161 protein-coding genes, 5 tRNA genes and 1 pseudogene are annotated in these 177,187 nt (G+C 71.8%); 86 read left to right on the plus strand and 81 right to left on the minus strand.

The window, feature by feature from the left end; genetic code table 11:
- A pseudogene (locus NIE79_RS12975) lies at window positions 1–342 on the plus strand (tetratricopeptide repeat protein); the annotation flags it as partial.
- Window positions 343–646: 304 nt separating this feature from the next.
- Here the strand turns inward: NIE79_RS12975 and NIE79_RS12980 are convergent.
- Window positions 647–2,020 carry a sensor histidine kinase gene (locus NIE79_RS12980; RefSeq protein ID WP_238678924.1) on the minus strand — a complete coding sequence of 458 codons (1,374 nt, stop codon included), beginning with the start codon at window positions 2,018–2,020 and terminating at the stop codon, window positions 647–649.
- 74 nt (window positions 2,021–2,094) lie between these two features.
- The gene (locus NIE79_RS12985) at window positions 2,095–2,751 is read right to left on the minus strand and encodes a response regulator transcription factor (protein WP_124816037.1); all 657 of its coding nucleotides are present in this window, start codon (window positions 2,749–2,751) and stop codon (window positions 2,095–2,097) included.
- Window positions 2,752–2,846: 95 nt separating this feature from the next.
- Here NIE79_RS12985 and NIE79_RS12990 point away from each other — a divergent pair, with 95 nt between their 5' ends.
- The gene (locus NIE79_RS12990) at window positions 2,847–3,998 is read left to right on the plus strand and encodes a LolA family protein (RefSeq protein WP_238678793.1); all 1,152 of its coding nucleotides are present in this window, start codon (window positions 2,847–2,849) and stop codon (window positions 3,996–3,998) included.
- A 68-nt stretch (window positions 3,999–4,066) separates the two neighbouring features.
- On the opposite strand, the gene NIE79_RS12995 is transcribed toward NIE79_RS12990, so the two are convergent.
- Window positions 4,067–4,693 carry an SGNH/GDSL hydrolase family protein gene (locus tag NIE79_RS12995; RefSeq protein WP_238678794.1) on the minus strand — a complete coding sequence of 209 codons (627 nt, stop codon included), beginning with the start codon at window positions 4,691–4,693 and terminating at the stop codon, window positions 4,067–4,069.
- A gap of 146 nt (window positions 4,694–4,839) precedes the next feature.
- Between NIE79_RS12995 and NIE79_RS13000 the strand changes: the two genes are divergently transcribed.
- Window positions 4,840–7,134: a HelD family protein gene (locus NIE79_RS13000; protein WP_238678795.1), complete on the plus strand. Its 2,295-nt coding sequence runs from the start codon at window positions 4,840–4,842 to the stop codon at window positions 7,132–7,134.
- A 55-nt stretch (window positions 7,135–7,189) separates the two neighbouring features.
- Here the strand turns inward: NIE79_RS13000 and NIE79_RS13005 are convergent, their stop codons facing one another.
- Entirely contained in the window at window positions 7,190–7,609 is a 420-nt protein-coding gene (locus NIE79_RS13005; protein WP_238678796.1) for a hypothetical protein, read from the minus strand.
- Window positions 7,610–7,800: 191 nt separating this feature from the next.
- Between NIE79_RS13005 and NIE79_RS13010 the strand changes: the two genes are divergently transcribed.
- Both NIE79_RS13010 and NIE79_RS13015 read left to right on the plus strand, forming a co-directional pair.
- Window positions 7,801–9,843: a glycerophosphodiester phosphodiesterase family protein gene (locus NIE79_RS13010; RefSeq protein WP_238678797.1), complete on the plus strand. Its 2,043-nt coding sequence runs from the start codon at window positions 7,801–7,803 to the stop codon at window positions 9,841–9,843.
- 179 nt (window positions 9,844–10,022) lie between these two features.
- Window positions 10,023–10,400, plus strand: a complete 378-nt coding sequence (locus NIE79_RS13015) for a hypothetical protein (RefSeq protein ID WP_238678798.1) — start codon at window positions 10,023–10,025, stop codon at window positions 10,398–10,400.
- Window positions 10,401–10,473: 73 nt separating this feature from the next.
- On the opposite strand, the gene NIE79_RS13020 is transcribed toward NIE79_RS13015, so the two are convergent.
- Complete coding sequence (locus tag NIE79_RS13020; RefSeq protein WP_238678799.1) at window positions 10,474–11,424, minus strand: sporulation protein; 951 nt, start codon at window positions 11,422–11,424, stop codon at window positions 10,474–10,476.
- Between the two features lie 295 nt (window positions 11,425–11,719).
- Here NIE79_RS13020 and NIE79_RS34010 point away from each other — a divergent pair, with 295 nt between their 5' ends.
- Both NIE79_RS34010 and NIE79_RS13025 read left to right on the plus strand, forming a co-directional pair.
- The gene (locus NIE79_RS34010) at window positions 11,720–11,938 is read left to right on the plus strand and encodes a hypothetical protein (protein WP_308193178.1); all 219 of its coding nucleotides are present in this window, start codon (window positions 11,720–11,722) and stop codon (window positions 11,936–11,938) included.
- Entirely contained in the window at window positions 11,935–12,468 is a 534-nt protein-coding gene (locus tag NIE79_RS13025; RefSeq protein ID WP_238678800.1) for a hypothetical protein, read from the plus strand. The genes NIE79_RS34010 and NIE79_RS13025 overlap by 4 nt, the downstream gene beginning before the upstream one ends.
- A 21-nt stretch (window positions 12,469–12,489) precedes the next feature.
- Here NIE79_RS13025 and NIE79_RS13030 read toward each other — a convergent pair whose 3' ends face one another.
- Genes NIE79_RS13030 through NIE79_RS13040 form a run of 3 tightly spaced genes read right to left on the minus strand, consistent with a single transcriptional unit; the run spans window position 12,490 to window position 15,841 of the window.
- The gene (locus NIE79_RS13030) at window positions 12,490–12,978 is read right to left on the minus strand and encodes a hypothetical protein (protein ID WP_238678801.1); all 489 of its coding nucleotides are present in this window, start codon (window positions 12,976–12,978) and stop codon (window positions 12,490–12,492) included.
- A gap of 57 nt (window positions 12,979–13,035) precedes the next feature.
- Window positions 13,036–13,812 carry a DeoR/GlpR family DNA-binding transcription regulator gene (locus tag NIE79_RS13035; protein WP_238678802.1) on the minus strand — a complete coding sequence of 259 codons (777 nt, stop codon included), beginning with the start codon at window positions 13,810–13,812 and terminating at the stop codon, window positions 13,036–13,038.
- Window positions 13,813–13,849: 37 nt separating this feature from the next.
- Window positions 13,850–15,841 carry a beta-galactosidase gene (locus tag NIE79_RS13040; RefSeq protein WP_238678803.1) on the minus strand — a complete coding sequence of 664 codons (1,992 nt, stop codon included), beginning with the start codon at window positions 15,839–15,841 and terminating at the stop codon, window positions 13,850–13,852.
- A gap of 282 nt (window positions 15,842–16,123) precedes the next feature.
- On the opposite strand from NIE79_RS13040, the gene NIE79_RS13045 reads away from it, so the two are divergent.
- From NIE79_RS13045 to NIE79_RS13075, 7 genes are all read left to right on the plus strand, one after another.
- Window positions 16,124–17,452, plus strand: a complete 1,329-nt coding sequence (locus NIE79_RS13045; protein ID WP_238678804.1) for an ABC transporter substrate-binding protein — start codon at window positions 16,124–16,126, stop codon at window positions 17,450–17,452.
- A gap of 21 nt (window positions 17,453–17,473) precedes the next feature.
- A complete protein-coding gene (locus NIE79_RS13050; RefSeq protein ID WP_238678805.1) occupies window positions 17,474–18,430 on the plus strand; it encodes a carbohydrate ABC transporter permease in 957 nt (318 codons plus the stop codon).
- The gene (locus NIE79_RS13055) at window positions 18,427–19,308 is read left to right on the plus strand and encodes a carbohydrate ABC transporter permease (protein WP_238678806.1); all 882 of its coding nucleotides are present in this window, start codon (window positions 18,427–18,429) and stop codon (window positions 19,306–19,308) included. Before NIE79_RS13050 ends, NIE79_RS13055 begins: the two co-directional genes overlap by 4 nt.
- Window positions 19,305–21,440 carry an alpha-galactosidase gene (locus tag NIE79_RS13060; protein ID WP_238678807.1) on the plus strand — a complete coding sequence of 712 codons (2,136 nt, stop codon included), beginning with the start codon at window positions 19,305–19,307 and terminating at the stop codon, window positions 21,438–21,440. Before NIE79_RS13055 ends, NIE79_RS13060 begins: the two co-directional genes overlap by 4 nt.
- A 104-nt stretch (window positions 21,441–21,544) precedes the next feature.
- The gene (locus tag NIE79_RS13065; protein WP_238678808.1) at window positions 21,545–21,946 is read left to right on the plus strand and encodes a YciI family protein; all 402 of its coding nucleotides are present in this window, start codon (window positions 21,545–21,547) and stop codon (window positions 21,944–21,946) included.
- A gap of 3 nt (window positions 21,947–21,949) precedes the next feature.
- Entirely contained in the window at window positions 21,950–23,212 is a 1,263-nt protein-coding gene (locus NIE79_RS13070) for an RNA polymerase sigma factor (protein ID WP_274524038.1), read from the plus strand.
- A 338-nt stretch (window positions 23,213–23,550) separates the two neighbouring features.
- Window positions 23,551–23,988 carry a DMT family transporter gene (locus NIE79_RS13075; protein ID WP_443677166.1) on the plus strand — a complete coding sequence of 146 codons (438 nt, stop codon included), beginning with the start codon at window positions 23,551–23,553 and terminating at the stop codon, window positions 23,986–23,988.
- A gap of 55 nt (window positions 23,989–24,043) precedes the next feature.
- On the opposite strand, the gene NIE79_RS13080 is transcribed toward NIE79_RS13075, so the two are convergent.
- Window positions 24,044–25,405 (minus strand): cellulase family glycosylhydrolase, encoded by a 1,362-nt coding sequence (locus tag NIE79_RS13080; protein ID WP_238678811.1) that lies wholly within the window; start codon window positions 25,403–25,405, stop codon window positions 24,044–24,046.
- 376 nt (window positions 25,406–25,781) lie between these two features.
- Between NIE79_RS13080 and NIE79_RS13085 the strand changes: the two genes are divergently transcribed.
- Together NIE79_RS13085 and NIE79_RS13090 are read left to right on the plus strand one after the other, a co-directional pair.
- A complete protein-coding gene (locus tag NIE79_RS13085; protein WP_238678812.1) occupies window positions 25,782–26,744 on the plus strand; it encodes a TIGR03557 family F420-dependent LLM class oxidoreductase in 963 nt (320 codons plus the stop codon).
- The gene (locus NIE79_RS13090; protein WP_238678813.1) at window positions 26,741–27,616 is read left to right on the plus strand and encodes an alpha/beta fold hydrolase; all 876 of its coding nucleotides are present in this window, start codon (window positions 26,741–26,743) and stop codon (window positions 27,614–27,616) included. Before NIE79_RS13085 ends, NIE79_RS13090 begins: the two co-directional genes overlap by 4 nt.
- A 137-nt stretch (window positions 27,617–27,753) precedes the next feature.
- Here NIE79_RS13090 and NIE79_RS13095 read toward each other — a convergent pair whose 3' ends face one another.
- The 8 genes from NIE79_RS13095 to soxR all read right to left on the minus strand — a co-directional run bounded on the left by NIE79_RS13095 (window position 27,754) and on the right by soxR (window position 34,357).
- Window positions 27,754–28,491 carry a hypothetical protein gene (locus NIE79_RS13095; protein WP_238678814.1) on the minus strand — a complete coding sequence of 246 codons (738 nt, stop codon included), beginning with the start codon at window positions 28,489–28,491 and terminating at the stop codon, window positions 27,754–27,756.
- A 65-nt stretch (window positions 28,492–28,556) separates the two neighbouring features.
- Window positions 28,557–29,366 carry an endonuclease/exonuclease/phosphatase family protein gene (locus tag NIE79_RS13100; RefSeq protein ID WP_238678815.1) on the minus strand — a complete coding sequence of 270 codons (810 nt, stop codon included), beginning with the start codon at window positions 29,364–29,366 and terminating at the stop codon, window positions 28,557–28,559.
- Window positions 29,367–29,377: 11 nt separating this feature from the next.
- Entirely contained in the window at window positions 29,378–30,868 is a 1,491-nt protein-coding gene (locus NIE79_RS13105; RefSeq protein WP_238678816.1) for a phosphatase PAP2 family protein, read from the minus strand.
- A gap of 70 nt (window positions 30,869–30,938) precedes the next feature.
- Entirely contained in the window at window positions 30,939–31,940 is a 1,002-nt protein-coding gene (locus NIE79_RS13110) for a YihY/virulence factor BrkB family protein (RefSeq protein ID WP_238678817.1), read from the minus strand.
- Complete coding sequence (locus NIE79_RS13115; RefSeq protein WP_238678818.1) at window positions 31,933–32,937, minus strand: diacylglycerol/lipid kinase family protein; 1,005 nt, start codon at window positions 32,935–32,937, stop codon at window positions 31,933–31,935. Before NIE79_RS13115 ends, NIE79_RS13110 begins: the two co-directional genes overlap by 8 nt.
- A gap of 93 nt (window positions 32,938–33,030) precedes the next feature.
- On the minus strand, window positions 33,031–33,609 hold the full coding sequence (locus NIE79_RS13120) for a Clp protease N-terminal domain-containing protein (RefSeq protein WP_238678925.1): 579 nt from the start codon (window positions 33,607–33,609) through the stop codon (window positions 33,031–33,033).
- Window positions 33,609–33,845 carry an HTH domain-containing protein gene (locus NIE79_RS13125; protein ID WP_238678819.1) on the minus strand — a complete coding sequence of 79 codons (237 nt, stop codon included), beginning with the start codon at window positions 33,843–33,845 and terminating at the stop codon, window positions 33,609–33,611. Before NIE79_RS13125 ends, NIE79_RS13120 begins: the two co-directional genes overlap by 1 nt.
- Before the next feature lie 32 nt (window positions 33,846–33,877).
- Window positions 33,878–34,357, minus strand: a complete 480-nt coding sequence (soxR, locus tag NIE79_RS13130; RefSeq protein ID WP_238678820.1) for a redox-sensitive transcriptional activator SoxR — start codon at window positions 34,355–34,357, stop codon at window positions 33,878–33,880.
- An 84-nt stretch (window positions 34,358–34,441) separates the two neighbouring features.
- Between soxR and NIE79_RS13135 the strand changes: the two genes are divergently transcribed.
- From NIE79_RS13135 to NIE79_RS13150, 4 genes are all read left to right on the plus strand, one after another.
- Window positions 34,442–35,323 carry an NmrA/HSCARG family protein gene (locus NIE79_RS13135; protein WP_238678821.1) on the plus strand — a complete coding sequence of 294 codons (882 nt, stop codon included), beginning with the start codon at window positions 34,442–34,444 and terminating at the stop codon, window positions 35,321–35,323.
- Window positions 35,324–35,415: 92 nt separating this feature from the next.
- Window positions 35,416–36,276 carry a universal stress protein gene (locus NIE79_RS13140; RefSeq protein WP_238678822.1) on the plus strand — a complete coding sequence of 287 codons (861 nt, stop codon included), beginning with the start codon at window positions 35,416–35,418 and terminating at the stop codon, window positions 36,274–36,276.
- A 60-nt stretch (window positions 36,277–36,336) separates the two neighbouring features.
- Window positions 36,337–38,730: a phosphoketolase family protein gene (locus tag NIE79_RS13145; protein ID WP_238678926.1), complete on the plus strand. Its 2,394-nt coding sequence runs from the start codon at window positions 36,337–36,339 to the stop codon at window positions 38,728–38,730.
- 11 nt (window positions 38,731–38,741) lie between these two features.
- Window positions 38,742–39,599, plus strand: coding sequence for a universal stress protein (locus tag NIE79_RS13150; RefSeq protein ID WP_238678823.1), 858 nt, complete (start codon window positions 38,742–38,744; stop codon window positions 39,597–39,599).
- Between the two features lie 12 nt (window positions 39,600–39,611).
- On the opposite strand, the gene NIE79_RS13155 is transcribed toward NIE79_RS13150, so the two are convergent.
- Together NIE79_RS13155 and NIE79_RS13160 are read right to left on the minus strand one after the other, a co-directional pair.
- Window positions 39,612–40,079: a hypothetical protein gene (locus tag NIE79_RS13155; protein ID WP_238678824.1), complete on the minus strand. Its 468-nt coding sequence runs from the start codon at window positions 40,077–40,079 to the stop codon at window positions 39,612–39,614.
- Window positions 40,076–40,594 (minus strand): RNA polymerase sigma factor, encoded by a 519-nt coding sequence (locus NIE79_RS13160; protein ID WP_238678825.1) that lies wholly within the window; start codon window positions 40,592–40,594, stop codon window positions 40,076–40,078. Before NIE79_RS13160 ends, NIE79_RS13155 begins: the two co-directional genes overlap by 4 nt.
- A gap of 220 nt (window positions 40,595–40,814) precedes the next feature.
- On the opposite strand from NIE79_RS13160, the gene NIE79_RS13165 reads away from it, so the two are divergent.
- Genes NIE79_RS13165 through NIE79_RS13180 form a run of 4 tightly spaced genes read left to right on the plus strand, consistent with a single transcriptional unit; the run spans window position 40,815 to window position 48,394 of the window.
- Window positions 40,815–41,747: an ABC transporter ATP-binding protein gene (locus tag NIE79_RS13165; protein ID WP_238678826.1), complete on the plus strand. Its 933-nt coding sequence runs from the start codon at window positions 40,815–40,817 to the stop codon at window positions 41,745–41,747.
- Window positions 41,744–42,466, plus strand: coding sequence for an ABC transporter ATP-binding protein (locus NIE79_RS13170; protein ID WP_238678827.1), 723 nt, complete (start codon window positions 41,744–41,746; stop codon window positions 42,464–42,466). The genes NIE79_RS13165 and NIE79_RS13170 overlap by 4 nt, the downstream gene beginning before the upstream one ends.
- Window positions 42,467–42,473: 7 nt before the next feature.
- Window positions 42,474–45,638, plus strand: coding sequence for an FtsX-like permease family protein (locus NIE79_RS13175; RefSeq protein WP_238678828.1), 3,165 nt, complete (start codon window positions 42,474–42,476; stop codon window positions 45,636–45,638).
- Window positions 45,635–48,394, plus strand: a complete 2,760-nt coding sequence (locus tag NIE79_RS13180) for an FtsX-like permease family protein (RefSeq protein ID WP_238678829.1) — start codon at window positions 45,635–45,637, stop codon at window positions 48,392–48,394. The genes NIE79_RS13175 and NIE79_RS13180 overlap by 4 nt, the downstream gene beginning before the upstream one ends.
- Window positions 48,395–48,479: 85 nt before the next feature.
- Here the strand turns inward: NIE79_RS13180 and NIE79_RS13185 are convergent.
- A tRNA-Val gene (locus NIE79_RS13185) sits at window positions 48,480–48,554 on the minus strand.
- 26 nt (window positions 48,555–48,580) lie between these two features.
- Window positions 48,581–48,653: transfer RNA gene (locus NIE79_RS13190), tRNA-Gly, on the minus strand.
- Window positions 48,654–48,800: 147 nt separating this feature from the next.
- Here NIE79_RS13190 and NIE79_RS13195 point away from each other — a divergent pair.
- A complete protein-coding gene (locus tag NIE79_RS13195) occupies window positions 48,801–49,043 on the plus strand; it encodes a DUF6458 family protein (RefSeq protein ID WP_091400768.1) in 243 nt (80 codons plus the stop codon).
- 172 nt (window positions 49,044–49,215) lie between these two features.
- On the opposite strand, the gene NIE79_RS13200 is transcribed toward NIE79_RS13195, so the two are convergent.
- Window positions 49,216–49,797 carry a TetR/AcrR family transcriptional regulator gene (locus NIE79_RS13200; RefSeq protein WP_091400764.1) on the minus strand — a complete coding sequence of 194 codons (582 nt, stop codon included), beginning with the start codon at window positions 49,795–49,797 and terminating at the stop codon, window positions 49,216–49,218.
- A 116-nt stretch (window positions 49,798–49,913) separates the two neighbouring features.
- Here NIE79_RS13200 and NIE79_RS13205 point away from each other — a divergent pair, with 116 nt between their 5' ends.
- Window positions 49,914–50,648, plus strand: coding sequence for a GNAT family N-acetyltransferase (locus NIE79_RS13205; RefSeq protein ID WP_238678830.1), 735 nt, complete (start codon window positions 49,914–49,916; stop codon window positions 50,646–50,648).
- Between the two features lie 165 nt (window positions 50,649–50,813).
- A complete protein-coding gene (locus NIE79_RS13210) occupies window positions 50,814–51,302 on the plus strand; it encodes a winged helix-turn-helix domain-containing protein (protein ID WP_274524046.1) in 489 nt (162 codons plus the stop codon).
- Window positions 51,303–51,364: 62 nt separating this feature from the next.
- Here NIE79_RS13210 and NIE79_RS13215 read toward each other — a convergent pair.
- From NIE79_RS13215 to NIE79_RS13225, 3 genes are all read right to left on the minus strand, one after another.
- Window positions 51,365–51,439 (minus strand) — tRNA-Val (locus NIE79_RS13215).
- Window positions 51,440–51,452: 13 nt separating this feature from the next.
- A tRNA-Cys gene (locus NIE79_RS13220) sits at window positions 51,453–51,523 on the minus strand.
- Window positions 51,524–51,557: 34 nt separating this feature from the next.
- Window positions 51,558–51,630: transfer RNA gene (locus NIE79_RS13225), tRNA-Gly, on the minus strand.
- 387 nt (window positions 51,631–52,017) lie between these two features.
- Between NIE79_RS13225 and NIE79_RS13230 the strand changes: the two genes are divergently transcribed.
- From NIE79_RS13230 to NIE79_RS13240, 3 genes are all read left to right on the plus strand, one after another.
- Window positions 52,018–52,620, plus strand: a complete 603-nt coding sequence (locus NIE79_RS13230; protein ID WP_238678831.1) for a TetR/AcrR family transcriptional regulator — start codon at window positions 52,018–52,020, stop codon at window positions 52,618–52,620.
- Window positions 52,621–52,702: 82 nt separating this feature from the next.
- Window positions 52,703–53,284 carry a TIGR03086 family metal-binding protein gene (locus NIE79_RS13235; protein ID WP_238678832.1) on the plus strand — a complete coding sequence of 194 codons (582 nt, stop codon included), beginning with the start codon at window positions 52,703–52,705 and terminating at the stop codon, window positions 53,282–53,284.
- Window positions 53,285–53,424: 140 nt separating this feature from the next.
- Window positions 53,425–56,355, plus strand: a complete 2,931-nt coding sequence (locus NIE79_RS13240; protein ID WP_238678833.1) for a M36 family metallopeptidase — start codon at window positions 53,425–53,427, stop codon at window positions 56,353–56,355.
- Between the two features lie 69 nt (window positions 56,356–56,424).
- On the opposite strand, the gene NIE79_RS13245 is transcribed toward NIE79_RS13240, so the two are convergent.
- Complete coding sequence (locus tag NIE79_RS13245; protein ID WP_308193176.1) at window positions 56,425–57,318, minus strand: hypothetical protein; 894 nt, start codon at window positions 57,316–57,318, stop codon at window positions 56,425–56,427.
- Window positions 57,319–57,468: 150 nt separating this feature from the next.
- Here NIE79_RS13245 and NIE79_RS13250 point away from each other — a divergent pair, with 150 nt between their 5' ends.
- Window positions 57,469–58,137 carry a class I SAM-dependent methyltransferase gene (locus NIE79_RS13250; RefSeq protein WP_238678834.1) on the plus strand — a complete coding sequence of 223 codons (669 nt, stop codon included), beginning with the start codon at window positions 57,469–57,471 and terminating at the stop codon, window positions 58,135–58,137.
- A 9-nt stretch (window positions 58,138–58,146) separates the two neighbouring features.
- On the plus strand, window positions 58,147–59,328 hold the full coding sequence (locus NIE79_RS13255; RefSeq protein ID WP_238678835.1) for a cytochrome P450: 1,182 nt from the start codon (window positions 58,147–58,149) through the stop codon (window positions 59,326–59,328).
- Here NIE79_RS13255 and NIE79_RS13260 read toward each other — a convergent pair.
- Window positions 59,302–59,595, minus strand: a complete 294-nt coding sequence (locus NIE79_RS13260) for a hypothetical protein (protein WP_238678836.1) — start codon at window positions 59,593–59,595, stop codon at window positions 59,302–59,304. The two genes, NIE79_RS13255 and NIE79_RS13260, sit on opposite strands and share 27 nt — an antisense overlap.
- A gap of 150 nt (window positions 59,596–59,745) precedes the next feature.
- Here NIE79_RS13260 and NIE79_RS13265 point away from each other — a divergent pair, with 150 nt between their 5' ends.
- From NIE79_RS13265 to NIE79_RS13275, 3 genes are all read left to right on the plus strand, one after another.
- On the plus strand, window positions 59,746–60,558 hold the full coding sequence (locus NIE79_RS13265; protein WP_238678837.1) for a polysaccharide deacetylase family protein: 813 nt from the start codon (window positions 59,746–59,748) through the stop codon (window positions 60,556–60,558).
- Between the two features lie 89 nt (window positions 60,559–60,647).
- Complete coding sequence (locus NIE79_RS13270; RefSeq protein ID WP_238678838.1) at window positions 60,648–61,580, plus strand: ABC transporter ATP-binding protein; 933 nt, start codon at window positions 60,648–60,650, stop codon at window positions 61,578–61,580.
- Window positions 61,577–62,398, plus strand: coding sequence for an ABC transporter permease subunit (locus NIE79_RS13275; RefSeq protein WP_238678839.1), 822 nt, complete (start codon window positions 61,577–61,579; stop codon window positions 62,396–62,398). The genes NIE79_RS13270 and NIE79_RS13275 overlap by 4 nt, the downstream gene beginning before the upstream one ends.
- Window positions 62,399–62,434: 36 nt before the next feature.
- On the opposite strand, the gene NIE79_RS13280 is transcribed toward NIE79_RS13275, so the two are convergent.
- Genes NIE79_RS13280 through NIE79_RS13295 form a run of 4 tightly spaced genes read right to left on the minus strand, consistent with a single transcriptional unit; the run spans window position 62,435 to window position 66,596 of the window.
- Window positions 62,435–63,100: a response regulator transcription factor gene (locus NIE79_RS13280; protein ID WP_238678929.1), complete on the minus strand. Its 666-nt coding sequence runs from the start codon at window positions 63,098–63,100 to the stop codon at window positions 62,435–62,437.
- Between the two features lie 11 nt (window positions 63,101–63,111).
- Window positions 63,112–64,683 carry a sensor histidine kinase gene (locus NIE79_RS33695; protein WP_308193177.1) on the minus strand — a complete coding sequence of 524 codons (1,572 nt, stop codon included), beginning with the start codon at window positions 64,681–64,683 and terminating at the stop codon, window positions 63,112–63,114.
- 54 nt (window positions 64,684–64,737) lie between these two features.
- Complete coding sequence (gene bioD / locus NIE79_RS13290; RefSeq protein WP_238678930.1) at window positions 64,738–65,442, minus strand: dethiobiotin synthase; 705 nt, start codon at window positions 65,440–65,442, stop codon at window positions 64,738–64,740.
- A gap of 17 nt (window positions 65,443–65,459) precedes the next feature.
- The gene (locus NIE79_RS13295) at window positions 65,460–66,596 is read right to left on the minus strand and encodes an 8-amino-7-oxononanoate synthase (RefSeq protein ID WP_238678840.1); all 1,137 of its coding nucleotides are present in this window, start codon (window positions 66,594–66,596) and stop codon (window positions 65,460–65,462) included.
- A gap of 166 nt (window positions 66,597–66,762) precedes the next feature.
- Between NIE79_RS13295 and bioB the strand changes: the two genes are divergently transcribed.
- From bioB to NIE79_RS13310, 3 genes are read left to right on the plus strand one after another with little or no spacing between them, the layout of a single operon-like run.
- Complete coding sequence (gene bioB / locus NIE79_RS13300) at window positions 66,763–67,758, plus strand: biotin synthase BioB (protein WP_238678841.1); 996 nt, start codon at window positions 66,763–66,765, stop codon at window positions 67,756–67,758.
- A gap of 5 nt (window positions 67,759–67,763) precedes the next feature.
- Window positions 67,764–67,955: a biotin synthase auxiliary protein BsaP gene (gene bsaP, locus NIE79_RS13305; RefSeq protein WP_130399817.1), complete on the plus strand. Its 192-nt coding sequence runs from the start codon at window positions 67,764–67,766 to the stop codon at window positions 67,953–67,955.
- A gap of 4 nt (window positions 67,956–67,959) precedes the next feature.
- Entirely contained in the window at window positions 67,960–68,466 is a 507-nt protein-coding gene (locus NIE79_RS13310; RefSeq protein ID WP_238678842.1) for a GNAT family N-acetyltransferase, read from the plus strand.
- A gap of 1 nt (window position 68,467) precedes the next feature.
- Here NIE79_RS13310 and NIE79_RS13315 read toward each other — a convergent pair whose 3' ends face one another.
- On the minus strand, window positions 68,468–68,995 hold the full coding sequence (locus NIE79_RS13315) for a DUF488 domain-containing protein (protein ID WP_238678843.1): 528 nt from the start codon (window positions 68,993–68,995) through the stop codon (window positions 68,468–68,470).
- Window positions 68,996–69,106: 111 nt separating this feature from the next.
- Here NIE79_RS13315 and NIE79_RS13320 point away from each other — a divergent pair, with 111 nt between their 5' ends.
- Window positions 69,107–71,260: an acyltransferase family protein gene (locus tag NIE79_RS13320; protein ID WP_238678844.1), complete on the plus strand. Its 2,154-nt coding sequence runs from the start codon at window positions 69,107–69,109 to the stop codon at window positions 71,258–71,260.
- Window positions 71,261–71,337: 77 nt separating this feature from the next.
- Here the strand turns inward: NIE79_RS13320 and NIE79_RS13325 are convergent, their stop codons facing one another.
- On the minus strand, window positions 71,338–74,241 hold the full coding sequence (locus NIE79_RS13325; RefSeq protein WP_238678845.1) for a glycoside hydrolase family 9 protein: 2,904 nt from the start codon (window positions 74,239–74,241) through the stop codon (window positions 71,338–71,340).
- 171 nt (window positions 74,242–74,412) lie between these two features.
- On the opposite strand from NIE79_RS13325, the gene NIE79_RS13330 reads away from it, so the two are divergent.
- A complete protein-coding gene (locus NIE79_RS13330) occupies window positions 74,413–74,664 on the plus strand; it encodes a hypothetical protein (protein WP_238678846.1) in 252 nt (83 codons plus the stop codon).
- A gap of 9 nt (window positions 74,665–74,673) precedes the next feature.
- On the plus strand, window positions 74,674–76,239 hold the full coding sequence (locus NIE79_RS13335) for an aldehyde dehydrogenase family protein (RefSeq protein WP_238678847.1): 1,566 nt from the start codon (window positions 74,674–74,676) through the stop codon (window positions 76,237–76,239).
- Window positions 76,240–76,302: 63 nt separating this feature from the next.
- Here the strand turns inward: NIE79_RS13335 and NIE79_RS13340 are convergent, their stop codons facing one another.
- Both NIE79_RS13340 and NIE79_RS13345 read right to left on the minus strand, forming a co-directional pair.
- On the minus strand, window positions 76,303–77,367 hold the full coding sequence (locus NIE79_RS13340) for a GNAT family N-acetyltransferase (protein ID WP_238678848.1): 1,065 nt from the start codon (window positions 77,365–77,367) through the stop codon (window positions 76,303–76,305).
- 89 nt (window positions 77,368–77,456) lie between these two features.
- Complete coding sequence (locus NIE79_RS13345; protein ID WP_238678849.1) at window positions 77,457–78,158, minus strand: ACT domain-containing protein; 702 nt, start codon at window positions 78,156–78,158, stop codon at window positions 77,457–77,459.
- A gap of 150 nt (window positions 78,159–78,308) precedes the next feature.
- On the opposite strand from NIE79_RS13345, the gene NIE79_RS13350 reads away from it, so the two are divergent.
- Both NIE79_RS13350 and NIE79_RS13355 read left to right on the plus strand, forming a co-directional pair.
- The gene (locus NIE79_RS13350) at window positions 78,309–79,388 is read left to right on the plus strand and encodes a phosphotransferase family protein (RefSeq protein WP_238678850.1); all 1,080 of its coding nucleotides are present in this window, start codon (window positions 78,309–78,311) and stop codon (window positions 79,386–79,388) included.
- Complete coding sequence (locus NIE79_RS13355; protein ID WP_238678851.1) at window positions 79,388–80,599, plus strand: acyl-CoA dehydrogenase family protein; 1,212 nt, start codon at window positions 79,388–79,390, stop codon at window positions 80,597–80,599. The genes NIE79_RS13350 and NIE79_RS13355 overlap by 1 nt, the downstream gene beginning before the upstream one ends.
- Window positions 80,600–80,691: 92 nt before the next feature.
- Here the strand turns inward: NIE79_RS13355 and NIE79_RS13360 are convergent, their stop codons facing one another.
- The 6 genes from NIE79_RS13360 to NIE79_RS13385 form a co-directional block, all read right to left on the minus strand.
- Entirely contained in the window at window positions 80,692–81,738 is a 1,047-nt protein-coding gene (locus NIE79_RS13360; protein ID WP_238678852.1) for a LacI family DNA-binding transcriptional regulator, read from the minus strand.
- 82 nt (window positions 81,739–81,820) lie between these two features.
- Complete coding sequence (locus NIE79_RS13365; protein ID WP_238678853.1) at window positions 81,821–83,242, minus strand: GH1 family beta-glucosidase; 1,422 nt, start codon at window positions 83,240–83,242, stop codon at window positions 81,821–81,823.
- On the minus strand, window positions 83,239–84,081 hold the full coding sequence (locus tag NIE79_RS13370) for a carbohydrate ABC transporter permease (protein ID WP_238678854.1): 843 nt from the start codon (window positions 84,079–84,081) through the stop codon (window positions 83,239–83,241). Before NIE79_RS13370 ends, NIE79_RS13365 begins: the two co-directional genes overlap by 4 nt.
- Before the next feature lie 10 nt (window positions 84,082–84,091).
- Window positions 84,092–85,063 carry a carbohydrate ABC transporter permease gene (locus tag NIE79_RS13375; RefSeq protein ID WP_238678855.1) on the minus strand — a complete coding sequence of 324 codons (972 nt, stop codon included), beginning with the start codon at window positions 85,061–85,063 and terminating at the stop codon, window positions 84,092–84,094.
- A 109-nt stretch (window positions 85,064–85,172) separates the two neighbouring features.
- Window positions 85,173–86,462 carry an ABC transporter substrate-binding protein gene (locus tag NIE79_RS13380; protein WP_238678856.1) on the minus strand — a complete coding sequence of 430 codons (1,290 nt, stop codon included), beginning with the start codon at window positions 86,460–86,462 and terminating at the stop codon, window positions 85,173–85,175.
- A gap of 315 nt (window positions 86,463–86,777) precedes the next feature.
- On the minus strand, window positions 86,778–87,341 hold the full coding sequence (locus tag NIE79_RS13385) for a plasmid pRiA4b ORF-3 family protein (RefSeq protein WP_238678857.1): 564 nt from the start codon (window positions 87,339–87,341) through the stop codon (window positions 86,778–86,780).
- 150 nt (window positions 87,342–87,491) lie between these two features.
- Between NIE79_RS13385 and NIE79_RS13390 the strand changes: the two genes are divergently transcribed.
- Window positions 87,492–88,238 carry a pyrimidine reductase family protein gene (locus tag NIE79_RS13390; protein WP_238678858.1) on the plus strand — a complete coding sequence of 249 codons (747 nt, stop codon included), beginning with the start codon at window positions 87,492–87,494 and terminating at the stop codon, window positions 88,236–88,238.
- 4 nt (window positions 88,239–88,242) lie between these two features.
- Here NIE79_RS13390 and NIE79_RS13395 read toward each other — a convergent pair whose 3' ends face one another.
- Window positions 88,243–88,980 carry a hypothetical protein gene (locus tag NIE79_RS13395; RefSeq protein WP_238678859.1) on the minus strand — a complete coding sequence of 246 codons (738 nt, stop codon included), beginning with the start codon at window positions 88,978–88,980 and terminating at the stop codon, window positions 88,243–88,245.
- Window positions 88,973–89,488 (minus strand): SigE family RNA polymerase sigma factor, encoded by a 516-nt coding sequence (locus NIE79_RS13400; RefSeq protein WP_238678860.1) that lies wholly within the window; start codon window positions 89,486–89,488, stop codon window positions 88,973–88,975. The genes NIE79_RS13395 and NIE79_RS13400 overlap by 8 nt, the downstream gene beginning before the upstream one ends.
- A 234-nt stretch (window positions 89,489–89,722) precedes the next feature.
- Here NIE79_RS13400 and NIE79_RS13405 point away from each other — a divergent pair, with 234 nt between their 5' ends.
- The 12 genes from NIE79_RS13405 to NIE79_RS13460 all read left to right on the plus strand — a co-directional run bounded on the left by NIE79_RS13405 (window position 89,723) and on the right by NIE79_RS13460 (window position 107,738).
- The gene (locus tag NIE79_RS13405) at window positions 89,723–91,474 is read left to right on the plus strand and encodes an ATP-binding protein (protein WP_238678861.1); all 1,752 of its coding nucleotides are present in this window, start codon (window positions 89,723–89,725) and stop codon (window positions 91,472–91,474) included.
- Window positions 91,475–91,492: 18 nt separating this feature from the next.
- Complete coding sequence (locus NIE79_RS13410) at window positions 91,493–92,641, plus strand: exonuclease SbcCD subunit D (protein WP_238678862.1); 1,149 nt, start codon at window positions 91,493–91,495, stop codon at window positions 92,639–92,641.
- Window positions 92,641–95,115, plus strand: a complete 2,475-nt coding sequence (locus NIE79_RS13415; RefSeq protein ID WP_238678863.1) for an AAA family ATPase — start codon at window positions 92,641–92,643, stop codon at window positions 95,113–95,115. The genes NIE79_RS13410 and NIE79_RS13415 overlap by 1 nt, the downstream gene beginning before the upstream one ends.
- A gap of 96 nt (window positions 95,116–95,211) precedes the next feature.
- Window positions 95,212–96,171 (plus strand): hypothetical protein, encoded by a 960-nt coding sequence (locus NIE79_RS13420; RefSeq protein ID WP_238678864.1) that lies wholly within the window; start codon window positions 95,212–95,214, stop codon window positions 96,169–96,171.
- Between the two features lie 18 nt (window positions 96,172–96,189).
- Complete coding sequence (locus NIE79_RS13425; protein WP_238678865.1) at window positions 96,190–97,047, plus strand: spermidine synthase; 858 nt, start codon at window positions 96,190–96,192, stop codon at window positions 97,045–97,047.
- Window positions 97,048–97,172: 125 nt separating this feature from the next.
- Window positions 97,173–97,865 carry a sigma-70 family RNA polymerase sigma factor gene (locus NIE79_RS13430; protein WP_091400696.1) on the plus strand — a complete coding sequence of 231 codons (693 nt, stop codon included), beginning with the start codon at window positions 97,173–97,175 and terminating at the stop codon, window positions 97,863–97,865.
- Window positions 97,862–98,644 carry an anti-sigma factor family protein gene (locus NIE79_RS13435; RefSeq protein WP_238678866.1) on the plus strand — a complete coding sequence of 261 codons (783 nt, stop codon included), beginning with the start codon at window positions 97,862–97,864 and terminating at the stop codon, window positions 98,642–98,644. The genes NIE79_RS13430 and NIE79_RS13435 overlap by 4 nt, the downstream gene beginning before the upstream one ends.
- Window positions 98,645–98,848: 204 nt before the next feature.
- Window positions 98,849–99,496: a hypothetical protein gene (locus NIE79_RS13440; RefSeq protein WP_238678867.1), complete on the plus strand. Its 648-nt coding sequence runs from the start codon at window positions 98,849–98,851 to the stop codon at window positions 99,494–99,496.
- A 210-nt stretch (window positions 99,497–99,706) separates the two neighbouring features.
- A complete protein-coding gene (locus tag NIE79_RS13445) occupies window positions 99,707–101,764 on the plus strand; it encodes a DUF6541 family protein (protein ID WP_238678868.1) in 2,058 nt (685 codons plus the stop codon).
- A gap of 345 nt (window positions 101,765–102,109) precedes the next feature.
- Entirely contained in the window at window positions 102,110–103,921 is a 1,812-nt protein-coding gene (locus NIE79_RS13450) for a stealth family protein (protein ID WP_238678869.1), read from the plus strand.
- On the plus strand, window positions 103,918–104,904 hold the full coding sequence (locus NIE79_RS13455) for a hypothetical protein (RefSeq protein ID WP_238678939.1): 987 nt from the start codon (window positions 103,918–103,920) through the stop codon (window positions 104,902–104,904). The genes NIE79_RS13450 and NIE79_RS13455 overlap by 4 nt, the downstream gene beginning before the upstream one ends.
- On the plus strand, window positions 104,901–107,738 hold the full coding sequence (locus NIE79_RS13460; RefSeq protein WP_238678870.1) for a stealth family protein: 2,838 nt from the start codon (window positions 104,901–104,903) through the stop codon (window positions 107,736–107,738). The genes NIE79_RS13455 and NIE79_RS13460 overlap by 4 nt, the downstream gene beginning before the upstream one ends.
- Before the next feature lie 48 nt (window positions 107,739–107,786).
- Here NIE79_RS13460 and NIE79_RS13465 read toward each other — a convergent pair whose 3' ends face one another.
- Window positions 107,787–109,700: a stealth family protein gene (locus NIE79_RS13465; RefSeq protein ID WP_238678871.1), complete on the minus strand. Its 1,914-nt coding sequence runs from the start codon at window positions 109,698–109,700 to the stop codon at window positions 107,787–107,789.
- Window positions 109,701–110,123: 423 nt separating this feature from the next.
- On the opposite strand from NIE79_RS13465, the gene NIE79_RS13470 reads away from it, so the two are divergent.
- The gene (locus NIE79_RS13470) at window positions 110,124–111,044 is read left to right on the plus strand and encodes a DNA-3-methyladenine glycosylase family protein (protein ID WP_238678872.1); all 921 of its coding nucleotides are present in this window, start codon (window positions 110,124–110,126) and stop codon (window positions 111,042–111,044) included.
- Between the two features lie 22 nt (window positions 111,045–111,066).
- Here NIE79_RS13470 and NIE79_RS13475 read toward each other — a convergent pair whose 3' ends face one another.
- Window positions 111,067–111,570 carry a DUF1990 domain-containing protein gene (locus NIE79_RS13475; protein ID WP_238678873.1) on the minus strand — a complete coding sequence of 168 codons (504 nt, stop codon included), beginning with the start codon at window positions 111,568–111,570 and terminating at the stop codon, window positions 111,067–111,069.
- A gap of 95 nt (window positions 111,571–111,665) precedes the next feature.
- On the opposite strand from NIE79_RS13475, the gene NIE79_RS13480 reads away from it, so the two are divergent.
- Window positions 111,666–112,160: a GNAT family N-acetyltransferase gene (locus NIE79_RS13480; protein WP_238678874.1), complete on the plus strand. Its 495-nt coding sequence runs from the start codon at window positions 111,666–111,668 to the stop codon at window positions 112,158–112,160.
- Here NIE79_RS13480 and NIE79_RS13485 read toward each other — a convergent pair.
- Both NIE79_RS13485 and NIE79_RS13490 read right to left on the minus strand, forming a co-directional pair.
- Window positions 112,135–112,557 carry an SRPBCC family protein gene (locus tag NIE79_RS13485; RefSeq protein ID WP_238678875.1) on the minus strand — a complete coding sequence of 141 codons (423 nt, stop codon included), beginning with the start codon at window positions 112,555–112,557 and terminating at the stop codon, window positions 112,135–112,137. The genes NIE79_RS13480 and NIE79_RS13485 overlap by 26 nt on opposite strands.
- A gap of 155 nt (window positions 112,558–112,712) precedes the next feature.
- Window positions 112,713–112,925, minus strand: coding sequence for a hypothetical protein (locus NIE79_RS13490; protein WP_238678876.1), 213 nt, complete (start codon window positions 112,923–112,925; stop codon window positions 112,713–112,715).
- A gap of 135 nt (window positions 112,926–113,060) precedes the next feature.
- On the opposite strand from NIE79_RS13490, the gene NIE79_RS13495 reads away from it, so the two are divergent.
- A complete protein-coding gene (locus tag NIE79_RS13495; protein ID WP_238678877.1) occupies window positions 113,061–114,176 on the plus strand; it encodes an ATP-dependent DNA ligase in 1,116 nt (371 codons plus the stop codon).
- A gap of 58 nt (window positions 114,177–114,234) precedes the next feature.
- Window positions 114,235–115,806 carry an alpha/beta hydrolase gene (locus tag NIE79_RS13500; protein WP_238678931.1) on the plus strand — a complete coding sequence of 524 codons (1,572 nt, stop codon included), beginning with the start codon at window positions 114,235–114,237 and terminating at the stop codon, window positions 115,804–115,806.
- On the opposite strand, the gene NIE79_RS13505 is transcribed toward NIE79_RS13500, so the two are convergent.
- Complete coding sequence (locus tag NIE79_RS13505) at window positions 115,733–116,245, minus strand: potassium channel family protein (protein ID WP_238678878.1); 513 nt, start codon at window positions 116,243–116,245, stop codon at window positions 115,733–115,735. The two genes, NIE79_RS13500 and NIE79_RS13505, sit on opposite strands and share 74 nt — an antisense overlap.
- A gap of 74 nt (window positions 116,246–116,319) precedes the next feature.
- Between NIE79_RS13505 and NIE79_RS13510 the strand changes: the two genes are divergently transcribed.
- On the plus strand, window positions 116,320–116,772 hold the full coding sequence (locus tag NIE79_RS13510; protein WP_238678879.1) for a GNAT family N-acetyltransferase: 453 nt from the start codon (window positions 116,320–116,322) through the stop codon (window positions 116,770–116,772).
- Between the two features lie 250 nt (window positions 116,773–117,022).
- Here NIE79_RS13510 and NIE79_RS13515 read toward each other — a convergent pair whose 3' ends face one another.
- The 8 genes from NIE79_RS13515 to NIE79_RS13550 form a co-directional block, all read right to left on the minus strand.
- On the minus strand, window positions 117,023–117,748 hold the full coding sequence (locus NIE79_RS13515; protein WP_238678932.1) for an ABC transporter ATP-binding protein: 726 nt from the start codon (window positions 117,746–117,748) through the stop codon (window positions 117,023–117,025).
- 11 nt (window positions 117,749–117,759) lie between these two features.
- Window positions 117,760–118,755, minus strand: coding sequence for an ABC transporter ATP-binding protein (locus NIE79_RS13520; RefSeq protein WP_238678880.1), 996 nt, complete (start codon window positions 118,753–118,755; stop codon window positions 117,760–117,762).
- Between the two features lies 1 nt (window position 118,756).
- Window positions 118,757–121,465: an FtsX-like permease family protein gene (locus tag NIE79_RS13525; protein ID WP_238678881.1), complete on the minus strand. Its 2,709-nt coding sequence runs from the start codon at window positions 121,463–121,465 to the stop codon at window positions 118,757–118,759.
- Entirely contained in the window at window positions 121,462–124,650 is a 3,189-nt protein-coding gene (locus tag NIE79_RS13530; RefSeq protein ID WP_238678882.1) for an FtsX-like permease family protein, read from the minus strand. Before NIE79_RS13530 ends, NIE79_RS13525 begins: the two co-directional genes overlap by 4 nt.
- Window positions 124,651–124,782: 132 nt before the next feature.
- Window positions 124,783–124,947, minus strand: coding sequence for a hypothetical protein (locus tag NIE79_RS13535; protein ID WP_238678883.1), 165 nt, complete (start codon window positions 124,945–124,947; stop codon window positions 124,783–124,785).
- Complete coding sequence (locus NIE79_RS13540) at window positions 124,944–125,159, minus strand: helix-turn-helix domain-containing protein (protein ID WP_030336216.1); 216 nt, start codon at window positions 125,157–125,159, stop codon at window positions 124,944–124,946. The genes NIE79_RS13535 and NIE79_RS13540 overlap by 4 nt, the downstream gene beginning before the upstream one ends.
- Window positions 125,159–125,638 carry a DUF2975 domain-containing protein gene (locus tag NIE79_RS13545; protein ID WP_238678884.1) on the minus strand — a complete coding sequence of 160 codons (480 nt, stop codon included), beginning with the start codon at window positions 125,636–125,638 and terminating at the stop codon, window positions 125,159–125,161. Before NIE79_RS13545 ends, NIE79_RS13540 begins: the two co-directional genes overlap by 1 nt.
- A 62-nt stretch (window positions 125,639–125,700) precedes the next feature.
- Entirely contained in the window at window positions 125,701–126,315 is a 615-nt protein-coding gene (locus tag NIE79_RS13550; RefSeq protein ID WP_238678885.1) for a YdeI/OmpD-associated family protein, read from the minus strand.
- A gap of 201 nt (window positions 126,316–126,516) precedes the next feature.
- On the opposite strand from NIE79_RS13550, the gene NIE79_RS13555 reads away from it, so the two are divergent.
- From NIE79_RS13555 to NIE79_RS13565, 3 genes are all read left to right on the plus strand, one after another.
- On the plus strand, window positions 126,517–127,710 hold the full coding sequence (locus NIE79_RS13555; protein ID WP_238678886.1) for a hypothetical protein: 1,194 nt from the start codon (window positions 126,517–126,519) through the stop codon (window positions 127,708–127,710).
- Between the two features lie 74 nt (window positions 127,711–127,784).
- The gene (locus NIE79_RS13560; RefSeq protein WP_238678887.1) at window positions 127,785–128,633 is read left to right on the plus strand and encodes an MBL fold metallo-hydrolase; all 849 of its coding nucleotides are present in this window, start codon (window positions 127,785–127,787) and stop codon (window positions 128,631–128,633) included.
- Window positions 128,630–129,085, plus strand: coding sequence for a MarR family winged helix-turn-helix transcriptional regulator (locus NIE79_RS13565; RefSeq protein WP_238678888.1), 456 nt, complete (start codon window positions 128,630–128,632; stop codon window positions 129,083–129,085). The genes NIE79_RS13560 and NIE79_RS13565 overlap by 4 nt, the downstream gene beginning before the upstream one ends.
- 28 nt (window positions 129,086–129,113) lie before the next feature.
- On the opposite strand, the gene ligD is transcribed toward NIE79_RS13565, so the two are convergent.
- A complete protein-coding gene (ligD, locus tag NIE79_RS13570; RefSeq protein ID WP_238678889.1) occupies window positions 129,114–130,151 on the minus strand; it encodes a non-homologous end-joining DNA ligase in 1,038 nt (345 codons plus the stop codon).
- 47 nt (window positions 130,152–130,198) lie between these two features.
- Here ligD and msrB point away from each other — a divergent pair, with 47 nt between their 5' ends.
- The gene (msrB, locus tag NIE79_RS13575) at window positions 130,199–130,603 is read left to right on the plus strand and encodes a peptide-methionine (R)-S-oxide reductase MsrB (protein WP_238678890.1); all 405 of its coding nucleotides are present in this window, start codon (window positions 130,199–130,201) and stop codon (window positions 130,601–130,603) included.
- A 43-nt stretch (window positions 130,604–130,646) separates the two neighbouring features.
- Here msrB and NIE79_RS13580 read toward each other — a convergent pair whose 3' ends face one another.
- From NIE79_RS13580 to NIE79_RS13590, 3 genes are all read right to left on the minus strand, one after another.
- Window positions 130,647–131,255: a DUF305 domain-containing protein gene (locus tag NIE79_RS13580; protein ID WP_238678891.1), complete on the minus strand. Its 609-nt coding sequence runs from the start codon at window positions 131,253–131,255 to the stop codon at window positions 130,647–130,649.
- Window positions 131,256–131,317: 62 nt separating this feature from the next.
- The gene (locus NIE79_RS13585; protein ID WP_238678892.1) at window positions 131,318–132,058 is read right to left on the minus strand and encodes a lytic polysaccharide monooxygenase; all 741 of its coding nucleotides are present in this window, start codon (window positions 132,056–132,058) and stop codon (window positions 131,318–131,320) included.
- A gap of 107 nt (window positions 132,059–132,165) precedes the next feature.
- Window positions 132,166–132,441, minus strand: a complete 276-nt coding sequence (locus NIE79_RS13590) for an isoamylase early set domain-containing protein (protein ID WP_238678893.1) — start codon at window positions 132,439–132,441, stop codon at window positions 132,166–132,168.
- 156 nt (window positions 132,442–132,597) lie between these two features.
- Between NIE79_RS13590 and NIE79_RS13595 the strand changes: the two genes are divergently transcribed.
- The 5 genes from NIE79_RS13595 (at window position 132,598) to NIE79_RS13615 (ending at window position 136,277) form a co-directional block, all read left to right on the plus strand.
- On the plus strand, window positions 132,598–132,858 hold the full coding sequence (locus tag NIE79_RS13595; RefSeq protein WP_124815255.1) for a metallothionein: 261 nt from the start codon (window positions 132,598–132,600) through the stop codon (window positions 132,856–132,858).
- A gap of 210 nt (window positions 132,859–133,068) precedes the next feature.
- On the plus strand, window positions 133,069–134,010 hold the full coding sequence (locus NIE79_RS13600; protein WP_238678894.1) for a DMT family transporter: 942 nt from the start codon (window positions 133,069–133,071) through the stop codon (window positions 134,008–134,010).
- Window positions 134,011–134,036: 26 nt separating this feature from the next.
- Window positions 134,037–134,492, plus strand: coding sequence for a GNAT family N-acetyltransferase (locus tag NIE79_RS13605; RefSeq protein WP_238678895.1), 456 nt, complete (start codon window positions 134,037–134,039; stop codon window positions 134,490–134,492).
- Between the two features lie 118 nt (window positions 134,493–134,610).
- Complete coding sequence (locus NIE79_RS13610; protein ID WP_372471516.1) at window positions 134,611–135,696, plus strand: lytic polysaccharide monooxygenase auxiliary activity family 9 protein; 1,086 nt, start codon at window positions 134,611–134,613, stop codon at window positions 135,694–135,696.
- 92 nt (window positions 135,697–135,788) lie between these two features.
- Window positions 135,789–136,277, plus strand: coding sequence for a GNAT family N-acetyltransferase (locus NIE79_RS13615; RefSeq protein ID WP_238678896.1), 489 nt, complete (start codon window positions 135,789–135,791; stop codon window positions 136,275–136,277).
- Window positions 136,278–136,415: 138 nt separating this feature from the next.
- Here the strand turns inward: NIE79_RS13615 and hemQ are convergent, their stop codons facing one another.
- Genes hemQ through hemE form a run of 3 tightly spaced genes read right to left on the minus strand, consistent with a single transcriptional unit; the run spans window position 136,416 to window position 139,627 of the window.
- On the minus strand, window positions 136,416–137,117 hold the full coding sequence (hemQ, locus tag NIE79_RS13620) for a hydrogen peroxide-dependent heme synthase (RefSeq protein WP_196921722.1): 702 nt from the start codon (window positions 137,115–137,117) through the stop codon (window positions 136,416–136,418).
- A complete protein-coding gene (gene hemG, locus NIE79_RS13625; protein WP_238678897.1) occupies window positions 137,114–138,523 on the minus strand; it encodes a protoporphyrinogen oxidase in 1,410 nt (469 codons plus the stop codon). Before hemG ends, hemQ begins: the two co-directional genes overlap by 4 nt.
- A gap of 6 nt (window positions 138,524–138,529) precedes the next feature.
- Window positions 138,530–139,627 (minus strand): uroporphyrinogen decarboxylase, encoded by a 1,098-nt coding sequence (gene hemE, locus NIE79_RS13630; RefSeq protein ID WP_238678898.1) that lies wholly within the window; start codon window positions 139,625–139,627, stop codon window positions 138,530–138,532.
- Between the two features lie 137 nt (window positions 139,628–139,764).
- Here hemE and NIE79_RS13635 point away from each other — a divergent pair, with 137 nt between their 5' ends.
- The 8 genes from NIE79_RS13635 to NIE79_RS13670 all read left to right on the plus strand — a co-directional run bounded on the left by NIE79_RS13635 (window position 139,765) and on the right by NIE79_RS13670 (window position 147,786).
- Window positions 139,765–140,337 carry a DUF3000 domain-containing protein gene (locus tag NIE79_RS13635; RefSeq protein WP_091400652.1) on the plus strand — a complete coding sequence of 191 codons (573 nt, stop codon included), beginning with the start codon at window positions 139,765–139,767 and terminating at the stop codon, window positions 140,335–140,337.
- Between the two features lie 95 nt (window positions 140,338–140,432).
- On the plus strand, window positions 140,433–141,761 hold the full coding sequence (locus NIE79_RS13640) for a ribonuclease D (protein ID WP_238678899.1): 1,329 nt from the start codon (window positions 140,433–140,435) through the stop codon (window positions 141,759–141,761).
- Window positions 141,762–141,922: 161 nt separating this feature from the next.
- Window positions 141,923–143,119, plus strand: a complete 1,197-nt coding sequence (locus NIE79_RS13645) for a thiolase family protein (protein ID WP_238678900.1) — start codon at window positions 141,923–141,925, stop codon at window positions 143,117–143,119.
- Window positions 143,116–145,176: a 3-hydroxyacyl-CoA dehydrogenase NAD-binding domain-containing protein gene (locus NIE79_RS13650; RefSeq protein WP_238678901.1), complete on the plus strand. Its 2,061-nt coding sequence runs from the start codon at window positions 143,116–143,118 to the stop codon at window positions 145,174–145,176. Before NIE79_RS13645 ends, NIE79_RS13650 begins: the two co-directional genes overlap by 4 nt.
- A 170-nt stretch (window positions 145,177–145,346) precedes the next feature.
- A complete protein-coding gene (locus NIE79_RS13655) occupies window positions 145,347–146,165 on the plus strand; it encodes a hypothetical protein (RefSeq protein ID WP_238678902.1) in 819 nt (272 codons plus the stop codon).
- Between the two features lie 186 nt (window positions 146,166–146,351).
- Complete coding sequence (locus NIE79_RS13660; RefSeq protein ID WP_220089998.1) at window positions 146,352–146,660, plus strand: ArsR/SmtB family transcription factor; 309 nt, start codon at window positions 146,352–146,354, stop codon at window positions 146,658–146,660.
- On the plus strand, window positions 146,657–147,133 hold the full coding sequence (locus NIE79_RS13665; protein ID WP_238678903.1) for an SRPBCC domain-containing protein: 477 nt from the start codon (window positions 146,657–146,659) through the stop codon (window positions 147,131–147,133). Before NIE79_RS13660 ends, NIE79_RS13665 begins: the two co-directional genes overlap by 4 nt.
- On the plus strand, window positions 147,130–147,786 hold the full coding sequence (locus tag NIE79_RS13670; RefSeq protein ID WP_238678904.1) for a dihydrofolate reductase family protein: 657 nt from the start codon (window positions 147,130–147,132) through the stop codon (window positions 147,784–147,786). The genes NIE79_RS13665 and NIE79_RS13670 overlap by 4 nt, the downstream gene beginning before the upstream one ends.
- Before the next feature lie 81 nt (window positions 147,787–147,867).
- On the opposite strand, the gene NIE79_RS13675 is transcribed toward NIE79_RS13670, so the two are convergent.
- The 4 genes from NIE79_RS13675 to NIE79_RS13690 all read right to left on the minus strand — a co-directional run bounded on the left by NIE79_RS13675 (window position 147,868) and on the right by NIE79_RS13690 (window position 150,696).
- Window positions 147,868–148,293, minus strand: a complete 426-nt coding sequence (locus tag NIE79_RS13675) for a VOC family protein (RefSeq protein WP_238678905.1) — start codon at window positions 148,291–148,293, stop codon at window positions 147,868–147,870.
- Window positions 148,290–148,694, minus strand: a complete 405-nt coding sequence (locus tag NIE79_RS13680) for a VOC family protein (protein WP_238678906.1) — start codon at window positions 148,692–148,694, stop codon at window positions 148,290–148,292. Before NIE79_RS13680 ends, NIE79_RS13675 begins: the two co-directional genes overlap by 4 nt.
- A gap of 161 nt (window positions 148,695–148,855) precedes the next feature.
- Window positions 148,856–150,031, minus strand: a complete 1,176-nt coding sequence (locus tag NIE79_RS13685; protein ID WP_238678907.1) for a sensor histidine kinase — start codon at window positions 150,029–150,031, stop codon at window positions 148,856–148,858.
- The gene (locus NIE79_RS13690) at window positions 150,028–150,696 is read right to left on the minus strand and encodes a response regulator transcription factor (RefSeq protein ID WP_238678908.1); all 669 of its coding nucleotides are present in this window, start codon (window positions 150,694–150,696) and stop codon (window positions 150,028–150,030) included. Before NIE79_RS13690 ends, NIE79_RS13685 begins: the two co-directional genes overlap by 4 nt.
- Before the next feature lie 142 nt (window positions 150,697–150,838).
- On the opposite strand from NIE79_RS13690, the gene NIE79_RS13695 reads away from it, so the two are divergent.
- Window positions 150,839–151,987 (plus strand): C39 family peptidase, encoded by a 1,149-nt coding sequence (locus tag NIE79_RS13695; protein WP_238678909.1) that lies wholly within the window; start codon window positions 150,839–150,841, stop codon window positions 151,985–151,987.
- Here the strand turns inward: NIE79_RS13695 and NIE79_RS13700 are convergent, their stop codons facing one another.
- Window positions 151,988–153,268 (minus strand): outer membrane protein assembly factor BamB family protein, encoded by a 1,281-nt coding sequence (locus NIE79_RS13700; protein WP_238678910.1) that lies wholly within the window; start codon window positions 153,266–153,268, stop codon window positions 151,988–151,990.
- A complete protein-coding gene (locus NIE79_RS13705) occupies window positions 153,265–154,560 on the minus strand; it encodes an outer membrane protein assembly factor BamB family protein (RefSeq protein WP_238678911.1) in 1,296 nt (431 codons plus the stop codon). Before NIE79_RS13705 ends, NIE79_RS13700 begins: the two co-directional genes overlap by 4 nt.
- Before the next feature lie 133 nt (window positions 154,561–154,693).
- On the opposite strand from NIE79_RS13705, the gene NIE79_RS13710 reads away from it, so the two are divergent.
- Complete coding sequence (locus NIE79_RS13710; protein ID WP_238678912.1) at window positions 154,694–156,562, plus strand: DUF6311 domain-containing protein; 1,869 nt, start codon at window positions 154,694–154,696, stop codon at window positions 156,560–156,562.
- Window positions 156,563–156,575: 13 nt separating this feature from the next.
- On the opposite strand, the gene NIE79_RS13715 is transcribed toward NIE79_RS13710, so the two are convergent.
- Window positions 156,576–158,372, minus strand: a complete 1,797-nt coding sequence (locus tag NIE79_RS13715; RefSeq protein ID WP_238678913.1) for a DUF6311 domain-containing protein — start codon at window positions 158,370–158,372, stop codon at window positions 156,576–156,578.
- A complete protein-coding gene (locus tag NIE79_RS13720) occupies window positions 158,372–160,270 on the minus strand; it encodes a DUF6311 domain-containing protein (RefSeq protein WP_443677167.1) in 1,899 nt (632 codons plus the stop codon). Before NIE79_RS13720 ends, NIE79_RS13715 begins: the two co-directional genes overlap by 1 nt.
- 224 nt (window positions 160,271–160,494) lie before the next feature.
- Between NIE79_RS13720 and NIE79_RS13725 the strand changes: the two genes are divergently transcribed.
- On the plus strand, window positions 160,495–161,688 hold the full coding sequence (locus tag NIE79_RS13725) for a hypothetical protein (RefSeq protein WP_372471524.1): 1,194 nt from the start codon (window positions 160,495–160,497) through the stop codon (window positions 161,686–161,688).
- Between the two features lie 223 nt (window positions 161,689–161,911).
- Here the strand turns inward: NIE79_RS13725 and dxs are convergent, their stop codons facing one another.
- The 3 genes from dxs to NIE79_RS13740 all read right to left on the minus strand — a co-directional run bounded on the left by dxs (window position 161,912) and on the right by NIE79_RS13740 (window position 167,352).
- The gene (gene dxs / locus NIE79_RS13730) at window positions 161,912–163,858 is read right to left on the minus strand and encodes a 1-deoxy-D-xylulose-5-phosphate synthase (RefSeq protein WP_238678914.1); all 1,947 of its coding nucleotides are present in this window, start codon (window positions 163,856–163,858) and stop codon (window positions 161,912–161,914) included.
- Window positions 163,859–163,973: 115 nt separating this feature from the next.
- Complete coding sequence (locus tag NIE79_RS13735) at window positions 163,974–165,194, minus strand: class I SAM-dependent RNA methyltransferase (protein WP_238678936.1); 1,221 nt, start codon at window positions 165,192–165,194, stop codon at window positions 163,974–163,976.
- 73 nt (window positions 165,195–165,267) lie between these two features.
- Window positions 165,268–167,352 (minus strand): APC family permease, encoded by a 2,085-nt coding sequence (locus tag NIE79_RS13740; RefSeq protein WP_238678915.1) that lies wholly within the window; start codon window positions 167,350–167,352, stop codon window positions 165,268–165,270.
- 163 nt (window positions 167,353–167,515) lie between these two features.
- On the opposite strand from NIE79_RS13740, the gene NIE79_RS13745 reads away from it, so the two are divergent.
- Together NIE79_RS13745 and NIE79_RS13750 are read left to right on the plus strand one after the other, a co-directional pair.
- On the plus strand, window positions 167,516–168,181 hold the full coding sequence (locus tag NIE79_RS13745; protein ID WP_091400613.1) for a potassium channel family protein: 666 nt from the start codon (window positions 167,516–167,518) through the stop codon (window positions 168,179–168,181).
- 3 nt (window positions 168,182–168,184) lie between these two features.
- Window positions 168,185–168,874 (plus strand): potassium channel family protein, encoded by a 690-nt coding sequence (locus NIE79_RS13750; protein ID WP_238678916.1) that lies wholly within the window; start codon window positions 168,185–168,187, stop codon window positions 168,872–168,874.
- 42 nt (window positions 168,875–168,916) lie between these two features.
- Here the strand turns inward: NIE79_RS13750 and NIE79_RS13755 are convergent, their stop codons facing one another.
- From NIE79_RS13755 to dut, 4 genes are all read right to left on the minus strand, one after another.
- Entirely contained in the window at window positions 168,917–169,600 is a 684-nt protein-coding gene (locus NIE79_RS13755) for a DUF3159 domain-containing protein (RefSeq protein WP_238678917.1), read from the minus strand.
- A gap of 25 nt (window positions 169,601–169,625) precedes the next feature.
- Window positions 169,626–170,006 carry an OB-fold nucleic acid binding domain-containing protein gene (locus NIE79_RS13760; protein WP_238678918.1) on the minus strand — a complete coding sequence of 127 codons (381 nt, stop codon included), beginning with the start codon at window positions 170,004–170,006 and terminating at the stop codon, window positions 169,626–169,628.
- Between the two features lie 114 nt (window positions 170,007–170,120).
- Window positions 170,121–170,783 carry a DUF3710 domain-containing protein gene (locus NIE79_RS13765; RefSeq protein ID WP_238678919.1) on the minus strand — a complete coding sequence of 221 codons (663 nt, stop codon included), beginning with the start codon at window positions 170,781–170,783 and terminating at the stop codon, window positions 170,121–170,123.
- Window positions 170,784–170,808: 25 nt separating this feature from the next.
- Window positions 170,809–171,345, minus strand: coding sequence for a dUTP diphosphatase (gene dut / locus NIE79_RS13770; RefSeq protein WP_238678920.1), 537 nt, complete (start codon window positions 171,343–171,345; stop codon window positions 170,809–170,811).
- Between the two features lie 84 nt (window positions 171,346–171,429).
- Here dut and NIE79_RS13775 point away from each other — a divergent pair, with 84 nt between their 5' ends.
- Entirely contained in the window at window positions 171,430–171,963 is a 534-nt protein-coding gene (locus NIE79_RS13775; protein WP_372471526.1) for a DUF3093 domain-containing protein, read from the plus strand.
- Window positions 171,964–171,980: 17 nt separating this feature from the next.
- On the opposite strand, the gene NIE79_RS13780 is transcribed toward NIE79_RS13775, so the two are convergent.
- Entirely contained in the window at window positions 171,981–172,808 is an 828-nt protein-coding gene (locus NIE79_RS13780) for a hypothetical protein (RefSeq protein ID WP_238678921.1), read from the minus strand.
- A gap of 119 nt (window positions 172,809–172,927) precedes the next feature.
- The gene (locus tag NIE79_RS13785; RefSeq protein ID WP_007075406.1) at window positions 172,928–173,224 is read right to left on the minus strand and encodes a DUF4193 domain-containing protein; all 297 of its coding nucleotides are present in this window, start codon (window positions 173,222–173,224) and stop codon (window positions 172,928–172,930) included.
- A 432-nt stretch (window positions 173,225–173,656) separates the two neighbouring features.
- Here NIE79_RS13785 and NIE79_RS13790 point away from each other — a divergent pair, with 432 nt between their 5' ends.
- The gene (locus NIE79_RS13790; RefSeq protein WP_238678938.1) at window positions 173,657–174,169 is read left to right on the plus strand and encodes a LytR C-terminal domain-containing protein; all 513 of its coding nucleotides are present in this window, start codon (window positions 173,657–173,659) and stop codon (window positions 174,167–174,169) included.
- Window positions 174,170–174,223: 54 nt separating this feature from the next.
- Here NIE79_RS13790 and NIE79_RS13795 read toward each other — a convergent pair whose 3' ends face one another.
- Window positions 174,224–175,042 (minus strand): inositol monophosphatase family protein, encoded by an 819-nt coding sequence (locus tag NIE79_RS13795; protein WP_238678922.1) that lies wholly within the window; start codon window positions 175,040–175,042, stop codon window positions 174,224–174,226.
- A 600-nt stretch (window positions 175,043–175,642) separates the two neighbouring features.
- Here NIE79_RS13795 and NIE79_RS13800 point away from each other — a divergent pair.
- Window positions 175,643–177,187: RNA polymerase sigma factor (locus tag NIE79_RS13800; protein ID WP_238678923.1), on the plus strand; the 1,545-nt coding region annotated here is incomplete at its 3' end.

Below are 177,187 nucleotides of genomic sequence, written 5' to 3' on the forward strand. Positions count from 1 at the left end.
GGCGCGCCGGCCAGCACCGCGCCGGCCCCGGGCGGCACGGCACCCACGTCGGCTGCCGCCGCGGCGCCGCCCGGCACCCCACCCAGCGCGGTGACCCTGCGCGACACCCGGGACAGCATCGCGCTGAACTGGACCTACCCGGCCGGCGGCGAGGGCCCGGTCGTCATCGCGGGCGGGCGCACCGGCCAGACCCACAACATCTTCGCGACGCTGCCCGCCGGCACCACCAGCTTCGTCATCTACGCGCTCAACCGCACCAACGACTTCTGCTTCACCGTCGCCGTCGCCTGGTCCACCGACACAGTGGCCCGTTCCAAGCAGGTCTGCACCCGCCGCCGCTGACCCGGCCAGCCACCATCCGACAGCCCTCGCTCCGCCAGCCACGCCCGCCGACCTCACTCAGCGTGGGCTTACCCGTTGACCGGCCCGCCGTGACAGGCCGTTGCACCCGTCGCCTCCGTCCACACTCCCGCCCAGCCTTTGCTCTGCTTACCTATGTGCACCACCTCCGATGACCAGCTGAGACATCGCGGCCGCTGCCGCCAGACACGTCGGCGAGCATCACGTTAGGTAGCTGTCGCCTCCGCGGGTGCAGAGCAAAGGGGGCATCGGTAGGTGGTTGGGGGAGGTCGCCGTCACGGACCGTCTACCTTTGGGAATCCTCGGCCGGCAACGCTGGCAGCAGCAGGCACACCCGTAGCCCTCGCTGCTCCGGCGCGTCGGTCAGGGTGATGCTGCCGCCCGCGCGTCGGACCAACTCCCGGACGATGGCCAGCCCCAGGCCGGCGCCCCCATCCTCGCGGGCCCGTCCGTCATCCAGCCGGGTGAACCGGTCGAAGACCCGCTCCCGGTCCGCCACCGCGACCCCCGGGCCGTCGTCGGTCACCGTCACCAGGTGGTACGCCCCCACGCCGGGCCCCGCCCCAGAGCCCACCGTCGGTGCCGCCGTCGACGCCGCGAGCACGACACTGCCGTGTGCGTGCCGTACCGCGTTGTCGACCAGGTTGGCCAGCACGCGACGCAACTCCTCGACGCTGCCGATCGTCCAGAGCTGGCCCTCCGGCGGCGTCACCCGCACCGGCGGCGACGGGTAGCGGGCGGTGACCTCGGTCAGCAACGCGCCCAGCTCCACCGGGCCGGTCCCCCGGGCCGCCGGGGTCTCGTCCAGGCGAGCCAGCAGCAGAAGGTCGTCGACCAGGCGGCTCAACCGGTCGGTGTCGGCGAGCAGGTTGGCGGTCACCGCCGTCCAGTCCGTCCGGTCGGCGAGGCGCTGGGCCACCTCCAGCTCCGTCCGGATGTTGGTCAACGGGCTGCGCAGCTCGTGCGCGGCGTCGGACACGAAAGCCCGTTGCCGGACGCGGGCGGACTCCAGCCGACCCAGCATGCCGTTGAGGGTGACCGCCAGACGGTGGATCTCGTCGGCCGACGCCGGCACCGGCAACCGACCGGCGCCGGCCCTGCCGGTGATCTCCTCGGCGCCTCGCCGTAACGCCTCGACCGGCCGCAGGGTCGCGCCCACCACCCGCCACGCCACAGCGGCCAGTACGGCAACCAGCAGCGGGAACGCCACCAGCAGGATGGTCCGGACCACATGGGTGCTGTGCCGCACGTCGGCCATCGAGCGGGCGACCAGCACGGTGAGCGGGTCGGCCGCGGTGCCGGCGGGTACGGCGACCACCCGAACCGGGCCGACGAGCCCGACCCGCTCGGCCGGCACCTCCAACCGCTGCCGACCGTCGCGGTTCAGTCGCTCCGGGCGGACCATCGGCACCAGGCGGTCGGCGTCGATCGAAGCCGCGCGGATCCGTCCCTGCCCGTCGACGACCTGCACGCGGACCTGCCCCCCGGCCACCGGCAGCGGGTCGGGCAGCGCGTCCTCGGCGGCGAGCAGGGCGACCGCGTCGGCGGTGCGGAACGCCTCGGTGTCGACAGTGCGCTGGAGCACGAAGCCGAGTGCGCCGAGCAGCACCACCCCGCCCACTGCCAGCCCGATGGTGAGACCGACCACACCGAGCGCCATGAGCCGCCCGCGCAGCCCCAGGACCGGCATTCGGCCGGGCCGGGCCCGACCGGTGGGTGCCGGGCCGTCGGCGGTCACGTCGCCAGCCGGTAGCCGGCGCCCCGGACCGTCTCCAGCCGATCCCGGCCGAGCTTGCGGCGCAGGTAGCCGACGTACACCTCGACGGCGTTCGGCGCGGTCTCCAGGCTCGCGTCCCAGACGTGGTCCAACAACTCGATCTTGGAGATGACCTGGCCCGGCCGGCGCATCAGGTAGTCCAGCAGCGCGAACTCCCGCGCGGTCAGCGCCACCTCGGCGTCCGCCCGGGTCACCCGCCGACGGGCCGGGTCCAGCCGCAGGTCACCGACCGCCAGCACGGTCGGGCGCTCCGGCGCGCCCCGACGCAGCAGCGCCCGCAGCCGGGCCAGCAGCACCACGTACGAGAAGGGTTTGGTCAGGTAGTCGTCGGCACCGCAGTCGAGACCGTCGGCCTGGTCGTACTCGCCGTCCTTGGCGGAGAGCATCAGCACCGGCAACCAGTGCTGCTCCGCGCGCAGCCGCCGGACCAGTTCGTACCCGGAGAGGCCCGGCAGCATCACGTCGAGGATCATCGCGTCGTACCCGCCGTGCCGGGCCGCATCCAGGCCCGCCGGGCCGGTCGCCGCCACGTCCACCGCGAACCCCTCCGCCTGGAGACCGCGTTGCAGGGCAGCCGCCAACCGGGCCTCGTCCTCCACCACCAGCACCCGCACAGCTCAAGGGTGCCACCCGGGTCAATCGGCGCGGTTCGGTGTCCTCAGCGCGTTCACAGCACGGAGGGGGCAAGATGGCCGCAGGAGGTGCCACCATGTCCGTCCTGAGAAGCCGTCCCGTCCTTCGTTGGCTGGTCCCGGCCACCGCGGCCGTCGCCGTCATCGGCGGCGGCGCGGCAATCGGCACGTTCGCCGCCGAGGCCGAGCCGAGCCTGCCGCCCCGAACCGCCGCTCAGCTCCTGGTCGACCTACAGACGTCCCGGCTGGAGGGGTTGTCCGGGACCCTGGTGCAACGCGCCGACCTCGGCCTGCCGCCCCTCGTCGGGCTGGTTCCCGGCAACGAGCTGACCACCCTGCTGACCGGCACCCACACCCTGCGGGTCTGGTATTCCGGGCCGGACAAGCAGCGGGTCGCGCTGGTGGACACCCTTGGCGAACAGGACATCATCCGCAACGGCCGGGACCTGTGGACGTGGCAGAGCCGCAGCAACACCGCCACCCATCGCACGCTGGGCGGCGACGCCGGGGCCTGGAAGCCCGCCCCCGAACCGGCAGCGAGCCTGCCGGCCACCCCGCAGCAGGCCGCCGACCTGGCGTTGGGCGCGATCGACCCGAGCACCGAGGTCAGCGTCGGCCGGTCGGCCACCGTTGCCGGCCGGGACGCGTACGAGTTGGTGCTCCAGCCGCGCGACCAGGCCTCCCTGGTGCACCAGCTGCGGATCGCCATCGACGCCAAGCAGCACGTGCCGCTGCGCTTCGAGGTGCTCGCGAAGGGCAGCGACCGGCCGGCGTTCGAGGTGGCCTTCACCCAGGTCGACTACCGCCGCCCGGACGCCGACCAGTTCCGCTTCAACCCGCCGCCCGGCGTGACTGTCGACGAGGAGAAGGCCGAGCGCCCAACGGGTAAGCCCGGTCACACGGGCAAGCCCGGTCACGTCGAGCCGGCGGGTGACCCGCAGGTCCGTGCCGTGGGCGAGGGCTGGACGACAGTGCTCGTCAGCCGCCTCGACGGGGCCGATGCCGCCCGCAAGCCCGCCACGAAGCCGGCGGCTTCCCCGGCCGGCGCCGGCCCGGACATGGACATGGACATCTCGAAGCTGCTCGGCGGGCTGCCGGCGGTCAGTGGTGACTGGGGCAGCGGTCGGCTCCTCACCAGCAAACTGTTCAGCGTGCTGCTCACCGACGACGGCCGGGTGCTCGCCGGAGCGGTGACGCCGGAGCGGCTCTACCAGGCCGCCCGCGGCTGATCTCCACGGTGTTCGCGCCGGGTCGACCTGACGGTCGGCCCGGCGCTTCGCTATGGGTCAGGCGGAGGTCAGGAGACGCCGAGAGCGCTGAGGTACGCGTCGGCGAGGACCGCGTGGCCGGGCAGGTGCGGGTGGACCCGGTCGTCGGCCCAGCGCGTCGCCGGACTCACCGCCAGCACCCGGTCGAAAGCCGCCTGGTTGGGCACGTGCACCGCGTCGAACTCGGTGGCCAGCCCCGCCACGACCGCCGCGTACCGGTCGGTGTCGGCGCGTTGCGGGACGCTCCGGTCGGCCTCGATGAAGAACGGGTCGCCGAGGATCAGTCGGCAGCCGGTGGCGCTGACCGCCCGACGGAGAAGGTCACGCAGGGTGCGCTCGTACTCCTCGATGCCGACGGCCTCATCCGGCCGGTCACCGTAGTGCCGCCAGATGTCGTTGATGCCGATCATCACCGCGAGCCAATCGGGGCGCTCGGCGACGGCGTCTTCGTCCCAGCGGGCGGCGAGGTCGCGCACCGTGTCGCCGCCCACACCCCGGTTGACCCACTCCAGCTCCAACTCGGGGTGCCGCGCGTCGACCAGGGCGCGCACGAGACTCACATATCCGCTGCCGTAGGGCGCGGCGACGTCGCGTCGACCACAATCGGTGATGCTGTCGCCGATGAAGACCACCCGTTGCCCGGTCCGCAGGATCATCCGCCGCCACCTCGTGATCACCGGCGCGCCGGACCGCCCGGCTTGGTGAGAACCGGCGGAACGCGCTATCTTCAACAGTTCGAAGGCACAAAAAAGAACGGCTAAAAGCCGTTCCTGCAAAGGATTCTAATCTTTAGGGAGACGGCTTGTCAAGGCACTCCGGCGGTTCCGGCGAATTGCCGCTCGACGACGAGATCGGTCGCGAGCAGGAGTACGTCTCGATGCTCTACAACCGGCTGGACCAGCTGCGTGAGCAGGCCGCCCACCGGCTCACCGCCGAGCTGCACAACACCGGCGGCACCCTCCAGGACCGCTCGCAGCGCGACAGCTCGGTAGCGATGTACGCCAATCAGGTCGAACAGTTCTCCGCCGTGGAGAACGGGCTCTGCTTCGGGCGTCTCGACGGCGACGACGACTCCCGCCACTACATCGGCCGGATCGGCATCTTCGACACCGGTGGTGACTACGATCCGCTGCTGATGGACTGGCGGGCACCCGCCGCCCGCCCGTTCTACCTCGCCACCGCCGCCAACCCGCAGGGCGTACGCCGTCGCCGGCACCTGCGTACCCGGCAGCGCAAGGTGACCGGGCTCAACGACGAGGTGCTCGACATCGACTCCGCCTCCCCCGGCGCCCACGAGGAGCTGACCGGTGAGGCGTCGCTGCTCGCCGCACTCAACGCGGGCCGGACCGGCCGGATGCGCGACATCGTCGAGACGATCCAGGCCGAACAGGACGAGATCATCCGCGCGGAGCTTCCGGGCGTGATGGTGGTCCAGGGCGGTCCCGGCACCGGCAAGACCGCTGTCGCGCTGCACCGGGCGGCGTACCTGCTCTACACGCACCGTCGGGAACTCTCCAGCCGTGGTGTGCTGCTGGTCGGCCCGAACGCGACGTTCCTGCGCTACATCTCCCAGGTGCTGCCGACGCTGGCCGAGACCGGCGTGCTGCTGCGTACCCAGGGTGATCTCTTTCCCGGGGTGAGCGCCCAACGGACCGAGCCGGCGGAGACCACGGCGCTCAAGGGCCGGGCGGTGCTGGCCGAGGTGTTGGCGCTGGCCGTACGGGACCGGCAGTGGGTGCCGGACGAACCGCTGGAGATCGAGGTCGAGAGGGAGACGCTGACCCTCGACCCGGAGATCGTGCGCGCGGCCCGGGACCGGGTCCGCCGCGTCGACCGACCGCACAACCTGGCCCGCGCGTTGTTCGACGTGGAGATCGTGCACGCGCTCGCCGACCAGGTGGCCGAACGCATCGGCGCCGACCCGCTCGGCGGGGACAACCTCCTCGACGAGGCGGACCGGGCCGAGATCCGACGCGAGCTGCGCGAGGAGACGGAGATCCAGGGCGCCCTCGACCGGTTGTGGCCGGTGCTCACCCCGCAGCGGCTGCTCGCCGACCTGTACGCCGACCCGGACCGGATCGCCGCCGCCGCGCCGATGCTCAGCGAGGACGAGCGGGCGCTGCTGCGCCGCGAGCCGGGTGGCTGGACGCCGGCCGACGTCCCGCTGCTGGACGAGGCCGCCGAACTGCTCGGCGAGGACGAACGTGCCGCCGCCGCCCGGCGGGACCGCATCCGGGTGATGGAACGGGAGTACGCCGAGGGCGTGCTGGAGATCGCCCGGGGTTCCCGCTCGATCGACGTCGAGGACGAGGCCGAGGGCGGTGAGATCCTCGGTGTGACCGACCTGATCGACGCGGATCGGCTGCTGGAGCGGCAGGAGGAGGCCGACCGGCTGACCACCGCCCAGCGGGCCGCCGCCGACCGCACCTGGGCGTTCGGCCACGTGATCGTGGACGAGGCGCAGGAGCTTTCGCCAATGGCCTGGCGACTGCTGATGCGCCGCTGCCCGAGCCGGTCGATGACGATCGTCGGGGACGTGGCGCAGACCGGCGCGCTCAGCGGCACGCCCTCCTGGGCGGACGCCCTGGCCCCGTACGTCGAGCAGCGGTGGCGGCTCACCGAGCTGACGGTCAGCTACCGCACCCCCGCCGAGATCATGGCGGTCGCCGCCGACGTACTGGCCGAGATCGACCCGGCGCTGCGGCCGCCGCGCTCCGTGCGGGAGAGCGGCGTACCGCCGTGGGACCGGACGGTGCCCGGCGGGCGGTTGGCGGCGGAACTGGTCGCCGAGGCCACCCGGGAGGCGGCCGGGCTGACCGAGGGCCGGCTCGGGGTGCTCGTGCCGGCCGGCCGCGTGGGCGAGTTGGGCGCGGCGGTGACCGCCGCCCTGCCCGAGGCCGCCGTCGGCGAGCATCCGGAGCTGGAGAGCCGGGTGGTGGTGTTGACAGTCGCGCAGGCCAAGGGGTTGGAGTTCGACTCGGTGCTGGTCGTCGACCCGGACCGGATGGTGGCCGAGTCCCCCCGCGGACGCAGCGACCTGTACGTGGCCCTGACCCGCGCCACCCAACGCCTGGGCGTCCTCCGCCCGGCGAGCTGACCACGAAGCCCGCCGTCCCCACCGAGTTGTCGCTCGGCGGGGACGGCGGGTGGGGTCAGTCGTTGGATGTGTCCCTGATGGACTTCGCCGGGCCCGTTGCGGAGGTGGACTGGTCGCTGGTGCCACCGCCCCTCGGGGTGCTGAGGCCGCCGGTGGTGGCATCGCCGGTGGTGGTCGGTGCGACAGTGCCCGGGTGTCGCTCCGGCTGTCGGGCCACCCGGCGTACGCTCGCCGGCCCGGCGGTGCCGCCGGTGGTGGTCACCGCGCCCTGCCCGCCGACGGGGCCGCCGTCGCGCAGCACCTGTGGGTCGATCCGTTCCTTCGCCGGATCGAACGGGTCATCGCGCTGGATCTGACTCTCCACATCGGTGCGGGGCACAGTCACCTCGTCGAGGGCGCCCTTGCCGTACACGCCGCCGGCGATCCGATCCTCGGCCTCGCGGGCGGCATCCTGCCGCATGTCGTCCTCACGCACGTCCATCACCTCGCAGAAGCTGTGGAACTGACTGCGTGCCCGGCCACCGGCCGACCAAACCCGGCCTGACCGGGAGGTCGTCCACGGCGGTTCACCGTCACGCCGCCCGCTGGCCGCCTGCCCGCAGCCCGAGATGTCCATGCTGTCCCGCGACCGGTGGGAGATGCCCGCCGGCAGGAGGGGATGACAGCGTGCGCACAGTACGCCGTACCGCCGTCGCGGCCCTGGTGGCCGCGACGGTGACGACCGGGCTCGCGGTGCCCGCTCAGGCGAAGCCACGACCGGACCGGACATTCGACGTGCAGGCCCACCGGGGTGGCCTCGGGCTGCGGGTGGAGAACACTCTCGCCTCCTTCGGCAACGCCCTCCAGCTCGGGGTGAGCACCCTCGAACTGGACGTGCAGATCACCGAGGACGGCCAGGCCGTCGTCACCCACGACCGCAAGGTGACCGGCACCAAGTGCGCCGACACCACCCCGGTGACGCCCGGCGACCCGGAGTTCCCGTACGTCGGGAAGTACATCAACACGCTCAGCCTGGCCCAGGTGCGCTCGCTCGACTGCGGTTCGAAGACGCTGTCGGACAAGCCCGGCCAGCTCGCCGTCCCCGGTGTCCGGATGCCGCTGCTGCGTGAGGTCTTCGCGCTGGTCAACCGCTACCGGGCCACGGACGTGAAGCTCAACGTCGAGACCAAGGTCGAGGCTGGCGCGCCGAGCGAGACCGCCCCCCGGGAGCAGTTCGTCCGGGTCACCGCGGGCGAGATCCGCGCCGCCGGGCTGCTCAAGCAGGTCACCATCCAGAGCTTCGACTGGGGCGCGCTGATGCGCATGCGTCAGGTCGAGCCGAAGCTGCCGCTGGTCGCCCTGACCAACTACGACTTCCTCCAGACCGGTCAGTCGGGTGCCTCGCCGTGGCTGGGCGGGTTGGACATCGACGACTTCGGCGGCGATCCGATCAAGGCGATCCGCAGTTTCGGCGCCAGCGCCTTCTCGCCGGTGCACGGGTCCCCGCAGAACGGCACTGTCACCGACCCCGGCTACAAGCCGTACGTCACGAAGGAGATGGTCGCCCAGGCGCACCGTTACGGGATCAAGGTGATCCCGTGGACTGTCGACGACGTGCCGACCATGACCAAGCTGATCGACGACGGGGTGGACGGCCTCATCACCGACTACCCGGACCGGTTGCGGGGCCTGCTGGCGCAGCGCGGTTACCGGCTGCCGAAGGCGTACACCGCGCCGTTCGACATCCAGGCGCACCGGGGCGGTCGAGCCACCCGGCCGGAGAACACCCTTCCGGCGTTCGCGAACGCGCTGTCCAACCGGGCCATCTCCACGCTGGAGCTGGACACCAACGTGACCGCCGACGGCAAGCTCGTGGTGCTGCACGATCGCACCGTCAACGGGTCGCACTGCGTCGACACCGCCCCGGTGCGCGCGGGAGACCGGAAGTTCCCGTACGTGGGCAAGTCGGTGCACGAGTTGACACTGGCGCAGCTCAAGACCGTGGACTGCGGCACGAAGACGCTGCCCGAACTGCCCGCCCAGGTGCCCGCGCCCGGTGCCAGGATCCCTACCCTGGACGAGGTATTCGCCCTGGTGAAGGCGAGTGGCCGCACCGACATCGGAATGAACATCGAGACAAAGATCAGCCCGGTGGTGAACGACACCGAGCCGTACCGCAGCTTCACCCGCAAGCTCGTTGACGCGATCCAGCGGGCCGGCTTCACCAGCCGGGCCACCATCCAGTCGTTCGACTGGCGCACCATCACGTACGCGCGGCAGCTCGACCGGCGGATCGGCACTGTCGGCCTGGTCTGGCAGTACGGTCCGGCCGAGTGCACGACCCTCGCCGACGAGTGCTCGCTGGAGGCGGTCTACGGCAACCCGTCGGTGAAGAGCCCGTGGACCGGTGGCCTGGACTGGTGGAAATACCAGGACCTCGGCAAGCTGACCCGGGCCGCGGGCGCTGGCACGGTTTCGGCCAACTGGCAGGTGCACGACCCGAAGCAGGGCACTGTCGCCTCGACCGACTGGTACCTGCGGGAGAACCCGGCATACTTCCACGGACCGGATGTTCGGACCCTGCAAACGCGCTACGACCTGAAGGTGATCCCGTACACCGTCGATGACGCGACGGTGATGCAGCGGGTCATCGACCTGGGCGTCGACGGCATCATCACCGACGACCCGGGCCTTCTGGTGAGCGTGGCGATCCGCAACGGCCTGCGCTGACCCGTCGTCCAGCCGATCGCCGGCCGGACTTTTTCCGGCCGGCGATCGGTGTTACCTGCTCACCGGCCTCGGGTAGTCGGGGGTTGTCCCCGCCACGAAAGCGAACCGTGCCGTGGCCGAAACGCGGTAGCGGGGCGAGGGAATGCAGGTACGACTCATCGCATCCTGAGGAGGACCAGATGAGCACGCAGGCTGCTTCCACCCGGCCGATGAACCGGCCCATGAACGACCCGCAGAATCCCGCTCAGACGCGGGACATGCAGACCCAGCAGATGCCGGTCATGCATGACGGGCGCCGCAACGACATGCAGGCACCCGGTACGGAGACCAAGCAGGCGTTCAAGACCACCGAGTTCTGGATCTACCTGATCGCGGTGGCCGCCGTACTGGGCGCGTCGCAGGTCGTCGGTAAGAACTCCGCTGGGGTGGACATCTTCCGGGCCGACAACGCCTGGTTCCTGATCACCCTGCTGACGCTTGGCTACCTCGGTAGCCGTGGCCTCTCGAAGGCCGGCAGCAACTGGCGCAGTGGCGAGGAGCGCAAGGCCCGCCACTAAGCGGGTAGCACGAGCACAGCGCACGATGGCCTCCGGGAGAACCTCCCGGAGGCCATCGTCGCGTGTGGGACGACTACTCGTCGCCGCCGAAGTCACCGCCGAAGTCGCCCTCGAACGCGTCCTCGATCATCTCGCCGGCGACCATGCCGCCGGCGACGCCGAGCGCCGCTCCGGCCACCATGCCGCCCATGCCGTGCCCGCGGCTGTGCCCGTGACCGTGGCTCGGGCCGTACTGGGAGCGCAGGCTGCCGTAGCGGGACGTGGTCTCGCGCAGCCAACCGTCGACGACCTGCGCCCAGTCCACCCGGTCAGCGTCGGTGTGCGCCACCTGGTAGCGACCGAACGCGTCGTGCCCTGCGCTGAGGAACCCACCGCGCTTGTCGCACTCCAGGATGACCTCCACACCGCGCTGGCTGGTCACGAAGGTCAGCTCGACCTCCCGGATCGTGCTCGCGTACTGCGGGGAGGCGAAGAACTCGATCTCCTGGTAGAACGGCAGCGTCTGCTGCACGCCCCGGATGTGACCACGCTCCAGGTCGGCGTGCTTGAACCGGAAGCCGAGCCGCTGGAACGCCTCCAGGATCCGCTCGTGCACCGGCAGCGGGTGCACCGCCACCTGGTCCAGGTCGCTCTTGTCGACCGCCCGGGCGATCGCCAACTCGGTGCGCAGACCCATCGTCATGCCGTGCAGGCGCTGGCCGTACACGTCGGTGATCGGGGTCTCCCAAGGCACCGGCAGCTGGAACGGGATCGAGAGCTGCTGCTTCGGGGCGAGCTTCAGCGGACCGCTGACCGCCATGCGGTGGAACTCCATCGTGCCCGCGTACTCGGTGTCGTGTCCCTCGACCTCGACCCGGGTGACCAGGCCGATCACCACCTGCTCGATGGCTGCCTCAGCGTCGCCGCCGACGAGGTTGACCTGCCCGTCGAGGGTCAGGCCGGGCCGGGTGTTGGGGTTGGTCAGCACGGTGTCCACGCTGGGACCGCCCACACCGAACGCGCTCAACATCTTCTTGAAGACCATCGGAACTCCTGTGCGACGCCGACCGCTCCAGGCTGGAGTCGGACGTTGACTCGAACGGCACCCTATCCAGCACCCCTGTGAGGTGGCTGTGAAGCGCCCGCGCCGACGACGCTCGGGTCGGCGCGTGGCCCGGCGCCGCTTGATCGACTCGGGTTCCTGAAAACCGGGGCATCCCCGCGACCAGGACACCCCGACTTCCTGCAACCCGAGTCCATCACGCATCAGGACGCGGAAATCGCCGTCCTTCACCCCGTTGACGAAGGCCATCCAGCCGCCTACCGGGTAGACGAGGGCGCTGGACCTGGCGCGGACACTCGCCCGTTCCCTGGCGTCCACGCCGCAAATCGACATCGGCGGCTCCACAGTGTCGGCCGAGGACGCGCAGCACGTACGACATTGGGTTTTCTGCGACCGGAACATGCCCGATCGCCGTCGGTGTGCGCGGGAGGCCGACCACGTCGGCTCCTGCCTGTCCGACGGCGGTCCCCAGACCGATCTACAGTCTGGGCGATGAAGACGGGGAGACGGGCACGCCCGGCCATGCTCGCTGCGGCGGTGGGGCTGCTGCTGGTGGTGGTCGGATGCGACACGGCAGCGGTGGACGAGACGCGTGGGTGCCAGGAGCAACGGCAGGCCGACGAGGCGAAGGTCCGGGTCAGTCGCTGGGATTCGCCGGAGGAACTCCCGCATGTCGGTGAGTATTCGGAGATTCACTGGCAGGCGCGCGCGCTGGGCAATCCGTGCTCACGGGCGCCGGGCCCGACGGACTGGGAGTACCAGGGCGTCATCGTGCTGCGCCCGGAGGACGCGCACAGGTTGGCCGAGCAGTTCACGTTCGTTCCGTTCGCATCCATCGACCCGGCCGAGCTTGTCCACTCGCACACGCCGACGGACGTGCGGCCGGACCTCGTGCCGTTCCTTCCGGCCAAGCCCCGCTGGCTGCACAGTCAGATTTACAACGAGACACTCCCGTCGACACGCTGGCGGGTGGTGTTCCTGGACCTGGAGCATCGAACGCTCCTGTTCATGCTGAACGACCACTAGCGCCTGCAAAGGTGGCCGCTGTCAGGTGGGCGTGGCGATCGAGTCGGCCGGCGCACTCGGCGCCGGCCTCGGTGCCCTGACCGTCGCGGTGATCAACCAGGCGAGCGCGGCCAGCAGCGCCACGAGGCCGGCGGGGACCAGACCCCAGGGCAGGGCACGCGGCGACAGCGCCCATGCCTGCCGGGTGTCGGCGAGTACGCGGGGCTGTCGAGCCGACGCCGGGACGGCCACCTCCCACTCGTACGCGCTGCTGGGCTCGTCGTCAATGATCTTCCAGGACTCCTGGACGTCGACGCCGTGGACCGGCCCCTGCCGCCCGCGTCCGCCGCGGGTCCAGTTGCCGACACACCGGCTGTGCATGGCCTCCAGCCGATCGTGGGTCACATAGCAGTGATCGACTGTCGCCCGGGTCTGGTCGGCGGGCCACGAGCCAGCCAACCAACTCAACATCCCTACGAGGGCCAGGCCCACGACGGCGATCGCAGCGAATCGCACAGTGACCGCACTCATGGCCGTGCTCCCTTGTTCGAGTCCTGGCCTGCCGGACGGATGGGCGTGCGGGACGCCCTAGTCGGGCTCCACGATCACCAACTCGCCGACCTGTTCGCCGATCGTCGTACGTGCCTCGATCGGCAGCCCACGGTCGGTGATCAGCACGTCGGCGGCCTCCAGTGGGGCGATGGTGGCGATGCCGATCGTCTCCCACTTGGTGTGGTCGGCGAGCACCACGAGTCGGCGGGCCGCGCCGATGAGGCAGCGGTTGACGCCGGCCTCCAGCAGGTTGGGCGTGGTGAACCCGGTCCGTGGGCTGAGGCCGTGCACGCCGAGGAAGAGCAGGTCGACGTTGAGTGCGCTGATCGCCGCCTCGGCCACCGGCCCGGTCAACGCGTCCGACGGGGTGCGGATGCCACCCGTCAACACGACTGTCTGGTCGGCGCGCGGGTTCTGGTAGAGCGCGTCGGCCACCGGGATCGAGTTGGTCACCACTGTCAGCCCGCGTACGTCGGAGAGCAGCGTGGCCAGCGCGGCGGTGGTGGTGCCGGCGGACAGCGCGATGGCCATTCCCGGCTCCACCATCGTCGCGGCCCGCTCGGCGATGGCCCGCTTCTCCGCCTGCTGGCGGATCGACTTCGCGGCGAAGCCGGGTTCCTCGGCCGAACCCGGCCCGGCGAGGGTCGCGCCGCCGTGCACCTTGTCGACCAGGCCGCGCTCGGCCAACACCTCAAGGTCACGCCGGATCGTCATGTCGGACACACCGAACCGACTGACCAGGTGACTCACCCGTACCCCGCCACGTTGGCGGATCAGATCGAGGATGGCGGTCTGCCGCTGCTGGGCGAGCATGGGGGGAACCTCCTTCGCGCCGTGACTGTGGTCAGAATCAAGTCCGATCCTCACGGACGACCGCCACCTCACCGGCCGGCAGTGCCAGCTCACCGACACAGTGTCCTCCGGTCAACAGCTCGACGCCGCGCGCCGGCAGGCGTACCTCGGTGTCGGTGTGGTTGATCGCGAACAGCCAGGTCCGGTCGCCGTCGCGGCGGCGGACCACCTCCACCCCGGACGGCGCCGACACCGCCGGGCGGACGCCGGCCTCGGCGAGCAGTCGGGCCACCAACCGATCGGTGGCCGGTTCGTCCAGTCGGGTGCCGACATACCAGGCGGCGCCGTCGCCCACCCGGTGTCGGGTCAGCGCCGGCACGCCCGGCAAGGGCCCATCGGTGTACGACGCGAGCACCTCGGCGCCGTCGGGGTGCACCCACTCGGTCCACACGTCAGCGGTGCCGCCGTCGTCGAGGTGGACCTGCTCGCCCTCGCGCAGCGGGAAGAACTCCTCGGTCCGGACGCCGAGCAACTCCCGGAACGCGCCCGGGTAGCCGCCCAGCCGGACGTGGTCGTCGGCGTCGACGATGCCGCTGAAGTAGGTGACCGCAGCTGTGCCACCGGCCGCGACGTAGGTGTGCAGCGCGTCGACGTCGGCGTCCCGGACCAGGTAGAGGGTCGGCACCAGGACCAGCCGGTAGCCGCTGAGGTCGGTGGACGGGTGGACGATGTCGGCGGTCACGCCGGCCCGCCACAGCGAGCCGTACAGGGCGTTCAGCCGGTCGGCGTAGGTGACGTCGACGCTGGGGTGCGAATCCAGCTCGACACCCCACCACGCCTCCCAGTCGAACAGGATCGCCACGTCGGCGTCCACCCGGCTGCCGCATACCTCGGCGAGGGCCTTGAGGTCCGCGCCGAGCTGGCAGACCTCGCGGAACACCTTGGTGTCCGGGCCGGCGTGTGGCACCAGCGCGGAGTGGAACTTCTCCGCGCCGGCCCGGGACGCGCGCCACTGGAAGAAGAGCACCCCGTCGGCGCCGCGGGCGACGTGCGCGAGGCTGTTGCGGCGCAGCTGCCCGGGCAGCTTGGCCACGTTGCGTGGCTGCCATTGGACGGCGCTGGTGGAGTGCTCCATCAGCAACCACGGGTCGCCGCCGGCGACGCCCCGGGTGTGATCGGCGGCGAGCGCCAGCCCGAGGTGCGCCTGCGGGTCGGCGGCGGTCAGGTAGTGGTCGTTGGACACCAGGTCCACGTCGGACGCCCAGGACTGGTAGTCCATGTGCTTGACGCCCATGCCGATCATGAAGTTGGTGGTGATCGGCTGCCGGACCAACGTCTGCAACACCTCGCGCTCGGCGCGTAGTTGGGCGCGCAGCTCGTCGGAGGAGAACCGCAGGAAGTCCAGCTGCTGCGTCGGGTTGGCGAAGGTCAGCGCGGCGCGCGGCGGGTTGATCTCGGCCCAGTCGCCGTAGCGCTGGCTCCAGAACGCGGTGCCCCAGGCGTCGTTGAGCCGGTCCAGGTCGCCGTAGCGCTCGCGCAGCCAACCGCGGAACGCCTCGGCGCTGACGTCGCAGTAGCAGTGCGCGTTGTGGCAGCCCAGCTCGTTGGAGATGTGCCACATGACCACGGCGGGATGCTCGGCGTACCGGCCGGCGACCGCGCGTACCAGCTCCAGCGACCGCTCGCGGAACACCGGTGAGCTGGGGCAGTACGCCTGTCGTCCGCCCGGCCAGAGGATCGCGCCGTCGGCCCGGCGGGGCAGGGTCTCCGGGTGTGCGCGGGTCAACCACGGTGGAGGGCTGGCCGTGGCGGTGGCCAGGTCGACCTGGATGCCGCCGGCGTGCAGCAGATCCAGCACGCGGTCCAGCCAGCCGAACTCGAACCGCCCCTGGCTGGGCTCCAGCAACGCCCAGGAGAAGATGCCGACGGAGACCAGGTTGACCCCGGCCTGGCGCATCAGGTCGACGTCCTCGGACCAGGTTTCCTCGGGCCACTGTTCGGGGTTGTAGTCGCCGCCGAAATAGATGCTGTCACCCTGCCATCGCCGCATGACAGCTGAGGGTGCACCCGCTGGTCCACGGAAGTCAACAGGTTCCAACATCGAGCTTCTTTCCAACGTTTACCAGGTAACGGCCGTGTCACGACTGGGTTATCAGAGGCGAACTGCCCTCTTGACAGCGCCCGACCGCAGGGTAGCTTGAGGCCCCAATGGCCGTTCGTGTTCGCCAATGTGGATTCTCGGTGGATCTCAATGTGTGATCACGGCGCCGGACCTGCCCTCACCACCCTGAGGCCCTTGGGCGTAGCTCCTTCTCATCCGCAGGAGGCACAGATGTCCCGTCCCCAATCCCAAGCCGAGTACCTGGCTCGGCTCGTACCGCCCTCAGTCGCCGGCGTCAATCGACGATCGCTGCTGGCCGGCGCGGCCGGCACGGGCGCGCTGCTCGGCACCGGCCTGCTCGCTGGCTGCGGCGACGACTCCGGTTCCGGCGGGTCCAGCAAGGACGTGTCACTCGGCTCGAACCAGTCGGACCCGAAGCCGAAGGACGTCCTGGTCAAGGTCACCGACGGCTTCAAGACCTCGTCCGGGGTGCAGGTAGCGGTCAATACGGTCGACCACAACACGTTCCAGGAAAACATCAACAATTACCTACAGGGCAAGCCGGACGACGTCTTCACCTGGTTCGCCGGCTACCGGATGCGCTTCTTCGCGCAGAAGGGCCTGGCCAGCGACATCAGCGACGTGTGGGGCAAGCTATCCGGCTACTCGGACGCCTTCAAGAAGGCATCCACCGGCGACGACGGCAAACAGTACTTCGTACCGGCGTCCTACTACCCGTGGGCGGTCTTCTACCGCAAGTCGGTATGGCAGCAGTACGGCTACCAGGTGCCCACCACCCTGGACCAGCTCACCGCGCTCAGCGCACAGATGAAGAAGGACGGCCTCACCCCCATCGCCTTCGCCGACAAGGACGGCTGGCCGGCGATGGGCACCTTCGACATCCTCAACCTGCGCATCAACGGCTACCAGTTCCACATCGACCTGATGGCCGGCAAGGAGACCTGGACCTCCGACAAGGTCAAGAAGGTCTTCGACACCTGGGCCGGCCTGCTCCCCCTGCACCAGCCGGACAGCCTCGGCCGCACCTGGCAGGAGGCCGCGCAGTCGTTGCAGCAAAAGAAGAGCGGCATGTATCTGCTCGGCCTCTTCGTCGGTCAGCAGTTCAGCAACGAGGAGCAGAGCGACCTCGACTTCTTCACCTTCCCCGAGATCGACCCGGCCATCGGCGCCAAGGCGCTGGACGCCCCGATCGACGGCTACATGATGGCCCGCAAGCCCAAGAGCGAGGACAACGCGCGCAAGCTGCTGGAGTACTTCGGCGGCAAGGACGCTGCGAACATCACGGTCAAGAACGACCCGGCCACCCTGGTGGCCAACGGCAGCGCCGACGTCAGCGGCTACACCGCGCTGCAGAAGAAGGCGGCCGAACTGGTCGGGTCGGCCACCGAGATCGCCCAGTTCCTCGACCGGGACACCCGGCCGGACTTCGCCTCGACGGTGATCATCCCGGCGCTCCAGCAGTTCATCAAGGACCCCAAGGACATCGGCGGGCTCACCTCGTCCATCGAGAACCAGAAAAAGTCGATCTTCACTGACTGACGGCGGAAGGGGGAGGACATCGTGTCCGACCTGCCCCTGATCCAAGCGGATCGCGCCGTGCCGCCGCCGGCCGCGACCACCTCCACTGGTGGTCGTCGCCGACGGCTACGGCTCCTGTCCCGCACCGACCGCGTGGTCATCACGCTGATGGTGCTCGTCCCGCTGCTGCTCGTCACCGGGTTCGTCTGGTTGCCGGCGGCGGCCACCGTGCTGCTCTCCGGCACGAACTGGGACGGCATCGGCCCTCTCAACGAGATCGAGTTCGTCGGCGCACGCAACTACAGCGACGTGGTGAACATCTACCCGCCGTTCGTGCCGGCGGTCCAGCACAACCTGCTCTGGCTCGCGGCGCTCTTCGTGGTCGCCACCCCGTTCGGCATGTTCCTGGCCGTGCTGTTGGACAAGGAGCTGCGCGGCAGCCGCTTCTACCAGACCGCGCTCTACCTGCCGGTGGTGCTCTCGCTGGCACTCATCGGTTTCGTCTGGCAGCTGCTGTACTCCCGCGACCAGGGCCTGATCAACGCCGTCTTCGGCAGCAGCATCGACTGGTACGGCGACTCCAGCGTCAACATCTGGGCGGTCATGGTCGCCTCCGGGTGGCGGCACGTCGGGTACATCATGCTGCTCTACCTGGCCGGTCTGAAGGGCGTCGACCCATCGCTGCGCGAGGCGGCGGCAGTCGACGGCGCCTCGGAGAGCCGCGCGTTCTTCCGGGTCGTGTTCCCGGTCATGCGGCCCATCAACATCATCGTGCTGGTGGTGACCGTGATCGAGTCGCTGCGCGCGTTCGACCTGGTCTGGGTGGTCAACAAGGGCCGCAACGGTCTGGAGCTGATCTCCGCGCTGGTCACCCAGAACGTGGTGGGTGAGGCGAGCCGGATCGGCTTCGGCTCGGCGCTGGCGACGATCATGCTGGTCGTCTCGCTGGTCTTCATCACCATCTACCTGGCGACCGTGATGAGGGAGAACCGGGAATGAGCGTGGACACTCCGGTTCGTCGGCGCAAGCTGACCCCGTTACGGATCCTGCTGCACGGCTTCCTCATCGTCGTCTCGCTGGCCTGGCTCTTCCCGATCGCCTGGGCGGTGCTGACCTCGCTGCGCTCGTACGACTACACCGCCGCGAACGGCTACGTCTCCTTCGGCGGCTGGACCTTCGACAACTACGTCACCGCCTGGCGGACGGCGGAGTTCGGGCAGCACTTTCTCAACTCGGTGTACATCACGGTGCCGGCGGTGCTGCTGACGCTCTTCCTCGCCTCCTGCGTGGCGTTCGTCATCGCCCGGTTCAGTTGGAAGCTCAACCTCGTCCTGCTCGGGATCTTCACCGCGGCGAACCTGCTGCCCCAGCAGGCGCTGCTCATCCCGCTGTTCCGGCTCTTCACCGAGGTGCCGCTGCCGGAGTTCATGAGCGACTCGGAGCTGCTCTACGACAGCTACTGGGGCCTGATCCTGATCAACGTGGCCTTCCAGTGCGGTTTCTGTGTCTTCGTGCTCAGCAACTACATGAAGGCCCTGCCCCGTGACCTGTACGAGGCGGCGATGGTCGACGGGGCGAGCATCTGGCGGCAGTACTGGCAGGTCACCATGCCGCTGTGCCGGCCGGCCCTGGCCGCGCTGGCGACGCTTGAGGTGACCTGGATCTACAACGAGTTCTTCTGGGCCACCGTCCTCATGCGCACCGGCGACAAGTTCCCGGTGACCAGCTCGCTGAACAACCTGCGCGGTGAGTTCTTCACCGACAACAACCTGGTCTCGGCGGGCAGTGTGCTCGTCGCGATCCCCACCCTGGTGATCTTCTTTATGCTCCAGCGGCACTTCGTTCGGGGCCTGACCTTGGGAGCCTCCAAAGGATGACGATCCTGCACCTGCGCCGCGCGTGGACCAGCCTGGTGCTCGACGCGCGCGGCCCGGGACTGCCGCGGGTCGTGCACTGGGGCGGCGACGTCGGCAACCTCGACGACGACGGCCTGCGCCAGCTCACCGACGCGACAGTACCGCCGGTGGTGCCGAGCAGCTTCGACGAGCCGACAGTGCTGTCAGTGCTACCGGAGGCGAGCGCCGGCTGGAGTGGTCGGCCCGGCCTGGCCGGGCACCGCGACGGAGCCGACTGGTCCACCGCGTTCCGGCTGGACGGTCTCGACGTCGACCAGCCCGCCGACGGGCCGGCCCGGGTGACCGTCCGGGCGTCGGACCCGGCTGCCGGGCTGACAGTGTCCATCGAGATCACGCTCGACCCGTACGGCCTGCTGACCGTTCGGCACCGGCTGCGCAACGACGGCGACAGCGCGTACGAGTTGCGGGAGCTGACGCCGGTGCTGCCGGTGCCGGCGGTCGCCACCGAACTGCTCGACCTGACCGGCCGGTGGTGTCGGGAACGGTCCCCGCAGCGGCACCCCTGGCAGCACGGCGCCTGGGTCCGCGAGGGCCGTCACGGTCGTACCGGGCACGACGCCACGCTGCTGCTGGTGGCCGGCACCACCGGGTTCGGCTTCGGCCACGGCGAGGTCTGGGCGGTGCACACCGCCTGGAGCGGCGACCACGTCACGTTCGCCGAGCGTCGGCCCACCGGCGAGTCCACCCTCGGCGGCGGCGAGCTGCTGGCTCCCGGGGAGATCCGGCTCGGGCCCGGCGAGTCCTACGAGACTCCGCTGCTCTACGCGGTCTGGTCCGACGTCGGGCTGGACGGGCTCAGCGACGTGCTGCACACCCACCTCCGGGCTCGACCCGGGCACCCGCGCTCCCCCCGCCCGGTGACCCTCAACGTCTGGGAGGCGGTCTACTTCGACCACGACCTGGACCGACTGCGGGCGCTCGCCGACCGGGCCGCGCAGATCGGCGTGGAGCGGTTCGTGCTCGACGACGGCTGGTTCCGCGGCCGGCGCGGCGACACCGCCGGGCTCGGCGACTGGTACGTCGACGAGGGCGTCTGGCCGGACGGCCTGCAACCGCTGATCGAGCACGTCACCGGCCAGGGCCTCCAGTTCGGCCTCTGGGTCGAGCCGGAGATGGTCAACCCCGACTCGGACCTGTTCCGCGCGCACCCCGACTGGCTGCTCGCCGTACCGGGGCGGCTGCCGCCGGCCTGGCGCCACCAGCAGGTGCTCGACCTGGGCCGCCCCGAGGCGTACGACTATGTGCTGGAACGCCTCGACACGCTGCTCACCGACCACCCCGGCATCCGGTACCTCAAGTGGGACCAGAACCGGGACCTCACCGAGGCCGGGCACCACGGCCGCCCCGGGGTGCACGGGCAGACAGTGGCGGTCTACCGGCTCTTCGACGAGCTGCGCGATCGACACCCGGGTCTGGAGATCGAGAGCTGCTCGTCCGGCGGGGCCCGGGTGGACCTGGCCATCCTGGCGCGCACCGACCGGGTCTGGGCCAGCGACTGCAACGACGCCCTGGAGCGGCTCAGCATCCAACGCTGGACGGGGCTGCTGCTGCCACCGGAGCTGATCGGCACCCACGTCGGTCCGGAACGCTCGCACACCACCAGGCGCGTACACGACCTGGGTTTCCGGGCGGCGACAGCGCTCTTCGGCCACCACGGCATCGAGTGGGACATCGCGTCGATCAGCGCCGCCGAGCAGACCGAGTTGGCCGCCTGGGTGGCACTGCACAAGCGGCTGCGCCCGCTGCTGCACGCCGGCCGGGTGGTCCGGGTCGACCACCAGGACCCGGCCGTCTGGGCGCACGGCGTGATCGACCACGACAACACCCGTGCGGTGTACGCGGTGGCCCGGCTGACCACCTCGGTGACGCAGGTGCCCGGCGCGGTGCGGCTGCCCGGCCTCGACCCGGGCCGGCGGTACCGGGTGCGACAGGCGTCCGGGGTACCGGCACCGGCGAGCATCGACCTGTCTCCGCCCACCTGGCTGGCGGGTGGTCTCACCCTCAGCGGGGCGGCGCTGGCCCGGGTGGGTGTGCAGTTGCCCGCCCTGCACCCGGAGCAGAGCCTGGTGCTGGAGGTCGACGCCGTCGACTGAAAAGATTCTGGAGAATATTCGGCCGGGGTGTCGAGAACGGCGGGGCCTGCATCTACCTCAGTGTGAGAGCACCGACGACGGTGCACGGGCGTGAGGAGCCAACCATGAAGTACATGCTGCTGATGCAGTTCAGCGCCGCCGGGACCGACTTCCCGAGCATCGACACCTGGACCCAGGACGAGGTCCGGGCGCACATCGCCTTCATGGGCGAGGTCAACGCCAAGCTCACCGCCAACGGCGAGTGGGTCGCCGGGCAGGGCCTCGGCGGCCCGCAGCAGGCCCGGATCGTCCGCGCCGGTGAGGGCGGGGCGCCGGTGGTCACCGAGGGGCCGTTCGCCGAGACGAAGGAGTTCCTGGCCGGCTTCTGGATCGTCGACTGCGAAAGCCCGCAGCGGGCCGTGGAGCTGGCCGCGCACATCTCCACGGCGCCCGGCCCCGGCGGTCGGCCGCTGAACATGCCGGTCGAGGTGCACCCGGTGATGTCCGCCCCGCCGCAGGAGCTGTGAGGACTGAACACCGATCCCCGCATCGAGGACCTGCTGCGCGAGTTGGCGCCGCAGGTCCTCGGCGTGCTCAGCCGCCGCTTCGGTGACTTCGCCACGGCGGAGGACGCGGTGCAGGAGGCGCTGCTGGCCGCCGCCACCCAGTGGCCGACCGAGGGGCTACCGGCGAACCCCCGGGGCTGGCTGATCCAGGTCGGTTACCGCCGGATGATCGAGCTGGTCCGCGGTGAGCAGGCCAGACGCCGCCGGGAGGACCTGGTCGTCCGCCGGGACCCGGACGACAAGCGGTACGCGCCAGCCCCGGACGAGGAGTTGACCGCCGAGCGGGACGACACGCTGGTGCTGCTCTTCCTCTGCTGCCACCCGGCGCTCGCGCCGACGTCGGCGGTGGCGCTGACCCTGCGCGCCGTCGGTGGGTTGAGCACCGCCGAGATCGCCCGCGCGTTCCTGGTGCCCGAGGCGACGATGGCGCAGCGGATCAGCCGGGCCAAGCAGCGCATCCGGACATCCGGGCTGCCGTTCCGGATGCCCGAGCCGGCGGAGCGGGCGGACCGGCTGATCGCCGTACGGCAGGTGTTGTACCTGGTCTTCACCGAGGGGCACACCAGCACCGCCGGCCCGGACCTGCGCCGCGTCGACCTCGCGGCGGAGGCGATCCGGCTGACCCGTGCGCTGCACATGCTGTTGCCGAACGACAGCGAATCGGCCGGACTGCTGGCGCTGATGCTGCTCACCGAGGCACGCGGGCCGGCGCGGACCGGGCCCTCCGGCGAGCTGATCTCACTTGCCGATCAGGACCGCAGCCGCTGGGACGCGACGGCGATCGCCGAGGGCGTCGCACTTGTCACCCGGGCCCTGCCCCGCGGGCCGGTCGGTCCGTACCAGGTGCAGGCCGCCATCGCCGCCCTGCACGACGAGGCGTCGAGCACCGAGCAGACCGACTGGCCGCAGATCCTTGCGCTGTACGAGGTGCTGGAACGCATGGCCGGCAGCCCGGTGGTGGCCCTCAACCGGGCCGTGGCGACGGCCATGGTGCACGGACCGGCCGCCGGCCTGGCCGCCCTCGACGCGTTGGCCCACGACCCGCAGTTGGCCGGACATCACCGGCTGGCCGCCGCCCGCGCCCACCTGCACGAGATGGCCGGCGACCAGGCCCAGGCGATCGCCGGCTACCGGGTCGCCGCCGCCCGCACGAGCAGCCGCCCCGAACAGCTCTACCTGACCATGCGAGCTGCCCGCCTGGCCGCGCAGTCCGTCGAACTCCCGTGACATCAAGAATCGACTGGTCCCGCCCGGCAAGACCCAGGCAGCTTCACCCGCCACAGCTGGCAATCTTGGACACTTTCCGTTCCGTCGGCGGGCTCAACCGGTGGTGGCAGCAGGTGGCGGACGGGTGTCCCGGGCCGCCTTTGGAGCTGATGCCGTAAACGATTCACCCACCGGGACGGGTGCCTGGCCCGCGCGCCCGACTCGGATGTGACGTTGCAACGCCCGATCCTTGCGGCGCCCGATCCTTGCGGCGCCCGATCCTTGCGGCGCCCGATCCTTGCGGCGCCCGATCCTTGCGGCGCCCGATTCGTTTGTGACATCAGCTCCAAAGGCGTTCTGTGGCAGATGCTTGGGCCGCACCGACGGCACGCCGACGGGTCGGCCGGGCGGGGGCATCGCCGGCACTAGCCTGGGTGGCGACGGGCTTCATCGACCACCAGGGAGCAAGGGGACGCATGCCGTACGTGCTGCTGGGGATCGCCATCCTCGCCGAGGTGGTGGCGACGAGCCTGATCAAGAGCACCGCCGGGTTCAGTCGGCTCTGGCCGACGGTGGCGTGTCTCGGCGGCTACGCGCTGGCGTTCCTCCTGCTGGCCCAGGCCGTCAAGGAGATCCCCGTGGGGGTGGCGTACGCCCTCTGGTCGGGTCTGGGCACCGCGGCCATCGTGGCGATCGGGGCGGTGTTCCTGGGTGAGTCGGTGGGGTTCGCCAAGCTCACCGGCATCGCATTGATCATCGCCGGGGTGGTCGTCGTGAACCTGGCCGGGGAGCACTGAGCAGTACGGTTTCCGGTGGCCGGGCCCGACGCGGACCCGGCCACCGGTCCAACGGTCAGCTCGCCGTGCAGCTCACCGCCGGCAGGCTGTTGGTGCCGGTCCAACTGCCGAGGAAGCCGAAACTGACGCTGGCCCCGGCGGCCAGCCGTCCGTTGTAGTCGGTGTTGCGGGCGGCCACAGTGGTTCCGCTGCTGGTGAGGGCCACATTCCAGGACTGGGTGACGCGCTGGCCGTTGGCGAAGGTCCAGCCGGCGGTCCAACCGGTGATCGCCCTCGCGCCGGCGGTCACCCGCACCTCACCCTGGAAGCCGCCCTGCCACTGGTTGGTCACCGTGTACGTCGCCGTGCAGCCACCGATCGGCGGAGGCGTGGTGGGCGGAGGCGTGGTCGGCGGTGGGGTGGTCGGCGGTGGGGTGGTCGGCGGTGGGGTGCCGCCGAAGACGCTGGCCTCGCGGGCGGTCTGCCGGATGCCGTTGACGCCGTTGAAGAGGCGCTGACCCCAGTCGGTCAGGCTCGCCGGGTTGAAGTTGGTGGCCAGGTCGAGATACTCGACGCCGCCGCCGTTGCCGCTCCACGACCAGCCCAGCCAGCCGATCCCGTTGGCCTGGCTGTACGCGAGGATGGCGTCCTCGTCCGGGTTGCCGTCGGAGTGGTTGAAGCCGAACTCACCGACCACGATGGGCAGCCCGGCAGCGCGGAACCGGCCCAGGTAGTCGCTGATCTCCGCGGCGGTGTCGAACACCCCGTACATGTGGATGGAGAACACCGTGTTGCGGGCCGGGTCGGCGGCGAAGACCGACGCGGCGTTGTCGCGCATGGTGAACGACCAGTCCTGCCCCCAGTTCGGCGCGTCGACCATGATCGTGTGGGTCAACCCGCCGGCCCGCAGACGCTTGATCGCATTGGCGTTGTCGGTGGCCCACGAGGCGTAGTTCTGGTTGCCGTACGGCTCGTTGCCGATGTTGACGATGACGTACCTCTCCTGGCCGGCGAGGACGTCGGCGAGGCTGAGCCAGTAGTCGACGGCCCGGTCGAGGGTGATCGCCCCGCTCTGCTCGCCGTACCCGGTGGTGTCGTGCACCTCCAGCACGCAGATCAGCCGGTTGGCCTTGCAGAGCGAGATGACGTTGGCGACGTCGGCGTTGGTGTTGCGGGTCCACCGGTCGCCGCTGGAGAGCACCACCCGCACGGTGTTCGCGCCGAGCGCCTTCACGTCGGCGAACGAGCTGGTCTGCTGCGGGTACCAGGTGTGCGCGTGGTTGACGCCGCGCATGATGAATTCGGCGCCGTTGGCGTCGTACAACTTGCCGTCTGCGACGGAGAAACCGGCCGCGGCGTGTGCCGGCTGGCCGAATGCCAGCACTGTGACGAGCAACGCGAGCAGAGTCGCGCCGGCGGCGGAGAGTCGAGTCTTCATGGCCTTCCTCAGGGAGGACCCCCGGTGCCCGACAGGGGTGGGGATGTGACAGGGGAAGGCGGCTGCAGCCCGGCAGCCGCGCCCGGCTCTCGGCGCAGGCATCAGCGTAGGACGATGGATTAGTCTTCGCAACCGGTTCAGTTGACGGGCCCGCAGCCCGGACAGCCGCAACGGCCCACGCGGACGCGGGCCGTCGCGGGGCGGTCATCCCCACCACAGGATGTGCGCCACACCCGGCTCTTAACCGGTTAAGAGCGACGGTAGGCAGGCGACCGGGATCCGTCAAGCACCGCGGCAGCCCGAACCGGACGGGAGGGTTGACCGCCGTGCACCGGGGTATCCCGGGAACGATCCGTCAGCGAGAGGGGATACCAGGATGGTCAGCGTCGGCTACACCCTGATGAGCGAGCAGGCCGGGCCCAAGCAGCTGGTGGACCATGCGGTACGCGCCGAAGCGGCTGGTTTCGACCAGCTGGTGATGTCCGACCACTACTACCCCTGGCTGGACTCCCAGGGCCACTCCCCTTACGCCTGGTCGGTGCTCGGCGCGGTCGCTCACGCCACCTCCCGCGCGCAGCTGATGTCCTTCGTGACCTGCCCCATCCGCCGCTACCACCCGGCCGTGGTCGCGCAGAAGGCCAGCACCATCGGGGCGCTCTCGGACGGCCGCTTCACGCTGGGGCTGGGCGCCGGGGAGAACCTGAACGAGCACGTGGTCGGCGGCTGGCCGCACGTCCAGCAGCGGCACGAGATGTTCGAGGAGGCGTTGCAGATCATCCGGCCGCTGCTCAACGGGGAGACGCTGACCTTCTCCGGCAACCACTTCGACGTGCCCGACGCCTACGTCTGGGACCGCCCGGAACGGCCGGTGCCGATGGCCATCGCCGCGTCCGGTCGACAGTCCGCGACGCTGGCCGCCGAGTACGGCAACGGCCTGATCTCCACCGAACCCGACCGGCACATCATCGAGATGTACGACGACGCCGGGGGCGCCGGCCAGCCCCGCTACGGTCAGGTGGCCATCTGCTACGGCCCCGACGAGGCGGAGTGCCGCAAGATCGTGCACGACCAGTTCCGCTGGTTCGGCATGGGTTGGAAGGTCAACGCCGACCTGCCCGGCCCGGACTCCTTCGCCGCCGCCACCCAGTTCGTCCGCGAGGAGGACGTCGCCGAGGGCGTCTCCTGCGGTCCGGACACGGACGCGCACGTCGAGGCGTTCCGCAAGTTCGTCGACGCCGGCTTCACCCACGTGGCGATCATCCAGGTCGGTGGGGAGACCCAGCCGATGTTCCTGGACTGGGCGCAGGAGCAACTGCTGCCCCGACTGCGCGAGCTGTGACCAGAGGTGCGGCACCCCGGCCGCCCGGGTCGATCCGCCGCAGCGCCGTCGGCCCGTTCGGGCCGGCCGAGCTGCGGCTCGCCATGGCCGCGCCCCGGGCGGCCGGCGGACTGACCAGCGAGTGGCGGGTCGTCGACGGACTGCGCACCCACACCCGCCGCAGCGCCGACCCGGGGACCGGGGCGCCACCCGTGGTGCTCGTGCACGGCCTGGCGGTTTCGCACCGGTATCTCACCCCGCTGGCCGTCGCGCTCGCCACCACCCATCAGGTGTACGTGCCGGACCTGCCCGGCTTCGGGCTGACCGAACACCCCCGGGGCGCGTACGACGTCCGCCGGCACGCCGACCACCTGGCCGCCTGGCTGGCCGCGTACCACCTGCCGCCGGTCTGCCTGCTGGGGCACTCGTTCGGCGCGGAGGTGGCCGCCGCGGTCGCCGCGACCCACCCTGATGCGGTACGCGCGCTGGTGTTGGCCGGCCCGACCAGTGACCCGGCGGCCCGGTCCCGACGGGCCCAGTTCGGTCGTTGGTTGGTGGACAGCCTGCACGAGGCACCGCTCCAGGCCCCGATCCTGGTGCGCGACGTCTGGAACGCCCGACCCTGGCGGGTCCTCGCCACGCTGTCGCACTCGGTGCGCAACGCCATCGAGGCGGACCTCGTCCGGGTCAGCGCGCCGACCGTCGTCGTGACCGGCGATCGTGACCCGGTCGTGCCGGACCGGTGGCGGGACGAGGCGACGCGGCTGGTGCCGGAGGCGGCCCTGGTGGTCGTTGCCGGTGCCGCGCACAACGTGGTCACGACCGCCCCGACGGCCGTCGCGGACGCGATCCGGCACCTACTCGCCCCTCATCCCGCACTCACGGACAGGTGAACGTCATGCGCTTCGGCAACACGGAGATCCGCCCGCTCGGCGGGGGCCTCGGCTGCCTCCTGATGATCCTCTTCTCGATCGTGGCCTCGGTGGTGCTGACCGTCCTGCTGAATCTGGTGCTCTGAGCCCCGCACGTCTCATCGGCGCAGGCCCAGGGCGCTGAGCACCTCCCGCACGGCCAGCCGGGCCGGGTCGAGCACCGAACGGCCGGCCCAGCGGGCCGCGGGCGCGACGGTGGCCCGCCACAGCCAGCGCAATCCTTGCCCGAGGGGGCGCAGCAGCAGTCGGTAGAGCGGTCGCAGCACCCGGCCGGCCGTCCGCCACGCACCGGCCACCGCGGCGCCGACCAACCGACCGACGGGCGTGAGCACCGCGCCCACCAATCGCAGCGGCCACAGGAGCAGGTGCTCGGCGAGCCAGACCAGCACGCGCCCGAGGACCACGAGGGTTGGGCGCAGCCCATGGCGGTTCAACCAGAGCAGCGCGGGCCAGATCACCGTGCGGACGACCCACACCAGTGGGCGCCACAGCAGGTGCCGGGCGCACCAGACCAGCGGAAGCCAGACCAGCCGGTGCAGAAGCCAGGCCAGCGGGGCCAGCAGCCAGCGGCGCAGGAACCGGCCCGCCGGGCGGAGCAGGTACCGGTGCAGCAGCCGGCCGGCAGCCACGATCAGCTCCCAGAGCAGGCGTACCGGCAGCACCACGACCAGCGCCACACCGCGCGCGACGGCCGCGACGAGCGGGGGCGCGACGGCGGCCGGCTGCGCCCTGCCCGAGGCCAGTGGGTCGGCCTCGCGACGTGCCCTCGCCGGCGTGGCACGGTGATCGTTCGGCGGACCGGGCAGCGGTGAGCGGGGGGTGCGGCGGTCGGTCACGGTGGCACGGTAATCGGCCCGCGCCACGCCCTGGTGGCCGCCGGCAGCGTGGACCGACGGTGGCGTCAGCCGGGAGACAACTCCAGCGTGGCGAGCAGCGGATAGTGGTCGGAGGCGGTGGCCGCCACGCCGTCGCGGATCACCCGACACTCCAGGACCCGCTGCGCCACCGCGGTGCTGCCGAGCAGGTAGTCCAGCCGCATCCCGGCGAACTCGGCCCCGCCGAGTCGGGTGGGCACTGTGTGGCCGGCGGCCTCCGGCGCGTCGACGTTGGCTGACGGCCAGAGGTCGACCAGGCCGGCGGCGAGCAGCCGGGCGATCGCGCGGGTGTCCACGGCGTCACCGGAGCGACGTAGGTGCCGCCGCCGGTAGAGGGTGGGCATGCCGGCCAGCCGGGCCGTGTGGTCCACTGTCGGGTCGAGCGAGTTGAGGTCACCGGTGACCAGCGTCAGGGGCCCCTGGTTGCGGCGCATCGCGGCGACCAACCAGTCGACCTCCATCCGCCGCCGGCCTCCCGAGTACGGGTAGAGGTGGGTGCCGAGCACTGTGAACGGGCCGGCGGACGTGGCCACCACGACGCGGGCGGCGGCGTGGTGGAACGGACGGCGCACCGACCCGGCGTCGACGACCCGGTACGGCGGCCGGACCAGCACCGCCACCGGCTGCCCGAAGCAGGACCGGGCCAGGTTGGGCGTCATCCCCACCCGGCCCGCCACGGTGGCCATCAACCCGTCCCGGTCGAAGCCGCGCAACTCCTGGAGGGCGAGCACGTCCGGCGCCTGCTCGTCGATGACCTGGACCACCTGATCCAACCGGTCGGGGCCGCCGCGATCCCGGCCGCCAGTGCGGATGTTCCAGGTCATCACCCGCAGCACGACGGCGGCGCCTAGTCGGCTCGGCCGGCCCGCGCCAGCTCGTCGTCGAGGGTGTCCACGTCCTCCGACTCGATGGCTGGTTGGTTGCCTTCCTTCAGGTCCTCGTTCGGGCGGATCACCAGGTAGAGCAGCCCGATCCAGAGCGCGGAGAGCAGGATCGCGCCCATGAAGTCGGTCGGGTGGTGCATCCCCCGGTACATCCGGGACGTGGCCACCCCGACCGGCATGAGCACGGCCAGCGCCACGAAGATCCAACGCCACCACCTGTCGGTACGCGGGAAGACGATCAGGGTGATCGCCAGCCAGACGCAGATGGTGGCCGCGATGTGCCCGGACGGGAACGACGACGTGGGCATCTGCCCGTCCAGGTTCTCCACCGGCGGACGCGGCCGGTCGATCGCGCGGGCCGACGCGAGGAAGAGGGTCAACTCCCCCACCATCGCCAGCGCCACGAAGAGCACCGGGCGCCAGCGCCGCCACACCGCCAACACCAGCGGGCAGAACACCAGCGAGATCAGCAGGATGGCATGGGTGTCACCGAACTTGCTCCACCACCAGCTGACGTCGGTCAGCACCTCGGTGTGCCGCTCGGCGAACCACTGCGGCACCTTCGTGTCGAGGGTGTCGAAGAAGGTGCCCTTGGCGTGGTAGCTGACATACGTGCCGAAGCCGTACAGCGCACCGAACACGATCACCCAGCCGACCAGTAGCTCGGCCACCGCCGAGCGGGGGTGGGCCAACACGTGTTCCTCGGCCGGGGCGGGGGCGATGTCGTGCCCCGCCTCCGGCTCCAGGCCCTCGGTCAGCGGCGGCACCGGCCGTCCCCGCTCCCGCCGCCACAGTCGGAAGGCGTACGCGGTGACGCCCAGCCAGGCGGCCCCGAGCAGCCAGGCAGCCAGCACGTCGGAGACGAAGTGCACGCCCAGCGCGATCCGGGTCAGCCCGACCAGTGCCACCAGCACACCGACGCCGACGATGGCCGGCTTGCGCCAGCGGGGCGCCATCGCCGGCAGGAACACCAGCAGCAGCGCTCCGTACGCGACGAACGAGCCGAGCGCGTGCCCGCTCGGGAAGCTGTTGCCGGGCGCGCTGGCGATCGGCACGTCCACTACCGGGCGAAGCCGGCCGACAAGGGTCTTCAGTGACGGGTCGAGGATCAGGCCACCGACCCCCGTGATGATCAGGTAGACGGCGAGTCGAGGCTGCCGCCGGATCAGCAGCCCGACCACGGCGATGGTGACCAGCCAGATGAGGATCGGTCGGCCGCCCAGGTCCGTCACCGCCTGGAGCACTGTGACCAGCGCGTGGTGCGGGGCGACGAGCCCGTTGAACCACTCGGCGAGCCCGTGGTCGACATCCTGGAGCGGGCTCCACTGCACCCGGACGAGCAACAACAGCAGCCCGAAGGCCACCCCGGCACCGGTGACGGCCACCAGACCGGCAATGCTCCGTTCGGCGAAATGACCGATCGGACGCCGAGCCACCTCTTTGACCGCGGTCACCCCGCACCTCCCTTGTCGCCTCTGGCGAGGCGCTTTACCCGATCCGCGTCCGTCGTACACGCCGGTGCCGCTAGAGCGCCGACATGTCCCCGGTGTCGTACAGCTCGGCGCGGTCCGGGTCGGGCTCCCACAGATCCGGTTGGGCGGGCTCTCGGGCACCGATGCGCAGCGCCTCCAGTTGGGCGGCGAAGGCCAGCCCACCGAAGAGCGCCATCCCGGTCAGGTTGGCCCAGAGCAGCAGCGCCATCATGCCGGTCAGGGCGCCGTAGGTCTGCCCGAAACCGTCACTGAACCGCACGTAGGCAGCGAGCAGCAGGCTGGCCAGCCACCACAGCGCTGTGGCGATGCCCGCGCCGAACAGCAGCCAGGACAGGCCGGGCTGGTTGCGGCGCGGCGCGTGTCGGAACAGCACGGCCACGGCGACGACGGTCAGCCCGAGACTCAGCGGAAAGCGGATCACGTCCCAGATGCCGTTGGCGAACGCGCCCCACTCGTAGTGTTCGCGGACCGAGTCGCCCATCGCGCCGCCACCGACCAGGATCAGGAAGCCGGCGAGCGCGGGCAGACCGGCGGTGACGGCCAGCACGGCGGCCCGCAGGTATTTGCGCAGCGCCGGACGGTCCCGCTCGACGCCGTAGATGCGGTTGGCGCCCCGCTCGATCTGGGCCATCGTGGTGGTGAGCGCGAACAGGCCGGTGAGCAGACCGAGGGTGAGCGCCAGCTCCCCCGCGTCCTCGACGCGTTCGCCCTCGCCGAGCAGCTCGGCGACCATCTGCGAACTCTGGCCGGGGGTGAGCGCCAGGACGGTGTCGGCGACCACCTGGCCGCCCTCCTCGACGCCCAACTCGCTGATCAGGCCGGTGAGGGCGATCAGGAACGGCACCACGGCGAGGCAGAGTTGCAGCGCGAAGGCCCGGGAGTGGCTGAACCCGTCGCCGTAGCGGAACCGGATGAACGCATCCCGCAGCAGGTGCCAGCCGCCCTGCCCGCGCAGTGTGTGCCAGGCGTCGTCGGCGGACAGCTCCTCGTCGGCCATCAGCCGGGTCTCCGGCACGATGCGGGTACTACTCACGGCGGGCTTCCTCGATCAGCTGCTCGCCCCGCTCCCCTGCACCTTGCGCGTCGACGGCCAGGTCGGGGGCGTCCTCGGGCTGGGGGACGCAGAGCCAGAGCGCCTGCGGTCGGACCTCCGCCCGCAACTGCCGGCCCGGGGAGATCAGGTCGCCGTCCAACTCCCGAGGTTGCGCCCGGTTGCTGGTGACCACGACGCGTCGACCCCGGAACACCTCCAGCTGCGGCACCTGGCCGCTGCGGCGGATCACCGCCCAGCCGAGCGCGAGCCAGTGCCGCAGGTTGCGCGGCGTGAGCACTGCGACGTCGAGCCAGCCGTCGTCCGGCTCGGCCTCGGTCAGCAGTGTCACGCCGCCCTGCAGCCGACCGACGTTGGCGATCAGGACCGAACGGGCCCGGCGGCGCAGCGGCGGCCGGTCGTCGATGCGGATCTGCACCCGCATCGGCCGGTCCCGCAGGTGACGGGCGGCACCCATCACGTACGCCGGCCAGCCGATGCGGGCCTTGGTGGTCTCGTTGGTGGCTTCGAGCATCTGGGCGTCGAAGCCCATGCCGGCCATCACTGTGAAGTACTTGTCCTCGACGGCGCCGACGTCGAGCAGCCGTCGGCCGCGTTCGACGGCGACCTGCAACCCGGCGGCCAGGTCGGTGGAGAGCCCCAGGTTGGCGGCGAGCAGATTGCCGGTGCCCTGCGGCAGCACGGCGAGGGCCACGTCGGTGCCGACCAACCCGCTGACGCAGGACATCACCGTGCCGTCGCCCCCGCAGGCGAAGACCAGGTCGACGCCGTCCTTGACGGCCTGCTCGGTCTGGCCGCGACCCGGGTCGTCGACTGTCGTCTCGTGCCACTGCGGTGCGGGCCAGCCGGCAGCGGTCACGGCGTCGTCGACGGTGCGGCGCAACTCGTCGAGATCGTCGACCTTGACCGGGTTGACCACCACCGCGGAGCGCAACCCGCCGTCGCCGCCCGAGGGCCGCCTGTCCTGTCCAGCATCCACGGCGCCAGTGTGCAGCACCCGGACGGCTTCAGCGACCCGGCGACCGGCGCGCGTCGGAAGTGCCACAGACAGGTTTCAACCCGGCCCCACCCGTCAGGCAGCCGCCCGCAGCGCGAGCTCCACCCGCCGGCGCAGATCGTCGAGGTCGGCCCCGGACTCGGTGAGCACCAACGCGCCCAGCCCGTTGCCCTCCCGGAGCACCCCGAGCAGGATGTGTTCGGTGCCGATGTGGCGGTGGCGCAGCCGGATGGCCTCCCGCAGGGACAGCTCCAGCGCCTTCTTCGAGCGGGGCGAGAAGGGGCCGCCGAGGTACCGCTTACGCCCCCAACGGCGGCGCGGCGCCGGGACCGCCTCCCGTAGCGCGTCCGGGCCGAAGGACTGTTCGATGCGGGCCACGATCGCGGCCAGGTCGATGCCGATCTCCCGCAGGGCCGCCGCGTCCGCGTCGCCGAGGCCGGCGCCGCCGCTGGCTGTGTGTCGCCGGACGCGTTCGCGAAGGTCGTCGGCGCGTACGCCGGCGTCGACGAGCACCCGGCTGGCCAGCCCGGCGTCGTCGGCGAGCAGGGCGAGAAGCAGGTGCTCGGTGCCGACCGGCCGCTGACCCTCGACCCGCGCCTCCTCCAGCGCCCGTCGCACCACGCCGCGCGCCCGGTCGGTGAATCGTTCGAACATCACGCCTCCCAGGATGAGTTGACCGCCGGTCGCCCGGCGTGCTTCTTGTGCACTGCCTGCCGGCTGACCTCGAGCGCGTCGGCGATCTCCTGCCAGGACCAGCCCTGTCGTCGGGCGTTGTCGACCTGGACCACCTCGAGCCGCTCGAGCAGCCGGCTGAGCGCGCGGACGGCGCGCAGCCCGACCCGGGGGTCGGTGCTGCCGGCTGCCGCCGCGAGTTCTGTCGCCTGACTCATGCCGTCAACATACGTTGACAACTCCTCTACTGTCAACCCCGGTTGACATGCTCGGTTCGTGGCGACAGCAGCCGGCGCGGTCCGGAGCCCTCACGACCGAGCACGTCGCGGGGGTTGGTCAGATGACAGGCCCGCAGCGACAGGCAGCCGCAGCCGATGCAGTCACTGAGGTCGTCGCGGAGTGCCTGCAACTGCGCGATGCGAGCGTCGAGCTCGGTACGCCAGGCCGCCGACAGCCGAGCCCAGTCGTCGGGGGTCGGCGTGCGTTCGCTGGGCAGTTGGTCCAAGGCCTCGCGGATCGCCGTCAGCGAGATGCCGACGTGCTGGGAGGCCCTGATGAACGCGACCCGCCGCAGGGTGTCACGGCTGTACCGGCGCTGGTTGCTCGCCGTCCGCGTGCTGCGGATGAGGCCCTTGCGCTCGTAGAAGTGCAGGGCCGAGATGGCGACACCGCTGCGGTCGGCGACCTGCCCGACGGTGAGTTCGTGAAACGTGGTGCGGGGCCTCGGCATGGACCGACGGTACCGCTTGACCTCAACCATGGTTGAGGCCAGAGGATCAGCGGCGTCCCCGATCCGCGAGCAAGGAGCCTTTCTGTGACCACAGTTCTCGTCATCGGCGCCACCGGGCGGCAGGGCGGCGCCGTCGCCGATCTGCTGCTCCAGCACGGCCACGACGTCGTCGCCTACGTGCGCTCACCCGAGTCGCCGCCCGCCCGGGCGCTGTCCGCCGCCGGAGCACGGCTCGTCGTCGGTGACCTGGGCGACCCGGTGGCGCTCGCCGACGCCGCCCACGGTGTCGACGCCGTCTTCGGGCTGTCCGTGCCGTTCGGATCCGGCGGGAAGAACGAGGAGGTCGCCCAGGGTCGCCTTCTGGTCGACGCGGCGGCCGAGGCGCACCTCGTCTACTCCTCGGTACGCGGCGCCGACCGGATGGTCGAGACGGACATCGACCACGCCGACAGCAAACAGCACATCGAGGCGTACCTGCGCAGGCAGCAGGTACGCGCGACAGTCCTCGCGCCGGTCTACTTCATGGAGAACGTCCTGAACACCGGGTTCAGCCGCCTCACCGACGGCGTCCTGACCAACCCGCTCTCCGGAGGCAAGCCGCTGGACCAGGTCACCGTCCGGGACATCGCCGGCCTCGCCGTGCACGCCATCGAGCACCCCGAGCGGTTCGTCGGCGAGCGGATCGACGTCGTCTCCGACCGGGTGACCGGCGAGGAGGCGGCCGGCATCCTCAGCGACGTCCTCGGCCGCGAGATTCCGTACCAGCAGCTGCCGTTGGACCAGGTCCGGCAGTGGGCCGGCGACGAGATCGCCGACATGTTCCAGCGCTTCGAGGACAACACCGACTTCGTCGACGTCGACGCGCTGCACGCCGCACACCCCGACGTCGCCTGGCACCGCTACGCCGACTGGGCCCGCACTGTCGACTGGGAGCGAGTCCTCTCCAGGGAGGCGAGCGGGCGATAACGCAACGACGCAGCGCCACCGTGCTCATCCGACTACCCTCGGTCAGGGACAGCTTGGTCGTGCCGGGCGCGACGCCCGGGAGGTGATATCGGATGGCCGCACCCGCCGACGCAGCGGTGCTGGTCGGCCTCGGGTCGGAACTCGACCTTCCGGTCGTCGTACAGGCCGCGCAGGAGGCCGCCGGACACGGCCGGCCACTGCACCTGCTGCACACCTTCGACTGGCGCGTGGCCTTCGCCGCGGACACCGTCGCCGCACCCCGCGACCAGGCCGAAGAACTGATCACCCGCGCCGCCCAGCTCGCCCACCAGACCGAGCCGGGGCTGACCGTACGCGGGGAGATCGTCGAGAGCACCATGCTGCCCACCCTCATCCGCCGCTCGGAGGGCACCTTCCTGCTGGCCGTCGGCGACAGCGGCATGGCGGGCAGCGGCCAGTGCGTTCCGGCCGAGACGACGGCCGTGCAGTTGGCCGCGCGCGCCGGCTGCCCCCTGTTGGTGGTCCGGCGTGAGCCGCCGCCGCAGGGCCCGGTGCTGGTGGGCGTGGACGGCTCTCCCAGCTCACACCTCGCCCTCCAGTGGGCCGTGGAGTGCGCGGCCCGCCGGGGCGCGCGGCTGCTGGCGCTGCGGGCGGTGGAGTACGACGAGGACACCGACGCGGTCGCCGAGCAGCTCACCGAGGCACTGGCCCGGCACGCAGGCCGCGACAACACAGTGCCGACCGAGTGTCGCGTGGTACGCGGCGACCCCGCCGAGGTGCTGATCGACACCTCCCGCAACGCGCAGCTGGCGCTGGTCGCCGCCCGCGGCGACGAACCGGGCCGGGCCATGCTGGGCGCGGTCGCCCAGTCCCTGCTCTACCACTCCCCGGCCCCGGTGGTCGTCGTCCGCGGCCTGGCCGAGGCACCGTTGACCGGGCCCGGCGCCCGCCCGGTGCGGGACCAACGGCCCTGACCCCGGGCGTCCGCAGTGGCCAGGCCGTACGCCCCACTCCTACCCGCGAGAGGCAGCATGATGGAGACCGCTCTCGACGTGCACCGCGCCCTCACCGACGACGAGCTGCGTCGGCTGGACGCCTACTGGCGCGCCGCGAACTACCTCACCGTCGGGCAGATCTACCTGCTGGACAATCCGCTGCTGCGCGAGCCGCTGACCCCCGACGACATCAAACCCCGGCTGCTCGGGCACTGGGGCACCAGCCCCGGCCTCAACCTGATCTACGCCCACCTCAACCGGGTGATCGTGGCGCGCGACCTCAACGCCATGCTGGTCACCGGCCCCGGCCACGGCGGTCCGGCCATCGTGGCGAACACCTGGTTGGAGGGCACCTGGTCGGAGCGCTACCACGACGTGGCCCGCGACGAGGCCGGGATGTCCCGGCTCTTCCGCCAGTTCTCCTTCCCGGGCGGCATCCCCAGCCATGTCGCTGCGGACGTGCCGGGTTCGATCCACGAGGGCGGCGAACTCGGGTACGCGTTGAGCCACGCCTACGGCGCCGCGTTCGACAACCCGGACCTGCTGGTGGCCTGCGTGATCGGCGACGGCGAGGCGGAGACCGGGCCGCTGGCCGGCAGTTGGCTCTCCGACGTGTTCCTCAACCCGGCGCGCGACGGCGCGGTGCTGCCCATCCTGCACCTCAACGGCTACAAGATCGCCAACCCGACCGTGCTGTCCCGGATCCCCGAGACCGACCTGCTCGACCTCATGCGCGGTTCGGGCTACCAGCCGTACGTGGTGGCCGGTGACGAACCCGCCCGGGTGCACCGGACCCTCGCCGCGACCCTGGACCGCGTGCTGAGCGAGATCGCCGAGATCCAACGGCGGGCCCGCTCCGGAGGAGTCGTCGAACGTCCCCGCTGGCCGATGATCATTCTGCGGACGCCAAAGGGCTGGACCGGCCCGCGTGAGGTCGACGGCACCCGGGTGGAGGGCACCTACCGCGCCCACCAGGTGCCACTGTCGGGCGTCCGCGACAACCCGGCGCACCGGGCCGAACTGGAGCACTGGCTGCGCAGCTACCGGCCGGAGGAGCTGTTCGACGCTACCGGCGCACCGGTGGAGGAACTACTGGCGCTGCCGCCGCGCGGTGACCGGCGGATGAGCGCCAACCCGGTGACAAACGGCGGCGTGGTGCTGCGCGACCTGACCCTGCCGGACTTCCGCGACTACGGCGTGGAGGTACCCGAGCCGGGTACGCCGATCGCCGGCGCGACAGGGGTCCTCGGTCCGTGGATCCGCGACGTCATCAGCGCCAACCCCCAGACGTTCCGGCTGTTCGGCCCGGACGAGGTCGCGTCGAACCGGCTGGGTGCGGCGTTCGAGGTGACCGACCGGGTCTGGGTGGCCGCCACAGTGCCCGGCGACGACCACCTCTCCCCCGACGGGCGGGTGATGGAGGTGCTCTCCGAGCACCTGTGCCAGGGTTGGCTGGAGGGCTACCTGCTGACCGGCAGGCACGGCGTGTTCACCAGCTACGAGGCGTTCATCCACATCGTCGACTCGATGCTCAACCAGCACGCCAAGTGGCTGAAGGTGACCCGTGCCATCCCCTGGCGGCAGCCGATCGCCTCGCTGAACTACCTGCTGTCCAGCCACGTCTGGCGGCAGGACCACAACGGCTTCTCCCACCAGGACCCGGGCTTCATCGACCACGTCGTCAACAAGAAGGCCGAGGTGGTGCGGGTCTATCTGCCGCCGGACGCCAACACACTGCTCGCCACGATGGACCACTGCCTGCGCAGTCGGCACTACATCAACGTGGTGGTGGCCGGTAAGCAGGCCGCCCCGAACTGGCTGACGATGACCGAGGCGATCCAGCACACCCGGCGTGGCCTGGGCATCTGGGAGTGGGCCAGCAACGACGGCGGCACCGAACCGGACGTGGTGCTCGCCTGCTGCGGAGACGTGCCCACCCTGGAGACGTTGGCCGCCGTCGAGCTGCTGCGGCAGAACCTGCCGGCGTTGAAGGTGCGCCTGGTCAACGTGGTCGACCTGATGCGGCTCCAGCCGGACACCGAGCATCCACACGGCCTGACCGACAACGAGTTCGACACCATCTTCACCGAGGACCGGCCGGTCATCTTCGCGTACCACGGTTATCCGTGGCTGATCCACCGACTCACCTACCGCCGCAGCAACCACGACAACCTGCACGTGCGCGGTTACAAGGAAGAGGGCACCACCACCACCCCGTTCGACATGGTGATGCTCAACGACCTGGACCGCTTCCACCTGGTCATCGACGTCATCGACCGGGTGCCCGGGCTGGCCGCCAGCGCCGCGCACCTGCGCCAACGGATGGTCGACGCCCGGCAGGCGGCCCGCGACTACACCCGCGAGTACGGCGAGGACGACCCCCAGGTCGCCGAGTGGCGCTGGGTCCGCGAAACCGACCCGACCACCCCCTGAAGGAGGACGACGTGCGCGACGCGGAGATCCTGGTCGGCTACGACGGCTCGACCGACGCCTCGGTGGCCCTGAACTGGGCCGTGGAGGAGGCGCGGCACAGCGGCCAGCCGGTGCGGCTGGCGTACGTCTTCGAATGGCTGACAGTGGCCAGTTGGGTCGGCCCGGGCGTGGCCCCCGGCGTGTGGCCGGACGACACCGCCCGCCGGCAGGTCGAGGACCTGGTCCGCAGCGCCGCGGCGGACGCCACAGCGGCGAACCCCGGGCTGCGGATCACCGGCGAGGTGTACGACGGGCCGCCCGCGCTGGTGTTGCAGGAACGCTCGGCCGAGGCCGGGATGCTGGTGCTCGGCAGCCGGGGTCACGGCGGCTTCGGCGGCCTGCTCGCCGGGTCGACGGCGGTCTCGGTCGCCGCGCACGCCCACTGCCCGGTCGTGGTGGTCCGGGACGGGGCCGGCAGCGCCGCGACCGACACGTCGAACCACCCGGTGACGGTCGGGGTGGACGGCTCGGACCCGTCGCTGGTGGCGCTCGGCTTCGCTGCCGAACGGGCGGCGCAGCGGCAGCTGCCTCTGCGCGTCCTGCACGCCTGGACACCGGGCCCCGGCGGGGCGGCCGGGGTGCCCGACGAGCGCGCCGCCGTGGAGCAGGCGCTGGAGCCGTGGCGGCGAACGTTCCCCGACCTGGCGGTGACCGTCGACCTGGAGTCGACAAGCCCGTCGACGATGCTGATCGAGGCGAGTCGGGACGCGCGGCTGGTAGTGGTCGGCAGCCGGGGCCGGGGCGGGCTGGCCGGCATGCTGCTCGGCTCGGTGAGTCAACAGCTCATCCAACACGCCGCCTGCCCGGTCGCGGTGGTCCGCGAACGCTGACGACAGACGTGTTCACCTGTTGCCCGTCGCCTGCCCGGCCAGCTCACTCCTGCGGCGCAGCAACGCCGCTCGCGTCCGACGGGCCGCCCGCAGGTTCAGCGCCGCCACCGCGCCGAGTAGGAGCACCACGCCCAGCAACGCCGGCTCCAATTCGTGTCGGAGCAGGCTGATGGCCAACGCGCCAACGCCGAATGCCAGCCAGGCGGCGATGCCGAGCCAGCCGGCGACCACCCGGTCCCTGGCGAACAGCGGAGCCCGTCGGGTCACGGCCCAGCCACCGAACACCGCCCAGCACAGGCCGATCGCCACCAGGACGGCGAAGGCCACGTTCGTGCGCGTCGGCAACCCGGGCTCGGTGGCCCAGAGCAGCCCGATCAGGGCGCTCGCGGTGAGACCGGTGAAGGCCAGCGCCAGGTAGCCGACCCGCCTGCGCAGCGACAACGGCGCGTCCAGGCGCGCCAGCACCTCTTCCGGAGTCATGCCTCGTACCCCTTCCGCACCAGCTCGTGGCGTAACAACCTGCGGGCCCGGTTGAGCCGCGACTTGACCGTGCCGACGGGTACGCCGCAGATCTGCGCGCAGGCGTCCAGCGGCTGATCCTCCAGGTGGAACAGCAGAAGCACCTCCCGTTCCCGAGCGGGGAGCGCCGCCAGCGCCCCGGCCAGCGTCTCCCGGTTGACGACCTCCTCGGCCTCGTCGGCGCCCGGCAGGTCGTCGACAGGTTCGGGCTCCGGGCGGGCGTACGCGTCCCGCAACCGGTTCATCACCGCCCGGCGGGCGATGATGAACAGCCATGGGGTGAACCGTTCCGGCTGCCGCAACTTCGGCAACCCCTTGAAGACCGCCAACCAGATCTCCTGCACCACATCGTCGTCGGACCCACCGAGCATCCGCCCGACGTACCGCTCGACCGCCGGATGCCAGCCCTGCACCAACTCGGCGAACGCCTCCCGTTCACCCAACTGGCAGCGGACCACCAGCAACTCATCGCTCATCGGCCCTCCTTCGCCTGTTCAGTCGGCGTGGACGCCCGGCAGGTTCACGATCCACCACAGCGAAATCCGGCCTCGGCTGGTGGAGGGTCGCGGCGGTGGACCCTCGCCCAGAATGCAGGAAAGCCACCCCGGGCATGGTCAACAGAGCCGGCTGTTGCGAAACTGCTTCAATCTGCGTCAGCACGGGCAATCGAGGCGCACGACCCGGACGGAGAAGGGCATGTCCAGCACGCCGCTGTCCCTGCCGCAGCCATCCGCGCGGACGCCCGAGTTCGGCCGGGACGCGCTCATCGTCTGCGAGAACCTGGTGCGGATCTACCAGACCGGTTCGATCGAGGTGCAGGCACTGCAAGGACTGGACCTGGCCGTGGAGAGCGGCGAGCTGGTCGCCGTCGTCGGTGCCTCCGGGTCGGGCAAGTCGACACTGCTCTCCATCCTGGCCGGCATCGACGCCCCCACCGCCGGGCGGGTCCGGGTCGACACATGGAATCTGCTGACGATGTCCCGCGCCGACCGGGTGGACTACCGGCGGCGCACCGTCGGGTTCGTACGGCAGCAGACGGCGAGCAACCTGATCCCGTACCTGACCGCACGGGAGATGGTGGACCTGCCGATGACGGCGGCCCGCACCGCGAAGAAGGAGCGCCGGGAGCGCGCGGCCGAACTGCTGGACAGCCTCGGTGTCGCCGACTGCGCCGATCGGCGCCCCGGGCAGCTCTCCGGAGGGCAGCAGATGCGCGTCGCGATCGCTGTGGCGCTGGCCAACCAGCCACGGGTCCTGCTCGCCGACGAGCCGACCGGCGAGCTGGACGCCGCCACGTCCGCGGAGGTCTTCGGCGTGCTGCGGGACGTCAACCGGCGCTACGGCGTCACAGTCGTCGTGGTCACCCACGATCCGGAGGTCAGCGGCCAGGTCGAACGGACCGTCGCGATCCGGGACGGGCGCACCAGCAGCGAGGTGCTGCGCCGCACCACCACCGACGCGGAGGGCGACACGCACATGATCGCCGAGGAGTACGCCGTGATGGACCGGGCCGGGCGGGTCCAGGTGCCCCGCGATTTCCGCCAGGCGCTGGCGCTGACCCGACGGGTCCGGCTGGCCCTGGAACCCGACCACATCACGATCCGCCCCGACTCGGGAAGTGGCGAATGAGTAGCGAGCCGCTGCTCAGCGTGCGCGGCGTACACCGGCGCTTCCGCACCGGGCCGACAGTGGTGCACGCCCTGCGCGGTGTGTCGTTCGACGTGGCCGCCGGTTCGATGGTGGCGCTCGTCGGCCGGTCCGGCTCGGGCAAGACCACCCTGCTCAACGTCATCGGCGGCCTGGACCGCCCGGACGCCGGCACCGTGCACGTCGACGGCACCGACGTGACCGCGCTCGACGAGGACGGCCTGTCCCGGCTGCGGCGCGAGAAGGTGTCGTACGTCTTCCAGAGCTTCGGGTTGATCCCGGTGCTGTCGGCGGCGGAAAACGTCGCGGCCCCGCTGCGGATGGCCCGCGTCGCCCCCATCGAGCGCGAGCGGCGGGTCGAGTTGCTGCTGGAGCTGATCGGCCTGGCCGACCACGCCCGACAGCGGCCGGCCGAGCTGTCCGGCGGCCAGCAGCAGCGGGTCGCGATCGCCCGCGCGCTGGCCGCCTCGCCCCAGCTTCTGCTCGCCGACGAGCCCACCGGGCAACTGGACGCCGAGACAGGCCTGTCGGTGATGGCCCTGCTGCGCGGGATAGTCGAATCCGAAGGCGTCACCGTGCTGGTGTCGACGCACGACGCGGTGATGATGGCCCTGGCCGACCGGGTGATCGGCATCCACGACGGGCACCTCGACGAGCAGGCAGCCGGGCCGCCGTACGCGCCCGCGCCGGACGCCGGGTGACGCGACGATGAGGCTGGTCAGCCGGCGCGCCCGCGCGCAGTGGCCGTTGCTGGCAGCCCTCCTCGGGGTCGTCACTATCGGCGCGACAGTGCTGGGTACCTGCACCCTGCTGGTCACCCGCACCGCCGAGCGGGCACTGGAGGTCGCCATGGCCCGCACCGCCCCCGCCGCGGTCGACGTGACCGTCTACACCGGCACCGTCGAGGGCCCGAACACGCCGTCCGTCGCCGCCGACACCCGCACCGCGGTGGCCTCCACGCTCGCACCGTTCCCGGTGACGACAACCGCGCGGGCGTCGACAGTGCTGCGGGCGCTGCCGCCCGGGCTCGCCGAGGGCACCACAGTCGCAGCCCAGGCGTACCTGTCGGGGCTGGACGACCTGCCGACCCGGAGCGAGCTGGTGACCGGGCGCTGGCCACAGCACCCTGGCGACGCGGTGCTGCTGGAGTCCACCGCACACCTGCTCGGCCTCACCCCCGGCCGCCGGGTGCGCCTCGGCGCCGAACTGGCCCACGCGCCCGTCCCGGCCATCGACGTGCTCGTCGTCGGTGTGGTCCGCCCACTGCCGGGGCGCGGCTGGGACCGCGACCCGCTGGCCGCTGCCGGCTCCGCCACCGGCTACCGGGACGGCCGCTTCATGCAGCCGGTCAACGCCTACGGCCCGTTCCTCGTCGACCTCGCCGACCTGGTCACCACCGGTGCCACAGTCGACCGGATGGAGGTCACCGCCCATCCGGACCTGTCCCACCCCGAGCGCCACGACCTGGAGACCGTGGCCGGGGCCGTCCGCGACGCCGACCGCCTGCTGGCGGGCACCCTCGGCGACCGCGTCCGACTCGCACGCGTCTCCTCCGAGCTGCCGGCGACCCTGCGCTCAGCTGAGGACCAACGGCACGTCACCGCCGCGGTCGTGCTCGCCATCGCCGCGCTCGGCGGCGTCCTGGCCGCGACGGCACTCGTCCTCGCCGGCCGGCTGACCACTGGCATCCGCGCCGACGAGACGGCCCTGCGATCCGCCCTGGGCGCCAGCCGTCGCCAACTCGCCGCCACCGCGACACTCGAGGCCGGGCTCGTCGCCGCCGTCGCCGCAGCGCTCGCGATGCCGGCCTCGTCGGCACTGCACGCCGGCCTGACCCACCTGCCGCCGCTGGACGGCGCCGGCCTGACCGTCCGGCCGGCCATCACCGATGCCCAGGTCCTCGCGGTCGCCGGCGGAGCGCTGGTGCTCGCCGCCGTACTCATCGTCCTGGCGATCCGGCCCGTCCCGGCAGCCGGCGACCAGCGCACCCGCCGCGAACTGCTGGCCCGATCCGGCGTCGACCTGATGCTCGCGGTGTTCGCCGCCGTCGGATGGTGGCAGCTGTACGCACAGCCCACCACCGCCAGCCCGCGTGCCGACGCGGTCCGGGTGCTCGCGCCGGCGCTGCTGCTCACCGCGGGCGCCGCCCTGGCTCTTCGGGTGGTGATGCCCGCCCTTCGCGGCGCCGACCGGTTGGCGTTCCGTGCCCGCGGGCTGGCGCTTCCGCTGGCGGTCGCCGAGACCGCCCGCCGGCCCCAGGCGGTCGCCGCCGGGCTGCTCGTCGGCCTGGCCTGCGCGGCCGGAACCTTCGGCCTCGCCTTCGACAACACGTGGCACCAGTCGCAGCGCGACCAGGCCGCGCTCTCCGTCGGCACCGACCTGGCACTCACCCTCAGCACGGCGCCGGTGGCCGGAGACGGCGCGGTCGTCAGCGCGGCCACCGCGGGGGCCGTGAGTCCGGTACTCCACCGTGGTACCGCCGTCGGTCAGTGGCTCGGCAGCGCCGGGGATGCGCCGCGCCTGGTCGCCGTCGACACCACCCGCGCCGACGCGCTGCTGCGCGGGCGGCTGGACGGCGACCGCGGTTGGGCGGACGTGGGCGCCGCGCTGGCACCCCGCACCCGGGTCACCGGCCTCGCCGTTCCGGCTGGCGTCCCGCTCGTCCTGAGCGGGACCGCCGACGGCGACAGCCCGCTCGTCGTGACGCCCCGGCTGCTGCTCCAGGACGCCAGCGGCCTACGCACGTCCTGCACCGGTCCCGCCGTACCGCTCGACGGCCAGGCGTTTCGGCTGCCCGCCTGCGCGACAGCTGACGGGCTGCGCCTCGTCGCGGTAGCCCTGCCGGTCACCGCCGACGAGGTCGGCGGACCCGTCGCCGTAGCCGTCACACTCACCGTGCCGCCCGCCGGGTCGGCGGAGAGGTCCACTGACGGATCGGATTGGACCGCCACGTCGGCGCCGCCGATCCCGAGCAGGTTGCGCGACCTGACCGTCGGGGTGTCCGCCACGCCGACGGGAACCGCGCTGCGGATGGCCGCGACCGTCGACCTCGGCGGCGCCGAGGACGCCGCCCGGACCCTCGTCGCCACTGCCTTCCCGGACCCCGGACCGGTGCCCGTCGCCGTCTCCGCCCGCTTTGCCAGCGAGGTCGGCGCCGAGAGCGGCAGCCAGCTCAGCGTCACTGTCGGCATCACGCCCGTCCCGGTCGTCGTCACCGAGGTCGTGCCGTCCGTACCGTCCGCCCCTGGCGCCGTCGCCGTCCTGGCCGACCTGGACACGCTGTCCCGGGCACGCGCCGTCACCGGCAACCTGACGTTCCCGGTCGACGCCTGGTGGGTCGGCCACCCAGCCCGTCCCGGTGCCGCCGAGCGGGCCACCGCCCTGAATCTGGGCACCGTCGCGACCCGTGAGGCGGAGACCGCCCGCCTCATCGGCGGCCCGCTGAGCGCCGGGCTGCCGGCCGCGCTCCGGCTCATCGTCCCGGCTGCGGCCCTGCTGCTGCTCGCCGGCGTCGTCCTGCACGTCACCTGTGATCTACACGTCCGCGCCGTCGAGGTGGCGCGGCTGCGCGGCCTGGGGATGTCCCGGCGCGACATCCGGGCCGTGCTGCTCGGCCAGCACGCCGGCGTGCTGCTGCCCCTGCTCGCGGCAGGCGCGGTCGTCGGCGCGCTCGCCACCCGTGTCGTCGCTCCCCTGCTCGTGCGCTCCGGCACCGGCGCCACGCCCGTCCCGGCCACCCAGCCACACTGGCCGTGGCCAGCCGAGGCCGCACTCCTCGCCGTACTGCTGGCCGGATGCGTGTTGGCGGTCGCGGTCGTGGTCACCGTTCAGGTCCGCCGGGCCGACGCCGCGCACCTGCGGGTGGCGCCGTGAAACGGTGGCTGACCCGCTGGCGGCTGGCGCTGCACTGGCCCAGCATTCGTGGCCGTGGCCGTACCGACGCCGGACCGCTGCTGCTCACCGCCGCCGTCATCGCGGCCGTCGCGCTGCTCGCCGGGGCCGCGCCGCCGCTGCTCCGCGCCGCCGCCGACAACGCCGTCCAGGACACGGTCCGCCGCGCCGGCACCGACTCGAACGTCCTCGTCCACGCCAACTGGGAACGCGACGACGGGCCGACCGGCGGGCGGGTCCGGATGCCCCGGCTCGCCGAGGACCTCGACGACTTCCGCGCCCAAGCGACCGACGCGCTCGGGCCCGACCTGGACGCCGCGCTGCTCCCACCCATCGCCGCTGTCCACGGCCCGATCCTCAACCTCACCGACGGCAGTGTGCCGCGTACCTTCCAGTTCACCTACCTGGCCGGCGACGCCGGCGGCCCGGACGTGGCCTGGCTCGCCGGCAGCCCACCCGGCCCCACCGTCTCCGACGAGTACGTCGAGACCCCCTACGACGGACCGCCCTGGCCGGTGCAGGTCGGCCTCTCCGAGGTGGACGCCACCGCACTCGACCTCGGCCCCGGCGATCGAATTCCGGTCAAGGACGGCCGGGGTCGCGACAGAGACGTCCGGATCAGCGGGATCTACCGACCCGCGGACAGCACCGCCCCTGCCTGGCGACTCGCCCCGGCGCTACTGCGCCCCGTGCCCGGTGCCGACGGCGCGGGGACCACCCGGTTCGCCGGCCTGCTGTCGCGCGAGTCGTTACCGGACGCCCGGCTCGCCGTCGACGAGGACGAACTGCGGCGCACCGTCCAGTTCGCGCCCGAGCCCGAGGCGCTCACCTGGGACGCCACCGCGGCGCTCGCCAGCCAGGTGGTCAAGCTCAAGGCAGCCTCCGGCTCGTCGATCGACCGCGACCAGTCCCTGAAGTGGCAGTCGCAGCTCGACACCGTCCTGCGCGACGCCAGTACACGGAACAGCGCGGCGTCCGCACAGGCCGCCGTCCTGCTCGCCGGGGTGCTGACCGCCACGGTGCTGGTCCTGCTGCTCGCCGCCGACCTGCTGGTCCGCCGCCGTACCCCGGTGTTGAGCGCCGCCCGGCAGCGTGGGGCGGCGCTACCCGACCTCGGTGCGGAACTGATCATCGAGTCCACAGTGGTGTCGGTGTCGGCCGCCGCCGTCGGGCTCGCGCTCGCCCGCGCGGCTGCTCCGGGCGTCTCGTGGACCTGGGCCGTTCCCGTGGTCCTGGCCGGTGCCGTCGCCGGCCCGGCGTTCGGCACCCTCGCCGCCGCCCGCGCCAGCCGCGACCGGCGCCAACCCGCCAACCAGGCCGCTCGGCGCTGGATCCGGGCCACCGGCGAGTTGCGCCGCGCCGCCGTGGAGGCCGCTGTCCTGATCGCCGCGGTCGCCGCCTTCGTCACACTGCGCCAGCGCGGGCTCCTGCCCCTGGACTCCGACGGCGACACCAATGAGCTGACCGGCGACCTGATCCTGCCGATCAGCGCCCTCGCCCTGGGCGCGCTCGTCGGCGCGCTCGTCCTGCTCCGGCTACTGCCCCTCGGGGCGCGCTTCGCCCTCCGACAGGCCCTGCGCTCGCGCCGCCCGCTGGCCGTGTTCGGTGCCGCCCAGGCGGCCACAACGGCCGGGCGCACGCTGCCGCTGCTGGTTCTGGTCAGCACCACGGCGCTCGCGTCGTTCGCGCTCATCCTCGGCGCCACCGTCACCCGGGGCCTGGCCGACGGCGCGTGGAGCACCGTCGGCGCCGACGCCCGCCTCGACGTCGGCGCGGACGCCGAGGCCGCCACGCCCGCACTCGCCGAGCGCATCGCCGCCGCACCCGGGGTGGAGCAGGTCGTCGTCGCGCAGGTCACCGACTCGGCACGCGTCTTCAGCGAATCGACACTGCTCACCCCACGCCTGGTCGTCGTGGACACCGCCGCGTTCCAGCGCCTGCTGGCCACCACTGCGCTGCCCGACGCTCCGGCGTTGACCCGGCTCACGGCACCCCGTCCTGGCACCGGGGACGTGCCGGCACTGGTGCGATCGAGCGACGGCGCGCTGCGGACCGGCATGCCGCTGCAGCTACCCCGGGAGAGCGGCCCGGCGATCCGTCTCGCCGCGGTCGGTACCGCTCCCTCCGTCGGCGGCACCGACGACGTCGTCATCGTGGACGCCGCGGCCCTCGCCGACGCCGGGCTGCCCGTCGCCGCGAACACCGTCTGGGTGACCGGGCCCGGCGCGGCGCGGGCCGTGTCGAACACCGGCGTCGCCGCCGACGTCGTGCTGCGGGCGGACGTGCTGCGGGCGCAGCGGGTGGCTCCGCTGACCGCGGGGCTGGTACGGCTGGCGTGGACGGCCGCCGCCGTGCTGCTGGCGCTGGGGTTGCTCGGCCTCACGCTCGCCGCCGCCGCCGGTGCGTCGCAGCGGTGGCAGACCCTGACCCGGCTGCGAACCCTGGGCCTGCGACCACGCGACGCCCGCTGGGTCGCCGCCGGAGAGCTGCTGCCGCCGGTCGTCGTCACCGCGGTATGTGGCCCGCTGCTCGGGGCTCTGCTCGCACGCCTGACGCTCGGCCCGCTCGACCTGCGGCTGCTCACCGGCCAAGCCGCCGACCCGGCCGCTGTCCTGCCGTGGTGGCTGCTGGGCCTGGTGAGCGTGGCGCTGCTGGCGGCGGCCGCCACTGTCGTACCTGTCGAGTCGGCGCTGCGGCGACGCGACCGGCTGAGCGAGGTACTCCGAGCCGGCGACTGACCGATGGTCTCTCCATGCTGGAGGCAGAAACGCAGAGACCCGCTACCGGTCATCCGGTAACGGGTCAGCTGATCTGCTGTATAGATGGTGGGCGATACTGGGTTTGAACCAGTGACCTCTTCCGTGTCAAGGAAGCGCGCTCCCACTGCGCCAATCGCCCGTGGCGGCCCCGTGGGGCGCATCGCGAGCGGACGACGGGATTCGAACCCGCGACCCTCACCTTGGCAAGGTGATGCGCTACCAGCTGCGCTACGTCCGCACGTCCCCGACAAGCGCCGGTGACAGGTGAACTCTACCCGATGCCAAGATCGCTTGGCACGGCACCCTGACCGGTCGCGGTTGCGCTGGTCCCTGCCGGGGTAGTTAAGGGCTCGACAGCGCACCACACCCCCTTAAGGAGGCTGTCGTGGGTATCGGCACCAGCATCTTCCTGATCGCGCTCGGCGCGATCCTCACCTTCGCACTGGACGCGAGCGTCGGCGGCATCAACCTCGACGTGGTCGGCTGGATCCTGATGGGCGCCGGCGTGCTCGGCCTGATCATGACCACGCTGATCTGGGGTCGCCGCCGCCAGGTGGTCACCACCACCGAGCAGCCGGTGGAGTACCGCCAGGTCGAGGAGCGGCGGGACATCGCTCCGCCGCTGTGACCGGACCACCTCCATCGCTGGCGGAGCCGCCAGATCAGCGTGATTCCGGGCCGGCCGCCTCGCCGAAGGCAGCCGGCCCGTCGGCAACGCGATCGGTGGCAGCCCAGGAGGGATGCGTTCGGCGTGTCGAGTCGCTGAACTGCCAGCGATCGCCGCGAGAACGCGGGACACGTCAGTCCAGGCAGGTGAGCGCGACCTCGGCATAACGCGTCAGCGCCGCCCGGTCCGGGTTGATGGCGCCCATCACCCGCAGGCCCTGGAGGCTGGTCACCAGGAAGCCGGCCAGGTCGGTGGCGCTGCGGTCGGTGGTGATCTGACCCCGCAACTGCGCCTCGGCGAGCAGGTCGTAGAGCGCCAACTCCAGGGACTGGGTGGTCGAGCGAAGGCGCTCGGCGACCCGCACGTCCTGGTGTGCCCGTTCCATCGACGCGCCGACGATGAGGCAGGAGAGGTGCCGGCCGTCGCCGGTGATGTCGTCGACGGTGCCGATGAACACCTCACGGATGACCGCTCGCGCGTCGTTGCCCGAGCGCAGCAGATCGACCATCGGTGTGGCGTAGCGCTGCCGGTACAGGTCGAGCACCGCCAGGTAGAGGCCGTCCTTGCTGCCGAACGCGGCGTAGATCGAGCCGCTGCCCAGCCCGGTCGCCTCGGAGAGGTCCCGCATGGAGGTGCCCTCGTAACCCTTGCTCCGGAACACGTCCATGGCAGCGTCGACCGCGGCGTCGAGGTCGAACTCACGGGTGCGGGCCATGACTGAACGTTACACGCTATCTGGAACGATCGTCAAAGTATCGCCGGTCACAGCCGCCGAAAAGAGCCGTTTCCGCTGGCGGAGAGGGGTGCGCGCCCCGCGTTACGATCCAGATCATGGAGTCTCTCGACGCGGTGCTGGCCGCGCACCGGGCGTACCTGCTCGGTTGGAACATCGGTGTCGCCGGGGATCCGGACCTCCCGACCTACCGCAGTGACGTGCCGCACCCACCCCTCAACGGCGTTCTGCGGATGGTCGGGCGCACACCGCAGGACGCGCTCACCGAGGCCCGGAAGCGCCTGCACGGCGTACCCCGGATCTGGTGGATTGGCCCGGACAGCGACGCCGGCACTGCGGACGGCCTGGTCTCCCTCGGCGCGGTGCAGGTTGCCCGGATGCCGATCATGACCGTGGGGATCGGGGCGGTGGCCGATGTGCCGACCCCCGCCGACGTGCAAATCGCCGAGACCACCGACCTCGCCACGTTCGTCACCGCCTATGCCCGGGTGTCGGGAATCCCGGCGGACGGCGTGGCGGCGACGATCGAACGAGAGAAGGCGTTCACCGGCGACGGCACAGTGCTCCGGCTGGCCGGTCGCCTCGAGGACGGCCGGGTGGTCGCGACGGCCGTCGCCTGGATCAGCCACGGTCTGGTCACCCTCTACTTCGTCGGCACCCAGCCGGAGCAGCGCCGCAGGGGCATCGGCGCGGCCATGACCAGGGTCGCCCTCGAGCTGGCTGGCGAGCGCGGTGCCCGCACCGCCGCACTCACCTCCTCGACCCTCGGCGAGTCGGTCTACCGCGGCCTCGGCTTCCGCCCGGTGGGCGAGTTCCGCCTGTTGACCTTCTGAAAGCGAGCGCGCGGCCCGGCGAGCGCCGGTGGCCGCCGCCCGGAAACCATTGACTACGGAGTTCGGACAGCGTTGTCTTTTACTGGCGCCTGGGGAGGTACGACAGTGATCGACGATGTGTCCCTCGTGTTCTGCGTGACCGCCGACGTGTCGGTGCGCGAGCGGATGGTGCGGCGCCTGGACGGTCTCGGCACCCTGGTGATCTGCACCGACCTCGCGGAGTTGCAGGCGATGATCGGCGGGCCGGTCATCAGCGGGCCGGCGCGACTCCCCGCCCCCACCACGGCGTCCGCCCCCGCTCCGGCCGTGGCCGCAGCCGCTCCGGCCGCTGCCGCTCCAGCCGTGGCCGTGGCTGGTCAGATCAGCTTCGGTGACCTCACCATCGATCCGCTCGACCATCGGGTGACGTGGCGCGGAGAACCGCTGGCCCTGACCCGACTCGAGCGCAACCTGCTCACCCAACTCGCCACCGCACCGGTCGGAGTCTGGACGTACCAGCGACTCTTCGAATCGGTCTGGGGCTGCGCGTTTCTCGGCGACACGTCGACCCTGCACTCGGCCGTGAAGCGGTTACGTCGCAAGCTGCACGCCGTCGACGACGCCCTGCGCGTGCACACGGTGCGGGGCATCGGCTACCGGCTCAGCGTCGACTGACAACCGTGGCGTCACAAGCGAAACGGCTCGTCACCGGATCTCCCGGTGACGAGCCGTTCTCTTGGTGGGCGATACTGGGTTTGAACCAGTGACCTCTTCCGTGTCAAGGAAGCGCGCTCCCACTGCGCCAATCGCCCGTGCTTGTTGCCGAGGTGGGGACGGGATTTGAACCCGCGTACACGGCTTTGCAGGCCGTTGCCTCGCCTCTCGGCCACCCCACCGAGGTTGCCCCCGTCATGCGTGGCGGCAGCTCCGAGCGGACGACGGGATTCGAACCCGCGACCCTCACCTTGGCAAGGTGATGCGCTACCAGCTGCGCTACGTCCGCACGCCCCCGGACGTTCCCGGGTGACGGATGAGAACTTTAGCCGAGCCGCTGTTGGACTGCCAACTCGGGGTCGCCTCGGCGCGTCAGGGGTGGCTGGGGCTGGACCGGAGCCACTCTCGGAGGGCTTCCTAGGGGGCTGGCCTGGTGCCTGGATCCCGCACGGACCGTCACACTCCGACATTCGTCGGCAATGATCGTCATCATCGCGTCGCATGCCCGACCATCGACGTCTCGGCGACTCGGCACTGGGCAGCGGACCTCGGCGAACACTCTCCGTCGAACGACCGACGACACCCGAAAGAAGTGTCCGGCTTCCGACTGTCACCGCGTGAATCGGCGCGCGGTGGTAACTGTTCGTGTTCAGTCGGATGGGCTACGGTAACGGTCGTGACGAGACGTGCGGCCGAGATCCGCCTGGATGCCCTGCTGCGCACCGCCTGCGACGTGATCGTGGAGCGCGGTCTGGCCAACACCCGGACGGCGGACGTGGCGAATGCCGCGGGCGTGAGTCAGGCGTTGGTTTTCTACCACTTCGCCACGAAGGAGCGGCTGCTGGCGCAAGCCTTCGCCTACGCGGTCGAGCAGGATCTGGCCCGGCTGGACGCGGTCACCCGCTCGTCGGCCACACCGCTGACCAAGCTCCGCCGGATCCTCAAGCTCTACACCCCCGCCGGGCGCGCGACCTCCTGGTCGATGTGGATCGACGGCTGGTCCGAGTCTCTGCGTACCCCCGAGTTGGAGAAGGTCTCCCGCCGGCTCGACCTGCGCTGGCGGCAGGACCTGGCGGCGGTGATCACCGCCGGGGTGGCCGACGGCACCTTCCAGTGTGCCGACGCCGACGGAGCCGCCTGGCGGATCAGCGCGGTGATGGACGGCCTCGCCGTCCAACTCGCCGTGCACGACCGGGTGATCTCCCGGCGGCAGTTCGGCGAGTGGGTCCGGCTGGTCACCGCCCGAGAGCTCGGCCTGGACCTGGCCGACCTGGACTGAGCCGGGCAAGCAACACCAATCCCCCACACCAGGCCGGGCAAAACGGACTCGGCCCGCCCCGCCGACCGGAACAATCGGCAGCATGGATCTCCTGGAGGCGTACCGCCGGAGCCTGGCCGAATTCATCGACCGGGTGGACCAGATCGAGCCCGGCCAGTGGTCCGATCCGACGCCCTGCTCGGACTGGGACGTCCGCACCCTGGTCAACCACGTGGTGACCGAGGACCGGTGGAGCGTTCCACTGCTCGCCGGCCGGACCATCGACGAGGTCGGCAACCGGCTCGACGGTGACCAGCTCGGCGCCGACCCGATCGCGACGGCCCGGGAGGCCGCCGCGCAGGCCGAGATCGCCGCCACCCACCCCGGCACCGTCGACCGCACCGTGCACCTCTCCAGCGGCGACACCCCGGCCACCGAGTACCTCCGGCAACTCCTCGCCGAGCACCTCGTGCACGGCTGGGACGTGGCGGTGGCGATCGGCGCGCAGCCACGGCTCGACCCGGACGCGGTGCACGCCGCCTCCCAGTGGTTCGCCGGCCAGATCGACGCCTACCGGCGCAACAACCTGGTCCACACCGGGGTGCAGGTGCCCGACGACGCCGACGAGCAGGACCACCTACTGGCCGCGTTCGGCCGCGACCCCAACTGGGCGCCAGGCGACTGAGCAAATCTCGATCTGTTGGCGCGATAGCGGCTCGGGACCTTGCCGTGACCTCGGGAGGCTGATATCCACAGATGCGCATGCGTCACCGCGCATCTGTGGTCGGCGACTCGTCGGCCATTCCGCTCCCACGAGGAGGTCCCGTGCCACAACCGGAGTGGTCACCCCCGATGAGCCGGCGTGTACGCCGGCTCATCGCCATCCTGGCGACGACGGCGACGGTCGCCGCGCTGCTCCCCACCGGCGTGAGCACCGCGGCCCCCACCGGCGGCGCGGCGTCCGCCGAGCGCCGGTCCGGGCCGTTCGCCGAGGGACACACGCCCGCCGACGCCGACAATCGCACCGGTACGGCGGCACCCGACGCCCGCCAACGCGGCCTGGCCCGCGCCGTCGACCCCGACGTCCGGTGGAACCGGCTCGGCACCCCGCAGGCGCTCGGCCCCGGCCGCACTCCGCTGGCCAGCGGGCTGCCCGCCGACCCGGAGGCCGCCGCCCGCGCCTACCTGGCCGCCAACAACTACCTGTTCGGCATGGACGCCGCCATGGTGGCCAGCATGGAACGGGTCCTGGTCCGGCCCATCGGCAGCGGCACAGTGGTCACCCTCCGGCAACGCTTCGGCGATCTGCCCGCCGGGCCGGACGGCCTCGTCACCCTCGCGGTCGCCGACGGCGCGGTGCTCTCGGTCAGCTCCTCGCTGGCCCGCAACACCGGCACGCCGTCGCCAGCCACCCGTACCGCCGAGCAGGCGTACGCTGCCGCGCTCGCCGACGCCAAGCTGACCGCCGACGCGGTGGCCAGCCACACCATCCGGTCGGTGGCCGTGCCCACCCCGCTGGACGGTCCACGGGCCGCCTACGAGGTGACCATGATCGGCGCGGACACCGAGCATCCGGCCGCGTTCACCAGCTACGTGGACGGCAGCACCGGACAGGTGCTGGTCCGCGAGGACCTCGTCGACTTCGACTCCGACAACCCGAGTTGGGCGGTCTTCCCGGCCACCCCGCCCCGCGACCTCGGGCCCGGGCAGGACCCCCGGGTGCGCTGGTGCGGCGACCCGACCCCCGGCTGCCAGGCCGCCTTCCGCGACCCGGCCACCGGCCAACCGTGGGATGTCGACGCGGCAACCGGCACGCCGACCTTCACCTCGCGCGGCAACTCGGCCAGCACTGTGCTGTCCTGGGGTGCGAACACCCCGGTCGTGCCGGCACCCACCAGCCCGGAACGCCGCTACGAGTACCAGTTCACCGACCAGTGGCACCAGGCCCGGTGCAACCCGGGGGTGTTCACCTCCGCCCAGCGCAACGACGCGGACGCGTCGATCGCCAACCTCTTCGCCATGCACAACCGGATGCACGACTGGTCGTACCAGCTGGGCTTCACCGAGTCGGCGTGGAACCTCCAGGCGGTCAACCTGACCCCGTCCGGCCTGGGCGGTGACGCCGAGCAGGGCCGCGCCCAGCAGGGCGCGCTGACCGGCAACCGGAACAACGCCAACCAGGGCACCCCGCGCGACGGGCTGCCGCCGACCACCAACATGTACCTCTGGCAGCCCCAGGCCGGTGGGCCGTACCCGCCCTGCGTGGACGGCGACTACGACATGACGGTGATCGGTCACGAGTACACCCACGCGATCACCAACCGGATGATCGCCGGCCCGGACAGCGGGATCAGCGGCCACCAGGGCGGGTCGATGGGTGAGTCCTGGGGCGACCTGCTCGCCGCCGAGTACCTCTTCCAGCACGGGCTGCGCGCGCCCGGCGAGACGCCCTTCATCACCGGCGGCTACGTCACCGGCAACCTGGTCAGCGGCATCCGCAACTACGACCTGAGCCGCAGCCCGCTCAACTACTCCGACATCGGCTACAACACCGCCGGCCCGGCCGTGCACGCCGACGGGGAGATCTGGGGCGCCACCAACTTCCGAGTCCGCTCCGCCCTGGTGAAGCGGTACGGCCTCGGCACCCCGCAACGGCAGCTCGACTGCGCACTGGGCAAGGTCGCGGCCGATCAGTGCCCGGGCAACCGACGCTGGTCGCAGCTTGTCTTCGACTCGTTCCTGCTCCAGGCCGCCAGCCAGGTCAGCATGCTCGACATGCGTGACAACATGCTCACCGCCGACCTGCTCCGCTTCGGCGGGGCGAACCAGGACCTGATCTGGGCCGAGTTCGCCCGCTCCGGGATGGGCCGGGACGCCGCCACCTTCGGCGCCGGCGACACCGACCCGACGCCGAGTTTCGCCTCGCCGCGCGGTGGCAACGCGACGCTCACCCTGCGCCCGCGCGGGGACAGCGCCGACGCGCCGATCCGGGTGTACGTGGGGGCGTACGAGGCGCGGGCCGTGCCGGTGGCCGACACCGACCCGGCGACGCCGATCCCGGACACCGTGGAGATGGTGGCCGGCACGTACGACCTGCTCGCCGTGGCCCCCGGCTTCGGGCACCAGCGGCTCAGCGCGGTCGCCAAGGCCGGTCAGGACGGGTACGTCGACCTGCGGATGAGCCGCAACCTCGCCTCCAGCGCGTCCGGCGCCACAGTCACCGGTGACGGGGTCAACCTGGACCGGGTCGTCGACGACACCGAGGCGACGAACTGGGCGTCCCTGGACGGGGTCGCCGGCCGGCAGCTCACAGTGGCGCTGCCGGGCGACGCCCCGCGGACGGTCAAGCGGGTGAACGTCAGCGCGATGCTGCGCCCGGCGATCACCGGCGACGCCGACACCGGCGCCCAGAACGCGCTCAGTGCGCTGCGCTCGTTCGCGGTGTCCGCCTGCAACGCGACGACCACCGACTGCGCGGATCCGACGCGTTGGCAGCGCATCTACACCAGCGCGGGGGACGCGTTCCCCGGCGGGGCGTACCGGGCGTACAGCCGCGACATCAACCTCCGGACGTTCGCGGTGCCCACCACCCTCGCCACCCACCTGCGCCTCGAGGTGCTGGCGAGCCAGTGCACCGGTGGCCCGAACTACGCGGGCGAGCAGGACGACGACCCGGCCACGACGACGGACTGCGCGACCGCCAGCCCGGCCCGGAGCCAGGTCAGGATCGCCGAGTTCCAGGCGTTCTCGAAGTGACACAGTGGGGCCGGCGGATGTCCGCCGGCCCCACTGCCCCCGATCATCCGCCGGCCTGATGGCCACCGATCAGCGGTGCGCCCGACGCCAGGGGTCGGCGACCGCCGGACGCTCCCAGCGCCGGTCCACCGGGGGGTCGTCGCCCCCGTCGTCGCCGCCGGCCGCGGCCCGGGTCAGGTGCCGCAGTCGCAGCAGCAGCCCCACCCCGAGGAAGAGCAGCAGCCCGCCGAGCAGGAAGGCGACCTGCACCACGCCGAACGCGCCGGACTGCGAGACCGGGCGGTTGGCCGCCGGTGGCGCGGCCTCGGCCGGGTACTCCACAGCCGGTTCCTCCGTCGCCGTACTGTCGCCCTCGGCGGGTGCGCTCGCGGATTCGGTGGGCTCCGGCGGGGTCGCCGTCGGCTTCGGCGTACTGGTCGGGGCACCGCCCACTCCCACCACCGAGCGGGTGGCGGTCTGCCGGGCCAGCAGGCGCAGGTTCGCGTCGTACGCCTCGGCGGCGAGGGTGACCCGCCCCTGGGTGACGTCCTCGGCGAAGGCCACCCGGTAGCGCGCCGTGACAGTGCGGCCCGGGCAGAGCGTGCCCGGGTCGAGCTGCCGGTCGGTCAACCGGGCCACGTCACCCTCGGTGCGGATCTCCAGCGGAAAGTCGCCGTTCTCCTCCACCCGGTCCATCTTCACCTGGTCGAGCCGGAGGCCCCCCTGCACGCTGAGCACCATCGACCAGCGCACCTTCGCGCACCTGGCGCGCCGGTCCGTCTGCGAGACCACCGCGGAGATCGTCCGCACCTGCTCACCGGCGGTGAACCGTCCCGGCAGGCCGCTCATCTCGGTCGTGAAGGCCGCCTGTGCCGGGGCGGCCACCGCCAGCTCCACCCCGCTCAGACAGGCCAGCACCACCCCTGCCCTCAGCGCATACCGCCACACCGTCACCACCGCCGTCCTCCGTTCGGTTGCCTCCACCCCGCAACGCTAGAAGCGGGGCACCGCACCGAACAGACGGGTGTGTTCGCACCGGACGGCAAGGACGGGGTGGCTTTTCACCGACCGTGGTGAACCGGTCACCGCTCCCCCGCGACACGCCGGAAGTCGGGCCGCTGGGAGAATCGCGCCGTGTCCGAGCTCTCCAGCACGTTCGTCCGGCTGCACGCCCGGCTGGCCCCGGTCCCCTTCGTCCCCGAGGTGCGCCTGCACCAGGCGGACGAGCCGATCGGCCTGTGGGAGCTGACCGAGGGCGAGTTCTCCAGCGACCGGCCGCCGCCGTTCTGGGCGTTCGCCTGGGCCGGCGGGCAGGCCCTCGCCCGCCACGTCACCGACCACCCGGAGCTGGTCGCCGGCCGGCGGGTGCTCGACCTCGCCTCCGGCTCCGGCCTGGTGGCCATCGCCGCCGCCCGCGCCGGCGCGGCGTCAGTGCGGGCCGTCGAGGTGGACGAACTGGCGGTGGCGGCGGTCGCCCTCAACGCCGAGGCCAACGGGGTACGCGTCGACGCCGAGTTCGGCGACATCCTCGACGGCGACGCCGGGGACGCCGAGGTGGTGCTCGCCGGAGACGTCTTCTACAGCGAGGCGATGGCCCGCCGGGTCCTGCGGTTCCTGCTGCGCGCCGCCCGGGCCGGCGCGCCGGCGCTGGTCGGTGACCCCGGCCGGGCGTTCCTGCCCCGGGACCGCTTCGACGAGGTGGCCGCGTACGACGTACCGGTGCCGGAGGCGCTGGAGAGTGTGCGGGTGAAGCGCACCACCGTCTGGCGGCTGCGGGCCGGGCTGCCGGGGGCCTCCGGCTAGCGTGTCCGGGTGCTGTTCCGCAGCTGGGCGCAGGTGGCCGACCCCGCATGGCCGGACGTGGCCCGGGTGCCGGACCACGTCGGCGGCACCCACCTGGTCGTGACCCGGCACGCCCTGGTCCGCCAGGTCCTCGCCGACCCGGTCACCTACCGGCCGGACAACGCGCTGGACGCTGTGACACCGATGCCGGTGACCGCGCTGCGGGTGCTCGCCGGGCACCGGTTCCGGCTGCCGCCGACCCTGGCGAACAACTCGGGCGCCAGCCATCCGCAGATCCGGGCGATCGTCGCGGAGGCGTTGCACCCCGCCCGGGTGGCCGGGCAGCGGCAGTGGCTCACCGCCCTGGTCCGGGACCGGGTCGCCCGGATCGGCGCCGCGCTCGACGTCGGCGAACCGGTCGACCTGTACGCGGACCTCGCCGCCGACCTGCCGCTGCTGGTGCTGGCCCGGCTGGTCGAGTTGCCGGACGCGCCGGTCGGCGCGGTCAAGGAGTTCGCCCGCGCCGCCCTGGAGTTGTTCTGGGCACCACTGGACGCCGACCGGCAGGTGGCGCTCGCCGCCGAGGTGGGCCGGTTCCACCGGGTACTACGTGACTTCGCGACCGTCGGTGGCGGCCTGGCCGCCGAGCTGCGCGCGGCCGGGCACCCGCCGGACGTGGTGGTCGGCGCGCTCTTCTTCCTCTTGGTCGCCGGGCAGGAGACCACCTCGCAGTTCCTCACTCTGCTGCTGCACCGGCTGGCCAACGAGCCAGCGGTCCGGGCCGGCCTGCGCACCGGCGAGATCGCGGTGGCCGACGTGGTGGAGGAGGGGTTGCGGCTGGAACCGCCGATCGTCACCTGGCGGCGGGTGGCGACGACCGAGAGCACGCTGGGCGGGACGGAGGTGCCGGCGGGCAGCAGCCTCGTGCTGTGGCTGGGCCGCGCCGGGCGGGACCCGGCGGTGGTGGACGCCCCCGACGAGTTCCGTCCGGGTCAGCGTGGATCACGCCGACACCTGGCGTTCGGGGCGGGCGCGCACCGCTGCGTCGGGGACGTGCTGGCCCGGATGGAGGCGGCCGTCGTGGTGGCCGAGGCCGCGCCGCTGCTGGACGGGGTGACAGTGCTCCGTCCGCCCTGGTGCCCTGACAATCTCACCTTCCGAATGCCGGACGCGTTCGTGGTGCGGTCAGTCAAGCGGCCCGTGGATCAGTAGCACGATGCCCCCGATGACCGCAGCGGCGCCGAAGAGGAGGACGGTGCCGCCGAAGAGGAACCGCGCGACGTGAAAGATGGGGTCCTGCCGCAGCTCGGCCGGATCACGGTCGGGCGCTCCCCACAGGCGATCCCACGAGTTCCTCGACAACCGGCGGGACTCCGCGTCGACGAACCCGAACAGGTTGAGAGTCATCGTCAGCCCGATGAACCCCAGCAGCACGCCGAAACCGACGGCAGCGAGTATCTGCATGATCCACCGCGCCATCGGCCGCCTCCGCTGATCGAATCGACTTCGATCCGAGGCTAGGCCGCCCGGGCAAGACCGCTCGAGGAGATCGCCACGGGGCACGGGTCCTGATCGTGACCCGCTATGTTTCCGGGCGTGTCATCAGCCCCTCCTCGCCGCATCCTCGCAGTGGTAACGCTTCTGGCCCTGCTGACGCTGACTTCCTGCACAGTCGGCCCCGGCCACACGATCCACGCCCGGCAGATCACCGCGGCCCAGCCGACGCCGTCCGCCCAGCCGACTCCCTCCGCTTCGCCGTCCCCGACGGCGAAGCCCACACCGGGAAGTCCGGCCTGGTACGTGTCCCAGGTACCGACCTTCCCGGAGGCGCCGCCACCGCAACCGGTGCCGCTGCCGGCGACCGGCGCAGCCCAGTTCTGGCACCGCCTGCCGACCGACCAGAAGGTCGCCTTCATCACCATCGACGACGGTGGGCTGGCCCGCCCGCCAGGAGTGATCGACTTCATCTGGGAGGCGCGCATCCCGGTGACGATGTTCCTCAACTCGCCTGCGGCGGCGGAGCACACCGACTACTTCCGGCAGATCGAGGCGGTGGGTGGGGTCGTGGAGAACCACACCATCACGCACAACTCACTGGCCGGCCGGTCGTACGACTACCAGAAGCAGGAGATCTGCGGTGCCGCCGACAGGTTGGAGGGGCTGTTCGGCAAGCGGCCCACCCTGTTCCGGCCACCGTTCGGCGAGCATGACAGCACCACGCTGAAGGCCGCGCACGACTGCGGCGCGAAGGCGGTCTTCCACTGGACCGAGACAGTCCACGAGGGGAAGGTGCGCTACCAGACTCCGGAGAAGATGGTCCAACCCGGCGACGTGCTGCTGATGCACTTCCGACCGGCGCTGATGGACGACCTGCTCGCGGCGTTGAAGGCGATCCACCGGGCCGGGCTCACCCCGGCGCTGTTGGAGCAGTACGTACGGTGAGCAATCCGCCATCGACCTGACGAAAGTCAGTGGTGGGTGGTGCCGTTCGGGCGCGGTGCGGCAGCAGGCTGCTCGCCTAGCGTCAGCGCATGATCACATTACGTGGGTTGACGAAACGGTTCGGGTCGACGGTCGCCGTCGACGCCCTGACCGTCGACATCGCGCCCGGCCGGGTCACCGGCTTCCTCGGCCCCAACGGCGCCGGCAAGTCCACCACCATGCGGATGATCCTCGGGCTGGACCGTCCCACCGCCGGGCAGGCCCTGGTCGGCGGGCGCGCGTACCGGGAGTTGCGTCGGCCTCTGCACGAGGTGGGTGCGCTGCTCGACGCCCGGGCCATCCACCCGGCCCGGTCCGGCCGGGCGCACCTACGGGCCATGGCGCACAGCAACGGCATTCCGATCCGCCGGGTCGACGAGGTGCTGGACACCGTCGGGCTGGACGGCCGGGCCGCCGCCAAGCCGGGGCGGACGCTCTCGCTCGGCATGGGCCAACGGCTCGGCATCGCCGGCGCGCTGCTCGGCGACCCACCGGTGCTGATGTTCGACGAGCCGGTGAACGGCCTCGACCCGGACGGGGTGCGCTGGGTGCGGCAGCTGATGCGGTCGCTGGCCGACGAGGGGCGGACGATCTTCGTCTCCAGCCACCTGATGAGCGAGATGCAGCTCACCGCCGACCAGCTCGTGGTGATCGGCCGGGGGCGACTGCTCACCGACGCGCCGATCGGCGAGGTGATCGCCCGCAGCACTGTCGCGGTCCGGGTCCGCAGCCCACACCCGGACGGGCTGGCCGCTCTCGCCGCGCGTCTCACCGCCGCCGGGGCGACGGTGGAGGCGGCCGACCGCAACGAGCTGACCGTCGTCGGCACCACCGCCGACCGGGTCGGCGACCTGGCCCACGAGCTGGGGGTACGACTGCACGAGCTGAGCCCGCACGCCGCGTCGCTGGAACAGGCGTTCATGGAACTCACCGCCGACAGCGTCGAGTACGCCGGCGGAACGACCGAGGGTGGGCAACGATGAGCACGCAGACCGACACGGACAGCCGTCCCGCCATCGCGCCGGCCGCAGGTGCGCCGGGCGCCTTCCGGGGTGCCGTTGCCGCCGAGTGGACCAAGCTCTCCTCGGTGCGCAGCACCTGGTGGACGGCGCTGGCCGGGCTTCTGGTGATGTTCGCGAGCGCCGGCCAACTGGCCATCTACGTCGCCAACGACAACACCAACGACGACCCGGCCGACGACCGGGGAATCGTCACCGTCGGCAGTGTGCTGATCGACTCGGTCGAAATGACCCAGTACGTGGTGCTGGCGCTCGGCCTGCTCGCGATCACCGCGGAGTTCACGAGTGGCACCATCCGCACCACGTTGCAGTGCACCCCGTCCCGTGGCCGCGTACTGCTGGCCAAGGCCGTGGTGACCGGCGTGGTCACCTTCGTCCTCGGCCTGCTGCTCGGCGGTGTCGGTGCCCTCGTCGCCCGACCGGTGCTCGGTGAGTGGGGCAGCGCACCGGCCGCCGGCACGATCGGCGACATCGTGGCGGTGGCGATCTACCTGGCGCTGATCGGCGTGCTCGCCCTGGGCCTCGGCGCCGCGCTCCGGAGTGCGGTGCTCACGCTCACAGCGCTCCTCGCCACCCTGATGATCGTGCCGCTGTCGCTCCAGGAACCGGACATCGACGTGCTGAACCGCATCGCCGACGTGTTCCCCGGTGTGGCCGGCGGGCACTTCCTGGCCGGCGACACCGAGCCGTACCCGAGCATTGTCGGCCTGCTCCTGCTCGCCGGGTGGGCCGGTGCCTCGCTACTGCTGGGCCGTGCCGCACTGCGCCGCCGCGACGCGTAGGAGATATCGGCTGAGCGGGGGCCGACCGGTCCCCGCTCAGCCGTCGACAAGCCCCGCCTCGTACGCCAGGATCGCCGCCTGCACCCGGTTGCGGACGTCCAGCCGGGTGAAGATGCTGGTCAGGTAGCTCTTCACAGTGCCCTCCACGAGGTGCAGCCGGCGGGCGATCTCGGCATTGGAGAGCCCCGCCCCGACCAGGGCCAGCACCTCCCGTTCCCGCTCGGTCAGCCCGGCCGCACGGTCCCGGGCGGCGGGTCGGCGGGCCAATCGGCCGGCCCCCAGCTCGATCACCCGGCGGGCCACCCTCGGCGACAGGTACGCCCCACCGTCGGCGACGGCGTGCACACCCGCTATCAATTCACGCGGGTCGCCGGCCTTGAGCAGGAACCCGCTGGCACCGTGCCCGAGCGCCCGGGCCACGTGGTCGTCCTCGCCGAACGTGGTCAGCATGATCGTCGCGGTGTCCGGCACCAGCCGGCGGATCTCGGCTGCGGCGGCCAACCCGTCCAGCCGCGGCATCCGGATGTCCAGCAGCGCGACCCGGGGTCGGTGCGCACGGACCAGCTCCACCGCCGCGTGCCCGTCGCCGGCCTCGGCGACCACCTCGATGCCGGGGTCGCTGGCGAGGATGGCCCGGACGCCGGCCCGGATCATCGCCTCGTCGTCGGCCAGGACGACCCGGATCGGCGGTCCCCCGGCCATGTCGGTGTCCACTATGCGATCCACTCCTTGCTGACCAGCCGGCCATCGGTGAAACAGAGCCGCCAGGTCGGCTGCGCCAGGGGAAAGTTGCCGTCGGTGTAGTACTCGCAGTCGGTCCGGTCGACCACGCTGGGGCGTTCCAGTTGCCGCCGGGGCAGGCCGGTCAACTCCGATCTGGCCGTGCCGACGCTCATCTGGTCGAAGGTGTCCCGGTCCAGCACCGTCCCGGCGGTCGCCACCGGGTAGTAGACGAACGAGAGCACCAGGGCGAAACCGACCGGTGCGACGAGCGCCACCAACAGGCTGCGCCGAACCCGCCGCCGGGCGTCGTGCAGCCGCCGCGCGGCGTCCACCGGCCGCTCCACCGCACCGGGCCGCTCGTCGGACCAGGGCGTCGGCCCGGCCTCCACCGCCGACCCGATCGCCTCGGGCGGCGGCGCGGTGGCCGGCAACACCGCCCGTACCGCGAACCCGCCGTCGGCCCGATGGCCGGCGTCGAGCGTCCCGCCGGCGAGGCGGACCCGCTCGGCGAGGGCGAGCAACCCACTGCCCTGCGACGGCGGGGCAGGCAGTGGCCCGGCCGGCGGAGCGTCGTTGACGACGGCCACCTCGACCCGGTCACCGTCGCGGGTGAGGCGCACGTCGACCGGGGCGCCCGGCGCGTACCGGGCCGCGTTGGTCAGAGCCTCCCGGACGATCCGGTGCGCCGCGTGACCGGTCATCGCCGGCAGGTCCGCGACCGCCGGGGCGGCCTCCAGCCGTACCGCCATGCCGGCCTCCCGGGCACCGTCGACCAGGTCGGCCACGGTCTCCCCGCTCGGACGCAGCGACGCGCCCCCGGACTCACGGAGCACCCCGATGATCTCGTGCAGTCGCTCGGTGGCGGCGGAGACGCTGGCCCGCAACTCCCCCGCCGCGGCCCGGTGCCGGTCGTCCAGGTCGGCGGAGACCTCCAGGGCGGCGGCGCGCAACGCGATCAGGCTGAGGTCGTGACCGAGCGAGTCGTGCATCTCCCCGGCGATCCGGGCCCGCTCCCGCAGCCGGATCCGCTCGGCGGCACCCCACTGTTCGCGGGTCAGCGCGTCGACGTGCCGACGACCGGCGTCGGCCAACTCCTGCTGCTGGCGGCGGTAGCGGCCCACCAACCAGGGGAACACGGCGGCGAAGAGCAGCACCGAGGCGAGCAGGAACCAGGTGGCCGCGCCCGCGCCGAGCAACCCCAGGTTGAGCGCCGTACCACCGGCCGTGATCAGCGCGAAGACCATGATCGCCGGACCCACTGTGGCGCTACGCCGCCCGGCGAGATAACTGAACACCGGAATGGCGAACACGAAGTTGCCATCGACCAACGACCCGAGCACCGCCAGCACCAGGGCGACCAACGGATGCCGTCGACTCGCCACCACCGCCGCACCCAGCACCAGCAGCTTGCCGACCAGCAGCGGCAACGTGTACCGCGAATAGGGCGGGCTGACCTCGGCGTAGCCCACCGGGGCGGCCACCACCGCCCAGAGCAGCACGTCCAGCAGCAGGCGACGCCGCCGGTGCAGCCAACCCGGCGGCGCGAAGTCGAGAATCCGCACGGCGGCCAGGCTACCCACGCCCGACCTGCGCGGACACCGACGAAAGTCAGGTGTTCAGCCGCTCTCCTCGGCCCAGACCCGCCAGTCGTCGAGCACGCCGTGCAGGGCCGGAGTGAGCCAACCCGGCGCGGAGCGCCGGAACACACCCGGATCCATCGCGCCGGCGCCGTCGGGCAACGCGCCGAGCAGGTTCGGCACCAGATCGGTGAGGTTCGTCCAGTGCACCAGCTCCGGCCGGGCCGGCCAGGCGCCGATCACCACACCGGCCGGCACCGCCCGACGGTCCAACGCCTCCAGGGTCAACGCGGTGTGGTTGAGCGTGCCCAACCCGGCGCGGGCGACCACCACCGCGGGCGCGCCGAGCGACACCGCCAGGTCGGCCATCGTCCACGGCTCCCCCGACGGCCGCAGCCCCATCGGAACCAGCAACCCACCCGCGCCCTCGATCAACACGAGGTCGTGCTTGTCGGCCTCCGCCCGCACGGCGTCCACCGCCGCGTACAACTCCAGCGGCGGCAGGTCGGCGACCCGCGCGGCGGCCAACGGGGCGAGCGGATCCGGGTAGCTGGCCAAGGTCCGACCGGTCAGCGGCGCAGCCAGCCGGTTGACCGCGTCCACGTCGCCGGGCTCACCTCCGGCCGTACCCGTCTGGCCCGGTTTGACCACCGCCACCCGCAGCCCGGCCGCCTGCGCGGCGGCCGCGATCGCCGCGGTCACCACAGTCTTGCCGACCTCGGTGTCCGTCCCGGTAACCAGCACCGACCCCGCCCACCCGCTCACGGTGCGGTGTCCACGATGACGTCCAGCGCCCGCTCGAACGCCGCCCGGGGCACCCCCGCGCTGACCGTGAGGCGCAGGCGGGAGCGGCTGTCCGGGGTGGATGGTGGCCGGAAACAGCCCACCGCGACGCCCCGGTCCCGGCAGTCCGCGGCCCAGGCGGTCGCCGCCTCCGGCCCCGGGGCGGTCACCGAGATCACCGCCGCGTCCGGTGCGGAGACGGTCAGCCCGGCCGCCCGCAGTCGTCCGACCGCCAGCCCCACCCGGTCGGACAGCTCGGCGCGCAGGTCGTCGCCGGCCTGGGCGAGCCGCAGCGCGGCGTGCACACCGGCGGCGACCGCCGGCGGCAGTGCCGTGTCGAAGATGAACGTGCGCCCGGTCTCGACCAGGTGCCGGACGAACTCGGCCGGGCCGGCGACAACGCCACCCGCCCCACCGAGCGCCTTGGACAGGGTGGCGGTGACCACCACGTCCGGCTGGCCGGCCAGCCCGGCGGCCGCCACCGCGCCCGCGCCGGCCGGGCCGGTCAGGCCGAGCGCGTGCGCGTCGTCGACCAGCAGCAGCGCGCCGTGACGGCGGGCCACGGCGTGCAGCCGAGCCAGTGGGGCGAGGTCACCGTCGACCGAGAAGACCGACTCGGTCACCACCACCGCCTGGCGGCCGGGAGCGGCCGCGAGCGCGGCGGCCACCGCGTCGACGTCGGCGTGTGGGGTGACCACCGTCTCCGCACCGGAGATGCGGCAGCCGTCGATCAGCGACGCGTGGTTGTGCGCGTCGGAGACGAGCAGCGTCCGAGGTTGGACGAGCGCCCGCAGCGCGCCGAGGTTGGCCAGGTAGCCGGAGGAGAAGACCAGCGCGCCGTCGGTGCCCAGCCAGCGGGCCAGGTCCTCCTCGAGGGCCCGGTGCGCGTCGGTGGAGCCCCGGACCAGGCGCGACCCGGTCGCCCCCAGCCCGTACGCCGACAGGGCCGCAGTGGCCGCGGCGATGACGTCCGGATGGGTGGCCAGGCCGAGGTAGTCGTTGCCGGCCAGATCGGTCATCCGGTCGTCGGCCGGACGCGGATGCAGTCGCCTGGTCAGCCCGGCCTTCGCCCGCAGCTCCGCGCGGCGGTCGAGCGCCGCCAGCCAGTCCGCCACCGTCACCCTCCCCCGCTGTGCGTGCCGATCAGCCCGACACCCGCCGGGCGAAATTACCACCCGCCGCCACCGGCCCGGCGATTCCACTAGGTGCGAGCTGTCCACGAACTGCCAGGGCATTCCGGCTGATCGGGGGCTCTCGCACAGGCCTAGTAGGGTACGAGCCATGCCAGAGATCCTCGACCAGGCCCGGACCCAGGTCCTGGGTGACGGTGTCGGCCTCGATCAGGCCGGCATCCTCGCCGTGCTGAACCTGCCCGACGAGCACCTGCCCGCCGCCCTCCAGCTCGCTCACGACGTGCGGATGCGCTGGTGCGGCCCGGAGGTCGAGGTCGAGGGGATCGTCTCGCTCAAGACCGGCGGCTGCCCGGAGGACTGCCACTTCTGCTCGCAGTCGGGCCTGTTCACCTCGCCGGTGCGCTCGGTCTGGCTGGACATCCCGTCGCTGGTCGAGGCGGCGAAGCAGACCGCCGCGACCGGGGCCACCGAGTTCTGCATCGTCGCCGCGGTCCGCGGTCCGGACGACCGCCTGATGAAGCAGATGCGCGAGGGCGTCGCCGCCATCAAGGCAGCTGTCGACATCCAGGTCGCCGCGTCGCTGGGCATGCTCAGCAAGGAGCAGGTCGACGACCTGGTCGACATGGGCGTGCACCGCTACAACCACAACCTGGAGACCTGCAAGTCGTACTTCCCCAACGTGGTCACCACGCACTCGTGGGAGGAGCGCTGGGAGACGCTGCGGATGGTGCGCGACTCCGGCATGGAGGTGTGCTGCGGTGGCATCCTCGGCCTCGGTGAGACCGTCGAGCAGCGGGCCGAGTTCGCCGCGCAGCTCGCCGAGCTGAACCCGCACGAGGTGCCGCTCAACTTCCTCAACCCGCGTCCCGGCACCCCGCTGGGCGACCGTCCGGTGGTGGAGGGCAAGGACGCGCTGCGGGCCATCGCCGCGTTCCGGCTGGCCATGCCGCGCACCATCCTGCGGTACGCCGGTGGTCGCGAGATCACCCTCGGCGACCTCGGCACCCGCGCTGGTCTGCTCGGCGGCATCAACGCGGTGATCGTCGGCAACTACCTGACCACGCTGGGTCGACCGGCAACGGCCGACCTGGAGCTGCTCGACGAGTTGAAGATGCCGGTCAAGGCGCTGTCCGCCACGCTGTGACGACAATGACGACGACCGAGCTGTGGTGCGACAGGTGCGGTGAGTCGGCGACGGCCACCGCCCACCCGGCCTGCGCGTCGGCTCGCCAGTTGGAGCCGCCCCGGTTCTGCCCCCGCTGCCGTCGCCGGATGAAGGTGCAGGTGCTGCCGGTGGGCTGGTCGGCGGTCTGCGTCGAGCACGGCGAGATCCGGGGCTGAGCCGGTGCTGCGAGGGCGGGCGGTGACACTACGACCGGCGACTGTCGCTGACGTGCCAACCCTCGCCGCGATCCGGGCCGACCCGGAGGTACGCCGGTGGTGGCGGGGCGGCGACGACCTGGCCGACTCCGTGCGCGCCGACCTCGCCGACGACGACCTGCACGTGTACGCGATCGAGCACGACGGCCGGGTGATCGGCGCGATCCAGTGGTACGCCGAGGCGGACCCGGACTACCGGCATGCCAGTCTGGACGTCTTCCTCGACCCGGCGGAGCGCGGCGCCGGCCTCGGTGGTGACGCCATCCGCACCCTGGCCCGACACCTGATCGACGAGTACGGTCACCACCGCTTCACCATCGACCCGGCCGCGGCGAACAGCGCCGCCATCCGGGCGTACGCGAAGGTTGGTTTCCGCCCGGTCGGGGTGCTGCGCCGCTATGAGCGCGGCGCGGACGGCCGCTGGCACGACGGCCTGCTGATGGACCTGCTCGCCGACGAACTGGTGGAGTGACTCAGTCGTCCCACAGCAGGTGGCCGTCGGGCAGTCGGCGGGCGCCCTCGGCCGGCCGGTGCGGGCTGAGGCGGCCGTTCGGCATCAGGTGCGCCACGGGGACTTCGCTGCCCAGCGTCGCGACGTCGGCGATCAACCGCCGGTGGCAGCGCCACCACACGCTCTCGCTGCACATGATGGCGGTGGTCCGACGATCCGCCTCGGCGAGCACCTCGGCGAGTGCGTCGTCGAACTCGGCCGTGCGGGTGTGGGCGGCGTACGCCCGGAACGCCGCGACGGTCCACCAGGTGTCCGGCTCCGGCTCCCCGGCGGGGACGTGCCGTCGTCCGCCGAGCCGCGGTTCCCAGCGGTAGTCGACGCCCCACTCGGGTAGCCATCGTTCGAGTTCCTCGCGGCGGACGTCCGGGTTGGTGCGGCTGGCTGGGTATCGCCGGACGTCCACCACCTGGGTGATCCCGGCCCCGGTCAGCAACTCTCCCAGCCGGCCCCGATCGGCAGCGCCGTGCCCGACGGTCAGCAATTCCCGCACCACTGTGGCTTGCCCGGAATCCCGCGGACCTATCCACCCGGGTCGGTCAGGACACCGCTCCATTTGCGGCATTTATCCCCTAACACCCCGATCGGGCTTATCGTGCCTGGAGTGAGAGTGGAGACGAGGAGACCAACCACGAGCGCCGGCCCGATCATCGCGGGCCGGTTCCGTGGCGACATCGAAGGGCTGCGTGGCCTCGCGCTGGTGCTGGTGCTGGTCGGGCACGCGGGCATCTCCGCCCTCCCCGCGGCGTTCGTCGCCGTCGACGTCTTCTTCGTGATCTCCGGCTTCCTGATCACCGGACTCCTCGTCGACGAGATCCGCCGGACCGGCGGAATCCGCATCGTCGACTTCTACGCCCGACGCGCCAAGCGCCTGCTGCCGGCCGCCACCGTCGTCCTCGTGGCGAGCCTCCTGCTCACCTACCTCTTCCTGCCCCCGATCCGGTGGTCCGAGACTGCCCGGGATGCCCTGGCCAGCGCGGTCTACGCGATGAACTGGCGTCTGGTGGAGCAGTCGACCGACTATCTACGCTCCGAGGAGGCGCCCAGCATTGTTCAGCACTTCTGGTCGCTCGCCGTGGAGGAGCAGTTCTACCTGGTGTGGCCGCTGCTCCTGCTCGTCGTCGCCCTCGCGGTTTCGCGCCGCACGTCCCGGCACACCGACGCGCGGCCGTCGATCTCGGGCAGTCGGCCGGGCGGACACAGCGGGCCGTTCCTCGGCGACCGGATGTCCCGGTGGCTGCTCGCCGCCTTCGCCCTGGTCGGCATCCCGTCGCTGGCCTGGTCGATTCACCTGAGTCAGACCGAGCCCGCGCGGGCGTACCTCGTCACCACCACCCGGATGTGGGAACTGGCGTTGGGCGGTGGCCTGGCGATCCTGGGTGGACATCTGTCCCGGCTGCCGCGGCCCGCAGCGATCGCGCTCGGCTGGGCCGGTATGGCCACTGTCGCCCTCGCCGCGATGCTGATCCGACCGGAGACGGCCGCCTACCCGGGATATCTGGCGTTGCTGCCCACCCTCGGCGCGGTCGCGATCATCGCGGCCGGGCCCGGCGCCGGACGATACGGGCCGGCCCTGGTGCTCAACAGGCGGCCGACCCGCGCGGTCGGTGCGGTGTCGTACTCGTGGTATCTGTGGCACTGGCCGCTGCTGGTGGTGGCGGAAGCCCGGTGGGGGCCGCTGGGAACCACTGCCGGGCTCGCGATGATCCTCTGTTCGGCGGTCCCGGCGGTGCTGACCTACCACCTGGTGGAGAATCCGTTCCGGTACGCACAGTTCTCCAGGGCCCGCGTGTTGCGAATGGGACTGGCCGCCACCAGCGTCACAGTCCTCACCGGAATCGGACTGCAACTGGCGGTCCGACCACCGGTCTCGGCCCAGGCGCCACTCGCCGGCGGTGCTTCGCCGACTGCGTCGCCCGGGGGCGAGCGGGCTGCGGCACCGGTGGACCGGTTCGCCCGCATCACACCCGATCCGCTCGAGGCCCGCGACGATCTGCCCGACGTCTACCGGGACGACTGCGTCACGCAGGCACAGGAGGCAGGCCTGCGCAGCTGCACCTACGGTGACAGTGACTCGGCGGTCGAGGTGGCGGTGGCCGGTGACTCGCACGCGGCGCACTGGGTGCCGGCCCTCCAGGTCATCGCGGCGGAGCGCGGCTGGCGGCTGGTCACCTACATCAAGACGACGTGTTCCTTCCTGACCGCGCCGATCAGCATCGCCGGGCGGCCGGACCCCAGCTGCACGGAATGGAACCGGAATCTGCGAACCGCGCTCACCGGCGAGCGGCGACCCCGGCTGCTCATCGTCTCCAGCGTGACCCAGATTCCGTTGGTGGACGGCAGCCCACCGCCACCGGGCCCGGCGACGGCGGATGCGCAGACGGCCGCGTTGTCGCAGACCTGGTCGGAGGTGACCAGGGCCGGCGTACCGCTGGTGGTCATCCGGGACACCCCGTCGTTCAAAGTCGACATCGCCGAGTGCGTCTCGGCCCATCGCGAGCGGCTCACCGCCTGTGCGCAGCCCCGGGAGCGCGCGCTCACCTGGGGCATACCGCAGGAGCGCGCCGCGACAGCGGTGCCCGACGCGCGCCTGGCCGATCTCAACGACGTCATCTGTCCCACCGAACCGTGCCCTGCGGTGATCGACGGGTTGCTCGTCTACCGGGACGCCCATCACCTGACCGCCACGTACGCCCGCAGCCTCGCCCCGCGGCTGCACGACCGGTTGCGCGAACTCGTGTCACCACACCTGCCGTAGCGAGGCATTGCCGCAGATCGTGGACAGTTTCCGTTACGGGACAACGGAAACTGTCCACGATCTCGTGGCGGTGCCGGTCAGGCGATGGCGCAGGAGGTGTTGTTGACGGTGAAGGCTGTCGGTTTCGGGTTGGCGCCGCTGAACGTGCCGTTGAAGCCGAAGCTCACCGACGCGCCCGCCGCGATCGTGCCGTTGTAGGACAGGTTCGTGGCGGTGACTGCCGCGCCGCTCTGGCTGATCGTCGCCGACCAGCCCTGACCGACGCTCTGCCCACCGGCGAAGCTGAACCGCAGGGTCCAGCCGTTTATCGCTGTGGTGCCGGTGTTGGTGATCGACACGTTGGCGGTGAAGCCGCTGCCCCAGTCGGTGGTGGCGTACCCCACGGTGCAGGTGCCGCCGACCGGCGGGGCCGCGGTGGTCACCGCGACCGGCGTGGATGCCGCGGAGGTGTTGCCCGCCGCGTCCACTGCCACCACGTAGAACTGGTACGCCGTCGAGGCGGTCAACCCGGACACCGCCTGGGTGGTGCCGGTCGGCGACCCGACCAGCACGTCGGTGGCGCCGGCCTCGCGGTAGACCCGGTAACCGGTGACGCCCACGTTGTCGGTCGACGGGGTCCAGGCCAGTGTGAGCCCGGTGGCGGTGACGGCCGAGGCGACCGGCGTGCCGGGGGTGCTCGGCGGTGTGGTGTCGGCGGTGCCGGCCGGTGGCGTGGTCACGCTGAGCTTCGGCGAGGCGGCCGACTCGTTGCCAGCGCCGTCGCGCGCCACGATGGTGTACTCGAACGTCCGCTCCGGCAGCAGCGTGGTGATGGTGATCGAGTTCTCGGTGACCCGTCGGGTCGCCACCACGTCGTTACCGACCATGAACTCGCGGACGTCGTACCCGGCGAGGCCGCTGCCGCCGCTGTCCGTGGAGGGCGCCCAGGTCAGGGTGACCGACCTCGGCGTCAACTGCGACGCCACCGGGGTACCGGGGACGGTCGGCGCGGTGGTGTCCGGTACGACAGGGCCCGGCTCCTCGCCCCAGACGCGCGTGGCGCCGGAGTAGAGCGGCACCTTCCGGTTGGGCCCGGCTGTGGCCTGGTACGACGGGTCGTTGGTCGGGTTCCAGGTGCCGCCCTCCGGCACGCCGATCTTGAACTGGACCTCCATCCGGTGCTGCGACTGACCCGCCGGTGCGATGGTGTGCCCGGCGCAGTCCACCTCGACGTACCAGATGTCGCCGCTGAACTGCTTCGCGGTGGTCGGGGACGGGCAGCCCTGGGTGTAGCCGGCGGTGACCTGCACCGGGCCGGTGCCGTCGGGTCGGAAGTAGTACCGGAACCGGCCGTCGGTCAACGCGCGAGCCGGGAACGCCGACTTGTTGTAGACCATCACCTTGAGCCCGGTGGCCCGAGGTTCGGCCTGCGTCACAGTGGTCTCGACGGTCAGCTCGTCGATGTCCGGCGTCTCGGCGACCGGGAAGTTCGCCAGTGGCGTGCCGCCGTACTCGGAGGTCAGCCGGACCAGCGCGGACGTGAAGCCGGCGTTGTAGTCGGTGGCCACCTCGTTCATCACGTAGTCCGAGCGGCTGTCGCTGTACGCGTCGTTGGCCGAGGACGGGCCGCCCACCAGCGCGCCGTAGAGGGTGTGCCGGGTCTCGACGGGCACCGTCTGGCTGTCCCACCAGGAGCCGTGCGCGGTGCGGTGGTGCGGGTTCTTCGGTGCGTTGGCGCCGAACCCGATGACGTAGCTGGAGTTGCGCGGGTTGTCGCCGAGCGCGTAGTTGATCTGCCGGACGGCGAAGTCGTGGTAGCGCGCCTTGCGGGTGGCGTCGGTGGTCTTGTCGCTGTAGACCAGCGCGGCGAAGGAGGTGTTCGCGGCGTAGCGCAGCGCGCCCCAGGAGTCGAGCACCGCCATTCCGCCCGGCGAGTACGGCACCCGCTGCCCGTTCACCCCGACGGTCCAGTAGTCCAGCCACCGGTTGGCGTCGTCGACGTACTTCTGCTTGCCGGTCAGGTTGGCCAGCAGCACGTACGCGCCGAACTGCTTGTTGTCCCAGGCGATGGTCCACTTGTAGGAGCGGGTGGTGGACTGGTTCTCGGTGCCGAGCTTGTCGTACTCACTCTCGGCCCTGGTCAGGTAGCTGGCCTCGCCGGTGGCCCGGTGCAGCCAGATCGCGGCCCAGACCAACTCGTCCTGCCAGCCGCTCCAGGAGCGGTAGAAGCTCGTGGCGTCGGTGATGCACTCGTGGTAGGCCTTCCGCACCGTGTCGGCGAAGGTGTAGAGCTGCCGGGCGTGCCCGAGCAGCTTGTCCGCGTAGGTCGCGTCGGTGGGCCGGAACACCATCGAGGAGGCGGCCATCGCGGCCGCCGTCTCCCCCGCCAGGTCCGCGCCGCCACAGCTCGCATCGATCTTGTACGCGGGCCGCGCCATCGGCATCACCTCGGCCGGACCCCACCACTTGTGGTCGTCGTCGCCCTTGCCGACCTGTCCGTAGAGGACGTTGGCCGACGGGTGCGCCTTGATGAAGTAGTCGTTGACGAAGCGCAGGTTGTTGAGCAGGTGCGGCAGTTGCCCGGACGAGGTGTAGCCGCTGCGGTATTCGACAGCGCCCCAGGCGAGCATCGTGGCGCTGAACGCCATCGGGAAACCGAACTTGACGTGGTCGCCGGCGTCGTACCAGCCGCCGGTGAGGTCCACTCCCGCGCTGGCGCCGTCGGTGAGCGCGCTGTCGCCGCGCCAGGAGACCCGGTTCCAGTCGGGCAGTCGACCGGACTGCTGCGCCTCGTAGAAGAGCAGCGACTTCTGCAACGCCTCGGCGTAGTTGTAGGTCGCCGCAGGCGCGGCGGAGGCGGGCGCTGACGGTGGTGCGGTCACCGCGAGGGACGCGCCGGTGAGCAGCGCGACGCCGAGGGCCAGCAGCCGCCGCGGCCAGGGCTGGTCGGCGGCCGGCGACCGGCCGGGCTGGCCGCTGAACGGCCGGGTCAGGTGGCGCATGGCGGACTCCTGTCGGAGGCGCCGCCGACGGTCGCACCGACGCGGGACGGCGTACGGGCGGCACGGCCACCGGCGACAGCGGGGTGGCGGTGTGACCACGGGTCATGGAAGCGCTCCCATGGATAACCGACAATGTAATGGGCGGGTCGTCGGTTGGGAAGCCTGCCGACCGTGACCGACGCGTGCGGCACCGCTTCCGTACTCGTGAGTAACAATGCGCAGCATCTCACGCCATCGACGTTCTTCGATCAATGTGCGGCGTTTGCGCAGCTCACTGCCGAAGCTTCCGGAAAGATGCTCGCGCTGTTCGAGCGCTTCGGCGGCCAGCCAGACAAACGTACTGTTGCTGACCCACTACGAAGCGCGAGACAGTACCGCTCACCAGCGGTGCCGTCGACGCCGCCGCTCCCTGGTCAACCCTGAGGAGAAGCGATGGCACTACGACTCGCCGACGACACCGCCTGGACCGACATCCTGGCCCGCGCGGTGGCCGTCACCCCGGAGGCGTTCGGCGCCGAGGTCGACGGCGTCACCACACTGCACAACCTGGTCGAGGGCCAATGGCGGGCGGTCGGCCAGCCGGCCGCGGTCCGCACCCCGGTGGACGACACAGTCCTCATCAACCTGCCCCGCCTCGACGCGACCACCGCGCGCGCCGCGGTCGCCCACGCCGCCGCCGCGCACCGGACCTGGGCCCGGACCCCGCTTGCCGACCGCAAGGCCCGGGTCGCCGAGGCACTGGACTCGCTCACCGCCCACCGCGACCTTCTCGCCCTGCTGCTGGTCTGGGAGATCGGCAAGCCGTGGCGACTGGCCTGCGCCGACGTGGACCGGGCGCTCGACGGCGTCCGCTGGTACGCCGACGAGATCGACCGGATGCTCGCCGACGGCCGCGAGCCGCTGCCCGGCCCGGTCAGCAACATCGCGTCGTGGAACTACCCGATGAGCGTGCTGGTGCACGCCGAACTGGTGCAGCTCCTGGCCGGCAACGCGGTCATCGCCAAGACACCGTCCCAGGGCGGCGCGGTGTGCCTGACCGTCGCGCACGCGCTGATGCACCGGGCCGGGCTGCCCGCCACGCTCATCTCCGGCAGCGGCGGGGAGCTGTCCGAGGTGCTGGTCCGGGCACCCGAGATCGGCGCTGTGGCGTTCGTGGGCGGCCGGTCCAACGGCGGCAAGGTGGCCGCCGCGCTGCTCGACAGCGACAAGCGGCACCTCATCGAGCAGGAGGGCCTCAACGCCTGGGGCATCTGGAACTTCTCCCAGTGGGACCTGCTCGCCGCCCACCTCAGGAAGGGCTTCGAGTACGGCAAGCAGCGCTGCACCGCGTACCCCCGGTTCGTGGTGCAGCGCGACCTGGTCGACGAGTTCCTCGACATGTACCTGCCGGTGGTCCGCTCCGTCCGCTTCGGTCACCCGCTCGCCGTCGGCGACGACTGGGCCGCCGGTGACCCACTGCCCGAGCTGGACTTCGGGCCGCTGATCAGCGCGGCCAAGGCCGACGAGCTACGCCGCACCGTCGACGAGGCGGTCCGCGGCGGCGCGATCCCCCTGCACCGGGGCAAGCTCACCGGCGCGCCGTTCCTGCCCGGGCAGGACACCTCGGCGTACGTGGCGCCGTCGGTGTTGCTCGCCCCGCCCGGACGGTCCCGGCTGATGCACGCCGAGCCGTTCGGTCCGGTCGACACGATCGTCGTGGTGGACACCACCGACGAGCTGCTGGCCGCCATGAACGCCTCCAACGGCGCACTGGTGGCCTCGCTGGCCTGCGACGACACCGACGAGGCCGGCAAGCTCGCCGTGGACCTTCAGGCGTTCAAGGTGGGCATCAACAGGCCGCGCTCCCGCGGTGACCGGGACGAACCGTTCGGCGGCCGGGGCGCCTCCTGGAAGGGCGCGTTCGTCGGCGGCGACCTGCTGGTGCAGGCCGTCACCGTCGGTGGCGACAGCCGGCTCTACGGCAACTTCCCCGACTACAACAGGTACCCCACCACCTGAGCACCGGAGCGGGAGAGGCCCCCTTGTGGACGCGCGACGCGCACAGGGGGCTCTCGTCGGGCCCTAGGCGAACGCGCCCTTCCGGTCCGCCGCGGCGGCGACGGCGAGGGGGACGGTCAGGGTGAGCAGCCCGCCGTCGCGCTCCACCACAGTGGGCCGCCCCAGCCGGTGCAGCGTCCGCAGCATCGGGTCGTTGGTGGCCTGGACGTGCAGCACCAGCGCCGCGTACCCAACGCGGTCGGCGTGCTGAATCACGCGGCGCAGCAACGCCGAGCCCAGCCCGCGCCGCTGCCAGTCGTCGCGCACCAGCAGCGCCACCTCGGCCTCGTCGCCCTCGCCGAGCAGGTTCGCCATGGCGACCACCGACCCGGCAGTGCCATCGGAGCCGGTGGTGCTGGCGATCAGCGTCAGCCCTCGGCTCGGCTCCAGCAGTCGACGCAGCCGGGCCGGCTGGGGCAGCGCCGCCCCGCCCAGGTAACGCCGCTGCCGGCTGCGCGGTGAACACGCCCCGTGCAGCTCCAGCACGCCGGACAGATCCTGGGCGTTGGCCGGCCGGACTGCCACCTCCGCGCCGTCGGGCAGCACCACTGTGACCTGTTCGGTGGCCCGGCGCGCCACAGTGGCGGCCAGCTCGACCAGGGCCTGCGCCCGCGCGTACTCCGCCGGGGTGAAGTCGGGCGCGGCCCGGCGCAGCGCGAACGAGCCGCCGGCCGGGTCGGCCAACAGCATGCTGGCCCCGGTTATCCCCCGTTCGACGCCGACCGACGCTGGTCGCCAGCTGACGACGTCGGCGGCGAGCAGGGTTCGCAACGCCTCGCCCGCCGCGTCCGGGTCACGCACCAGCCGGTTGGCCAGCCCGAGCACCCGGGTGGGCTGGTCGGCCAGACCACGCGCCTCGCTGCGCGCCACCCAGCAGTCCCGGCCCCGACCCCGCTCGACGGCGGCGATCAGCTCGGCCTCGTCGAGCGCGTCCGGCGCGTCGACCAGGAAATCGTCCACAGCGCCCTGTTCGGTGGGCTGCACCTGCACGCTGAGGATGTTGACCCCACGCAGCGCGAGGCTCGCCGTGAGCACCGACAGGTAACCCGGTCGGTCGTCCACAGTCGCTCGGATCCGCCACAACGTCATGGTTGGCTCCCTTCCCCGGTAAGAGCCTCACCCCCGCCTGTTGCCGCCCGGTTGCCCGGCGGTGTCGGCCCGGGAACTCCTCGGGCCGCTCAGGGGCCGGCGACCACCGGCGGCGCGCCGACGAGATCGAGTCGGTCGCCAAGAATCACCGCGCAGGCGCGGACGAGCTGGGTGAGCCGGTCCACCTCGGTGCTGTGGAACGCCGCGGCCGAGAGGGTCTCGCTGCGCTCACGGGCCACCACCAGTACCAGGCCCGCCCGGCCGAACGGCGCGATCGCGTGGTGGGTGCCGTCGGGAGTGGTCATCGACCGTCCGCGCAGCGGCGTCACCTCCGGCAACCGCGGGGGTACGGGAGCACGCCAGCTGGCGTGCCCCACCGTCGCCCCGCCGCCCCCGCTGCGCGAGGCCCAGTCGACCGGCACCACGGCGGCCACTGCCCAGTCGGCGGCCAGCAGCCCCGGCACCGCGTCGACCAGGGTGGCCAACCCGTCCGCCGGGTTGGCCGCGACCTGGGCCAACAGCTCCGCGTCCTGGCCGGTGGTGGTGGGCGCGCCGATCGCCCGCCACACACCGTCCACCCGCACCCCCGGTATCGCCGCGAGGCCGGCCAGCAGCCGCTCCACCCGCGCCGCGCCCGGCCAGACGACAGTGAAGTCGTCCACCGCGCGCCCGCCGAGCCGTTCGAGGACCACCACCTGGACGATGTCCGCCCCGGAGACGCCCAAGGTGCGGGCGACCTGACCGAGGGTGCCCGGACGGTCCGGCAGGGTGACCCGAACTCGCAGCAACATGTCTGTCCCTCCGCTCGGCGGGCCGGCAAAAGAGCGACCGGCAGGCTGACCCCAGCCTGGTAGTTGACCATTTCGTCCCTGTTGCAGGGGCATGTCCCGAGCGGAAATTCTGACCTTGACAACGTGAGCGGGCTGCCATCAACTAGTCGGATGAGCGATCCGGCCGTCGACGCGTCACGGCCGGGGGCCGTTCCCGTCTCACCGGCGGGGCTGGCCCTGGACCGTCTCGCCGACCACCTGGCAACGCACCGACCCGAGCTGGCCGTCGGGCCGCTGCGTGCCCAGCTGATCGCGGGCGGCAAGTCCAACCTCACCTACCTGCTGCGCCTCGGCGACCGCGAGGTGGTGCTGCGCCGCCCACCGCTGGGGCACGTGCTGGCGACCGCGCACGACATGGCGCGCGAGTTCCGGGTCATCTCGGCACTGGCACCGACCGAGGTGCCGGTCCCGGGCGCGCTGCTGCTCTGCACCGACCCTGAGGTGATCGGCGCGCCGTTCTTCCTCATGGAGCGGGTGCCCGGCGAGGTGTTCCGCACCCGCGCGCAGACCGACCCGCTGGGTGACGAGCGCCGCCGGGCCCTCGCCATGGCGATGATGGACACGCTCGCCGCGCTGCACAGCGTCGACCCGTCCAGCGTCGGGTTGGCCGACTTCGGCCGCCCCGAGGGCTACCTCGCCCGGCAGGTCCGCCGCTGGGCCGGGCAGCTCGACCGCTCCCGCAGCCGCCCGCTGCCCGGCATCGACGAGCTGCGTGACCTGCTCGCGGCGACCGCCCCGGAGGGCGCGAACGCCGGCCGGATCGTGCACGGCGACTACCGGCTGGACAACCTCCTCGCCTCGGCCGACCCGGTCGCCGTGCACGCGGTGCTCGACTGGGAGATGGCGACCCTCGGCGACCCCCTCGCCGACCTGGGGCTGCTGCTGACGTACTGGGACGTGCTCGGCGGCAGCGACACCGCCGCCGGCAACCCCGTCGCCGACGGGCTCGGCCCGCGCGCCGGCTTCCCCACCGGCAGCGAGCTGATCGACAGGTACGCCGGACGCAGCGATGTCGACGTCGGGCCGCTGCACTGGCACGTGGCGCTGGGCTGTTTCAAGCTCGCTGTCATCTGCGAGGGAATCCACTACCGCCACACGCTCGGGCAGACGCTCGGCGAGGGCTTCGACCGGATCGGCGAGATGGTGGCACCGCTGGTCGCACACGGGCTGACCGCCGCCAGGGAGCGGTGATGGACTTCTCATACGACAGCCGGACCGAGGAACTGCGCGCCGAGCTGACCCGGTTCCTGACCGAGCACGTCTACCCGGCCGAGGCCGTGCACGCCGAGCAGGTGGCCGCCGGGGACCCGTGGTCGCGTACCCCGGTGTTGGCCGAACTGAAGGCGGAGGCCCGCAAGCGCGGCCTGTGGAACCTCTTCCTGCCCGACCCGCGCTACGGCGCCGGCCTGACCAACCTCCAGTACGCTCCCCTGGCCGAGCTGACCGGGCGCAGCCCGCACCTCGCGCCGGAAGCTGTCAACTGCGCGGCACCGGACACCGGCAACATGGAGTTGCTGGCCGAGTTCGGCTCCGAGGCGCAGCAGAAGCGGTGGCTGATGCCGCTGCTGGAGGGTGAGATCCGATCGGCGTTCTGCATGACCGAGCCGGACGTCGCGTCCTCCGACGCCACGAACATCGCCACCCGGATCACCCGCGACGGCGACGAGTACGTGATCAACGGACGCAAGTGGTGGTCGTCGGGGGCGATGGACCCGCGCTGCGAGATCTTCATCGTGATGGGCAAGACGGACCCCGCCGCCGACCGGCACCGCCAGCAGAGCATGGTGCTGGTCCCCCGGGACACCCCCGGTGTGACAGTGCGCCGGGGCATGACCGTCTTCGGCTACACCGACGGTACGCACGGCGGGCACGCGGAGATCGACTTCACGGACGTCCGGGTGCCGGCGGAGAACCTGATCGGCGCCGAGGGCACCGGTTTCGCCATCGCCCAGGCCCGGCTGGGGCCGGGCCGCATCCACCACTGCATGAGGCTGATCGGCATGGCCGAACGGGCATTGGAGCTGGTCTGCCGGCGCGCCAACGAACGGATCGCGTTCGGCCGACCGCTGGCCGAGCAGGGCGTGGTCCGGGAGTGGATCGCCGAGTCCCGGGTGCGCATCGAGCAGGCCCGGCTGCTGGTGCTCAAGACGGCCTGGCTGATGGACACCGTCGGCAACAAGGGTGCGCACACCGAGATCCAAGCCATCAAGATCGGCACGCCGGCGATGGCGGAGTGGGTGATCGACAAGGCCATCCAGGGGTACGGCGGCGCCGGTGTCAGCCAGGACACCCCACTGGCCGCCCTCTGGGCGCAAACCCGCACCCTGCGCCTCGCCGACGGCCCCGACGAGGTGCACCGCAACTCCCTGGCCAAGCGCGAACTCCGCCGCTGGGCGCCGTAGCCCCACCCCCGTTGATCATGAAGTTATTGCCTTCCACGCCGGCGTGTCATGGCAACAACTTCATGATCAACGGAGCAGCCCGGGTGGGTGTGTCAGGCGGAGGCTCGGTGGACCAGTTGCGTGTCCAGGAGGATGTGGGAGGCGGGTAGCTCCTCGCCACGGATCCGGGCCACCAGCAGGTGGGCCATCTGCCGGCCCATCTCCTCCACCGGCTGGAAGACAGTGGTCAACGGCGGTTCGGCCTGTCGGGCGATGGTCGCGTCGTCGAAGCCGATCACCGCGACGTCCTGCGGCACGCGGCGGCCGGCCTCGCGCAGGGTACGCAGCGCGCCGAACGCCATGAGGTCGGACGCGACGAAGACCGCGTCCAGGTCCGGGCAGACCTCCAACAGCCGGCGCATTCCCGCCGCGCCGCTGCCCTCGCTGAAGTCGCCGTACGCGATCAGGTCGGGGTTGACGCTGGCGCCGGTGGCCTTTACCGCGTCGGTGTAGCCGGCCAAGCGGGCCAGGCCGGCACCCATGTCCTGCGGACCGGCGATGGTGGCGACACGTCGCCGCCCCTGCCGCGCCAGGTACTCCACCGCCTGCCGGGCCCCGCCAACGTTGTCCACGTCGACAAACCAGGCCGGTTGGGCGCCGGGTTGCAGCATCCGGGCGGGCCGACCGCCGAGCACGGCGGGCAGGCCGCGCTCCTCCAGCAGCGTCGGCAGCGGGTCGGAGTCGTGCAACGACAGCAGCAGGACGCCGTCGACGTGCTGGTTGGTGAGGTGGTGCTCGACCCGTTCCCGCTCCACCGGCGACTGGGCCATGGCCAACCAGAGCTGCATCGGCGTCTCCAACAGCCCGGAGCTGATCCCCCGCACGATGCTGGCGAAGAACGGCTCGGTGAAGACCCGCTCGCCGGATTCTGACACCACCAGCGCGACGGAGTCGGTCCGCTGGGTGACGAGCGCTCGGGCGGCCCGGTTCGGGACGTACCCCAGCTCCGCGATGGCCTGTTGGACCGCGGCCCGGGCCTCCGGGCTGACCTGGGGCGAGCCGTTGACCACGCGGGAGACCGTGCCCCGACCGACGCCGGCACGCGCCGCGACCGCGTCGAGGGTCGGGCGCCCGAGCGACCGGGTGCGCTGCGTTGTCATCGTCTGCTCCTCCGACGGCGGGCGGACCCGGCGCCACCTGCGGGAGGTGGACGCCGGGGCCGTCCTGATGGCTGGCCCGAGCCTATTGTGCGGCCAGACCGTTGCGCCGGATCACCGAGGCGTACCACTTGGCGCTGGACTTGGGGGTGCGGACCTGGCTGTCATAGTCGACGTGGATCATGCCGAACCGCTTGGTGTAACCCCAGGCCCACTCGAAATTATCCATCAACGACCAGGCAAAGTATCCCCGCAGAGGCACTCCGGCGTCGATCGCCTGGTGGGCGGCGCGCAGGTGGGCATCGAAGTAGGCCAATCGATCGACGTCGTCGACCTCCCCGTCGACCAGTGAGTCGACGAACGCGGAGCCGTTTTCGGTGACGTACAGGGGCAGGTCGGTGTAGCCGTTCACCCGGCGCAGCGTCTCGGTCAGGCCGGGGGCGTCGATCTCCCAGCCCATGTCGGTGACCGGGACGCCACGGGTGACGAACCGGACGTCCTCGCTGCCCGGCCAGCACGAGGGGGCCGGGTCGGCCTCGACGCCCTCGACCGGCGCGGCGACCACGTGCCGGCTGTAGTAGTTGACCCCGACCAGGTCCAGCGGCGTGGAGATGGTCGCCAGGTCGCCGTCGCGCACGTGGTCGAAGTCGGTCACCGTGCTGAGGTCGGCCACCAGGTCCTCCGGGTACGAACCACGCAGCAGCGGGTCCAGGAAGAACCGGTTGGCCAACCCGTCGATCCGCCGGGCGGCGTCGGAGTCGGCGGGGGTGTCGCTGGCCGGGTCGACCGGGTAGAGGTTGACGGTCACGCCCACCTCGGCGGCCGGCCGGGCGGCCCGCAGTGCCTGCACGGCCAGGCCGTGACCGAGCATCAGGTGGTGTCCGGCGCGAACCGCGTCCGCTCCGTTGGTGCGGCCGGGGGCGTGCACGCCGGAGCCGTAGCCGAGGAACGCGGAGCACCACGGCTCGTTCAGCGTGGTCCAGTAGCGCACCCGGTCACCGAGCGCGTCGGCCATCAGCGTCGTGTAGTCGGCGAAGCGGGCAGCGGTGTCCCGAGCCGGCCAACCGCCGGCGTCTTCCAGCGGCTGCGGCAGATCCCAGTGGTAGAGGGTGAGCCACGGCTCGATGCCGTTGGCCAGCAACTCGTCCACCAGTCTCCGGTAGAAGTCCAAACCAGCCGGGTTGGCGGCGCCGGTGCCGCCGGGCTGCACCCGGGACCAGGAGACCGAGAAACGGTACGACTTCAGGCCCAGCTCGGCCATCAGCGCGACGTCGTCGCCGAGGCGGTGGTAGTGGTCGCACGCCACGTCCCCGGTGTGCCCGGCGACGACCCGACCCTCGGTGTGGCTGAAGGTGTCCCAGATCGACGGGGCACGGCCGTCCACGGCCGCCGCCCCCTCGATCTGGTACGCCGCCGTCGCGGCCCCCCAGAGGAATCCGGGTGGAAAGGTCAGCCCGGGGCGCTCGTCGAGGACGTCGACGGCGGGTGGGCTGGCGGGGTTGCTCACGACTTGACGGCACCTTCCATGATCCCGCCGATGATCTGGCGGCCGAACACGAGAAACACGATTACCAGGGGGATGGTGCCGATCGCCGTGGCGGCGAACACCTGGGAGTAATCGGTGTAGTAGGCGTACGAGAGGAAGGAGAGCGAGACCTGGAGGGTCGGGTTCTCCGGGGTGAGGATGGCGTACGGCCAGAGGAACGAGTTCCAGGTCTCCATGAAGGTCAGCAGGCCGAGGACGCCGGCGGCGGGACGCAGCGCGGGTAGCACGATGCTCCAGTAGATCCGGAACGTGCTGGCGCCGTCGACGCGGCCGGCCTCGATCAGCTCGTCGGAGATCGCCTGGCTGGCGTACTGCCGCATCATGAACACGCCGAAGGCGGTGACCAGGAACGGCACGGTGACCGCGTAGAGGGTGTCGTACCACCCCAGGTCCTGCATCATGCCCCAGAGCGGGATGAGCCCCATCTGGGTCGGGATCATCATGGTGACGATGATCGCCAGCAGGAGGGCGTTGCTGCCCCGGAACTTCAGCTTGGCGAAGGCGAACCCGGCCAGCGAACCGGTGAGCACCACCGAGACGGTGACCACCGAGGAGACGATGATCGAGTTCATCATGCCGGTGAGGAAGTTGGCGGCGTCGTTGTCGAGCACCCGCCCGAAGTTGTCACCGAACGCGCCGCCGGGGGTCAACGGCGGCGGCACGTCGTTGATGTTGTCCAGGCTGCGACTGCCGATCACCAGCATGTAGTAGAACGGGTAGATCGACAGCAGCGCCGCCAGGACGAGCGCCAGGTAGGTCAGCGGGCTGGTGCGCCACAGGCGCTGGGAAGCCGAGATCATCGATCTCTCCTCACTTCGCCGAGCGGCGGACGAGTAGGAAGTTGAACAGCGACACCACGATGATGATCATGAAGATCGCCCAGGCGATCGCGGCTCCGTAGCCTGCGGTGTTCAGGTTCACGATGCCCATCTCGTACATGTACATGGCCAGCGTCTGGAACTCCCGCTGGTTGCCGCCGATGATGTTGCCGTTGCCGAAGAGCAGGGGCTCGGTGAAGAGCTGCATGCCGCCGATCGTGGACAGGATGACCACGAAGATGAAGGTGGGCTTGAGCATGGGCAGCGTGATCTGCCAGAACTGGCGCCACGGACTGGCGCCATCGATCTCCGCGGCCTCGTAGAGGTCCTTCGGGATCGCCTGCATGCCGGCGAGCAGGATCAGGGTGTTGTACCCGGTCCACCGCCAGTTGACCATGGAGGAGATGGCCGTCCAGGAACTCCACCGGTGCCCGTCCCAGTCGACCGGATCGACGCCGACGAAGCTGAGCAGCCAGTTGAACAGGCCGAACTCCCGCTGGAACAACATCCCGAAGACGATCGCGACGGCGGCCACCGACACCACGTTCGGCATGAAGATGGCCATCCGGAAGAAGGTCTTGGCGCGCAGGAGGCTCCGGTTGAGCAGGTTCGCCAGGAAGAGGGCGAGCAACAACTGCGGGATGGTCGACAGGGCGAAGATGCCGAACGTGTTGACCAGCGCGTTCCAGAAGTACTCGTCGGAGAACAGGCGGGTGTAGTTGTCGAAGCCGATGAACGTGTGCTCGCCGATCATGTCCCAGTCGTGCAGCGACATCCAGGCGGTACGCAGCATCGGGTACAGCCCGAAGATGCCGAAGATCAGAAAGAACGGGGCGATGTAGAGGTACGGCGAGTACTTGACATCGAGGCGGTTGAGTAACCTTCCCCGTCGACGTCGGCGAGAGACGTCGGGAGAGGGCGGTGCTGCTGGCGACGGCCGTGCCGTCGTGGCCGACAGGCTCATGCGAATTTCCTTTTCCGGCGAGGCCCGGGGGCCCTCGCGCAGGGCGCTACGCGGAGGGGACCGGCCGGTGGCGTCCGGGAAACCCCGAACGCCACCGGCAGGAGATCACTCAGAAGGCGCCCTGAGTCTTGGCGTCCTTCGTGAACTGCTCCCAGGCCTTCGCCTTGTCGGCCTGCCCGTTCTCGAACGCCCGCAGAGCCGGCTCGAGTGCGTTCTCCTTGACCGCCTGGTGCTTCGGACCCAGGTGGGTCGGCTGGATCTTGGCGACGCTCTCCCCGAAGATCTTGCCGGTCGGCGCGTTGCTGAAGTACTCGTTGGTGTAGCTGATGAACGCGTCGTTCTTCAGCGCCTCCAGGTTCGTCGGCAGCGGACCCTTGAGCTTGAAGGCCTCGACCTGGCTCTTCGCGTTGGTCAGGTACTCAGCGAGCTTCGCCGCCTCCTTCGGGTACTTGCTCTGCGCCGGAACCGCGAGCCACGAGCCGCCCCAGTTACCGCCGCCGCCCGGCACGGACGCGACATCCCACTTGCCCTTGTTGGCCGGACCGGAGTTGTCCGACACGATGCCGAGCATCCAGGACGGGCAGAAGGTGGCCGCGAAGGTGCCCTGCTTGAAGCCACCCGACCACTCCGGCGACCAGGTGGACGCCTTGGCGGAGATGTCAGCCATCGAGGTGGCGGTGTCCCAGGCGTTCTTCACCGCGGGGCTGGTATCCGCGATGATGTTGTCTTCCTTGTCGTAGAACAGGTCACCGTTGCCCTGGAAGAGCACACCGTTGGAGACGGCGGTGATCGAGTCGATGAACGCCTTGCCGCCGGTGCCCTGCTTGTACTTCAGACCGGCGTCGTGGAAGCCCTTCCAGTCCGGCCAGAGCGCCGACACCTGGTCGCGCTCGGTGGGCAGACCGGCCGCCTGGAACAGGTCCTTGCGGTAGCAGACGGCGAGGCTGCCGACGTCGGTCGGCAGGCCGATCAGCCGGCCGTCCGGCGCCTTGCCCAGCTCCCACTTCCAGGGCAGGTACTCCTTGGAGTGGTCCGAGGTCAGCGGCGCGAGGTCCTCCCAGTTGCGCGCGTTGGGCTTGAACTCGTTGAGGATGCCCTCTTCCAGGGCGGTGACGTCCGCCGCGCCCTTGCCGGTGGCCAGGTAGCGGACCAGCTTCGGCCGGTACTCACCGAGCTGCGCGGTCTTGCGCAGCTCGACCTTGATGCCGGTGTCCTTCTCGTACTGCTTGACGAGCTCGTCGTAGCCCATCTCGCCGAAGGTGTCGACGACCAGCTTGGCCGGCTTCTCGCCGGCCGCCGGCTTGTCGTCGTCGTTGCCGCAGGCTGCGAGACCGCTGACCGCGGTGATCGCGGCCAGGGCAGCGGCCGCCAGGCGGGTACGCCGCGTGGTGACACTCATTCGCTGACCCCTCTTTCCGGTGGTGAGGCTGGATGTGTGTGGTGGGGGGTGCTCATCGCGCCAGACCGGGGTCCGTGAGTGACACACACCACCTCCGGGAGCGCTCCCATGAGATTGCCGGCGCGTAACGGGAGTGTCAATAGGACGTTGGGAGCGTTCCCAGATCGTTACCGCTGACCACTCCCACCGCACTCACCCCAACCACACCCCCCGCCCCACCTCGGTGATCAAGAGGTTTCGGTCAGGAAACGTGGCGCCACTGACGCAAACTTCTTGATCAACAACGCCGGGCCCCGGAGGGGCGGGCGTGGGCGGTCAGCAGAAGTGGCGGAGGAGGGTGGTTGCGCGGGCGGGGTCGAAGCGGGACGGGTCGAAGGTCGAACCCGCCCAGTCGCGCAGCATCGCGTGGCGGGCACTGACCGGGTCGGCCGTTTCGCTCTGCTCATCCAGGGCTTCCAGGAGCGCCTGGTAGCCCAACGGACCGCCGACACCCTCCGGCGGGCAGGCCCGCTCGCCGGCCAGGCAGAGCGGATACCGCTCGTCGGGGTCGGCCGTCAACGCGTCCTCCACGACCAGGTCGTGCTCCCACCAGTCGCCGAAGTCGTACGTGTAGGAGAACCGGCTGCCCTTGCCGAGCACCGCGTCGAGCCGCACGTCCAACTCGTCGTGCAACGCCAACTCCCCGTCCGGGTCCGGCTCGCCGTACTGCATCGCGTCGATCTCGAACGAGTGCAGGTGGCAGTCCCGCCAACCCATCGCGTGCTGCACCACCCGGTGCAGCCGGTCCAGCGTGTAGCCGGCCGGCACGAGCACCCGGCGCCACACCGGCGGGCGGGTCCCGGTGAGGGACATCTTCAGCTGGAAGATCTGACGCGACATGCTGTCCTGTCCTCCCGCGGCTTAGGCTGCGAGCATGATCTGCCGAGCGTGCCGGGCCCGGCGACACGACGACTGCCCGGGCCGGAACTGGTGCGACTGCCAGCACCGTACCGCCGAACCCACCCCTCCGGTCACCGGTCCGGCCGGCGAATGACCGTCGGAATTCCGATCCGACGGCTCTGGCCCGAGCCGTCGACGCAGCCGCTCGACGACGCCGCGCTGACCTCCCTCTACGGCCGCGCCGACGAGCCCCGACTGCGGGTGAACTTCGTGTCCAGCCTCGACGGCGCGGTCACCGTGGACGGCTACTCCGCCGGTCTCTCCGGCGAGCCGGACAAGCGGGTGTTCGGCCTGCTGCGGATGGTCTGCGACGCCCTGGTGGTGGCCGCCGGCACGCTCCGCCACGAGGGCTACCGGGCGGTCCGGCTCAACGAGCGCCGCCGCGCCTGGCGCCGCGCCAACGGGCTGGCCGAGTACCCGACGCTGGTGGTCGTCTCCGGTTCGCTCGACCTGGACCCGGCGCAGGCCGCCTTCGCCGACGCGCCGACCCGCCCGGTGGTGCTCACCCACGCCGACGCCGATCCGCCACCCGGGCTGACCGACGTCGCCGACGTGCTGCGCTGCGGCGTCGAGCGGGTCGACCTGGCCGCCGGCCTCGCCGAGCTGCACCGACGCGGGCTCACCCAACTGCTCTGCGAGGGCGGGCCCCACCTGCTCGGCGCGCTGACCGCCGCCGACCTGGTGGACGAGCTGTGTCTCACCGTCGCGCCGCTGCTGGCCGGCCCCGGACCGGGCCGGATCACCGCCGGCGACGCCGCGCCGCCCCGGCACCTGGCACTGCGGCATGTGCTCGCCGCCGAGGACGGCGTCCTCCTGCTCCGCCACGCCCGCCGGTGAGATCTCAGTCGACGAGCACCGCCCCGGGAGCCCACGGGATCTGGTAGCGCCGACCGTCCTCGGTGCTCGCCCAGACCTGCACCTCTTCGTACGGCTCGGCGGCGACCACCTCGACCACCGCGCCCCGCGGCGCCGCGCCGAGGGGATGCGGCACGCCGTTGGCGACGACCTCGACGGTACGCCCCGGCGGCGCCTGGACCAGGACGTAGAGCCGGCCGCCGGAGCGTCGGGCCACGGCAACGCCCAGCCCACCGCCGGTGGATCGGACAGCCTCGCAGACCCCATCACCGTCAACGCAGGCCAGGTCGTACGAGAGGTGGTCGAGCAACCGGCGCGGTTCGCCCGCGTCCGGGGCGACGATGACCTCGGCCACCCGTCCCCCGGCGGCCCGCTCCCCATCGCGCGGTTCCCGTCGGATCAGCACGAGCGTCTCCGTTCCGACCCGGCCGACCGCCACGACCTGCGCCGGCGTCACCGGTCGACCGTCAGGGCCGACGATTCCGGCCGGGACGTCGACAGCGGCGCTCGGCCCGGTGCCCCCGTCCTCGCCACCGGCCGGCCCCAGTTGCGGAAGCACCAGCGCCCCGGCGGCGACCACCACAGCTGCCGCGCCGCCCGACAGCAGCAGACGCCGCCGGCGACGCGCCCGGCTTCTCGTGACGACCCGTTGGGCGAGACCGGGTGGCAGCTCCACGGTCGCGACGGCGTGGTCGAGCAGGGCAGCCACCTCGTTGTCACGCATGGTTCTCCTCCGCGAGGTCGAGGTCGAGTGGGGGAACACCGGCTTCCTCCAGGCGGGCCCGCAGGCGGTGCAGACCGCGGGAAGCCTGGCTCTTCACCGAGCCCACGGAACAGTCGAGTTCGGCAGCTGCCTCCGCCTCGGAGAAGCCGAGCCAGTACCGGACCACCACCACCGCCCGCATCCGCGGTGGAAGCTCCCGCAGTGCCGCCAGCAGCAACTCCCGGTCGTCGACCCGGGTCATCTCATCCTGCGGCACCGCGTCCGGAAGGCCGGCGACCCGACGCCGGTTCCACGGCGAGCGCCACCGGCTGACGAGCCGGTTGGTCATCGCACGACGAAGGTAGGCCTCCGGCTGCCGTTGCCGGACCACGTGCCAGCGCGGGTACGCCTCCTCCAACACCTCCTGCAGCAGGTCCTCGGCGTCCGCCCGCTGCCCGGTGATCAGCACGGCGAAGCGGAGCAGCCGCGGGCCGCTCGTCGCGACGAAGGCGCCGAAGTCGTCATTCACGGGTGCTCCATGCCTAGGTAACGCCACCGACGCCCGGAGGGTTGAGTGCCGGCCCCGCGCGGTGCATGCCTACACGACTCCCGCCCACCTCATGCGCTCGGTCGAGCACTCAGCGTCATGAGTGTGACGGCGCATGGTGTCGTCCGCCGCGTCGCATGGCGACCTGTCGTACTCCTCGGGCAGGATGCACAGCATGGTTCCCGACCGTGCTGCCCGATCGACCCGAGTCGCCCGATGACCGACGCCGACCTCGACAGCCCTGGCGAGGCGGTCGGGCGGGTGCTGGGCACCGCCGATGCCACCCCGTTGCAGTTCTGGACGGCAGTGGCGCCCGGCAGTTACCTCCAGCTCGACGACGTGGTGGTCACCCGACGGGAGCTGCCAGACCGGGAGCCGGTGACGATCGCCGGGGTGGTCACCCAGGTCCGCGCTCGGCACGAGGGCGCCCAGTTCGACTCCGACGTGTTCGCCATCGCCGACGGCACGCTGCCCGCGCAGGTGCAGGAGGCGGCCGAGGTCACCACCACCCGGGTCGATCCCGAGCTGTACGTGCCGCCGACCCCGGGCGCTGTGGTGCACCGGGCCGAGGGTGACGCCCGGGCGCGCGCGCTGCACTTCGACCGGATGGAGCGGCGCATCCCGATGGGGATGGGTCGGGACGGGGTCCCGGTCTACCTCAACGCCGACTTCCTCGACGGCAGTCGGGGCGCGCACGTCTCCATCTCCGGCATCTCCGGGGTGGCCACCAAGACCAGCTTCGCCACCTTCCTGCTCTACTCGGTGTTCCGCTCCGGCGTGCTGGGCGGCGACGCGGTCAACGCCAAGGCGCTGATCTTCAACGTCAAGGGTGAGGATCTGCTCTTCCTGGACCACCCCAACACCCGCCTCGACGAGCCCACCCGCGCGGCGTACGCGAAGCTCGGGTTGAGCGCCGGCGCCTTCCCCGACGTGCGGGTGTACGCCCCGCCCCGGGTCGGTGACTCGGCTGGCACGCCGGATGTGAGCAGCCGGCTCACCGGCGTCGACGCCTTCTACTGGACGCTGAGCGAGTTCTGCACCGACCGCCTGCTGCCGTACGTCTTCGCCGACGCCGACGACGAGCGCCAGCAGTACACGATGGTGGTCCACTCGGTGGCCGCGCACCTGGCCCGCTACGCCCAGCCCGCCGACGGCGGGGTGAGCATCGACGGGGTCCGGCTCGGCTCCTACGGCGATCTGGTCGACCACATCGTCGATCAGCTCAACGACGACGAGACCCGTTCCGACTGGGCGGGCAGCGCGGTGGGGCTGGGCACCGTCAACGCGTTCGCCCGGCGGTTGATCGGCAGCAAGAAGGACCTGGCCCGGCTGATCCGTGGTGACCTCGCCACCCGCCGCCCCCACTCGATCAACACGAGCGAGTCGGCCCAGGTCACTGTGGTCGACCTGCACAACCTTCCCGACCGCGCGCAGCGGTTCGTGGTCGGTGTGACGCTCAAGAGCGAGTTCGAGCGCAAGGAGAAGTCCGGCACCGCCAAGCCGCTGCTCTTCGTCGTCCTCGACGAGCTGAACAAGTACGCCCCCCGGGAGGGCTCCTCGCCGATCAAGGAGGTCCTGCTGGACATCGCCGAGCGGGGTCGCTCGCTCGGTGTGATCCTGATCGGCGCGCAGCAGACGGCGAGCGAGGTGGAGCGGCGGATCGTCACCAACTCGGCGATCCGGGTGGTCGGCCGGCTCGACCCGGCCGAGGCGTCCCGCCCGGAGTACGGCTTCCTGCCGCCCGCGCAGCGCCAGCGCGCGTTGCTGGCCAAGCCCGGCACCATGTTCGTCAACCAGCCGGACATCCCGGTGCCGCTCTGCCTGGAGTTCCCGTTCCCGGCCTGGGCCACCCGGGTCTCCGAGGCGGGCCGGGCACCATCGGAGACGCTGCGCTCGATCACCCAGTCGGCCGACCCATTCGCCGTGGTGGGCTCCGGCGGCGGCACCGACGACGACATCCCGTTCTAGCTAGGGGCCAGCACAGCGATGAAGATCCTGCACACCTCCGACTGGCACGTGGGAAAGGTGCTCAAGGGGCAGTCCCGGGCCGACGAGCACAAGGCCGTGCTGGCCGGGGTGATCGAGATCGCCCGTGCCGAACAGCCGGATCTGGTGATCGTCGCCGGTGACCTCTACGACACCGCCGCGCCCAGCTCGGAGGCGACCCGTCTGGTCACCAGGGCGTTGACGGCGTTGCGGCGGACCGGCGCGGACGTGGTGGCGATCGGCGGCAACCACGACAACGGCCCGGCGCTGGACGCGCTGCGCCCGTGGGCCGATGCCGCCGGCATCACCCTGCGCGGCGGGGTGCGGGAGAATCCGGACGAGCATGTCATCGACGGCACCACCGCCGGTGGCGAGCGGTGGCGACTGGCCGCGTTGCCGTTCCTGTCCCAGCGGTACGCGGTGCGCGCGTTGGAGATGTACGAGCTGACCGCAGCGGAGACCAACCAGACGTACGCCGACCACCTGGGTCGGGTGCTGGGGCGACTGACCGAGGGTTTCACCGAACCGGACCGGGTGCACCTGGTCACGGCGCATCTGACGGTGACCGGCGCGGCCACCGGTGGTGGCGAGCGCGACGCGCACACCGTGTTGGGCTACGCCGTTCCGGCCACCGTCTTCCCGGCCACCGCGCACTACGTGGCGCTGGGGCACCTGCACCGGGCGCAGCGGGTCGCGGGCCCCTGCCCGGTGCGGTACAGCGGCAGCCCGCTCGCCGTGGACTTCGGTGAGCAGGAGAACATCCCCTCGGTGACGATGGTCGAGGTGACGGCCAGCACCGCCGCCCGGGTGCGGGAGGTGCCGGTGACGGCGGCGAGCGCCCTGCGGACGGTGCGGGGCACGCTGGCCCAGCTCGCCGAGATCGAGGCACCGGACGCGTGGCTGCGGGTGTACGTGCGGGAGCAGCCGCGCGCCGGCCTGCGCGAGGAGATCCAGGAGTTGCTCCCCCGGGCCCTGGAGATCCGGATCGACCCGGAGCTGCTGGCCGCGCCGGGCAGCGGCGCGCGCATCGCCCAGCGGTCGGGGCGTTCGCCCCGGGAGTTGTTCGCCGACTACCTGGACAGCCGGGGCCACGCCGACGAGGGTGTCCGGGAGCTCTTCGACGAGCTTTTCGAGGAGGTCGATCACTGATGCGTCCGATGCGGTTGGACATGGCCGGGTTCACTGTCTTCCGGGACGAGACCACAGTCGACTTCACCGACGCCGACTTCTTCGCATTGATCGGCCCGACCGGTTCGGGTAAGTCGACGGTGCTGGACGCGATCTGCTTCGCCCTCTACGGCATGGTGCCCCGCTGGGGTGGCGCCCGAGGGTTGGCGAACGCTCTCGCGCCGTCGGCGACCGAGGCGCGGGTGCGGTTGGTCTTCGAGTCCGGCGGCGCCCGGTACGTGGCGACCCGGGTGGTCCGCCGGGACGGCCGGGGCAACGTGAAGACCTCGAACGCCGGGTTGCAGCTGATGCCGGCCGGCTTCGACGTCACCAAACTGGACACCGGGTTGAGCCCGGACGACCTCGGCGAGGTGGTGGCCGGCACCCCCGCCGAGATGGAGCAGGCGGTGCTGGAGGCGGTGGGGCTGCCGTACGAGCAGTTCACCAGCTGCGTGGTGCTGCCACAGGGGCAGTTCGCCGACTTCCTGCACGCCAAGCCGGCGACGCGGCAACAGATCCTGGTCAACCTGCTGGGCCTCGGCGTCTACGAGGACGTGCAGAAGAAGGCGACGGCGCGCGCCGCGCAGGCGGAGGCCCGGCTGGAGGCTGTCGACCAGGTGCTCGCCGGGTTGACCGGCGTGGACGACGAGGCGTTGGCCGAGGCCGACGCCCGGGTGGACCGGATGGTCGGGCTGGCGGCGGCGGTGGCCGAGGCGGTGCCGGAGCTGGCGGCGGCCCGGGTCACCGCACGGGAGGCCGCTGCGGCGCTGACCGCGCTGGACGACGAGTTGACAGTGCTGACCGGGGTGCGCGCGCCGGGTGGGGTGACCGCTGTCGCTCGCGCGGTCACCGCGGCGCGGGCCGACGCCGAGGCGGCGGCGACAGCGGTGTCCCTGGCCGAGGAGCGGGAGGACAAGCTGCGCGGCGAGCTGGCCGCCGCCGGTGACGAGAGCGCGCTGCTACTGCAACTGCGGGCGTACGACGATCGGGATCGGTTGTCCGGCGAGGCCGACACGGTCCGGGCGACGGTGCGCGCGGCGACCGACGAGCACGCCGCGGCGGTGGCGGCCCTCGCCGCCGCACGGGTGGTCGCCGAGCGGGCCGACGCCGAGCTGGAGGCGGCCTTCCGAGCCCACGAGGAGGCGAAGGCCACCGACCTGGCGGTGAGCCTGCGGGTGCACCTGCACGCCGGTGCGGCGTGCCCGGTGTGCGAGCAGCCGGTGGCCGAGGTGCCGGCGGTGCCGGCCGATTCGGCGGTGGCCGCAGCGACGGCGGCGGGCAAGGCCGCGCGGGCCGCGACCAAGGCCGCGCAGACCACTGTGCAGGAGCGGGACACGGCGGCGCGGGAGCTGGAGCGGCTGCTGGTGCAGGCGCGTGCCCGGCAGGAGCAGATGGAGACCCGGCTGGCCGAGCTGGACGGGCAGCTCACCGGCGCGGCCGAGCCGGCCGTGCTGCGCCGGGAGTTGGCCGAGCACGCCCGGTTGCGGCGCGCGCTGGAGGAGGCCGCGACGGCGGTACGGGCCGGCCGCGAGACAGCTCGGCAGGCCCGGGCCGGTGTGGACGCCGCCGAGGAGCGGCTGCGGGCGGCATGGCGGGCCTTCGACACCGCCCGCGACGGGTTGGCCCGATTCGGCCCACCGGCGACCGAACGGGACGACGTGGCTGCCGCGTGGGCGGCGCTGACCGGGTGGGCGAGCACCGAGGCGGACCGCCGTCGCGCCGAGCGGGCCGGTCGGGCCGCCGCCGTGGCGGAGGCCGAGTCGGTGGCCGACGGGGTGCAGCGGGCCATCGCGGGCATCTTCGCCGCCGCCGACGTGCCGGTCGGGGACGACCCGGTGCACGCGGCGACTGTGGCGGTGGAGCGGGCCGACGCCGACCGGCGGCGGCTGCACGAGCGTCGTGAGCAGGCCGGGACGTTGCGCGAGCAGCGGACGGGGCACGAGCGGGAGGCTCAGGTGGCGCGCGCGCTCGCCGGGCACCTGCGGGCCAACAACTTCGAGCGGTGGTTGCTGGCCGAGGCGTTGGATCTGCTGGTCGACGGCGCGTCGGGGATCCTGCGCGAGTTGTCCTCCGGGCAGTACGAGCTGGTGCACGACAAGGGCGAGTTCGTGGTGGTCGACCACCACGACGCGGGGCTGCGGCGGGGCGTGCGCACCCTGTCCGGCGGTGAGACGTTCCAGGCGTCGCTGGCGTTGGCGTTGGCGCTCTCCGAGCAGTTGGCCGGGATGTCCACCACGGCGGCGAGCCTGGAGTCGATCGTCCTGGACGAGGGTTTCGGCACGCTCGACGCCGCCACCCTGGACACTGTGGCGGCGACACTGGAAAACCTGGCGGCCCGGGGCGATCGGATGGTCGGCGTGGTCACCCACGTGCCGGCGTTGGCCGAGCGGATCCCGGTCCGCTTCGAGGTGCGCAAGGATGCCCGGTCCGCGCGCGTGGAGCGGACGGGCCGGTGAGCGCGAGGAGTGCAGCGCAGCGGAGCCCCGCAGTCGCGAACGAAAGGCCAGGTCGGTGAGCGCGAGGAGTGCAGCGCGGATGGGACGGACCGCCCCGTGAGTGACGCCGCGTTCTTCGTGGATTCGTGGGATCCGGCGTACGGGGCGTCGTTCGAGGCGTCCGCCGCCGGGCCGGCCGCGCCGAGCAGCGCCCAGGTCGACGCTGACGTGGAGGTGCCCGCCGTGGACTGGCGGGCGATCGGGGTACGCCAGGGGGTGCGGGCGCCCGACGTGGTGTTGCTGGTCGACGGGGTTCGCCGCATCGACGCGAGCATCTGGACGGCCGAGTCCGACGGCCTGTCGTTCCCCGGGTTGGCCGCCTCGTACGCGGCCGGGGTGGTCCGGTGTGACCTGGGGCGGGGTGCGGCCCAGTTGGCGGGCACCCGGGTTGGTCGGGGCCTGTTCACAGCGAGCCCGTCGGCGCAGGATGTGGTGGCGGGTGCGATCCGTTACCCGGTGCACCGGGTGGGTGGCACCGGTGAGCTGGCGAAGCTGCCGGCCGCCGTGCAGGGCCCGCTGACCGCGTTGGAGGTGGCGGTGTCCGACGCCGCCCGGGTCGACGGTGACCTGTTGGTGGTGGACGGCCCGCTGCGCAGTCGTCGGCAGTTGCCGCGCACCCTGGGCTACATCAAGACGCAGCACAGTCAGTATCTGGATGCCCGGCTGACCGCTGTGGTGACGGGAATGGCGTCGGGTGAACGGTCCCCGGTGTTCCGGCTCGGCACCGCCTGGGGTGGTTGGTCGTGGTATTTGCGGCTGCCGGTGGCGATCGGCGCGCCGTGGGCGGGCGTCGTCCGGGTGGAGTGCTCCGCCGACCTGCCCGTCGAGGCGGCGATCGAGCTGGCCGACCTGTCGCTGGTGACCCTGCCGCGCTTCGCGTCCACCCCGTACAAGGATCCGCGGGCCCCGCAGAACCTGATCCCGATCGCCGGCCTGGAGCGCCGACTGCGGGCCCTACTCGGCGACTCCCGGCTGCTGCACCGTGCGTTGACCGCCGCGGCCCGCGCCGCCCGGTGAACGCGGATACTGGTTCCGGTGGGGCGTAAACGGGCGGGTGACCGGGTGGTCGAGCAGGTGGACACCGGGCTGGCGGAGCTCGTCCCGGCTCCGGACCGGGCCGGCTCGTGGACGCTGCTGCTGGACGGCGCGCCGCAGTCGCACGTCGACCTGACCGACCCCACCCACCTGGAGTTCGAGTACGTGCGGCGGCTGGCCGCCGCCGTGGATCTGATCGCACCGGCCGGTGAGCCGTTGCGGGTGCTGCATCTGGGTGGTGGTGCCCTGACCCTGCCCCGGTACGTGTCCGCCACCCGGCCCGGGTCCACCCAGCGGGTGTCCGAGGTGGACGGTGCGCTGGTGGAGCTGGTCCGTCGGGCGTTGCCGTGGCCGTCCGACGCCCGGTTGCGGGTTCGGGTGGAGGACGCCCGGGCGGTGCTGACGTCCAGCCGGGACGCCAGCTACGACGTGGTGGTCGCCGATGTGTTCGCCGGTGCGCGTACTCCGGCTCACCTCACGTCGGTGGAGTACGCCGCCGAGGTGGCCCGGGTGCTCCGCCCCGCCGGTTGGTACCTGGCGAACCTGGCCGACGGTCCGCCGCTGCGGCACGCCCGTGGGCAGGTCGCCACTGTCCGTTCGGTGCTGCCGCAGGCCTGTCTGGTGGGGGACGCGGCGGTGCTGCGTGGGCGGCGGTACGGGAATCTGGTGCTGGTCGCCGGGCGGTCCACACCGCCGGTGCCGGAGCTGACCAGGCGCGCCGCCGGCGACTGGTTCCCCGGCCGGGTGGTGGCCGCCGACGACCTGGACCGCTTCGTCGGTGGCGCGCAGGTGGTGCGGGACGCCGACGCGACCGGCTCCGATCCGCCACCGCCGGGGCTGTTCTCGGTGCGCCGCTGACCGTCCACTCGACTGCGGCGGGGAAGTTTTTTCGTCGTCTGTTGATCCGCTGGGGCCGGCGCTGCGTACCACCGGGCGGCCCACCTCGTGGGCCGGCGTTGGTCACGGACATCCCGGAGGTCTGCATGCACGCGGTGGCGGCCGGTTGGCATGGCGACGCGGTACGCGCTGACTGGTTGTCGGCGCGACCCTCGTCACGGTCAACCTCGTCTGCCCGAGGGGTCGACGCGCGGGCGACGCCTCGCCAGAATGGTCCGGTGACGCCGCGACCGGCGCCCGGGCGCCATCAGGCGACGACAACCGAGGCCAGCCACTCCGACCAGTTGATCCGTCAGCTCTATGCCGAGCACGCCGGCCCGTTGCTGATGTTCGTCATGCGCCTCACCGGGGGGGACCGGCAGCGCGCGGAGGACATCGTCCAGGAGACGCTGCTGCGGGCCTGGCGCAATGCGCACCGCCTCGGCACCCAGGGGCAGGGTTCGCTGCGGCCGTGGTTGGTCACTGTGGCCCGTCGCATCGCCATCGACGAGCACCGCAGCCAGGAGGCCCGGCCGCCGGAGACGTACGACCGGGACCTCACGGCGTTCGCCGAGGCGGACAGCACCGACCGGGTGCTGCGCACCATGACGGTGGCGGACGCGCTGCGTACGCTCAGTCAGTCGCACCGGGAGATTCTGATCTCGACGTACTTCCGGGGGCGGACGGTGCCGGAGGCCGCCGAGGAGTTGGGCCTGCCGCTCGGCACCGCCAAGTCGAGGGTCTACTACGCGCTGCGCGCGCTGCGCACGGCTCTGCAGGAGCGGGGGGTGACAGAATGAGCCGGCCGGACCACATGGACGTCGCGGCGTACGCGCTCGGTGTGCTCGACGAGCAGGACACTGAGCGGTTCGAGGAGCATCTCGCCACCTGCTGGGCGTGCGCGGCCGAGCTGGAGACGATGGTGCCGGTGGTCGGGCTGCTCTCCGACATCGACGGCGAGACGATGATGGCGCTGGAGCAGACGGCGACCGACCCGGCCCTGCTGGACCGGACGCTCGGCGCGGTCCGGGCCGACCGGCGGCGTACCCGGTTTCGTCACCTGCTCGCGACGGCCGCCGCGGTGGTGGTCTTCGGCGGTCTGACCGGGTACGGCTTCGTCAGCGTGACCGGCAACGAGCAGCCGCCGGGTGTGCTCGCCGAGTCGACGCCGAGCGCACCCAACGACCCGCCGACGAGCGTGCCGACGGCCGCGCCGAGCGGCCCGGGTGTGGGCGGCACCGAGGTGGAGGGTGACCAGGTCGAGGCGACCGACCCGACCACCGGTGTGCAGACCACAATGTTCCTGGTGACGAAGGATTACGGCACCCGGATCAATTTCAGCCTGCGGAAGCTGCCCGGCCCGCGCGTCTGCCGACTGGTGGTGGTGCGCAAGAACGGCGGCACCGAGGTCATCTCGAGCTGGTCGGTGCCGGAGGGCGGTTATGGCACCAACACCCGACCGCAGGGTCTCGAACTGAGCGCCTCCACGTCGGCTCTGCCGAAGGACATCAAGCAGCTCCAGGTGCAGTCCGTGGATGCCAACGGCGTGGCGAGTCCGCTGGTCACCGTACCCATGTAAGCGCGGCTACCGCATCGGCGCCGGTCATTGTCACAATGACCGGCGCCGATCTGTCGTTACGCGAAGGGGCCCCTCGCGAGGGCGTACGCACGGCGGCCGGAAACGGTTCAATCAGTTTAAGTGAAATTGACCACTGTTACTACTTCAACCTTGACAGCCTGCCCGCCGTACCTATGGGTGAACTGTCAAGAATGAGGAGGGCACGTGGCACAGATGAAGCGGACCGTCATCGTCGCGAGCGCGATGGTCGCACTAACGGCCTGCGCTCCCGCGGGTTACGACGGGGCGAACTCGAGCGCGGCCGAGCCGGTCGCCGTCGCCGCGGCCGAGCCCACCGCGACGGTTGAACCTGAGGCCTCGGCGTCCCCGGAGGCGCCCGCCGCCGACGCCCCGCCCGCGGACGTCGACCTGACCGAGAAGCTGGTCGGCAAGAGCGTCGCCCGGATGGGCAAGGTGGTCACCGACCAGGACGGCTGGATCCTGTACCGCTTCGACAAGGACACCGCCGACCCGCCGTCGTCGAACTGCGTCGACAAGTGCGCCGAGGTGTGGCCCCCGGCACTGACCGACGGCAACCCGGAGCTCACCGGCGTCTCGGACGACAAGGTCGGCAGCGTGACCCGGCAGGACGGCACCCGTCAGCTCACCATCGCCGGCTGGCCGGTCTACCGCTACATCGGTGACAAGAAGCCCGGCCAGTGGAAGGGCCAGGCTGTCGGTGGCACCTGGTTCGTGGTCCAGCCGGACGGCAAGAAGAACCTGAGCTGCCTGCCCAAGGGCACGCCGAAGGCGGTCGCACCGCCGGCGGACAGCGGCTCGAACGACGCCGGCGGCTCGGGCTACTCGTACTGAGCCTGGTCGTCCACGAGGGCACGGTGGTCGGTCGTCGCCGGGGAGGGCGCGACCGGCCACCGTCGTGCTGAGCGGCCTTCGGGGCTCAGCCGCATCAGCCGTTCCAACGGCAGCGCCCCCATTCGGCACCAGGAGGGCACCGCCCACCGCCCTCGTTCCGGTACTCTTCCGGCCGCTGCGGCTGCGCGGCGACACGGGAGGGAACCAATCTTGACCACACTCATCGCCCTTCTCGTGGCCGTCGTGCCCGGGGCGCTGCTCGGCTTCGCCCTTCCACCGGGGCGGTACCGCTGGGTGGCCTGGGCGGCCGCCCCCGCCCTGACCCTCGGCCTGATCGCGCTGGCGATGGCCTGGCTGCCAGCGCTCGGGCTGCCCGACAGCGCCTCGGCGGCGCTCGTCGCGGAACTGCTCCTGGCCGGCGCCGCTGTCGCGCTCTCCCGGCTGCTGCACCGGCGCAAGGCCGTTGACCAGCAGCCGACCGCCGAGCGCGACGCCGACGACACGAGCGACGACCACCGCCGCTCAAAGATGTCGCGCTTCCGGATCCGGCCGGTCCTGCCGCGCCGCGCGGACCTGATCGCCATCACCGTGCCGTCGGTGGTGACCCTGGCGTACGGCTGGGCGATGGTGGGAAGACTCGCCGCCACTCCCGGCTGGGACGCCATGAACCACGGGTACATGGCGAGGCGCATTCTGGACACCAACAGCGTCGACATTCCCTCGGTGTGCAGTTCGGGTTCGACCGACACGGTCGTCTCCTGCGAGTTCTATCCGCTGGCGGAGAACGTCGCCTGGGCGCAGGCAACCCACCTGTCCGGCGGGTTGCTGAGCACGACGATGACCGCGTGGGCGATCGTCATCGGGCCGCTCGCCCTGGTCGCCGGCATCTACGCCGCCGTCCGGATCCTCCGCGGAGGACCGGTGATCGCTGCCGCCGCCGCCACCGCTCCGGCCTTCCTGGGCCCAATGTGGACCTCACTGATCACCGGGCGGGTCAACGAGCAGACGGCTCCCTGTCTGGCCGGTGGGGTCGCCCTGCTGCTCGCACTATCCCTGCGCGGCCCACACCCGGTGCGGCTCGGCCTGCTGGCCGGCCTCGGGGGCGCCGGCATCGTGATGATGCACTCGTACGACGTCCTCTTCGTCGGCGTACTCGCGCTCGGTTTCCTCCTGGTGGTGCCGGGGGCCCTGACCTGGCGCCGCAGCGGGGCGGGCATCGGCGCGGCGGCCGTCGCGGGCCTCGTCCCGATCCTGCCCCTGGTCGGCGTCATCCTGGGCGCCGGCGGTGAGCGGATCACCGAGCCGCCCGACCTGCTCGGCCAGTGGGGCAAGGCGATCGAATACTGGGTCACCGATCCGCAACGCTACGTGCTGTGGGGCTTCCCGGGGCCGGGCAGCGATGCCCAGCTTGGCGGGTTGGCCGTTCAGGTCGGCGTCTGGATCGTCATCGCGTGCCTGCTCGCGTCTCCCCTGTCGCTGGTGCTGCCGCAGGTGCGCTGGGCCCGCCCGTGGCTGCTGGCCGGCGTCCTGTTCACGCTCCTGGGGATCTGGACCGTCGCGTCGGGCTCGTCGGCCGCACAGGCCCTGGCCGGCCTCTGGTACGGCGACGCCGAACGACCCCGTTCGATGATCTTCCCGGTGTACGGGGTGCTCACGGTGGCGGGCGCGACAGTCATCGGGTTGGGAGTCCAGTGGCTGCTCGTGCGGTTCGTCGCCCGTGCCGGGTCGCTGCGCGGATCCGCTGTCCCCACAGCGGTCGCGGCCTCGGTCGTGGTGGCGAGTCTGGCGTCGCTCGCCCTGGTGCCCGACACGTGGCGCCCGCTGCGCAAGACGATGGTGCAGCGCGCGCCGGTCGGGCCGGAGTACACCCGGACCTTCGAGTGGCTGGCCGAGCACACTCCGCCGGACAAGGTGGTGGCGTACGACAGGCACCGGCAGTTCATGTCCTGGGCCCACGCCGACTACGGCGTCCCGACGTTGTTCGGGATCCCGCCGCTGGAGAAGGTGGGCCGGGACAACTACACGGACCGGTGGCGGGCGTTCACCTGGCTGGTGAACCAGAAGGGGCCGAAGAACCAGGGCTGCACGGTTCGCCGGTTCGGTATCGAGTACGTGGTGGTTGGCGGCCGTGACTACAAGGGTTGGCGGCCGAACTACGAGCAGAAGCGGCTCGACGACAGCAAACGGGTGACCCTGGTCCACCGGGAGGGCCACGTGCGGATCTACCAGGTCACCGATGCGGGGCGGGTCTGTTCGTCCGCGCAGTGACGTGTCGCCGTCGGCACCGACGGTACGACGTGAATGGCAAATGCACCATTTGTCAGATGTAATCCGAACGGACAGTTACCCCGAGGTGAGGAGAGGGTGTTCCGGCGGAGATCGCACTGGTACCTTTCCGCTGCGCGACCGGCGGGGTGAGGCGGCCGCCCATGCGGCATGCCCGCACAGGCGGTGGGACGACGCCGACCGCTCGCCGGTCGACGACAGGAAACGGGGGCAAGGCGTGGAACGCAGGGTGATCGTTGCCCTTCCGCGGTCGGAACGGAGTGGCCCGGCCAGCCCGCGCCGCCGGACCGCGAGTGACGCACGTACGCGTCGGAACGGCGGTCGAGCATGATGCTGCGCCCTCACCGGGTGGTGCCGAAGGCGTACCGGGACAAGCTCATCCAGCTCGTGCCGCCTCAGCGGCAGCTCTGGCTCGTCCGTCGGCTGACCCAGGTCACCGCCGCCCGCCGATCCCGGACCGCGCCCGGTGAGGTGCGTCAGGTCCGGGATGTCGACGGCCACCGCGTGCAGGCCCGGGTCGTGGAGGAGGCGACGCCGCTGGCCCTCCGGCAGCGCAACCTGGACCTGGTCACCCGGGCGCTCGACAAGGCCGGGATCGACGGTTTCCACGTGCGGCACGCCGACGACCTGCGCAGCGCGATCGCCGTGCCGCGCAAGCACCGGGTGAAGGTGCTCAAGGTGCTCGCCCGGGCCACGTCGACCGACGGGGTCACCCTGCGTTTCGTCGACTCCGGCCGCCGCGAGGTCAGCGCCAGCCACCGTGACGCCATCGCACAGGTCTTCCACGCGGTCACCGACCCCTTCGGTCACACGGTCCTCGGCAGCGCCTTCGCCTGCGAGGTCGAGTTCTGGCGTACGGTCTCGCCGCAGGAGAAGCCCGAGGCGGACCTCGTAGCACCGCGCGGCAACCAGGTCGCCACCGCCGTACCGGAGACGGGCGAGACGATCCGCGTCCCGGCGTCCCAGCTCAGCCGCTTCGTGCCGGCCGGTGGGCCGGCCACCTACCGCACCCGTTCCGAGTTCGCCGGCCTGGGCCACGAGCACATCACCTTCCCGATCGACCTCGTCTACACCTGGGTCGACGGTGACGACAGCGACTGGCAGGCCCGGAAGAACGCGGCCCTGCGCGAGCACGGGCAGGCCGAGATCAATCTGGTCGGCGCACACTCCTCCCGCTACGCCAGCCGCGACGAGCTGCGGTATTCACTGCGCTCCGTGGTGTCGTTCGCGCCGTGGGTCCGGCAGATCTACCTGGTGACCGACGACCAGGTCCCGCCGTGGCTGGACGTCGAGCACCCGACGGTGCGGGTCGTGCGCCACCGCGAGATCTTCGGTGACACCGGCCAGCTGCCGACCTTCAATTCGCACGCCATCGAGTCCCGGTTGCACCTCATCCCGGGCCTCAGCGAGCACTTCATCTACGTCAACGACGACATGTTCTTCGGGCGCCCGCTGCTCCCGACCACGTTCTTCCACGCCAACGGCATCGCGAAGTTCTTCCCGTCGCCGGCCCAGTTGGACGTCGGCCCGGCGACCGTCTACGACGCACCGGTGACCGCGGCCGGCAAGAACAACCGCCGGCACATCGAGGAACGGTTCGGACGCACCATCACGCAGAAGATGCGGCACGTCCCCTACCCGCTGCGCAGAAGCGTGCTGGAGGACATCGAGCGGCACCTGCCGGCCGAGGTGGTGGGCACCGCCGGGCATCAGTTCCGGCACCCGAAAGATCTCTCCATCCCATCCTCGTTGCAGCACTACTGGTCGTTCTTCTCCGGTCAGGCGGTGCCCGGGTCGATCCGCTACACGTACGCCGACCTGGCCGAACCGTCCACCCCGGTGAAGCTGGCCAACCTGCTGGCCCGGCGACACTGTGACGTGTTCTGCCTCAACGACACCGACTCGGGCGAAGTCCTCCTCTCCGAGCAGCTCGCCATGCTGACCGACTTCCTCTCGGCGTACTTCCCGTTCCGGGCGCCGTTCGAGCTCCCGGCCGAGGTCGAGGCGGAGCGGGCGAGGATGACGGCGACGGCGCGGGCCGCGACGTACCTTCCGGAGGCCGCAGCGGTCACCGGTGAGCAGGCCCTCACGACGGGTGGGGTCGACGGGACGACCGACGAACCCGAGTGGGTCCGATGAACCCGGCCGACCGGATCGCGCAGCCCCGCCTGCTTCAGGCGATGCACGGTGCCCGCCGTCGCGCCGGTCTGGTCACCGACCGGCTCGTCGAGCGGGTCACCCGCCTGCGGCACGACCCGGTGGCGGGGCTGCCGCCGGCCGACTGCGACTTCTTCGCCGTCCTCGACGGGCGCACGCTGCACGTGCACGTGGTGCTGCCGGCCGACACCGCACCGACCGACCGGGCCGCGATCTTCTTCGTCCGCGACGGCGAAACGCTCCGCTGCCCGGCGAGGGTCCGGCGGGAGGCCGGCCGGCTCGCCGTGGAGGCGGTGGCCCGTCTCGGTGACTCCACCGACGAGATCGCGCTGGGCAAAGGCACCTGGTCGGTGGGGCTCGCTGTGGACGCCGGCCCGGCGGGTGAACGTCGCTTCTCCCTGACGGTCGAGGAGACCCCGGATCGGGACGGACCGACGGTGGGCAACCCGCCGCACCCGGTGTCCGGCTGGTCGTACCGGCCGGGTCGCAGCGGCGACGGGCTCGCACAGCTCACCGTCACCGGCGCGCGCGCCAGGGCCGAGGTGGTCCAGCTCGCGACCGGCCACGCCGAGGCCCGGATCCGGGCCCGGTTCATCGGCGTACGGGCGCAGGACGCTTCGGCGATCGTCTTCACGCCGCGGGGCGGTGGCACCGACGTGGTCGTGCCCATCGCGCCGGTGGGCGACGACTTCGAGTTCGTCGTACCCCTCGCCGACCTGGCACCGGACCAGCTGGGCGAGGAGGTCATCTGGGAAGCGTGGGTGCGCACCTCCGCCACCCGGATGGTCCGGCTCGGCCGGTTCCTGCACGACCTCACCGACCCGCGTACGGTCCTCCGCGTCAGCCGGGCCGTTCTGCCGCTCGACGGCGACCAGTTCGCTGGTTACCGCCCGTACTACACCCCAGCCGGCAATTTGGCGGTGGCCTGCCTCCGCTTCACACGTTTCACGGGGACCCCTAGTTGAAGATCACCTTCCTCCTGCTGACCGCCGATGCCATGGGCGGCACGGAGCGCGCCATCCTGACGCAGGCCGACCACCTCGCGCGACGTCACACAGTCGAAGTGATCAGCGTCTACCGCACCAGCGTCGAGGGCTTCTTCCAGGCCGACGAGCGGGTACGGATGCGCTATCTCGTCGACCTGACCGGCCCGGCCCCGCGGCCGATGCGCCCGACGAACGTCGACGACGAGGCGTACGCGGCGCTGTACCGCAGTCCGAGCCGGTTGATGCCGGCCCGGTGGGAGAAGCAGGGCAGCCGCCTGGCCGACCTGGAGATCGACCGGGCGCTGCGGTCGCTCGACACCGACGTGCTCGTCTCCTCCTCGCCGGCGCTGATGGCCATGGCCACCACACTGGCACCGCCCTCCGTGGTCACCGTGCACCAGGAGCACCGGCCGTCGCAGTTGCGGGGCGGAACCGGCGAGCCGCTGTTCCAGTTCGCCCCGCGACTGGACGCGCTGGTGGTGCTGACCGACCGCACCCGGGACTGGTTCGTTGACACCTTCGCCTCGTCCTGTCCCCGGATCGAGGTCATCCAGAACAGCATCCCTGACGGGTTCCGTCCTCGGTCCACGCTCCGCAACCCGGTGGTGAGCGTGGCGGGCCGGATGGTGCCGGAGAAGCGCATCGACCACGCCATCCGCGCCTTCCGCACAGTCGCCGACTCGTACCCGGAGTGGACGCTGCGGATCTTCGGCGACGGCCCGCTGCTCGGGGAGATGCGCGGCCTCGCCGCCGACCTCGGCCTGAGCGACAACGTGCAGGTGCTCGGACCAACCAACCGGATGGTCGAGGAGTGGTCGAAGACCAGCATCGCGCTGCTCTCCTCACGCGACGGTGAGGCACTGCCGTTGGTGCTGCTGGAGGCGTTCGCGGCCGGCGTGCCGGCGGTGGCGTACGACATCCAGACCGGTCCGGCCGAGATCATCACCCACGGCGCGAATGGCTTCCTGGTCAGCTCGGGCGACATCGACGGTCTGGCCGACGCGATGATGAAGCTCATCGCGGATGACCAGCTGCGGCAGGACTTCGGTGACAGTGCCCTGCGCGCCGCCGAGGACTACCGCATCGATCCGATCATGCACCGCTGGGAGCAGCTCTACGCGGACCTGATCGCGGGGCGGGCCGAGGGCGAGCAGGCGCGTGCCGACCGGCTCGCGGCATGGATCGGGCGCACCGGCGGAGCCGGCTTCGCTCCCGCCGCTCCCCGTCCCGCTCATGTCACGAGCGGTTTGGACGTGGCGACCGTCGAGGAGCGCATCCAGGAGGCCGTCGCGGGGCTGGTCCGCTCCGGCGGTCGCCTCAGCGTCGTCCGGGACGACCTGACACCCGCCGACGCCGCCCACGAGAACTTCACAGCGGTGACCGATCTCCTCTGGCGCCATGGCATCTCCTACTGGGTGGCGCGCGACCACGGCGTCCGATACCGGATCGTGGTCGCCCCGGAGCATCGCGACGCGGTCTTCGCCGCCTTCGCGCAGGAGTTCTCCGCCGCGCCCTTCTACGCCGAGACCCTCACCACGGGGGCCAAGGTCACGGCCGTGACCCTCGCCGCGTGCCTCACCAGCGAGAGTCAGGCTGCCGAGGCCATCGGCCTGCGGCTGTTCCGTCCGGTGGTGTCGTCGTCGCGGACCCTCCGGTACGGGCCCGCGCTCGGCTGTGACGTCGAGTTCTGGACCCCGTCCCAGGACGGCTCGGCGCTGGTCGCCACTCGTCCCACACTGATCGGCCCCAGCGTCCCGGTGGCGGCCATGACACCGGCCACCCTGACCGTGCGGGGTCGGGAGCATCCCACCATCGAGCCCTTCACCCACCGACTCGTATCCGATCTGGACTTCCCGGTCGACGTCGTCTACACCTGGGTGGACGGCGACGACCCGCAGTGGCGCGCGGCCAAGGACCGGGTCCTCGCGGAGCTGGGGCGCGAGCCACTCGCCGCGGCGGACGGATCCGCTCGTTTCCGGGACCGCGACGAGCTGCGTTACTCGCTGCGCTCCATCGACATGTACGCACCGTGGGTCCGCAACATCTACGTGGTGACGGCGGGGCAGACCCCGACCTGGCTCGACACCGACCACCCCCGGGTCACCGTCGTCGACCACCGCGAGCTGTTCGGTGGACGCGGCACCCTGCCGACGTTCAACTCACACGCCATCGAGTCGCAACTGCACCACATCGAGGGCCTCGCCGAGCACTTCATCTACTTCAACGACGACTTCTTCCTGGGCCGCCCGATCCGGCAGACGCTGTTCTTCGACCCGACCGGCCTGGCGAAGTTCTTCCTGTCGCCGACGCCGATTCCGATGCTCGACGTCGCGGCGGAGGACGACTACAACTTCAGCGCGGCCAAGAACAACCGCCAGCTGATCCGGAGCGCGTTCGGTCGTACGCTGACCCATGGCCTGCTGCACGCGCCGTACGCGATGACCCGCAGCGTCGCCAACGACCTGGATCGGCAGTTCGCCGACGACGTGAAGCTCACCGCCACGTCCCAGCTACGGTCCCACTCGGACGTCTCGGTCGCGTCCTCGCTGCACCACTACGTCGGCTACCTCACCGGGCGGTCCGTGCCGGGCAGCATCCGGATGAGCTACGTCAACACCGGCGAGCCGTCGGAGCACCCGCAGCTGACCCAGATCATGACGACCCGGAGCTACGACTCCTTCTGCCTGAACGACACTCACCACGGTCACCTCGACGCGGCGGAGCAGGGCCGGATCGTCATGACCTTCCTCGAGAGCTACTTCCCCGTGGCCAGTCAGTTCGAGCGAGGCAGCATCCGTAACCGCGCCCGCTGAGCGGAGCCCTGTCGAGGTTCCCGCCGAGCGGGAACCTCGACTTCGGGTCTATCGCGGCGGAAGGTCCGGTCCTGGGCGGCGATCCTCCGCCTGGTGGGCGGCATGCCGGCCGGAGGCGATGCGGCCCGAGGGGAGCGTCGGCGCGTCCAGCCGCGGTCCTACCCGGGGTTTGTGCACCACTGCCGCGTCCCCATGCCGGCCGACCCGGAGTGCGGGGGTCGTCGGCGCGTCCAACTGCCTGCCGCGCCGGTCGGCGCCGCGAGCCTGTCGCCACAGGTCGGTGGCCCCGAGCTTCCGGCGTTCGGCGATCACGTCGTCGGGCAGCTCGAACGGGGCCGGGAAGGGCAGGTAGCGCGGCAGGAAGTCGGCCAGCATGCTCTCCTGCTCCTGGAACGCGTTCGGGTCCGAGTCGGTGTCGTTGAGGCAGAAGACGTCACGGTGCCGACGAGCGAGCAACTCGGTGAGACGGGCGGGCGTCGAGGGATGACCGAGGTCGGCGTACTCGTACTCGATGTCCCCGGGGACCGCCTGTGCGGTCAGGTACGCCCAGTACTGGTGCAGCGACGACGGGATCGAGAGGTCGCCGTAGTGGCGGAAGCGGTGCTGGGCGGTCGCCGTCACGTCCGCCAGCAGGGTGACCTCGATCTGGCGCATGATGCTGCGCCGGAGTGCGAACGGCGTGTGCTTCATCTTCTGGGTGATCGTGACGCCGAACTGCCGCTGGATGTGCCGGCGGTTGTTCTTTCCGGCAGCCTTCACCGGCGCGTCGGTCGGCTTCGCCTCACCCAGCCCGAACTGCGCCGGTGACAGGAAGAACTTCGCGATCCCGTTGGCGTGGAAGAAGTGCGTCGGCAGCAGTGGCCGGCCCAGGAAGACGTCGTCGTTGAGGTAGAGGAAGTGTTCGGCCAGACCGTCGATGCGATGCAGCCGGGCCTCGATGGCGTGGGAGTTGAACGACGACTGACCGCCGAGGTCGGCGAAGAGCTCGGCGTGCGACACGACGGTGACCATCGGGTGGGTCGGGTCGAGCCAGCTGGGCAACTGACTGTCGGTGATCAGGAAGATCCGGCGTAGCCACGGTGCGAAGCTGTGCAGCGAGCGCATCGAATACCGCAGCTCGTCGCGGTTGTGGTAGCGCGAGGTGTTCGCCGCGATCGCGTGCAGCGGACCATCGGGGGTGCCGAGTGCCGCCATCTTCCGCTTCAACCACTCCGGGTCCGAACCGTCCACCCAGGTGTAGACGGCGTCGATCGGAAAGCCCACCCGGTCGGGGGCGCGAACGGTGAGATCCCGCCGGGTGCGGTACGTGTGGTCGTCCGCCTCGGGCACGAAGTGGCTGAGCAGCGCGGCGGCGACCCGGACCGGCTCCGCCCCGGCGGGCGCCTCGTCGATCACCGCGTTGTGCCGGGGGGCGCGGACCACGTCGTCGTGTCGCGTCCAGAACTCGACTTCGCAGGCGAACTGCGCGCCGAGGACCACACCCGCTCGGGCATCGGTCATCGGGAACCAGATCTGGAACACCTCTGCCGGCGCCGCCTCCGGCTGATCCCGGCCGGGCAGCACCTCGACGACCCGGACGTGCGCGCCCTCCAGCGCGGGCGCCGACCGCACCAGCCGACTGACTGTGGCACGGTGGTCGTCGAGAACCGCTACCGAGCTGCGGAGGAAGTCGTCGTTACGCAGGCAGTGGTAGTCGATGCCGGCCGACTCCAGGGCGCTCGTGACCGCCGTCAGGTTGCGGTGCCACAGCTCCAACGGCGTGGCCGTGGCGACCACCTCGGCCCGGGTACGGACGCCACCGTCGGGCACCGTCACCCGGGCACCCAGCGGATGGACAGTGCCGCCCCCGCGCGGCCCGGAGAGGGTACGCACGACGCCCATCCGTCGGTGCGCGGGAAGCAGGTTGACCAGTCGGCGCCGCAGAGGTGGGGGCAGCGCGCGGTAGATCCGTAGGGCGATCATGCGGGAGGCCGTTCTGATCGGACGTTCACTCGCGCAGCCATCACCGCATGCCTCTCCACAGCTCCCCGTTACGCTGCGCGACGAGCCGGGCAGGGTCGAGGCGCACGCAGCGACTGCTGCGGATCACCGACCACCACCCAGCCCCGGGCCTGCCCGTTCCGGACGGGTATAGCCGCCGCAGGTGAGCCCGAAGCAGCATATTCACCTACTGGTCACCAAACAACCACACGATCGATGCCCGGCCCACCGACAATCGTCGCATATAATAGGCTTGCACCATTTCGCCCAATTAATTCTGTCCGTTCGGTTGGCGCGAATGCGGCACAACGGTGGACCGATGGTGCCTTCCCGCTGCTGCCGGATCCGGCGGTGCACCGGTATACCGGCTACCCGTGCCGCCTCGGTGCCTGGCACAGTGGCGGGGTGACCGCCACGGAGCCCGCCGCGACCAGGGTGCTGCACCCGCCGGTCGGCTACCGGCTGACCGCCTCGGTCCGCGCGCTCACCTTCAGCCCGTACGACCCGTGCGCCCGCGTGGCGGCCGGCACCTTCTGGTGGGCCACACGCACCCCGGACGGTCCGGCCACGCTCGCGCTGCGACCGGCTGGTGGCGAGTTGCTCGCGGAGGGGTACGGGCCCGGCGCCGAGCACGTCCTCGCTCGCGCCGACGCGATCGCGGGGCTGCGCGACGACCTGACCGGCTTCACCGAACTGGCCGCGGCGCACCCGCTGGTCGCCCGGCTGGCCCGGGAGCACCGGGGGCTCCGGATGCCCGCCACCGGGCAGGTCTTCCCCCGGCTGCTGCGCGCGGTCTTCGAGCAGAAGGTCACCGGCAAGGAGGCCTACCGGGCGTACGCGGCGATGGTGCGGCACTTCCGGGAGCCTGCTCCCGGCCCGTTGCAGCCGCTGCTCCTGCCGCCCGAGGCAGCCGCGGTGGCCGCGACCCCGTACTGGGTGTTCCATCCGTTCGGGGTGGAGCAACGCCGGGCCGACACGCTCCGTCGCGCCGCGGCGCTCGCCGACAGCCTGGAGCGCAGCACCGACGCCACCGACGCCACCCGCCGGCTGACCGCCATCCCCGGCATCGGGCCGTGGACGGCCGCCGAGGTGGTCCGGATCGCGTACGGCGACCCGGACGCGGTCAGCGTCGGCGACTACCACATCCCGAACACTGTGTCCTGGGCGCTCGCCGCCGAACCGAGGGGCGACGACGCCCGGATGATGGCCCTGCTGGAGCCGTTCCGAGGTCACCGGGGTCGGGTGTGTCTGCTGCTGGAGGCGGCCGGCATCCGGGCACCGAAGTACGGCCCGCGCGCCCCGATCCGCTCGTTCGCCCGGTTCTAGGGTCTCGCCGGCGCCACGGCGGTCAGCGACCGGCGCAGAGCCGACGCAGGGTACGGCCGAGCCACCAGGCGTACGTGTGCTGCACGGCCCGAACCGCCGGGCCTCCGGCGCGGGTGAACCAGCGGTCCGGCAGGCTGAACGCGCGGACCTCGAACCAGACCGCGCCGGCGTCGTCGCGGACGACCTCGAACGCCTCCTCGCCCCGCTCCGGGTGCCCGGGCAGGGTGCCGTAGCCGAAACCGGCGAGGGTGGGCGAGTCCGCGCTCCAGACCACCTGGCACGGCCCCCAGAGGCGGGCCGGGCCGACCCCGAGGCCGGAGGTCACCAGCACGCCGGCGGTGGCACGCGGCGCGTCGGTGCGGATCCGGACGCCGGCGGCGCGGTGCAGCCGCCAGCTCAACACCGCGTCGGCGGCCGTGTCGAAGCAGCCGCCGGGCAACGGATACCGGTGGCGCAGGTGGTGGTAACCGTCGGGCAGCGGCCCGTGCCGGGTCGACCCCACCTCCGGGTACGTCAGCTCGGCCACCGTTCCCCCTCGACCTCGACCGGACAGGGCCAGGGTACGACCGGCGCGGCCGGGCCGCCCGTCGATGGCGACGGCGGCTGTGGTGTGCTGCCCCGATGAACGCCGAGGCGAGCATCGTTCCGGCCGGTGTCGTGGACGCCGGCGAGATCCTCACCGTGCAGCGCGCCGCGTACCTGAGCGAGGCGCAGCACTACAGCGATCCGTTCCTGCCCCCGCTGACCGAGACGTTGGACGAGGTGGCGGCGGTGCTGGCCGGCCCGAGCATCGTGCTCGCCGCCCGGTTGGGGCACCGGCTGGTCGGCTCGGTGCGGGCCCACCTGGACGGGGACACCGCGCACGTCGGCCGCCTCTCGGTCGCCCCGGATCAGCAGGGGCGGGGTGTCGGGGCGCAACTGCTCACCGCCATCGAGCGGGCCTGTGCCGGCCGGGCGACCCGGTTCACCCTGTTCACCGGCGCGGGCAGCGCGCGCAACCTGCTGCTGTACCAGCGGCACGGCTACCGGATCGTGGCGCACCGCCCGGACCCGAACGGCATCCCGTTGGCAGTGCTGGAGAAGCCCGCCGTCAGCCCCGCTCGCAGCGACGCCTGAGCCCGTCGGCCTCCATCCGCACGTAGCTGCGGAACAGCCCGCCGTAGAGCCGGCCGACCAGGCCGGCCAGTGGGCCGGACTGGCTGAAGGCCAACTCGACGCGGGTACGCCCGTCGGGCAGCGGCAGCAGCCGGTGCTCCGCAGTGGTCCGCACACCGGGGGCGTCGGAGACCCAGACGAACTCCCGCCCCTCGGTCAGCTCGGTGACCCGCCAGACCGCCGGCCGCAGCTTCGGCTGGGTCAGTCGTGCGGTCGCGCCGACGGCGAGCAGACCCGGCTCCCCCCGCTCGGCCCGGGTGACCGAGTCCGTCCACTCGGGCCAGCGGGGCACGTCGGCCAGCACCGCCCAGACCTGATCGGCGTCCGCGGCGATCTCGGTATCGGCCTCGAACCGCATGGTGTCCCCTCCCCGGCGGCGCCGCTCGGCACCGCCACGGGTGCAGACGAGGCCGCCGGAGGCATTGTGACACCGACGCTCAACGCCGTCCGTCCCTCCTCAGTGGAGGCACTCCGCACCCGGTGGGTCCCAGCCGGACGCCGCCGCCGCGCCGATCAGGCGGCCTCGCGCAGGTCGGCCAGGGTGAGCGGGGTACGCCGACGCAGCAACTCCTCCAGCTCGGGCACCGAGCCGACCTCGCCGAGCACGTTCCGGCCGCCGCCGTACCGCTCCGGGTAGCGGCGGGTCAGCCGGAAGCGGTAGCGGCCCCGGATCAGCTCGACGCTCACCCGCCACCGCCCGCAGCAGCCACAGACCCACTCGGACACCTCGCGAAAGTAGCTCTGACCTGGGGTTATTCGATTCGCCCGGTGGGGACGCGCGGCGCGTAGCCGGACACGCCGCCCCGCCCTCCACGGTGATCTGCCTCACGACTGTCGGCACCGTCTGATTGACTGGTCGGCGTGGACCTGCCGATCAACCCCCCGGTCGAGCCGATGCTGGCCAAGAGCGTTCCCAAGCTGCCCACCACGCCCGGGGTGACCTACGAACCCAAGTGGGACGGGTTCCGGTGCATCGTGTTCCGCGACGGCGACGAGGTCGAGTTGGCCAGCCGGGGCGGCAAGTCGATGACCCGCTACTTCCCCGAGGTGGTCGAGCAGGCCCGCCGGCAGTTGCCGGAGCGGTGCGCGGTCGACGGGGAGTTGATCGTGATTCGGCGCGACGGGCCGAGCGGCCAGCCCCGGTTGGATTTCGAGCTGCTGGCCCAGCGCGTGCACCCGGCCGCGTCCCGGGTGAAGATGCTGGCCGAGACCACCCCCGCCGACTTCGTCGCGTTCGACCTGCTGGCGATCGGTGACGAGGCCCTGCTCGACCAGCCCTACCCGCGCCGCCGGGAGCGGCTGGTCGAGGCGCTGGCCGGGGTGCGCCCGCCGGTGCACGTCACCCAGGTCACCACCGACCCGGACACCGCGCGGCGCTGGTTCGACGTCTTCGAGGGCGCTGGGCTGGACGGTTTGATCGTCAAGCCGGCCGACCTGCCGTACGAGCCGGGCAAGCGACTGATGTTCAAGGTCAAGCATGCCCGCACCGCGGACGCGGTGGTGGCCGGCTTCCGCTGGCACAAGTCCGGCCCGGTGGTGGGTTCGCTGCTGCTCGGCCTGTACGACGACGCCGGGGTCCTGCACCACGTGGGCGTGAGTGCGTCGTTCAGCATGGCCCGTCGGGCCGAGTTGCTCGACGAGCTGGCGCCCTATCGGGACACCGCCGGCGAGCACCCGTGGGTGCACGGCGACCACGAGCGTGGCCAACGCATCCCGGGTGGGGTCAGCCGGTGGACCGGCACGAAGAACCTGGAGTGGGAGCCGGTGCGCCCGGAGCTGGTGGTCGAGGTGGGCTACGACGCCATGGAGGGCGAACGGTTCCGGCACACCGCCCAGTTCGTGCGGTGGCGCCCGGACCGCGACCCCCGGTCCTGCCGCTACGACCAGCTCGACCGGCCGATCCGCTTCGACGTGGACCAGGTGCTGCGCGGCGACCCGACGGCCACCGTGGACCGAGCCGCCACCGGCTCGGCGTAGCCTGGCCGTCGACCCGATTCCGGAGGACCACGTGACCCGCACCGCCGACCAGCCTCGGATGGCGACCAGCCGCCGGGTCCGTCGCACTCTGGCCGCCTTCGGCGTCGCCGCGCTGCTCACCGCCGGTTGCACGCTGCCGGCGTTCGCGCCGCGCACCGAAGTGGAGGGTGCGGCCGCACCGACCGGCAGCGCACCGAACTGGCGGCCCTGCCCGGAGGTGCCCGACGAGTTGGTCGGGCGTAGCGCACCGAACATGCGCTACGAGTGCACCCGCATCGCTGTGCCCCGCGACTGGGGCACCGGCGGCGGGGCGAGCGCCGGCCCGGGCGCCGGGCAGACCTTCGAGATCGCCCTGCTGCGCGCCCGGTCCACCAAGCAACGCGACCGGATCGGTTCGCTGGTGATCAACCCGGGCGGCCCGGGCGGCTCCGGTGTCGACACCGCCGTCTACCTCTCCTTCGGCCCCCAGTTCGGCGGGCTGCCCGCCTCGATCACCGAGCGCTTCGACATCGTCGGCTTCGACCCGCGCGGGGTCTCCCGGTCCAGCCCGGTGAAGTGCATCTCCGACGCCGACCTGGACACCAGCTTCGGCTTCGACCCGGACCCGGCGAGCCAGTCGGCATTCGACGGCTTCGTCGGCCTGAGCCAGCGGATCGGGCGCGGTTGCGGTGACCGCTACGGCGACCAGTTGCCGCTGTACGGCACCGAGCAGGCCGCCCGCGACATGGACGCGGTACGCGCCGCCGTGGGCGACGACAAGCTCACCTACCTGGGCTACTCGTACGGCACCCTGCTCGGTGCCACGTACGCCCAGCTCTACCCGCAGCGGGTGCGGGCGCTGGTGCTCGACGGCGCTGTCGACCCGCAGCAGCGGCTGGTCGAGGGCTCGGAGAGCCAGGCCCGCGGCTTCGAACGGGCCTTCACCAACTTCACGCGCTGGTGCGCGGCGAACGCCGGCCGCTGCCCGATCGCCCCGGACGCCCGCGCCGCTGTCACCTCGGCCATCGACAAGGCCAAGGTCTCCCCGGTACGCGGCGCGGACGGGCGGGAGGCCACCGCCGGCTGGGTGTTCTACGCCGTCATCTCCTCGCTCTACACCGAATCCGGCTGGCAGGAGCTGGCCCAGGCGATCGACAAGCTGGCCGAGGGCGACCCGAAGGACGTGTTCCGGCTCGCCGACGCGTACGCCGGCCGGGAGGACGACGGGCACTACTCGAACCTGTTCGACGCCAACCTGGCCATCAACTGCGCAGACGAGACGGAGAAGCCGAGCCGGGCGCAGATCCGGCAGTTGCAGTCCGAGTGGCGCGGGAAATACCCGCTGTTCGGGCCGGCGTTGGCGGTCGGCATGCTGAGCTGCGTCGAGTGGCCGGGTGGGCGCGACCCGTACCCGACCGGGAAGGCGAACGGCGCACCGCCGATCGTGGTGGTCGGCACCACCGGCGACCCGGCGACTCCGTACGAGCAGACCCCACGGCTCGCGTCGATGCTGGGCGTCGGTCGGGTGCTGACCTGGGAGGGCGAGGGGCACACCGCGTACCCGCAGACGTCCTGCATCACCAACGCTGTCGACGCCTACCTGATCGACCTGACCGTGCCACCGGAGGGGCAGCGCTGCCCGGCCCGCTGACCGGCTGGGTCGGCGGCAGTGGGGGCAGCTCGATCCCCTGCCGGGCGGCCAACTCCTCCAGCAGCGCCCGCATCCGGCGCACGTCGGCCTTGAGCTGCTCCTGCTCCTCATGCTCGAAGGCGTCGTCGTCGACGATGAGCCGGCTCGCGAAGTGCGCCGTGATCAGCGGAATGACCAGCAGCACCATTGTCGAGATGAGCAGCGCGGCCAGTGTGCGGCCCGCCCAGGTGGTCGGCGAGATGTCGCCGTATCCGACGGTGGAGGCGGTCACCACCGCCCACCAGACGGCGTCGGCCGGGCTGCGCTGCTCGACCTCCCCGTAGATGACCCCGGCCACCACGATCATCAACAGGTACGAGGTGATCAGCGTGCGGGGCGAGTTGGCGAACCACACCAACGCCCGGTACACCCAGCGGAACGGCAGCAGCAGTAGCTCCATGCCGCCCCATGCTGCCCGTTGCCCGCAACCGGCACAGACCCATCCGCCGGTTTCGCTGTGTCAGGATCACCGGCATGAGCGACGTGATCTACCGGGAGGCGGTCCGGGCCGACCTACCCGCCGTCATCGCCCTGCTCGCCGACGACGTCCTGGGCAAGGCCCGCGACTTCACCGAGGTCGACGAGGCGTACGAGAAGGCGTTCGCGGACATCGACGCGGACCCGCGCAACCAGTTGATCGTGGCCGAGCGGGATGGCGAACTGGTCGGCTGCCTTCAGATCACCTACATCCCGGGTCTGGGTCGGCACGGCAGTGAGCGGTCGCTGATCGAGTCGGTCCGGGTCCGCTCCGACCGGCGTGGCCAGGGGCTGGGCCGGGACCTGATGATCTGGGCGGTCGACCAGGCCCGGCAGCGCGGCTGCGCGCTGGTGCAGCTGACCACCGACAAAACCCGCGAGGACGCGCACCGCTTCTACCTGAGCCTCGGCTTCGTGGCCAGCCACGAGGGCATGAAGCTCGCGCTCTGACCAGCCACGCTGACGGTTCGGGCGGGGGCCTCCGCTACTGCTACACAGACGCTTTGGAGCTGATGCCGTAGACGAGTCACCCGTCCGGCGATTCGTTTACGACATCAGCTCCAAAGCGAGCACGGACCGCCATCCGCCGCGCGGCGCCCCGGAGGGAGCCAGCGCCCGGCGTCACCGCTGTATCCGCTCCGGGCATCGCGGGCACCGTCGACGGCCCGCCCCCCGGCGGCGGTCAGCCCCCCGGCGGCGGTCAGCCGTCGGCCAGGCGTCCGTCGCGCAGGACGAGCACCCGGTCGGCGAGGTCGATCAGGGCCGGGTCGTGCGTGGCCACCAGGGCCGTCATGCCGCGGGCGTGCACCACCGCGCGCAGCAGGTCCATGATGGATCGGCCGGTTTCCGAGTCGAGCTGACCGGTGGGCTCGTCGGCGATGAGCAGGTCCGGCTCGTTGGCCAACGCACGGGCCACAGCGACCCGCTGCTGCTGGCCACCGGAGAGCTCGTACGGTCGCTGCGCGGCGTGCCCGCCCAGGCCGACGAGTTCCAGCAGCACCGCGACGCGCTCTTCGCGCTCCGCGGCCGGCGTCTGCGCCAGCCGCAGCGGCACGCCCACGTTCTCGGCGGCGGAGAGGATCGGCACCAGCCCGAAGGTCTGGAACACGAACCCGACGGTGCCGCGGCGCAGCCGCAGCAGCTCCGCCTCCCCGGCGGAGGTGACGTCGTGCCCGGCCACCACCACCTGACCGCTGTCCGGCCGGTCCAGCCCGCCGATCAGGTTCAGAAGCGTGGTCTTGCCGGCCCCGGACCGGCCTCGGATGGCGACCAACTCGCCCCGGTCGGCGGTGAACGAGACGTCCCGCACCGCGTGCACGGCGTGCTCACCACGGCCGAAGGTCCGGCTGACCCCACTGACCCGGACCACCTCGTCGGGGTGCGACGCGGAGCCGCCGCCGAACCCGGCCGCGCCGGTCACCACCATGTCCTGCCGGCTCATGCCCGTGCTCCCCGCTCCTCCGAGGCCCGGTTGCCGGGCCGTACCTGCACATGGTCCGGCTCCAGGTCGAGCCGGACCCGCTCCTTCAGCGAGAGCGCGTCGACGAACGCGGCCGGCAGCTGCATCCGACCGTTGCGGTCCAGTACCGCGTACTCCTCGCTGACCAGCTCGGTGTTGCCGTCCGCGTCGATCCGCGCGGTCCGGCGTACCTCGGAGGCGGTCCGGCCGTCGCGGATCGCGACGGTCCGGCGGACCTGCGTGGCCACGGCGTGGTCGTGTGTGACGACCACGATGGTCACGCCCAGTTCCGCGTTGATGGTGCGCAGCGCCGCGAAGACCTCCGCGCCGGTCGCCTCGTCCAGCTCACCGGTCGGCTCGTCGGCGAAGAGCACCTCCGGGTCGTTGGCCACCGCCACCGCCACCGCGACCCGCTGCTGTTCTCCACCGCTGAGCTGCCCGGGGCGCCGATCGGCGCAGTAGCCCACGCCGACCAGGTCGAGCAGTTCCCGGGCCCGTTCCCGGCGGGCCTTGCGGCTGCGCTTGCCGGCCAACTGCATCGGCAGCTCGACGTTCTCCAGCGCGTTGAGGTACGGCAGCAGGTTGCGGCCGGTCTGCTGCCAGACGAACCCGACCAGCTGCCGGCGGTAGCTCAGCCGCCGCTTCGCGGAGAGCGAGAGCAGGTCGTAGTCGGCCACCCTGGCGATACCGGCGGTCGGGGTGTCCAGGCCGGAGAGGATGTTGAGCAGTGTCGACTTGCCCGAACCGGAGGCGCCGACGATCGCCACCAGCTCACCCCGGTCGATGACCAGGTCGAGCCCCTGCAGGGCGACCACCTCCACCCCCTCGGTCTTGAAGATGCGCACCAGGCCGTCGCAGACGATGTGCCCGCGGAGGCGATCCTGCCCGCCGGCCCGCTCGGCGGCGCGAAGCGCTGCCCGCTGTTGCAGGGCGGCCAGGTCAGGCACCAGTGGAGTCTGGGCGGTAGCGGTCATCTCAGCTCTCCTCTCCGAGCCGAAGCACCTCTCCGAGGCGCAAACGGCGGTTGTTCAAAGCCTCGACGGCGACCGCGAAGCCGAGGGCGACCGCCCCGAGCGCGAACACAGCGGCGACCAGAGCGGGCTCGAAAGCCACCCGGACGGGCACACCACTGGTGAACGCGGACAGGCCGAGCACCGGGTTGAGCAGCAGGGGCAGTACCGCACCGACGAGCGCGCCGGTCAGCACCGACACCGCGACCAGCGGGGTCAACTCGACCAGCAGCAGCCCTCGCCACTGCCGGCGGGACAGGCCGAGGGTGCGCAGCCGGGACAGCACCTGGCCCCGGGCGCGCGCGCCGGCCAGGACTGTGAACGCGATGGCCAACAGCCCGAGCACTGTGCCGCCGGCGGCGCCGGCCACGAACCCGAAGGCCAGCACCCCGTTCGCCCCGCCCTCGCCGAGATCCCGGCGGACCTCCGCGCGGGTGTCGACGGTGACCCCGATCATCCGTTCCCGACCGGTGACCGTGCCGTCCCGCTGGTAGCGCTCCTGCCCCTGGTCGCCGGCGACGCGTAGCGCCTCGGCGTCCAGCGAGTCCCCGGCGATCAGCAGGCTGGTGGGCACTGGTGTGGTGGTACGCGTCGGCAGGGCCTGCCAGGGCAGGATCACGAACCGGCTGACGTTCGCCGCCAGCATCGGGAAACCGGCCTCGGTGCCGGCCACCCGGAACTCGTACCGCTGGCCCTGCACCGAGATGAAGGCGGAGTCGTCCAGCCCGGCCTTGGCCAGGTCGGCGGCGACCGCCGGTGAGACGATCGCCGGCAGCGGACCCGGGCCGGGCCCCGCGGTGCGCAGCGCGGCGGGAATGGACAGGTCCACCTGCGATTCGCGGGCCACAGTGTCCAACCCCGAGCCGTCGACGAGCAGCACGTCCGTCTGCCCGATGAAGGCGTCGGTGCCGACCTCGTCGGACGCGAGCCGCTCATCGTCCTCGTACAGCACCCTTGTGACGGCCCGGACTCCCGGCAGACGGCCCAGCTCGTCGATGGTGTCGGGTGCGAAGCGCTCCCCGCGGATCACTGCGTCGGCGGGCACGATCTGCGCGGCGGCCCGTTCCCGGCTCGCGTCGACGCCGGCGGCCACTACCGCGCAGAACGCCGCAGTACCGATCGCCAGCACCACCACGACCAGCGGGGCGGCGACCGCCGCTCGGCCGGCGCGGGCCGTGCCGAGGAAGGCCACGCTGCCCCGGGTCCGCGCGGCCAGCCGGCTGACCAGCAACAACGGCCAGGGGTACGCGCGCAGCGCCAGCACCGCCGCTGCGATCGCGAGGAGAACCGGCACCGACACGAGCAGTGGATCCACCTCGCCGAGAGTCAGACCACGCCGACGCAGCAGCACCGCGGCGAGCCCGGCCAGGAGCAGCAGGGAGACCTCGACGGTGAGTCGACGGGCCGACGGGCGCACCCGGATCAGGTCCCGGCGAGCCGCTCCGCCGACCGGTACGGCCAGCGTCGCCAACGGCAGTGCCAGCGTGACCAGCACTGTCGCCCCGATGACGTACGGCGTGGTCGGATCCGGTGCACCGGGGAACAGGGTGCCCAGCCACCAGCCCAGCACGGCGGCGATCGGCACCACCAGCATCGACTCGGCGAGGCTGCGCCGGGCGCCGGCGGTGGCCCCGCCCCCACGGGCGCGCAGCAACGCGAACTCCGAGCGACGCCGCCTGGTGGCGAGACTGGCCGCGAGCACGATGAGTCCCGCCAGGGTGGCCAGTACGCCGGCCGCGATCACCGCGAGCAGCGTCCGGACGGCGTCGATCTGGGCGGCGAACGCGCGCAGCGGAACGTCGACGCCCTGGGTCAGGCTGAGGTCCTTCGGCTGGTTGCGCTGCATCACCTGAAGGCCGTCGATCAGCTGGTCCAGCTCGCGTGCGTCGATCCGGTCGACGCCCAGGCGGTACCGCCAGTTGGACTGGATCGGCCAGCCCTCCGCGGCCCGCTTGTTGAGGGGCGACTGCGCCACGACGCCGACGATGACGAACGGCTGACCATCACCCTGCGGTTCGATGATCCGCAGCAGCTGTGGAAGCCCGTCCCAGATGCCGTTGGCGCGGTCGACGGGCCGGTACAGCCCGGTCACCGTCAGCGGGACACCGTTGATGAGTCGGCCCTTGTCGTCGGTCCTGCCGGTGCGCAGTTGGCTGCCGGCGCGCAGGTTGAGCTTGCGGGCCACGTCGACGTCGAGCGCCACCTCGATCGGCCGGTCGGGAACGTACGTCTCGCTCGGCCACGCCCCGTCGACGAGGGTGCTCGCGTCCTGGATGCCGGGCATCGCCCGCAGGCCCATGTCGACAAGCAGGTTGCGGGCGGCCAGGTCCGGCCCGACCACCCGGGCCTCGGTGGTCTCGACGCTGTACCACCGCTCGGTCACCGCCGAGCGCACCTGTGGCGGCATCTCCGCGGCCAGGGCGTCGAACCGCTCGGCGGCACTGCCCATCGCCGTCCGTTGCGACGTCAGCTCCGCCGGGCTGGTGGTGTACGAGATGTCCCGGCGGGCCGCCGGCTCGCTGTTGAGTTGCGCCCGCAGCCCCTGTTCTGCGAGCTGGTTGACCAGCCGGGGCACTCCACTGATCAGCAGCGTGACCACCAGGGTCAGCACCGCCAGCAGCAGGAACTGCCCCCCGTACGCCCGGACCCGCCGGACGGCCGCCCCGACGTTCATCGTTCTCCCCCGATTCGCAGCTGCACCGCCGCCACCCGCTGACGGATGCCGGTGGCGATGAACGCGCTGAAGGCGAGCGCCGCCAGCAGCAGACCGACCGCGGTCAGGCCGATGGGCACCCAGGGCAGCACGAACGCCGCCGGGGGTATCGGCCGGCCGGCGGCCGGGGTGAGGATGACAAGTGGGGCCATCGTCGCGCCGACCGCGGTGCCGAGCAACAACCCGACGCCCACGCCGATGCCGGCGAGGAACGTCTGTTCGGCCAGCAGCGCCCGAGCCATCAGGCGGGGCGTGGCGCCGAGGGTGTGCAGGACGGCGAACTCGCCGAGCCGACGCCGGGCGGTGGCCCACACGTCCACCATCAGGCCGACGAGGGCGAGCAGCACCGCACCGAACGCTGCGGCGAGCATTCCGGTACGCGAGCCGCGCCAGTACGGGTCGTCGGCGGCCGCCTTGATGGCCGCTTCCCGGTTGAGCACTGTGACGCCCGGGAGTGCGCTGGCCGCCTGGGCGGCGGCGTTCGCGTCGCCGGCACCGACCCACCATTCCGGTACCTGTCGCACCGCGCCGCTGCTCCGGATCATCGCGTCGACAGCGGCCGGCAGGTCCAGCAGGACGCCTTCCCCGGTGGTGGCCGGCACGGCGGCCAGTTCGCCGACCAGCCGCACCGGCAGCGTCGCCCCGGAGAGGGTCAGGTCGACGGTGTCGCCGACGTTCAGGCTCAGCGCGTCGCGGACCCCTGGGGTCATCAACACCGGTACGAACGTGTCGTCTCCCCCGCCCGGCACGACAGCGAACCGGGTGGGTGGTTGGTACGCGAACTGCCCACCGGGGATCACCTCGACCGCGCGGGCCGCGGCGAAGCCGGCGCCGGTGGTCCGTACCGGCGTGGGCTCCTGCCCGAGGGCGGTCACGGCCCAGTCGCCGCTCAGTTCGGTCGGTTGTTTCGTGCCGTCGGCAGTGACCACCGTCAGCCCGTCCACCTGGAGTTCGTAGGAGTTGCCGGCGGCCAACCCACCGTCTGCCTCGAAGCCGGCCAGCCGCAGCCGCGCCCCGCTGAGGTCGGGCAGTCGCGTGGTGAACGGGGTGGCCCGGCCGTCGCTGTCGGCGTTGGCCGCCGGCAGCCGCAGGGCGAGCCCGTCGGGGGTGGTGACCAGCAACGTCACAGCGACCTTCAGTGACCGGGCGGCGTTGCTCACCGGGGTACGGATCGTGCCGGTGATCTCACGCGCCCCGGCGGGCAGTTCGACGCCTGCGGGCTCTCCCCGCGCGGCGACCATCCTCCGGTACTGCTCCGACGCCGAGCCGTCGCCGAGGCGGTCGGCGAGCCGGACGACGCCCAGGGCGCTGGCCGGGTCGACACCGATCACTGTGGCCGGCAGGTTCTCCCGCCCGACCCGGATCTCGTCCCGCCACGCCGGCAGCACCCGGGTTACGCTCGGCAGCGCGGCGAGTTCGCCGGCCCGGGTCGGTGGGGCGCCTCCGGCCCGTTCGGTCACCCGCAGGTCGGCGCCGACCGTGTGGCCGGCCTGCTCGACCTGGGACCGCTCGCCGGTGCTGATCAGCGACCAGGCCAGGGTGCTGCCGCCAACGGCGAGGGCGAGCAGCAACACGGGGCCGGCGTGGGGACGTCGGCCGGCCTGCCACATGCCGAACATGGTGGCGGTCCAGGGACGTCGGTCGACGAACCGCTCCGCGAACCGGGTGAGCGGCGGGAGCACCCGCAACGCCAGCACGGCACCGGCCAGCACGCCGAGCGTCGGGGCGGCGACCAGCAGCGGGTCGAGCCCGAGCTGGCCACCCGAGCCGGCCAGCGGGGAGGCGTACCGGCGCAGCTGCACCCAGGCGAGCACGGCGAGCGCCACGAGCACCAGGTCGACGCTGGCGCGTTGGACGCTCGCGGCCCGGTTCGGCCGGGATCGGGCCGCCATGTCGGCGACGTACGTCCCGGCGCCGCGCAGCGTCGGTAGGACCATGGCGACGAGGCAGCCGGCCGCGGTGGCCGCTGCCGCCGCCCAGACCAGTGTGGTGTTGCCGCCTGCGGTGGAGAGGTCACCCGACCCGCCGGGTCGGATGTAGCGCAGCGCCTCACCGGCGATCAGCGGACCGAGCACGGCGGCCGGGGCGACCACCAGGGTCGCCTCACGGGCGGCCAGGCCGGCCAACTGCCGACGGGCGGCGCCTCGGGCGCGCAGCAGCGCGGTCTGTGGGCGGCGGTCCTCGTGCAGCAGCGCGGCGACCAGCACCAGCGCGTACCCGGCGAGCACCAGGATGAGCAGCAGCGGGGTGGCCAGCGACGAGCGACCCACCAGGTCGGCGCGGGCGATCCGGTCCAGCAACTGCGGCATCTTGGTCACCGTCTGCCCGGAGCTGCCCAGTTGGGCGGCCTCGGGAACGGCCGAGACCGCCTCGGTGAGGGCTTTCCGAACGGCGGGCAGGTCGGCGGTGTCGACGGTGCCGAGGTCCGGTTGGGCCAGCCAGGACGCCGACACCGAGCCCGGGAAGGTGGCCGCGAAGTCGGCCGGGTCGAGCGTGAACGGCCCGTACGAGGTGCCGGAACCAGCGCTGCCCGACCCCACGCCGGGCGCCAGCAGCCAGTACGCGTCCGCCGGGTCGCGGGGCCGCCAGGTGCCGGCGAGCACCAGTTCCCCGCGTCGTTCGGTGGCCCGGTCGCGCACCGGGACGCGTTCGCCGACGGTCAGGCCGAGGGCGCCGGCGACCCGCTCGGGCAGGCTCACCTGGACGGGGTTCGCTCCGGGGCTGGGCCAGGCTCCGCCGGTCAGTTCCGCGTGGCTGGCGAGGTCGGCGAGCGTGGCCAGGTTCGCGAAGACCGGTTCGTCGGCCGTACGCGGGATCTGCCCGAGGTCGCCGGTCAGCTCCCGGCCGGTGCCGTAACGGGCGGTGGTGACACTGACCGGGACGCCGCCGAGCCCGGTGGCGAACTCGGCTCGGACCGCCTTGTCCCTGGTGGCGAACTCGGCCGCGTCCCGTCCACCCGAGCCACTGACCAGAAGGCCGCGCTCCTCGGCGGGCGAGGCGGCGACCAGAGCTCGCTGCCCGGCGTCCACCGCCCGACGGTTGTAGTCGGACAGCCCGGTGACCAACGCGACGGCGACGAGGGCAGCGATCACCGCCGCGACCAGCAACCCTCGCGCCTCGCGGGCCCGCCTCCACACCAGCTTCATCCGACGACGCCTCCCCTGGCCCTGGCGGGCCGACGACCATCAAGACAGGCCACCTACCGGGAAAGGTTCGCGCCCGTTACATGATCGTTATTACGGGGAGGGTCGGCTCAGGCCGACCAGCGCGCCTGGCGGCTAACTGCCGCCGCGAAGGTTGCGGATGCCGAACACCACAGCGCCGAGCACGAGCACGACGCCCAGAAGTTGAAGGCCCGGCGAGTCGTCGGCCTCCCCGTGCACGATGCCGGCGACGCCGAGGGCAACCACGAGAACGGCGGCGACGGTCAGGAGGTACCTCATGGGGTTTCCTCCTCGACCCACTCGAGCAGGTCTCCGGGTTGGCAGTCGAGCACTCGGCACATCGCTTCGAGGGTGCTGAAGCGGACCGCCTTGGCGCGGCCGTTCTTGAGCACCGCCACGTTGGCGGGGGTGAGCCCGACGCGCTCGGCGAACTCACCGACGCTCATCTTGCGCTTGGCCAACTCCACGTCGATGCGGACGACGATGGGCATCAGATCACCGCTTCCATGTCGGTCCGCAGGGTGGTGGCCTGCCGCAACAGCGCCCGCATCACCACCATGAGGAGCCCCAGCACGCTGACGCCCACCGTCAGCAGGAACAGCAGCAGGGGCAGCCCCGGGTCGTCCGCGTTGAACCCCACGTAGAGGAAGACACCCACGAGCACCACCCACGCGGCGGCGATGGCCCACACGATCGCGTCCACCCACTTCAGGGACGCTTCGGTGAAGATGCGGTCGCTCTTGACCAGGCTGAGCAACTTCCAGGTCGCCGCGATGACGACCTGGACGCACAGCACCCAGAACACCGCCACGACCGTGGCCGGCCACCGGAGGTAGGCGTCCTGCGGCGATTCCGCAGCCATGTGGGCGAACTGTCCGGGCAGGGAGAAGGTCTGAAACAGGACCAGGACCCCGAACAGCACCACGAGGAAAACTCGGAGAGCGGCAACCGCTCGATGCTCCGTAACCATGCATCGAGTTTCGCTCGTTACCTATCGAAAGTCAATCGGTTGCGAGGACATCGACTTCTGGCTCACGACGACGTCGGCCCAGGCGCCGGCCTCGCCTTCTGGGGATAGAACGTCTCGTGACGGGCCAGCATGGCGACGAACTCGCCGATCTTGCGCTCGCGGGTCTCCGCCCGCTTGACCGCATTGAGGCGATGGATGAGAGCGAACCGGTTGGCCTTGGTGAGCACGTCGAGCATGGCCTGGGCGGCAGGATCGGCGGCGATGGCGGCGAGCAGGTCAGCCGGCACCTCCGCCTCCGACGGTGGGGCGTAGGCGGCCGCCCATCGCCCGTCCGCCTTCGCGGCGTCCACAGCGGCACGGCCTGCCGGCAACATCCGCCCCTGCTCCTCCAGCCGGGCCACGTGCCCGACGTTGCGCTGGGACCAGGAACTGCGGGGCCGACGCGGGGTGAACCGAATCCAGGATGACCCCTCATCCCGCTTGCGGGCCTGCCCGTCGATCCAGCCGACGCACAGACCCTCGTCGACCGCCTGCTGCCAGGTCAGCGTCGTGACCGTGCCACCCTTCTTGGTCAGGGCGAGCCACACGCCCGGCGACGTGGCGTGGTTGGCCGACAACCACGCGCGCAGGGCGTCGGCGTCCGCGACGATCAACTCATCCAGCTCTGTGCTCGCCATGACGGCAGGCTAACCGCTGGCGCCGACACTGCGGCTCCACAAACCCTGGAGGTCCCGCTGTACGTCAACGACGCGTTCCTCGCTTACCACAACAACCCGGCACGGGCTCGGCTACGCGGCCTGGTCCGCAACCCCGCCATTCCCGCCGACCTGTTGCGGCAGCTCGTCGAGGAGCACCTGCGGGAGGCGGAAGCCGCCCTGATGCTCCGTCTGGAATGGAGCGACGAACAGTTCGAGGCACTGGTGAACCACCCCGACCACAAGGTGCGCAGGCTCCTGGCGCAAGCCGTGCATGTCACACCCGAACAGCGGGCCAGGCTGGTTGAGGACCCGGAACGTTCCGTGCTGTGGGCGCTCGCCGAGGGGCCGACCTCGCTGCTCGCGTCGAGGTGGACGGTGACGGCGGCGCTCCCCGTCTGGGCGTACGAGCGGCTGCTCGAACGGCACCCGAGGCTGGAGCTGGTCATGGTCGACTCGCCGTGGGTGCCGCAGGAACTGCGCGCCCGACTGTGGCCGGGCGAATCACGAACGGCGCCGGCCGACGAGCCACCTACGGACCGCCGGGAGCTCGAAGCGCAGGCCAGTGACGACAACGACTGGGTGCGAAGCACCGCCGCCGCCGAACCCGACCTGCGCGCGGACCTCGTCGCCCGGCTGGCGGTGGACCCCTCACCCGGGGTCCGGCTCGCCGTGTCGATGCGCCCCGAGTTCAGTGAGGAGCAACGCGCGGCAATCGACTACCACGTCGGACGTGACGACCGGATCCAACCGGCCGTCTGGGCGACCAGGACCCGCGACCCGGAGATCCAGAGCCGCTGCGTGCGCTCGGCGCACATCGGACTCCGTCGCAGTGTCGCGTGCAATCCCCACCTCACCGTCGACCACATCGCCGCGCTGGAGAACGACGACGACTTCGCCGTCCGGCTCCTGCTCTGCGAACGCCACTCGGGCGTCAGCCACGAGACGGTGCTCAACACCTACCTGGACGCTACGACGGCAACCCGAGGCCGCCTTCTCGACCACCCCAGCTTCCAATGGGTCGGACTGGCCCAGCTGGCAGAGTCGCCCGACCCATGGGCCCGAGCCCTGGTGGTCCGCGATCCCGAGGCAGCACCGCAGCTCATCGAGCGGCTCAGCCACGACCCGCGCCCGGAGGTGCGGAACTCGACGGCCGGTGACCCCCGACTGTCGCCGAGTCGCGTGCTCGACTTGTTCGACGATCCGGAAACGGCCGGAGCAGCCGCCGCCAACCCACACCTGCCGCTGCCGGTCATGCGCGGTGTCCTCACCGACGCCGCGACGCTCGCCAACGGAGCTGTCGATGGCGAACCGGCAGTGCTCCTGGGTCGGTGGTCGGGTCGCCGTCGGCCCAGCGCCGGAGGTGACGGTCTTTAGAACAGGTGTACGACAGCCTCTGGGAGGGGTAATTTCATCTGGCATCAGACGATCTGACGTCGTACGATCGGGCGGTGAAGACCCTTCCTACCCCCGAACCGTGGACGGCCGCCCTTCCCGAGGCGACACCGCCACCCGACATGGCGATCTGTCAACTCCCCACCGGCACCTACGAGACGCGGGCGGCATTTGCCCTCCGCGGTGGCTCGTTTCGTGACAAGCGGCAGTTCGCCGCCACCGCCGTCCTCGTGCGCCACCCGAAGGGCGACTTCCTCATCGACGCCGGCTTCGGGGCCAACGTCGCCGCGCACGTCGCCATGCAGCCGCGGTTCGCCCGCGCCCCCTTCCAGAGCACCCGGACGGTGCGCGAGCAGCTCGACGACAGTGGTTACGACAGCACCAGGCTTCGCGGGGTGTTCCTGACCCACTCGCACTGGGACCACGCGAGCGGCCTGGACTCGCTCGACCTCCCCATCTGGATGAACAGCGGTGAGCTTGAGTACGCCGCGAGCGACGGCGACGGAAAGGTCTACCGCGCCGTTTCGCCCGGCCACGAGATCCGCGAATACTCCTTCGACGGCCCCGCGTACCTCGGCTTTTCCGCGAGCTTCGACGTCCACGGCGACGGATCCCTCGTGCTGGCGTTGGCCGGCGGCCACACGACGGGGTCCGTGGTCGCGTTCGTGACCCTTCCGTCCGGGCAGCGCTACGCGTTCATCGGCGACCTGACCTGGCAACTGGACGGAGTCCACCGGCTGGTGGAACGCCCCTGGCTGCTCCGGGCCCTCGCCGACAGCGACTCCGAACAGGTACGGCAGGGCATCCTGCGATCGGCCGCGTTGACCGAGCTGATGCAGGTCGTCCCGGCTCACGACCGGCGCGCCTACGAGGGAATCCCGCTGCTGTCGGATGCGCCGCGATGACCGCGGGACCAGCGCCGTCGCTCGACTCCGAGATCACCTGGCTGTTGCATCGCGCCGCCCAACGGATGCACGTGGTGACCGGCGAACAGGCCGAGAGACACGGCCTGCACCTGAGGGACTACATCGTGTTGAGCGCGCTCGACAAGACACCCGGGCTGACCCAGGTCGAGCTGGCCAGGACGCTCGGGCTCGACAAGACCACGCTGATGACCCAACTCGATCGACTCGAACAGAAGAATCTCGTCGTACGCCACTCCGATCCCCGCGACCGCCGGCTGCGCATTCCGGCGATCACGACGGTTGGCGAGGAGGTACGGGCGCAGGTCGCCCACGACAGCGAGGAGGCGGAGCGGAACGCGATGGCCGGCTTCAGCCAGGCCGAGGTCGACACGTTCCGCCGGATGCTGTTCGCGATCATCGGCACGGCGGTGGACCCGGGGTCCTGCCTGTGATGCTCGGCGAGCACAAATAGCTCGGCGATCAGGCGCTCTCCTCCTCGGGAGGGCGCTTGGCGCGGCTGGGCTGCACCCGTTTGGGCTCGCCGGGCATCTTCGGGTGGTCCGGCGGGTACGGCAGGTCGCCCTGGCCGGCGGTGGCGTCCCGGTCGGCCCACTCCAGCAGCGGGGTGATGTCCCACGGTGCGTCGTCGATGCCGGCGTGCGGATCACCTCGCTCGGCGAGCCGGGCCGGCACGGTGCGCAGGTCGAAGTCGTCCGGGTCGACGTCGGGTAGCTCGTCCCAGCTGACCGGGGTCGAGACGGTGGCCCGCGCGTTGGCCCGCAGCGAGTACGCGCAGGCGATCGTGCGGTCGCGCGCCATCTGGTTGAAGTCGACGAAGACCCGGGTGCCGCGCTCCTCCTTCCACCAGGCGGTGGTGACCAGGTCGGGGTTGCGGCGTTCCACCTCCCGGGCCAGCGCGATGGTGGCCCGGCGCACCTCGGTGAACGTCCAGCGGGGCTGGATGCGCAGGTAGACGTGCACGCCCCGGCCACCGGAGGTCTTCGGCCAGCCGGTCACGCCCAGCTCGTCGAGGAGCGCGCGAACCTCACCGGCGGCCCGTGCCGCGTCGGCGAAGTCGGTGCCGGGCTGCGGGTCCAGGTCGATGCGCAGCTCGTCGGGGCGGTCGACGTCGGCGGCCCGCACGGGCCACGGGTGGAACACGATGGTGCCCATCTGGGCCGCCCAGGCCACGTGCGCCAGGTCGGCCGGGCAGAGCTCCGCCGCGCTCCGACCGCTGGGGAAGGTGATCTGCGCGGTCGTCACCCAGGGCGGCACCCCCCGCGTCGGCACCCGCTTCTGGAAGAACGCCTCGCCCTCGACGCCCTCGGGGAAGCGTTGCAGGGTGGTCGGCCGGTCCCGCAGGGCACGCATGATCCCGTCGCCGACCGCGAGGTAGTAGTGGAAGACGTCCGCCTTGGTGAACCCCCGCTGCGGGAAGATCACCCGATCCGGACTGCTCAGCCGGACGGTGTGCCCGGCCACCTCGACCTCGGCGGCCGCAGCCTTGGTGCCACCCATCCCGCGACCTTATGCCAAGCCCCCGACGTTCGACGTACCGTTGTGGGGTGAGTCTTGACGACAATGAGCTGCCCCGTACCGACGAAGAGTGGCGGGTCCGACTGACCCCCGAGGAGTTCCACGTCCTGCGGGAGGCCGGCACCGAACGCCCGTGGACGGGCGAGTACGTGGACACGAAGACCCAGGGGGTCTACAACTGTCGTGCCTGCGGGCTGGAACTCTTCTCCAGCGACACGAAGTTCGACTCGCACTGCGGGTGGCCGAGCTTCGACGACGCCATCCCGGGCCGGGTGAAGGAAATCGAGGACCGCAGCCTCGGCGCGGTGCGTACGGAGATCCGCTGCGCCCGCTGCGACAGTCACCTCGGGCACGTCTTCCACGGCGAGGGCTTCACCCCGAAGGACACCCGGCACTGTGTCAACTCGGTCTCCATCAAGCTGGAACCCCGCTGACCCGGGCATCCACTGCGTGACAGCGCTCGGGGCATGACCGTGCTCAGGGCGTACCAGTGAGCAGCTCGACCTCGGCGGTCCGGGACTGCTCGATCCGGCGGGCCAGGTCGCGGACCCGCTCGTTGCGGCCGACGCCGACGTGGGATCGGGCCAGGTCGGCGGCCGATCGCTGATGCTCGGTGAGCACCTCGCGCAGCACGCGGTCGACGTCCGCGTCCGGCGCGGTTCGCAGCCGGTCGAGCGCGGCGTCGTCGCCGTGCCCGTCGTGGTGGTGCGCGACCGCGCTGGCACCCGGCCCGGTCGTGGGCAACCAGCCGCGCATCGCGGCCAGTTCGTCGGCCTCGGTCGCCTCGACGGCGGCGGCCAGGGTGCGCAGCGCGTCGTCGCGCACCCGGTCCCGGGCCAGCCGGACGATCTGCAGGGTGCGTTCGCTGTGCCCGACCATGGTGCTCAGGAACACCACGTCGATCCCGCTCATCGCGTCCGCCTCGATCGCGGACCCGACGCCCGCGGACCCGGCCGCCGCCGAGCCGGCCGGGGACGCGGGGGCCGGCTGCGGCAGGGTCGGCGGGCTCGACGTGGGCGGTCCGGCGCAGGCTCCGGTGAGCAGCAGAGCCGCGACGAGGGTCGCCAGCGGGGTACGGCGGGGCATGCCGGTGCTCCGTTCACGCGAGAGCGGCGACACGGGTGCGACCAGGGGCCGCACCCGTGCGGTCAGACCTGGAGCCAGAGCGCCGGGACGTTCGGCGGCTCCCAGCCCGGGATCGCTGTGTGCGCCTGCCGGCAGCGGTACGTTGCTCCGCCGTAGGTGACCTGGTCGCCGACCTGGTACGCCCGGCCGGTCGTCCAACTGCCGCCCGGCGCGGGCGAAGTGGTGGGCGTGGCGGTCGGGGTGGGCCGTGGGGTGGGTGAGGTGGTGGGGGTGGGCGTCGGGTTCGACCCTCCGCCGCCGATCTGCACGTCGATGCAGGAGTAGAAGGCGTTCGCCGTGTCGGAGATGTTCCACACCGCGAGGATCTTCTGCCGGCCGGAGAAGCCGCCGAGATTGACGTTGTGCGACACAGTGGCGCCCGGCTGCTGGTTGTTGCCGCTGACCACGCCGACCCGGGTGTTGCCGATCCAGTACTCCCAGTTGCTGGTGGCGTGCCGGGCGGTGTTCACCCAGGTGAAGGTCAGCGAGCTGCCCACCGAGGTGGCCGGCCAGCCCCGACTGTCGTCGTTGAGGACGGCGAACTGGGCGATCCCGGCATTGCAGCTGCGCAGGCCCTTGGGCCCTTCGACGCTCTGCGGCTCGTACTTGATCTGCCCGCAGTCGGGCACCCGGCCCTGCGCGCAGAGCGCCTGCCGGCTCGGTGGGGCGGAGACGTAGCCGTGCGCCTGCGCGGGGGCGGCGACGGTGAGGGTGGCGGCGACGGCGCCCGCCGCCACCAGCGGGACGGTGATTCTTCGACGCATCGGGCAGCTCCTTCTCCAGGTGCGGTGAGGTGCCCTCAAGGTAATTTAAACATTGTTAACAGTAAAGACTCTCATCGATAAATCCATCGATGGCGGCAGTTTTCTTCTCAGAGCCGGAGCAGGCTGCCCCCGTCGTCGACCTGATCGGCCGACTCGTCGTCCAACCAGACGCCGCCGGTGCCGAGATAACGGAACCGGTACTCCCCCGGCGGCAGCTTCACCGTCACCGTCCTGGTGCCGTCGCGGCGGGCCACCAATTCGTGCCGACCCGGCAGCCATCCGTTGAACGAGCCGACGACGCTCACCGGGCCGGGCGGGACATCGCGTGGCAGACAGAAGGTGACCCGGGTCTGGTTGCCGAAGAGCTTGTTGCGCTTGATCACTGTGATCCTCCGGGGGTTGCGGCGGTTCACCCGGCATAACGGGCAACACGCCGACGCCGACACGCCGCCGTCATGGCCAGGCATCGACGTTCCGCCCCCACGCCGGGATCACCTGAGGGATTCTGTAGGCACTTGTCCACTTAACGGAGGTTTTCGGTGGCAACCTGCGAGGTCTGCGGCAACGACTACTGGATGGCGTTCGAGGTGCACACCGTCAGCGGCGACGTGCACACCTTCGACTCGTTCGAGTGCGCGATCCACCGCATGGCACCGATCTGCGAGCACTGCCAGGTCAAAATCGTCGGGCACGGTGTCGAGGTCAACGGCCGCTTCTTCTGCTGCGCACACTGCGCCCGCGCCGTCGAGGGCGCGGTGGGCGCCGAGATCCGCGACGCCGTCGGCGCCCGCCCGGCCTGACCGCGCCCGCCCGGCCGCTGCCGTTCCGGACCACCACGCTGGGGTACGGTCGTCGCCATGCGGCCATTCCTGGGCGTCCTGCCCCCGCCGCGCTCCTGAGCGGAGCGCCGCGCCTCTCGCCGACCGGGTGACCTGACCCCGCTCGGCCCCCTGTCGTACGCGCTCCGTCGACGTCGTCCCCGTCAACGGCTCACCCTTCGGAGCGCTCCCGTGTCCACGACCCGAACCGCGCTGCCGGCCGCCTCGGCCGCCAGCCACGCCGCCCGCAGCGGCCTGATCCAGATCACCGTCACCGGCTTGCTGTGGGGCACCACCGGCGTGGCGGTGCAACTCCTGCGCGAGGGCACCGGGCTCAGCCCGGTGAGCATCGGCTTCCACCGCCTCGCCATCGCCGCGCTCGTGCTGCTGGCCTGCACCGTCGGCCGGCTCCGCACGCTCGTGGCCGCAGTGCGCGCCGCGCCGGTACCGCTGCTGCTCACCGGCATCGGCCTCGGCCTCTACCAGGCGCTCTACTTCGCCGCCGTGGCCTGGGCCGGGGTCAGCGTGGCCACCATCGTCAGCCTGGGCCTGGCCCCGGTGCTCGCCGCGGCCTGGGAGTCGGCGCAGGCCCGCCGCCTCCCCGGCCCGCTGCGACTCGGCACGCTGGTCGCGGCGGTGGCCGGCCTCGTCCTGATCACCGCCGCCACCGAACACCCCGGCGCGGCGGCGCCCGCCCCGCTGCTCGGCCTGCTCGCAGCGGCCGGCTCCGGTCTCGGGTACGCGGTGACCACCCTGATCAGCCGCCAGGTGTCGCAGCGCACCGCGCCGATGACGCTGACCACCATCTCCACCACTGTCGGCGCGCTGACCCTGGCACCGTTCGCCCTGGTCGCCGGGGTCAGCGTTCCGGTACGCCTCGACACCGTGGCGCTGCTGCTGCACCTCGGCGTGGTCACCACGGCGGTCGCGTACGCGTTGTTCTACGCCGGGTTGCGCACCACCCCGGGCAGCGTCGCGGCCGTGCTGACGCTGCTCGAACCGCTCACCGCCGCGGCACTGGCGGTGGCACTGCTGCACGAACCGCTCCCCCTGCCGGTGATCGTCGGCGGCGGCCTGCTGCTCACCGCCGTGGCCGCCACCTACCTCGCACCCGACCGGGCGGAAACCCGGTGAACACCCGCCCGACCTACCATCGGTGGATGCCCCAGCAGACCACCGAACTCCGGACGGCCTCCTTCGCCGACCTGAACGCCCGCACCTTCCACGACCTGCTCAAGCTGCGCATCGACGTGTTCGTGGTGGAGCAGAACTGCCCGTACCCGGAGCTGGACGGGCGCGACGTCGAGCCGGGCACCCGGCACGTCTGGCTGACCGACGGCGGCGCGCCCCTGGCGTACCTGCGGATCCTGGCCGACCCGGACGGCGTCGCCCGGATCGGTCGGGTGGTGGTGGCCCCGGCGGCGCGCGGCGGCGGACACGCCGGCCGGCTGATGACGGCGGCGCTGGAGGTGGTGGGCAACCGGCCCTGCGTGCTGGACGCCCAGTCGCACCTGGTCGCGTTCTACACCCGGCACGGCTTCACTGTCAGCGGCCCCGAGTACGTCGAGGACGGCATCCCGCACACCCCGATGCGACGCGACGCCATTGACGGCTGACGATCGAACTGGCATGGTGCCGGGTAGAGCCATCGCGGGAGCCAGCGATCAGGCACGGGAGTGGGCGACTCCCGGCGATCCGGGTGTCGACGTCCGACCTCATCCCCCCGGGGGCTCCATGTCCACACTCACCCGATCACGACGCGTGCTCTGGTTGTTCGCCATCGTGGCGACCACCACGCTCCTGGTGACGACCGCGCTGACCACCATGCTGCCCAAGCCCGCTTCGGCGCATGGTTCGGTAGTCGACCCGGCGTCGCGTAACTACGGCTGCTGGCAACGCTGGGGCAGCGACTTCCAGAACCCTCGAATGGCCACCGAGGACCCGATGTGCTGGCAGGCCTGGCAGGCCGACCCGGCCGCCATGTGGAACTGGAACGGCCTGTACCGCGAGGGTGTGGGCGGCAACCACCAGGCCGCCGTCCCCGACGGCCAACTCTGCAGCGGCGGGCGCACCCAGAGCCCCCGCTACAACGCGCTGGACACCATCGGCGCCTGGAAGACCACGGCGGTGTCGAACAACTTCCGGCTCCGCTTCGTCGACCAGGCCCGGCACGGCGCCGACTACATCCGGGTGTACGTGACCAAGCAGGGCTTCAACGCGGCCACCCAACCACTCGGCTGGGGCAACCTGGAGTTGGCGGGCCAGATCGGCAACACCCCCGCCTCCCAGTGGAGCCCGGACCCCAGTGGTGTCTCGATCCAGATCCCGGTGAGCGCGCCGGGCCGCACCGGACGGCACATCGTCTACACCGTCTGGCAGGCCAGCCACCTGGACCAGTCGTACTACCTGTGCAGCGACGTCGACTTCGGCGGCGGATCGACCACCCCGCCGCCCACCACGCCCCCGCCGACGACCCCGCCGCCCACCACACCGCCGCCGACCACACCGCCGCCGGCTGGGGCCTGCACGGCGACGTACCAGGTCACCGGTCAGTGGTCCGGTGGCTTCCAGGCCGACGTGAAGGTGACCGCCGGCGGTTCACCGACCCGGGGCTGGTCGGTGAGCTGGAACTACGGCAACGGCCAGCAGGTCACCTCGTCCTGGAACGCGATGGTAAGCACCAACGGCACACTTGTCACCGCACGTAACACCAACAACAACGGCACCCTTGCCGCCGGAGCGAGCACCACATTCGGTTTCCTCGGCTCGTGGAACGGCAGCAACCCGGTTCCGCTGGTCTCCTGTACGACGACCAGCTGATCCCCGGCCGGCGCCGCACCCGGGCGGGGGTGCGGCGCCGGCCGGCGGGAAATACGGTGGTGCCCTGCCGTCCGGCCGGGCACCACCGCCGCATGATCGAGATCAGGGTGCTGAGCTCCGACGACTGGCCCGCCTGGCGCGAACTGCGGCTGGCCGCCCTCACCGAGGCGCCCGGGGCGTTCGGCTCCCGGCTCGCCGACTGGCAGGGCGACGGCGATCGCGAGCAGCGCTGGCGCGACCGGCTGAGCATCCCCGGCTCGCACAACCTGGTGGCCACCCTGGACGGGCGTCCGGTCGCCATGTCGAGCGGCGTACCCACTGCGGACCCGCTGACGATGGACCTGATCTCGATGTGGGTGCACCCCGACGCCCGCGGCCGGGGTGTCGGCGACCGCCTGCTGGACGAGGTGGCGCGCTGGGCCCGGGAGCGCGGCGCCGACCGGCTCCGGCTCACCGTGATGCCGGACAACACGCGGGCGAAGGCCCTCTACCACCGCGTCGGCTTCACCCTGACCGACGAGTTGGGAGATCTCCTCCCCGACGGCGTCAGCCGCGAACAGGTCATGCTCCGCCCCCTCTAACCCCGCCCCACCCCGCCCCGCCCACTCCCCCGCGATCTTGCACTTTCGGTCGTCCGATCGCGGCTTATGCCCCTTTTGCCGGGACAGAAACTGCAAGATCGCGGGAGGCGGGGGCGGGGGGCGGGGCGGGGTGCGGTGTTAGACCAGGCAGTTGACGATCTCGGCTACCGAGCGGCGGCGGCCGGTGTAGAACGGGACCTCTTCGCGGACGTGCCGGCGGGCGCCGGAGGCGCGCAGGTCCCGCATCAGGTCGACGATCCGGTGCAGTTCGTCGGCCTCGAAGGCGAGCATCCACTCGTAGTCGCCGAGCGCGAACGAGGCGACAGTGTTGGCCCGCACGTCCGGGTAGCCGCGGGCCATCTTGCCGTGCTCGGCCAGCATCTCGCGCCGCTCGGCGTCGGGCAGCAGGTACCACTCGTAGGAGCGGACGAACGGGTACACGCAGATGTAGGGGCGAGCCTCCTCGCCGGCAAGGAACGCCGGGATGTGGCTCTTGTTGAACTCCGCCGGCCGGTGCAGCGCCATCTGCGACCACACCGGGGTCAACGCCCGGCCCAGCGTGGTGCGGCGGAACCGCAGGTACGCGTCCTGGAGAGCATCGGGGGACGCGGAGTGCCACCAGATCATCACGTCCGCGTCGGCGCGCAGCCCGGAGACGTCGTACACCCCGCGGACCACCACGTCCTTGCCGGCCAGCTCGTCGAAGAGCGACACCACCTCGCCGGTTACGTTGTCCCGCAGCGAGGGCAGCGGGGAGCTGGCCCGGAACACCGACCACATGGTGTAGCGGATGCTGTCGTTCAGCTCCCGCAACCGGGCCGCGTTGGTCTGCTCGGTCATCTCGCCGATCCTCCCAGTGCTGTGATGATCTCTTCGGCCGCCGTCTCGCCGGAGCGGACGCAGACCGGGATGCCGACGCCGTCGTAGCCGGCGCCGGCGAGGACCAGTGTGGGGTGCGCGGCCCGCAGCGCCGTCCGCGCGGCGGCGAGCCGGTCGGCGTGCCCCGGCGCGTACTGCGGCAGCGCACCGCCCCACCGCTGCACGTGCCCGTCGACCGGGGCGGGCAGCGGGGTGCCGAGCACCGCCGACAGTTCCCGGTGCACGGTGGCCGCCAGGTCCGCGTCGGGGCGCTGAAGGTGCGCCTCCTCGCCGTACCGGCCCACCGAGGCGCGCACCACTGCCAACCCGTCCGGCCGGCGCAGGTGCCCCCACTTGGTCGTGAAGAATGTCGCCGCCTTGATCAGCAGGCCCTCGGTGCTCGGCACCAGGAAGCCCGACAGCTCGGGCAGTCGCGGCTGCGGCAACGCCATGGTGACCAGCGCGACGCTCGCGTAGTCCAGCGCGCCGACGCCCGCCGCCACCGACGGCGCGGGGCCGGCGAGCAGCCGCGCCGCCGGTCGCGCCGGCACCGCCAGCACCACGGCGTCCACGTCGACCAACTCCGGGTCGCGGGTCGGGCCGACGGTGAGCCGCCAACCGGTTTCGGTAGCTGTCAGCTCGCGCACTGCGGCGTCCCGCCGTACCGTCGCGCCGCTGGCCGTCACCGCCGCCTCGACCAGGGTGCTGAGCCCACCGGCGAGGGTGCCGAAGACCGGGGCGCCGGGCGCCCGCGGCGCGGCGGCCTGTGCGGCCCGGACCGCGCCGACCAGTGTGTGCTCCACCCGGGCCGTCCGGGCCAGCGCCGGCATCGTCGTGACCAGGGAGAGATCGTCGGCGCGGCCCGCGTACACGCCGCCCAGCATCGGGTCGACCAGTCGCTCGACCACCTCGTTGCCGAAGCGGGACCGGACCAGCGCACCCACCGAGACGTCCGCGTCCGGCCCGACCAACGGCCGACCGCCGTCGATGTCGGCGTCCGCGGCCGGGCGGGCGACAGTGGCCACCCGCTCCAGATCCCCGGGTACGCCCACCAGGGTGCCGCCCGGGATGGGGCGCAGCCCCCCGTCGATGACCAGCGCGGCCTGCCCCACAGTGGGGTGCACGATCTTCTCGCCCAGCCCGAGCCGGCGGGCCAACGCCACCGCCGCGCTCTCGGCGCCGGCCGGGTCGCGCATCAGGAACGACTCCGCGCCGAACTCGACCGGCTGACCAGCCAGCTCCCCGGTGCGCAGCTTTCCGCCCAGCGCGCCGGACTGCTCGTACACAGTGATCTCGGTGCCGGCAGGTGCGCTGTCGCGCAGACGGACCGCGGCGGCCAGCCCGGCGATCCCGCCGCCGACCACCGCCACCCGCCAGGGCTGCCGCATTCCCGGTCAGCCCTGGTCGGCCCGGCGGCTGGACAGCTCGTGCACCAGCGCGACCACCCGGGTCAGCACCTCCGGGTCGGTCTCCGGCATCACCCCGTGGCCCAGGTTGAACACGTGCCCGGGGGCCGCCCGGCCCTGCTCCAGGATGCGGCGCACCTCGGCCTCCACGACCGGCCACGGCGCGAGCAGCACACACGGGTCCAGGTTTCCCTGCACCGCCTTGTCGGCGCCGATCCGGCCGGTGGCCACGTCCAGCGGCGTACGCCAGTCGACGCCGACCACGTCGGCCCCGGCCTCACCCATCGCGCCGAGCAGCTCGGCGGTGCCCACCCCGAAGTGGATCCGGGGCACCCCGGCGTCAGCCAGCCCGCTCAGCACGGCGGTCGAGTGCGGCAACACGAAACGGCGGTAGTCGGCCTCGGAGAGCGCGCCGGCCCACGAGTCGAACAGTTGCACGGCGGAGACGCCGGCCTCGATCTGGACCCGCAGGAAGGCCAGCGTCACCTCGGCCAGCCGGGCGCACAGCGCGTGCCACAGCTCGGGGTCGCCGTACATCAGGGCCTTGGTCTTCGCGTGGGTGCGCGACGGACCGCCCTCGACCAGGTAGCTGGCCAACGTGAACGGCGCACCGGCGAAGCCGATCAGCGGGGTGTCGCCCAGCTCGACCACCAACTGCCGGACGGCCTCGTCCACGTACGAGACGTCGTCGCGGGTGATCCGGCGGATCCGCTCCACGTCGGCGGCGGTGCGGATCGGCTCGGCGACCACCGGGCCGGTGCCCGGCACGATGTCCAGGTCGATCCCGGCCGCGGCGACGGGCACCACGATGTCGCTGAACAGGATCGCCGCGTCCACGCCGTGGCGGCGCACCGGCTGGAGGGTGATCTCGGTGACCAGCTCCGGGCGCCGGCAGGACTCCAGCATCGGCACGCTCGCCCGGATCTCCCGGTACTCCGGCAGGGAGCGGCCGGCCTGGCGCATGAACCAGACCGGGGTGTGCGGGACGGGCCGACGTCGGCAGGCCCGGATGAAGGGCGAGTCGGCCGGTCCGCCGGGGCGGGAATCTCCGTCTCGGGCGACAGTGCCCGTGGTGTCCGTGGTCATCGCCGCAATCGTGCCACGCCCGCAGCCGGAAACCGGGTGGGGGTGAGAGGAAGGGCACCGTTCCTTACGCCCGGTGCCCTTCATGAGCGTCGGCGCGCCGTCGAAGCGGGCAATGGACGGCGGCATAGGCTGCCGACATGGCCCCCCCGATCGCGCTCCCGGAGACGTTCGCCCGAGCGGTCGCCGGGCTGCGGTCGGCCGCCCCCCGGCCGGAGATCACCCTGGAGGAGGTCGGCGCTCCCCAGCGGCTGGCCCCGTACGCGTTCGCGCTCGCCGCCACAGTGCTGCGCGACGACGACGAGGTGGCGACCGGCCGGCTGATCCTGCTGCACAACCCGGTCGGGCACGAGGCGTGGCAGGGCACTCTGCGGTTGGTCACCTACGTGACGGCCGAGTTGGAGGTCGATCTGGCCGCCGACCCGCTGCTGCCCGGGGTCGGCTGGACGTGGCTGACCGACGCGTTGGACGCCCAGGACGCCGGCCACCGGGCCATCGGCGGAACGGTGACGCAGACCATGTCGACCCGGTTCGGCGATCTCGCCGGGCCACCGACAATCGGTGACATCGAGATCCGCGCGTCCTGGACCCCGATCGACGACGACCTGACCCCACACCTGCTCGGCTGGTGCGCGTTGCTCGCCTCCACCGCCGGTCTCCCCCCACCCGGCGTCACCGCCCTCTCCGACCGCCGCCCGGCCGGCGCAGCCTGACGTTCGGCCCTCGGGAGGACACTTTGCGGACACCTGATCGACACACGCCGGACCGGCTGCACCCGCCGGATCTCCGCGCGCACTAGGGTTGTCAGGTGACCGACGAACCACCCCTGCGCCGTCGGCCCACCGAAGAACTTCCGGGAAACGCACTCCAGCACCCGCCGTCGGCCCAGCCGCAGCCGGCGGGCGCGGGGGCCGACCCGGCCGACGGTGGGCCCGTTCCGCTGATCGCCCCGCGTGACGGCACCCCCGATCCGGTGGCCGCCCCGGCCGAGCTTGCCGAGGTCGTGGCCCGCTTCGCGGCGGGCACCGGCCCGGTCGCCCTGGACGCCGAGCGGGCTTCCGGCTACCGCTACAGCCAACGCGCGTACCTGGTGCAACTGCGCCGGGCCGGTGCGGGCACGGCCCTGATCGACCCGCTGCCCCTGCCCGACCTCAGCGCACTGGACGCGGTGATCGGCGAGGCCGAGTGGGTCCTCCACGCGGCCAGCCAGGATCTGCCCTGCCTGGCCGAGGTGGGGTTGCGCCCGCGCCGACTGTTCGACACCGAGCTGGCGGCTCGGCTGGCCGGCTTCGAACGCGTCGGGCTGGCCGCGCTCACCGAGCAGCTGCTCGGGTTCACCCTGGAGAAGCACCACTCGGCGGCCGACTGGTCGAGCCGACCGCTGCCCGAGTCGTGGTTGACGTACGCCGCCCTCGACGTCGAGCTGCTCACCGACCTGCGCGACGCGCTGGACGCCGAGTTGACCCGGCAGGGCAAGTCGGCCTGGGCCGCGGAGGAGTTCGCGGCGCTGGTCCGCACCGGGGCACGCCCGCCCCGGGTCCGGGCGGAGCCGTGGCGGCGCACCTCGGGCATCCACCGGCTGCGGGGGGCGCGGGCCCAGGCCCGGGTCCGCTCGATGTGGTACGCCCGGGACCAGATCGCCTCCCGGCGGGACGCCGCTCCCGGTCGGGTGTTGCCCGACTCGGCGATCATCGCCGCGGCCGAGCTGGACCCGAAGGACGAGAAGACCCTGCTGACCCTGCCCGGCTTCGGTGGTCGGTCGGTCCGCCGGCTGGCCCGCACCTGGCTCGCCGCGCTCGACGACGCCCGGCAACTGCCGGAGGATTCCCTGCCGGTCTCGCCGGCCGTGGAGGGTCCGCCCCCGCCGCACCGGTGGGCCGAACGGGACCCGGTGGCGGCCGGTCGGCTGGCCCGCTGCCGGGAGGTCGTGATCCGCATCGCCGGCGAGCACAACCTTCCGCCGGAAAACCTGATCACTCCGGATTCGGTCCGTCGGCTGGCCTGGACCCCGCCGGAGGAGATCACCGAGGAGTCGGTGGCGGAGACCCTGCGCGGCCTCAACGCCCGCGAGTGGCAGATCGGCCTCCTCACCCCCGACCTGACCGAAGCCCTGGCCCCGGCGGCCTCGCCCGCCTGACCCGACCCCCGGGTGTGGGGTGGGCCACAGCCGGGGGTGGGGACGGGGTTGGTTACTGGCGAGTAGCATCCGAGGGAAACGTGCCCGTGTCGGCGACCCTTGTTCCGGTCCGGCGTGCCGCCCGGCGCGAAGGCCGCATCACGGTCGAATAGGAGGCTCAAGTGCCCCGTGAAGTTCGCGACGTCGTCTTCGTCGACGGCGTCCGTACCCCGTTCGGCAAGGCGGGTGGCATGTACGCCAACACCCGCGCCGACGACCTGGTGATCCGCTGCATCCGGGAACTGATGCGTCGCAACCCGCAGCTGCCCCCGGAGCGGGTCGAGGAGGTCGCCATCGCGGCCACCACCCAGATCGGCGACCAGGGCCTCACCATCGGCCGCACCGCCGCCCTGCTGGCGGGGCTGCCCAAGACCGTTCCCGGCTTCGCCATCGACCGGATGTGCGCGGGTGCGATGACCGCCGTCACCACGGTGGCCAGCGGCATCGCCATGGGCGCGTACGACATCGCCATCGCCGGTGGCGTCGAGCACATGGGCCGCCACCCGATGGGTGAGGGCGTCGACCCCAACCCGCGCATCATCGCGGAGAAGCTGGTCGACCCGTCCGCGCTGGTGATGGGCTCCACCGCGGAGAACCTGCACGACCTGGTCCCGCACATCACCAAGGCACGCACCGACGCGTTCGCGCTCGCCTCGCAGCAGAAGACCGCCAAGGCGTACGCCAACGGCAAGCTTCAGGACGACCTGGTGCCGATGTCGATCCGCGACGCGGAGGGCGGCTGGGGTCTGGCCACTGTGGACGAGGCCCCACGGGACACCACGCTTGCGAAGCTGGGCACCCTGAAGACCCCGTTCCGCCCGCACGGCAAGGTCACCGCGGGCAACGCGGCCGGTCTGAACGACGGCGCCACAGCGAGTCTGCTGGCCGACGAGGCCACCGCCCGTGAGTTGGGCCTGCCGGTCGCCATGCGGCTGGTGTCGTTCGGCTTCGTCGGAGTGGAGCCGGAGGTGATGGGCGTCGGCCCGATCCCGTCGACGGAGAAGGCGCTGCGCCTCGCCGGGCTCAGCATCGACGACATCGGCCTGTTCGAGCTGAACGAGGCGTTCGCCGTGCAGGTGCTCGCCTTCCTCGACCACTTCGGCATCGCCGACGACGACGCACGGGTCAACCAGTGGGGCGGCGCGATCGCCATCGGCCATCCGCTGGCCTCCTCCGGCGTGCGGCTGATGACGCAGCTGGCCCGCCAGTTCGCCGAGCACCCCGAGGTCCGCTACGGCCTCACCGCCATGTGCATCGGCATCGGCATGGGCGGCACTGTCATCTGGGAGAACCCGCACTGGGAGGGTGGCAACAAGTGAAGGCACCGAACGAGGTCGTCACCCGGGCGCTGCTGCGGCAGGTGAACGTGCCGGGGCTGGACCGGCCCGCCGCCCTGATCACGCTGGACAACGGCTTCGACCACACCAAGCCGAACACCTTTGGCCCGGGTGGACTGGCCAGCCTGGACGAGGCGATCACGGCCGCGCTCGCCGCCGACCCGGCGTTCATCGCGGTCACCGGCAAGCCGTACATCTTCTGTGTGGGCGCGGACATCGTGGGCCTCCCGCAGCTCGCTGACCGCGCGCAGGCGCTGGAGATCGGCCGGCTCGGCCACCGGGTGTTCGCCCGACTGAAGGACAGCACCGTCCCCACCTTCGCGTTCGTCAACGGCGCGGCGATGGGCGGTGGCCTGGAGCTGGCCCTGCACTGCCACTACCGGACGCTCTCCGGCGGCGCGGCGGCCCTCGCGCTGCCCGAGGTCTCCCTCGGGCTGGTGCCCGGCTGGGGTGGCACCCAGCTGCTGCCGAACCTGATCGGCATCCCCGCCGCGACCCAGGTGATCATCCAGAACCCGCTGATGCAGAACAAGATGCTCAAGCCGAAGCAGGCAGCCGAGCTGGGCATCGCGGACATCCTGTTGGAGCCGGCGGACTTCCTGGAGCGGTCCCTGGAGTGGGCTGCCGGCGTGGTCCGGGGTCAGGTCACAGTGACCCGGCCCGAGGTCGACAAGGACATGTGGGCGGGCGTGCTCTACTTCGCCCGGGAGACGCTGAACCAGCGGCTGCACGGCGCGGTCCCGGCCGCGAACAAGGCGCTCGACCTGCTGGAGACGGCGAAGGACGGCGACTTCGCCGCCGGCACCGCCGCCGAGGACGAGGCCCTCGCGGACCTGGTCTTCTCCGAGGAGCTGCGCAGCGGCCTGTACGCGTTCGACCTGGTGCAGCGGCGGGCCAAGCGCCCGGCCGGCGCGCCGGACAAGGGTCTGGCCCGCACCATCACCAAGGTCGGCATCGTCGGCGCGGGTCTGATGGCCAGCCAGCTGGCGCTGCTGTTCGCTCGCCGCCTCCAGGTGCCGGTGGTGATGACCGACCTCGACCAGTCCCGGGTGGACAAGGGTGTCGGCTACGTGCACACCCAGATCGAAAAGGCCGTCATCAAGGGCCGGATGGACAAGGGCACCGCCGCCAAGCTGTACGGCCTGGTCAGCGGCACTGTCGACAAGAGCGCCTTCGCCGACGCGGACTTCGTCATCGAGGCGGTCTTCGAGGACCTGGGCGTCAAGAAGCAGGTCTGGGCCGAGTTGGAGAAGATCGTCTCTCCGGAGGCGGTGCTCGCCACAAACACCAGCTCGCTGTCGATCACCGAGATGGCCGCCGAGTTGGAGCACCCGGAGCGGGTGGTCGGCTTCCACTTCTTCAACCCGGTGGCGGTGCTGCCGCTGCTGGAGATCGTCCGGGGCGAGCGCACCGACGACGTCACCCTGGCGACCGCGTTCGCGGTCGGCAAGCAGCTCAAGAAGTCGAGCGTGCTGGTCAAGGACGCTCCGGCGTTCGTGGTGAACCGGCTGCTCACCCGCTTTTTGGGCACCGTCTTCGCGGCCGTCGACGCCGGCACCCCGCTGGACGTGGCGAACAGCGCACTGGACCCGCTGGGCCTGCCGATGCGCCCGCTCGCCCTGCTCCAGTTGGTCGGGCCAGCCGTCGCCTACCACGTGGGCGGCACCCTGCACACTGCCTACCCGGACCGGTTCGGGGTCAGCGAGAACCTCAAGCGGATCGCCGACTCGGGCCAGCCGATCGTGGTCGACGACCAGGTGAACGAAGAGGTCGCCAAGCTGCTGGTGGTGGGTGACCAGCCGTTGACCGCCGAGCAGGTACGCCAGAACGCCCTCGACGCGCTCGCGCAGGAGATCCGGCTGATGCTGGACGAGGGTGTGGTCGCCGAGGCGCAGGACATCGACCTGTGCATGATCCTGGGCGCCGGCTGGCCGTTCCACCTGGGCGGCGTCACGCCGTACCTGGACCGGACCGGCACCTCCGAGCGGGTCACCGGCCAGCGGTTCCTGCCGCCCGGTGCGGCGAGCCTGCCGGTCTGAGGAGATAGCAGCACCACAGTCGCGGTGGTCGGACCGTCCCTGGTGGACGGGCCGACCACCGCGACCGTTTGTGATCAGACGATCGCCGGTTGCGGATTCCGCAGGGACAACGGCGGGCTCCGCGCCGGGTTAGGATCACGCGTTTTGCACCCCCATCTTGGAGCTGACTGATGTCCCAGCCGCCGGCCAATCCCTACGGCCCGCCGCACGATTCCCCCGACCCGTCGCAGCAGCCGGGCCAGCAGCCTGGAGGCTGGCCGCCGCCGCAGCAGCAGGGGCAGCCGCAGCAGCCCGGTGGCTTCCCGCCCGCGCAGCAGGGCTTCCCGCCTGCCCAGCCTGGTTTCCCGTCCGCGCAGCCGGGTCAGCCCTACGGTGACCCGAACCTCGCCGGTGGCCCGCCCCCGGCGAAGAAGTCGAACGTCGGCAAGATCGTGCTGATCGTGTTGGCAGTGGTGCTGGTGCTCTGCCTCGGCGGCGTGGCGATCACCTGGTTCGTCGTCAAGGACGACGTGGGCGCCGTGGTGGACGCCAGCAAGACCCGGGTGACCGCGCCGGCCACCCTCGCCGGCCGGCCGAAGCTCACCAACCCGGAACTCCAGACGGCCGCCGAGCAGGCGGTCGCCGGGATGAAGACGGCGGCGGGGAACGAGACGAGCACCGTCGCCGCCTTCTACGGCGACCCGACGAAGCAGGACCTCGTCATGATCGCGGGTGTGTCCGGGCTGCTGTCGGACCCGAAGAAGGAACTTGACGCCTACGTGGACGGCCTGTCCAAGCAGCTGACTGTGGACCAGATGACGGCCGTCGACGCCGGCCCGCTCGGCGGCGAGGCGCGCTGCGGCGACGGCAAGGCCGAGACCGTGCCGCTGGGCATCTGCGTCTGGGCCGACCGGGGCAGCCTGGGCATGGTGGTGATGTACTTCAAGTCCGCCGACCAGGCGAAGGCCGAGTTCACCACGATCCGGGGTCAGGTCGAGCAGCAGTCCTGATCCGTACGCGGGGCCCCGGCCACCCTCGGGTGGCCGGGGCCCCGCTGCTTCTCCTGAAGCGCGTCGACCGGCCGCCGTCGTCACGACAGCCACCCCTGAGGCCCGCCAATACTTTGCCCTTGCGCTAAGTGTCACACTCGGGGAACACTTAGCCTTATGGCACAGTATTCGGCGCAGCTCGACGGCGTGTTCGTCGCCCTCGCTGACCCGACCCGGCGCTGGGTCATCCGCCGCCTCGGCCACGGTCCGACGAGCGTCGGCGACCTCGCCCGCGAATTTCCGATGACCCTTCCCTCGTTCATGAAGCACGTGCAGACGCTCGAGTCGAACGGACTGATCCACACGACCAAGTCCGGCCGGGTGCGCACCTGCGTGCTCAACCGCGAGCGCCTCGCCGTCGTCGACGACTGGCTCGCGGAGCAGCGCCGGATCTGGGAAGAGCGCACGGATCGCCTGGAACGCCTCGTCACCGATGAGCAGGAGAACCAGCAATGAATCCCGACCTGGACCTGACCATGGCGCGGGTCATCCGCGCCCCTCGCGTCGCCGTGTGGAGCGCCTGGACCGACCCGTCCCGCTTCGAGAAGTGGTGGATACCGGCGCCGGCCCTGTGCCGCGTCGATCGCTTGGACGTCCGGCCCGGTGGCGCGCTCGTGACCCGACTGAGCGAGGACGGGGTGGAGTTCGTCCCGCACCTCGACGCGTGCTTCCTCGTCGTCGACGACCTCGAACGGATCGTGTTCACCAACGTGATCGACAGCGGCTGGCGGCCCGCGAACCCAACCCCGGTCCCGATGACCGCGGAGATCACCATGAAGGACCATCCGGACGGTACTGACTACCGGATCATCGTCCGTCACGGTGATCCCGCCGCTCGTGACCTTCACGAGAAGATCGGCTTCGCGGACGGCTGGGGCTCTGTCACCGAACAACTCGCCGGGCTCGCCGAGAGCCGGGAGGCGCTGTGAAGATCGTCCTTACCGAGTTCGTCACTCTCGACGGCGTCAGCCAGGGGCCCGGCTCGCCGACCGAGGACACGAGCGACGACTTCACCCGGGGCGGCTGGCTCGTGCCCTACCTGGACGAGGTCTTCGTCCGCCGGACCTCCGACTGGTTGGGTCTCGCCGACGGTCTGCTGCTCGGACGGCGGACCTACGAGGCGTTCGCTCGTGACTGGCCGCAGATCACCGACCCGAACGATCCGTTCACCGAACGGATGAACTCACTACCGAAGTACGTAGTGACAAACACCCTGGCGGAGGGTGGTTGGCACCCGACGACCCTGCTCCGCGGCGACCCGATCCACACCGTCGGAGAGCTCAAGGGCCAGCCAGGACGGGAACTCCAGATCCACGGGAGTGCACGACTTGGCAAGGCTCTGTTGGCAGCCGGCCTCGTCGACACACTCCGACTCGTCGTCGCCCCCACCGTGGCCGGTTCCGGGCGTCGGCTGCTCGACCAGCCGGGCGCGTCCGTCGGCCTCCGACTGGTTCATCACGAAGCGACGGCGAAGGGTCTGCTCCTGCTCGAGTACGAGCACGTCGGCACCGCCCCGGTGGGGGAATACCAGGGCGCGACGACCTTCGACCAGTCACCGCGCCACGACCCGGCCACTGCCTGAAGCTCGCGGCCAGATCCCCAGGGTGGGACCGGGGCCCCGGCCACCCGAGGGTGGCCGGGGCCCCGTGCCGTACGTCGACGGTCAGGCCGGTTCGGCAACCGCTGCCGCTGCCGCGGCCCGCGCCGCTGCCGCGGCCGCCCGCTCGGCGGCGTTGCCGAGAACGCAGAACTCGTTGCCCTCCGGGTCAGCCAGCAAGACCCAACCACCGCCGGTCGGGCCGACGTGGTCGGCGACGAGCGTCGCGCCGATGCCGCGCAGTCGCTCGACCTCCTCGGCCCGGGTCCGATCAGCGGGTTGCAGGTCCAGGTGCAGCCGGTTCTTCACCGTCTTGCCCTCGGGCACCGCGATGAACAGCACCTCCGGGCCACCCGGCGGCAGGAGCATCGCCTCCGGGTCACCGGGGAAGTCGTCGGGATGCCGGGGGCAGTCGAAGACCTGTGCCCAGAAGCCGGCGAGTGCGTACGCGTCGTGACAGTCGATGCTGATGTTGTGGATCGTCGAACTCATGCGTGGTCCTCCACAGTGGTGTCGACCCGCTCCCCGGCGCTGCGGACCACGCAGAACTCGTTCCCCTCCGGGTCGGCGAGAACCGCCCAGCCCGTCCCGTCGGTGCGCCGCCGGTCGGTGACCATGGTGGCGCCGAGGCCGAGCACCCGCTCGACTTCCTCGTCGCGGGTCCGGTCGACCGGTTCCAGGCAGATGTGGACCCGGTTCTTGGTCACCTTGTCCTCGGGCACCGCTTGGAAGAACATGTTCGGCGTGGCACCGTCCGGCGGCAGCAGGGCAGCTTCCGGGTCACCCGGAACGTCCTCCGGGAGCCGGGCGTAGCCGAGCACCGCCGACCAGAAGCCGGCCAGGGTGTACGTGTCGTGGCAGTCGAAACTGATGTTGCGGATTCGTGGATACACGGGTGGTCCCTCTATCTTCGGATGGGGACGCTCCGCCGCCGGGGGTCAGCCTGCGAAGACCTGGGGTGCGGAGCCCTGACTGATGGACATCGACGCACCCCCCTTCACTCCGAGCTGACCCGGCGATCTTGCCATCGAACGAGCGGGGCGCGCAACCCCGATCAGCCGGCGGCGGACACCGTTCCGGGCACCGCCGGAGCGTCCGCCGACGGCAGGGTGACCGTCACCTCCAGGCCACCGCCGGGCTGCGCGACCACCCGTACGGTGCCGCCGTGCGCGTTGCAGACCGCCCGGACGATGGACAACCCCAGGCCGGAGCCACGGGCCCCGGTGCGTTCCCGACCACCACGGCGGAACGGCTCGAACAACCCCGGCACGTCGGCCTGGTCCACCTCGAAACCGGTGTTCCCCACCACCAGCCAGGACCGCTCACCGTCGGTGCCGGTACGCACCCAGAGCCGGCCGTGCAGGTGGTTGTAGCGGACCGCGTTCTCGATCAGGTTTCCGGCCAGCCGGTCGAGCAACCCCGGGTCACCGACGACCGGCGCGGACTCCAGCGACGTCTGCACCCGCAGACCGATCCGTTCCACCTCGCGGCGCATCGCCGACAGCGCGTTCGCGGTGCCCGCGGCGAGGTCGCACTCGGTCCGCCTGCCCAACTGCCGCCCGGTCTGCGCCTCGCTGCGGGCCAGCACCAGCAGCGCGTCCACCAGGCCGTTGGCCCGCTCGGAGGCGTCGCGGACCACCGTCGCCATCCGTCGGTACTCGGCGGCGTCCGCGTCGTCGTCGCTGAGCGTCACGTCGATCTCCGTGCGCATCACCGCCAGCGGGGTACGCAGTTCGTGCGAGGCGTTCGCCACGAAACGCTTCTGGGCTTCGAACGCGGACGCGATCCGGTCCAGCATGGCGTCGAACGTCTTGGCCAGCTCGGCCACCTCGTCGTCGGCGCCCGAGTAGCCGATCCGCTGGTCCAGGGTCGCCTCACCGAGCCGCTGGGCGGTCGCCGTGACCTGGTGCAGTGGGCGCAGCGCCCGTCCGGCCACCGCGTACGCGCCGGCCACCCCGACCACGCTGATCGCCAACAGCGCGACCAGGCCCTTGGCCAGCAGCTCCCCGGAGGCGGCATCGACCAACTGCCGCTGCCACTGGGCGGCGTCCATCTGCCGCCCGTCGGAGAGCAGCACGATCGTGCCGGGCACCAACTCGTCGGTGGGTCGCAACGCGTCGCGGACCAGCAGCCAGGCCAGCAACACCAGGATCGCCCCGGCCCCGATCAGCAGCACCCCGTTGAGCAGTGTCAGCCGCAGCCGCAGGGTGGGTCGCAACCGCCGGCTCATGCGCCCACCCCGGCGGTGCGGTAGCCCGCACCGACCACCGTCTCGATCAACGGCGGGTCACCGAGCTTCTTGCGCAGCGTCATCACTGTGACCCGGACGATTGTGGTGAACGGGTCGGTGTTCGCGTCCCAGACCCGTTCCAGCAGCTCCTCGCTGGAGACCACAGCGCCACGCGCCTTGAGCAGTTCGCAGAGCACCCCGAACTCCTTGTTGGTAAGGTCCACCGGCACCCCGGCGCGGGTGGCCACCCGGCGGGCCGGGTCGAGCACCAGGTCGGCCAGTTCGAGCACCGGCGGCGCGGCCGGGGTGGCCCGCCGGCCCAACGCCTGCACCCGGGCGACCAATTCGTCGAAGGCGAACGGTTTGGGCAGGTAGTCGTCCGCGCCGAGCTGCAACCCCTCCACCCGGTCGGCCACTGTGCCGCTGGCGGTGAGCATCAGCACCCGGGTCAACGCGCCCGAGGCCGCCAGGTCGGCGCAGATCTGGTCACCGTGCACACCCGGCAGGTCGCGGTCGAGCACCACCACGTCGTACCGGGTGACGAACGCCGCCTCGTGGCCGGCGTCGCCGTCGTACGCCACGTCGACAGCCATTCCCCGCTTGCGCAACCCTCGTGCGATCGCGTCGGCGAGGTTGCGCTCGTCCTCGACCACCAGTACCCGCATCCCGGCCTCCTCGCTGCTGACCACCGACAACCTAGTGCCGGCCGGCAACCATCGTCCCTCGCCGTCCGCGCCGGCCGGCGTTGCGGGCCACCGCGGCGTACGCGATGCTGGCCGGCGGTATCGAGCGACGGACGGACCTGGCATGACCACTGCGGCACCACCCACCCGGCGAGACATCGCCTACCGGGGTTTCCACCTGCCGGCCGACACGACCAGCGGCAGCGGCGACGGCCTGCTCGCCGGCGGTCCAGGGCTCGCCCTCGACGGCGTCGCCCTGCGCGGCACCTGGACGTCGCCGCCGGTACCTGTCGGCTTCGCCGTCGCCGAGGTGGTGCCGTCCTGGACGGCCGACACCCCGGACGGCTGCTGGATCGAGGTCGACCTGCGCGGCTGGCACGACGACAAGCCCAGCACCGACTGGTACCGGCTGGCCCACTGGGCCGCCGGCGACCAGACGGTACGGCGCACCTCGCTGCCCGGACAGCGCGACAGTGCCGCCCGGGTCGACACCGACACCCTGATCGTGACCGGAGCGACGGTCACCGGTTGGCAGGCGCGGGTGAGGTTGTGTCGGCCCGCCGGCAGCCCCAGCGGCCCGGTGCTGCGCAGCATCGGTGCGGTCGCCACCGGGCCCACGACAGGTGATCAGGTGTACGCGCGGGAGCCCGCGTCCGCTGCCCGGGGCCGGGTGCTGGACGTGCCCCGCTACTCGCAGCGGCTGCACGCCGGCCAGTACCCGCAGTGGGGTGGTGGCGGCGACTCCTGGTGCAGCCCCACCTGCACCTCGATGGTGCTCGCCTACTGGGGCGCCGAGCCGAGTCCGGACCGCTACGCCTGGGTGGAGCCGTCCGGCCCGCGTCCGGTGGTGGTGCACGCCGCCCGGCACTGCTACGACCACGCGTACGCCGGGGCCGGCAACTGGCCGTTCAACACCGCGTACGCCGGTCTGCACGGGGTGGACGCGTTCGTCACCCGGCTGCGGTCGCTGGTCGAGGCGGAGGCGTTCGTCGCCGCCGGCATCCCCCTGATCGTCTCCGCCGCGTTCCGGGCCGACGAGGTGCCGGGGCTCGGCTACGACACCGGAGGGCACCTGATGGTGCTTGTCGGCTTCACCGCCGACGGCGACCCGGTGCTCAACGACCCGTACGCCCCGGACGACGACGCGGTCCGTCGCACAGTGCCCCGGCAGGGGTTCGAGGCGGTCTGGCAACGCGGCAGCGGCGGGGTGGCGTACGTGCTGCGACCCGCGTCGGTGCCGCTGCCCCCGCCGCCCGCCCAGGCCAACTGGTGATCAGCCGGTCAGTTTCCAGAGCTGGTACGAGCCGGCCGGGGTGTCACTGCACACCAGGTAGCCGGTGATCGCCTGGCACTCCCCGGTGGCATCGGGCAGCACGTCCACGGTGCGCACCTTTCCGGCGGCGATGTCCAACTCGCCGACGAGCACCCCTCCGTTGGGAATCCGGCGTATGCCGACCAGCCGGCCGCCGGCACCGAGTTGGTACAGCTCCCACCGACCCAGGTCGGCCAACTGCTGGCCGGTCAGCGCATCGAGCACGATGTACTGCTCCAACGGGCCGACACCGCTGAGGTTGGCCATCAGCCGGCCGTCGGCCGGCCAGGCCCACCCCCACTGGCTGCTGCGCCAGCGCACCTCCCCGGATGCCGGGTCGAGCGCCTGTAGTTCGTTGTTGCCGGTACGCACGCACAGGACGGGGCCGCAGTCCAGCGCGAAGTCGACGTGCAACCGGGCGCGGGTCCAGCGGGGCTCAAGCTGGTCCAGCCCGTACGCGGTGACAGTGCCCGAGCCTCTGTCGATGGCCAGCAGCAGGTCCTTTGTCAGGTCCACGCTGATCGGACCCCCGTCGGGCGGGCGCAGATCGGCGCGGGCCAGCACCGCGCCGGTGATCGCGTCGCGTACCTCTGCCGGGCCGTTCAACTGGTTGAGCACCACCCGGTCCACCCCGAGCTCGTCCCCCCGCACGAACATGTCGCCGCTGATGCCGGAGAGCTGCCAGCGCACGGTGCCGCAGCACGGATCGACAGCGCGCAGACTGGACGGCAAGGTCTCGCCGCCGCTGCGCAGCAGCACGTTGCCGTCGGTCAGCGGGGAGGCGGTGCCCGGCTGCTGCCACCGGTACGCCCCGGTCGCCCGGTCCAGTGCGATGGTGAGTGTGTCCCGACCCTCTGGGCCGATCTCGTACCCGGTGGCCAGCAGCATCCCGGCCAGCGGAGTAATTCCCCAGTACCGGGCCTCCGCCGACAGCGGCGCCTGCCAGACCGGCTCGCCACCGGGCAGCCGATACGCGGCCAGCCGCCCCTGCCGCGTCGGGTTCGTCTGCTCCATGACCAGGAGGAGGTCACCGTCGAGCATGACGTCGGACCCGGGCCGGGCCGGCAGCGTCACCGGGGCCCGCCTGGGTGGTGCGACGGCGGAGGCGGCGAGCGTGACCAGCGCGAGCACCACGACCAGCGCGCAGCGCAGCGGGCGACCGTGAGCACGAGGTGGGCGGGCCTGCGGTTCCGGGTCCGGGTCGTGCCGCAGCTCGCCGAGGTCGATCACCGAGTCGGTCACGTCAACCTCCACAGAGCGGTAGTGCCGTCGAGGCGTTGGCAGAGCAGGACCGGCAGGGACGCCTGGCAGCTGCCGGCGATGCCCGGTAGCACGTCCACGATCCGCGGTAGGCCGGCGGCCAGGTCCAGTTCGGCGATGACCATCCGACCGTCGTCGCCCCGCCGCACCCCGACCAGCGGGTCGTCCGCCCGGAGCACCGGCAGCAGGCTCCACGCGCCCAGTTCGGTCCGTACCTGCCCGGTGTTCGCGTCCCGCACCGTGTACCCCTGGCCGGGCCTGGCCATCAGCAGCCGGCCGTACCGGACGTCGGCCAGGTTGTCCTGACCCGGTTCCGACCACCGCACCGCACCGGTGGCCGGGTCGAGCACCTGAAGGCCGCCGGTCTGCGGTACCGCGCAGAGCAGACCGGCGCAGTCGAGCACATGCGACACCAGCGTCACCTCGGCCGTCCACCGTGGCTCCAACTCGGCCAACCCGAAGCTCACCAGCCGGGTGCTGCCCGGCGGTACGAGCAGCAGCAGGTCGTCGACGACCTGCACCCGCTGGTACGCCGACCGGTCTCCGGTCAGCGTGTCGATGCTGCGCAGCAGCTGGCCGGTGCCGGCGTCGTACACCTGCACCTCGCCGGTCGGTTGCAGGAGCACGAACCGGTCGACCTGACCCTCCGGGGTGACGTGGTAGGTGGGGCTGGCGGCCGGCGGGATCGGCACCGAGAAGAGCATTCGGCCGGTGTCGGGCTCGACCCCGCGCATGGCGCCCGACCCGTCCTCCCGGCCGTCGGTCACCAGCAGGCCACCACCGGTTGTCGGCTGGGGAGCACCGGGATGCTGCCAACGTTGCCGGCCCGTCGCGGCGTCGAAGGCTGTGGTCTGGAACAGCCGGTTCGGCGCGCTGACCGCCATCGCCAGCACCAACCCCTGCTCGACCCGGACGTCGAGGTAGTCACCGGTGCGGGCCAGCGGCGCCTGCCACCGCCGCCGGACCCCGGCGCCGGTCGGTGCGGGCTGGGCGTACGCGGTCAGGTACCGGGCCCCGTCGGGTGTCGGCGGATCGACAACGAAGACGCCGTCCCCGGCCAGGTAGGCGGTGGCCGTCCTCGACGCCGGCACCACGCTCACCGCTCGCTGCGGTGGCGGCGTCGCACCGGAAAGCACCACCAGGCTGAGCAACAGCACCGTCGCGCTACGCAGCCGGCGACCGGCGGCGCGCGGGCGGCGAACCGGAGGCGCCGACGTGGGCTCGTCCCGAATCTCGCCCAGCTCGATGATCGACAACGACCGTCCTTCCGTCACCAGGTAAGGCTGGCCGACGGGTCACCGTCCGGCAAACCGACCGTCGGCGCACCGGCCCGGCAAAAGCGACGGAACCCCGCCTGTACGATGGCGCGTCGTGGCTGTGCCGGTGGTAGACCCTTCGCTGAATCCCGTGACCGACGCCGACCCGGCCGAGGCCGAGTCGACACGGCGGCCTCGACGCCGCCCGGCCCGAGCCGACCTGTTGGCCCTCGGAGCCTATGTGCTGCTGGGCGTCTTCGTCTGCCTCAACTACTGGGGTGACGTCAACGGTCGGGTCTCCTCGCACCTGCCCACCGATCACAGCTGGTTCGAGTGGCTGTTCGCGCACGGCGCGTTCTCGGTGCGGCACCTGGAGAACCCGCTGTTCACGGCCCGTCAGAACGCCCCGGACGGGGTGAACATGATGGCCAACACCTCGCTGCTCGGCGTGACCCTGCCGCTGGCGCCGCTGACCATGCTGCTCGGCCCCCAGGTGGTGTACGCGCTCTACCTGGGCGCGGCGCTGGCGGCCACCGCCGGCACCGGCTACTGGATGCTCTCCCGCCACCTGGTGCGCTCCCGGGCGGCGGCGTTCGTCGGCGGCGCGTTCCTCGGCTTCGCGCCGGGAATCATCCACCACGCCAACGGCCAACCGAACTTCGTGTCCAACTTCCTCCTCCCGCTGATCGTGGTGCGGGTGCTGACCCTCGGTGAGGCGGGCCGCTGGCGACGCAACGGGCTCGTGCTCGGCGCGCTGGTGGCGTACCAGATCTTCATCAACGAGGAGATGCTGCTGCTCACCGCGCTGGCCTGCCTGGTCATCGTGCTGGCGTACGCCGTGCAGCGGCCGCGGGCAACCCGGGCTGCCGCCGGCACGTTCCTGGCCGGGCTCGGCGTCGCCGGCGGCTTGGCCCTGGTGCTCACCGCGTACCCGATCTGGTTCCAGTTCAACGGCCCGCAGTCCTACCGGGGCCTGCAGGGCGGCGTGTTCCACAACTGGGGCGAGGACCTGGTCGCCTTCGTCACCTTCGCCCGGGACACCTGGGCCGGTGACCCGGCAGTGGAGAAGACGATCGGCCTGACCGAGCAGAACACCTGGTTCGGTTGGCCGCTGGTACTGCTCTCGGTGGTGGCCCTGGTGCTCCTCGTCCGCCGCTCGCTGCCCGCCCGGATCGCCGCAGTGCTCATCGTGGTGTTCAGCGTGGCCGCCATCGGGCCGTGGGTGCGCTTCAACGGGGTCGAGACCGGCGTGAAGGGACCCTGGTCCTACGTGTCGGACGACCTGCCGCTGGTCGAGATGATGATGCCGACCCGGTTGACGCTGGTGGTCGCCGCCGCGGTGGGCGTACTGCTCGCGTTGACCTGGGACGCCGCGTACCGCCAGGGGCGCCCGGTGCCCGACCGGCCGCGGGTGCCGGCCCAGCGCACTGCCGACGCGACCCCGGCCGGGTCCGCCGGGTCCGCCAAGTCCGCGGCGCCGGTCGCGTCGCGCCGTCGGTGGCTGCGCCCGGTGGGGTACGCGGCGGTCGCCCTCGCCGTGCTGCCGCTCTTCCCCCGCCCGCTTCCCGCCCAGCAGATCGACCCGCCGCCGCACTTCATCACCGCGGGCGGCTGGCGGCCGTACGTGCCGGCCGGTCGAACCCTGGTGCCGGTGCCGATCCCGAGCAACGTGCACGGTCTGCCGACGCTGCGCTGGAGTGCGCTGACCGGGCAGGAGTTCCCCGTTCCGGGCGGCTACTTCATCGGCCCGAACGAGCTGGGCGAGGGGGTCTTCGGTGCGCCGAACCGACCGACCAGCTCCCTCATCTACTCCACGATGGACAGCGGCACGGTTCCGGCGCTGACCGACGAGAACCGCCGCCAGGCCGTCGAGGACCTGCGATTCTGGCGGGCGTCGGTGGTGGTGCTCGGGGCGCACCCCCGCGAGGCGGTGCTCCGTGAGCTGGTCACCGCCCTGCTCGGGGCGCCGCAGCGGGTCGACGACGTCTGGGTCTGGGACGTGCGCGCCGTGGTGGGTTAGTCCGTCGGTCGGCTCAGCCGACGCGGTCCCGGACGTCCCACAACCATCCGCCGTCGACCGGTCGGCCCGGGCCGAGCAGGTCGTCGACGGTGCGGCGGACCGGGTCACCGTGCTCCAGTTGCCCGAGGACGACCACAGCGGCCCGCCAGTGCCGTAGGTCCTCGACGGCCTGACGGCGGTCGGCGTCGGTGAGCACCGGCACCACGCCGGTGTCGGCCACCTGCCGCAGCAGCACCGACGTGGGCCGGTCCGGCGCGCCCCAGCGGGCCGCCGGGTCGTCCGGGCCGCTGGGGCCGATGAAGTAACCGCCCGGCGCGGCGAATCCCAGACCGGTACGGGCGGACCACAGCATCACCGGGCTGCGCCCGGCACCGGTGACCGGGGGTACCGCGACCACCGTCCGGCCGGGCGGCACCAGCGGACGCCAGCCACCGGCGGCGAGGAACGCCGGCACCGGCGCGACCGGCACCACGCGGATCGGCGTCGGAATCAGGGGCAGCAACGCGGCGGCGACCGCTCCGGCCCACAGCAGCCGCACCGGTAGGCCCGGCGCCACGGTCGGCCCGCGCGCTGCCCGGACCCGGTCCAGAGACAGCGCCACCAGCACACCCAGCACCGGTACGCAGACCAGCGCGAACCGGGCCGGCACCGCGAGATCGAGCAACGGCAGCCCGCCGACCAGCCGGTACGGCCCCGCAATGCCGGTGGCCTCACCGTCCACCCGCAGCTCGTCGCCGAGCGAGAGCACTGCGAAGACAACGCCGCAGGCGGCCAGTGCCCGGACCAGTGGTCGTCGCCACTGCCAGATCACGATCACCACGGCGAGCACCAGCAGACCCGGGCCGAAGAACGAGTTCTCCTCGGTCGGGTTCGGCGACAGCAGCCCCGGCAGCCAGTCGTCGCCCAGCACCGTCTGCCGGGCCGACGCGGTGAACGAGGCGACGTCCAACTGGAAGCCCTGCGTGGCGAACGCCATCCCCGAGTAGTGCTGCGGGCCGTGGAACTGGAACCACAGCGGGTACGCCAGCGGCACCACCGCCACGCCGGCCGCCACCGCCAGCCGGCCGAAGAGGGCCGGCGCGAGCCGGCGCGCGGCCACCCGGTCGGCGAGCGCGTAACCCAGCGCGAAGACCCCGGCCGCGAGCGCCAGGAAGACCAGCACCTCCTCGCCGATGAAGACCTGCCAGACGAGCAGCAGCCCCAGGCCGACGCCGGGCCGCCACACCCCGTGACGCGGCGTCTCCGAGGCGGGCCGGAACACCAGGGCGAGGATCGCTGGCACCAGGAACTGGGCGGCGATGTGCAGGTGGGCGCCCGCCTGGGCGATCATGCCCGGGGCGAAGCCGCAGATCAGCCCGCCCACCGCGGCCGCGGCCCGGGTGCCGACCAGCCGGCGGCGCAGCAGCACGTACCAGGCGACGGCGGTCCCGGCGAGGCAGCAGACGACCGCCACGCAGAACGCCACCTGCGAGCCGAAGAGCAGGGTGACCGGGGTGAGCGGGACCCCCAGGCCGAGCACCGAGGTGTTCGCCATCAGGTTGACCCCGTCGGGAGCGTTCAACGCGGTGCTGAAGAGCGGGTTCTCCCCCTCGACCACGGCATGCGCCGCGTGGGCCAACATCCACTCGAAGAGGATCTGGTCACCCGCCTGGTGGAACAGCCGCCAGGGGCGACCCCACTGCCCGCTGGTCACCAGCACGGCGAGGCCCAGATAGCCGGCGACCACCAGCGCGTCCCGCAGCCAGGCCGGCCGGGACGCACCGACCGTCACCGGTGGCGAAACGTTCGGGGACGTCGTCCCGGTGGTCATCAGACCGAACGGTCGGTGAGCGTCCGGACGTCCCAGACCCAGACGTCCAACTCCTGGCGGCCGGGGCCGACCAACTCCTCGACCGTACGTCGCAGTGGCTCGGCGTTCTGCTGCCGCACCGGCAGCACCAGGATCGCCGCCCGCCAGTGCCGCAGCTCGTCGGTGAAGCGCCGACGCTGCCGGTCGTCCAGCTTGGGCGTACGGCCGGTGGTCGCCACCTCCTCCAGCATCTGGCCCACCCCGCTGGGACGACCGCCGAACCGGCCCGCGTCACCGGTGTTGCCGTTGCGGGGTGCGAGGAAGTAACCGCCGGGGATCTTGAAGTCGAGGTTGGTGGCCGCCGCCCAGCGCATGCCGTGCGTGTTGCCCATGCTGGGCACCGGGATCGGCACCAGCGTCTGATCCGGCCCCACGTACGCCCGCCAACGGTCCGCGGTGATGAAGTCCGGCACCGGCGGCCGGGAGACCATCCGCAGCGGCATCGGTGCGATCGGCAGCAGCGCGAAGGCCAGGCCCGCGGCGGTGAGCACGTGGACGGTACGGCGGTCGGCCGGGCGCAGCGCCCAGGCCCGCTCGACGGCGAGTGCGAGCAGAAGGCCCACCACCACGCTGGTGATCAGCCCGAACCGGGTCGGCACCACCGCGTCCAGCAGCGGCAGGTGGACCAACCACTGCCACGGCCCGGTGATCAGCTCGCGGTCCCACCAGGAGACCCGCTCGCCGAGGGAGAGCACGGCGAAGAACACGCCGGTCACCGCGAGCGCCCGGACGATCAACTCCCGGCGCAGCCAGACCACGATGCCGATGGCCAGCATCGACAGGCTCCAGCCGAAGAAGGCGTTCTCCTCGGAGTAGTTCGGCGCCAGGTTGATGTTGGCCCGCTGGTTGCCGCCGAGGGTGGGCGAGCCGGGGGCGAAGAAGGCGGCGATGTCGTTGCCGTAGTCCTGCACCGCGTCGCTGAGCCCGTGGTAGGCCATCGGCCCGGCGAACTGCACGTACAGCGGGTACGCCAGCAGCGCCCCGGCCAGCAGCGCGCAGGTCGCCACGCCGACGCCAAGGGGTCGCCACGCCGCCCGCCACCGGGCCGGCTCCTGGGCGAGCACCGCCAGCAGGAAGACGCCGCAGGCCATCGCCGTGAAGAGCAGGATCTCCTCGTTGATGAACGCCTGCGCGGCGACCAGCAGGGCGAGCAGGGCCCCGTCCCGGACCGGCTTTCCGGAGCGGGTGAGCACCAGCACCCGCCACACGATGAACGGCAGCAGGAACTGGCTGATGATGTTCGGGTGCCAACTGGCGTGCGAGAGCATTGCGGGCGAGAACCCGCAGAACCAGCCGCCGACCGCCGCCGCGAGCGGGGTACGCACCAGGTGGCGGGAGAGCATCAGGTACCAGGCCATGGCCGTGCCGGCGAGGCCGAGCGTGACCAGCACCACGAAGGAGACCGCCGGCCCGAAGAGCAGCGTCACCGGGACCATCGGGATGCCCAGCGCCAGCACGGCCGTGTTGGCCATCAGGTTGACGCCGTCCGGGTAGTTGAACTGCTCGGTGTAGAACGGGTACTCGCCGTGCAGCACCACGCGGACCGAGTGGGCGAGGAAGAACTGCACCTGCGCCGGGTCACCGGTGTAGAGCGAGGCCACCCGGCCGGACGGGTCCAGCCAGATCCGGCTGGTCACCCAGATCGCGGCGAGCAGGAACAGCCCGCCCACCGCCAGGTGCTGCCGACGCCGAGTCCACCGACGCCACCGCGCCCGCGTCGGCACCGCGCTCTCCGCCGGCGCTTCGGCCTCCGTTGGTGTTTCGGAATCGGCTGGCGTTTCGGTGTCGGCCGGTTCCGTGGTGGGGGCGCTCAGCGCGGGCGGGCCGGCGAAGAGGCCGGCCGGTGTGCGGTAATTCACCAGCTCGGCGGAGTCGGCTGCCGCCTCCGTGTGCGGCGCGGGCAGGGCGCGGGACTCGGCAGGCGTCACAGTCGGCGGAGTCTACCGGAGCAACCAAAACGCCCTAAACCCCCGGTGGTGTCCATTGTGGTGGTTCGAGTGCCGGCCAGCTGAGGCTCCGCACCGGACATCTCGTACTATGGCGCTTTCCGACAGCGACGGCGAGGCGATCGGGGGCGGGCCAGGTGACTCCAGGCCGTCGGTACGGCAGGGTCCTTCCCGTCCTGCTGAGCGCGCTGCTGGCCGGCACGGCCTGCGGCCCGGTGACCGAGCGGAAGCCCCAGAACCTCCAGGTCGGGTACGACAGCCTGGACGGCACCCTCGCCGTGTGGCCGCCCCGCGGCGACCTCTCCGGGGACGCCACCGCGACGGCAGCGGTCACCGCGGCGGTCCGGGGCTGGCGGTCGCCGGCCGACGACCGCGCGCACCTGCCCTCGTCCGGCATCCTCTTCTCCGGTCGGGTCGACGGCGCACCGGTGGCGCTGGTGGCCGCCGACGTACCCGGCGAAAGCGCGTCCTGGCTGCTGCAACTGACCCGCGAGGGCGACCGGTACGCGGTGACCCGTGCCACCGAGTACACCGACCCGGGTTACCTCGTCTACTCGGACGTGCTGCCGGTGCAGACGGCCGGCGGCCGGCGTTACCTGGTCTCGGCCCGGGTGCAGAGCCTCCTCGGGCCACAGGACCGGACGTTGATGATCGCGGACGGTCTCAGCGCACCTGTCGACGTGCCGTCCTGCACGGCCGTCGGCGTGACCGCGACCCTGCGGACCACGGAGTCGCTCCCCCGTGGGCGGGCCGCCGACCGGCTGCTCGACCTGGGCACCGGCACCGTCGACCCGCGCTACCCGCTGGTCCGCGACGAGTCCGGCACGGGCCGGCGGGCGCTCACGGGCCTGGACACCTGCGTGCTGTCCGGCGACCGGGGCCCGTTCGGCAGCATCCCGCGCCGGATCGGGGACCGGGACGCCCCACGCTCGGTGCCGACGTCCTGGCCGATGGCGAAGCTCACCGTGCGCTCGCTCGGCGAAGTCGCCCTCGGCGGCGGCGAGCCGGCCGAGTTGCAGCAGCTCAGTTGGGACACCGACGCCGGCGCGATGACGGCGGTGATCTATCGGCCGGCCGACGGGAGCGCACCCGTCGTCTCACCCGCCGACCGGGCCACCCCGTTGCAGGCGTACCAACTGCCGGTGCCCGGTCAGCCGCTGGTGGTGCTGAGCTGGCGGCCCACCCGGGACAGCTCCCTGTCCGTCCCGCCGGGCACTCCCCTGCTGGTCGAGCGCCCCGGTCTGGCGGTCATCCCCACCCCGTCCCGCTCCCAGACCTACAGCCTCGCCAACACCGACAAGACCCACTACCGCTCAATCTCCCCCCGCTAACCCCCAACCCGCCCCCCGCCCCCGCCCCCACCCGCGCGATCTTGCACTTTCTGCGCCGACAAATCGGGGCTCAAGGCGCGTAACGCCGACCGAAAGTGCAAGATCGACGGGGCGAAGGCGAGGCGGAACGAGGCGGCACACCGCCGCTTGATCGACGAGGGAGGGTGGGCGGGGCTAAACGACGGCGGGCGTCCCTCGGGACGCCCGCCGTTGTTCGTTCTCGTCAGTTCTGTGCGGCCGCGTCGCTGGGGGTGAGGCGGTCCGGGGTGGCGTCCAGGCCGGAGATCCAACCGGTGACGTTGCGAGCCACGTCCTGAGCGGTCAGGCCCAGGTCGGCGAGGATCTGCGCGCGGGTGCCGTGCGGGTGCCACTCGGCCGGCACACCCAGGTCCTTGAGCGGCACCCGGACGTCGGCGTCGCGCATCGCCTGGGCGAGCGCGTCGCCCACCCCGCCGACCCGGACGCCGTCCTCGACGCTGACCACGAGCCGGTGACGGGCGGCGAGGTCGACCAGCTCCGCCGGGACCGGACGCACCCAGCGAGGGTCGACGACGGTGACCCCGTAGCCCTGCTCGGCGACCCGCGCGGCCACCTCCATGCCCAACTGGCCGAAGGAGCCGACCGCGACGAGCAGCACGTCGGTACGGGCGGACTCGGCCAGCACGTCGACGGTGCCGACCCGGCGCAGCGCCGGCAGGTCCGCGGCGACCGCACCGGTCGGGAACCGCACCACTGTCGGGCCGTTGTCGACGGCCATCGCCTCGCGCAGTTCCTCCCGCAGGGTGGCGGCGTCGCGGGGAGCGGCGATCCGCAGCCCCGGCACCACCCCGAAGACCGACATGTCCCAGATGCCGTAGTGGCTCGGCCCGTCCGGGCCGGTGATGCCCGCCCGGTCCAGTACGAAGGTCACCGGCAGCTTGTGCATCGCCACGTCCAGCAGGACCTGGTCGAAGGCACGGTTGAGGAAGGTGGCGTAGACAGCGACGACCGGGTGCAGCCCACCGAGCGCCAACCCGGCCGCCGAGGTGGCCGCGTGCTGCTCGGCGATGCCCACGTCGTACACCCGCTCGGGGTACTTGCGGGCCAGCTTGGCGATGCCGGTCGGCTCGGCCATGGCTGCGGTGATGCCCACCACGTCCGGGCGCTCGTCGGCGATGGCCAGCAGCTCGTCGGCGAACACGTGCGTCCACTTCACCGACGGGGCGGCCAGCAGCGCGCCGGTCTCCACGTCGAAGGCGCTGCCGGGGCCGTGCAGGCAGTCCGCCTCGTCCTCCTCGGCGGGACGGTAGCCGTAGCCCTTGCGGGTGACGGCGTGCACGATGACCGGGCCGCCGAAGTTCTTGGCCGCGCGCAGCGCCGCCTCGACCGCCGTCACGTCGTGCCCGTCCACCGGGCCCACGTACTTGATGCCGAGGTCCTCGAACATGGCCTGCGGGGCGACAGCGTCCTTGATGCCCTTCTTGACCGCGTGCAGCACCTCGTACATCGGCTTGCCGACCAGCGGCGTGGAGCCGAGGGCGTCCTTGACGGTGTCGAGGACCTTCTCGTAGCCGGGGTTGAGCCGCAGCGAGGAGAGGTGGTCGGCCAGCCCGCCGATGGTCGGCGAGTAGGACCGGCCGTTGTCGTTGACCACGATCACGAGGGAGTTGCCGGCGGTGGCGATGTTGTTCAGCGCCTCCCAGCACATGCCGCCGGTCAGCGCACCGTCGCCGACAACGGCCACGACGCTGCGTGCCTCACCCCGGAGGGCGTACGCCTTGGCGAGGCCGTCGGCGTAGGACAGTGCGGTGGAGGCGTGCGAGTTCTCGATGAGGTCGTGCTCGCTCTCCGCCTGGCTGGGGTAGCCGGAGAGGCCACCGCGCTGGCGGAGCTTGTCGAAGCCGGCCTGACGCCCGGTAAGGATCTTGTGTACGTACGCCTGGTGGCCGGTGTCGAACAGGAGCCGGTCCCGGGGGGAGTCGAAGACGCGATGCATGGCGAGCGTCAGCTCGACCACACCGAGGTTGGGCCCGACGTGCCCGCCGGTACGGGAGACCTTGGTGATCAGGAAGTCCCGGATCTCGGCGGCGAGGACGTCCAGTTCCTCGCCGGACATCCGCTTGACGTCCTGCGGACCGCGAACCGTCCCCAGCAGCCGGCCGTGGTTGGCCGTGTCCTCTTCAACACTCATGACCGGAGAGTCTATCGGCCCCCCGGTACTCCGCAGTCCGGCCCGAGCCCCCCGCACCCGGGCCGGGCGGGGAGTGGGCAGCTGAGCACCCGGTCAGGCGCTGACGCGCGGTGTTCTACCGCACGTCCGGCGGAAGCAGTAACCCGACCTGCTCGACGTGCTGCGTCATCGGGAAGAGGTCGAAGCCCCGTAGCGCCGCCAGCCGCCAACCGAGGTCGGCGAAGGTACGCACGTCCCGGGCGAAGGCGGCCGGGTCACAGGCCACGTACGCGACCGCCCGCGGGCCGGCCGCGGCCAGCGCGCGGACCACCGGGGCGCCGGCCCCGGAGCGCGGCGGGTCGAGCACCACCACGTCGACCGGGCCGGTGATCCGTCGGCGGGCCAGCGCGGTCTCCACCCGGGCCGACACCACCTCGACGCTGGGCAGGTCGGCGAGATTCTCCCGGGCGGCGGCGACACCCTGCGCCGCCGCTTCGACAACTGTCACCCGGCCGGTCGCGCCGACCCGTTCGGCCAGCCCGGCGGCGAACAGCCCAGCCCCGCCGTAGAGATCCCAGGCGATCTCGCCGGGCTGCGGGTCCAGCAACTCCAGCACCGCCGTGGAGAGGGTGTCCGCCGCGGCCGGGTGCACCTGCCAGAACGCGGACGCGGGCAGCGTCCAGTCCCGTCCGGCGGCGACCTCGCGGACCTCGGTCGGGCCACTGACCGGGGTGGGCACCCCGTCGCGGATCTCCGTGACGGTCACGTCCCCGCCGGTGCTGGCGACGGTCTCCACCGCCTCGGCGGCCGGCCAGCGCTGACCGGTGGGGGTGAGCACCGGCAGTTGCTGGATGGCCGGGTGGGCGATCCGGCAGCGGTCGATCGGCACCACCTCGTGCGAGCGGTGCTTGAGCAGGCCAGCACGGTCCGCGGCGTCGACCGCGTAACGGACCCGGGAGCGCCAGCCGAGCAGCCCACCGGGCAACGCCTCGACCCGGACGCCGAGCCGGTCCAGCTCGACGTCGGTCAGCCCGCCGAGGCGCACCAGTTGCTCGCGGATCACGGCGGTCTTCCAGGCCAGCTGCGCGGCCGGGGCGACATGCTGGAGGTCGCAGCCCCCGCAGGCACCCGGCTTCGCGTACGGGCAGGGCGGCTCGACCCGGTCCGGTGAGGGTTCCAGCACTGTCACCGCGTCGGCCCGGACGAACCCCCGGTGCACCTCGGTGACCTCGGCGATGACCCGTTCACCGGGCAGCGCGTGCCGGACGAAGACCACCTGCCCGTCCACCCGGGCGACACAATGACCGCCGGGGGCGACCGCGTCGACGGTCAGTTCGACCCGGTCGGCCTCGGCCAGGCCCCGCTCGAAGGCCGGCGACGCCGACGGCGTCGCAGGTGTCGCAGGTGTCGCGGTCCGCTGACCGCCCGGCTCAGTCACGAGTGTTTCCCATCGTTTCGCTGTTCTCGGGCCCGCCCTGGCCGGGCGGCGCGGGGGCCACCGGCGGGGTGGCGACCAGCGGCGGCACGGCGCTCCGTGGCCCCCGTGCCGGGGTCCGGGACAGCGTGGCGTCCAGCCGGTCCAGGTTCTTGCTCGCTGTCGACGCGAGCTGCCACGGCACGCTGACCACCATCACCCCCGGCTCGAAGAGCAGCCGACCCTTGAGCCGCAGGGCGCTCTGGTTGTGCAGCAGGTTCTCCCACCAACGGCCGACCACGTACTCCGGGATGAACACGGTCACCACGTCCCGGGGCGACTTGCGGCGGGTGGAGGCGACGAAGTCCAGGATCGGGCGGGTGATCTCCCGGTACGGCGAGTCGATCACGGTGAGCGGGATGGCCATCTCCCGGCGCTCCCAGTCGGCCTGCAGGTCCCGGGTGTCCTTCTCGTCCACGTTGACGGTCACCGCGGTGAGCGTGTCCGGGCGGGTGGCGCGGGCGTAGGCGATGGCCCGCAGCGTCGGCTGGTGCAGCTTGCTGACCAGCACGATCGCGTGGTTGCGGGCGGGCAGCACGGCCCGGCCCTCGTCCGGCGGGGTCAGCTCGACGGCGATGCGGTCGTAGTGCCGGCGGATCCCCAGCATCAACACGTAGATCACCGCCATCGCCGCGATCGCGATCCAGGCGCCGAGCAGGAACTTGGTGATCAGGACGATCACCAGCACCGCACCGGTCAGGCCCGCGCCGAACGTGTTGATCGCCCGGGAGCGGATCATCCGGCGACGCGCCTCCGGGTCCCGCTCGGTGCGCAGGTGCCGGTTCCAGTGCCGGATCATGCCGACCTGGGAGACGGTGAACGAGACGAAGACCCCGACGATGTAGAGCTGGATCAGCTTCGTCACCTCGGCCTGGAAGCCCACGATCAGCACGATCGCGAAGAGGGCCAGGAAGGTGATGCCGTTGGAGAAGGCCAGCCGGTCGCCCCGGGTGTGGAACTGGCGGGGAAGGTAGCGGTCCTGGGCCAGGATCGAGCCGAGCACCGGGAAACCGTTGAACGCGGTGTTCGCGGCCAGGAACAGGATCAGGGCGGTCACCCCGGCCAGCACGTAGAGCAGGATCGACCCGGAACCGAAGACCGTCTCTCCGAGCTGGGTGGTGACCGTCTTCTGCACGTACCCCTCGGGGCCGGAGACGATCTGGAGGTTCGGATCCTCGACGAACTGGAGGTGGGTCAGCCGGGCCAGCCAGATGATCCCGACCAGCATGCTCACCGAGATGGTGCCGAGCAGCAGCAGGGTGGTGGCGGCGTTGCGGCTCTTCGGCGCCTTGAACGCCGGCACCCCGTTGGAGATCGCCTCCACGCCGGTGAGCGCGGCGGCACCCGAGCTGAACGTCCGCAGCAGCAGGAAGACGAGCGCGAAACCGGTCACGCTGTGCTCGGCCTGGATCACCAGGTCGGCGCTCGGCGCGCGAAGCTCGTCGCCCAGCACGAAGACCCGGAACAGCCCGGTGAGCAGCATCCCGAGCATCACGATCACGAAGCCGTAGGTGGGGATGGCGAACGCCGTGCCCGACTCGCGCAGCCCACGCAGGTTGACGGCGGTGAGCAGGACCACCGCGCTCACCGCGATCAGGACCTTGTGGGTGGCCACGAACGGCACCACGGAGCCCAGGTTGGCCACTCCGGAGGAGACCGACACCGCCACCGTGAGCACGTAGTCGACCAGCAGGGCGCTGGCCACCCCGACGCCGAACTTCGGCCCCAGGTTGACAGTTGCCACCTCGTAGTCGCCGCCACCGGACGGGTAGGCGTGCACGTTCTGCCGGTAGCTCGCCACCACGGTGAGCATGACCACGACCACGGCCAGCGCGATCCACGGCGAGAAGAAGTACGCGGACGCACCGGCGATGGAGAGGGTCAGCAGGATCTCGTCGGGCGCGTACGCGACGCTGGACAGCGCGTCGGAGGCGAACACGGGTAGCGCGATGCGCTTCGGCAGGAGGGTGTGCTGAAGCCGGTCGGACCGGAACGGTCGACCGAGAAGAAGCCGCTTCAGCAGCGAGGTGGGACTGGCCACGAACGCCAAGAGTACGACCACCTCGGTGGGGGCGCGGGGGTGGGCGATCACCGCTGCTCACGACGGCGGGGTACGGTCGGTCCCCGCTCGTGACCGGGACGTGGCAGGCTCGCACTCGAAGGCCACCGACAGCGGGAGCGGGACGCACCTTGGGAGGGACAGCGTGCACGTCGTGATCATGGGATGTGGTCGGGTCGGATCGACCCTCGCCCACAGCCTGGAGTCCCGAGGGCACTCGGTGGCGGTGATCGACCAGGACGCCGACGCCTTCCGCCGGCTCGGCCCCGACTTCGCCGGGATCACTGTGACCGGGGCCGGTTTCGACGGCGAGGTGCTCCGACAGGCCGGCATCGAGCGCGCGGACGCCTTCGCGGCGGTGTCGAGCGGCGACAACTCCAACATCATCTCGGCCCGACTGGCCCGCGAGACGTTCGGCGTGTCCCGGGTCGCCGCCCGCATCTACGACCAGCGCCGGGCGCAGGTCTACGAGCGGCTGGGCATCCCGACCGTGGCGACAGTGCGGTGGACGGCGGACCGGATGCTGCGACACCTGGTGCCGGAGGGCAACGTGGAGATCTTCCGCGACCCCACGAGCACTGTGTCGATCGTCGAGGTGCCCGTACACAAGGACTGGATCGGCCGACCGGTGCGGACGCTGGAGGACGCGACCGGGGCGCGGGTGGCCTACCTGATCCGCTTCGGCATCGGCACGCTGCCCACCGGCTCCGCCGTCATTCAGGAGGGCGACCAGGTGTTCATGCTGGTCAGCGATGACATCGTGGCGACTGTCACGTCGGTGGCGGCGACGCCGCCGGAAGGAGGGCACTGAGCCATGCGGGTCGCCATCGCGGGCGCGGGCAACGTGGGCCGCTCGATTGCCCAGGAGTTGATCGACAACGGCCACCAGGTGATGCTCATCGAGCGCCAGCCCAAGATGCTGCGCCCGGACCGGGTGCCGGCCGCCGATTGGGTGCTGGCCGACGCGTGCGAAGTGGCAAGCCTGGAGGAGGCGAACATCGCCGGGTGCGACGTGGTGGTCGCGGCGACCGGCGACGACAAGACCAACCTGGTGCTGTCGCTGCTGGCCAAGACCGAGTTCGCGGTGCCCCGCGTGGTCGCCCGGGTCAACCGGGCCGAGAACGAGTGGTTGTTCACCGAGCAGTGGGGCGTGGACGTCGCGGTGAGCAAGCCGCGGGTGATGGCCGCGCTCGTCGAGGAGGCGGTCACCGTCGGCGACCTGGTCCGGCTGATGACCTTCCGACAGGGCGAGGCGAACCTCGTCGAGATCACCCTGCCGCCGACCGCCCCCTACGTCGGTCGGCCGATCCACGCCGTGCCGCTGCCCCGCGACTCCGCACTGGTGGCGATCCTGCGCGGCAAGCGGGTCCTGGTGCCCAGCCCGGACGACCCGATCGAGGCCGGCGACGAGCTGATCTTCGTTTGCACCGCGGAGGTGGAGGACGAGGTCCGCGCGGTGATCCTCGGGCCGGACAGCGTCGAACGGACCCGCAGCTCACGCTGACCGCGACGGGCGCGCTGAGCGGGCCGGGTGACCCGGCGTCGCTCAGGCGCTGGGCAGCGGGGCCGGCGGCGACTCCCGGGTGACCCGGCGCACCGTCCAGACCGTGATCAGCAACAGCAGCGCGTACGGCGGGTAGCCGAGCGCCAGCCGGGCCACGCCCAGGGCGGTGTCCTGGTGGGCCAGGTAGAGCCCGGCCTGCACGCCCACCTTGGCCAGCCAGACCACACCCCAGAGCACTGTCAGCTGGGTGAAGGTGCGCACCAGCTTCGGGTCGGTCCGCCACTCCGAACGGCCCTTGGCCACCAACACCGACCAGATCCAGCCCACCAGCGGCTGCCGGATCGCGGCCGAGATCAGCAGGGCGATGCCGTAGCCGATGCCGTAGAGGATGCCGGGAAGGTAGAAGTCACGCTCGTCGCCGGTACGCCACGCGATGGCCGCGCCGACGCCGACGCCGAAGAGCCCGTTGACGGCGTGCCGGATCGGCCGACGCTGGGTCAGCCTCAGCCCGGCGATCAGCACGGCGACCGCGATCGACGCGATCACCGCCGGCCGCAGCTCGCCGATGATGTTGGCGACGACGAACACCACGACCGGGATGCTGGACTCGACCAGCCCGCGCCAGCCGCCGAGCTGGTCGGCCATCTGCTCGGCGATCGTCGGCAGCGGCTCCTCGTCCTGAGGGTCGGTATCCGGCTGTGCCGCCCGGTCCTGTCCCGTCGTCATCGCCGGCCTTCCGTCCGCAGTGCCGTCACTTGGGCGAGTCCAGCTCGTAGTAGGGGTTGTAGATGACCTTGCGGTCGTCCCGCACGGCCATCCGGCCACGGGCGGTCAGATGCCGGCCCGGCTCGATCCCGGCGATGTGCCGTCGCCCCAGCCAGACCAGTGTGACCACGTCACTGCCGTCGTACAGGTCGGCCTCAAGGGTGGGCAGGTTGGTGCGCGGCGTGTAGACCACGGTGCGCAGCCGACCGGCGACCGAGACCAGCTGACCCCGGGAGCACTGCTGGGCAGGGATCCCGCCGCACTCGGCGCTCTCCCGACGCAGCTCCTGCGCGTCGATCTCGGCCTCGCTGGCGGTGAACCTCTGCAGGATGCGCCGTAGCGACACCCGGCCCTCGTCGGTCGTCATGACCTCCGCGTCACCCTCTCCACGCTCGCCGTCCCCGGCCGGCCCCGGCGGCGCCGGAACCGTGCCGCCAGCGTACGCCGACGGGGCTGGTTCCGGCGGGCCGGTGCGCGCGGGTCAGACCTGACGCGGCGCGGCCGCGGCGTCGCCCGCCTCGGCCTCGGCCTGGTCGGCGATTTCCCGGGGCAGCCGCAGCGGCAGCGGCTCGCGGACCGGCTTCGCCTCCTGCCCACGGTCGACCACCAGGCCGTCCAGGCACTCGACGAGCGGCCCTGCCATGGTCGGGTCGGTGGCCACCGGACCCTGGAACACGCCCCGGACCATCCAGCGCGGCCCGTCGATTCCCACGAACCGCAGGTTCGTCGGGCCGTCCGGGGTGGTCACCTGGGCGTGCAGCTCCGGCCCGTACTCGCCGGCGACCTCCTGCGCGTTCGCGCCGTCGCGGAGCAGCGACTGCCGGATCTCCTCGCGCACCTCGTCCCAGATCCCCTCGGACCGGGGGGCGGCGAAGACGCCCAACTGGAGCGCGTTGTCACCGTGCACCAGCACCACCTGCTGGATCACGCCCTGCGGGTCGGCCTGCACCCGCACCTCGACGTCGGCGATCGCCGGGATGTGCAGGCTGCCCAGGTCGAGTCGCTGCACGTCGTCGTAGCTCTCGGAGATGTCGTACGGGCCGCGCTCCAGCGTCGGCGTCGCATCGCCCTGGTCCGGGACCGGGGTAGCCCGCTCGTCACGGGTCTGCCGCTCCGCATCGGCCCGCTTTCGGGAGAAGATCACTGCGCCTGCCCTCCGCTGTTCACACTCACCCTGCCACCTCTTCCGTCTGCCCGCGGCCCGGCTCGCTCGGCCGCCGCTCGACCCGGTCCTGGCCCGTCGGCGACGGCACCAGCCCGGCGTGCCCACCGGTGGACCCGTGCCCACCGGTCCCGCGCCGGGACGCGGGCAGCTCGACCACCGGCTCGAACCGCGCCCGCGCGACCTGCTGGACCACGAGCTGCGCGATCCGATCGCCGCGGGAGATCTTCGCCGGCGCATCCCGATCATGATTGATCAGGTTGACCAGGATCTCACCCCGGTAGCCGGCGTCGACCGTACCGGGCGCGTTGAGCACCGTCACGCCGAGCCTGGCCGCCAGACCGGAGCGGGGATGGACCAGGCCGACGTACCCCTCCGGCAGCGCGATGGCCACGCCGGTGGGCACCAGGGCACGGCCGCCGGGTGGCAGCTCCACGTCTGCGGCCGCCACCAGGTCGGCCCCGGCGTCGCCGGGATGGGCGTACGTGGGCAGCGGCAGCTCCGGGTCGAGCATCTGCACAGGCACGGGTACGACGTCGGTCACGGGTCCCCTCTTCCGTCCGGTTCGCGGGGTGACCCTGCCATCCTGCCGGTTCGTCGAGCCGCCGTGCGCCGTACCCTCGCAGGAGTGAGCATGTCGCCCTCCCCGTCCGCCGATCAGCCGCCGGTCGCCGCCCGCTCGGCGTACACCGAGCGACTGGATCTGCCCTGGTGGCTGTGGCTGGCCGGGTTGGTGGCCGCCGCGTTGCTGGCCGTCGAGATCTGGATGGGCGCCTCCGGCGTCCGCGCCTGGCTGCCGTTCGCCGTGCTGGTGCCGTTGACCGCTGTCGGGCTGTGGTGGCTGGGCCGGATCCGGGTCGGGGTGACCGATGCCGAGCTGCGGGTGGACGACGCCCGCCTGCCGGTCCGATTCGTGGCCGACGTGGTGCCGCTGGACGTGGCCGGCCGCCGTGAGGTGCTCGGCGTCGGCGCGGACCCGCTCGCCTTCGTGGTGCAGCGACCGTGGATCGGCGGCGCCGTGCAGGTGGTCCTCGACGATCCTGCGGATCCGACCCCGTTCTGGGTGGTGAGCACCCGCCACCCGGTCGAGCTGGCCGAGGCGGTGCTGACCGCACGGGACGCCCTGGCGGCTACCCACCCGACGGCGGGCGAGCCGGGCTGACCCGACGGCGAAGCCGCTCAGGTGCCGGTCGGTGGGCCAGGGAGGGCCGCCGGTGGCGCGGGCCGGGCGATGCCCCGCCGACGCAGGTCCACCTGGAGTTGCTCGGCCATCTGCTGGGTGGCCCGGCGGTTGAGGAAGCTGGCCACCGCCGCTCCGGTCAGGAACGGCCCGAGCGTGGTGAGGTTGCGACCGAAGCGCCGCAGCAGCATGTCCCGCAGCTCCTTGCGGGCGGCGGTGCCGAGCACCGCCCCCACTCCCACACCGGGCACCATCGGGTTGACGCCGCGTTGAGTGGCCCAGGAGTGCACCAGCGCGACCGCCCGTTGGCTGCCGACGGCGGGTAGCGCCACGCCGTGGATCTCGTGCAGCTCGCCGACGAGTTTCAGCTCCACCGCCACCACGGCCACGGTCTCGGCGGCGAGCAGCACCGGCGCGGAGAGCAGGGTCGGGGCCACCGTCCACTCGACGGCGGCGACGCCCCCACCGGCCGCGCCGATCGCGGCGGTGGTCCTCGACGCGTTGCGGATGAGCCGGTCGGCCAGGGCGGCGTCGTCCAGGCCGGGGAAGTGCTGACGCAGCGTGTCCAGGTCCCGTACCGGCACGTGCGGGGCGATGTCGGCGACGGCGTCGACCATCCACCGCACGGCGGCGCGCGGCTTGAACAGGTCGGAGACGCCCCGCGCACGGGCCTGACCGACCATCCGGGTCAGCAGTTGGCGGCGTCGGGCCGGTGCGATGTCGTCAGCGGTCAACGCCGCGACGGTGGCACCAAGGTCGTCCGTGCCACCGTCGGTGACACCGGGCTTGTCCGTACCGCCCTCGGTGGTGCCGCCTCGATCGCTCATCGGACCTCCCGGTGCTGTGGCTACCCGCTACGAGTCAAGCAGGTACCCACCGCTGCCGCATGCCTACACCGGCAGCGGCGACCCCGTTCAGGAGGCCGCCGCCGGTGTTGTTGTGGTTGTCAGACGCACTCGCGGCAGATCAGCTCGCCGTTACGCTCGACCGCCAGCTGGCTACGGTGGTGGACCAGGAAGCAGCGGGCGCACCGGAACTCGTCCTGCTGCATCGGAAGCACCTTGACCGTGAGCTCCTCGTCGGCCAGATCGGCACCGGGCAGCTCAAAGCTCTCGGCCACCTCGGCCTCGTCGACGTCCACCGCGCCCGACTGTGAGTCGACGCGCCGTGCCTTGAGCTCTTCCAGGCTGTCCTCGCCGAGGTCGACCTCGTCGCGACGCGGGGCGTCGTAGTCGGTGGCCATCGGTTTCACTCTCCCATATCGATGTTGTCGCTTCCGGTTGTAACGCCGGACGACGCTGTTTCGGTTCCGCTGGCCGGCCACCACTTGTGTCGGGCACCCGACCCGAGGACCGAACGGGTCGAGCTCGCCGGGGCGACTCCCCTGCGAGCGCGGAACCTTACCCCCCCTTGGGCGAGGCATGTATACCGCCCTTGCGGCTGAGATGTACGCCCCCGCACGCGAAGTTGTTCCCAATGTGATTCAGGCGACACGAAGATAGGGGTAGTAGTACCCGGTTCGCGGTCGGCGCGCCGGCATGTCGGGCTGTTTCCACGCGACGGCCGGACAACCGTTAACCTCAGCGGCGTATTCGACGGCCGGCGGCCTGAGCGATCGTTTCTGGCCGCCACCACCCACTGAGGTCCGGGGAGTGCCCTGATGAGTTTTGCGCGCGTGCGAGCACTCGTCGTCGTCGGCCTGCTGGCGATCATCGCCCTGGTCTTCGTCGTCGTGGCCGTGGTCCGCGACAGCCAGGGCAACGTGGGCACCGCGGCGGGTTGCCCCGAGGGTTGGCCGCTGGCGGATCTGACCCTGCGCGAGCGCAAGGACGTCAAGATCAACGTGTTCAATGCCACCGACCAGCCCGGCCTCGCCCACACCGTCGCCGACGAGTTCAGCAATCGACAGTTCCAGGTCAAGAAGACCGGGAACGAGAAGAGGATCAACAGCGTCGCGTTGCTGCGGTACGGCCCGAAGGGCGTCGGGTCCGCGCACCTGCTCCAGGCGTACTTCCTCAACAACGCCACCCCGGGCTACGACGAGAAGCGCACCGACGACACCGTGGACGTCGTGCTGGGCAACAACTTCCAGCAGCTCGCCACCACGACCGAGGTCAACCAGTCACTCGGCGACTCGGGCCCGCCGGAGGCTCCCAAGGGCTCCTGCCCGTCCCCACCCGCCAAGTGACGGCGTAACCGGCCCCAGGCGACGCCAGGGCGGCGAGCCGGCCTGTTCCACCGGTCAGGGACCGCCTGCGGCATCCAGCGCGGCCAGTCGGTCGTGCAACGGCGCGAAGAGCGCGGGCGGGGCCGCGACCACCAGGTCCGGTCCCGGCGGCCGATTGGCCAGACCGGCGACCCGAACCCCCGCCTCGGCGGCCACCAGCCCGCCCGCCGCCAGGTCCCAGGCCGCAAGACCCTTCTCGAAGTACGCGTCGAGCCGCCCCTCGGCGACCAGGCAGAGGTCCAGCGCCGCGGCGCCGAGCCGGCGGATGTCCCGTACGTGTGCGATCAGCCCCGCCACCACCTGCGCCTGGTGCGCCCGACGGCCGGCGTCGTAGCCGAAGCCGGTGCCGACCAGCGCCTGCCCCAGGTCGACCTCGCCGGAGCAGCGCAGCCGGACACCGTCGCGCCAGGCCCCGCCGCCGGCCGTGGCGGTCCACTCCTCGCCGGTGCTCACGTTGCGCACGACGCCGGCCACCACCACCCCGTCCACCTCGGCCGCCAGCGAGACCGCCGAGTACGGCAGCCCGTACAGGTAGTTCACGGTGCCGTCGATCGGGTCGACGATCCAGCGCACCCCGCTGGGCGCCGCGCCGTTTGTCCCCTCGCCGTACTCCTCGCCCAACACCGAGTCGTCCGGGCGCAGCGCGGCCAACGCGTCGAGGATCTGCCGCTCGACCGCCCGGTCGGCGGCGGTGACCACGTCGGTGACGGTGCTCTTGGTGGCGGCGACGACGACTCCCTCGGCGCGCATCCGGTACGCGGTGTCGGCCGCGTCCCGAGCCACCTGCACCGCGATGGCCAGCAGCTCGGACGGTGTCCTAGCCGAGTTGGTCATGATTCGCCTCTTTCCGCAGTCCGAGTGCATGTGGGTGGGTGGAACAACCGACCCGACCTCCGAAGATCATGGTTCCCGACGCCGCGCAACGGCACCAGACCGGGATCTTCGGTGCCTGGCCTGCCGCTGCGAGGCGGGGGCATCCACGCCGCCGCCACGGCTTGAGCGGCCGACCTTCGGCAAGATGCCCCTTTAGGTTGGTAATGTCGCTTAAGTGCCTACCGACAGCGACCTCGGTGATCCACACGTGCACCCTCGCAACCGCCACGTTGACCTCGTACTGCCTGCTCAAACGGCAGTTCGGACACGATCCACGCGCCAACGGGCTCGACGAAGGAAGCCGTTCGCCGGCCGCGCGGCTATCATTACCGCGAAGCCCATATCTCCGCCCCACCGACGGTCCCCACCGGCGGTACGCGGTGCGGAGCAGGATGATCGCCGCAGACGGCGTTACAATTCACCCCTGCCCACGCGGCACGGACCGCCGACCACCGGCCGGACCGTGACACGAGGGTCCCTCAACCACATCGCCCGGCACGGTAACCCTCGCTGCGCTGGACGAACCCGCCGTGCCCGCTCTTCGCCTCCGGAAGGTCATTCGTGACAGAACCCCGCCAGCCCGGCGCCGACGTTCGCTCGCTCACCGACACCCTGATCGCCCACGCGCAGAGCGCCGGTGGTCAGCTCACGTCGGCTCAGCTCGCGCGCACCGTCGAGTCCGCCGAGGTGACTCCGGCCCAGGCCAAGAAGATCCTGCGGGCGCTCTCCGAGGCGGGAGTGACCGTCGTGGTGGACGGCTCGGCGAGCACCCGTCGCCGCGTCGCCGCGGCCCGCTCGACCACGCCAGCGTCCCGGGCCACCACCGCCAAGACCACCAAGAAGGCCGCCGCGCCGGCCCCGAAGCAGGCGCCCTCCGCCGACGACGCCGCGGCGTCGTCGGCCCCGCGCAAGGTGGCCGCTCGCAAGGCGACCGGCACCGCCACCGAGGCTGCCGGCGCGACGCCGGCGAAGGCGACCCGGTCGACCCGAGCCACCAAGGCGACGGTGGCCGCTGCTGCCGGAGCCAAGCCGACCAAGGCTGGCGGCAAGGCAAAGGGCGAGGGCGCCGAGGGCGAGATCGACCCGGAGGAGCTGGCCGCCGCGATCGAGGACGTGGTGGTCGAGGAGCCGGCCGAGCTGGCCCAGGCCGCCGAGACCGACGCCGCCGCCTCGGCGACCGACAACGACTTCGAGTGGGACGACGAGGAGTCCGAGGCCCTCAAGCAGGCGCGACGTGACGCCGAGCTGACCGCCTCCGCCGACTCCGTCCGGGCGTACCTGAAGCAGATCGGCAAGGTTCCGCTGCTCAACGCCGAGCAGGAGGTGGAGCTGGCCAAGCGGATCGAGGCCGGGCTCTACGCCGCCGAGCGACTGCGGGCTGCCGACGAGGGCGAGGAGAAGCTCGTCCGGGACATGGTCCGTGACCTGGGCTGGATCTCCCGGGACGGCGAGCGGGCCAAGAACCACCTCCTGGAGGCGAACCTCCGACTGGTGGTGTCGCTGGCCAAGCGCTACACCGGCCGCGGCATGGCCTTCCTCGACCTGATCCAGGAGGGCAACCTCGGTCTGATCCGAGCCGTGGAGAAGTTCGACTACACCAAGGGCTACAAGTTCTCCACGTACGCCACCTGGTGGATCCGGCAGGCCATCACCCGCGCCATGGCCGACCAGGCCCGCACCATCCGCATTCCGGTGCACATGGTCGAGGTCATCAACAAGCTCGGCCGCATACAGCGTGAGCTGCTCCAGGACCTGGGCCGCGAGCCCACTCCGGAGGAGCTGGCCAAGGAGATGGACATCACACCCGAGAAGGTGCTGGAGATCCAGCAGTACGCTCGGGAGCCCATCTCACTGGACCAGACCATCGGTGACGAGGGCGACAGTCAGCTCGGCGACTTCATCGAGGATTCCGAGGCCGTTGTCGCTGTCGACGCGGTGTCGTTCTCGCTCCTGCAGGACCAGCTCCAGCAGGTGCTCCAGACGCTCTCCGAGCGTGAGGCGGGTGTGGTACGCCTGCGCTTCGGCCTGACCGACGGCCAACCTCGGACGCTCGACGAGATCGGTCAGGTCTACGGGGTGACCCGGGAGCGGATCCGGCAGATCGAG

The sequence above is a fragment of the Micromonospora trifolii genome, from assembly GCF_022229005.1.
Classification (GTDB): domain Bacteria; phylum Actinomycetota; class Actinomycetes; order Mycobacteriales; family Micromonosporaceae; genus Micromonospora; species Micromonospora trifolii.

Coding starts and splice junctions, on each gene's coding strand:
- NIE79_RS12980 (WP_238678924.1), bottom strand. CDS start 2,020: ATGGCGCTCGGTGTGGTCGGTCTCACCATCGGGCTGGCAGTGGGCGGG.
- NIE79_RS12990 (WP_238678793.1), top strand. CDS start 2,847: ATGTCCGTCCTGAGAAGCCGTCCCGTCCTTCGTTGGCTGGTCCCGGCC.
- NIE79_RS12995 (WP_238678794.1), bottom strand. CDS start 4,693: ATGATCCTGCGGACCGGGCAACGGGTGGTCTTCATCGGCGACAGCATC.
- NIE79_RS13015 (WP_238678798.1), top strand. CDS start 10,023: ATGAGCACGCAGGCTGCTTCCACCCGGCCGATGAACCGGCCCATGAAC.
- NIE79_RS13020 (WP_238678799.1), bottom strand. CDS start 11,424: ATGGTCTTCAAGAAGATGTTGAGCGCGTTCGGTGTGGGCGGTCCCAGC.
- NIE79_RS13025 (WP_238678800.1), top strand. CDS start 11,935: ATGAAGACGGGGAGACGGGCACGCCCGGCCATGCTCGCTGCGGCGGTG.
- NIE79_RS13030 (WP_238678801.1), bottom strand. CDS start 12,978: ATGAGTGCGGTCACTGTGCGATTCGCTGCGATCGCCGTCGTGGGCCTG.
- NIE79_RS13035 (WP_238678802.1), bottom strand. CDS start 13,812: ATGCTCGCCCAGCAGCGGCAGACCGCCATCCTCGATCTGATCCGCCAA.
- NIE79_RS13040 (WP_238678803.1), bottom strand. CDS start 15,841: ATGCGGCGATGGCAGGGTGACAGCATCTATTTCGGCGGCGACTACAAC.
- NIE79_RS13045 (WP_238678804.1), top strand. CDS start 16,124: ATGTCCCGTCCCCAATCCCAAGCCGAGTACCTGGCTCGGCTCGTACCG.
- NIE79_RS13055 (WP_238678806.1), top strand. CDS start 18,427: ATGAGCGTGGACACTCCGGTTCGTCGGCGCAAGCTGACCCCGTTACGG.
- NIE79_RS13060 (WP_238678807.1), top strand. CDS start 19,305: ATGACGATCCTGCACCTGCGCCGCGCGTGGACCAGCCTGGTGCTCGAC.
- NIE79_RS13065 (WP_238678808.1), top strand. CDS start 21,545: ATGAAGTACATGCTGCTGATGCAGTTCAGCGCCGCCGGGACCGACTTC.
- NIE79_RS13080 (WP_238678811.1), bottom strand. CDS start 25,405: ATGAAGACTCGACTCTCCGCCGCCGGCGCGACTCTGCTCGCGTTGCTC.
- NIE79_RS13085 (WP_238678812.1), top strand. CDS start 25,782: ATGGTCAGCGTCGGCTACACCCTGATGAGCGAGCAGGCCGGGCCCAAG.
- NIE79_RS13120 (WP_238678925.1), bottom strand. CDS start 33,609: ATGTTCGAACGATTCACCGACCGGGCGCGCGGCGTGGTGCGACGGGCG.
- NIE79_RS13125 (WP_238678819.1), bottom strand. CDS start 33,845: ATGAGTCAGGCGACAGAACTCGCGGCGGCAGCCGGCAGCACCGACCCC.
- soxR (WP_238678820.1), bottom strand. CDS start 34,357: ATGCCGAGGCCCCGCACCACGTTTCACGAACTCACCGTCGGGCAGGTC.
- NIE79_RS13140 (WP_238678822.1), top strand. CDS start 35,416: ATGGCCGCACCCGCCGACGCAGCGGTGCTGGTCGGCCTCGGGTCGGAA.
- NIE79_RS13145 (WP_238678926.1), top strand. CDS start 36,337: ATGGAGACCGCTCTCGACGTGCACCGCGCCCTCACCGACGACGAGCTG.
- NIE79_RS13155 (WP_238678824.1), bottom strand. CDS start 40,079: ATGACTCCGGAAGAGGTGCTGGCGCGCCTGGACGCGCCGTTGTCGCTG.
- NIE79_RS13160 (WP_238678825.1), bottom strand. CDS start 40,594: ATGAGCGATGAGTTGCTGGTGGTCCGCTGCCAGTTGGGTGAACGGGAG.
- NIE79_RS13165 (WP_238678826.1), top strand. CDS start 40,815: ATGTCCAGCACGCCGCTGTCCCTGCCGCAGCCATCCGCGCGGACGCCC.
- NIE79_RS13170 (WP_238678827.1), top strand. CDS start 41,744: ATGAGTAGCGAGCCGCTGCTCAGCGTGCGCGGCGTACACCGGCGCTTC.
- NIE79_RS13175 (WP_238678828.1), top strand. CDS start 42,474: ATGAGGCTGGTCAGCCGGCGCGCCCGCGCGCAGTGGCCGTTGCTGGCA.
- NIE79_RS13200 (WP_091400764.1), bottom strand. CDS start 49,797: ATGGCCCGCACCCGTGAGTTCGACCTCGACGCCGCGGTCGACGCTGCC.
- NIE79_RS13205 (WP_238678830.1), top strand. CDS start 49,914: ATGGAGTCTCTCGACGCGGTGCTGGCCGCGCACCGGGCGTACCTGCTC.
- NIE79_RS13210 (WP_274524046.1), top strand. CDS start 50,814: ATGGTGCGGCGCCTGGACGGTCTCGGCACCCTGGTGATCTGCACCGAC.
- NIE79_RS13235 (WP_238678832.1), top strand. CDS start 52,703: ATGGATCTCCTGGAGGCGTACCGCCGGAGCCTGGCCGAATTCATCGAC.
- NIE79_RS13260 (WP_238678836.1), bottom strand. CDS start 59,595: ATGGCGCGGTGGATCATGCAGATACTCGCTGCCGTCGGTTTCGGCGTG.
- NIE79_RS13270 (WP_238678838.1), top strand. CDS start 60,648: ATGATCACATTACGTGGGTTGACGAAACGGTTCGGGTCGACGGTCGCC.
- NIE79_RS13275 (WP_238678839.1), top strand. CDS start 61,577: ATGAGCACGCAGACCGACACGGACAGCCGTCCCGCCATCGCGCCGGCC.
- NIE79_RS13280 (WP_238678929.1), bottom strand. CDS start 63,100: ATGGCCGGGGGACCGCCGATCCGGGTCGTCCTGGCCGACGACGAGGCG.
- bioB (WP_238678841.1), top strand. CDS start 66,763: ATGCCAGAGATCCTCGACCAGGCCCGGACCCAGGTCCTGGGTGACGGT.
- bsaP (WP_130399817.1), top strand. CDS start 67,764: ATGACGACGACCGAGCTGTGGTGCGACAGGTGCGGTGAGTCGGCGACG.
- NIE79_RS13325 (WP_238678845.1), bottom strand. CDS start 74,241: ATGCGCCACCTGACCCGGCCGTTCAGCGGCCAGCCCGGCCGGTCGCCG.
- NIE79_RS13335 (WP_238678847.1), top strand. CDS start 74,674: ATGGCACTACGACTCGCCGACGACACCGCCTGGACCGACATCCTGGCC.
- NIE79_RS13340 (WP_238678848.1), bottom strand. CDS start 77,367: ATGACGTTGTGGCGGATCCGAGCGACTGTGGACGACCGACCGGGTTAC.
- NIE79_RS13345 (WP_238678849.1), bottom strand. CDS start 78,158: ATGTTGCTGCGAGTTCGGGTCACCCTGCCGGACCGTCCGGGCACCCTC.
- NIE79_RS13350 (WP_238678850.1), top strand. CDS start 78,309: ATGAGCGATCCGGCCGTCGACGCGTCACGGCCGGGGGCCGTTCCCGTC.
- NIE79_RS13355 (WP_238678851.1), top strand. CDS start 79,388: ATGGACTTCTCATACGACAGCCGGACCGAGGAACTGCGCGCCGAGCTG.
- NIE79_RS13360 (WP_238678852.1), bottom strand. CDS start 81,738: ATGACAACGCAGCGCACCCGGTCGCTCGGGCGCCCGACCCTCGACGCG.
- NIE79_RS13370 (WP_238678854.1), bottom strand. CDS start 84,081: ATGATCTCGGCTTCCCAGCGCCTGTGGCGCACCAGCCCGCTGACCTAC.
- NIE79_RS13375 (WP_238678855.1), bottom strand. CDS start 85,063: ATGAGCCTGTCGGCCACGACGGCACGGCCGTCGCCAGCAGCACCGCCC.
- NIE79_RS13380 (WP_238678856.1), bottom strand. CDS start 86,462: ATGAGTGTCACCACGCGGCGTACCCGCCTGGCGGCCGCTGCCCTGGCC.
- NIE79_RS13385 (WP_238678857.1), bottom strand. CDS start 87,341: ATGTCGCGTCAGATCTTCCAGCTGAAGATGTCCCTCACCGGGACCCGC.
- NIE79_RS13390 (WP_238678858.1), top strand. CDS start 87,492: ATGACCGTCGGAATTCCGATCCGACGGCTCTGGCCCGAGCCGTCGACG.
- NIE79_RS13395 (WP_238678859.1), bottom strand. CDS start 88,980: ATGCGTGACAACGAGGTGGCTGCCCTGCTCGACCACGCCGTCGCGACC.
- NIE79_RS13405 (WP_238678861.1), top strand. CDS start 89,723: ATGACCGACGCCGACCTCGACAGCCCTGGCGAGGCGGTCGGGCGGGTG.
- NIE79_RS13410 (WP_238678862.1), top strand. CDS start 91,493: ATGAAGATCCTGCACACCTCCGACTGGCACGTGGGAAAGGTGCTCAAG.
- NIE79_RS13415 (WP_238678863.1), top strand. CDS start 92,641: ATGCGTCCGATGCGGTTGGACATGGCCGGGTTCACTGTCTTCCGGGAC.
- NIE79_RS13430 (WP_091400696.1), top strand. CDS start 97,173: ATGCACGCGGTGGCGGCCGGTTGGCATGGCGACGCGGTACGCGCTGAC.
- NIE79_RS13435 (WP_238678866.1), top strand. CDS start 97,862: ATGAGCCGGCCGGACCACATGGACGTCGCGGCGTACGCGCTCGGTGTG.
- NIE79_RS13450 (WP_238678869.1), top strand. CDS start 102,110: ATGATGCTGCGCCCTCACCGGGTGGTGCCGAAGGCGTACCGGGACAAG.
- NIE79_RS13455 (WP_238678939.1), top strand. CDS start 103,918: ATGAACCCGGCCGACCGGATCGCGCAGCCCCGCCTGCTTCAGGCGATG.
- NIE79_RS13465 (WP_238678871.1), bottom strand. CDS start 109,700: ATGATCGCCCTACGGATCTACCGCGCGCTGCCCCCACCTCTGCGGCGC.
- NIE79_RS13480 (WP_238678874.1), top strand. CDS start 111,666: ATGAACGCCGAGGCGAGCATCGTTCCGGCCGGTGTCGTGGACGCCGGC.
- NIE79_RS13485 (WP_238678875.1), bottom strand. CDS start 112,557: ATGCGGTTCGAGGCCGATACCGAGATCGCCGCGGACGCCGATCAGGTC.
- NIE79_RS13500 (WP_238678931.1), top strand. CDS start 114,235: ATGGCGACCAGCCGCCGGGTCCGTCGCACTCTGGCCGCCTTCGGCGTC.
- NIE79_RS13505 (WP_238678878.1), bottom strand. CDS start 116,245: ATGGAGCTACTGCTGCTGCCGTTCCGCTGGGTGTACCGGGCGTTGGTG.
- NIE79_RS13510 (WP_238678879.1), top strand. CDS start 116,320: ATGAGCGACGTGATCTACCGGGAGGCGGTCCGGGCCGACCTACCCGCC.
- NIE79_RS13515 (WP_238678932.1), bottom strand. CDS start 117,748: ATGGTGGTGACCGGCGCGGCCGGGTTCGGCGGCGGCTCCGCGTCGCAC.
- NIE79_RS13520 (WP_238678880.1), bottom strand. CDS start 118,755: ATGACCGCTACCGCCCAGACTCCACTGGTGCCTGACCTGGCCGCCCTG.
- NIE79_RS13525 (WP_238678881.1), bottom strand. CDS start 121,465: ATGAACGTCGGGGCGGCCGTCCGGCGGGTCCGGGCGTACGGGGGGCAG.
- NIE79_RS13530 (WP_238678882.1), bottom strand. CDS start 124,650: ATGAAGCTGGTGTGGAGGCGGGCCCGCGAGGCGCGAGGGTTGCTGGTC.
- NIE79_RS13535 (WP_238678883.1), bottom strand. CDS start 124,947: ATGAGGTACCTCCTGACCGTCGCCGCCGTTCTCGTGGTTGCCCTCGGC.
- NIE79_RS13540 (WP_030336216.1), bottom strand. CDS start 125,159: ATGCCCATCGTCGTCCGCATCGACGTGGAGTTGGCCAAGCGCAAGATG.
- NIE79_RS13545 (WP_238678884.1), bottom strand. CDS start 125,638: ATGGTTACGGAGCATCGAGCGGTTGCCGCTCTCCGAGTTTTCCTCGTG.
- NIE79_RS13550 (WP_238678885.1), bottom strand. CDS start 126,315: ATGGCGAGCACAGAGCTGGATGAGTTGATCGTCGCGGACGCCGACGCC.
- NIE79_RS13555 (WP_238678886.1), top strand. CDS start 126,517: ATGCTCCGTCTGGAATGGAGCGACGAACAGTTCGAGGCACTGGTGAAC.
- NIE79_RS13565 (WP_238678888.1), top strand. CDS start 128,630: ATGACCGCGGGACCAGCGCCGTCGCTCGACTCCGAGATCACCTGGCTG.
- ligD (WP_238678889.1), bottom strand. CDS start 130,151: ATGGGTGGCACCAAGGCTGCGGCCGCCGAGGTCGAGGTGGCCGGGCAC.
- NIE79_RS13580 (WP_238678891.1), bottom strand. CDS start 131,255: ATGCCCCGCCGTACCCCGCTGGCGACCCTCGTCGCGGCTCTGCTGCTC.
- NIE79_RS13585 (WP_238678892.1), bottom strand. CDS start 132,058: ATGCGTCGAAGAATCACCGTCCCGCTGGTGGCGGCGGGCGCCGTCGCC.
- NIE79_RS13605 (WP_238678895.1), top strand. CDS start 134,037: ATGCCCCAGCAGACCACCGAACTCCGGACGGCCTCCTTCGCCGACCTG.
- NIE79_RS13610 (WP_372471516.1), top strand. CDS start 134,611: ATGTCCACACTCACCCGATCACGACGCGTGCTCTGGTTGTTCGCCATC.
- NIE79_RS13615 (WP_238678896.1), top strand. CDS start 135,789: ATGATCGAGATCAGGGTGCTGAGCTCCGACGACTGGCCCGCCTGGCGC.
- hemQ (WP_196921722.1), bottom strand. CDS start 137,117: ATGACCGAGCAGACCAACGCGGCCCGGTTGCGGGAGCTGAACGACAGC.
- hemG (WP_238678897.1), bottom strand. CDS start 138,523: ATGCGGCAGCCCTGGCGGGTGGCGGTGGTCGGCGGCGGGATCGCCGGG.
- hemE (WP_238678898.1), bottom strand. CDS start 139,627: ATGACCACGGACACCACGGGCACTGTCGCCCGAGACGGAGATTCCCGC.
- NIE79_RS13635 (WP_091400652.1), top strand. CDS start 139,765: ATGGCCCCCCCGATCGCGCTCCCGGAGACGTTCGCCCGAGCGGTCGCC.
- NIE79_RS13655 (WP_238678902.1), top strand. CDS start 145,347: ATGTCCCAGCCGCCGGCCAATCCCTACGGCCCGCCGCACGATTCCCCC.
- NIE79_RS13665 (WP_238678903.1), top strand. CDS start 146,657: ATGAATCCCGACCTGGACCTGACCATGGCGCGGGTCATCCGCGCCCCT.
- NIE79_RS13675 (WP_238678905.1), bottom strand. CDS start 148,293: ATGAGTTCGACGATCCACAACATCAGCATCGACTGTCACGACGCGTAC.
- NIE79_RS13685 (WP_238678907.1), bottom strand. CDS start 150,031: ATGAGCCGGCGGTTGCGACCCACCCTGCGGCTGCGGCTGACACTGCTC.
- NIE79_RS13690 (WP_238678908.1), bottom strand. CDS start 150,696: ATGCGGGTACTGGTGGTCGAGGACGAGCGCAACCTCGCCGACGCGATC.
- NIE79_RS13695 (WP_238678909.1), top strand. CDS start 150,839: ATGACCACTGCGGCACCACCCACCCGGCGAGACATCGCCTACCGGGGT.
- NIE79_RS13715 (WP_238678913.1), bottom strand. CDS start 158,372: ATGACCACCGGGACGACGTCCCCGAACGTTTCGCCACCGGTGACGGTC.
- dxs (WP_238678914.1), bottom strand. CDS start 163,858: ATGAGTGTTGAAGAGGACACGGCCAACCACGGCCGGCTGCTGGGGACG.
- NIE79_RS13750 (WP_238678916.1), top strand. CDS start 168,185: ATGCGGGTCGCCATCGCGGGCGCGGGCAACGTGGGCCGCTCGATTGCC.
- NIE79_RS13755 (WP_238678917.1), bottom strand. CDS start 169,600: ATGACGACGGGACAGGACCGGGCGGCACAGCCGGATACCGACCCTCAG.
- NIE79_RS13760 (WP_238678918.1), bottom strand. CDS start 170,006: ATGACGACCGACGAGGGCCGGGTGTCGCTACGGCGCATCCTGCAGAGG.
- NIE79_RS13780 (WP_238678921.1), bottom strand. CDS start 172,808: ATGAGCGATCGAGGCGGCACCACCGAGGGCGGTACGGACAAGCCCGGT.
- NIE79_RS13785 (WP_007075406.1), bottom strand. CDS start 173,224: ATGGCCACCGACTACGACGCCCCGCGTCGCGACGAGGTCGACCTCGGC.
- NIE79_RS13795 (WP_238678922.1), bottom strand. CDS start 175,042: ATGACCAACTCGGCTAGGACACCGTCCGAGCTGCTGGCCATCGCGGTG.